Genomic DNA, 215,672 nt, shown 5'->3' with positions numbered 1-215,672 from the left:
GGGTGGGGGTGGGGTTTTGGGGTGGGGGTGGGTGAGGTTAGGCTCTCCTTACTTTTGGTCGGGTTGGGGGATTTCGTGTTTGGGGGGGGTGTGGATGAGCGCGGTCTTGGAGGGGCGGGCCGTGTCTCGTGTTGTGGCAGCTCGGAGGCGGCGGGTTGTGGGGCTTTGTGCGCTTGTGGTTGTGCTGCTGGTGGCGGGGGCGCTGTCGATGGTCGTGGGGGCGCGGGCGTTGAGTCCGCGTGAGGTGTGGCATGGGCTGTTCGCGGGGGCGGACGCTGACCAGCGAGTTACCGAGATCAGGCTTATCGTGCGGACCGTTCGGGCGCCTCGGACGGTGCTCGCGATCGTTGCGGGTGTCGCGCTGGGGGTCGGTGGGGCGCTGGTTCAGGGGTGTACGCGTAATCCGATCGCTGATACTGGGCTGTTGGGGGTTAATTCCGGTGCCTCGTTTGCTGTGGTTTCGGCGGTGTCGCTTTTTGGGCTTGCGAATCCGTTTCAGTATGTATGGTTCGCCTTTTTGGGGGCGGCGGTCGCTGGTGTTGTGGTGTTCGGGCTGGCGAGTATTGGGCGCGGGGCCGGGAATCCGTTGACGCTCGCGTTGGCGGGGCAGGGGATCGCGGTGTTTCTGGCGGCGATGACCACGGCGATCGCCTTGTCGGACAAGGCGTCGCTGAACGCTTTGAGGTTTTGGAACGCGGGTTCGGTCGCTGGTGTGCGGTTCGATGTCATCTGGCCTGTGTCCGCGTTCATTGTGGCTGGGCTGGTGTTGACGGCGATCACGCTGCCTTCTATCAACCTGCTCAATTTGGGTGATGACGTTGCCCGTGGTCTCGGGGTGAACATCGCGTTGAGTCGGACGATTGGGATCATCGCCATTACCTTGCTGGCGGGTGCGGCGACGGCGGCGTGTGGGCCGATCGCGTTTCTTGGGTTGATGGTGGCTCATGTCGCCCGGTATCTGACCGGGCCTGACTATCGGTGGCTTGTTCCGTATGCGGGGCTGCTCGGTGCTGTTGTGCTGTTGGTTTGCGACATCGTGGGACGTGTTGTCGTCCGGCCGGGGGAGTTGGACGCGGGCATCGTCGTCGCCCTGCTCGGTGCCCCGTTCTTCGCGGCTCTGGTTTGGCGCGGGAAGTTCCGGGACGCATGAACGGGACCAGTGTGAAGCGACCCCCAGGGACGCCCGGTGTGCGGCTCGGTGGGGTGTCGTTCGTGTGGCGGCCCTGGCCCGTTCTTGTGTCGGTGGTGCTGGTGGCGGCTACGTTTCTGGTGTTCTGCCTGTCGATCGGTGTCGGCGACTTCCCGATCGGGCTGCCCCGGGTGATCGCCACGATCTTCGGGCGGGGCGAGCGCGTGGACGAGTTCGTGATCATGGATCTGCGGATGCCGCGCGCGCTGGCGGGGCTTGTCGTCGGGGTCGCGCTCGGGGTGTCGGGGGCGATCACGCAGTCCGTGGCGCGCAACCCGCTGGCCAGCCCGGATGTCCTCGGCGTCACCGGCGGTGCCGGGGCGGTCGCGGTGTTCCTGGTGACGGTGTCGGGCGGGACGTCGGCAGCGATCGCCGGCACCGTGGGACTGTCCGCGGCGGCGCTCGTGGGTGGGCTCGGCACCGGGCTGCTCGTGTACTTCCTGGCGTGGCGGCGCGGGGTCGACGGGTTCCGGCTCATCCTGATCGGCATCTCGGTGAGCGCCATGATGGAGGCGATCACGAGCTGGCTGCTGGTCACGGCCGACATCAGGGACGTGGCCCGCGCCCAGGCCTGGCTGATCGGCTCGCTGGACGGACGCTCCGCCGACGAGGTCCGGATGGCGGTCTGGTGCACGGTCGTCCTCCTCGTCGTCGTGGCGGCCGCCGCGTTCCAGTTCAGGCCGCTGCACTTCGGTGACGACGTCGCGGCGGGCCTCGGCGTCCGGTATACGGCGGTGCGGGCGGTCATGCTGCTGTGCGCCGTGCTGCTGGCCGGTGTGGCGGTGAGCGCGGCGGGGCCTGTGCCGTTTGTGGCGCTGGTGGCGCCGCAGGTCGCGATGCGGCTGGTGCGCTGTCCGACGCCGCCGCTGGTGGCGTCCGGCCTGGTGGGGGCACTGTTGCTGATCGGCGCTGATCTGGTGGCGCGCACGGCGCTTCGGGTCACGCTGCCGGTCGGCGTGGTCACCGCGGCGGTCGGCGGCCCGTTCCTCGTCTACCTGCTGGTGCGGGCGAACCTCCGACAGTCGAGGCGGGGATAGGCGATGCCGAGCGAAGGAGATCCTGTGACCGCCGAGCACATCATCGTGTCGCCGCTGGCGGCGCGGGACGTCACGGTCGGATACGGCGGCCGGACGGTCATCGACGGCCTCGACGTCGCGATCCCGGCCGGGGTGATCACCACGATCATCGGCCCCAACGGCTGCGGAAAGACGACCCTGCTGCGGACGCTGGCGCGGCTGCTGAAACCGTCCAACGGCACCGTCGTGCTGGACGGCCAGGACATCGTCAAGCTGAAGACCCGGGACGTCGCGAAGAAGCTGGGCCTGTTGCCGCAGGCGCCGGTCGCGCCGGAGGGGCTGACGGTCGCTGATCTGGTGGCCAAGGGACGCCATCCGCACCAGAGCTGGTTGCGGCAGTGGTCGTCGGACGACGCCGCCGTCGTGGAGCGCGCGTTGGCCATGACCGGGGTGTCCGACCTGGCCGACCGTCCGGTGGACGCGCTGTCCGGCGGGCAGCGCCAACGTGTGTGGATCTCGATGACCCTCGCGCAGGGCACCGACCTGCTGCTGCTGGACGAGCCGACCACCTACCTGGACCTCGCGCACGCGATCGACGTCCTCGACCTGGTGGACGACCTGCACGAGTCGGGCCGCACGGTGGTGATGGTCCTGCACGATCTCAACCTCGCGACGCGCTACAGCGACAACCTGATCGTGATGCGGGCGGGGTCCGTCCTGGCGCAGGGGCATCCGCGGGACGTGATCACCGCCGGGCTGCTGGACGAGGCGTTCGGCCTGCGCGCGGAGGTGATCGACGACCCGGTGGGCGACCGTCCGCTCATCGTGCCGATCGGCCGCACCCACGTCCGGTCCGATCTGCCCGGGGTCGCCGAAAGCGAAGATCCTAGTTAGGTTAGCCTGTCCTTATTTGCACCTGTTAGGGTGCGTCTGACCTGGAACGATCCAGATCACGTTCGGCTTGAGGCAAGGAAACTCGCATGCCCCTCCACAGATCGACACGTCCGACATCCTGGCGGCGGCTCGCCGCGGTCCTGTCCGCCGTGACCCTCGGCGTCGCGCTGCTCGCGGGATGCGGCTCCGACTCGTCGGACGACCCGGGCGGCGACGGCCAGGCCGCCGCGGGCGGCGTCTTCCCGGTCACCGTGGAGCACGCGTTCGGGTCCACGAAGATCACCGAAGCCCCGAAGCGGGTCGTGTCCGTCGGCTACACCGACGACCAGGCCCTTCTCGCGCTCGGCGTCAAGCCGGTCGGCATGGTCGACCAGTACCCGAACCCGCCGGGCACGTCCCCCGACATCAACACCCAGTGGCCCTGGGTGAAGGACAAGTGGGGCGGGACCAAGCCCGAGGTCGTCATGAACAACGGCGACACCGGCCCGAACTTCGAGAAGATCGCCGCGCTGCGGCCCGACCTGATCGTCGCGGTCTACTCCGAGATCGACCAGGCCGCCTACGACAAGCTCTCCAAGATCGCCCCCACGGTGGGCCGCACCAAGGCCGAGAAGGAGCCGTTCAGCGCGCCGTGGCAGGACAACGCCGTGCACATCGCGAAGGCGCTCGGCAAGGAGGCCGAGGGCGTCAAGCTGGTGCAGGGCATCCAGGCGAAGCTGGACGCCGCCCGCAAGGCGCACCCGGAGTTCGCGGGCCAGACCGCCGTCGCCGTGTCCTGGTACAAGGACTCGGTCGCCCCGTTCACCACGACCGACGTGCGCGGACGCCTGCTGTCGGGCATCGGCTTCAAGGGCGCCACCGAGGTCGACAAGATCGCGGGCGGCAAGTTCTTCACCGTGCTGTCGCCCGAGCGCATGGACCTCATCGACGTCGACCGGATCTTCGTCATCAACGACAAGGCCGACCAGGAGGCGCTGAAGAAGTTCCAGCTGTTCACCAACCTCGCGGCGGTCAAGGGCGGGAAGGTGTCGTACCTGCTGGACAGCGAGGGCCCGGCGGTCGGCGCGGCCATGTCCCAGGGCACGCTGCTGTCCCTGCCGTATGCGATCGACGAGCTGGTCAAGGCGGCGACCGCCTCGGCGTGACCGCTCCCGACACGCGCGCTGTGCCGGTGACGTCGCCGACCCTGCGTACGGCGTCCGGACGTGAGGCCGCCCGATGGGTCGCGGCGCACTGCCGGGACGTGCCGTGGCTGGCGTCCGCGACCGTCGTCACCACGGTGGCCGGGGCGGCGCTCCAGGTGGTGCCCGTGCTGTTGCTCGGCCGGGTCACCGACGGCGTGATCGGCGGTGAGCCGCAGTCGATCCTGGTCACGATCGGGGCGCTGCTGGTGGCCGCCGCGCTGCTCGGCGCGGCGGCCACGGCGGCGTCGACCCATCTGATCGGACGGCTCGGTGCGGACCTGCTCGCCCGCCTGCGCGAGGGCGCCGTCCGCGCGGTGCTGGGGATGCCGAGCGCGCGGATCGAGCAGGTCGGACGCGGGGACGTCCTGTCCAGGGTCGGCGACGACGTGGCCGTGGTGTCCAAGGGCATCCGGACGGCGATCCCCACCGTGTTCTCGGCGGGGGTGCTGGTCGTCATCGCCATTGCTGGGATGTTCGGCCTGGACTGGCGGCTCGGCCTGGCGGGCGCGGGCGCGCTGCCCGCGTACGCGCTGGCGCTGCGCTGGTACCTGCCCCGGTCCGCCCCGCTCTACCGGCGGCAGCGGGCGGCGCAGGCCGACCGGGCGCAGGCGCTGATCAGCGGACTGGACGGGATCGACACCGTCCGGGCGTACCGGCTGGAAAGCGCCTTCCGCGCGAAGGTCACAGCCGAGTCGTGGCGCGTGCGCGACCTCGGCATCGAGGTGTTCCGGTTCTTCGGCCGGTTCGTCGGCAGGGAGAACCGCGCGGAGTTCATCGGGCTCGTCCTGATCATCGTGGTCGGATACGCCCTGCTGGAGACCGACGCCGCCACGCTCGGCGAGGTGTCGGCGGCCCCGCTGCTGTTCCACCGGCTGTTCAACCCACTGGGCTCCATCATGTTCACCTTCGACGAGGCCCAGAAATCAGGCGCGAGCCTGACCCGCCTGGTCGGAGTACTGGCCGAGGCTGGAGAGGACAGTCTGGTGGGGGACCCGGGCGTCCCGGCGCCGGGGGCTGGCGCGTATCCGGTGACGGTGGACGGGCTGACGTTCACCTATCCCGGGGCTGAGGACGCCGTGCTTCGGGACGTCGATCTGACGATTCCGTCCGGCGGCTCGCTCGCGCTGGTGGGGGCGACGGGGGCGGGCAAGTCGACCCTGGCCGCGCTGATCGCGGGCATTGGGACTCCGCAGCGGGGGTCGGTTCGTATTGGTTCGACGGATCTCGCCCGGGTCGATGAGGCGCGGGCCCGGTCGTTGGTGAGCATCCTGACGCAGGAGACGCATGTGTTCTCCGGTTCGCTCGCCGACGATCTGCGGCTGTCCGCCCCCCGCGCCACCGACGCCGAGTTGACGGACGCGCTGCGCACCGTCGGCGCCGCCGAATGGGTCGACGCGCTGCCTGCTGGCCTGGACACCAGGGTCGGCGAGGGCGGCGAGCGCCTGGACGTCACCAAGGTCACCCAGATCGCCCTGGCCCGCCTGGTGCTGGGCCGCGCCCCGGTCGTGGTGCTGGACGAGTCGACCGCGGAGGCGGGCAGCCAGGGCGCCGCCCAACTGGAACGGGCGGTGCTGGCCGCGTGCCGGGGCCGCACCACGTTGTTCGTCGCGCACCGGCTGACCCAGGCGATGGCCGCCGACCGCATAGCCGTCCTGGACGTGGGACGTGTCGTGGAACAGGGAACCCACGAGGAGCTTGTAGCCCTAGACGGCCGGTACGCGCGCCTGTGGCGAGCTTGGCGAGAAGGTAGTTAGGCAGCGTCCACGCAAATGAACCCCCGAGACGCGACGCAGCCCCGCACGGGCTCCGCGATTCTCCGTATAGCGTTGCGCCGCAATGCCGGTGCCATGACCTGGGGCGCCGTCCTCATGGGGATGTACCAGGCGGGCGAGACCGCCTTTCCCATCGCGCTCGGACTGATCGTCGAGCACGCGATGCGGAACCGGAGCCTCGGCGCACTCGGCCTGTCGATCGCCGTGCTCGCCGTCATCATCACGACGGTGTCGTTCTCGTGGCGGTTCGGGATGCGCATTTTGCAGAAGGCCAACACGACCGAGGCGCACCGCTGGCGGGTGGAGGTCGCGTCCCGTGGGCTCCAGCCGGTGGCCAGGGACGTCGATCTCAGGTCCGGCGAGGTGCTGACGATCGCGACCGAGGACGCCGACCAGACCGCCGACATCATCGAGGTGGCGCCGCTGCTGCTCAGCTCACTGGTCGCGGTGCTGGTCACGGCGGTCGCGCTGGGCCTGGCGAGCGTCCGGCTCGGCCTGCTGGTGATCGTGGGGACGATCGCGATCCTGACGATCCTGAGCGTGCTGTCCCGGCGGATCGGCTCCGGCACCCGTGAGCAGCAGGCCCGGGTGGCGCGGGCGGGCGCGAAGGTCGCCGACCTGATCAGCGGGCTGCGGCCCCTGCGCGGCTTCGGCGGCAACCACGCGGCGTTCGCGTCCTACCGGACGGTCAGCACGCAGGCGAAACACCAGGCGTTCGTCGTCGCGCGGGCGAACGGTGTGTACGCGGGCGCCGCGCTGGCGCTCAACGCGCTCCTTGCCGCCGCCGTGACGCTCATGGCGGGACGGCTCGCGTTCCAGGGGCAGATCAGCATCGGCCAACTGGTCATGGCGGTCGGGCTGGCGCAGTTCATCATCGAACCGCTGAAGCTGTTCGCGCAGATGCCGACGTATGTGATGGTCGCGCGCGCGTCGGCGGAGCGGATGGCGCTGGTACTGGCCGCGCCACCGGTGACCATCCCAGGTAGCGGACGTCCGACGCCGGGCGGCGGCGATCTGGAGGTCGACGGCGTCCGATACGGGTCGCTGAACGAGCTGCGGTTCACAGTCTCGCCCGGCGAGTTCGTGGCGATCGCCGCCTACCAGCCGCGCTCGGCCGCCGACCTCGCGTCGGTCTTGGCCGCTGGCGTCCCGCCCGACGACTATCAGGGCACGATGCGGGTCGGCGGTGCGGACGCGGCCGACCTGTCGATCGAGGCGCTCCGCGAGCATCTGCTGGTGAACCCGTATGACGGGGAGATCTTCGCGGGCACCCTCCGCACGAACATCGACCCGGCGGGCACCGGACGGCTGGTCGCCGAGGCGGTCGCGGCGTCCATGCTGACCGACGTCGTCGATCTTCACCGCGACGGGCTCGACCATCCCGTCCGCGACCGGGGCGCGAACCTCTCCGGGGGGCAGCGGCAGCGGTTGTCGCTGGCCCGCGCCCTGGCCGCCGACGCCGACGTCCTCGTCCTGCACGACCCGACGACCGCCGTCGACGCGGTCACCGAGCAGCTGATCGCGCGCAACGTCGCCGGGCTGCGTCGCGGCCGGACCACCATCGTGATCACCACCAGCCCGCCCCTGCTGGACGCCGCCGACCGGGTCCTCGTCCTGGACGGCGGCGCCATCACCGCAGAGGACTCCCACCGAAACCTCCTCAGCACCGACGACACCTACCGCCTCACCGTGGCCCGCTGAGCGCCCGCCGGACCCCGGCGGCGATTTCCAGGTCTTCGCGGGCGGCGACCACCAGGGTGCGGACGCGGGTGCCGCTGGAGGTCAGGTCGGTGTCGCCCTGCGCGGTGCCGTTCTGGTCGGGGTCGATGGAGACGCCGAGGTGGGCCAGGTCTTCGGCGAGGCGCATCCGGACGGACGGGTCGTGCTCCCCGACGCCGCCGGTGAACACGAGCGCGTCCAGCCCGCCGAGTGAGGCGGTCATGGCGGCGGCGCAGGCGCGCAGGCGGTGGTGGTAGACGTCCAGGGCGGCGAGGGCGTCGACGTCGCGTTGCTCGGCGAGTTCGCGGATGCGCCGCATGTCGCCGGTGCCGGTGAGGCCGCGCAGGCCCGAGTCCTGTTCCAGGGCGGTGTTGACGTCCTTCGGGGAGAGCCCGTGCTTGATCAGCCAGAGCGGGATGCCCGGGTCGATGCTGCCCGCCCGGGACGCCATGACGAGCCCTTCGAGGGGCGTGAAACCCATCGTGGTGTCGACGGACCGTCCGTCGGCGACGGCGCAGAGGGACGCGCCTGAACCGAGATGGCAGACGACCATCCGAGTCGGGACGGCGCCAAGGAGTTCGGCTGTGCGGCGGACGGCGTACGAGAACGACAGGCCGTGGAAGCCGTAGCGGCGCAGCCCGAACCGTTCGCGCCACTCGGCGGGCAGCGCGTAGGTCGCGGCGGCGTCCGGGAGCGTGGCGTGGAACGCGGTGTCGAAGCACGCGACGGCGGGGACGCCGGGCAGCGCGGCGGTGATCTCCGACAGCGCGTGCAGGGACGCGGGCTGGTGCAGCGGCGCCAGGTCGGCGAGGTCATGGAGGCGCTCGGTGACCTTCGCGTCGATGCGGGTCGGTTCGGTGTAGTCCGTCCCGCCGTGGACGAAGCGGACGCCGATCGCGCCCGGCGGCGGCATCCCGGCGACGATGTCGGCGATCTCGTGGCCGGGGGCCGCGTCCTCGGCGAGTACGGTGTCGCCGTGGTCGAGCAGGCTCACCTTCAGGCTGCTCGAACCCGGGTTGACCGTGAGGACCCTCATCGTCCGACGTCCTGATGCGGCCAGGCCCAGTCGCGGACCTCGGGGGCGTCCTCGCCGTGTTCGCGGGTGTAGGCGCGCAACCGGAGGCGTTCGTCGGCCATCCGCTGCCGGATGTGGGCGACGCGGCCGCCGAGGGACGGGACGCGGTCGATGACGTCCATGACGAGGTGGAAGCGGTCCAGGTCGTTCAGCATGACCATGTCGAACGGCGTGGTTGTCGTCCCCTCCTCCTTGTAGCCGCGCACGTGCAGGTTGGCGTGGCCATTTCTGCGATACGCGAGCCGGTGGATCAGGTACGGATAGCCATGGAACGCGAAGATGACGGGCCTGTCGGTGGTGAACAGCGCGTCGTAGTCGCGGTCGGGCAGCCCGTGCGGATGTTCGCTGGACGGCTGGAGCCGCATCAGGTCCACCACGTTCACGACCCTGACCCGCAGTTCGGGGAACAGTTGCCGGAGCAGGTCGGCGGCGGCGAGGGTCTCCAGCGTCGGGATGTCGCCCGCGCAGGCGAGCACGACGTCAGGATCGGCGCCGCCGTCGGTGGACGCCCATTCCCAGATGCCGATGCCGCGCGTGCAGTGGGCGATGGCCGCGTCCATCGGCAGCCAGTTCAGCGCGGGCTGTTTCCCGGCGACGACCACGTTCACGTAGTCGCGAGACCGTAGACAGTGGTCGGCGACCGACAGAAGTGTGTTCGCGTCCGGCGGCAGGTACACGCGGACGATTTCCGGCTTCTTGTTCATGACGACGTCCAGGAAACCGGGGTCCTGGTGGGTGAAGCCGTTGTGGTCCTGCCGCCACACGTGCGAGGAGAGCAGGTAGTTCAGTGACGCGATCGGACGCCGCCAGGGCAGGTGCCGGGTGACCTTCAACCATTTGGCGTGCTGGTTGAACATCGCGTCCACGATGTGGATGAACGCCTCGTAGCTGTTGAACAGGCCATGCCGTCCGGTGAGGAGGTAGCCCTCCAGCCAGCCCTGGCACAGATGCTCGCTCAGCACCTCCATGACCTGTCCGGACGGGCCCTGGTGCTCGTCGGTCGGGAGCCGTTCGCCCTGGAAGACGCGGTCGGTCACGTCGAACACGGCGGTGAGGCGGTTGGACGCGGTCTCGTCCGCGCCGACGATGCGGAACGTGGACGGGTTGGCGGTCACGATGTCGCGCAGGAACGTCCCGAGCGTCCGGGTCGCCTCGGACGAGGTCGTGCCGGGCCGGTCCACCGGGACGGCGTGGTCGCGGAAGTCGGGCAGGTCCAGTGGTTTCAGCAGCAGCCCGCCGTTCGCGTGAGGGTTGGCGCTCATCCGCCGCTCGCCCTCGGGCGCCTCGGCCCGCACAGCCGGGACGGGATGTCCGTCGTCGTCGAACAGCTCGTCCGGACGGTACGAGCGCAGCCATGCCTCCAACTGGGCGAGGTGCGCGGGGTCGTCGCGCACGCCCGCGAGCGGCACCTGATGGGAACGCCAGGTGCCCTCCACGGGCAGGCCGTCCACCTCCTTCGGGCCCGTCCAGCCCTTCGGCGTCCGCAGGACGATCACGGGCCAGCGCCGCCGCCCGACGTTCTCCCTCTCCCGGGCCTCGCGCTGGATGTCGGCGATCTCGTCGAGGGCCTGGTCGAGCGCGGCGGCCATCTTGCGGTGCATGGACACAGGGTCGTCCCCGCTGACGAGGACCGGCCGGTACCCGTAGCCGTCCAGCAGCTGGACCAGTTCCTCCTCGGGAATCCGCGCCAGCACGGTCGGGTTCGCGATCTTGTAGCCGTTGAGGTGCAGGATCGGGAGGACGGCGCCGTCCGTCACCGGGTCGAGGAACTTGTTGGAATGCCAGCTCGCCGCCAGCGGACCCGTCTCCGCCTCGCCGTCGCCGACGATGCACGCGACGACCAGCCCGGGGTTGTCGAACGCCGCCCCGTAGGCGTGCGCCAGTGAATACCCCAGCTCACCGCCCTCATGAATCGACCCGGGCGTCTCCGGCGCCACATGGCTCGGGATGCCGCCGGGGAACGAGAACTGCCGGAACAGCCGCCGCAGGCCCGTCTCGTCCGCCGACACGTGCGGATACACCTCGCTGTAGGTGCCCTCCAGCCAGGCGTTCGCGACCGCCGCCGGGCCGCCGTGCCCCGGGCCCATCACGTAGATCATGTCCAGGTCGCGCGCTTTGATCACCCGGTTGAGGTGCGAGTAGCAGAAGTTCAACCCGGGCGTCGTGCCCCAGTGGCCGAGCAGCCGCGGCTTGATGTGGCGGCGGTCGAGCGGCTCGCGGAGCAGCGGATTGTCCAGCAGGTAGATCTGCCCGACCGATAGGTAGTTGGCCGCCCTCCAGTAGGCGTCGATCCGCTGGACGCCGTCATCGCTCACGGAGACGGACGGGTCGGACTGGATCCTGCCGAGCTGGGTCATGGCGCGCCCTCTGTCCCCTCGGTGCCGCGTGTCGCGGGGTCCACTACGTCGCGGGGTCACTTCCCCGTGAAGGCGGTGCCTCAACCGTCACACCGACGCCACGCGATCACCGGCACGAGCGCTTTCTCGGCGACCTACGGCGGGATGACCGCGCGGAGGGGATGACCGAGCGGCGGGGATGACAGAGCCACGGCGGCGGAACGCGTGCTCGCGCGGTGCCGCCGTGGCCATGTCCCCCCAAACCTGCGGACATCGCCGGTTACAGAGGCGGTTGCCGCGTCCAGGAAACCCGCGCGGTCACCGCCTCGCCCCCCAGCGAACCGGCGGGGCGTCCCATCAGGTGCGTTGCAGCTTGCCGCGTACTGGCGCGTAGGTTGGCCGGTTCGGGGCCGGGCTCGACGGGCGGTCGCGAGTCTGCGACGAGAGGTTCACGCTCCGCGCCGAATGGACGACGGAGCGCGACGCGCGGCGAACGCCCACAGGTGAACGCCTACAGGTAGAGGCCGAAGAATTCCTCGGGGTGGTCCAGGATCGGGGGAAGGTCGTCGGCGGTGAGGGTGATGAGTTCCTTCTTCGTCGGTTTCCGGGCGGCCTTCTTGGCGGCGCTGCGCTTCTGGGCGGCGAACGCGGCGGACGCGACGCGGTCGGCCTGGTGGGCGACGGCGACGTCCAGCATGTTGCGCATGAGGCGGCCGTTGCCGAAGGACGGGCCGCGCGGCGCGCGGTGCAGCATCGCGAGCAGGGCGTCCTCGGTGCCGGGCTCGAGCCGGAAGCCGTCGGCGGCGGCGAGCTGCCCGAACACGGTGATCAGCTCGTCGTCGGTGTAGTCGGGGAAGTGGATCTGCTTGGGGAAACGGGAGTCGAGGCCCGGGTTGGCGGCGAGGAACTCGGCCATCTCCTGCTGGTATCCGGCGACGATCACGATGAGATCCTCGCGGTGGTCCTCCATCAGCTTGACCAGCTCGGCGATCGCCTCGTGTCCGTAGTCGCCCTTCAGCGGCGACTGGGTCAGCGTGTACGCCTCGTCGATGAACAGGACGCCGCCGAGCGCGCGTTCCACCAGCCTGCGGGTGCGCGGCGCGGTCTGCCCGATGTACTCGCCGACGAGGTGCGCGCGGGACGCCTCGATGAGGTGCCCGGACGACAGCACGCCGAGCCGCTTGTAGATGCGGCCGAGCAGCCGGGCCACCATCGTCTTGCCGGTCCCGGGGTTGCCGGTGAACACCATGTGCCGGGTCGGCGGCGTGATCCGCAGCCCGGAGTCGCCGCGCAGCCGCGCCGCGTGCGTCCCGGCGACGATCAGCGAGATCTCGTGCTTGACGCTCTCCAGGCCGGTGAGGTCGCGGAGTTCGGCGAGCGGGTCCCCGGCGGCCAGCGAGGTGTCCAGCGTCTCCGGGATGTCCTGTTTGCGGACGAGCAGTTCCGTGGCGTCGCGGTCCTGGATCGCGGCGACGACCTGGTCGGCGAGGTGGGGCGCGAGGCGGGCGTTGCGGAGCGTCTGCATCGGGGGAGTGGCGGCCAGCAGCGCGCCCGCCGCGTCCACGGCCTGCCGGGTGCCGCGCGCGCCACGGGCGTCGAGCGCGCGGCGGAACAGCTCCGCGTGGCCCTCCGCCGTGAACGGGACGGTCCGGGCGATCCGGAACCGCTGCGGCAGCACGGGGTTGATCTCCCGGATCCGGTCCTCGCCCCCGGCGTCGCACAGCGCTACCAGGTGCAGGTCGGGGTGGACGGCCAGCAGCCGGTGCAGTTCGGCGGCGATGGCCTCGCCGTTGCCGGGGTCGGTGACGATGCCGTCCAGGCCCTCGATGATGAGCAGCCGGTCGCCCGCGCAGTCGCGGGCGTCGGCGTGCAGCTTGGCGACGGCGTCCGACAGCCGCTGCCCGGTGAACAGGTTGTCGGTGACCCAGTGCGGGTCGCGGCCGAGCGCGAGGGCCTTCGCCAGTTCCTGCGCGGCGTCGCGCTTGCCGGTGGCGTCCGGCCCGGCGAGCAGCAGCCGGACGGGTTCGTCGCCGCGGGTCAGGTCCTCCAGCGCCCGCACCACCTCGTCCTGCCCCACCAGCGACGTGGCGATCTCCGGGCGGCGGCGAGAGCGGGACGCGGCGCTCCCGGGCTCCGCGGTGATGGTCCGCAGCGTCTCGGTCAGCGGGTTGACGACGCGGCGGCGCGGCGCGTAGAGGCGCCGAAGATCCGTCTGGAACTGGCCGACCGGGATCCACTCCGCCTTCGGAAACCACGGGTCGCCCGGCAGTCCCTGGACGATCGCGATGAACCGCATGGCCATGTCGAGCCAGCCGCGACAGGCGTCGGCGGCACCGGCGACCATGGCCCGGACGAGCCACGCCCGCGTCCGCTCCTGCCACGCGCCCGGCTTGAACCCGCGCCGCTCGGTGGGGAACCGCTGCTGGAGTTCGTTGTACCGGTCTTCGCCGAGCGCGACGGCCAGCTCCGCCGGGACACCCTCCAAACTGCCCTGGAGCAGCAGTTGGATCAGGTGGGCCTCGATGCTCTCGTCACGGGGCGCCACGTCCGTCAGATGTTCGTAGGACGCGAGCAAACCCGTGCACGCCCATTCCAGGTAGCCGACGGGGCCGAGCAGTTCCGGTACGGCCGTCACGATGTCGTCGCCCGCGTGCGCGTGCCAGTGCTCGCGCAATTCCATCTTCGGCAGGTTCACGTCGCAGGTCGGCGGGTCGTCGTACAGCCGCAGCAGCGCCTTGCGACGTTCCTCCAGCGGCTCGATGCCCTCCAGGACGGACAGGCAGTCGCGCGCCAGGTCGATCGCCAGTTCCCGGTCGGACGCCTCGATCAGCCAGTCGACCGGTGGCCGCCATCGGCCGCCGGGCGCGTCCCACCGCGTCATGCGGGTGCTGAGCGGACCGGGGTTCACCAGATGCCGGTACAGCAGCCGCTCGGGGAGCTGCGACCACGAGCCCGCCTTGATCGCGCCGCCGCCGGGCAGGAACGCCAGAATGCCGAAGATCTCCGCGGTGACCAGGGACGCGGGCAGCGTGAGCAGCTTGTGCTCGTCGGTGGTCAGCTCCGCGGCCCGCGGGTCGGCCGCGAGCCCGTCGATCCGGGCCGAGATCTCCTCGAACAGGCCGTCCGGGACACGCCACGGACCGTACGAGTAGACGTCGAGCACCGGCTCGTCGGTGAGCAGTAGCTCCAGTTGCTCCGGCAGCCGCAAAGAAGTCTCCCAAAGGACGATCAAAACAGAGGTACAGCCTACGTTTCCAGCGAGAGTGCCGGGTTAGCGGTCGGCCCAATGAGCGGTATTGGGCCTGTCACGTTAAGTCGTCCGGCGGGAGATCGACGGTACGGCGCGATTCAAGGCCGGCGAATGGCCTCCACGGCGAGGCGGGCGGCGGTCCCGATGGCGGCGTCCGCCTCGGGCAGGACGGCGATGGGCAGCCGCGATCTCGTGAACACCGCGACCGCGTAGCGTCCGCCGTCCGGGTACTCGACGACGCCGATCTCGTTGCGGATGGTCGGCAGCGTCCCGGTCTTTCCACTGACGACGATGTCGTCGTAGGGGAACCCGGACGCCGGCCGGTGCGGCCACACCTGGAGCCCGAACAGCCGCCGCATCGCCGCGCAGCCGTCCGGCGGCGCGGCCTCGTCCCGCCAGACCATCGACAGCAGGCGGGTCAGGCCGCGGGGGGTGCCACGGCTCGTCCGGGCGGGGTCGAGGGCGCGCAACCGGTCGCGGACGCCGGGTTCGTCCAGCTTCGCCCACACGTCGGCTACGTTGTCCACCCCGGCGTCGGCGAGCAGCGTCTCGTGCAGGTCGCGTCCGCTGACCTCGACGACCGTCTCGCGCAACCCGAGTGCGGCGCACGTGTCGTTGACCGCGTCCCGGCCGACCCGGTCCAGCACGGCGTCGGCGGCCGCGTTGGGATCGAGGGGCGTCATGCCCGCTTGGGTGCGCAGGACGATGGTCGTGACGGCGGTGAAGTCGGCGATCGCGCGGGCGTGTTCGGGGTCGCGGGCGCGGCGCCAGACGCACGACGTCCGCCATGACAGGGGCTCGCCCACCAGCGGACGCCAGTGAGACGACCCGGCTTCAAACGACACGTCGTGTCCGAAGAGGTCTCAGCAGGCGGCGGCAGGCCGAGCCGCCAGGAGATGACGTGCGATCACGGGCTGAGGCTGTTCGCGGGGGGCCGGACCACCAAGATCCATCGTCACCGTGACGGTGCGGTCGGGGGCCCCTCTCCCGGACGCGGTTGAACGGCCACCGGCACAGGTAGTGTATGCAGGCCCTCTGGCGAGGCAGAGCACGACCGGCATTAGTCGAAGTGAATGATCATAATTGGCCGACTAGCCAGTCTTCCCACCGCGCTTGAACTCAAGACCACCAGGCCGGGCGAGCGTGACACCAGAGCGCAGTCTCGAAGCCCGAAGGATTCAAACCGACCAGCGAACGCTTGGAATAGCATACAGCCGACATCGACCGCAATATTGGTGACCAGTGCCGTCGTCAGAGTCGACCTGGTCGGTACGCCCGAGAGTGGCGACTACCCGCCAGCCATTACGTGCACCTTGCCTACTCGGCCGATGCCGCTCAAGGAAGTGGAGTGCGACCTTCTGTTGCACATCACACCCTCCGAGGTGAACATCTTACTGGACGTGACGACGTTCCTGCAACAGCAAAATGATCAACTCTGACCATCGCGCATTGTGACCATTGGACCTGGTTCGGAATGGGTCTTCAGAGTGGGCAGTTGCCCTACATTCTGAGCTTCCGGAGGCCTTGACACGGTTGATGCTCGTGTATAGCATCCCGATTGTTGTGCGATTCGACGGCCTAGATTTGGCCTCTCAGACTGGGAGGAAAGTAGTATGCCGTGATCCGGGCTTCTGCTCATTAATGACTCCTTCTGAGTCGATGCTCGGTTCTGAACCGAATACGCTGAAGCGACCACAGAGATGTAGCGTGGCCAAAGAATGAGGGCACCCTTTGTTTGGTGCCGCCAAGGGGCGGGCGGCACCTCGTACGTGGTCACAGGCTCCGACGACTCGTCGTCGCGGGTAGCTCACCGGTCCGCTTCAGCGGGGCCAACGATCTGAGAGATGGAGCGCCACCATCCCTCCGGATCCGCAAGGAAGCAGGAGTGTCAACAGTCGCCTCTCGTGCTGGAACCCTCCATCTCTCGGCATTGCGAACGTGGAGCTGACTGAGATTCGGGCGCCGTTGTCACCGTTGCCAACGGAGAAACGAGCGATCGAGGAGAAACCGGCACAGGGACCACGAAATTCCGGTCCCGAAACAGGTCGCGCCGATCAGGCGCGACTCCATCTTAGCGCGTGAACCGTTAAGACCATTGGCGGCCGGCTGGGGAACCAGCGACGGGCACCGCACAACGGCCGCCATGACTGGTCTCTGCGAAAGGATGTGTGGCGCGTACATGAGCTCGAAATCTCCGCTACTGACAGTCGAGAGCCAGAACGGGAACGACCACGGAGAAGGGCCCGTTCCGGTTCCCATAAGTTCCCTGCTGCCAGCCGACTCACCACGCCTGAAGGGCGAAGACGAGAAGCACATCGAACGGCTGGCCCAAATGGACGAAGAAATGCCTCCCATCCTCGTCCATCGACAGACCATGACGGTCGTCGACGGCATGCACCGCTTGCGGCTGGCAGAACTCCGAGGTCAGGAGACGATCGCGACCTACTTCTTCGACGGAACGGTCGAAGAAGCCTTCCTCAAGGCGGTCGAGGCGAACATCAGGCACGGTCTGCCGTTGACGCTCGCCGAGCGTAAGGCTGCCGCGAGCAGAATTATTCTCAGCTTCCCTGACTTCTCCGATCGCCTCATAGCCCGCCAGTCAGGGCTCTCCCCGAAGACTGTCGCGGGCCTCCGGCGGCACCAGGCCGCCAACCTGTCGGACGGAATCCGCAAAGGCGCCGACGGGCGCGTCCGTCCCCTGGACCCGACCGAAGGACGCCGCCGCGCACGCGAGGTCATCTCCGCCCGCCCACAGGCGTCGCTCCGAGAAATAGCGAAGGCAGCCGGAATATCTGTCGGGACCGCCAAGGACGTCCGTGACCAGATACAACGTCGCAACGGTTCAGCGGACGCGTACGAAAAGACCGCCACCGCGATGTATCCCAGCTCGCCGACCGAACGCCGCCGAAGGCCGGGTGAGCGGCGGCGCCCTGAGCAAGAAATCCCCTCGAAGCTCGAATGCCTTCGCCGAGACCCAGCACTCCGCTCCACCGAATCAGGACGCGAGCTGCTGCGCTGGCTCTACACGCATGCTTCGGAGATACACCGTTGGCGGGAGATGGTCGCCTCGGCGCCGACTCACAGCGTCGAACTATTGGCCAGGTTGGCAAAACAGTGTTCCGACGAGTGGCGCACCATGGAGCGGAACCTCAAAACGGATTTCGCGGTCGACCAGTTCCCGAACACAAGCACTCGTTCGCCCGGACGCGGAGTCTAGAGTCTGGCTTGTGCCGGCAGCCGAGGTAGTTTTTCAGAGAACCCTGCGCTGGTACAAACTATCCCGTTTGGCTTCTGCGTTCCGTGCCTCCAAACGGAGACGCCGATCGTCCTCCTAGCGGGAGAAACGTCGCCTCGGCCGCAGTGTTCGCTGTGGACCCCCCAGGTCCACAGCGAACACTGCGGCTCGTGACGTGCGCCTTGATCGGGACATCCGGACCGCGCCGATGAGCAGCCCGATCGCGGCCCCACCCGAAGGTTCCTGACCACGTCGATGTCCGCCAGATCTCGCCGTCCAGACGCCCTCGGGAACCGCGCGTGCGAAGGAAATGAAGGCCCGGCGGATCGTCGTAGCAGCGTCCAGGCGCTCGAAGGTCTGCCAGCGCTTGGCCTCGAGTGGGACGGGTCACGCGAGGGTATCGGGCCGCCCGGGGACGTCGAACCGACCACCCTGTGGAGGGCAGCTGGCTCTCCGGCACAGCCCTCGGTCAAAGTGATCTCGATCCCCAAGATTCTGCACCGCCGGTGGGCATGGACGCCGGTAGGCAAAGAACACTCGACGCCCCACCGAAACCCGCCTGACGCCGAGTTCAAGATCTGCGTAGATCGCAGAAGCGCATCATGTCCTGGCGGTACGCCCACGTCGCCAGCAGCTGAACGCCAAACATCACAGACAGCGTCCGTGAAATGCCGGGCCCAGCTGCATTGTGCGTGCGAAGGGGCTGTCCCGTGCGCGTCACTCGTAGCGGTGACAATTCGCTGCGAAAACGTTTGTTCAAAATCGGGCACGCGACCAGTGGTTGGTGACAGTGTCGGTTCTGGCGGAAACTGCAAGGCAGCTCCGCGGAGTCTGTGCTCATATCCTTTCGATCAACCGAGCCGCACCGGCCATTTGGTCGATGAGCCAGGCAAGCGCCGGACTTATCTCGGAGAAGACGACGTTCCCGATGCGCGATGAGGCCGCTTGCTGGTGCTGCCGATCCCGCGCGCTTCCCTGTCACCCGGGCGACGGCCGGGTGGTGGCGGCGCCGAGTGGGTTGGATCTCGGGGGCCTCGCCTGAGCCGTTCTGGAAAGTGCTGACGCTCGACTGGCACCAAGTGGGGTTGCTCAGCGGTTCAAAGGTGGTCGGCAGCTTCAAAGGCGTGTCGTGGAACTGCGTTTGTCCTGCGAAAGATGCTGCTAGTGGGGGCCGCGCTTCCATCAATTGTCGCCATGTGGTTGCCGTTCAACCGCGGAACTTCGCTGGTTGAACGAGCATTCAGATCCATTGCTTGACACCTGTGGGCGGAATAGTCCACGCTTCCGGTGTTGAAGAAGCGCCAAATGTTGAGTCTGAGTTGGCAGCGGCAGACCCAGGAGCGTGTGTTGAGTAAAGAACTGGCGAATGATGAGACGCTTTTTCCTCTCAACGCATCGCAAAGATGGCTGGGAGACATGCTCCAGGAGTGGCCAGATATTCAAACTGCGATCGGAGCTTCCTACAAGTTGGAAGGGTCGTTGAGGGTTGAAGGGCTGATCCGAGCGATTGAGGCTGTGGTCAAGCGCCATGATGCACTGAGGATTCGCATGCCGAACGATGTGCCATCAGTGCAGCGGGTCCTGGGAACGCCTTCAAGGGCGGAGCTCGTCCGTTGTCGGCAGGTGAAGGCCGAGTCCGAGAAGAAGTTTGACGACTACATCCGCGCAATCTACCTCAAGAGCCTCGCTGAGCCTTTTGATCTAGCCGTTGAGTACCCGTTCAGGTTCCAGCTCTTCCGATATGGTCCGGAGAGTCACGCTCTGCTTTGCGTCTTTTCGCATATGGCAATCGACGGACGAGGACGAGACCTCGCGTTGAAGGATCTATGGGACATGTTCGGAACGGTCGACAGCCTGGGAGAGCGCACTGCCGAAGGGGCCGGTTCCGAGTTCGAGAAGGCAGCACGTGCGCCATCGGTGCAGAATCCCGGAGTCGGTGGCTTAGGTAAGGTTTGGCAAGAACCACCGGTGTGGCGGCCTAGGACCGAGCTCCGAGGCGGCGGAACCGAGACGAAATCCACGGGTTTCAAGGTGCATGGCGAACAGCTGGAACATATGCGGAAGGCCTCCCACCAGCGAGACTTGACGGAGTTTCAATGGATACTCGCCGTATTTGCCTCTCTTGCCTTCGACCTATCGAATGAGACCAGAGTAGCGATCGCAGTTCCGGTTGACATGAGGCAACGTGGCGAGCGTGATGTCGTAGGAATGTTCACCAGCCCGATGCCGATAGAAATATGTAGAAGCGACTCCCTGCTCGACCTCGCAAAGCAGGCGAAGAAGCAGCTGTACAGCGCGGTTCTACTCGGACAAAGAAACCCCGATCACGCGGCACGGCGCTACCGGATCCCCAAGCGTGGCGGCTCGGAGCATCTTGGCAGCCTGAAAACGGGCTACCTCAAACTGCCACCCCGTCCAGGCAAGTCCGAGGTCGACGCGGTCGAGATATTTCGTGGGTACTACGACCGCCCGGTCGACCACGAATGCACGGGGATGGAACTGCACGCGGTGAGTGCTGAGTCATGGCTGGAAATCACTGTTCTACTGGGCCCGGCAATTTCGAATTCCAACGTGGCCGATGAGATCGGGCCGCGCTTTCGTGCCCGTCTCCAGGAAGCAAGCCTGATTGAGAAGCAGAGCCTTTTGCGGCAACGGATCACCACGGCAGAACCACAGACGTCCGCTCAGTTCCATGGAGAACATGGACGGTAGCGGATCAATGAACCGAAACTGAAGTTGAAGGGAGGTGTAGTAATGCAGGAGATGGAGGTGGACTTCGAGTTCGAGGTTCTTGACATCACGGTGCTTCCCGACACTGCGCTGGACGACATTGTCTCCGGTGCTCTTGGAAAGAAGCGGCGTAGCACCACCACCGTGTAGGTACGCCCTACCTGACCCTGTGGGCGCCTAGCAGATACGCCGGCAGCAGTCGGACGGACTCCCAATGTGGGTCCGTCCGACTGGGCCGGTGCCCGCGGGGACAGGAACCCTCCAGTACGAGCAGCGGATAAGTGATCCGGACGGCCAGGAGGCAGACATGGCAGGTATTCGCGACGAGCCCGGCACAGAGTGGGATGAGAAGTTCGGAGAGATCGTTGCGCGGCATTTGCCGTTGAAGTCTGATGAAGACGGCATTGATCCATCGTTGGATATGCGAAGTAGCGGCTTGGATTCCATCGAGGCGATCTATCTTCTGCTGGATCTGGAAGAGGAATATTCACTCTCGTTCCCAGAGGAGCTGCTATCGATGGAGGTGTTCGCGACACCGTCGTCTCTCTGGGAAGCCGTATCGTCGATGCGAGCCGCCGACGGAAACATTCAGGTCAGCGAAGGTTGATCTCGCGGCGATCGGCCTGGCTGGCCAAACCGAGTCCGGTAGTGCTCTCCGACAGCAGAGGTAAGAAGTGACGTGACCAGTTCAATAGGACTTGTGCATGAGTTGCTGGATCGAGCCGCCAACGAACGACCTGACAAATGGGCCCTGCGTGACTCTTCTGGACGCTGGCGCTACCGTGAACTGGCCGGGCAGAGCATAGGCTACAGCCGAGTCCTGGCATGCAGGGGCATTCAGCGGGGCGATCGAGTAGTTTCAATAACACGCGCCAGCCGCGAAGCGGCCGCTCTTTTCTATGCTGCGTCCCGGATCGGTGCGGCCTTCGTTCCTCTGCACCCGAACATGAAGAGCTATCAGCTCCTGCCGGTGCTCAACAGGATAGATCCCAAGCTCATCGTGACCGGTCCGGAGACCTCGGTGGAGGACCTTCACGAGACGGGTTTCGAACTCCTCGGCAAGGATGATCTCGCCTCCCATGCTGCCAAGGTGCTCGACCAGCATGACGGGTGGGAGCCGGGGGAGGTCACGGTCGGCGACACGGCCGCGGTGATCCACACATCGGGAAGCACGTCGATACCCAAGGGCGTCGTATGCCCGCACGCACAGATGACCTTCGCCGCCACCGAGCTGGCGGCGCGCCTGGGGTACCGGGCCGATGACGTCGTCTTCTGCCGATTCCCGATGTCCTGGGACTACGGCCTGTACAAGAACCTCATGTGCACGGCTGCCATGGCGGAGCTGGTGCTGGCCGACGGCTCGGACGACCTGTCGCTGCTGAGACTGATCCAGGAGTGCCAGGCGACCATAGTTCCGATTGTGCCGTCGCTAGCAACGATGCTTACCCGGCTGGCCCGACGTCAGAGCCGCAAGCCACTGCACGTGCGAATGTTCACCAACACGGGGTCCGAGCTCACTCGTGCCACGATCGAAGAACTCGAGCATACGTTTCCAGCATGCACGGTGATTCCCCAGTATGGACAGACGGAAGCAAAGCGAATCACTGTAATGCCCGGGGGCATGGCGTCCGACAAACCTGGTTCTGTGGGCTTGCCCCTGCGAGGTACTCGTCTCCGTATCAGGCGTGGTGACGGGAGTACGGCTGACCCAGGGGAAGTGGGAGAGATTACCGTGGCGGGGCCGAACGTCATGGTCGGCTACTGGCGCGACCCCGAAAGTACGGCCAGGACCTTCCGCAAAGAAGGCGACCCTGAGTGCACATGGCTGTACACGGGGGATTATGGCTGGCTTGACGAGGACGGCTTCCTCTACTTCAGCGGCCGTCGCGACGATCTCTTCAAGAGAAGAGACATAAGAATGAGCGCGGTCGAGATCGAGGCGGCGCTGATGGATGTCCCAGGTGTCCGAGCGGCCGCGGTACTGCCGCCTACTGACGAACGTGACCTGGCAATGGTCGTTGAAGGCGATCTGGAGAAACCGGAGGTGTTGGTCGGGCTTCGCCAGAGGCTGGATCTGGCCAAGATTCCACCGATATGCGTGATCGTTGAAAGGCTTCCGTTGAACGCGCACGGAAAGGTTGACAAGGTCGCTGCGGAGATCTTTTTGAAGGATGGCGGCGAATGAACGCGGGGCCGATACATAATGGAATGCCACGGCGGCTACTTGAAAGGCTTGCGGCGGCGCATGGGACACCAGCATACGTCTACAATCTCGATGAGGCGGTCAGCGCCAAGAGGGAACTGCTGTCGTACCTGCCCGATGCGATCGATGTTTTCTATTCCCTCAAGGCGAATCCTCATCCGCAGTTGATTCGCGCGATCAGAGGGAGCGGTGGCCGAGCTCTGATGGCGGAAGTGAGCTCGACCGGAGAGGTCGCGGCGGCTTTAGCCGCTGGCTGGGATCCTTGCGACATTCTGTACACCGGCCCGGGAAAGACCGAGGCCGAGCTGCACGCCGCTTTCGGCTCGGACGTGCGGCTCTACTCTGGCGAGTCGCCTTCAGATGTCGCTCACATCGGTCGGACGGCGGAAGAACACAACGTTACGGTAGAAGTCATACTGAGAATCAATGCCGCTCACGGCGAGGCAAGTCCGGGTATTCGGATGACGGGCGTACCAAGTCAGTTTGGTATCGACGAAGAAACCCTGGCGTCCGAGATCGCGCAGCTGAAGCGGACGCCAGGAGTCAACATTGTCGGGCTTCACCTGTTTTCCCACAGCAACGCCACCACCGAAGAATCACTAATCGACGAGTTTGGGCACAACATTCAGCTGGCGGCCAGAATTCAGCGTGAGCTGGGTATCGACCTGCGACTTCTGAACGTCGGCGGAGGGTTCGCGGCTCCCTACGGTAAGCGGGGCGGGCGGGCGTCCTACCCGCGACTGCGGGATACGTTGGAAAAGGAACTGGACGCCAACCTGCCAGGCTGGCGGCGAGGCGAGCCCAGAGTGGCCGTTGAGTCAGGCAGGTACCTGGCGGCAACGAGCGGTGTCCTGCTTACCAGAGTGGTGAACACCAAGCTAAGTCGCAAGCGCGCGTTCGCCATCTTGGATGCGGGCATCAACGCGTTCGGCGGGATGTCGGGTCTCGGTCGGATGATGCCCTCGTCAGGCGAAGTGGAAGCCGTCATCACGCAGAAGCCCGACGAAATGGGTCCACACCGTAGCGGAGAATGGCCTTTCACATTGGTGGGACCGCTGTGCACTCCTGCGGATGTGATCTCCAGAACTTCTCGTGCTGAAAGTCTGAGTCCCGACGACGTCCTCGTGATTCCAAACGTCGGAGCGTACGGCCTGACTGCCAGCCTGGTCACGTTTCTGGGGCGTCCCTGCCCGCTGGAGATCGTCGTAAGCGAAGGACGGGTATGTTCCGTGTCTCAGATCGAGTACACGCGTGTCTTCAGGGCCAGTGCGGACCGCCATGCCAGCAAGTATTGAGCAGGCTCTGCGGCCAGACCGTAAGGTTCGCGGTTGTTCAGGTTGCAACCTTAAGGATTTGCGTCCGTGGCAGGTTCGAATGACGGAAATGGTCCAGGACGGGGGAAAGCGTATGATCACGAGCCCTGACTTCGCGGTCCTGCGTGTTGCGGCGTTGAGCGTAGATGAGATCGAAGAGGCGTCCCTGGGTGCTGCTTTTGTCGCGCAGGCCATCACGCTTGCCGCCGGTCCGGAGCTGGTCGCTCTGTCTGCGAAGCATGAAAAGGCGCAGCGTGCCGTGCGTCGTTACATCGCTCGTATGGGTGGCAGAGCGACGCCTTTTGGGCTGCTGGCCGGAACCTGTCTGATCGGCTTGGGGCGGGATCAGTCGATAGAGCTCGCTGGCAGGTCGGAACACCGAGTTCGCGTACGCACTGACACCGGCGTCATCGAACGGATACTTCGCGACAGCCTCGGTGGCATCACGAGCGCATGGGCGCCGGTCAGGGTGAACGCGACGCTGCGTCGCTCTCAGGATGGCTATCGCTATTGCCGTCCTGACCTCACGTCTGTGCACGTGACGGACGACCCCCGGCTGGAGCGGCTGATGAAGAGAAGAGGCGCGAATCTGCTCAAGAGTGAGCTGCTTGATTCTTTCAGCACCGAGGACATACAGCGATACATAGATGCTGGAATCATCGAATATTCGATCAGCTTGCTGGAGGCGGGTGAAGAACCAAGCAGAGTCGCAGCCGGCCTTCTTCGCCGAGCAGGTAAGACCAGGGAGTCTGAGGCGCTGCTCCTGCTTTCGAAAGAGGGCCTCCGAGAGGCGGGCGCGACCCTGGTCAGCGATTTGAGTGCCGAATGGAGCGAGGCGGCCGAGCTTCTGCCGGTTCTCAAGAAGAATCTTTCAGTGAACGAGCGCTATCACCTTGATCTGGAGTTGAGCCTGAAGAGCGGTGAAGTTTCTTCGCGGACCATAACGAGCCTGGAAGGGGTTGCTCGCAGGCTTGAGGGGATGCTCGACCACCGCGGCAATCGCCTTGCGAGCTTTCGTGATGCCTTCCGGTGCCGCTACGAGGACGGCGAGGTCAGTTTTCTCGAAGCCCTGGACTTCACCACGGGGGTGGCGGGGGAGTGGCTGCCCGCCAGGTCTGCGATTGCCAACTACGCGGGGGTTGACGAACGCGAGGAGGCCATTCGGCCCGGTGGCCCCGAGGCGGCACTAGAAGCCATGGGTGCTCTGGTAAATGGATCTCAGAGTTACGATATCGAGAAGCTTCCGCTCGGGAACCTCTGCTTGAGCAGGTCACTTCAAGCCGCGCTTCTCGACAAGGCTGGCTCCGGTTTCGCGGCCATGTTCATCTGCGCGCAGCAGGGGGCACCGTTGTCGCGGCTGGCGCGTTTCGGGCTTGGCGACAACGAACTGGCGTCCAAACTGATCAGTTGGGGGAGGTCTGCCGGCGCGGACGCTGAGGACGTGCTTACGGTCGAGCTCCTGCACAGCCCAGGAGGCCGTGACGGCAACATCCTGATCAGGCCCCGTCTCAACGACGCCCACCTCGCTCTGTCGGGGGCCGGGGGAGGGAACTTTCACCTTGAGCGGCTGCTGATTCGCCTTGAGGACGACAGGTTCCACCTGCGCGACTCGATCTCGGGCAGGCCCGTCGTGCTGGAGGTCAACACCGCTCATCATCCCGACTTCAGCAAGGATCCCCTCTACCGGCTGCTCGCCAGCATCACGAGTACCGCAGACCCACTGATGTGGAGGTGGGGGCCGCTCGCCACCCTCCCTCACCTGCCGCGTATCACCTGTGGAGACATCATCGTGTCACCGGAGCGCTGGCGCTTGCAGGGCAGTGATCTGAAGGGCCGTCGCTTGAACGAGCTCCTGAAGGGGATCGGGGATCGGCGATGGGTCGGCTACGGCCAGTCTCATCAGCAGGTCCCTGTGGACCTGGCACGACCGGCTGCGGTACAGGACGCCATCGAGCATATCGGGACGAGCGGTTTCGTCGATTTCTATGAGATGCCTCAAATGGAAAGCCCGGGGTCGGTCAGTCCACACGGTAAGCATGTCACAGAGCTCTATGTTCCGCTGGCGAGGGCTCGTTCGACACCGTCGGCACCGTCACGCCCGATTTCGTACAGCCCATCGCACGGACGTGCCTGGGTCTACTTCAAGTACTTCTGTAGTGTGCTCGCCGCGGACGGCGTCATCGGGAAGGCGGCTGCCCTGGCACGGCAGTTGGAGGACCGCGGGCTCATTCACCAGTGGTTCTTCGTCCGCTACCCGGAGGATGGCGATCACGTCCGAGTGAGAGTACGGCTGAAGGATCCACAGCGGAAGCACGAAGTCATCGCGGCGATGACCGATCTGGGTGAGCAGGCACCCATCACCCGTGCGGTGACGGATCGTTATGTTCCGGAGATCGCCAGATATGGCGGAGTGGAGAACCTGCCCAAAGCCGAGGCCTTGTTCACTGCCGACAGTGGTCACATTGCCGCATGGCTTTCGCGGCGGCCGGGACATGTGTTGCGACTGTTCCAGTCGATCGCCGACATCATGGCCTGGGTGGGGCTGATGTGGCCTACGCATGACGAGTGTTTGGAGTTCCTGAGGTGGCGGCAGAACGTGAGCCGGTGTGAGGTTCCCCCAGGCCACAACGGTCTGGGCAAGTTCTATCGGCTTCAGCGCAAGAAGTTTGATTCCTTTTTTGAAAGCTATAGCCTCGATGCGGACGTAGCCACCCGACTGCGGGACCTCGCTCCGGACTACGAGATCATGAGGTCGGTGCTACATATGCATCTGAACAGGATCTTCGTCGTGGACTCGGTTCGACTTGAGCATGTCGCGTACGATTGCGCAATTCGAAAGCTTCTCGAGTATCGGTCCAGGCCCGAGATGGGGTCTCTCCCATGGGAAAGATTTTCGACGCATACCGGCGACGTACTCCAAGGAGCGCGGTCGTCGTGACAACGAATTCTTTCAAGTGCTCAGCTACCCGGGTCGGCCCACGGGACTCTCGTGCTGAGCGCCATGTGCTCATCGCCTGCCGGACGGATACTCGGCTGTTGGACAGCAGCGGGTGTGGTCGGAGACTGTGATGGAACTGCATGAAGTGATGCGTCTTATATCTCTCATTCCGGACGGCTACCGAAGTTTTGAAGTCTCCGCCCACAATGTTACGCGGATGTTCGGTATCGGGCCGGAGCTTCAGAAGGAGATGCTCGCCCAGGGGCTACCCGCGAAACGCATCGGCGAGCAGTGGCATTTCGCCTGGTCGGACGCCTACAATATCTCCCGGTACATGATGCTGCCTTCGCCCTTTCGGCGGGGAATGCTCGCCTGGCCCAAGATTCTTGAGCGCGCCAGGGCAGGCGCGACTCTGGACTTCGATATTCAGTTTCGCGTCGACTGCCCAGAACCGTGCCACGATGGCAAGTGTGACTTTCAGATATCAACGCCCATCCTGGACGCGTCGTTCAGAATGGATGAGAACGAGGATCGTCTGATATGTGGAATAGAGGCGACGTCCTCGGCCAACGAGGAGGCCATCCCGGACGATGTCCAGTCGCTGCTCGCGAAGTATGATCACATCTTTCTGATGTCGCTTCCACATCTTCTCACCTGGCCGGTGGAGATGGTTCTGGAGACGTCTATCGGTGACTGCATATCTCTCGCCCAACTGCTGGAGGCCGAAGGTAGGCGTTTGGGATATGAGACCCGGCATGCTAACGGCATCATCATGACTGCCCCGTTTTCGACGCGGCATCACTGGACCGAGTTCAAGATTGGTTCGACATGGGTTCCCTTCGATCCGTTCTTGTTCAAAGCGTTGCATCGCTGGCAAGTCCTCGAGTCTGACGAGTGGTCGGTGGGCTACCCGGCCACGGCGATGCTCCGTCCGATCTGCGGATCGTCCACGCGTCCCCTGGAAGTCACGCATCAGGGGACCGTCGTGCCGATGACGCTCCCCACCCGCATGAAGGTGCTGAACGACCCCCGACGGCTCGGCTCATGCGAGTGAACAGGCCGACCTGGCCCTCGATTCAGCCGAGCTCGCCAGCGGCACTGCGACGTGGTGCGGATGACGGCGTTCCCCGCCGTGACGACCACGACTCGCCATGGCAGGAGTAGCCGCGTGTGGGCAGCTCCCCACCCGCAGGGAGAGCCGGATTCCTCGTGCGACTTGGAAACCTTGAGTTGCGTAAGTGTCGGGCGCTAATCTGATTTGGCGTTTATAAGCTTGGTCGTCTTGGATTCTGGTCATTCTTCGGACGCGGCAAGCTCGTATTGGTCGGTCGGCGAGTGGTCTACTGGCAAGTCAACGAGTACATCGTGAGGCCCAGGTGGAAACGATTCCGAAGTTCCTTGAAGATCTGATTCACGCCCATTGCCGTGTTCCGGACGGTTCGGAGATCCGTCCCGAGGTGTCCCTGATGGAACTCGGCATGGACTCGGTCGCGATGATGGCGCTCGTCGCGGACCTTGAGGACATGCTCGACTTTCCCATGCCCTACGACCTCCTCACCACCGAGGTGTTCGCCACGCCTCGATCTCTCTGGACGGCGCTGGGGTCCGTCATTCCGGACCGGGAGATCGGGGTTGAGAGAGCGTGAGATCCGATCCGTCGGCCGTGGCCGACGACGACCTGTTGTCCATGCTTCTGACCAGACGCTTCGAAGAGGAACTGTTGCGGATGGCCGCGACCGGAGATATCCGTGGAACGACGCACACATGCCTCGGCCAGGAGTACATTCCGGTCGCTCTGGAACGCCTGTTACACCCGGACGATTTCGTGCTCAGCCATCACCGAGGACACGGCCACTATCTTGCCCGATTCGGAGATGTCACCGGGCTGCTCGCCGAGCTCCTGGGGCGCCAGGGCGCCGTGTGCGGCGGCGTCGGCGGAAGCCAGCACATCCATCGTCCTGGCTATCTGTCGACCGGGGTCCAGGGTGAAAGCCTCCCGATCGCTGTGGGTATCGCGCTGCACTTCAAACGAAGGGCCCTCGAGCGCTGCGCGGTCGCGTACATCGGGGACGGTACCTGGGGCGAAGGAGCGGTGTACGAAGCCCTGAACATGGCGGCGCTCTGGTCCGTTCCGCTAGTAGTCGTGGTAGAGAACAACGGCATCGCCCAGACCACGCCGACATCTGCTCATATGGCCGGGTCAATCGCCGCGCGTGCTGCCGCGTTCGGAATCGCCTACCAGCGCATCGAAGGCACAGATATCGACGAAATCAGAGCGGACCTTCGCATGGACTTCAACGAGTCCCGGAAGTCATCGAAACCCTTCATCGTCGAGTTCGTCACGCATCGGGTCGGTCCGCACAGCAAGGGCGATGATGCTCGTACGGCACAGCAGATCCGGGAAGCCGAACTGGCGGACTGGTACCCGGCATACGCTTTCGCCCACCAGGCTCAGACGCGGGAGATCGAGAGCATCGCCAGGAAGCAACTCGACGACGCCATCGAAGAAGTACGACGTCGACCTTTGGTGAGTGCACCGCGACTGGCCGCCGAGCATGCTGGTGACGGAGAATGAAACAGACCGAGCGAGTTGTGCAGAATCTCAATCGCGCGCTTCATGAAGCGTTCACTGCTGACGATGACCTGCTCATCCTCGGAGAGGACATCCTGGATCCGTACGGGGGAGCCTTCAAAGCGACCCGGGGCCTTTCCACCCGCTTCCCCGACAGAGTCATCGGCACTCCCATCAGTGAGAACGGGATCGTGGGAGTGGCCAACGGGCTGTGCCTCAACGGGAACACGGTCATCGTGGAGATCATGTTCGCCGACTTCCTCACGCTGGCCTTCGACCAGATCGTCAATGCCAGCGCGAAGTCGGTCACCATGTTTGGGCATCGGGTCCCCATGCACCTCGTCGTCAGGGCGCCCGTGGGTGGCCACCGCGGGTACGGGGCGACGCACAGCCAGAGCCCCCAGAAGCACTTCATCGGAGTTCCCAACCTGAGGCTCTACGAGCTGTCGCCCTTCCATGAGAGCACGCGTCTCCTCCCGCGCCTGCTCAACATCGGTGAGCCGTGCATCCTGTTCGAGGACAAGACGCTGTACGGGGAGCGGCTGCGGCTAGGGCCGAAAGTCGACGACGTCTTCACGCTCGACTTCCCGCGGGGACGCGAGGGGCCGGCATGGGTGCGGCTTGACGGCGGACAGGACACTCCCGACTGCACCGTGATCGCCACCGGCGGGACCGCACTGCGAGCGCTTGAAGCTGTACGAACGGCCTTTGTAGAGCATGAAATCATCTGCGATGTGATCGTGCCGTTCCAGTTGCATCCCTATGGTCTCGGCTCGATGCACGAAATCCTCTCTCGGTCAGGTCACATCATCGTGGCCGAGGAGAGCGCCGCAGGAGGAACATGGGGCTCTGAGATTGCGCACATCCTGCACACCCAACTTTGGGACGAGCTTTCCCGGCCGGTGCGCGTGGTGAGTTCCAAGGACAGCAGCATTCCCGCTGCACCCCATCTGGAACGAAACGTTCTCATGCAGGCGGACACTATTCTTCAAGCGATCGGAGACCTCGCCAATGCATGACGTGACCGTCCCAAGATTTCACCCCAATGATGAGCGTTACGTGCTCGTCGAATGGCTCGTCCCCAACGGGGCCACCGTGACGGTCGACCAGCCCATCGCCACGGTGGAGACGGCGAAGGTCGCTGAGGAGGTGCTCAGCACCCACGAAGGCGTGGTGGAGTGGCTCCTGCCGGCGGGCGCGGAGTACCTCTTCGGTCAGAGCATCGCCCGTATCCGCGCGCTCGGGGAGGATGCGGCGCCGGACGCAGGCATCGTCGACCCGAAGCCCAACGCGCCGCTCCTTTCCCGTGCGGCCGCCGAGTTGGCCGCTCGTCACAATGTCGACATTGGTCAACTCGGCGGGCTCAACCGGAGTACCGTACGCCGCCGAGACGTCGAGGCGTTCATCTCTGCCCAAGGATCGGCCGAAACCGAGGCCGACGCGGTCACGTCTCAGCCTCGGCCGCAACCTCCGGCGATGTCGATTCCGTGGGATTCCCTGCCACCTGGGCAACGGAGCGTGGCGGACGCCGTCGTCGCCTCCCATCGCGACATCCCGGTCGGCTTCACCGTGGTCAAGGCCGACTGCGAGGACGCCTTACGCTGGCTGACGGCGCGTTCATCGCAACGATTCGGCGGTCTGCCGGAACTGGTTGTGAAAGCGATCGCCGCGCAGGCCGAGGACTTCCCCGCGTTCTTCGCGTCGATGCCCAGCGGGTGCACGATGCGGCTCGGCGCGGCCCCCAACATCGGAGTCACGATCGATGTCGGGCAGGGATTGCAGATACCAGTGATCAACGCGGCCGACCGGACGTCCCTCTCCGAAGTCGGAGACGCCCTGATGCGTTTCCGGCTGAAGTCTCTGCGGGGCGCGTTGACCCGTGACGAACTCTCCGGCGCGACCATCGTTCTCTCGCTCAACATCGACGCGGGCGTCGCCTACGCGATCCCCATGATCCCCCTGGGGCTCACCTGCGCGGTCTCTCTCGGAGCGGTTTTCGACGAAGTGGTGCTCGCCGATGATGGGAAACCAGCTGCCCGGCGCAGGGTGAACCTCGGTGCCGCCTATGACCACCGTGTCATCAACGGTCGTTCCGCGTCCGCTTTTCTGCTGGCCGTTTCCAGGGCGCTGGAATCTCCCGGTCAACCTACGAAAGCCTGAGTTTGACGGCATGTTCCGTGACCCCTGTACGGATTGGAGCGAGCCGCACCCCTCAAGGGGTTGCGGACGGCGCTGAGCCGCGCAGAACAGGGACTTGCAGGCGGCGCCCCGCGTGGGAGTTTCCGCGAAGGCCCGGCTGGTGGAAGGAGGCACGGTGCGGGTGGGGAGCGAGACGTGGTCGCCGCGGCTGCGCCTGGTGGCTGGGCAGAGGGCGTTACGTGACGTCTTCGGGAACTTTCCCAGCGGCGTGGTCGGGCTCTGCGCGCTGGACCGGGACGGGTCCGTCGCGGGCATGGCGGTCAGCTCGTTCACCTCGGTGTCGCTGGACCCGCCGCTCGTGTCGGTCTGCGTGGCCGACTCGTCGCGGACGTGGCAGCGGGTGCGCGACGCCCGCACCGTCGGGATCAGTGTCCTCGGGGAGCGTGACGGGGCGCTGTGCCGCGCGCTGGCCGGGCCGGCGGACAGCCGGTTCGACGGGTTCGACTGGACGGCGGGCGACGGCGACGCGGTGTTCCTGCGCGGCGCGGTCGCGTGGCTGGAATGCTCCGTCACCGCGGAGGTGCCCGCGGGCGACCATGTGATCGTCCTGCTGGGAGTGCGGGCGGCGAGCAGCGTCCCGTGGGAGCGGCCGCTGGTCTTCCAGGGTGGCCGGTTCTGGACGCTCAGTGAGGGCGTCAGGCCCCCCAGTGTCGGTGACGGGCCGGACGCCCGGGTCTCCCGAACCGGTTCCTTCAGCTTTTCGATGCGATGGCGATCGCTCGTCCGATGTCGTGGTAGTCGGCCTCGTGGCAGCCGTTGAGAAGGATGTGGTCGATCCCGGCGCGAACGTAGTCGCCGAGTCGTTCCCCGACTTCCTCGTGGGTGCCGACGAAGAAGGGCGCGCTCGCCTTGCCGCTGCGGAATGCGCCCAGCCAGTAGGGGTCGGATCGGTCTGGTCGTTCCTGCGCGTCCACCGACCGGACGGCGAGGTCACGCGCCCACCTGTTCGAGGAGACGGTCTTGAGCAGCGTCTCCTGCCGACCCTGCCATGTTTCGGGGAATCGCCTTTCGGCCTCCGTCCAGGCGCGTTCTCTCCGGGAGTCGGCGACGACGCCCACTCTGATTCCGAGTCCGCCCGTGTAGCCGCCCGCCACGAGCGGCTTGAGGAAGGACTCTGACCATTCCGCGAAGGGCGTCGGATGGGTTACCACGACATCGGCGATCTCCTGGGCCACGCTGATGCTCGCCGGCGAGGATCCCGCGACGAAAAGCCTGCTGCGGGAGAGGACGTCCGGCCGCGGGACCAGCCGGAAACGGTCGTAGGAGTAGAAGCGCCCCGCCATCGTGACCTCTTCTCCGCGCAGGAGCGCGCGGAGGATCATTCCGTACTCGCGGAGTCTCGCGTACCGCTCGTCGTGGTCGAGGAGATCTCCCGTTTGCCGGCGCTCGTCCTCCCTGGCGCCCGCGACCAGGTTGAAGTCGAGCGGACGGCCGTACAGGACCGCGAAAGCGGCCGCCATCGCGGCGACGGTGTGCGGTGGGGCCGACGCCGGCTGGACGGCCACGAGAGGGACGAGCCGCTCGGCGGCCTGCCCCAGCTGTCCGGTGATCAGCCAGGGGTCGACTTCGTGCAGGTTGTGCGGGACGAGGATGCCCGACCAACCGGCGCGTTCGCAGGCGTCCGCCGTTTCCGCCAACAGCCCGGCATAGCCGGATCCGGATGTGTCGTCCGGGCCGGGTGCCTGCGGGGTGACCGCGTAGACGTGCATCAGCGAACCTCCAGGACGCCGACCGGATCGTTGGCGTTGCCGCGGGGACGCAGATCCTCGGGATCGGCGTAGTCGCGGATCCGCCGGATCAGGGTCGTGCTGTTCTGCGCGAAACGGTGTGGTTCACGCAGATTGGTGATCTCCATGCGGCCTCCTTCCCGGCCCCTCATGGACTCCAGATAGCGTAGGACCGCCCTTCCCTCGGGGTAGGTCATGAGGTAGTGGGCGGCGAAGACGCCCCCGGCCGGGTTGATCAGGTCCCAGTACTCCCGGACGAACGCGAGGGTGTCCCAGGTGTCGATCCAGGCGAAGTCGAGGAGCCCGACGGCGTCCTTGACCCTGTCGCTCGACCCGCGCAGGTCGCCTTCGATGACCTGGCACACGTCGGACAGGCCCAGATCCTCCAGCACCCGCTGCGCCCGGGGTGCGGACGACGACGCGTCGGTCATGCGGTCGATGCACACCAGGACCGGTTCGTGGGGCTCCTCGTAGTAGGCGGCATGCGCGAGGGGAAGGACGCTTTCGCGGTCGCCGGCGGTGAGCAGGTTCCGTTCCTCCTCGAACGCGGCCTTGTTGTCCTTGAGCGCCTGGGCGAGAAATGGCGTCGTGTATCCCATCCCGACTTCCAGGACGGTTCTGGGCCTCAACGTTCGCACCAGCCAGTACAGGAGCGGGGCGGTGGAGTCGGTTCCCATCTCCGGGACCCGCAACGGCTGCACGGCGGAGACGAAATGGTCGTTGATCATCGCTTTGTCCTCATCATGAAACGGGCCGTGTCGGGTGGCGGTCTTCAGGCGGCGAACAGTGGGTGGAGTGCCCGGTCCGCCGACCACGCGGTGTTCAGGTTCTCCGCGACGACGCAGTACATGACGCCGTTCTGGCCGTCGAACGCGTTGGTCAGGATGACGCCGGTGCGCGTCGCCGGATCGTAGGCGAGGCCGGCGTCTCGCAGAGTGGTGAGGGCGTCGGTGAAGGAAGGGGTGCTCCATCCTCCCGGCCAGACTCGTTCGAGGATGATGCGGTCTTTCCCGAAGCCGTCCACGGCGCGGCCGCCGATCCGGCCGTAGATGTGGGTCGAGCCGGTGATCCTGCCGTTGAACTCGGTGAAGAGGACCTCCCGAGTGGGCGTCACTATCGCGTCCGGGCCGAGAATGCCCCGATATCCCAGGGCGTGCAGAGCTTCGGCAAGACGGCGGCCGCCCTCGACGAGCTGGTCGAATACGGCGGGCTCCACCCCCTGGGAGGGCATGATCTGGCCGACCGCGTAAGGCGCCGAGAGCAGTTCCCCATCGCCCGTCAGTTCCACCCCGGAGTCAGAGATGAGGAACTCTACGAAAAAGGCCGAGCTGTCGCGGACGTACCGCTCGGCCACGGGACGTCCGGCACCTCCGGCGGTCAGCCATTCCCAGCGTTCCTCCAGGTAGGAGTGGACGTCGGAGGGGTTGTCGATGGGCACCACCCGGCGGGCGCCGATCGGCCGGAACGGCTCCCCGGTGGTGAGGATCTCGTTTCCGCGTCCGCCGGACAGGAAGTCGTGCTTGACCATGACCGGGCCGCCGTCGAGGAGTTCGACGATCGCTCTTTCCGCGGATTCCGGGCTCGTGCAGACGGTGCCGTCCGGGAGTGGCACCCCCGCGCCTCCGGCGATCATCCGGAACGCGGATTTGCTGTTGACCATGACCCCGCCGGCCTGGCTGACGAAACCGTGACCGGGCATCGAGGAGCTGATGCCCACGGCCCGTGCGAGGGCCGCCACCGCGGGGTCGGGCCACAGCGCCGACAGATGGGTGATTCTCCGTCCGACCATCACCTTTTCCAGTTCCGAAATGAAATCGTGGTTCGCGAGCCGGGCGGGGGAGAGCGTTCCCTCGTCCGTTTCGGAAACGGGCGGGACGACGATCGACAGCGAATCCTTGCGCGTCCCGGTCATGGCCGTCACATAGTCGAGGAAATCGTCGTCCGGACGTACCGGCAGGACCAGGATGTCGCCGTCCTCCGCGAACCATGCGATCCGTTGGACCCACCAGCCGGTCCAGCCGCGGTCGGTCCGGACGTCCTGGCTGAAGTCGTTGCCGACGAGGACTCGGGCCGATCTCCGGCCGTCGGCGGTCGGCGTGGAGCGGCGCGCGAGGGTCTCAGGCGGTATGAGCACGGCGGTTTCCTTCGATGAATGCGGCCATGGCAGCCACGGTGGGTTGGACGAGAAAGTCCAGGAGTGGAATCTCCACCCCGAGACGGTCGTTCACCTCGGTCAGCAGTCGAAGTACCTGGACCGAATCGCCTCCGCTGGCCATGAAGTCGCTGTGCGGTCCGAGCGTGGTGACGCCGAGGATTTCGTTCCAGATGCCGATGACTTCCCGCTGCGTTCCGCTGACCGGCAGGTCGCTCGTGGGGGAGCCGTTCTCCGGGGGCGGCGGCAGCGCCGCTCGGTCGAGCTTTCCCGTGGGTCCGAGCGGCAGCCGCTCCAGGGAGACCAGCCGCCACGGGACCGCGTGCTCCGGAAGCATCCGTTGAAGGAAGCGGCGCAGATCGGCGGTGTCCGGAGCGAACGAGGTCGCCGGTGTGACGTACCCGACCAGCCGGGGAGCGGGCCCCCGGGTGTCGACGGTCAGCACCGCCTCCGCCACGGTCGGGTGGCCGCGCAGAGCCGCCTCCACCTCTCCCGGCTCGACGCGATGTCCGCGAATCTTCAGTTGTCTGTCTTTCCGGCTGTGGAATTCGAGGCTTCCGTCGGCTCTGCGGCGAACCAGGTCCCCCGTCCGGTAGGTGTCCGCTCTCTCGAAGGCGACCGCGGTGGCGGCGTCCTGCTTCCAGTAGCCCTTGGCGACACGACCGCTGAGGATCTCGAGTTCTCCGAAGATGTCGGTCGGGTGCCCGTCCGGGTCGAGCAGGCGGGTGGCGACCCCTTCGACGGGGCCGCCCAACGGGAGGCGAACTCCGTCGAGGTCGGCTCTGGTGGCCAGGTGTTGGAGCGCGACCGTGCACTCGGTGGGGCCGAGTCCGTTGACGAGGGAGCTGTCCGGAGGAAACGCCCGCAGGAACGTGGCGAGATCGTCGCGCGTCGCCTCCTCACCGCCGAGGACGACGACGCGGACGGTCGCGAACGCGGCAGCCCGTCCCGTGTCGCCCGGGAGGTCGCTCACGAGGTGGCGGAACAAGGTGGGGGTGCAGTGCACCACGCTCGCGCCGGACGCGGCCAGTTCCGCGCGTAACCGGGCGGCGGGCACCAGTGGATCGAGAATCCGGACGGTGGCTCCCGTCAGCAACGCCCCGAACAGGTCCATGACCGCGGCATCGAACGTGTAGCGGGCGAGGAGAGGAACGGCGTCCCCGGCGCCTATGCGGACGCGCGCGGAGTAGGCCAGCGCATGCGCGAGGACGTTCCCGTGGTTCTGCATCACGGCTTTCGGACGTCCTGTGGACCCCGACGTATGCAGCAGATAGGCGAGAGACTCCGCGGTGACCGGGGGCTCGGGCATGTCGCCGTGCACACCGTCGCGCGCCGGATCGAGCATGATCACGGGAACGCCCCTGGACAGGGTTTCGGCCCGGTCTCGTAGGTTCCCATCGCACACGATCGCCGCGACGTCCGCGTCGGCGAGCAGGACGGAGAGCCGACCGTCCGGCTGCCTCGGGTCAAGCGGAACGTAGACGGCGCCCGCGAGGAGAACCGACCAGATGCCGACCACCGCCCCGATGTCGTGGTCGCACAGCAGCGCGACCCGTCCGCCGGAGCCCGTGGCACGCCCGAGGAGCCGGGCGGTGCCTGCGGCGCGGGCGCCGAGCTCGGCATAGCTGAGCCGGCCGGACGGCCCGGTGACCGCGGTGCGGGCAGCGCAGCCGACGACGACCTGAGTGAACCGGTCGACCAGGGTTTCGTCCGGTCCCGGAGGCGGAGGGAACCGGTACCCGGGTGGGACAGCCAGTCGCCAGGTGGTGTCGTGGACGGGTTCGTCCTGAACGCGTAGGTCTCGGAGCGCGGCCATGGGTGTGGCGGCGGCCGCCGTGAGGAGCGCGACGCAGTGGCCGAGAATCCAGGCGGCGGTCGTGCGGTCGAACAGGCTCGCGTTGTAGGTCAGGGTGAGCGCGGACGGCTCGTCCCCTTCCACCGCGGCGAGCGCGAGATCCGCCTCCTCGCCGGTTCCGGGCGGGCCGAAGAGCACCGGGAGGCCGACGGGCGGTTCCGAAGGATCGGTGAGCCGTCTGGCCGCCGCGACGGCCGTTCGGACCCGGGAGGCCTCCTCGGTGAAGGACGCCTTCGGCTCCAGTTCCAGGTGCAGGGGGAGAGACGGCTCCCCGCCCCCCGCCGTGTTCAGTCCGAGGAGAAGGCTGCTCTGTCCGGTGTGGCGGTGGAGGACGGCCGCCCAGGTGGTGAGAAGGACGATCTCCACGGGGATGCCGGTGTTCGCGCTGAGGGCGGCCAGCCCGGCCGTCAGGCTCTCGGGGAACGACGCGGTCCCGGTTTCGCCGCGGTAGGGGCGGGCGGTGAATCGGGGCCGGTCCGCGGCGACTTCCGGGGGAAGGCATCCGTCGATGCGCGGTGCCCGTTGACCGGCGGCGATTAGCTCATGGGGTGGCATGTACTTCCTCTTCTCGCGGTGGTTCCTCGGTGTCGCCGTGCCATGAGCGCCAGAGCCGCGCGTAGGGACCGTCCCGTTCGAGCAGTTCATGGTGGCGACCGACCTCGCTGATCCGCCCGTCCTCCATGACCACGACGCGGTCGGCGTCATGGGCGGTGTGCAGGCGATGCGCGATGGCGATGACGGTGCGCCCTTCGAGGGCGGTGGCCAACGTTCGTTCCAGTTCGCGCGCGGCGGCCGGATCGAGCAGCGAGGTCGCCTCGTCGAGGACCACCGCGCCGGGGTCCACCAGTAGGAGCCGGGCGAGAGCCAGCTGTTGGAGCTGCGCGGGGAGCAGCGTGCCGGATCCGACCTCCCCGCCGAGGCCCAGCCCGGCCGCCCATTCCCCGGCGCCGACGGCCGAGAGCACGTGCTCCAGACGGTCGTCGGTGGCGTTCGGCTGGGCGATCAGCAGGTTGTCGCGCAGTGTGCCGCGGAAGGCGTGCTGTTCCTGCGTCACCAGAAGGATTCGCCGACGTAACGCCGCCAGCGAGATTTCCTCCAGGTCGACGCCCCCGATGGTGACGGTCCCCGCGGAAGGCGGGTGGATCCCCGCGATCAGCCGCCCCAGCGTGCTCTTGCCCGCCCCGGACGGGCCGACCAGCGCGAGGCGTTCCCCCGGTTCGACCACGAGGTCGACGCCGTGCAGAACGTCCCGGCCCGTCCGGTAGGCATGGCTCACCCCCGTCAGGACGATCTCGGCCGCGTCCAGTGCCCCGTCCCGGCTCGTCCGGCCGAGGTCGGGCGCCTCCGCCTGGGACACTCCGATGATCCGCGCGAACGACGCGCCGCCGACCTGGAGTTCGTCCATCCAGAAGAGCAGGCGGTCCACCGGGCCGACGATCTGCTGCATGTACAGCGTCACCGTCGCCACTTCCGCCAGCGTCACCGTCCCGCCGAGGTAGAACAGGCCGCCGACGAGGAGTGTCGCGGCGACCGGGAGGATGTAGGCGGTGTCGGCGATCGGGAGATAGACGCTGCGCAGGAAGAGTGTTCTTCGTTCCGCGGTGTAGGACTCGACGATGTCACGGTCGGCCTTGGCGCGGCGCTGATCGGCGAGGCGCAGCGCCTCGACCGTCCTGGCGCCGTCGATCGTCTCGGCGATGCCGCCGGTGAGCCGGGCGTAGGACGCGTTGGCGCGCAGGTACCCGGCTCTGGCCCGCCGCAGGTACCAGCGGGTGGAACACCAGAGCAGCGGCACGCCGATCAGGCACGGCAGGACGAGAATCGGTGCCGTCAGGACGACGGCGCCGATCGTCAGGGCGACGGTCGACAGCGCCACGAGGCTGTCCGGCACGGCGAACTGGACCGTGGCCGCCATGACGTCGACGTCCCGGGTCGTCCTGGTGACCAGATCGCCCGGGCTCGCCCGCTCCACCACGGAGATCGGCAGGGAGACGACCCTGGCGACGAACTCCTCCCGCAGCTGGGCCAGGACCTTCTCGCCCAGGCGCAGGGACGTCAACGTCGCGAACCCGGCGAGGACGGCCTGCGCCATGAGGGCGGCGCAGAGTTCGGCGGTGGTCCGGGCGGCGCCGCCGCCTCCCTGCTCGGAGGTCTGGACCAGCCGCCCGAGGAGATGCGGAGCGACCAGTCCCGCGATCGTGGCCGAGGCGTGCAGGAGAAGGGAGAACGACAGGTCGCGGGAGTGCTCCCCCATGAGTCGCCGGGCCCGTCTCCTGACCTGGCGGCTCGTGGCGATGGGCAGGTCCTCCATCACAGGTTCACCCCTCTGCTCACGACGGGCCGGTAGGACGGCGAACCGAGCAGTTCGCGGTGGGTGCCCTCCGCGGTCACCCTGCCGTTCTCCACGAAGATCACGTGATCGGCCCGGTCCAGCAGGATCGGGCTCGTGGTGAGGACGACCGTGCGGCGGCCGGCGCGGTGAGCGCGCACGCGGTCGGCGATCCGGGCCTCGGTGTGGGCGTCCTGGGCGCTCGTCGGGTCCAGGAGAATGAGGGTCTCGGGGTCGGCGGCGAGGGCGCGTGCCAACGCGAGGCGCTGCCGCTGGCCCCCGGAGAACTCACGGCCGCCGCCGATCTCCTGTTTCAGGCCGTCCGGTAGCGCGTCGATGACGTCCTGGGCGGACGCGGCCCAGAGCGCCCGGCCGACCTCGTCGGGGTCGGCGGCGCAGCCCAACTGGTCGGCGAGCACCCCCGAGAAGAGTTTCGGGTCGCGGTCCACAAGGAGAATCCGCCGCCGTACCTCGTCCACTGGGAACTCGTCGAGGGGGACGCCCGCGTAACCGCCCGGCGGATCCGCGTAATGTCCGAGCCGGTCGGCCAACGCGTCCGCCTCGGACGCCCTCGCGCACACGATCGCGGTGTGGGAGCCGGCGGGGACGGTCAGGCCGCTCACCGGGTCGGCGAGGAAGAACTCATCTCGGTGGTCCGGCATGGTTCGCGTTCCCGAACCCGTCTGCCGCACCGCGGAGAGGACTCCCACGATTCGTTGCGCTCCGGCCAGCGCCCGGGTCAGGCGATCGACGGTCGTGGTGAGGCGGCGCATCTGTTCGGCGAGGAAGACGGCATAACCGTAGAAGGCGACCAGCGCGCCCGGGCTGAGCACACCGGCACGCACCTGGTGGATGCCGAGGCCGACGATGGCGGTCGTCAGGAACCCGGGAAACAGCAGGCGGCATCCGGCGATCCAGGCCTCGACGGTCGCGAGCCTGACGCCTTCGCTCCGCACCCGCTGCGAACGTGCGGCGTAGCGGGCGGCGAAGACCCGCTCACCGCCGACTCCGCGCATGACCTGCAACCCGTCGACGATGTCGACGGCCAGATCGGTGAGGGCGCCCTGCCGCTCCCGCAGGTCGTTCTGTCGTTGGTGAAGCCGCCTCATGAGGCGGGCGACGACCCACGCGACCAGCGGCACCCCGAGGAGGACGACGCCGCCGAGCTGCCAGGAGGCCACGAGCATCAGCACCGCGATCAACACGATGGACACGACCGCGCCGCCGCCGCGGGCCATGCTCTCCAACGCCAGGCCGATCCGTCCCAGATCCGTCGTGCTGATGGTGACCAGCGAACCGGCGGAGATGCTCCTGGGCAGCTCCGCTCCGAGGTCGGCGACCTTCGCGGTGAGCATCCGCACCGTCCGGTAGGTGGCGCCGAGACGGTTGGTCAGTGCGCAGCGATCACGCAGGGTGCCGGTGACCGCCTGGATGAGTCCGAGCAGCAGAACGCAGCCGCTCCAGACCAGGAGCGCCCGCCGGTCCTGACCGATCAGCCCCTGGTCGATGCCTCGGCCCACCGCCGCCGGGATCAGCGCCTGGGCGACGGTGCACGCGGAGCCGAAGAGAACCGCGAAGGTCATGGGCGCCTTGTAGACCGAGACGAACCACAGCAAAAACCGCAGAGGGCTCCCGAGATGCGGTACGCCGGTGTCCGGCTCAGGAAATTCGCGCATTCCTCGGCTATCCCTTCACGCCCATGGTCAGCCCGTGCTCGTAGGGCATGCCGCTCACCGTTCGGACGTCCTCGAAGCCGACCGCGCCCAACCACTCCTCGTAGTCCCGTGCCGGATAGGCCATTCCTTGGCCGCTGGCGAGAACGTTGAAGTAGAGGCCCAGCCGGGCGGAGAAGACACCGGACGTCTCGTTCTCGGAAACATTGAAACCGTAGATGAAGACGCGTCCGCCGCGCGGGAGCGCGGCATGGGCCTTTCTCAGCAGGACGAGAATGCGGTCCGCCGAGAAGATCTCCAGCACGTGGCTGAAGAGAACCGCGTCCGATCCCTCCGGGAAGTCGTCACGGAACAGGTCGCCCGGACGGAACCGCAGCCGTCCGGCATTCGCACTGGACGCGGCGAGCTTCGACACGCTGGGCAGATCGAAGATCGTGAGCGCCATCTCCGGGTGACGGTCGGCCAGCAGCGCCGAGGTCGTGCCGTCACCACCGCCGACGTCCAGGAGCCGACGGACGGGGGAGAACTCCTCGCGCCGCACGAGTGCCCTGGCGCTCCGCAGGGTGAAGGCGCTCATGGCCCGATGGAAAACCGATTCCAGCTCAGGGTCGCGGGACAACCTCTGGTAGAGCGTCGGCTCGTCGCCGGGGAAATCGTCGAGGGCGAGGTTGGTGCCCGTCCGCAGCGAGGCCGTCAGGCGGGGGAAAGCGGGATAGTAGATGTCCCGCCAGCCGAGGATGATGTGGGTCCAACTGTCCGGGGTGTCGGCGGCCAGGAGATCGGTGGCCGCCTCGGAGTTCACATAGGCGCCGTCCCGTTTGCGCACCAGACCCGTGGAGCACACGGCCTGAAGCAGAACCCTGAGCTGGTGAGCGGGGACGCCGGTGAAGGCCCGGAGCTCCTCGAACGTGGCCTGGTCCCGTTCACCGAGAAACCGGAAGATGTCTAACTCAACCGCGCTGGCGACCGCGTGAAACAACGCCGGAGCGTTGACGAGGAAATGGAATCTTTCGTAGACATCGACGCCTTCGAACGAGGCAATGGATGCCATGCGCTCTCCTTCCGTTGAGGGCGGACGCTCGGCCGCCCGCATGGTGTAGCGCCCATTCAAAGCTTCTGTAGCGCTAGGGCGGACCAGGAGTACGGGCCGCCAACAAGCGCCAGAAGACGCTCACCTGCCGCGATGTCGCCGCGTCCCGATCGCTCGGCCAAGGTGATGAGGACATCGGCGGAGAACGAATGCGCCAACTCGGCCACACGGCCGCTCAACAGCTTCTCCGGCGGCATCCCGAGCGCCGTCATCAGGAAGATCTGAGCCGTCCGCCGATAGTTGGGCAGCACGACGTGCGCGAAATCCGCTCCGGTGGACGCGGTCTCCTTCAGCAGCCCTTCGGCGCCCTCCTGGACGAGCTGGACGCTCGACAGCAGGTCGTGGCCCGCTCCGCCCGCATCGAGCGGGATCTCTGTCCTGGTGACGACCGCGTCCACCGCCAGCGACGCGGCGTCCGCCACCGGTTCTCGGGCGAGCAGGCAGGCGGTCGCGTTGTCGCTGAAGACCGACAGGCCGTTGGCCATGGTGCGGTGCCCGTCGCGGGCGCGGTCCGCCAATACCAGCAGCACTCGGTCGTGCCCGGCCTCTAACAGGGCGTCCGAGACCTTGAGGGCGACGGGCAGGTTGCCGCAGTCATGACCGGCGAGCGCGAGATGGTCCGTGAAAGGGAGCGCGAGCCGTGCCAGGAGCCGCGGCAGTGTACCGGCCGCGTCGTCGTCGTTCTCGCTGACGTAGACGACGAGGTCGGGGCGGACTCGCGAGGCGCCGAGCGTCCGTTCCGCCGCGGCCGCCGCAAGCTCCCAGACGGCCAGACTCGTTTCCCGGAAGAAGTGAATATCGTCGGCCAGCGAGGCGGCGCCGGTGGCGTCCGCGCCGGTGAGCGCCGAGATCGGGCGCGGATCGCCGTGCACGGACTCGATCGAGGAGACGACGAGGTTCTTCATGTCACCAGATCACATCTTTCTCTCCACCGCGGGGACGCCGAGGATCTCGCAGATGACCGATGACGGCACCGGCGGTGCGAAGGACTCGACGAGATCGGCCGGGGACCCGACGTCGTCATCGCCCGGAGGTATTCGTCCACCAGCCCACCCGGGGCGCGCCGGTCCTCCGAAGAACGGATCCGCACCGGGTCTGGCGGATCGAACGCGGAATTCCGACGGGTCGGATGGGCAGGAATCACGGGGCCTCACTCGCCGGGAGGGCATTCCCTGTCGCGTCGGGGCAAAGGCGTGCATAGAGATCGGTAGCGTTCAACTGAGGTAGTCCTCCGCGCCGCCCGCCCGGACAGTGTCGAGCGTGAAGCAGTGGAAGCCGCCGCCGAACAGCCGCCGGTGCCGGTGCCGCACGGGAACGACGGTGAATCCGTGGCGCTCCAGTTCGCGGATCAGCTCGGGGCTCGACTCGTTCACCAGAACCGTGTCGGGGTCGACCGAAAGCACGTTCAGGTCGATGAAGGGACTCGTGAGAACGAGGTCATCGTCGTCATAGACCGGGAAGTCGCCGCCCTCGGGCAGCGGGGCCACAATCCGATCCCACTTCCGCAACCGCTCCGGCAGCTTTTCGGCGACCTCCTCCGAGCGGACGAGAAGTGTGCCCGGACGCAACGCGAGCACCATGCTGTCGATATGGCTGTCGCTCAGTTGGTGCACCCGGTGCACCCGGAAACGGCCGTCGAGATGGCGTTCCAGCCAGTCGACCGCCATCGCGTGGTTGGCCGTCGATATGTTGGCCACCAGATCCCGCCCGAGGCGCAGGCACTGCGCGCCGTCGAACATCATCTCGAAGCCGACATCGTAAGGTGAGGGCCGCGGATCGTCGATGGGTTCGACCGGTCCGCCCGCCGTCGCGTTGCGCGCGTAGGCCAGATCGAAGGACGCGTCGGTCATCAGTGGACGGGGCATGATCGTCCAGCGGGCACCCTGGCGGAAGTAGTCGTGGAAGACCGCGGTGAGGAACTGCGTCTCGAAGTAGCGCGACCGGATCATCGGCGGAGTCTCGATGATCTCGTCGCCGAGGATCAACGTGTTGTCGCGAACGTTCAGCGGCGGCACCACTGACGCCTCCCACGCCGGCGTCTGCACGCGAGCGGTCGAGGCGTCGACGTCCATCGGGCGAAGAACGGTCACCCCTAGTGACTCAAGTGCCTTCACGATACCGTCAAGGTCTTCGTTCAGTTCTTCCACATAGCGTTTCTTGATGGATGTACGTCCCGGGGTCCGTGCCCCCGCCGTTCCGACGGACAGCCGCGGGTAGTACCACTCAGAACGATGACCGTTGTCGTTGGCAAGGTTCTCATGGAAGAACAGCTCGAACGAAAGCTCACGTTCGTGTGAGACGTAGTTCGCCGCCGAGCCGACGATCACTTCACTCAGCGCGGACCATTCATCAAAGCTGTTCAGTCTCATCCACTACACCCTTCTTGGAATCCGACCCACGACAAATACTTCGGCAAAGCTGCCAAGGACGTCATGGTCCGCCTTCACATCCGTCAAAGTCAAGTAACTGCACGGAATCGGCGCAGTCGCCGCAGGTTCGGCTCGTTGCCGGGCGCGATCGGGCGATGCTAACTTTCACCGCGTTTGCATGGCATTTCTTCACCGGCCCGGCCGTCGAATCAACTGGGAACCCGTCACAACCGCCGGTATCGAGACAGGAAGTGAAATGGTGGACGTAGAGCAGACGCTAAGCGAGATGTGGTCAGATCTGCTTGAGTGTGGTGCCGTCACCGAGGAGTCCGACTTCTTTGAATGTGGAGGGACTTCTGTGACCGCCGTGCACCTGGCGGCGCTGATACAAGACCAGTTCGGCGTTACCTTCGACGCCGTCGAAGTGGTGGTCGAGAGAAAGTTTGGAAAAATGACCGATCTGCTCACTCTCCGGTGCGCGGCCCTCTCATGAACTAGAGGCCCCTGCATTAGCGGTGACGCACAGACGGCCCAGGGCCGACCCGTCCTGCGACTTCACCCGGGCTCCTCAGACGGGTGCTCGTTCAACTGCGGAACATCTCTGCTTGAACGAAGCCTGGATTGGCGCCACAATGATGCGCGCCATCCCATGCGCACGCTTGTTCGAGTACGCGACATAACTCGTCCCCGGGGCGGAGTGGTCGCCCATGGCGTCGGCGGCGGCAGCGCCCCCGGATTCCCGCCGCACGCCTCGTTTCTCAACCCATTGATCGCCAAGACCGAGTTCTCATTTCCCAGCACCGCTCAGAGGAAGCGCCCTCTAAGGGAATGACGCTGGCCCTCGCGGCCGTCGACAGTTGTACGACCACGGAACTGGTCAAGCGGCCACCGGGGCGAGGGGACCATCGCCTATTACGAGCTTCGGTAGATACGGTGGTCGCTTCTAGCCCAACGCTTTGGTGAGGATGCGGGCGGTTTCGGCGATGGACTGTTCGTCGGGTTCGGCGGCCGCGTCCGGCCTGGTCGTCAGGACCACGATGATCAGCGGGGGGCGGGACGGCGGCCAGGCGATCGCGATGTCGTTGGCGCTGCCGTAGGTGCCGCCGGTGCCGGTCTTGTCGCCGATCGTCCAACTGGCGTGCAGCCCGGCGCGGATGCGCTTGTCGCCGGTCACGGTGGCCTTCATCCAGCCGGTGAGGCGGGCGCGGTCGGCGGGGATGAGGGCGCCGCCCGCCGTGAGCGTCCGCAGGTCACGGGCCCAGGGGCGCGGCGCGGTCGTGTCGCGCTTCTCGCCCGGCCGCCAGTCGTTGAGGGCCGTCTCCCAGCGGTCGGCGCGGGTGACGGGGTCGCCGAGCGAGCGGAGGAATTTCGTGAGCCCGGTGGGTCCGCCGATCTGGCGCAACACGAGGTTGCCTGCGGTGTTGTCGCTTTGGGTGATCGCCGCGTGGCACAGCTCGGCGACGGTCATGCCGGTCTCGACGTGCTTCTCCGTGATGGGGGAGTAGTTGACCAGGTCGTTCTTGGTGTAGTGGATGACGCGGTCCAGCAGCCCGGGGTCGGAGCGGCGCGCCTTCCGCAGGACGGCGCCGCAGGCCATCACCTTGAAGGTGGACGCGAACGGGAACGTCTCGTCCGCCCGGTGCGAGACGGAACGGCCGGTGCGGGTGTCGATGGCGTACGCGCCGATGCGGACTCCGCGGGACTTTTCCAGCTTGGTGAGTTGTCTCGTCACGTCCGATGAACTCGTCACGTCCGGCGATGTGGACGGGGTGTGGCTCGACGACGGGCTCGCGTCGGCGCCGCAGCTGGCGATACCGGCGAGGAGGGAGACGGCGAGGGGGGCGGCGCCGAGCGGCGTCCGGAACCGGGGAGCGTGAGTCGTCATGGGGAAGAGCAGAACAGACCCGGAATTCCCGTGTCCAACTGACGCGCGGCCCCTTCACAGGGCGGGTGGGGGAGCGGTGGAGCCTCGGACGATCAGTTCGCCCGGCAGCACGCGGGGTTCGGGGCGGCGGCCCGCGAGCAGGTCCAGCAGCGCCGTCATGCCCTGCGCGCCCATCTCCTCGGCGGGCAGCCGGACGGTCGTCAGCTCGGGTTCCAGCGCGGTCGCGAGCAGGACGTCGTCGAACCCCGTGACCGACAGGTCGGACGGGACGTCCAGGCCGAGCGCCCGCGCCGCCTTGTAGGCGCCCGCCGCGATCTGGTCGTCGTCGCAGACCAGGGCGGTCGGCCGGTCGGAACGCTCCAGTAGGCGGGTGGCGGCGTCCTTGGCGGACGCCACGTCGATCGCGCAGGAGTCGCGCACCACGCTCACCCCGGGCAGGGCGGCGACGGCGGCGGTCAGCGCGTCGGCGCGGGCGTGGAACGTCCACTGGTCCACAGCGGCGGCGACATGCCCGACGCGGCGGTGGCCGAGGCCGACGAGATGCGCGGTGATCGCCCGCATCCCGTCGGCGACGCCGAAGTCGACGGTGGGCACGAGGTCTCCGGCGGGGCCGCTGTCCAGGGTCACGACCGGTGTCGTTCCGGCGCCGGACATCCCGGGCGTCGCGGACGTGATCATCGAGGACGTGGCCAGCGAGGAGGCGAGGACGCCGTCGATCGCCTCGTGCGGCGCGGCGAACGGGCCGCCCGTGGGGGAGCCGCTCGGGTGTGCCGCCGGGTCGTCCGGCCAGGTGGAGACGACGACGCCGAAGCCGTGCCGCGCGGCGACCCGGGCCGCGCCCGTGTAGACGGGGCCGAAGAACGGCGCGGACAGCGTCGGGACCATCAGCAGGACGGTTCGGGTCGTGCCGAGCCGCAGGTTCCTGGCGGCCGTGTTGGGCCGGTAGCCGAGGCGTTCCGCCGCGCTCCGGACGCTGCGCGCGGTCGCGGGGGAGACCCGGCCAGGCCATTTGTCGCCCAGCACCAGCGAGACCGTGGACTGCGAGACCCCGGCCTCATGGGCCACGTCTCTGCTGGTCGGACGGCTGATCGTCGACACCCTGTGCCTCCTGGATGATCACGGGACGAACTCAGACTAGCGCCGTACCCACCCAAGGTGGTACGTATGACTCTTCAAGGGGTAATACGTATGACTTCGGGGGCGGGGGCTGGTCGATGCACGGGTACGCGCGCGGATACGTCGTCTTCCTGCGCAGGCCGTACGCGGGGCGGCTGCTCGGCGCCACCCTCCTCGGGCGGCTGCCGAACGGCATGGGGATGCTCGCCGTCGTGCTGCACATCCGGGAGGATGACGGCGGCTACCCCCTCGCCGGGACGCTCGCCGCGATCCTCGGGCTGGCGACGGCCGCGGGACAGCCCGTCCTCGGCCGCACCATGGACCGGCTCGGGCAGACCCGCGTCCTGCTCCCCGCCGCCGCGGTGTCCGCGGCGGGATTCGGGCTGCTCGCCGCCGTCGGCGCGGGGCCGCTGCCGCTCGCCGTCACGGCGGTCGTCGTCGCCGGGTTCGCGACACCGCCGCTGGAGGCCGGGCTGCGCGCCCTGTGGCCGGACGTCCTGGACGGTCCCGAACAGGTCGACGCCGCCTACGCGCTGGACGCCGCGTCCCAGGAGTTGCTGTTCACCGTCGGGCCGCTGCTCGTCGTCGCGGCCGCCGTCGTGAGCACCGAGACCGCGCTGCTGCTGACCGGGGCGCTCGGCATCGTCGGGACGCTGATCGTCGCGCTGTCCGGGCCGTCCCGCCGCTGGCGGGGCGAGCCGCGCGCCGCCGACTGGGCCGGGCCGCTGCGCTCCTCGGGCCTGCGGGTGCTGCTGCTGTCGCTGGCCTGCGCCGGGATCGCGCTCGGCGTGTACGCCGTCGCCGTCGTCGCCTACGCCGAACGGGAGGGCAGCGAGGCGGCGTCCGGGCTGCTGCTGGCCTGCATGGCGGGCGGCGCCCTCACCGGCGGGATCGGCTACGGCGCCCGCCGCTGGGGTCCCGCGCCGCATCGCAGGCTGCCGTGGCTGCTGGCCGCGCTCGCCGCCGGGTACGTCCCGCTCGTCCTCGCGCCCGGCCTGCCGGTCATGTCGGTGCTGGCGTTCGTGTCGGGGGTCTTCCTGGCGCCCGTGCTGGCGTGCAGCTTCACCCTCGTCGACCGGCTGGCGCCGAGCGGGACCGTCACCGAGGCGTTCGCGTGGGTCGTCGCGGCGGTCGGCGCGGGCTCGTCGGTCGGCTCGTTCGCCGCCGGGTTCGGCCAGGACCTCGGGGGCGTCCCCGGCGCGTTCGCCGGAGCCGGGACCGGCGGCGTCCTCGCCCTGGTCCTGTGCCTGCTCGGCGCCCGGACGCTCCGCCCCCGCGCCGCGCCCGCCGTCACCGCCGAGACCCCCGCCTAAACGGTCAGACCCAGGAGCCGAACCAGATGCGGGCGTGCCAGTCGTCGTACGGAATCGTCTCGGCCGCCAGGATCGGATAGAAGTACGCGAAGTTCGCCAGCACCACCAGCAGGAACGCCCCGGCGGCGGCCGCGCCGATCAGCCGCCGCACCCCGGCTCCCGGCGGCGGTGAACTCGGACGCACCGGATGCGCGCCGTCGAACCCCTCGACACCGTCGTGGCCGTCCAGGTCGCCGTCGAGTTCACCGGGCCGCGCCGCGTGCGCGCCCCCGAACCAGGCGGGCGCGGGGCCCATGAGATAGCCGAGGACGAGGACGACCGCCAGCACCATGAACGGGATCAGCGGCGTCGCGTAGAACAGGAACATCGTGCGTTCGGAGAACGCCGACGGGAACCAGGTGAGCCACCCGGCGAGGAAGGCCCACAGGACCGACCCGGCCCGCCAGTCGCGCAACAGGACCCAGATGAACACCAGCGCGATCAGCGCGGCCACCGCGCCCCACCAGAGGGCGGGCGTCCCGATCCCCAGGATCTCGCGGGAGCAGCGGGCCGCACCGTCGCAGCCGCTCTTGGGCTCGTTGTAGAAGAACGCGACGGGACGTTTCAGGATCGGCCAGTCCCATGGCCAGGACTGGTACGGGTGCTTGTCGTCCAGGCCGACATGGAAGTCGAACATCTGCTTGTGGTAGCGCCACAGGTCGGGCATGGCCTCGAACGGCCGCAGCAGGACATGGCTGGACGCGTCGCCGCGTCCCCAACCGCCCGGCTTGAAGATCCAGCCCCACCAGGTCGCCAGGTAGGTGACCAGGCCGACGATCACGAGCTGCGCGAACGCCGGAGCGGCCTCCAGCAGCAGCGTCCCGGTGAACGGCGACCGGACCCCGGCCGCGCGGCGGGCGCCGTAGTCCCACAGTAGGACCATCAGCCCGAACGCGGCGACGTAGAACACGCCCGTCCACTTGGTGGCGCAGGCCAGGCCGAGGCAGACGCCCGCGCCCCACCGCCAGCCGTGCGCCAGGAACGGGCCGAGCGAAGCTCGTCCGTTGAATGGTGGTGGGTGGGGGCTGGAGGACGGTCCGTACAGGGACGTGTCGCCCCGCCCGATCTTCTCGGCGAGGACGCGGCGCGAGCGGTCCCTGTCGTTCACGATGCAGGCGAACCCGGCGAGGATCCAGAACATCACGAAGACGTCCAGCAGCGCGGCCCGGCTCGTCACGAACGCCAGGCCGTCCAGCGCCAGCAGCAGCCCGGCGGCGCAACCGAGCAGCGTCGAACCCGTCATCCGGCGCGCGACCCGGCACAGGATCAGCACCGACAGCGTCCCGGCGACGGCGGGCATGAAACGCCAGCCGAACGGCGTCGCGCCGAACATCCACTCGCCGATCGCGATCATCCACTTGCCGAACGGCGGGTGGGCCACGAAGGACGGGCCGTTGCCCCAGATGTCGGCGTGCTGGTCGGCGATCAGCATCTTGTCGGCGTTGTCGACCGTGTTGTGCTCCCAGCCGAACTTCAGCAGGGCCAGCGCGTCCTTGGCGTAGTACGTCTCGTCGAAGACGACCGCGTGCGGGGAGCCGAGCCGGTAGAACCGCAGGAAACCGGCGAACACCGTGACCAGGATGGGGCCGATCCAGGAGGCCGCCGGGCTGCCGGGAATCGCGGGAGCGAGCCACTCCCTGAGCGGGGGCCTGCGCCGGGACCCGAGAGCCTGGGCGGGAGCCAGATCCGTCGTCGCCATCCCGCCATCGTACGGGCGGCGGGGCCCGGCTCGGGTGGGAGAATGGAGGTGTGATGGGGACGCTGCTCCTCGCGGCGGCGCCGATCGGACGGCCCGAGGACGCCTCGGTCCGGCTCCGGGAGGCGCTGGCCGCGACACCGGTGATCGCGGCCGAGGACACCAGGCGGCTGCGGCGGCTGACCGGTGCCCTGGACGTGGCGCCCACCGGGCGGATCGTGTCGTTCTACGACCAGAACGAGAAGACACGGGCCCTGGAGCTGCTGGACGACCTGCTCGCCGGGCGGGACGTCCTGGTGATCACCGACGCGGGCATGCCGGGCGTGTCCGACCCCGGCTACCGGCTCGTCCGCGCGGCGGTCGAGGCGGGGGTGCCGGTCACGGTGCTGCCCGGCCCGTCCGCCGTGACGACCGCGCTGGTCGTGTCGGGGCTGCCCACCGACCGGTTCTGTTTCGAGGGGTTCCCGCCGCGCAAGCAAGGAGAGCGGGCCCGGCGGCTGACGGAGCTGGCGGGCGAGCGGCGCACGCTGGTGTTCTTCGAGTCGCCGCGCCGACTGCCCGACACGCTGACGGCGATGGCGGACGCGTTCGGCGCGGACCGTCCCGCCGCCGTCTGCCGCGAGCTGACCAAGACCTACGAGGAGGTCCGCCGGGGCACGCTCGGCGAGCTGGCAGCGTGGGCGAAGGACGGGGTGCTCGGCGAGATCACGGTGGTGGTCCGCGGCGCCCCCGAACCGCCGGGCCTGACCGACCCGGCCGACCTGGCGGCGGCCGTCGCCGCGCGGGAGGACGCCGGGACGCCGCGCAAGCAGGCGATCATCGAGGTGGCCAAGGAGAACGGGGTCCCGAAACGTGTCGTTTATGACGCGGTCGTCCGGGCCAGAACGTAGATGGTGGCGCCACCACGAAGCGGAGGTGAGAGCCATGCAGGACGCATGGACGAGCCACGAGATCTGGGTCTTCGAGTGCATGAACTGCGCCGCGACCTGGAACGAGGAGTTGGACGCCCGCCACTACGGCGACGGGCACGGAAACCAGGCCGTCGTCTACGAGCGGGGTGGGCAGCCGTGCACCACCCCCTGGGTGGACCGTTCCTGTCCGAACTGCCAGAGCCAGAACGTCAAGGCCCTCTCCGCGACGCGCGGCAAGCACAGCGAGGTGGCGAAGGTCCGTAGCGGCAGCGACGTGGCGATGGTCTACCACCTCCGCCGTATGCACGCCTGGTGAGGGCGGCATGCGGGGGGACGTGGTGAGCGTCAGGTAGCGGCCGGGGCGTCCTCGGGCGTCACCTGCGGCCCGGTGTCCGACGGCGTGTTCGGTGACGCGGTGCTCGTCGGTGTGCTCGCCGTCGTGCTCGGCGCGGGTTCTTGCTGGCTGCGGCCGCGCAGGCGGCGTGTCCAGCCGGACACCGTCGCGCGGCCCTCGGGTCTGAACGCCAGCCCGGCGGCGAGCGCCGCGAGCGGGACGGCGGGCAGCACGTACCGGTAGTCGAACTCGGCGGTCGCGGCCGGGGCGAGCAGCAGCCCGGTCGCGAGCGTCCACGGCAGCAGCGCCTCACCGCCGAACCGCCGCCACATCGGGACGAGCCCCGCCAGCCCGACGAGCAGGATCACGCCGACCATCGTCCCGCGCAGATAGAAGACGTCCTGGTAGCCACGGGCGACACCGGCGAACGGCTCGACGACCTGGGTCTGGGCGTTGCCGCGTTCGTAGGACTGGGCCTCCACGGACGCGATCGAGTTGTGGTCCATCCGCCATTTGGGCAGCGGCTTGCTCGTCTTGCCGAACTCGTACTGGGCGTAGGTCGCCTTGTCGGGGAACACCGTCCGTTCCCAGCGGAAGACCTTGAAGAAGTCGTGCGCGACGACCTTCATGTAGTCGAAGGGCTGCGCCATGATCGCGCGCTTGGCGAAGTCGTTGCTGAGCGCGTTGTTCTCCGGGCTGAACCGTTGCCCGGTGTAGCGGTTGAGCGGGGACTGGGCGTTCCAGATGCCGTCCTGCGAGTTGGGCAGCCGGTTCGCGGGCTCGGTGCACAGCGGGTACTCGCTGACCGGCAGGTTGTTCATCTGGTGGCAGTCGGCGAACTTGTAGACCCGCGCGTACAGGAAGATCCCGTTGCTCTCGGTGATCGCGAACTTGCCGCTGTCGGCGCGGTACCAGCCCATGTAGGCCAGCACGGGCAGCATGCAGGCCACCAGGGTGGCCGCCATCAGCTTCCAGCCGCTGCGCCGGATCAGCATGTACACCAGCACGCCGAGCAGCACCGGCATCCCGACCGAGCGGGTCAGCCAGGCCAGCCCGATGATCAGGCCGACGGCGGCGGCGATCCGCCAGGACGGGCGGTCGTGCCACAGCAGCAGCGTGACCGCGCTCATCACCAGGAACGTGAACATCGTGTCCGACAGGACGAGGTGTTCGAGCTGGAGCTGGTAGGCGTCCAGCAGCACGGGCGCGGCGGCGAGCGCGGCGCCCCAGCCGGGCAGCCGGAACTTGCGCCGCAGCAGCGCGTAGATCATCACGCCGATGCCCAGGCCCATGAGGTGCTGGACGGCGGCGACCAGCGCGAAGCTGTGGAACGGCTTGAGCGCCCACAGCAGGAAGGCGTAGCCGTCGGGCCGCAGCGGATGCGGGTACGGGTCGGTCGCGACGTGCAGGTAGTCGAAGCTGTCGTTGAAGAACATCACCGGCTGGTAGCCGAGCATCGCGATCAGCCGGAGCAACGCCGCTGTGGCAATGATCACACTGAAGGCGGGGTGGCGACGGACCAGCTCCCACGGGCCGCGGCCGCGCCTGCGACGTTCCGCGTCCTCAGACTCCGGGGAGCCGGGCGTTTCGCCGTCCGCGGCGTCTACGGCGTTCGGCGTGTCGCCCGATTTCGGGCTTTCCGTCGTCCCCGATTCCGGACTTTCCGCAATGGACCCGTCCGGCTCGGGAATGGTCGTCGTCCCCGCTGACACCGGCCCTCCCGCTGACGCCGTCTTTCCGTTCGACGCCGTCTTTCCCGCAGACGCGCTCTCTCCCGCTGACAGGGTCTCTCCCGCTGACACGGTCCCTCCTGCTGACACCGATTCCCCCGCTGACACAGTCCCCCCGGGTGCCGATTCCTCCAGCGCGGTGCCGAGGCCCCTACGTTCGACGGCCGCCCTACGTTCGACGCCGGTACCGCGTCCTGCGACGGCACCACGTTCGACGCTGGTACCGCGTTCTACGGCGGCACCGCGTTCTGCGCGAGTGGCGCCGCGTTGTTCACCAGCGGCAATGCGTTGGTCACCGGAGCCCGTCACAGCCGACCCCACCCCTTCCGGGCCGCTGTGCCCGTATGCTTGCTGTCCTAGCCTGCCGCCCGTGACCGTGGCGGTGTCTGTTTTTTTGGTTGCAAGTGGGCAACACGATACGGGTGCTCTTGACGAGAGCGGTCATCTATACCCGTCCCGGCAGGCATCATGAACCACGAGCATGTGAACGATGGGCCGCCGCGCGGAACAACTGAGATTAGTGGATCACATCGCAGACGGTCACCAGGGGTAATGAAGGAGATCGCGTGGAACTCTCCGTAGTGATGCCGTGCCTGAACGAGGCCGAGACGGTCGAGACCTGCGTCCGTAAGACGGTCGGCTTCTTCGAGGAGAAGGGCATCGACGGCGAGGTCGTCATCGCCGACAACGGCAGCACCGACGGCAGCCAGCAGCTCGCCCGCGACGCGGGGGCGCGCGTCGTGCCGGTGATCGACAAGGGGTACGGCAACGCCCTCATGGGCGGGATCCGCGCCTCGCGCGGCCGGTACGTCGCGATGGGCGACGCCGACGACTCCTACGACTTCACGACGCTCGGGCCGTTCCTGGACGAGCTGCGCGACGGCGCCGACCTCGTCATGGGCAACCGGTTCAAGGGCGGCATCGCCGAGGGCGCCATGCCCCCGCTGCACCGCTACCTCGGCAACCCGGTGCTCAGCTTCGTCGGACGGCTGTTCTTCGGCAGCAAGATCGGCGACTTCCACTGCGGGCTGCGCGCCTTCGAGCGGGACGCGATCCTGCGGCTCGGCCTCCAGACCGGCGGGATGGAGTTCGCCAGCGAGATGGTCGTCAAGGCGACCCTCCAGGGCTACGACATCCGCGAGGTGCCGACGACCCTGTCCCCGGACGGCCGGACCCGCGCCCCGCACCTGAACACCTGGCGCGACGGCTGGCGCCACCTGCGCTTCCTCATGCTCTACAGCCCGCGCTGGCTGTTCCTCATCCCCGGCCTGGTCTTCATGACGCTCGGGCTGCTCGCCGGGATCGCGCTGTCCACCGGCCCCGTCACGGTCGGGGAGATCGCGTTCGACGTCGACACGCTGGTCGGCGCCAGCGCCGCGCTCGTGATCGGCTTCCAGGCGGTGCTGTTCGCGCTGCTCACGAAGGTCTATGCGATGCAGGAGGGGTTCCTGCCGCACGACCGGCGCGTCCAGAAGATCATCGACTGGTGGAGCCTGGAACGCGGGCTGCTGCTCGGCGGGGTGCTCGCCGTCGCCGGTCTCGGCGGCCTCGTCGCGTCGCTGCTGCACTGGCGCGTCAACAGCTTCGGCGAGCTTGACCCGCGCGAGTCGCTGCGCATCGTCGTCCCCGCCGCCACCGCGCTCGTGATGAGCTTCCAGGCCATCTTCGCCTCGCTGTTCGTCAGCATCCTCGGCATCCGCCGCCGCCAGCACCCGCCGCTCATCGACCCCGCAGACGAGGCCGCGGGCGTCGTCGACGCCGCCGCGCGCCGGGCCCGCCGACAGAAGGACGAGGACCTGGCTCGGGAGAAGGACGAATCTGACGCCACGTCCGGAAAATAAACGGACAGGTCGCCGCGAAAGCCAAGAACTCCCCGAGGGTTTCCCGGCCCGGAACCGGCGACCGGCCGTGCTGTGCAAGGCTTGACCGGCGATGGACCACCGTTCTCTGACAGCCCGATTCCCTGACGGCACGACGTCGGCGGGCGCCGAGACCGTTCCACCGGACACGGGGACATCGGATGCCTCGGCGGCTCCCGACCGCGGCGCGGATCCGTCCCGGCCGAAGCGCCGCCGCTGGGTCTGGTTGTTCGTGCTCGGCTGGCTCGCGCAGGTCGCCGTGCGCCTCTGGCTCGGCTCCGGGCAGACGGTGCCGGTCGCGACGCCGGACGAGTCGGGGTACCTGTTCGCCGCCCGCGTCCTGACCGGCGGGCCCGACGCGGACATGTCGTCCGGGACCGTCTACCGGGGCGGCTACCCGCTGCTGCTGACGCCCGCGTTCTGGTTCGGCGACGACCCGGTGCGCGTCTATCGCGGCGTTCTGGTCATCAACGCGCTGGTCAGCGCGGCCATGCTGCCGCTGGCCTACCTGCTGCTGCGGCGCCTGCTGGTGCGGCGGCGCTGGTCCTACGTCTTCGCGCACGTCACGGCGGCGCTGCCGTGCGTCCTGTTCTACTCCGAGTTCGCGCTGACCGACGCGGTGCTGCCGGTGATCCTGCTCGGCTGGCTGCTGCTCGTCCACGCCTGGCTGAACGCCCCGCCCCCGGCCGGGCGCCGATCGTCCGCGCGCGTGACGCTCACCGGCGCGGGCGCGTCGTCGCTCGCCGCGTACGCGTACACCTGCCACTCGCGCGGCGCGATCCTGCTGGCCGTGCACGGGGCGCTGCTCGCGGCGGCGCTGGTGTGCCGGTGGCGGTCCTGGCGCGCGACGTCCCTCGCCGCGATCGTCGCCGCCGCCGGGACGGTCGCCGGGACGCTGCTGAACCGCTCGCTGCTGCCGCACATGTACCCACACGGCGACAACGACCTCGGCCGCAACGTCGCCGACCGGCTCACCACCGTGGACGGCTGGGGGTGGATGCTGTCGCTCGGCACCGGCCAGGTCTGGTACCAGTCCGTCGCGACCGGCGGGATGGCGGGGATCGGCCTGCTCGCCGTCGCGTTCGCGGCCGTCCGTCCCGCCGACGCGGTGCGGGGCCTTGGCGGGCGGACGCGGGCGCTCGCACTCGGCGTCATCGCGATCGTGGCGGGCATCGCGTTCGCGACCTCGGCGGCGCTGCCGGTCGAGTACCGCATCGGCAACTACGTCTACGGCCGCTACCTCGCCGGGGTCACGCCGGTGCTGTTCATCGCCGGTGTCGCCGTCCTGCTACGGGCGTCGCGGCGGGCGCTGGTGTGCGCGGCGATCGTGGCCGCCGCGATGACATTGACCGCCGCGACCGTCGTCCAGTGGTACGCGGGCGACCTGCTCACCCAGTACACGTTCACGGCCTACGACTTCCCCGAGACATCATTCCTGACCTGGGACTGGACGCAGTTCCGGCTGTGGCACGGCACCGCCACCGCGCTCGCGCTGCTGTGCGTGTCAGTCGCGGTCGTCCGCTTCCGGCGCGGCGGCCCCGCACTGCTGGCGGGACTGCTGGCCGTCGTCGCGATCGGCATGTGCGTCACCGCCACCAATCGGATCGCCCGCCCGCTGGTGCGGGGCACGACCGCGCACACCGACCTCAGACAGAGCGTCGACCTGCGGAGCCAACGGTCCGTCGCCGTCGACTGGAATGTCCCGTGGACGATCCGGCTGTCCCACTACTACTGGGCCTGGTGGAGCGAGGGCACCGTCTTCGACGCCCGCTGGACCCCGCCGCCCAAGGACGCCGACATGGTCGTCCTCGCCTGGCCCAAGGACAAACCGGCCACCTGGTCCTGGCCAAGGGGCGCCCCGCCCGGCTGGCGAATCATCGACAGCCGCCGCACCCGCGAAGGCGACTGGGTCGCCTGGACCCGCTAGCCCCATCGCCCGCCCGACCCAAAGCCCGGCGCGTCCTGAACGGGCGTGACCAGGGACCTTACAGTCTGTTCGGCATGCATGTTATCGTCCTGCTCGACCCCAAAGGGGGAGGGACGGCGGGGGCGGCCCAGGGTCGTCCGGCGGCGGCCAGGGCGGCAAGCGGAACGTCCCCCACGGATTCAAGGACTTCCAGGAATTCCAGCGGTTCGGCACCGATCTCAACACCGGGCTGCGCGGCAAGTACCCTGACGCGCAGACGGCGTTCCAGGGCAGTTCGGTGACGGGGCGTAGCCATGACAAGGGAACGCCATTCGACGAAGGCCGTACGAGCGACTACGACATCGCGGTCTCCGGTGACTCGGTCGTCGACGCGGCCCGTGCCCGGGGAATCGAGTTCCGGTCGAGCGGCCGCAACACCCCGCCGTTGAGCGATGACCAGGTCGCCGAGCTGGGACTGACGGAGCTGCGTGACAGGCTCAGCGCGCAAGCGGGAGGCAGGAACATCAACTTCATGGTCTACCGGAACATGGACGAGGCGCTCGCGGCGAAACCGAGCATCAGGAACTGGTTCTGATGGCGATCTACGATCTCTACGGGACCAGGGTGGAGTCGCTCGACCAACTGCTCGGCCCTCTGTCCGTTGTCCTGGGCATCACCTGGGAGGAGCGAGAGAGCGACTACAGGGGCGTCTATCATCGTGCTTCGGCGGTCGCCTACGGGGGAAAGGACCTGGTCCTCCAGAGCAATCGCCTCACGGACGAGGACGGGGACTACTTCCAGGTTCCGGAGTACCCCGACTATGGCCTGTTGCTGTTCGTCAACCGGTGCACGGGCGCTGACGAGGTCCGGGACCGGCTGGCGGCAGGGCTGCCCGAGTGGGCGTTTCTGCGCCGCAAGATCATCGACTGATCAGGGTGTGAGGACGGCGATGCGGTCGTCCACGTTCAGGACATGGCCGGTCCCCAGACGGGAGACCGGTCGATCCCAGTGGACGTGACCGCAGACCGTCAGGGGCGGGGCCCGTTGCTCCAGATGCTTGCGGATCAGCGGATTCCCGAGTTGGCCGGGGTGTTCTCCGGACGGGCCCTCATGCAGGGTCAGCAGGGACGGCCTGTTGGCGACCAGGCGATCCAGCCTGTGGAGGAAGGCGGCATCCGCGGTGCGTCCGGGTTGGCGCGGGTCGCCGATGATTCCGCTGATACCGGCGAAGAGGTCACCCGCGCGCTCCGCTTCGGTTCCGTCCAGGAGCACCGCGTCGGGCCGGATCTCCGTCACCGTGGCGTCATCGATCACGTCGTGATTCCCGGCCACGCCGACCAGGAACGGGCCGCCGAGCGCGGCGAAGGCCAGCCAGACGTCGGCGACGTCCCCTGACGCGCCCCTGAGGTCCGCCCTCGGCGCCGAATACAGGTCACCGGCGAGGACGATCCCGATGCGTTCGGGCGGGGGCAGGAGCCCCTGCTCTGACCAGACCGTGATGTAGTCGGTGACGGCGATCCCCAGCAGCACGGGATCGCCTCCCCACGGTGAGTTGGCGATCCCCTGGAGGTCGCCGGTGGCGATGACCGCGTCGCAGCCGTGGGGGACCGAATCCACCCTGATTCGATCGACGGTCAAACCGGTGTGTTCCGTGCCTCCGCCTGCGCGTGCGCGTGTGTACGGCACCGTGGTCATGACTCTGTGGCGCTCGTGCACAACCCGCATGGCGCCATCCTATGAAGCCTGGTTGCCTACCCGGCCGCGTCTGGGGGCGGGTTCCAGATTTGGAGGAGGCCGTCTGATGACCGCCACCTGAGGTGCCAGCCCTGTTGGGCGGTGGGCTGCCAGCCGCCGCCGATCTGGGACTCCATGCCGCGCCAGCGGGTGTAGAGCATCGGGCCCTCGGTCGCGTTGCGCGGGACCTGGCCCAGGTCGTGGGGGAAGTCGCGGATCTCGCCGTGCCAGATCGGGTCGCCCCACATGTCGCGTGTGTAGAACGTGAGGGTCTGGGCCAGGCGTCGGTCGGCGCAGATCAGGGTGATGTCGCGGTGCCCGGCGAGGTAGCCGCGCAGTTCGTTCCATGCCGTGTCGCGCGGCAGGTCGGGGACGGCGCGGACGGCCGACACCGCGTACGTCCCGCCCAACGCCACCGCCAGTACCGGCACGATCAGAGTGCGCAGGCGCAGTCTGTTGGGCAGCATCTTGATCATTAGGGTCAGGGAGCCGAAGCCGCCTGCCAGCAGGGCGGGGAGGACCGCGAACCAGTAACGCTGGAGCCAGGCGCGGAGTGAGATGTCGTTCGGGTCGAGGACGCCGGAGAACAGTGTCAGCGGCACGGCGAGGGTGAAGAACCACACGAGGACGAGCGCCAGCCGACGGTCGCGGGTGACGACCCAGCCGACGATCGTGAGCGCCAGCGCGGCGGTGAACACCAGGCCGAGCGGGTTCCAGTCGTGCATCGCGCGTAGGAACGAGCGGGCGGCGAGTTCGCGGGTCACGTAGTCGCGGGACTGGCCGCCGTGCTCGGCGGCGGAGGCCAGCCCGGCGAGCGGACGGCCCCACACGAGCTGGTTGTGCACGAGGTTGACGGCCAGGATCGCGACCATCGGCGCGCCGACCGTCACGTTGCGGCGCCACGGGATGCGCAGCAGCGCCAGGTACACCGGGATCGCGAGGAACAGGAACGCCAGGAACTCGCGGACGAGGAACGAGGCGCCGAGGAGCGTCCCGGCGGCCAGCAGCATGCGGGTCTGGGCGCGTCCGGTCCGGCGGCTCGCGACGACGAGGCCCGCCATCCCGATCGCGAACAGCCCGGCGCCCGGCATGTCCGGCAGCACCACCCCGGTCGACCAGGTGATCTCGTGGCCGTACGGGTTGGTCATCGTGAAGAACGGGTGGACTATCAGCACGGCCGCCGCCGCGACGCCCGCGACGTCCCCGAACAGGGACCTGACGACCAGGTACGTCCCGACGAAGAACGCGCAGCCGCCGAACGCCGCGACGGTGAAGTACGCGGCCTGCCCGTCGCCGAGGATCTCCTGGACGAGCCGCGCGGGCAGCACCAGCCCGATCCGGGTGACCTGGTGGGGCACCTCGTCGAACGGCCACTGGGCGAGGGGGATGTCGGGCCAGTCGCGGGCGGCGAGCCACACGTAGTACGGGTCGAAGTACAGCGGCGGCGTCATCAGCACCCACTGCGCGCCGACCGCGGACGCCGCGACCAGAAGGGACAGCCACACCACCCGCCGCGTCCTTCTCGCCCGGCGGACCAGCCGCGCGGAGAGCGCGACGAGCCGCGCGGGGAGCGTCCGGACGGGCCCGCCCTCGCGCGTGGCGGTCGGGCGATTCTTCGCGGCGGGCTGGTCGAGCGTGGGCTCGTCGGCCGTGGGCTGGGCCATGTCCGGCTTCCGCCTCCAGGAGTTCGCTCGGCTGGGACGCCGGACCAGGTTACTGGCGTGCCGGGGCCCGCGTGACGCGACTACCCTGGATCCCATGTCCTCGTCAAGCCGTCATATCTTGACCGCGCCCGCATGGCCGTACGCCAACGGGCCCCGTCACATCGGGCACGTCTCCGGTTTCGCGCTGCCCGCCGACATGTTCAGCCGCTACCAGCGGATGGCGGGCAACAAGGTCCTGATGGTCAGCGGCACCGACGAGCACGGCACGCCGATCCAGGTGCAGGCCGACAAGGAGGGCGTCACCGCCCGGGAGCTCGCCGACCGCTACAACGGCGTGATCGCGCAGGACCTGCACGGCCTCGGCATGACCTACGACCTGTTCACCCGGACGACGACGCTGAACCACTACGCGGTCGTCCAGGAGATCTTCAAGGGCCTGTACGACAACGGCTACATCTTCCCGCAGAAGACGATGGGCGCGATCTCGCCGTCCACCGGGCGGACGCTCCCCGACCGCTACATCGAGGGCACCTGCCCGATCTGCGGGTACGACGGGGCGCGCGGCGACCAGTGCGACAACTGCGGCAACCAGCTCGACCCCATCGACCTGATCAACCCGGTGTCGCGGATCAACGGCGAGAAGCCGACGTTCGTCGAGACCGAGCACTTCATGCTCGACCTGCCCGCGTTCACCGACGTCCTCGGCCGCTACCTGCGCGGCAAGCAGGGCGGGGCGCTGGCGTGGCGGCCGAACGTGCTGAAGTTCGCGCTGAACCTGCTGGACGACCTCCAGCCCCGGGCGATCAGCCGCGACCTCGACTGGGGCGTCCCGATCCCGCTGGACGGCTGGCGCGACAACCAGGCGAAGAAGCTGTACGTGTGGTTCGACGCGGTCATCGGCTACTTCTCCGCGTCGGTGGAGTGGGCGCGGCGGTCCGGCGACCCGGAGGCGTGGCGCGCCTGGTGGCAGGATCCGGACGCCCTGTCCTACTACTTCATGGGCAAGGACAACATCGTCTTCCACGCGGAGATCTGGCCCGCGATGCTGCTCGGCTACAGCGGTCAGGGCGACAAGGGCGGCACGGCCGGGTCGCTGGGCGCGCTGAACGTGCCGACGGAGGTCGTGTCGTCGGAGTTCCTGACGATGGAGGGCAAGAAGTTCTCGTCGTCCCGCCAGGTCGTCATCTACGTACAGGACTTCCTCGCCCGCTACGACGTGGACGCGTTGCGGTACTACGTCGCGATCGCCGGTCCCGAGAACCAGGACACCGACTTCACGTGGTCGGAGTTCGTCCGCCGCAACAACGACGAGCTGGTCGCCGCGTGGGGCAACCTCGTGAACCGGTCGGTGACCATGGCGGCGAAGAACTTCGGCGCGATCCCCGAGGCGGGCGACCTCACCGACGCCGACCGGGCGCTGATGGAACGCAGCCGGAACGCGTTCGCGGCCGTGGGCGCAGAGCTCGAACGGTCCCGGTTCAAGAACTCGATCACCGAGGCGCTGGACGTCGTCCGCGACGCCAACCGCTACCTGTCGGACCAGGCGCCGTGGAAGCTGAAGGACGACCCGGCCCGCGTCAAGTCGATCCTGCACACGGCGCTCCAGGTCGTCGACGACGCCAAGACGCTGCTGACGCCGTTCCTGCCGCGCTCGTCCCAGAAGGTGTACGAGATGCTCGGCGGGCAGGGCGTGTGGAGCGGCATGCCGGAGTTGCGGACCGTCTCGGAGGACGGCGGCCCCGACTACCGGATCCTGACCGGCGACTACGCGACGGAGGCGCGCTGGGAGTCCGCGCCGATCAAGCCGGGCGTCCCGCTGGCCAAGCCCGCCCCGCTGTTCACGAAGCTGGACACGTCCGTGGCCGACGAGGAGCTCGCCCGGCTGGAAGAGCGGTGAGCGGGGACGAGGACGGGCAGAGTCCACGCTCGTTCCCGCCGCTGCCGGAACGTCTCCCGGTGGACGTGTTCGACAGCCACTGCCATCTCGACATCGTCGACACGCCGTTGGACGAGCAGCTGCGGTCGGCGAGGGCCGCGGGCATCACCCGGATCGTCACGATCGGCTGCGACCTGCCGTCGTCGCGGTTCGCCGTGGACGCCGCCGCCGAGTTCGACGACGTGTACGCGGCGGTCGCGATCCACCCGAACGAGACCACCGGCATCTCCGACGCCGTCCTGGAGGACGTGGCGCGCCTGGCAGCGCATCCGAAGGTCCGCGCGATCGGCGAGACCGGGCTGGACTACTACCGCGACTGGGCGCCGAAGGACGACCAGCACCGCGCGTTCCGGGCGCACATCGCGATCGCGAAGCGCACCGGCAAGGCGCTCGTCATCCATGACCGTGAGGCGCACGACGACGTCCTGCGCCTGCTGGAGGAGGAGGGCGCGCCCGACACGGTCGTCTTCCACTGCTACTCCGGCGACGCGGCCATGGCGGAGGTGTGCGCCGAGCGCGGTTACCTGATGAGCTTCGCGGGGAACGTGACGTTCAAGAACGCCGAGCCGCTGCGTGAGGCGCTGCGGGCGGCGCCACTCGGCCTGCTGCTCGTGGAGACCGACGCGCCGTTCCTGACGCCGATCCCGCACCGGGGGAAGCCGAACGCCTCGTATCTGATCCCGTACACCGTCCGCGCGATGGCGGAGGTGAAGGGCGTGGACGTGGCGGAGCTGTGCACGGCCATCGCCGCCAACGGCGTACGGGCCTTCGGTCCTTGGTAGGGGAGGCCGTGCGGGAGACACAGGCGGCGCTGCTCGGCCCCGCGGAGGTGCGGGAGCTGGCGGGACGGCTCGGCGTCCGGCCGACCAAGACGCTCGGGCAGAACTTCGTCATCGACGCCAACACCGTCCGGCGGATCGTCCGGACGGCGGCGCTGGACGCGGACGACGTCGTGATCGAGGTCGGCCCGGGCCTCGGGTCGCTGACGCTGGCGCTGCTGCCGGAGGCGCGCCGCGTCGTCGCCGTGGAGCTGGACGCGACGCTGGCCGCCGCGCTGCCCGCCACGGTCGAGGCGCGCGCACCCGACCTCGCCGGGCGGCTGGAGGTCGTGCACGCCGATGCGATGAAGATCACAAACGTGCCGGGGCCCGCGCCGACGGCGCTCGTCGCGAACCTGCCCTACAACGTCGCGGTGCCGGTCGTCCTGCACCTGCTGGCGGCCCTGCCATCGCTGCGGACCGCGCTGGTCATGGTGCAGGCCGAGGTCGCCGACCGGATGGTCGCCGAACCCGGCGGCAAGATCTACGGGATTCCGTCGGTGAAGCTCGCCTGGTTCGGGGAGGCCCGCCGGGCCGGGGCCGTCGGGCGCGCCGTGTTCTGGCCCGCGCCGAACGTCGACTCGGGCCTCGTCGCGTTCACCCGCCGCGACCCGCCGCCGACGACGGCGTCCCGCGCCGAGGTGTTCGCCGTGGTCGACGCCGCGTTCGCGCAGCGCCGCAAGACGCTGCGCGCCGCCCTGGCGGGCTGGGCGGGGTCCGCGGCCGCCGCCGAGGACGCGCTGCGCGCCGCCGACGTTGATCCACGGGCTCGGGGGGAAGCGTTGGACGTGGCCGCCTTCGCCCGTATTGCCGAGTATGGTCCTTCACGCCGGGGGAATCAGCTCCCCATGCTTTGACGTGCCGGGCGGTCGCCGCCGACGGGGGCACGAGACGATACGAGCCGGAGGTCGATGTGAAGGCGCGTGCGCGGACGGCGCGGGCGAGGTTGCCGATCGTGGGGACGGCCCTGTTCGCGGTCGCCGCGGTGGTCGCGACCGTGGCGGCGGGCTGCGGGGGCGGCGCGGGGGCGGCGCCGAAGATCACGACGACCGCGCGGGCGGGCGTGGCACCGGTTCCGCCGAAGGAGGGCGCCTACTTCGGGGCCTGGGTGCCGCCGGACGACCCGGACGCGAAGTCGCCGTCCCCGTCGACGTCCCCTTCGGCTTCGGGCTCGCCGTCGGTAAAGCCGACCGCCAAGGACGCAGACAAGCCCGGCATGGAGCCGGTCGCCGGTTTCGAGCAGGAGCTCGGACGGCGGCTCGACATCGTGCAGAGCTACCGGGACTGGGGCGAGGAGTTCCCCACCGGGCTCGACAAGTCCGTCACCGAAAGTGACCGCTACCTGCTGCTGACCTGGGGCGAGGCCGACACCAAGAAGATCGTCCAGGGCGAGTACGACGACATGATCCAGCAGCGTGCCCGCGCCGTGAAGGCCCTCGGCAAGCCGGTCTTCCTGCGCTGGGCGCGGGACATGGACAAGTCGGCCCAACGCAAGCGCGTCCACTCGCCCGAGGACTTCGTGGCGGCCTGGAAACACCTGCGGGCGGTCTTCACGCGGGAGAAGGTCGACAACGTGGCCTGGGTGTGGTGCCCGAGCGCGCGCGGCTTCGGCGGCGGCAACGCGGGCGCCTACTATCCCGGCGACGACCAGGTCGACTGGATCTGCGCCGACGCGCAGCCGGGCACCGACTACGAATACCGCGACCTGTCCGAGACGCTGAAGATGTTCACGCAGTGGGCGCGGGACCGCGAGAAGCCCATCATGATCGCCGAGTTCGGCGTCCCGAAGTCCTATGGGGAACGCCGCGCCGAATGGCTCAGGGAGGCGTCCAAGACCTTGCAGGACCCGCAGGTCAAGGCCGTTGTCTACTTCGACTCCGACGAGCAGGCCGCCAACGCCCGCGACAAGCGCCGCGCCTACTCCGTGAACGGCGACAAGCATGCCGTCTCGGCCCTCCGCGAACTCGCCACGACCCCCTACTTCAACCCCCGGAACCTGCCGGTGACCAGCGGCGAGTGACGTGCCGCCCGTAACGGGGCGCTGGCGGAGCGGAGCGCCGGCGGACTGGACGGCGGCGCCCCGTTCGTGCTCGGCGGCGCGAGGGCGGCGCCGTTTCGGCATGATCGTCAAGGCCCCGAGTACGCCGACCGAGGCCTTAGGGTTTCGGACGTGACCGCAGTGAGCGTACGTGTGCCGGCGAAGGTCAACCTTCAGCTCGGCGTCGGACCGATCCGCGACGACGGCTACCACGATCTCGTCAACGTGTTCCACGCCGTCTCCCTGTTCGACGAGGTGACCGTCGAGCCCGCCCCGGAGCTGGAGGTGCGGGTCCAGGCCGCGCCGTACTCGCGGGTGCGGGTGGACGGCGTCCCGGTCGACGGCGACAACCTCGCGGCGAAAGCCGCCGGGATCGTCGCCGCGCGCCTCGGCGTCGAACCCCGTGTGGCGATCCGGATCCGCAAGGCCATCCCCGTCGCGGGCGGCATGGCGGGCGGCAGCGCCGACGCGGCCGCCACGCTGATCGCCTGTGCCCGGCTGTGGGACGACCGGTCGCAGGCCGTCGCCGGAGACCAGCCCGCCCTCACCCGCGACGACCTCATGGAACTCGGCGCGGAACTCGGCAGCGACGTGCCGTTCGCCGTCCTCGGCGGCACCGCCGTCGGGGTCGGACGGGGCGAGCGGCTCACCCCCGCGCTCACCCGGGGAACCTTCCACTGGGTGTTCGCGACCGCCGACGGCGGCCTGTCCACGCCCGCCGTCTACGCCGAATGCGACCGGATCAGAGCCGAGATGGGGGAGGCCGCCGCGCCGCCGCGGGTCTCCGAGGGGCTGATGACCGCGCTCGCCACCGGTGACGTGCAGGGGCTCGGAGCGGCGCTGACCAACGACCTTCAGGAGGCCGCGCTGTCGCTGCGGCCGTCGCTCGCCGAGGTCCTGGACACGGGGCTCGGCTTCGGGGCGATTGGGGCCCTGGTGTCCGGTTCCGGCCCGACCTGCGCGTTCCTCGCCGAGACCGAGGCGGAGGCGGTCGAGCTCGCGGAGTCGATGGACGGCGCGGGCGTCGCCGAGCAGGTGCTGCGCGCGCACGGCCCCGTCCCGGGCGCCGCGGCTTTGTGAGAAGTCTCCGGGGATGTGGCGAATCCGCTTCCCAACAAGAAGGTTTCCTAATAGAAAAGGGTAGGTGCGCTCGTCACACAAGCGAACTTCTTGCTCACGGTGGACGTCTTGTACCCGTGACAGCGATTCCTCAGGCGCCGATTCCGCTGGCGAGGTGGAGCGATGACATACCTGTCCGGGCTGCTGGGCCTCGTGGCCATCGCGATGATGACGACACTCGTGCTGCTGGCGATCCGCCGCGACCGGGACATGCGCCGCAACGCGCCCGCCCTGGTCGTCGCGGGCCGCGCGCAAGCCGCCGCCGCCCTGGCCGCCCCCGCCGAGAGCGGCCAGACCACACCACCCGCCGTGCACTGATCTCTCGGGGACGCTGATCGTTCGGGGACGCTGATCGTCCGGGGGCGCTGGTTTTCCTGGGGGCTCGCCGCAGCCAATAGGCTGGGGGCGTCGTGAATCTGATCAACCTTGAGAACGTCAGCAAGGCCTACGGGCCGAAGCCGCTGCTCGACGCCGTGTCGCTCGGGCTCGACGAGGGTGACCGCGTCGGCGTCGTCGGGCGCAACGGCGGCGGCAAGAGCACCCTGGTGTCCGTCCTCGCGCGGGAGACCGAGCCCGACGGCGGGCGCGTCACGCACGCGCGCGGCCTGCGGCTCGGGCATCTGACGCAGCGGGACGAGTTCCCCGACGGGGCCACGGTCCGGTCCGTGGTGCTGGGCGACCGCGCCGAGCACGAGTGGGCGGGCGACGTCCGCGTCCGCGACGTCCTCGGCGGTCTGATCGCCGACCTCGACCTGGACGCGCCGCTCGCGGGCATGTCCGGCGGGGAGCGCCGCCGCGTCGCGCTGGCCCGGCTCCTCGTCCCCGAGTCCGATCTGCTGCTGCTGGACGAGCCGACCAACCACCTCGACATCGAGGCGATCGCGTGGCTGGCGCGGCACCTCACGTCCCGCCGGGCCGCGCTGCTCGTCGTCACCCACGACCGCTGGTTCCTGGACGAGGTCACCGACCGGACGTGGGAGGTCGTCGACGGCGCCGTCGAACGCTACGACGGCGGCTACTCCGCCTACGTCCTCGCGAAGGCCGAACGCTCCAGGATCGCGGCCGCGACCGAGTCCAAGCGGCAGAACCTGCTCCGCAAGGAGCTGGCGTGGCTGCGGCGCGGCCCGCAGGCCCGCACGTCCAAGCCGAAGTTCCGGGTGGACGCCGCGCAGGCGCTCATCGCCGACGAGCCCCCGGCGCGCGACTCGGTGGAGCTGACCAAGTTCGCGACCGCGCGGCTCGGCAAGACCGTCCACGACCTGGAGGACGTCACCGTCCGGGTGGGGGAGCCCGGCCGCACCATCTTCGAACGCATGACCTGGCGCCTCGGCCCCGGCGAGCGCGTCGGGCTCGTCGGCGTCAACGGCAGCGGCAAGAGCACCCTGCTGCGCCTGCTGGACGGCTCCGTCACCCCGGTGGCGGGCAGGGTCGTGCGGGGCCAGACCGTCCAGCTCGCGCATCTGACGCAGAACCTGGAGGACCTGGATCCGTCCCGGCGCGTCCTGGAGTCGGTGGAGGAGATCCGCCGCCGCATCACCGTCGGCAAGCGCGATTGGACCGCGAGCCAGCTCCTGGAACGTCTCGGCTTCCCCGGCGACCGGCAGTGGACGCCCATCGGCGACCTGTCCGGCGGGGAGCGGCGCCGCCTCCAGGTGCTCCGGCTCCTGATGGGCGAGCCCAACGTCCTCCTACTGGACGAGCCAACCAACGACCTCGACATCGAGACCCTCACCGAGGTCGAGGACATCCTGGACGGCTGGCCGGGGACGCTCGTCGTGGTCAGCCACGACCGGTACTTCCTGGAGCGTGTCACCGACCACGTCATGGCGCTGCTCGGCGACGGCCGCGTGTCGATGCTGCCTGGCGGCGTCGACGAGTACCTCGAACGCCGCGCCGCCGGGAACGCCCCCGGGCCCGCGCGGGTGAAGCCCGCGACTCCCGCCCCCGGCAAGGCCGCACCGGCGCCCAAACCGAAGTCCGGGCAGGACTGGAAGGCCCGCAAGGAGCTGGACCGGCTCGAACGCCGCCTGGAGAAGCTCGCCGGACAGCAGGCCGACCTGCACGAACAGCTCGCCGCGCACGCCACCGACTACGCCAAGCTCCAGGAACTCGACGGACGGCTGAAGCAGCTCCAGGCCGAGGCCGCCGACGTCGAGGAGGAATGGCTGATGCTCGCCGAGGACCTCGGCTGACGCGAGCCGATGGCCGTCCTCGGTCAAGCCCGTTTAGGTGGCGAGGACCGAGGCGAAGCCACCTGTGCGCGAGTTCGCGCACTCTCGAAGCTGAGGAGACGACGGTGGCCCTGATCTTCTTCGGCAAGGACGATAATTCGAAGGCAGGCGGCAGCCCGGCCGTGTTCGTAGACGATGAGACCAATGAGCTGGTCTTCCAGGGGATCACCGAGACCGATCCCGAGACGCTCGCCATCATCGACAGACACAGCCGGACCATGCCCAATGAGTCGTCCGTGCGGGTGCCCCCGCATCTCGTGGCGAAGATCATGGAGGCGATCGATGTCATCAGGGCTCGTTCCGCCTGACGGCGCCTTCTTCCCGAACCTGTTCGGGAAGACTCAGAGGTCAGCCGTGCATCTGGAGATGCGCGACGGTTACATGGCCGACGAGCAGTTCGATCAATGGCTGGCCGACGGGCGTCCGCCATACGTGGCTCCCGTCGAGGGCGACGAGGTCTGGATGTCCATGGTCGCCGAGGCCGTCGAGCGCGGGATCGAGGTACGACGCGCGCGAATCGTCTCGACCGATCCGGTCAGCCCTTATATGGCGTGGCTACATGCGGTGACCGGCGGCTTCAACATAGCGGCAGGCGAGCAGGTGCGCTGGCTGCCTCGGCGGAGAGCGTCGATGCTCACCCTGCCGGGGAACGACTTCTGGATGTTCGACGAGACGGTCGTGTGGAACCACTTCACCGGCGACGGCGAGTGGCTCGGGGTCGAGACGACCGATGATCCGGCAGCGGTGAATCTCTGCCGGGCTTCGTTCGAGACCGTCTGGGCACTCGCCACCGATCACGGGGAATTTCACCTTTAAGTGGCCGTCCACCCGTCGTCATCGGTCCAAGCGGCTCGCGAGGACGTCGCCGGACGGCTTCGAGACATGCGACTCGATGTCGTGCCCAAGCTGACCGCCCGCGCGCTCGCCTTGGCCTGCGGCTGGCACGAGTCCAAGGTCTCGAAGGTCGAGGCCGGGAAGCAGGGTGTCTCCGACGACGACATCCGGGCCTGGTGCGGAGCATGCGGCACTGAAGCCGAGGCCGACGGTGTGATCCGGCTGAACCGTCGCGCGGACAAGGCCTACGTCGAATGGCGCCGTGCCATGCGAGGCGGCCTGACCAACGTGCAGCACTCCTTCATGCCGTTGTGGTCACGTACGCGCCACTTCAAGGTCTATGAGCCCGGAGTCATCCCAGGCCTGTGTCAGACCGCCTCTTACGGAGAGGCGGTCCTGGGCATGGTGTCCCGCTTCTACCAGGTCACCTCGGACATCGCGGAGGCCGCTGCGGCCCGCGTGGCGAGAACGCGCCTCCTCCAAGAGCACGGCCGCCGGTTCGCATTCCTCGTCGAGGAGACCGCGCTCCGGTCACGATTGGGCGACTCGGAGATGATGGCCGAGCAGCTTGAGCACCTTTTGCCCATTGTCAACCAGCCCAACGTATCCTTCGGCGTCATCCCGATGAACGCCGACCGTCCCATCTATCCCGTCGAAGGATTCTGGATCTACGACGACGTCGAGGCGCTCGTTGAGACGGTGTCCGCGCAGCTCAACCTCGTGGACTTCCACGAGGTGCGGCTCTATGTACGAACCTTCGAGGAACTCGCCGGCATCGCGGCGTTCGGTGCTGAGGCGCGTTCCCTCATCGCCTCCGCGCGTTCTGCCCTGGATTCGTAAGCAAGTTTGAGCAAGTTCCCTGCCGCGCGCCTGCCCGTCGGTGCGACGCCGGAGAACTGGCCGGATCTCATCGGCGGCTCAGTGGAGTCGTGGCGATCCTGGCTGGATCTGGTATGGAACCGCGCTGAGCTCGCGGAGTCGGTCGCTCTCGCGAGCCCGACGCTCGCCGGTCAGGTCCAGCGGATCCTGCGAGGGGAGACCGCAAAGCCGAAGGCCGTCCGGAAGGCAACGCTCTCGATGGTCCGGTACCTGCTACGAGAGTCGGGACGGCCGACGCCGTTCGGCCTGTTCGCCGGGGTGGCAGAGGTCAGGTTCGGCCAGGGCGCGGCGGTGCGGTGGAGCGATCGGCATCGGCTCATCGTCCGCCCGGACGGTGAGTGGCTGGCGAGCGTGATCACTCGCCTGGAGGGGTGCCCGGAGCTTCTCGTCAGGCTCCCCGTCGTGGCCAACAGCCTCAACCAGGTTCGGTTCGACCGGCTGTGCCTACGGCGCGGGCAGGGCCATGTCGAAGTTCCCTATACGGTCGCCGTTCGATCCGCGTTGGAGGCCGCGCGGTCTCCGATCGTGGCGGGTGCGCTGGCAGACGTTCTCGCCGAACAATTCGTCTCAGTGCCGCGCGCGAGTGTCACTTCGATGATCGGCTGTTTAGTGACCGAGGGATTCCTCGTGACGTGCCTCCGGGCACCGTCCGTCATCGTGAATCCGCTCGGTTACCTTCTCGAACGGCTTGAGGCGGTGGGCGCCGACCAAGTGTCGGCGGTGGCGTCCACGCTCTCGGGACTGCACGCGATTCATTCCCAGGTGGCGATGCACAACGAGTTGGACGGGGCGAGCAGTCGCCTCGTGCGCGCGCCGCTCGCTGTTCGGATGCGTGACCAGGCGAAGACGCTTCGGGGTCCGCTGGCGTCGGACCTTCGCCTCGACGCGGATCTGACGCTTCCCGAGTCGGTCGGGCGGGAGATGGAAAAGGCGGCCTCGGTGCTCCTACGGTTGACCGCGCGGCCTGCCGGACACGAGGTCTGGCGCGATTACCTGGCCGCTTTCCTGGACAGGTACGGCGTCGGCACCCTCGTCCCGTTGACTGAGTTGGTCCACCCTGACCTTGGTCTGGGGCTGCCCGCGGGCTATCCCGGTTCGTCGTTCGAGCCGCCCGAGGCCGCTGGGCCGTCTGAGCGGGACCGGAGGCTCCTCGCGCTCCTCCACGAGAGCACCGCCGAGGGTTCCGGTGAGATCGTCCTGTCCGATGGTGCGGTCCGTGACCTCGCACCGGCCGAGGTCACGGCTGTGCGGACGCCGCCCCACGTAGAACTATGCGCACGGGTCCTCGCCAGTTCCCGGACAGCGTTGGACACGGGCGACTTCACCCTCGTGGTCCGACCGGCACGAGCCGCAGGGACGATGACGGGCCGGTTCATCGACGACGCATCGGAGGGGCTGCGTGGGACGATCGCATCCGTGCCCATGGGGGACGCCGACGCCGTTGCCGCCCAACTCTCGTTCCCGCCCGCCTACCCGCACGCGGAGAACATCGCGCGTGTCCCGCTCTTCCTCGACCACGTCATCCTCCTGGGCGAGCACCAAGACCCGTCCACCAGGGGACTGATCGGCATCGGAGACCTCGCCGTCACAGCGGACTGGGGGCGACTGCGTCTGGTGTGGATCTCGCGGCACTGCCCAGTGGAGCCGCAGGTCTTCCACGCGCTCCGGCTGGAGAAGCAGCCACCGCCGCTCGCACGGTTCCTCGCTCATCTTCCGCGCGCCTTCTCCGCGGGATACACGGCCTTCGACTGGGGTCCTGCCGAGGAGTTCCGCGCTCTGCCACGTGTTCGCTACGGCCGCTGTGTACTGTCGCCTGCGCGTTGGCGCGTTTACGCGACCGACCTCGCTCCGGCAGGTGCGGTGTGGACGGAATGGCGCGCGGTCCTCGCGGACTGGGCACGCCGGTACCGACTGCCGGACACGGTCGAACTCCGGGACGCAGACCGGACGCTGAGGCTCGACCTCACCAGGGACGCTCACGCTGCCATCCTCCGCGAGCACCTCGGCAAGACCGGTGACGCTGTCCTCACCGAGGCCGACGCCATCCGCGACTACGGATGGCTGAACGGACACGCCCACGAGATCGCCGTCCCTCTTACTCGGCGTCGCCCATCTGCGCCGTCTCCGCTCGGCGCGCGCCGTCGACCGCTCCTGGACTTCGCCACTCACGGCTCTCTCCCCGCGACGCCATCCGGCGGATGGCTCTTCGCCAAGCTGTTCATCCACCCAGACCTTCAATCCCAGCTCATCGTCAGATGATCTCCCTCGCCTGATCGAAGGCGTTACGGCGGAACGGGACGGCACGCCCCTTTGGTGGTTCATCCGGTACAGGTCCCGGTCGGAGAGCGATCACATCCGGTTGAGGATTCGCACCTCCGACGCCACCGAGTACGGCAGGTGCGTGGGCGCTCTCGGCCTTATGGCGGCGTGGCTGCGGTCCACGGGCGTCCTGCGACACCTCGAACTGGACACCTACTATCCCGAGGCCGGCAGGTACGGGACCGGGACCGTTTTGGCCGCAGCCGAAAAGGTGTTCGCGGTGGACTCACGCGCTGCGATTCTCCAGCTCCAAGTCCCCAAGACCGCCGCGCGCCCCACGGCTCTCGTCGCCGCGAGCTTCGTGGACATCGTGCGAGGCTTCGCCGGCACCGACGGAATGCGGTGGCTGCTGGACCGCGCCCACACGGACGAGCCGGCGCCGGTATCGCGGGAGGACCGTCATCAGGTGTTGGCCCTGACCGCCCCGGACGCGATCCGTGCTCTGCCGGACGGCGGGAACCTCGCGGCGGCGTGGGCTGAGCGCCGAGAGGCGTTGGGCGCCTACCACGCGGCCCTGACCGTTGATCAGGACTCGGACGCCGTCCTCGCCTCGCTCCTCCACATGCATCACATTCGAGTCGTTGGGCTCGACCACGAGAGCGAACGGCGGTGCCGACGCCTGGCCCGCGCCGTCGCGCTCGCTGCCCGGCATCGGGAGGGCGGGTGTCTTTGACATTTCCCCGACCACTAAGAAGGACGATGTTCCCGCCAGCCCAGGCCACCGAGCCTGGCCAATCGCTGGCACGGGGCGCGGCCGGGATCGCGCTCCTGCATGTTGAACGTGTCCACGACCGCATCGGCCATTGGGACACCGTCCACGCCTGGGTCAAGGCCGCCACCCACGACGAGGTGACCGCAGGTGACACCGCCGGACTGTTCTTTGGTGCCCCGGCGATCGCCTACCTCCTCACCGTGGCCGGACAACCCGCCTACGGACCCGTGCTGCGTGATCTGGACGGCCATATCGAGGCGCTCGTCCGCGAACGGCTGGGCCTCGCGCGTGATCGCATCGACCGCGGGTGTCTTCCCGCGTTGAGCGAGTTCGACCTGATCAGCGGTTTGACCGGCTTCGGGGCTTACCTCTTGCTACGCGGGCAAGGCGGCGACCTGCTCGCCGATGTGCTCGGCTACCTGGTCAGGCTGACCGGGCCGTTGAAGATCGGTGATATTGAGGTTCCCGGCTGGTGGTCGGCGAACGGGCTCAGCGACGAAGAGTCGCCTGACTGGCCGGACGGCCACGGCAACTTCGGAATGGCACACGGGATCGGTGGCCCGCTGGCGTTCCTGTCGGCCGCGATGATGAGCGGCGTTAGCGTCTCCGGACAGCCCGAGGCGGTTGCCCGAATCTGCTCGGCCCTCGATCGAGCACAGGCAGGCGGTGACCATTGGCCCGGCGTCGTGTCCCTTACCGATTGGACGTCGGGGGCTCCCACCGGCCGTACCGCCGAACGCCCTTCCTGGTGCTACGGCACGCCTGGCATCGCTCGCGCGCAACAGCTCGCGGGTATCGCCCTCGATGACCAGGGCCGCAAGCGAACCGCTGAGCAGCTACTGTACGAGTGCGTCACCGACGAGCGTCAGCTGGCTCTTCTATCCGACACCTCGATCTGCCACGGCTGGGCAGGGCTGCTCCAGGTCGTCTGGCGAACCGCGAAGGACGCCGACGACAGCCGTCTCGCCGGACAGCTCCCTCGCCTGATCGATGGGATGGATCGTCGGCTGAACGCCGATCCACCCGGCCATTGCGGTCTGCTCGAAGGGGCCGCCGGTGTCGAGCTCGTCCGGCACACGCTGGCCCGCGGCACTTCTCGGCCCCTGCCCTGGGATGCCTGCCTTCTGCTGGACGGCGGACCCAAAGCCGCGCCCCACGTCGTGATGAACCGCCAAGAGAGGGACCGATGAGCACCACGACCGACCACCTGGCCGAGGAACTCCGTGACCGCATGATCGCCGAGGTCCAGGCGAGCGGCTCCCGGACCACTCGCGTCCTCGACGCGATGGCTGCGGTTCGTCGCGAGCCGTTCCTCCCCGACGCCAACCTGGAAGAGGTCTACGACCCGCACAAAGCCGTCGTCATCAAGCGCGACGACGGCGGGGCGATCGGTAGCTGCTCCTCGGTCCCCACTCTCGTCGCCACGATGCTCGACCAGCTTCGCCCCCAGCTCGGTCACAACGTCCTGGAGATCGCTGCCGGAACCGGAATCAACGCCGCGTACCTCCGCGAACTCGTCGGCCCGACCGGCAGCGTCACCACCATTGACCACGACCCCGGCGTCACGGCTCACGCACGCGCCGCACTCCACGCCGCCGGATACCCCGACGTGGAGGTGATCACCCGAGACGGCGCACTCGGCGACCAAGCCCATGGCCCGTACCACGGCATCATCGTCACCGTCGGTGCGCCCGACGTTTACCCGGCCTGGCGCGAACAGCTTCTCCCCAGAGGCCGCCTTCTCGTGCCCCTCCGCTTCCGCGGCACCACGCGCAGCCTCGGCCTCACCCTCGAAGGCGACACCTTCATCTCCGACACCGCCGAACTCTGCGGGTTCATCCCCATGATCGGCCATGACGGAGAACGCACCGCCGCCATTGACCCCGATGGACTCGTCAGCCTCTACTGGGATCCAGACCAGGACATCGACCCCGGCGGGCTCGCTGATGTCCTCGTCCAGCCCAGGACCGAAGCTTGGTCAGGCGAGTTCGTCGGCAACGAGGAGCCCTTCGACGGAGTCTGGCTCCGCCTCGCCGCCACCGAACCCGGAACATGCCGCATCACCGCCGCCCAAGCAGCCTCTGAACTCGGCCTCTGCACTCCCGGCATACTCAGCCGCAGCCCTGCCATCGCAGAAGGCTCCTCACTGGCGTACTTCGCCTTGCGGCGCATGCCTCACCACCCCGACGGACCCCGGTCTGAACTCGGAGCCATCGGCCACGGCCCCAAAGGAGCCCAACTAGCCCACCGATTCCGTGACCAGATCTGTGCCTGGGGTGCGAACCGAACCATTACGCCGACCATAACGATCTATCTCGCAGGAACCCCGGCCGCGAAGATCCCTTCCCGGCTGATCATTGACAAGCCGAACACTCGGATCTCCATCTCCTATTAAGCGAACCGGCCCGCGCAGCCCTCCTAGCGGAGAGCGGCGCGGGCCTCACGTTGTCCTGGGCCTATCCGCAGTGTGTGATCACTCTGCGAGCGACAGCCAGAGGGGATCGGCCCCCGTGACGTAGGACACGCGGCCGGCGTCGCGGAAGACCGAGAACCCCCTGTAGGAGGTGCCGACCGTGACGATCGGGCCGTCCGGCATGGCGAGCCCGTAGCCGATGACCTGCGGGTCCTCCTCGTCCAACTCGTGCATGCCGAACGTCAGCAGGAACAGGCCGGGCCGCCTCACCTCGGGCACGCGCCGGGCGAGGTCCACCGCGTACCGGGGGTTCATGCCTGGGATGCCGACGTGGTAGTCGTCATGGTAAACAGACAGGGCTTCGGATTTATGGACACTGGTCAACGGTGCTCCCTTCCGAGCGGCTGGGGCCGGGACGGTCTGTTGCTGGAACGCGAGGGCCGCCCCGGCCCCTTTCTGTATCTCTTCTTGGCGACTCGCCGTGACGACGCTCGCACGGTTGGTACGATTCCACTCAACCGATGATCGAACAAGTTGTTCGCGAATTTTGGTTGTGCACATATCGGCCAGATAAGACATTTGAGACAGGAATCTTGGACATGCCCCCTGCGAAACGCCAGCGCGTGACTCTTCGCTCCCACTGGCTGGGCCAGCATCTCCGCGAACTGCGCGAGGAGAACGGCTTGTTGCTGAAGGAGGTCGCGGACTACCTCCAACGCGACGTCGGCACGGTCAGCCGATTCGAGACCGGCTTCTACCCGATCCGCCGTCCGGACTTGCTCGCCATGCTCGACCTGTACGGCGTCTCCAAGCGCGAGCACCGTGAGACGCTGCTGTATTTCAGCGCGGACATCTGGCAGAAGGGCTGGTGGGACGGCTACGCCAAGGATGTCGAGGGCACATTCGTGGACTACGCGTGGTTGGAGACGCGCACGTCCTGGATTCGGGTCTACGAGGCGATCGTTGTCCACGGTCTCTTTCAGACGCCCGAATATGCCGAGCGTGTCATCCGCGCCCATGAACCTGGCGCTGACGACAAGCAGGTGAGGCGGTGGTTGGAACTGAGGCTGACCCGTCAGCGCATCATCGGCGCCGAGGACGGCCCGAACCTGTCGATGGTTCTCGATGAAGCAGTGTTGGGTCGCCGGGTAGGCACCCGGGCGACAATGGCCGCCCAGCTTCGTCATCTTGCGGAAGTCGCCGCCCTCCCATCAATCGACGTGCGGGTCCTGCCGCTCGACGCGGGCACGCCTGCTACGCCGGGCGGGGCGTTCGTGCTCTTCGAGATGCCGGACCCGTTCCCGGACGTGGCCTACACCGAGACGCTGTCAGGCGGTGTCTACGTGGAAACGCCGGACCTCGACGCTTACGTCCATGCGTACGATGTCCGTAAAGACCTGGCCCTCGGGCCGGTCGAATCCTTGAACTTGATCAATGCGAAGGCAGAGGATTGGCGATGAGCAGCCCCAAGCCGCGCGACGCTCTCGGGCCCAGTGATCGGGCGCGCGTTGGCTGGCACATCAGTAGTTTCAGCCCCTCCAACGGTGGGTCGTGTGTGGAGGCGGGGCCGTTGGATGACGGCACCGATCGCGTCGCCGTCCGCCACAGCCGCCGCCCCGACGCCGAACTGATCGTCTACACCCGCGCTGAATGGGACGCTTTTCTCCAGGGTGTTCGCGCTGGAGAGTTCGACTTCTTCGCCTGACGGGTCGCGCTTCCAAGCATGGCTCGGTGACTAATCCACTTGGTCGTTGTCCGGCCGTTACACGTCGAAGGGGATCAGGAGGGTGCGGAGGAGGTCGGCGAGGGTTTCGCGCTGGGCGGGGCTGAGGCCGTCCAGGATGACCTGCTCGCGTTCGAGGAGGTCGGCGAAAGCGGCGTCCACCCGGGTCATCCCGGCCTCGGTGAGGCGCACCTGGACGCCGCGCTTGTCCTGCGGGTCGGGATGCCGCTCCACGAGCCCGGCCGCCGCGAGCCGGTCGATGCGGTTCGTCATCGTCCCGGACGTGACCAGCGTCGCCCGCAGCAACCGCCCCGGACTGAGCTGGTACGGGCTTCCGGCACGGCGCAGCGCGGTGAGCACGTCGAACTCCCACGACTCGATGTCGTGGTCGGCGAACACGGCGCGCCGCGCGCGGTCGAGATGCCGGGCGAGGCGGGAGACCCGGCTGAGGACCTGCAACGGCCGCACGTCCAGGTCCGGACGCTCGGACCGCCATGCCTCGACGAGCCCGTCCACCTCATCCCGCATCCCGCCACCCTACCTTCGCCGATCTCCGGCGAGCGCGTCCTGATCGGGACGAATGTGCCGGGGTCCACCGATCGGTGGACGCGAGGTTCAGCCGATCGAGCCTCATGCGGGCAGGGGGCCCGCGACGAGCATTTCCAGCATGACGAACCCCTCAGTGCGCACGCTGACGACGAGCGCGGCCCGGTGGAGCGCCGGGCACCCCTGGCGGTCGATCGCCGGATGGTTCCTGTTCGTGATGATCTGTCTCGGCGCCGGGATCTCCGTCGGCGGGCGGGCCGCCGCCACCGAGGACTTCTGGATCGGCGAGGCGGGCCGGGCCGAGGCGATGGCCACCGAAGGCGGACTCCAGCAGAAGCCCGACGAGCACATCTTGATCACCGCGCGGCCCGGCACGGGCGCGCTGGACGTGCGCGCCGCCGACGCCGCCGCCCGCGACGCCGCGGCCCGGATGAAGCGGCTCCCCGAGGTCGAGTCGGTGTCCGCGCCGATCCGGTCGAAGGACGGGACCGCGGTCCGCGTCGAGATCGCCCTGCGCGGCCCCGAACGCGACGGTAAGAAGCACGTCGACCCGCTGCTCGCGCAGACGGCCGAGGTGCGGGACGCGCATCCCGGCGTCCGGGTGGAGGAGACCGGCGGGGGGTCCATCAGCAAGGGCATCGACGAGCTGCGCGGCGAGGACCTGTCGCGCACCGAGGTCATCGCGCTGCCCATCACGCTGATCACGCTGCTGGTGGTGTTCGGGTCGGTGTCGCTCGCGGTGGTGCCGATCCTGCTGGCCCTGACGTCGATCGTGGCGTCCATCGGCCTGTCGATGCTCGCCTCGCACGTCTTCCCGGACGTCGGCATCGGCGCGAGCATGATCCTGCTGATCGGCATGGCCGTCGGCGTCGACTACACGCTCTTCTACCTCAAGCGGGAACGGGAGGAGCGGGCCAGGTCGGGTGGGCGGCTCTCCCCGCAGGCCGTCGTGGAGTTGGCCGCGGCGACGTCGGGACGCGCCGTCGTGCTGTCGGGGCTCGCGGTCGCCGTCTCCAGCGCCACGCTCTTCCTCGCCGACGACGTCATCTTCTCCTCCATCGCCACCTGCGCGATCGTCGTCACGCTCGTCGCCGTCGCCAGCTCGCTGACCATCCTGCCCGCGCTGCTCGCCAAGCTGGGCCAGCGCGCGGAGCGCCGCGCCGAACGCCGCGCCCGTCGTGGCAAGGCTCCTCGGCGGATGAGGTCGAAGGGGGAGGGCCGGATCACGACGGCGATGCTGCGTCCCGTCGAGCGTCGTCCCGCCGTGACACTCGCCATCGGTCTCCTGGTGATGCTCGCCCTCGCCGCGCCGCTGCTGAGCCTCGACCTGACCGACATGGGACGCGAGACCCATCCGCGCGCCATCCCGGCCATGCGGACCTACGACCGGCTGAACGCGGCGTTTCCCGAGCTGAAGACGACGCATCGGGTCGTCGTCCGCGCCGACCCCGGTCAGGCGGACGAGGTGACCGCCGCCCTGACCGCCCTCGCCGAGCGCGCCAAGGGCGACGAGCACTTCGCGGGCACGTCCGAGCTGAGCACCTCACCGGACGGCCGGATCAGCCTCCTCAAGCTCGCCGTCCCGCACTACGGCAGCACGGACGAGGCGCTGTCGTCCCTCAGGTCGCTCCGCGACGAGTACGTCCCCGAGACCGTCGGGAGGACCGGGGCCGAGGTCGCCGTCACCGGCGACGTCGCCCGCTACACCGACTATCCCGAGCACCAGGAGAACAAGCTCCCCATGATCATCGGGTCGCTGCTGCTGGTGACGTTCGCGATGACGGTGTGGGCGTTCCGCTCGGTCGTGCTCGGCATGGTCGGCGTGCTGTTGAACCTGCTGTCGGCGGGCGCCTCGCTCGGCCTGCTCACCCTCGTCTTCCAGGGGACGTGGGCGGAGGGCGCGCTCGACTTCACCTCCACCGGGTCGATCGCGTCCCGCGTCCCGCTGCTCCTGTTCGTGATCCTGTTCGGCCTGTCCATGGACTACCAGGTCTTCGTGATCAGCCGGATCAGGGAGGCCGTGGAGGCGGGCGCGTCCACGCGGGACGCGGTGCTCGGCGGGATCCGCAGCTCGGCGGGCGTCGTCACCAGCGCCGCTTTCGTGATGGTCACCGTGTTCGCCAGCTTCGTCGCCCTGCACATCATGGAGATGAAGCAGACGGGCTTCGCTCTGGCGGTGGCGGTCCTGCTGGACGCCGTCGTCATCCGCATCGTGATCCTGCCCTCGCTCATGCTGCTCCTCGGCGAGAGGACCTGGTGGCCGTCCAGGCCATAACCTGACCGCATGGCGCAACGGGCACTCCTCCGCTGGTACGCCGCCCTCTGGATGACCTTCGGACTCGTCCCGCAGGCCATCGCCGTGTGGGACCAGCCGAACACGACGAGGTCGACCACCGTGTCCCTGCTGGCCGTGCTCGCGCTCGCCTACCCGATCACCGGCACGTTTCCGGGGAACGCCGCCGTCCGCCGGTACGCGTTCCTCGGCGTGCTCATCGCCGGGATCGGCGCCGTCTCCTACCTGGTGGACGGCGCCGCGTCCCTGCTGGTCCTGTCGCTCCCGCACTTCTGGATCCTCGCGGGAGGCCCGCGTCGCGCGGTCGTCCTGAGCGGCGCCGCCGCCGTGGCCACGGTCGCCGGAAACGCCGTCAAGCAGGGACCGGACGGGCAGATCCCCACCGGCAACGAGATCGCCGCCCTCATCGGCTTCGCGGCCGCCGCCCTGTTCGGGCTGTGGATGCAGAGGGTCGTCGGGCAGCGCGACGAGCACGCCCGCCGCCTCACCGCCGACCTGGAGACCACCCAGCGGCAACTCGCCGAGGCGCAGCGGCGGCAGGGCGCCGCCGAGGAACGGGAACGCCTCGCCCGCGAGATCCACGACACCCTCGCGCAGGGGTTCGCGTCCATCGTCGTCCTGGCGGAGGCGGCCAGGAACGGGATCGCCGCCGACCCGGACCGCAGCGCCCAGCAGCTCGGCTCGATCGAGCGGACCGCCCGCGAGAACCTCGCCGAGGCCCGTGTCCTGGTCGCCTCGGGCGCCGGGGGTCCCGCCGTTCCGGGCGGGGGCGAGCACGCCTCCGTCGCCGGGGCGCTGCGCCGCACCGTCGACCGGTTCGCCGAGGACACCGGCCTCACCGTCACCGCCGACCTGCCCGACGTCGACTGCGACCAGACGACCCGGATCGCGCTCCTGCGCTGCACACAGGAGTCGCTGGCCAACGTCCGCAAGCACGCCGCCGCGACCACGGTCGGCGTCGTCCTCGAACACCACCCGCACGGCGTCGAACTGGAGATCACCGACGACGGGCGCGGCTTCACGGTCGGCGAGGCCACCGGATTCGGCCTGGACGGCATGCGCCGCCGCCTCGCCGAACTGGGCGGCGAACTCACCGTCACCAGCTCACCCGGCGACGGCACCCGCGTCCTCGCCCTGATCCCCACCGAAGGCGTGACATGACCGACGGCAGACTCCGGATCATCATCGTGGACGACCACACGGTCATGCGCGCGGGCGTCGTCGCGCTGCTCGCCGCCGAACCCACCATCGAGATCGTCGGCGAGGCCGGGAACGGGCGCGAGGCCGTCGAGCTCGTCGACCGCCTGCACCCGGACGTCGCGCTCCTCGACCTGCGCATGCCCGTCCTGGACGGCGTCGCCGCCACCGCCGAGATCACCCGCCGGGGCGGCACCCGCGTGCTCGTCCTCACCACCTACGACACCGACGCCGACATCGAGCACGCCATCGAGGCCGGCGCGATCGGGTACCTGCTCAAGGACACGACCCGCGACCAGCTCGTCGACGCCGTCCACTCCGCCGCACGGGGCGAGACCGTCCTCGCGCCCCGCGTCGCCGAGCGGCTCGTCTCGCGGATGCGGCGGCCCGCCCCGGTGGCGTTGACCGCGCGGGAGATCGACGTCCTCAACGCCGTCGCCGACGGCCTGTCCAACGCCGACATCGGGCGCCGTCTCGTCATCGCCGAGGCGACCGTGAAGACGCACCTTCTGCGGATCTTCGCGAAGCTCGACGTCAGTGACCGCACCCACGCCGTCATGGTCGCCCTCGATCTGGGGCTCATCTCCCGTCCGGCGCCCTGACCGCTCGTTCAGGCGCCGGTGGCGCCGACCTTCGACGCGATCAGCCGCGCCGCGTCCGGTCCCTGGCGAACGCCCTCCCGGTAGGCGGGCGTCCAGCCCGTGACGTCGGTGACGGTGCCGCCGAACACCTCAAGCGTCCGTTCGTCGGGGCCGATGCGGACGTCCGCCCGCGCGCCCGCGTCCCGCATGGCCGTCATGGGCTCGACCAGGACGACCGTGCCCGCGCGCGCCGCGAGGTGCGCGTTGGACCCGCCGCCGAAGGCGCCGTCGATGTAGCGGCGTCCGTCGACGGTGACGGGCTCGGCGAACCCGGGGGCGGCGCTGCTGGCGGCGACCGCCGCCGTCAGGGGGACGCCGCCGTCCCACACGACCGGGGCGCCCGACTCGACGTCCACGGCGGTGACGAGGAGCCGCCGCTCCGGCCAGGCGTCCGTGCCGACGAGGAACTCCATTCCGGCTCGATGGCGTTCCTCGGGGAGTGCCTCGGCCTCCAGGGCGATCTGCCCGATCTGGCGCCTGACCTCGTCCGGTGCCAGGCCCGGAGTGCGGGTCAGCTCCAGGACCCGGGCCATCACCGCCTCGCCGGAGGGCGGACGGTACCCGTCGCGGGGCGGCAGTTCGGCGACGGCGTCGAGGTCGCGTCCCGTCGCGATCATCGCACCGGCGATCGCGCCCGCCGAGGTCCCGACGATCAGGTCGGCGGTGGCCGGATCGACGCCCGCCCGACGCATTCCGGCGGCGAGGCCCGCGAGCCAGGCCGTCCCGACCGGGCCGCCGGGGCCGAGCACCAGCGCCCATCCGTCTAATTTGGTGGCAGATGTCATAGCGGCGAGCCTAGGGACCGGGGGGATCGGGCTCGTTCGCCGGGCGGGCGGGTAGCACTCTTGACATCAAGATATGTGGATGAGCACGCTGTATCTTGATATCGAGACAACTGAGGCGCGAGAGGTGAACATGGGAAGGACAGACACGGTCTGGGATCCCGCCCAGTACGAGGCGTTCGGCGGGGAACGCGCGCGGCCCTTCGGGGAGCTGGTCGGACGCCTCGGTGACGCCCGGCCCGCCAGCGTCGTCGATCTCGGCTGCGGGACGGGGGAGTTGACCGCGACCCTCGCCGCCCGCTGGCCGGACGCCGTCATCGACGGGCTGGACGGCTCGGCCGACATGATCGCCGAGGCGCGGCGGCGGGAGATCCCGGGGCGGCTGACCTTCCGCGTCGGCGACGTCGCCGCCTGGGAGCCGGAGCGGCCCGTCGACCTCATCGTCAGCAACGCCGTCCTGCACTGGCTGCCCGAGCATCCCGCGCTGCTGTCCCGGTGGGTGGACGCGCTCGCCCCCGGCGGCCGGATCGCCTTCCAGGTGCCCGGCAACTTCGGCGCGCCCAGCCATGTGCTGCTCCGCGAACTGGCCCGGTCGGACCGGTGGCGCGACAAGCTCGGCGCGTTCCAGCGGGACGAGCCCGTCCTCGACCCGCCGGGCTACCTCGACCTCCTGACCCGGCGCGGCTGCGCGGTCGACGCCTGGGAGACGACGTACGCGCAGGTCCTGCACGGTGAGGATCCCGTGCTGGAGTGGGTGAAGGGGAGCACGCTGCGTCCCGTCCTGTCCGCGCTGGACCCGGCCGAGACCGCCGAGTTCCTCGCCGCCTACCGGGACCGGCTCAGTCGGGCCTACCCCGCCGCGCCCTACGGCACCGTGTTCCCCTTCCGCCGGATCTTCGTGATCGCCGCCCGCGCCGACTCCTGACCCCAGATTCTTGACACCAAGATAGGGGTCGAGCATCATATGTCTTGATGTCGAGATAAGTCGAGGCATCCGCACGCGAGATGCCGCCCGACCATGCCGAGGACGCGAATCGTTCCCCTGCGGTGTGTCGGCTCGGAAGGGCGGGCGGCGTCCGAGAATCCCGGTTTCGTGACCCGTGACCGGCGACCCCTGGCCGGTGGCCGGGCCCCGACGAACTCCGGGCCGCCACCGGCCGCTCGACGAGGAGCCGCGAATGATCATCGGTGTCCATCACGTCCTGCTCGCCGCCCCGCCCGGCAGCGAGGACGCGCTCCGCGCCTTCTACGGCGGCGTCCTCGGCCTTGAGGAGATCCCCAAGCCGCCCGAACTCGCCAAACGGGGCGGGGCCTGGTTCCGCGGCCGGAGCGGCGGGCGCCGCGGCGGTGAGTTCCATCACGTCGAACTGCATCTGGGCATCGAGGACGACTTCCGTCCCGCGCGCAAAGCCCATCCGGCGCTGATCGTCCACGACATCGACCAGCTCGCCGAACGGCTCCGCGCGGCGGGACACGACGTCACACCGGACGGACTGTTCCCCGGATACCGGCGCGTCTACGCCGACGATCCCGTCGGGAACCGCCTCGAATTCCTCCAGCCGTCACACTGAATTTTCCAGCCTTCACGCTGACGGATCGGTCGTCTCCCCGTCGCGGCGGCCCCTGCGCTGGGCCTTCTCCGCTCTGGCCGCGGCCTTCTCCTCCGCTTTCTCCGCCTTCGCCGCCGCCTTTTCCGCACGCTTCTCCATGCGTTCAAGCTCCTTGCGGCGGCGGCGCGGATCGAGCGACGGCTTGGGCTCCAGGCCCGACAGACCGTTCCACGCGAGGTTCACCACATGCGCGGCCACGTCCTCGCGGCGCGGCTTGCGATCGTCCAGCCACCACTGGCCCGTCAGCGCCACCATTCCGACCAGGCTCTGGGCGTAAAGCGGCGCGAATTTCGCGTCATAACCGTGCCGGTCGAATTCCTGCGCGAGGATGTACTCCACCTCACCGGCGATCTCGCTCAGCAGGCTCGCGTAACTGCCAGTGCCCGTTCCGCCGTGCGAATCCCGGACCAGAATCCGGAAACCGTCCGGGTTCTCCTCGATGTACTCCAGCAGCGCCAGCGCCGCCTTCTCCAGCTTCGTCCGGTAATGGACGGCCGAGTTCAGCGCCTCGGTGACCAGGCCCAGGAGCCGCTCGAACTCCCGGTCGACCACGACGGCGTACAGGCCCTCCTTGCCGCCGAAATGCTCGTACACCACGGGCTTCGAGACGCCCGCCGCGGACGCGATCTCCTCCACCGACGTGCCGTCCAGGCCGCGCGCGGCGAACAGCGTCCGACCGATGTTGAGGAGCTGTTCGCGTCGTTCCTTGCCGGTCATCCGCTTTCTGCGGGTCCTGGGAGCGGGTTCTGTCACGTCACCAATTGTGGCGGTCAAACCGCACGCTTGGTGCGCTTCGCCGCCAGCCGGTCACCGTCGGGCCACCGGACGTCGTACGCCAGACCCGTCTTCTCCAGCAACCAGATGATCCGCGCGCTGATGTCGATCTGCCCCTTCAGGACGCCGTGCCGCGCGCATGTCGGGTCCGAATGGTGCAGGTTGTGCCACGACTCGCCCAGCGACGGGATCGCCAGCCACCACACGTTGCGGGACTTGTCCCGGACCTCGAAGTCCTCCTTGCCGAACGTGTGACAGATCGAGTTGATCGACCACGTGACATGTTGGACGAGCGTGATCCGCACGAACCCCGCCCAGAACAGCGCCGTCAGGAACCCGGCCCACGACATCGACACCATGCCCCCGATGAACGCGGGCAGCAGGAACGACACCGCGACCAGGACCGGGAACGAGAGATGGATGCGCCTGATGTCCGAATCGTTCAGCAGGTCTTTGGCGAACCGCTGCTTGGACGTGCGGGGGCCGTCGAACAGCCACCCGTAGTGCGCCCAGACCAGCCCCTTCGCCAGCGCCTTCCAGTCGTTGCCGAAGCGCCACGGCGAGTGCGGGTCCATCTCCTTGTCCGAGTGCTTGTGATGCCGCCGGTGGTCGGCGACCCACGAGATGACGGGCCCCTCGATGGCGAGGCTCCCCGCCAGCGCCAGGAAGACCTTCAGCGGACGTTTGGCCCGGAACGAGCCGTGGGTGAAGTGCCGGTGGTAGCCGACGGTGACGCCGCCCGCCGTGAGCACGTAGAACACCGCCATGAGCACGATGTCCGTCCAGCCGAGGAACCTGCCCCAGGCCAGCGGGATCGCCGCGAACAGGGCCAGGAACGGCACGACGGTGAACACCGCGACGAGCGCGCGTTCGGCGTTGCCCTGGGGTTCGGGTTCGATCTCCGGGCGCCTCTGGGGCCGAGGCGGGTCCATGGCTGGGGCCGTCATCCGTCACCACTCTCCCTGCGTATGGGCAGCCTTACCTACGCCAACGTAACCTACGGAACCGTAAGTTTGACAGAGGCAATCGGTAAATTCGGCGCGAAACTGCATCATGCGCCACATAACCCTCTTATGACCAGGTGGGCCCCCGGTCCCCGCGGGAGGACGGCGAGATGAGCCTCTCCCTGGACGAACGCGCCGCGCTCGCCAGGGGTTCACTCACCGGCCTCTCCGTCGGCGACCCCTTCCGGGACCAGTTCTTTCTTCTCGACAATAGGCACGTCTCGGCGGAGACCGGCGTCCCACCCGTGCCCTGGGCCTGGTCGAACGACACGGAGATGGCTTGCTCCGTAGCGGACGTCCTAAACCAATCCGGACAAATCAACCAGGATCTGCTGGCGGCGTCGTTCGCGCGCCGCATCGACGTCGCCAACGGGTACGGTGCGGGCGCGTTCGACCTGCTGACCCGTGTCCAGGATGGCGCGCACTGGCTCGCGGCATGCGAGCCCCTTCCCGTATGGCTGGCCCCGTCGGCCGACCCGCCGCCGGGTCTCCGCGCGTAATCGGGTGGGCCGCCCGTCTCGGGACTCGGTATCGTTGGGCTCGGTCGGCCCTCGGCTCTGCCCGATCCGTCCGCTTTGATCCGGCGTGGTGTAATTGGCAGCACCTGGGTTTTTGGTACCCATAGTTCAGGTTCGAGTCCTGGCGCCGGAGCTGCCCGAAATTCTCCCGGGCGGTCGCGTGGGCGGCCACCGGGCGGGTGGCCGGGGTGACAGGTCGGACGTGGGCGGTATCCTGCCCGTGTCGGGTGCGGCCGATCGCGATCGTCGCAGGTGGACGCACTCGTCAACGATCCCGTCCGCGATGCCGAGGAGCCTCTTCGTGAGTGCTGCGAGCCGCCCGGCCGCCGTCATCGTTCTCGCCGCGGGCGAGGGCACCCGGATGAAGTCCCGCACCTCGAAGGTGCTGCACGAGCTGTGCGGGCGAAGCATGCTCGGCCATGTGCTGGCCGCCGCGCGCGAACTGCGACCCGAGCGGCTCGTCGTGGTCGTCGGGCATCGCCGCGAACAGGTCGTCGAGTATCTGGCCCGGGAGGCGCCGGACGCCGAGGCCGTCGTCCAGGAACAGCAGAACGGCACGGGCCACGCCGTCCGGGTGGCGCTGGAGCAGACCGGCGTGCTTGACGGCACCATCGTCGTCACGAACGGCGACCACCCGCTGCTGCGCGGCGAGACGCTCGGGGCGCTCGTCCGGACGCATGAGGACGCGGGGAACGCGGCCACCGTCCTGACGACAGAGATGCCCGACGCGACCGGATACGGACGCATGATCCGCGCGGCGGACGGCGCCGTCGAGGCGATCGTCGAGCACAAGGACGCGACGGCGGAGCAGCGGGCCGTCAACGAGATCAACGTCGGCATGTACGCCTTCGACGGCGCGCTGCTGGCCGACGCGCTCAAGCGCGTGACGACCGACAACGCGGGCTGCGAGGAGTACCTCACCGACGTCGTGGCGATCGTCCGCGGGGACGGCCACCGCGCTGGCGCGCACCTGGTCGCCGACTGGGTCGAGACGCAGGGCGTGAACGACAGGGTCCAGCTCGCGCGGGCGAGCAGGCAGCTCAACGACCGGATCCTGGAGGCCCACATGCGGGCCGGGGTCACGATCGTCGACCCGGCGACGACCTGGATCGACGTGCACGTGACCGCCGACCGCGACGCCGAGATCCGCCCCGGAACCCAGCTGCACGGCCGGACGCACCTGGGTGAGGGCGCCCAGGTCGGCCCGAACTGCACGCTCACCGACACCCGCGTCGGCGCGGGCGCCTCAGTGGCCAACGCCGTGTGCGTCGAGGCCGAGATCGGCCCGGAGGCGTCGGTCGGCCCCTACGCGTACCTGCGGCCGGGCACGCGCCTCGGGCCCAAGGGCAAGGTCGGCACCTACGTCGAGACGAAGAACGCCGACATCGGCGAGGGCACCAAGGTGCCGCATCTGACCTACGTCGGCGACGCGGAGATCGGCGAGTACTCCAACATCGGCGCGAGCTCGGTGTTCGTGAACTACGACGGTGTGCGCAAGCACCGCAGCGTCATCGGGTCGTACGTGAAGACGGGCAGCGACAACATGTTCGTCGCCCCCGTGACGGTGGGCGACGGCGCCTACACGGCGGCGGGCTCGGTGATCGTCCAGGACGTCCCGCCCGGGGCCATGGCGGTCGCGCGGGCGCGGCAGCGCAACGTCGAGGGCTGGGTCGAGCGGCGGCGTCCGGGCACGCCCGCCGCCGACGCCGCCCGCCGGGCCCAGGAGGCGCAGGAGCCACCCGAGACCCGGCAGGAGGACGCCCCGTAGCGGCGCGTCCGGTGAGGACTGCCCCGTCCCATGGCGGGGAGGTGGAGGACAGCGGCGTCCTCCGGGACCAAGGAGGCAACCCGTGTCACGAACACTTGTGGCGTGCGGGAAGTGGGGACAACAACCCACGTGAAGGGAAACAGTTCCATTGAGGGGGAGTTGTCAGAGGTGAGTGGGATTAAGCGGAGCGGCCAGAAGAAGCTGATGCTCTTCACCGGCCGAGCCCACCCTGACCTGGCCAGGGAAGTAGCGGACAACCTTCACGTCGACCTCACGCCGACATCCGCGTACGACTTCGCGAACGGCGAGACGTTCGTGCGGTTCCTGGAGTCGGTGCGCGGCTCGGACGCGTTCGTGATCCAGAGCCACACCGCCCCCATCAACCAGTGGATCATGGAACAGATGATCATGGTGGACGCGCTGAAGCGGGCGTCCGCCAAACGGATCACGGTGGTGGCGCCGTTCTTCGGCTACGCGCGGCAGGACAAGAAGCACCGCGGCCGCGAGCCGATCTCCGCCCGCCTGATGGCCGACCTGTTCAAGACGGCGGGCGCCGACCGGCTGATCACCGTCGACCTGCACACCGCGCAGATCCAGGGCTTCTTCGACGGCCCGGTCGACCACCTGTTCGCGCTGGACCTCCTCGCCCACCACTTCGAGAGCCGCCTGGACACCTCGCAGGTGACCGTGGTGGCACCGGACGCGGGCCGCGTGCGGGTGACCGAGCGCTGGTCGGACCGCCTCGGCGGCGTCCCGATGGCGATCATCCACAAGAAGCGCGACCCGGACGTGGCGAACGAGGTCAAGGTCTTCGACGTCGTCGGCGAGGTCAAGGGCCGCACCTGCGTCGTCGTGGACGACATGATCGACACCGGCGGCACGATCGTGAAGGCCGCCGACGCCCTGTTCGACCACGGCGCCACCCGCGTCGTGGTGGCCGCCACGCACGGCGTCCTGTCCGGCCCGGCCGTCGACCGCCTGAAGAACTCCCGCATCTCCGAGGTCGTGCTGACGAACACCCTCCCCATCCCCGAGGAAAAGCAGTTCGACAAGCTGACGATCCTCCCCATCGCCCCCCTCCTGGCCCGCGCCATCAACGAGGTCTTCTCCGACGGCTCCGTCACCAGCCTCTTCGGAGGCCAGTCGTAGCTGTGTTTATTGCAGTGCACTCCTTCTTCGGGCGTTGAACGCCCTCCATCGTCGTGAACTGCGCGCGATCGCTGCATCGCTCTCGACTCGCCTAGCGGCTCGCTTCGCGATCTGGTTCTCGCAAGCTCGAACCAGCCTTCGGACGCGATCGCAGCGGTCGAGGTCTGTGCGTGGTCGCTGTGGTGGCTGGGGTCTCTGTGCGCGCGATCGCTGCATCGCTCTCGACTCGCCTAGCGGCCTCGCCGACTCTTGGGGACGGGTTGGGGTTGGGCTTGGTCGGCGTTTCGATCGGCTAGACTTGACAAGTCCGCGTCGCTCCAGGTCGTTCAGTGCGTGCCTTCGTGGTTCCGCGCTCCCTGGGGAACGCAAAGAAATCTTCGAGGCGCACGCCCCTGGTCGGCGCGCCAGATCGCTACTGTCCGTAGCGGACGTCCGATGGTGGACGGCCGTGGATCGCAAAATTGAGGAGTTTCCGCCGTGTCCGAGGTACGCATCGCCGCCGAGCCGCGCACCGAGTTCGGTAAGGGTGCCGCGCGGCGCACCCGCCGGGCCGGCAAGGTGCCCGCCGTGCTCTACGGTCACGGCACCGACCCGCAGCACATCTCGCTGCCGGGCCATGACCTGATGCTGGCGCTGAAGACGCCGAACGTGCTGCTGACGATCGAGGGGCTCGGCGGCGGCGCCGAGCTGGCCCTGCCGAAGGACGTGCAGCGCGACCCGATCAAGGGCTTCCTGGAGCACGTCGACCTGCTGCTGGTCAAGCGCGGCGAGAAGGTCGTCGTCGACCTGCCCGTCCACCTGGTCGGCGACGTCGTCGCCGGTGGCCAGATCGCGCAGACCGCCGTGGAGATCTCCGTGGAGGCGGAGGCCACCCAGATCCCCGAGTCCGTCGAGCTCGACATCAGCGGCCTGGAGATCGACAGCCAGGTGCTGGCGAAGGACCTGCGGCTGCCGCCGGGGACGACGCTGGCCGCCGACGAGGACGTCCTGATCGTCCAGATCCGGGACGCGTCGGTGTCGACCGAGCCGGAGCCGGAGGCCGAGGCCGCCGAGGGCGAGGGTGCCGAGGGCGCCGAGGGCGAGGGCGAGTCCGCCGAGTAACCGGTCGAGACTTTTTTCCACGGCCCCCGCGGGTGCGCGCATCCGCGGGGGCCGTGTGCTCGTCGGGGTGTGGAGGGTGAGCGTGGATCTGTGGCTGGTGGCCGGGCTCGGCAATCCGGGGCCGTCGTACGCGAGGAACAGGCACAACGCCGGGTTCATGGTGGTGGACGTCCTGGCGGCGCGGGCGGGTGGACGGTTCAAGGCCCACCGGTCGCGGGCCGAGGTGGTGGAGGGCCGGCTGGCGGGCGCGCGGGTGGTGCTGGCGAAGCCGCGTTCGTTCATGAACGTGTCGGGCGGCCCGGTGAAGGGGCTGTGCGATTTCTACAAGGTGCCGGTGGAGCGGCTCGTCGTCGTCCACGACGAGTTGGACATCCCGTTCGGCGCGGTGCGGTTGAAGCGCGGCGGTGGTGACAACGGTCACAACGGGTTGCGGTCGGTGACGAAGTCGCTGGGATCGAAGGAGTATCTACGTGTGCGGTTCGGGGTCGGTCGCCCGCCGGGGCGGATGGACGCCGCCGCGTTCGTGCTGAAGGACTTCTCCGCGGCGGAGCGCAAGGATCTCGATCTTGAGGTGGACCGGGCGGCGGACGCGGTGGAGGCGCTGGTCGCCGGCGGGTTGGAGGCCGCCCAGAACGTCTTCCACGCGGGCTGATCCGGGAGGCCGGAGGCTGGCCGGTTACGGTCAGCGATCGGGGATGCGGGATTCCGCGATGACCGGATGACGACCGCTGGATGAGGTTTAACCGCACGTCCGATGAGGTTTGCCCCCCATGTCGGGTCGTTGGGCAAGTATCCGGCCCTGACCATGGCAAAGGAGTCGTAAGATGCCCTTCATATGAGGTTCATGGTGCTTGTGAACCTAAGGCAACGTTCAGCCGTCTTCGGTGTGAATCGCGCTGTTGGGGCGCGCGGTACAGGGGATTGGTGAGGGGTTTATGGCCGTCGTTGACAAGGTTGTGGCCGAGTCACCGATCAGCCATGAGCAGAAACGCACGTCGTTCCAGAGTTGGAGCGGTGCGTACCGCCGGATCGCCGGATGTCTCGACTTCCTGAGCATGCTGCTCGCGGGCGGGATCGCGTTCGTCCTCCGGTTCCCGGGGGTGCCGACCGATCTCACGGTGCCGTACGTGGCGTTGACGGTCGCGCTGCCCGTGCTCTGGCTGCCCGTGCTGATGCTGTGTCGGGCGTACCAGCCGCGGTACGTCGGCGTCGGGTACGAGGAGTTCCACCGGGTGCTCCGCGCCGGGTTCATCTTCACGGCCGCGCTGGCGATCGTCGCCTACGCGACCAAGACCGAGGTCGCGCGCGGCTACGTCGTGATGGCGCTGCCCCTCGGAACGTTCCTCAACCTGGTCGCCCGCTACCGGCTGCGCAAGTGGCTGCACCGCAAGCGCTGGAACGGCGAGTGCATGCGCCGCGTGGTCGCCGTCGGGCACCGCACGTCCGTCGCCGACCTCATCAAGGTCCTGCAACGCAAGCGCTACCACGGCATGGACATCGCCGCCGTGTGCCTGCCGCCCGCGCTGGCGGCGGGCGACGACGCGGTGAGCGAGGTCGAGGGCGTCCCGGTGCTGGGCGACTTCAGCCAGGCGGCGGCGGTCGCCGACCGGATCGGCGCCGACTCGGTCGCGGTGCTGGCGTGTCCCGAGATGGACGGCGTCGCGCTGCGGCGGCTGGCCTGGCAGATCGAGCGGGACGACGTCGAGCTGGTCGTGGCCCCCGCGCTGATGGACGTGACCGGCCCCCGCATCTCGATCCGTCCGGTGTCGGGGCTGCCGTTGCTGCACGTGGAGCACCCCGAGCTGGACGGCGGCCGCAAGGTCCTCAAGGGCGCGTTCGACCGGGCGGCGGCGCTGGGCGGGCTGGTGCTGCTGAGCCCGCTGATGCTGGTCGTCGCCATCCTGATCAAAATGACGAGTTCAGGTCCGGTGATGTTCCGGCAGGTCCGGGTCGGGCGCGGTGGCCGCGAGTTCACCGTGTTCAAGTTCCGCACGATGGTGCAGGACGCCGAGGCCCGCAAGATCGAGCTGATGCGGGAGAACGAGAACGACGGCGTGCTCTTCAAGATCCGCGAGGACCCGCGGATCACGCGGGTCGGCCGCTGGCTGCGCCGCTACTCGCTGGACGAGCTGCCCCAGCTGATCAACGTCCTGCGCGGCGACATGTCCCTGGTGGGGCCGCGTCCGCCGCTGCCGGAGGAGGTCGCCCAGTACGGCGGCGACGTGTACCGGCGGCTGGTCGTGAAGCCGGGGCTGACCGGCCTGTGGCAGGTGAGCGGCCGCTCCGACCTGACGTGGGAGGAGTCGGTCCGGCTCGACCTGCGGTACGTCGACAACTGGACGCTGGCCCTCGACTTGCAGATCATGTGGAAGACCTGGTCGGCCGTCTTCCGGGGTTCCGGCGCGTACTGACCGCCGGGACCATCCGGGATGCCGGACGCCGGGCGCCTGCTCGCCGGACGTAGATCGCCGGACGCGCAGGCCATCGAGGGTCCGGGACCCTCGCGCGGAGCGGTTTTTCGCGCGCATGAGAAAGTGGACCGAGCGGACCAGTCGAGTCGGGATTGTGAGCGAAGATGACGGTGGAATCGGCGGCGGACGATCACGCCGTGGCGGCGGAGCTCGCCGCCGAGGCGGGACGGCTGCTGCTGGACGTCCGGGACGAGGTGGGCTTCGCCGACGGGCGGGCCCTGAAGGACACGGGCGACCTGCGGGCCCACGAGTACCTCATGGCCGCGCTGGCGGAGCGCTGTCCCGGCGACGCCGTGCTGTCGGAGGAAGGCCGCGCCGCCGTGGCGGGCAAACGAGCGGTTCCGGGTGGTGCGGGGGGTCACCACCCCACAGGGCAGGAGCGCACCGGGGACGTCGACCGGGCGCCGACGAGGAACACCGCCGACGCCGAGCGGCTCGCCGCCGACCGCGTGTGGATCATCGACCCGCTGGACGGCACCCGCGAGTTCTCCGAGGAGGGCCGCCGCGACTGGGCCGTCCATGTGGCGCTGTGGCGGCGTGACCCGTCCGGCGGCGGACGGCTCGCGGCCGGGGCGGTGGCGCTCCCGGCGCAGGGCCTGACGCTCCGCACCGACGCCACGGGCGGCGCGCTCCTCGTCCGGACCGCCCCGGAGGGCCAGGGCCCGCGTGAGGCTCCGCTGCACGTCCCGGCCCCGGACGCGGGCAGGCTTCGCATCGCCGTCAGCCGCAGCCGTCCGCCCGAGTTCGTCCGGCAGATGGCGGAGAAGATCGACCCGGACGTGGAGCTGGTGCCGATCGGCTCGGCGGGCGCGAAGATCTCCGCGGTGCTGCTCGGCGAGGTGGACGCCTACGTCCACGCGGGCGGCCAGTACGAGTGGGATTCGGCGGCGCCGGCGGCGGTCGCGCTGGCCGCGGGGGCCCACGCGTCCAGGATCGACGGGTCCGCCCTGGAGTACAACCGGAAGGACCCCCGACTCCCGGATATCCTGGTGTGCCACCCTGCGTCGGCGTTGACGCTGTTGACCGGCATCCAGGACGTGCACGGCGCACTGCCCTAGTCCGGTCGCCGCACCGGTCCGTCCCGGGGGGTGTGGGGCGCCGCCACCCCACAAGCGAAGGCTCCGTCCTTGGACGGGACTTTGCGGCGGCGCACCGGTGTTCGTTCCGGTGGGACGGCGTCCGACGCCGGGCGGCCGTCCCGCCGCTCGCACCAGCCAGAAAGCGTGGAAAGAGCCCAGACGATGCCCCAGATCGCGCAACGCAGTGACTACCTGCTGTCCCAGCTCGACGTTCTCGAAGCCGAGTCCATCCAGATCTTCCGGGAGGTGGCCGCCGAGTTCGAACGGCCGGTGCTGCTGTTCTCCGGCGGCAAGGACAGCATCGTGATGCTGCGGCTGGCCCAGAAGGCGTTCTGGCCCGCGCCGATCCCGTTTCCGGTCATGCACGTCGACACCGGGCACAACTTTCCCGAGGTGATCGAGTTCCGGGACCGCCGGGTCGCCGAGACGGGCATCCGCCTGGTCGTCGCGTCCGTGCAGGACTCCATCGACAGCGGCCGGGTCGTCGAGGAGAAGGGGCGCCGCGCGTCCAGGAACCGGTTGCAGACGACGACGCTGCTGGACGCCATCGAGGAGCACCAGTTCGACGCGGCGTTCGGCGGCGCCCGCCGCGACGAGGAGAAGGCCCGCGCGAAGGAGCGGGTGGTCTCGTTCCGGGACGAGTTCGGCCAGTGGGACCCGAAGAACCAGCGTCCCGAGCTGTGGAACCTGTTCAACACCAGGATCGTGCGGGGCGAGCACGTCCGGGTGTTCCCCCTGTCGAACTGGACAGAGCTTGACATCTGGGACTATGTCCGGCGTGAGGAGCTGGAGCTCCCGCTGATCTACTTCGCCCACAACCGCCGCGTGTTCGAGCGGGACGGGCTGCTGCTGGACGCCGAGACCGGCTTCGCGAACCGCGGCGACGACGAGCCCGAGTTCGACGCCACCGTTCGATACCGGACGGTCGGGGACGCGTCCTGCACGGGCGCGGTGAAGTCGACCGCGCTGACGCTGGACGAGGTGATCGAGGAGATCGCGGCCACGCGGATCACCGAGCGCGGGCAGACCCGCGCCGACGACCGCACCAGCGAGGCCGCCATGGAGGACCGCAAGAAGGAAGGCTACTTCTGATGGCCAGCTCGACCGAGCCCCCCGCCAAGACGCCCGCCAAAGCGATGGACCTGCTGCGGTTCGCGACGGCGGGCAGCGTGGACGACGGCAAGTCCACGCTGATCGGGCGGCTGCTGTTCGACTCAAAGTCGATCTTCGAGGACCAGCTGGAGTCGGTGGAGAAGACCAGCGCCGACCGCGGCGAGGAGTACACGAACCTGGCGCTGCTCACCGACGGCCTGCGCGCCGAGCGGGAGCAGGGCATCACGATCGACGTCGCCTACCGCTACTTCGCGACGCCGCGCCGCAAGTTCATCATCGCCGACACCCCCGGGCACATCCAGTACACCCGGAACATGGTGACGGGCGCGTCCACCGCCGACCTGGCGATCATCCTGGTGGACGCCCGCAAGGGCATCCTGGAGCAGTCGCGGCGGCACGCCTTCCTGACGACGCTCCTCCAGGTCCCGCACATCGTCGTCGCGATCAACAAGATGGACCTGGTCGACTACGACCGGGCCGTCTACGAGCGGATCGTCGACGAGTTCACCGCGTTCGCCTCCAAGCTGGAGGTGACCGACATGACGTTCATCCCGATCTCCGCGCTGCACGGCGACAACGTCGTGGAACGCAGCGTCAACATGCGGTGGTACGAGGGGACGTCGCTCCTGCACCACCTGGAGCACGTGCACATCGCGTCCGACCGGAACCTGATCGACGTGCGGTTCCCGGTGCAGTACGTGATCCGTCCGCACGCGTCCACCGACCCCGAGCTGCACGACTACCGGGGATACGCGGGCCAGGTCGCGGGCGGCGTCCTCAAGCCGGGCGACGAGGTGGTGCACCTGCCGTCCGGGCTGACGACGACGATCACGCACATCGACGGTCCCGCCGGGCCGGTCGAGGAGGCGTACGCGCCGATGTCGGTGACGCTGCGCCTCGCCGACGACATCGACATCTCCCGGGGCGACATGATCGCGCGTCCGAACAACCGGCCCGAGGTCGCGCAGGACATCGACGCGATGGTCTGCTGGATGACCCCCGACCGCGCCCTCACCCCGCGGACGAAGCTGATCATCAAGCACACCACCCGCACCGCGCGGGCCGTGGTGAAGGACCTGAACTACCGGCTGGACGTCAACACGCTGCACCGCGACGACCAGGCCGCCTCCCTCGAACTGAACGAGATCGGCCGGGTCTCCCTGCGGGTGACGCAGCCGCTGTTCGTCGACGACTACGGGCGGAACCGTCTCACCGGCGGGTTCATCCTCATCGACGAGGCCACCAACAACACCGTGGGCGCCGGCATGATCACCGGCGCCCGCTGATCGGCCCGGCTCCCTCCCCTCACCCCAAGGCAGGCCCTCGATGAGCCCATCCGTCGGAGTCGTCCTACCGACGCACGACCGGCCGGAGCTGCTGCGTCGCGCGCTGGAGTCGGTGCTGGCGCAGGAGTACGACGGCGACCTGCGCGCCGTCGTCGTGTTCGACCGGGCCGAGCCGGACGTCTCGCTCGCCGGTGACCGGGTCGAGGTGATCGCCAACACCCGGGCGCCTGGCCTCGCCGGGGCGCGCAACTCCGGGATCGAGCACCTGGGCACCGACCTGGTCGCGTTCTGCGACGACGACGACCAGTGGCTTCCCGGCAAGCTCGCCGCCCAGGTGGCGGCGCTGGAGGCCGAGCCGGACGCGGTGCTGTGCAGCGCCGGGATCCTCATCGACTTCGACGGGCGCGAACTGCCCCGGCTCGCCGGGACCGACCGCGTCACCTACGACGCCCTCATCCGCGACCGGATGATGAGCGTGCACTCGTCCACCTACGTGGCGCGGCGCGTGCCGCTCGTCGAGATCGGCATGGTGGACGAGACGATCCCGGGCAGCCAGGGCGAGGACTGGGATCTGGCGTTGCGCGCCGCCCGCCGCCATCCCGTCGTCAACGTCGACCAGCCGCTGGTCCGCGTGCTGTGGGGGCTGACGTCGTACTACGCGCAGGCGTGGGAGACGAAGGTCGCGGCGCTGGAATGGTTCCTTGAGCACTACCCGGAGATCGGCAAGGAGTCGGGTGCGGCGGGCCGGGTCTACGGGCAGCTCGCGTTCGGCTGCGCGACGGTCGGCAGGCGGCGGGACGCGCTGCGCTGGTCGGCGCGCGCGTTGAAGGCGAACCCGACCGAGCGGCGCGTGCCGTTCGCGTTGGCCGTCGCGTCCGGAATGGTGTCCGGTAAACGTGTTCTGCTGGCCCTGCACACGCGGGGTCGCGGAATCTGACCGAAGCCTGCCGTTTCCGGGTCTTCCGCCCCCTTTCCGCTTGTCCAGCCGGTACCGTCGACGTCATCCCAGTGCTCGTCCCAGTGCTCGTCAATGGTGCTGGTCATGGTGTCAGAAGGAGCCCCTGTGAACATTTCCTCCCGCCGCATCGCCGCGTCCGGGGCGCTGGCGCTGGCGCCGGTGCTGGGACTGACCGCCGTGCCCGCGTACGCCCAGGTCGATCTGGACGCGGTCGCCGAGGGCATCACGGAAAGCGGCTACTACGTCGACTCGGGCGCGAAGTACTACCAGTCGGACGGTGCGCAGGAGTTGCTCCGCACGGCGCAGGGACGGTCCGTGGCGGTCTTCATCGCCGTTCTCCCGGCCGGAAACGACGCGGGGCAGATCCTGCAACAGCTGCCGGGGCTGATGAAGCGTAAGGGGACGTACGCGGTTCTGGCCGGTGACCAGTTCAAGGTGTCCTCGAACGCGCTGCCCGCCGCCCAGGTGAAGACCGTCTACACCAAGGCCGTCGGCGGCAGCAGGGGCAAGCCCGACCTGGCCCTGCTCCGGTTCGTCAAGACGTTGCCGGAGTCGAAGTACGCGCCGCCGGAGCCCGGCAAGGCCGGCAACAACGGCAAGCCCGCGCCCGAGACGGAGCTGCGGCAGGAGGAGAAGACCCTCGCCCAGTCGCAGCCGACCGGCCCCGCCACCGGCTCGCAGGCGGCCCGCGAGCAGGCCGACGACGGCGGCTCCCCGCTGCCGTACGCCCTGGGCGGCGCCGCCGCCGTGGCCCTGGCCGCCGCGGCCGCTTTCGTCCTGTGGCGCCGCCGCTCCGCGACCCCCGCCCCCGCGGGCGCCGCGGCGTCCGGCCCCGGCACGGCCCGTCCACCCGCGCCCGGCGCCCCCACGCCCGGCCCCCCCACGCCTGGTGCCGCTCAGCCGCCCGCGCCTGGCGCTGCTACGTCCGGGCCTGGTGCTGGGACTGGGCCTGCGGCTTCGGCGCGCGGCGAGGGCTCTGCACCTGAAGGCGCTGAGAGGCCCGCTCCTCGGAAGCCGGAGGCTCCCAAGGGGGAGTGAGCCTGCGAAGCGTGGTCAGGGGCTGGTGAGGAGGATCAGGTGGCGTTCGCCTACGCCCACTGACAGGGCGTTGGTCGGGGCGCCGCCCTGGGCCTTCTTCAGGTCGCCCGGACGGCTGCGGGCCCTTCGGTGGCCGGAGGCCAGTTGGCCGCTGCCGCCCGCGCCCCAGGTGAGCGCGGTGCCGTCGGTGAGGATCGCCGCGCCGTAGGCTTCGCCCGCGAAGACCTGCGCGACGTTGCGCAGCTTCTTGTGGTCGCCGTCCTCGCGGACGACGGGCACGGGGGTGGTGCGGAGTTCGAGGGTGCCGTCGCCGAGCTGTCCGGCGGTGTTGTTGCCCCAGGCGACGACGGTGCCGTCCTTGCGGAGCGCGAAGCTGTGCTTCTCCGCCGCCGCGATCGCGATGACGCCGCCGAGGGCGTCCTTGCCGCCGACACTCGAGATGAGAGCCGGGGTGGGCCGGTCCTGACGCGTCCCGTCGCCGAGCTGGCCGAGGTCGTTGTGGCCCCAGGAGGCGACCCGTCCGTCGCCGAGCAGCGCCAGGCCGTGCTGGCCGCCGATCGCGATGCGGACGACGCCGTTCAGCCGTCCGGAGCCGTCCAGGCCGCGCACGGGGACGGGCCGGGGCCGGTCCTCGCGGGTGCCGTCGCCGACCATGCCGTAGTCGTTGGCGCCCCAGGCGAGCACCTGCCCGTTGCGGCGCAGCACCAGTTCGGTGTGGCCGTCGGCGGCGATCGCCGTGACGTCGCGGAGCGGGCCGTGGCCGTCCGGCGCCTGGACGGTCGTCGGGGTGGGCGGGCTCGTCCGCTCGCCGGTGCCGCGCTGCCCGGACGACCCGTCGCCCCACGTCACCACGGTGCCGTCGCCGCGCAGCGCCATCGAGAAGTCGTTGTTGGCGCTGATCGCGATCACATTGTTCAGCCGCCCGTTACCGCCGTCCGGCGCGCGCACGGGCACGGGGACGGCGCTGTCGCGGTGCGTGCCGTCGCCGAGTTGGCCGTGGTCGTTGGCGCCCCACGCGAGGACCTTCCCGCTGGCGAGGATCGCGAGCGAGTGGCGGGCGCCGCCCGCGACCGCGCGCACCTTGCCGAGCGTGCCCTGACCGTCGACGCCGGTGACCGGTGCGAGCTTCGGCTCGACGGCGGCGCCGGGACGGCCGAGCTGCCCGTTGGAGTTGAGGCCGCTCGTCCAGACGCTGCCGGTCCGCTCGCTCACCGAACCCGCCGGTGGGGGGACCGGCGGGGTCGTGGCCGGTTCTGGGGATCCGCCGCACCCCGCCGCCAGGAGCACCAGTCCGGCCAGTACCAGTCCGACAAGGGCTCGGGCGAGCGGGAGGCGGACGGTCACGCCGTCCGAACGCAGGCGAACAGGTGCCTGGCGTAGTTGTCCGCGTAGGGCGGGCGGGCGTCCTCGTCGGGGCCGAGGTCGATGATCTCGTCGAACGAGGTGTTCTCGCGCAGGAACCGCTCCACGTGCGCCGGGTCCCAGCCGCGCAGCGACTCGGCGAACCACTTCTCGTTGTCCTGGCCGGTGTCGAAGAACAGCACCCGTCCGGTGGCGCGGTCGAGGAGCCGGATCAGCTCCTCGGCGCTCACCGAGCCGCGGCCGAGGACGAAGTGGTGCAGCAGGCTGAAGCACGACACGACGTCCCAGGCGGCGGCGTCGTGGCCGTTGAGGAACTCGACGCAGTCGCCGGTCGAGATGACGCCGTCCGGAAGCCCGTAGATCGCCTGACCCAGCGGGACGGCCAGCGGGTCGCGTTCGATGCCCTCGGCGGTGAAGCCGCGTTCGGCCATCTGGGCGACGAACCAGCCGTAGCAGCTCGCGACGTCCAGGTAGCGGCCGCCGTCGATGCCGCGCTCGCCGAGGAACGCGTCGATCTTGGCGAGCCGGTCGGCGCACTGCCGGACGGTCGTCCACCCGGCCTCCAGCTCGGGCGCGTCGATCGGCTGGTACAGCTCGTGGGTGCCGTCGAGCCAGCTCATCTTGAGCAGCAGGTCTTGCAGGGGAGTGGTGACGGGCAGCCACTTGGCGACGACGCTGGCGCCGTCCGCACCGCTCATCGCGGCTATCGCCAGCCGGTGGTGACCGTCCAGGATCTGGAACCGGTCGGAGCCGCGGACGGGCGCGACGAGCACCGGGTCGCGGGGGCCGCTCTGCTGCGGACGGGGCGTGCCGCCGTTCTCGGGCGCGGCCTCGCCCCGGTAGCGGGCGATGAACGCGCGGGCGGCGGCGAGCACGCCCGCCTCGTCCCTGCCGCCGAAGTAGTCGCCACCAGCCTCGACGCAGCGCAGCCCGAGCCGCCCGTAGGCGCTGGCGAGGATCTGCTCGTCGGTCAGGTCGGTGTGCTCGTCCGCGAGCCGCAGCAGGGTGACGTGCGGGCCCTCCAGGAACGGCGTGGACGGCCACATCAGGTCGCCGGTGCGCTCGGCGAACTCGCGGGCGGTCCAGCCCCCCTGCGCGCCGACCAGGAGCTTGTCGAGCCGGACCGGAACCTTCCACGGGCGGCGCAGCACGGCGGTGGACACCGCGACCCTGGCGGCGGCCGGGATCGGCAGCGAGCGTCCGGCGTCGACCAGCCGCCCGTACACCGGGCCGCTCGGCGCCAGCCCGCTCTTGCGCAGCACGGCCCGTGACGTGCGGCGGACCCGCTGGATACCGGGGATGTCAATTCCCGTGGGCATGGACGCTCCTGGCAGATGTGATGTCGGTGACCGGCGGGATGGCGCCCGCGGGCCCGGGTGCGCCGCCGCGCCTGCCCGGCAGCAGGGAGGCGAAGGCGGTCAGGGACAGCCGCTCGCGGCCGACCCAGAGAAGGACAAAATACAAGATGGCGCCCGGGACCAGGCCGGACGCGAGCGCGGCGGGGCTCGTCCCGGCGGCGAGCCGGACGGTCAGCGGCACCGCCCCGAAGCTCAGCAGCGCCGCGCCGCCAGCCCAGAACAGCCCGGTGCTCGCCGGGGACATCCCGAGGATCCGGCGGACCTGGACGAGCGCCAGCAGCGTCCGGACGAGCAGCGCGCACGCCCGCGCCATCGCCGCGCCCGCGATCCCGAACGGCGGGATCAGCAGCACGTTCAGCACCAGGTTCACGCCGAGCGCCGTGCTCTGGTTGACCAGGCTCAGGCCGCTGCGTCCCGCCATCAGCAGCATCACGTCGCGGGCGCCGGTCGCGGTCGCCACCAGCATCGCCATCGCGAGGATCACCGTGACGGTCTCGCCCGTGCCACGGTAGGCGTCACCGAACGACGCGACGTACACCGGCGCGCCCACCGCGATCGACAGGTGCACCGGCCACGCGAGCGTCAGGTTCCACGACGCGCACACGGCGAAGACCCGCTGCGCGCCCACCCGGTCGGACAGCGCCATCAACCGGCTCACGGCGGGCTGCATGACGTTCTGCACGGCCTGGGTGACGAGCTGGCTGATCACGATGAACCGGGTGGCGGCGGTGTAGACGGCCGCCTCGCGGGGTGAGCTGAGCGCGGCGACGAGCACGATGTCGGCCCGCTGGAACGCCGTCTGGCAGATCTGCGCGAACGCGCGCGGCGCGGTGAACCGCCAGAACTCGTCCGCCAGCGGACGCCAGCCCCGGTTGGGGGACGGCGCGGCCGTCTGCTCGGCGCCCGGACGACCTCGGCTGATCTTGAGGTACCAGAGCGCGGCGATGAGGAAGCACGGCAGGTAGGGCGCGGCCCAGGCCAGCGCCAGCCAGGTCGCGTCGTCGGTCAGCACCGCCGCGACGATCACCCCGGCGACCTGGAGCGTCTGCCGGAGGATCTTGTCGACGAGGACGGTCGGCCGCATCGAGCCGTAGCCGCGGGTCGCGGCCAGCAGCGCGTCGTGCACCCCGGCGAGCGGCAGGAACAGCGCCAGCGCCCGCACCATCCCGACCGCCTGGTCGGGGTCGTCGGCGCCGATGTGGCCCGTGATCCACGGTGCCGCCAGCGCCAGCACCAGCGCGGCGGTGACGGCGGTCGCCGCGACCGGGAACAACGCGACCGGGACCGTCCGCAGCGCCGCGATCCGGTCGCCGAGCGCGAGATGGCGGGGCACCCAGCGCAGCAGGCCCGCGTCCGTCCCGAGCCCGGAGACCGCCTGGAGGATGATGAAGATCGACGTCGCGGCGAAGAACGTTCCCGCCACGCGCTGCGAGTACAGGTGCGCGATCAGGAACACCAGCGCGAGGCCCTGCACGCCCGCGACGGCGGCGCCCACCAGGTTGAGGGCGCCGCCTCTGGCCAGTCTGTTCAGATTGGGCCCGCCGGACGGCGCCGGGTCAGGACCCGCCATGTCGACCGGCCCTGTGCGGCTTCTTGCCATAGCGGGGCGAGGTGCCGGGGGCGCCGCCGGTGGACGACTCGCCGGACGACCCGTCGGCGCCGTCCTCCGGAAGGTCGGGCGGCAGGTACTGGGAGATGTCCTCCTGCGTCCGCGTGGCGGCCGACTCCAGCGCGGCGGCGGTCTCGGCCTGCTCCTTGGACGCGCGGGCGTCGTCGGAGTCCTTGCCCTGCGCGCCGTCGGAGGGCTTCGGGGTGACGGGCTTGCCCAGCCCCGCGGGCGGCTCCAGCGCGGGCGGGGTGCCGCGCCGGGGGGCGGCGCGCCGCTGACCCGTCCCACGGGACGGCCGGGACGTGCCGGGACGCGCGTCCTCGGGACGCGGACGGGCCGGGCGCGGCGGCTCGGCGTCGATCTGGGGGAGGGCCTGGGTCGTCAGGGACGCGTCGTCGGCGGGGTCGGGGTCGTCGTCGTCGCGCGTGCGGCCCGTCCGGTGGGCGTCCTCCGGCGCGTCGGGACGCCGTCCGCTCTCCCAGCTGAGCTGGTCGTCGCCCCACCCGAGGTCGGCGTCACCGGCGACGCGGTTCTGCCCGCTGCCGCGCGGCGAGGCCGAGCCGCGCGCCTCCAGGGCTCGGGGGCCCCCGGCGCGTGCGGGACGGCCCTGCAACGGCGGCGGCGCGGTGCGCGGCTGACCGCTCCTGTTCTGCTCCGGCGGCTCCAGCAGGGCGCCGAGGACGGTGACCCCGGCGCGTTCGGCCTCGACGTAGGCGTGGCGCAGCTCCTCGCGGGTCGTCACGCCCCGGTTGACGACCAGGACGACCGCGTCCACGAACGTGCACAGCGCCTGTGCGTCGGCGTCGTGCAGGCTCGCCGCGTTCACGACGAGGTACTCGCTGCGGCGGCGCAGCACCTTCACGGTCTCGCGCATGCGCGGGCCGCTGAACCGGTGCGCGGCCTCGCGGGCGCGCGGCCCCCGGGGCAGCAGCCGCAGCTGGGAGTCGGTGTGGATCAGCAGGGTGGCCGGGTCGGTCCCGTTGAGCAGGGTGTCCGAGAGGCCCTTGCCGGGCCGCGCGCCGAACAGCCCGGTCATGTCGGCGTCCTCGGTGGTCGCGTCGATCATGATCGTCTTGGCCCCGGCGAACGCGAGCGAGACCGCGAGGTTCGCGCTGGCCAGCCGGGCGCTGCCGCCCGGCGTGGCGCTGGTGACCAGCAGCGCCACCGGGGTCTGCGGCGCGGTCGCCACGATCGCGGCGCGCAGCCGCCGGTACGCCTCGCCGACCGGGCTCTTCGGCGCGCTGACCAGGGCGAGCGTGTCGCCGGGCGGGCCGCCCGCCGGGATGGTCGCGAGCGTCCGCACGCCGAGGCCCTCGATCGCGTCGGCGTTGCGCAGCCGCTGGTTCAGCCGCTCCCGCAGCAGCATGATCACGAAGCCGAGCACCAGCCCGAGGACCAGGCCGCCAATGCCCCAGACCGCGGGCCGGACGATGCCGGGCCCGCTCGGCGCGTCCGCCGGGGTGATCACCTGGCCGGGGTCGATCGGGGTGCTGGCGATGTCGTTGGACTGCTCGTCGATCACCCCGAGCTGGTTGGTGTAGGCGATGACGCGCTGTCTCAGGGTGGCGCGCCGTGAGCCGGTGGACAGCGCCATCTCCCGGTTGGCCTCCTGGAGCTGCTGCCCGACCTTGGCGGCCTGCGCCTTGAGCTTGGTGAGCTGGTTGTTCACGACGCCCTGCGCCCGCTGCGTCCGGTAGGCCAGGTAGGCGTCGGCGAACGCCTGCGCGCCCGCGCGGGCGTCGGCGGAACTGTCGCTGGTGTAGCTCAGGTTCAGCACCTGGGTGTTCGGCGGGACGGAGACGCCGATCTTGCCCTCGGGTTCGTGGCCGAGCTTCTTCTCGACGAGCCGCTCGACCCCGTCGGTGGCGACGAGCTGCGCCTCCGTCTGGAGGTTCACCAGGTCGTCGCCGCGGCCCTCCGGCGAGTACGGGTTGCCCTCCAGCGGGCTGACCAGCACGGTCGCCGTCGCCTTGTAGGGCGGCGGGACGGCGATCTCCAGGGCGACGCCCGCGCCCGCGCCGAGCACGCCGAGGACGATCAGCACCGTCGCGTAGCGTCGGACGAGGGACAGCAGTTGTCCCGCCTGCGGGTCGGCCGTCTGGTCAGCTCCCACGACGATCCCCCTCGAAGATGCGGTACGTGCTGGGCAAAACGTTCATCTCGACTTTAACCGCGGGTTGCATGGGGTCGGTTCCGTTCATCTCAACCTCGTCCGGGAGCGGTCGCTCGTTGCGGTGTCCGATCGGGGGTGCGTCGCGGGGCCCGGGGCGGCGGACCACTCGGGCCGGGCGACGTCAGCACGATGCCCCACGCGGGGTTGGCGGCCTGGTCGAGGGCCAGTACCCCGCGCGCGACCTCGCGGTCCAGTGCGCGGCCGCGTTCCACCGTGACCAGCACCAGGTCGCTGGCGGCGGCCGCGGCGATCGTGTCGGCGCCGTTGATGTCGGGTGTGGTGATGACCACGATGCGCGATTCGCGGCCCGCCCGGTCGACCGCCCGGGTGAGCTGCCGGTCGTCGTCGCTGCGCACCAGGCGGACGCCGAACGTCCGGTCCTCGGGGGCGGGACGGCGCGGCTCGCTCTCCCCGGCGATGCGCAGCACGGTCGTCGGCGAGCCGCCCTCGGTGCACAGCTCGGCCAGCTCGTAGGCGAGGTCGGTGCCCGCGGTGCCCGGCACCCCGGTGACCAGCACGGTGGTGGCCTCGGTGTCGAAGACCAGGTTCCGCAACCGCCGGCAGACCTCGCGGTGCCCGCCGCCCAGCGTCGCCGCCTCCACCATGATCGGCAGCCGGCTGTGCAGCCGGACGTCGGCGGGCCGCCGGATGCGCCGCGGCCGCGTCTCGCGCAGCAGGACGAACGAGAGCCAGCACAGCAGCCCGACGCCGACGCCGGAGGCGATCGCGACATCGCGTCCCGGATCGTCGCGCCGCTCGGGCAGCAGGGGGGCCCGCAGCACCTCGCCGGGCTGTTCGGCCTTGCTCTTCAGGGCGGAGATCTGCCGCTGCACGTCCTGGATCTGCTTCACGATCTCCTGGCGGCGGGTGCGGGTCTTGAGCCGGAGCAGCTCGGTCGCGTTGCCCGGCAGCGCGGCCAGCTGCGTCCTCAGCAGCACGAGGTTCTGTTCGAGCGCCTCACGGTTGCGGTCCTGGACCTGGCCCAGGATCTGCTGGCGCAGGCCCAGGTAGGCGTCGGCGACGACCTGCGCGCCCTTTTGCGCATTCGCCGGTGTCCTGGCCCGCACGGCGATGGTGAGCACGTGCGTGTTGGCAGGCACCGTCAGGCCGATGCGCTCGCGGAGTTCGCTCGCGGGGGCCTTGAATCCGGGATAGGTCGAGAGCGTGGCCAGGACGTGGTCGGACCAGACGAGCTGCGCCTCGGTGTCCATCGTCGTCTCCCGGGGGTTCCGGGTGACGGTGTCGATCGCCGATCCGGGGTCGATGCCCGGATGCAGCGCGACCGGCGGCGCCAGCACCGCGATCCGCGCCGTGTACGTCGCCGGGGTCAGCACGATCTTCGCACCGCCCAGCCCGCAGCCGAGCAGCACCGCGACCACGAGCGCGGTCAGGTGCCGCCGGACGGCCCCGGCGTACCGGGTGACGGGGATCGAGTCCGGCGCGAGCGGCGGTTCCGCCTGCACGCTGGACGGGCCGAGGGTCCGCTTGCTCATCGCACTGTGGACCGCTCTGGTCGTCGCCACGCGGGCTCGGCGCCGAGCAGCGCGGCGAGCTTGTCGTCCCAGGGGGCGTAGTGCTCCGACAGGCGGCGCAGCAGGTGGTCGGGCAGCGGTGAGCCCGGTCGGGCGTTGTGCCGCTCGAACGAGGGGGGCCGCCACTGCGGCAGGCCGAGGAACTCCAGGATCGAGTCGTAGCAGGGCTCCGGCTCGGAGAAGAAGTCCTCCGCGTACCGGACCAGGACCCGGTCGCGTCCGAACAGCTCGAACAGGTGCTCGATCTGGTCGGCGTACTGGCCGCGGTCCAGGTAGGAGTGGTGGCGGTGGGAGTGGCTCACGTACGCCGGGTCGGCCCTGATCTTCTCGATCTCACCGGCGATCCGCTCGGGCTCCAGGTCCAGCGCCCGCTCGAACTCCTCCGTCTCGAAGCCGCGGGCGAGTTCGTGCTTGTGCGCGGAGTACGCGCGGATCACCGGGTCGCGGAGCAGCACGATCAGCTTCACGCCGGGGAGGTCGCGGGCGATCCGTTCCGGGGCGAGGGGGTGGTGCATGTAGTACCCGGCGGACTCGAACGCCTGTGGCCGGGCGGTGTTTCCGTCCTGGCCCGTCCCGGCGTTGCGTCCGGCGAGCGCACGGACGGGGAAGTGCCCCCGGTACCAGCCGAGGCCGCGCGGGTAGTTGACGTCGAAGTAGTGCACGCCCTTGTGGAAGTTCGGCGGGACGACCGCCGGGTGCGCCGCCAGCGCCCGGAACAGCGACGTCGTGCCGCCGCGCTGCGTCCCGACCATCAGGAAGTCCGGCAGCATCCGGGCGCCCGAGGTCAGCCGTCCACCGGCCCGGGTGGCGGCCCGTCCGGCCTCCTTGACCCACTGGGGGGCGTCGCGGCGTGAGATCACGGGTTCCTCCCAGCGGTCAGGGCGGGATTGGTGTGGACGAGGGTCAGCAGCCGCTCGGTGTCGGCGCGCAGTGGCCCGCCGATGGGCTCCTGGGCTGCCAGCAGGTAGCGGCGGCACAGTTCCATCAGGTAGAGGCGGACGGTCGCGTCCGCGGCGACACCCGTCAGCCCGAGCGGCTCCAGCAGGGTGGACGCGGCGGTGGGCCAGGTCGCGTACGGCTCCGCGTTCCCCGCCGTCCGCTGGGCCTGCTGCAAGCGGTAGTGAAGCAGGTCCAACCCGTTCGGGACGCCGGTGGCGAACCGTTCCCAGTCCCACAGGCGGAGGACTCCCCGGTGCCAGGCCATGTTCCACGGCGTCCAGTCGCCGTGCCAGGCCCCGAAGTCGAAGGTGAGGTCGCCGTGCGCCTTGCCCATGTCCTCGATGACCTCGCCGAAGCGGAGGCGCTGCGACTCGTCCAGGACCTCGGCGACGCTCGCCGTCAGCGCGTTCCAGAAGGAACTGTCGCGCAGCGGGGTCTGCTGGACGCCGCCGACCTCGAACAGCGCCCGCATCTCGGCGACGGGCGCGTCGCCGCGACGGAGGCCGCCACGGGCGCTGGTGGGCAGCGGCTCCAGGACGAGCAGGTCGAGCGGCCCCCACGTCCCGTGGTGCAGGAGCCGTGGGACGTGCAGCCTGGCCGACGGCCCGTCGATCTGGCGTTCGGCCAGGTAGGTGAGCGCCTCCGCCTCCCCGGCGAGCAGGTCGCGGGCGGTGCCGGTGTCGCCGACCTTGACGAACGCGACGGGCTCGCCGCGCGGCGACAGGACGTGCAGGATCGGCTTGCGGTTGGCCCGGGCGCTGCCCAGGCCGACGCTGACCACGACCGGACGGCCCAGCAGTTCGGCCAGCCGGTCCTCGATGGAGGGGCCGCCGCCGGTGACGCGCAGGCGGTCCTTCAGGGCCCGTTCCGGCAGGCCGGTGCGGACGGCCGTCGCGGTGAGGGCCCGCGACACGCGCTGCTTGGCGCCGAGGTCGTCGCTGTAGCGGCGCAGCGCGCTCGCCGCCGCGCCCGGCAGCCCGGCGGGCACCAGCAGGCGCGGCCGGTCGGCGTTCGGCAGGAACGCCAGCTCGCGGCGGGCGCCGTCGGACTGGCCGGGGGCGACGGACTCGACCCGCGCGTCCGGCCACAGCGTCCGGACCGCCTCGATCCAGGCGTCGCGCACCTGTTCCCGCTCCGTCGTCGCCTCGCTCATCGGGACGCCCCGTTCGTGAGGGCCCCGTTGGTGAGCGCCCCGTTGGCGGTGGCCCCGTTACCGGAGGGCGAGGGGGCGGTGAGGGCGCGGGCGAGCGGGCGGAGCGCCGGGCCGCCGCGCGCCTCCCGCACGGACCGCCACATCAGCGCGACCGCGATCATCACCGTGTACAGCGGTACCTCCACCATGTCGTAGGTGATCAGGAAGAGCGTGCAGGCGATCAGCACGGCGCAGCCCGCCAGCGAGTAGTCGCCGCGATCTCGCCAATGTCGGAAGAACCGGACGGCGAAGAACACGCAGAAGGCGATCGTCCCGACCAGGCCGTTGGCGAACAGCAGCAGCCACAGATGGCCCTGCGTGCCGAGCGGCGGGGACCCGCACGCCTTGCAGCCGATCTTGTCGCCGCCCGCGACCGAGCCGAGGTCGCCCTGCACGTTGCGGGTGGAGCCGAACCCGACGATCGGCGACCCGGACAGGGCGCTGCGCGTCGTCTCCTCGGCGAGGAGCGTGCGCCGGTTGTTGCTGTGCGGGTTGTCCAGCCGGTCCTGGACGAGGCCCGGCAGCGGCGACAGCGCCACGACGATCGCCCCGGCCGCCGCGATCCCGGCCGTCCAGGCGAGCACCCGGGGCCCGCCGACCTGGAGCAGCTTGACCACCCCGAACAGCCCGATCGCGCCGAGCGCGCCCCACAGGCCCCGGTTCAGCGAGTACACGACCGGCCACAGCGACGCGGCGAGGACGACGAACCCGAAGATCCGGCGCCGCGTCCGCGCCCGCACCACCCAGGTCAGCAGGAAGTACGGCAGGAAGAAGGCGTAGGCGGCGCCCCAGGTGTTGGCGTAGGCGAACGGCGCCATCGGCCGGGACTGCTCGAACCCGAGGATCGACTCGATGTCGGCGACCTTCGGATGCACGATGTCGCGGACGAAGGAGTTGCCCGCGAGCCCGTGCGGCAACATCATCTCGACCGGCGAGGTGAGCTGGATCGACGGGAAGAACGACCCGATCAGGCCGCCCGCCGTCGTCACGATGAACATGTAGCCGAGCAGCCTGGCGATCCGGCTGGACGGCAGGTCGCGCTCCGACAGGTTGCCGATGTACAGCAGGACGACGGTGAACGAGACGTACCAGGCGAGCCGCCAGCCGTAGACGAGCAGCCTGCTGAACCCGCCGCCGGGCTCGGCGAGAGGGGCGTCCGCCCACAGCGTCAGCAGGCCGAGCACGACCCAGACCAGGAAGAACAGCCAGGCGGCGAACCCGCTGGGCGCGACCAGGGTGCCGCGCCTGCGCCACAGCGTCGCCGCCATCGGCACGGTCATGACCAGCAGGACCACGTTGGCGAGGCCGAGGATCCACCAGATCGGGAAGCCGAGGAACGCGACGCTGAGCGGCCAGCCAGGTCGCGGCCGCCACGGCAGCAACCGCGGCGCCGCGAGGGGCGTGTTCCCCGCGATCCCTCGCATCCCGGCCAATCAAACGCTCCGTTCCCCTGTCCGCACCGTCGGGTGCGCGGACCGCGCGGCCCGAGCCGGGCCCGCCGTCGCCTCGTGGAGGACGTCCGCCTCGCTGCCAGCGGCGACATCGGACGATGGCCGACTCCGGCCAGCTCTTCCGGTCGTCCATGGGCGCTGGGGAGGCGTCCTTCCGAGGTGCGCAGCGTACCTCGCGGCGCACACGGAGCGTGCCCGTTGAGAGCCGGACATGTCCCGAAACGACCGGATCATTATGTCATTCGACGTTTGATACCGAAAAGTTAATGACCTGGTCGTCGGTGCTCGTGGCGCACTGGCTACGCTTACCCGGCGCCGGTCACCCATACGCGCACGTTACGACTGGTTTGTTTCTACATTGCACGGAGGGGTCGATGGGCAGACGCAGGTGGGGGAGCCTCGCTGTCGGGGCTGCGATGGTGCTGGGCACGCTGACGGGGACGACCGTCGCGATCCCGGCGCACGCCGATCAGCGAGGATCCGAGCCCGGCCACGGCCGCGTGGTCGGCGCGGACCCGGCGAACAACACGCCGAACGTCATCGACGGCGAGGTCAAGTCGATCATCAAGATCGGCGGAAAGATCTACGTGGGCGGTTCCTTCACCCAGGTGAAGGAGGCGGGGTCGAACAAGCCCACGCTGACCCGCAACCGGCTGTTCGCCTTCAACGCGAGCACCGGTGCGATCGACACGACGTTCACGCCGAGCCTGAACAAGGGCGAGGCCAGCGTGCTGCTGCCCGCCCCGGACGGCCAGTCGATCTACGTCGGCGGCAACTTCAGCGAGATCAACGGCGTCCGCCACTTCGTGCTCGCCCGCATCAACGCCCAGACCGGCGCGCCGATCACGGCCTTCCAGCCGAACCTCGACGCCCGGGTCCGTGACCTGCGCCTCGCCGGTGGCCGCCTCTACGTCGCCGGGACGTTCGCCACCGCGGGCGGCTCCGCGCGGCCCGCCCTCGCGACCCTGAACCCGCAGACCGGCGCCCGCGACGACTTCGTCAACCTGAGCTTCGCGGGCACGCAGACCGGTGACGGCGTCACCCAGGTCTACAAGATGGACATCAGCCCCGACGGCTCCAAGCTCGTCGGCGTCGGCAACTTCAACTCGGTCTCCGGCAACACCCGCCGCCAGATCGTCATGCTGGACCTCTCCGGCCAGTCCGCGCAGCTCGCGAACTGGGACACCACCCGCTACGGCGACCAGTGCTCCCAGTCGTTCGACACCTACATGCGCGACGTGGAGTTCTCGCCCGACGGCAAGTTCTTCGTCGTGACGACCACCGGCGCCTACGGCGGCTCGGCCAAGCTGTGCGACACCCAGTCCCGCTGGGAGACCGCCGCGACCGGCGGCGGCCAGCAGCCCACCTGGGTCAACTACACCGGCGGCGACACCACCTACGCCGTCGAGATCACCGACACCGCCGTCTACACCGGCGGCCACTTCCGCTGGGCCAACAACCCGTTCGCCGGTGACCGTCCCGGCCAGGGCGCCGTCGCCCGCGAGGGCATCGTCGCGCTCGACCCGATGAGCGGCCTGCCGTTCAGCTGGAACCCCGGCCGCGACAAGGGCGTCGGCGTGTTCGACATGCTCGCCACCGACGAGGGCCTGTGGGTCGGCAGCGACACCGACAACATCGGCGGCGAGACGCACCAGAAGCTCGCGCTCATGCCGCTCACCGGCGGGACGACGATCCCGGCCTACCACACCGGCGAACTGCCCGGAAACGTCTACTACGCGGGCGGCATCGGCGGCGGCGCCACCAACTACCTCAAGCACCGCTCGCTCAACGGCACCACCGCCGGAGCCGTCACGAACGACGACACCGCGGGCGCCGACTGGCGCACCGCCCGGGGCGCGTTCATGATCAACGGTGAGCTGTTCTACGGCGGGTCGGACGGCCAGTTCCGCCGCCGCACGTACAACGGCGGCACGCTCGGCGCGGCCACCGTGATCAACACGGCCGACCAGCTCGTCACCATGTCGACGTGGCACGGCCAGGTCTCCGCGATCACCGGCATGTTCTTCTCCAAGGGCCGGATCTACTACACGCGGGGCACCTCCGCGCTCTACTACCGGACGTTCAACCCCGAGAGCAACGTCGTCGGCGCGCTGGAGCAGACCGCCGTCGGCAACCTCCCCGGGCTGAGCTGGGCCAGCGTCGGCGGGATGTTCGTCGACGACGGGCACCTGTACTTCGTCAACAACAGCAACGGCGGTCTCTACCGGGCCGACTTCTCCGAGGCGGGCGTCCCGTCCGGCAGCCCGACCCAGGTCAACTCCGACGACTGGCGCGGCCGGGCCGTCTTCCTCTACTCCGGCACCCCGAACGAGGCGCCGACCGCCGCGTTCACCAGCAACTGCGACGCCCTCGACTGCACGTTCAACGCGGCCGCCTCGGCCGACGCGGACGGGTCCATCGCGTCCTACGCCTGGGACTTCGGCGACGGCGGCACCGCCACCGGTGTCTCGCCGCAGCACACCTACACCGGCGCCGACACCTACGCCGTCAAGCTGACGGTGACCGACAACCGGGGCGGCACGGCCACCAAGACGCAGAACGTCACGGTGTCGACCAACCAGGCGAACATCGGGTTCCGCGGCGGCGCGGGCGGCAACGCCAACGTCAAGACCGCGTACGCGCAGGTCCCGGCGTCCGTCCAGGTCGGCGACGGCATGATCATGGTGCTGACCTACAACGCCAGCGACGCGACCATGACGACCCCGCCGCCCGGGTGGACGCAGGTCGGCACGCAGACCGCGGGCAGCGCCACCTCCGTCCTCTGGAAGCGGGTCGCGCAGGCCGGTGACGCGGGCACCCAGGTCAACATCGGGCTGAGCGGCTACACCAAGGCCGACATCCGCCTGGTGGCCTACGCGGGCACCAACGCCACCGACCCGATCGCGGCGGTGACCAAGGGCGCCGACCCCGGCTCGGTGACCGACCACACCGCCCCGTCCGCCACCGCGGCGGCCGCCGGTTCGTGGGCGGTGACGTACTGGGCCGACAAGTCGTCCACCACCACCAGCTGGACGGCACCGGCCGGTGTGCAGACCCGCGGGACCGGCATCGGCTCCGGCGGCGGCCGCATCACCGCGCTGATCGGCGACAGCAACGGCGCCATCGCCACCGGCGCCTACGCGGGCAAGACCGCCACCACCAACGCGGCCAGCCGCGCCGCGATGTGGACGATCGTCCTCGCCCGCAAGTAGCACCTGTAACCCTCTGAAAACCGACCCCGGCCGCCCCCAGCGGCCGGGGTCGGTCGTGTTTACCGCAACCCCGGTCAGGGGCACTCGCCTGGCGGCTCGTACCCCTGACCGTGCTTGTGTGAGCGCTGCATCGCTTCGCGATCTGCCCGGGGAGGCTCGCCTTCGGCATCGCCTCCCCGGCCAGGTAACGCGCTCACGTGACGGCTGGGGGCGCTGTCACAGTCAAGGACGTCGCGTCGCACAGGCGCGCTCACGGCGTCCGCGAGACGCCCCGCCAGCCCGCTCCATGGTTTATGTGTGGCCCACGCTGAGACGCGCCCTGAGCAGGGTCGTCGGGCCCGTGTACGTCACCCCGGGTGTCCTGGGGCTGGTGTGCGGCGGTGGTCATTAGGCCGCACAGTGCGTTTCTACAGCCCGGTGTGGTGTACGCACAGCGGCCCGGAGGTCCCTGGGTGGGGGCCACCGGGCCGCTGAGGAGGTCTTAGCAGAAGTCCTGCCAGGCCTTGCGGCTGTGGGAGTCGAGGAGGCGGAAGTCGCCGGTGTGCCAGTCGAGGTCGAAGTAGGAGACCCAGAGGGCCTTGTGGGCGCTCAGGTACGAGTTCGTGGCGCGGAGCCAGGCGGCGCGCTTGGTGCCGTCGTCGTTGCCGACGAGGTAGCTGCCGGTCTCGGCGATGCCGAAGGGCAGGTCCTCGGCCTTGCTGGTGGCGACCACGCGGTCGTACATGAGGGACGGGCTGTCGTAGCGGCCCTTCTTCGATCCGAGGTTGTAGGTGTCCCAGCCGAGCACCTGGATGACGTCGCGGCCGGGGTAGTAGTCGCGCCAGTCGCGCTTGGAGAGCGGGTCGAGGCTCCAGCTCATCAGGACGAGGGTGGCGTGCAGCCGCGCGTTGTCGGCCTTGTCGGCGAGGGAGCGCAGGCGGCGCCAGGCGGCGCGGTAGTCGGCGGCGGTGAACTCACCGGCGGCGATGTTGTCCTCGGGCTCGTGGTAGTAGACCCAGTAGACGTCGCGGTCGCGCGGCGCGGTGGCGAACCAGTTGGTCATCGCCTTGTCGTACTTGCCCGACAGGACGTCCTTGGGCGCGAACTTGAACGAGATGATCGGCGGGCGGCTGCCGGTGTTCGGCTTGCCGGGCCACGCCGGGGGGACGCCCTGGTAGAACAGCCGGACGGTCTCCAGGCCGTCGTACCGGTCGTCCATGCGCGTGAGGGCGTGCTGGAACGTCTCGCCGGACTGGAGGTTCAGGGACACGCCGCACAGCGTCCTGCCGTACGTGCCGGGCAGCGTGGGCGACTCGGGCTTGTCCTTGGTGGGCTTCGGGTCGGGTTCGGGCAGCGTCGTGCTGGACGACTCCGGCGTACGGGTCGGCGACGGGCTCGGCGTCGGCTTCTCGCCGCGGTGGGTCTTCAGCACCAGGCGCGGGCCGTCGCCGGTCTCCCGCGAGTGCAGGGACGCCGCCGACCAGTAGTTCTGGTTGGTGATGGCGAAGGCGTACCGGCCCGGGCCGGTGACGATGGAGCCGACGTCGAAGGAGATCCGGTTCTTGCCGGTGTCGGCGGTCGCGATGACCTGGCCCGTGGCGGGACGGTTGCTCCAGGACGTTCCGCCCTCCGTCCACGAACCGGGCAGGGCGCGCAACTCGACCTGTCGTGGACGGTTCGCGGCACGGTCGAACTTGACCTCGACGCGCGCCCCGGCGACGCGGGGCGTCCCGGCGGGGACGTCGAACGCCATGTACGCCTCGGTGTGCCAGGAGGGCCACACCGACGCCGTGATCTTCTTGGCGTCGCCGAAGTCCTTGTCGGGCATCTCCTTGACCACGTACGTGTCGGCGGCGGCCGTGACGACGGAGCCGTCCCCGGCGGCCGCAGTGCGGGCGTCACGGTCGAGGCCGCCGCTGGTCAGCGCGATCGCGCACGCGGACCCGCCGACCACGAGGACCGTGCCCGCCGCGGTGAAGTAGAAGGAGGGGCGTGGTCCGCGCGGACCACGCCGCCGCGCAGGCCCCTGGCCGCGTCCCTGGACGCGTGCCTGGGCGCGCCGCCGGTCGGGTGGGACCGGCTGTGAGCGTCGTGCGTCGGGCCGGTGCCGGCCACCCCGGAACGGGTCAGCGTCGTTCACGGACCGCCCCTCCCTCTCGAAGGTCTCGGCCCATCGTCGTCCAGGGCCCGATCTCTCGCATGTGAAGCGCGCTCACCGCGCGCGGGGTCGGCGGGGTCAGCTCAGCGGGAACATTCCGACGCGGCCGTGGTACTCGTGGCCGAGCTGGTCGGTGTCGCTACCGACCAGGAGGCCCTTGGGGCTGGCGACCAGCGCTTCGACGCCGTGTCCGAGCGTCCGCGTCGGGTTCCACGACAGGGCCTTGCCGGTCGTGGGGTTGAGCGCGGCGATGCCGGGGCGCGACACCGCGCCGGGCCCGGGACGGTCGCGCCCGTACGGGTTGTCGAGCCAGCGCTGGTGCCCGCCCACGTAGACGGCGGCGCCGGTGACGGCGGTGGACAGCAGCGTGTCGCCGCCCGTCCAGTTGACCCAGGTGGGCTTCTGCCCGGTTCCGGTGCGGGACGACTCCCAGCGGGCGGCGGAGTCGCACAGCGTCGTGGGCCCGTACGGGCCGCCGGTGGTGACGACGGTGAAGTACTTGCCGTCGGGCGAGAAGTCCATGCCGCGCATGTAGGTGTCGAAGGCGTTGAGGTTGCAGGCCGCCGCGTAGCTCTCGGTCGCCCAGGTCGACAGCGCGGGCTTCTTGCCCAGGTTGATCATCGCGATCTGGGGGCGGCGCTTCCCGTTGACCTCGGTGAACGTTCCGTTGATGACCAGGCGGCTGTCGGCCGGGTCGACCGCCAGCTTGTAGACCTTCAGCGTGCCGGAGCGCGGCTTGGTGACGCTGAGGTTGAAGGCGTTGTCGGCGACTCCGGTCAGCGCGTCCACCCGGGCGACGGCGCCGCGGGACTTGCCGCCCGCCTTGGTGAACGAGCCGCCGATGTAGAGGTGGGAGCCGCGCCGGACCATGGTCGTCACCCGGTAGTTCACGTTGGGCTTGAAGCCGGTGTGGACCTGGTTGGTGGTGGTCTTGAGCGCGGCGACGGTGCCGGTCTTGCGGCCGTTGACGGTCTTGAACGTCCCGGCCAGGTAGACCCAGGCGCCCGTGCCGACCTGGAGCGCGTGGACGGTGCCGTCGACCTTCGGGACGAAGGCGGTGCTGATCTTCCCGTTACGGATGTCGTAGGCGAACAGGTTGTGCCGCTTCAGCGTCTTCTTGCCGCTTCCGGCCTCGCGGACCTGTTCGAAGTTGCCGCCGACGACCACCAGGTTTCCGACGACGGCGATGGCGCGGACGGTGCCGTCCAGCACATTCGGGGTGTTGCTCACCGGATTGGCGGAGACGACCTTGGACTGGGCGATGTCGGCGGAGGCCGCACCCGTCGCGGCTGTCACGGCGAACGCCGCTAGAGAGGTGGCCGTGAGGCAGGCGATGAAGGGGCGCATAAAAGTGCTCCGGGATGCGGCCGGGAATGGTGACGGCATCCTTTACTACCACAATGACCTGATATCAGGCAGTAGTTCCGAGAAAGCAGGCCGTCGCCGGAAAAGTGGTCAGGCGGCGGGACTCTTTCCGTGCCGGATCCGGTGCGCGAGCACCCTGACCAGGTAAGAGCCCAGCTCAACGGTGTAGCGGCGCCACAGACGGCGGGGCTCGCGGGCCAGCCGGTACAGGAAGCCTACGCGCAGCTTCAGCACCCACGCCGGGTAGTACTCGCGCCGCTCGGCGAGGTGCTCGAAGTACGCGCCGCACGTGATGACGACGGGCGCGGTCAGCCGGTCGCGGTAGTCGGTGACGAACCGCTGCTGCAAGGGGGTGCCCAGGCCGACGTGCAGGATGTCCGGGGACGCCTCGTTGATCTCGGCCACCAGGCGCTCGGCGGTCTCGGCGGGGAGGCGGCCCTCGTCGTCCGCCCAGTGCCCGTGCAGCGTCCCGGCGATGTTCAGGCCGGGATACCACTTCTGGACATTCTCGGACGCGGCCTCCGCGACGCCCGGGGCGTTGCCGAACAGGAAGACCCGCCAGCCGTGCTCGGCCGGTTGGCCGAACAGGTCGTCGGTGAGGTCGTCGTTCGCCATCCGTCCCGGCACCGGACGGCCGAAGATCCTGGCGGCGAGCACGACGCCCCAGCCGTCGGGCAGGTTGAGGTCGAAGCCGTTCATGAGGTCGCGCAGCTCACGGTCCTTCTGCGCCTTGAGGACGTAGTCCGGGTTGGCGAAGGTGACGGTCAGCTTCGTGCGTCCCTTGACGGCCTTCTCGACGAAGGACCGGAGCTTCGGGACGTCGACGCGGCTGACCCGCACACCCAGAACGTCGACGGTGTCATGCGGCCATTGTCGGTCCACGCTCGCTCTGCTCTCCTGACGCGCCGGACAGCCCGGGGGATACGGCGGAAGAGGGCAGCTTATCCCGGTCGCGAGCGTTCTGACCGCGCAGGTAGAGGGACACGGCCACGGCGGCGGCGGCGAGGACCACCAGCGTCCAGGCCAGCGGGACGGCGCCGAGGCCGAACATCTTCAGCGCGGACGCGACCAGCACCAGCGCCAGCACGCGCCTGATGAGCGCGCTCGGCGCGCGCGAGGAGATCTTCGAGCCGAGGTAGACGCCGGGCACGGACCCGACCAGCAGCGCGGCGGTGACCTCCATCCGGAAGTCGCCGAACAGCAGATGGCCGAGAGCGGCCGCGAACACCAGCGGCACGGCCTGGAGCAGGTCGGTGCCGACGAGCTGGTTGGCCTTCAGCGCCGGGTACAGGGCCAGCAGCGCGACGATGATGAGGGAGCCCGAGCCGACCGAGGTGATCCCGACGACCAGGCCGCCGACCAGCCCGACCAGCACGGTCGGGACGCGCCTGACGGTGATCTCGGGCGCCTGCTCCCCGTCCTCGGGGGTGCCGGATCGTCCTCGATGGGCGAGGTAGCCGCGCAGGACGAGGCCCGCCGCCGCGATCATGAGGGCGACGCCCATCGCCTTGCTGATGATGTTCTCGACCGACTCGCCGTCGCCGAGCGCCTTGGCCAGCAGCACGCCGGAGAAGGCGGCGGGCACCGACCCCACGCACAGCCAGCCGACGAGCCGCGTGTTGATGGTGCCCTGCCGGTAGTGGACGGCGCTGCCGACGGGCTTCATCACGGCCGCGGCCACCAGGTCGCTGGACACGGCGGCGAGCGGGCTGACGCCGAAGAACGTCACGAGCATCGGCGTCATCAGCGCCCCGCCGCCCATACCGGTCAGCCCGACGATGATGGCGACCAGGAACGAGCCCAGCGCCATCGTCCAATCGAAGTCCATCGGCATGACCTACCTGCCATGTAGGAAAACTCGTCTACAAGAGTAAAGGATGTCAATGTAGATCGGGCAAGTAGGGATGGTCTGTTTCTACGTCAGGCGGGACGGGCCCAACCGCCGTCCACCAGCAGGTCGAGGACCTTGCCGACCGCCTGGTCCGGCGACATCCGCGACGTGTCGAGCGTCAGGTCGGCGTCGGTCGGCTCCTCGTAGGGGTCGGAGATACCGGTGAACTCGGGGATCACGCCCGCGCGGGCCTTGGCGTACAGCCCCTTGCGGTCGCGCCGCTCACACTCCTCAAGCGGCGTCGCGACGTGCACGAGGATGAAGTCGCCGACGGCCGACACCATCCGCCGGACCTCCGCGCGGGTCGCCGCGTACGGTGCGATCGGCGCGCAGATCGCGGTGCCGCCGTGCCGGGTGATCTCGGCGGCGACGAACCCGATGCGCCGGATGTTGAGGTCGCGGTCGGCGCGCGAGAACGTCAGGCCGGACGACAGCATCCGCCGCACGACATCGCCGTCCAGCAGCGTGACCGTCCGGCCGCCCCGCTCGACCAGCGCGTCGGCGAGGCCCCGCGCGACCGTGGACTTGCCGGATCCGGACAGGCCGGTGAAGAACACGGTGATGCCGCGCGACAGCTTCGGCGGCCGCGCCAGCGCCAGCTCGGCGGCGACGGCGGGCGGGGTGAACCAGTCGGGGACGGGCTCGCCCGCGTCCAGCAGCTCGTTCAGCCGCTCCTCGGTCAGCTCCGCCTGGACGTGGTCGGGCTCGATGCGTGCCACGGGCCGCCAGACCTCGACGTCGGCGTCGTACGCCCACGGCTCCGGCACGACGGTCGGTATCGCGGCGTTCGGCACCTCCTCCTCGGCGAGCAGGTGCGTGGCGCCGTACGCGGCGGCGACGTGCGCCTGGAGCAGGAGGTCGCGTCCCGGTTCCATCTGCTCGCCCACCCGGGGCGGCAGCGGGACGGGGACGATCTGGGCGCCGTCCGGCCACTCCCTGCGCACCCCCAGCAGGGCCCGGACGAGCGACTCGTCGTGCTCGCCGCCGAGCAGCGGCAGGACCAGCACCCGCGCGCCGAGCCGCTCGGCGACCTGCCTGAGCTGCCCGAGCTGCTTGCGGTGCAGGGGACGGCGCGTCGCCACGGCCAGCACGTTCGCGTCCGGTTCGGCCGCGTCCAGCTCGTCGGGACGGCGGCGCAGGCCGTGGAACGGTCCGTGCGCGGGCGCTCGGAGGGCCTCCAGCGGACCGGCGAGCCGCCAGCCCTGGGTCGTCGGGTCCTGCCACGCCTCGGCGACGGTCAGCACCGCCAGCGGCACGCCCTCCGGATCCTGGAGGACGATCCGCGGGTGCCCCGTCAGCTCCTTCGGGACCGACAACGTGACCGGGACCGGCCACGGGGTGCCGTCCGCCAGCCGTCCGCCCGCGATCACCATGGCGGTGTCGAACGAGGCGAGGAACCCGGTCAGCGGGCGGTACACCCCGGCCAGGATCAGCTCCAGGTCGGCGAGCTCCACCGGGGTCGGAGTCCAGACGGGCAGGTCGCGCAGCGTGTCGGGAAGGCCGGCTTCGGCGGTCACCGCGATCTCCGATCTTGCCCGGCGGGGCGCCGGGCTGAACCGTGTGCATGGAGTTTCCGCAGGAAAAATACTGCGCCGGGCCCGCTCCCCGCACCACCGCCCCGCCGCCCGCGCCCCGGCCCGCGTCACTGCTAGCGCTGTCGCTCGCCCCGCCGCGCCGTCAGATCACGCGGGCGAACCGGTTCTCCGGTTTGCGGATCACGAGGGTGATCTCGCTGTGGTCGGCGGTGAGGCGGCCCCGGCTGAGCGCCGACACCAGCGGGTACAGCAGCGCGGCGAGCCGGGTCCCGGCGCCGCGCGCCTCGACGGCCCACCGGGAGGTGTACTCCTCGCAGATCACGAGCCCGCGCATCGCGCAGTACCAGCGCATGCCCGACCGCGACGCGACCCGGTCGTAGATCGCCGGAGGGGGGCCGGTCCGCGACACCGCGCGCAGGGGCCGCCGCCTGCGGTGACCGCCGGAGCGGTCGCCGGAGCGCTGGCCCGCGTGGCGGCCGGAGGCGTGCAGCCAGCGGGGGAGCGTCCGGTCCAGGTAGCCGAACGCGGTGTTGCGGTCGCGCAGCCGGACCAGCAGCAGCCCGCCGGGCTTCAGCGCGGCGACGAACCGGTCCAGGACGAGCTCGGCGTGCGGCACCCGCTCGATCAGGTAGGAGGCGTGGACGAGGTCGTAGGCGCGCGGCGGGAGCGGGGCGGTGCGCAGGTCGCCCAGGTGCCAGGTGTCGAGATCGGGCCGCTCGCAGGTGTGGGCGCGCAGCTCGGGGGCCTCCATGTCGACGCCCATGACATGGCACCGGCGGTCGCCCAGGTCGAGGCCCGTTCCCCAGCCGCAGCCCGCTTCCAGGATGTGGATCCGCTGCAGGGGCTTCTCTAGGGCGTACTGGCGGGCGCGTTCTGAGAAGAGATCGCCGTCGTTGACCGGCGGGGTATGCAGATCGGTCACGGTATCGCAGCGTAATCGGTCGGCTGCGGTGCGTCCGCTATTTGCTTATTCTTGGTAATCGCCGTGTCGCGGTGCGTCGCCGTCCGGCCGTGGGAACGAGCGTCGGTGGTGGCGCGTACCCTGGTATCCGGCACCGGGACTCCGCTGGGATTTCCGGTCTCCGGGCTGCCCTGCTCCCGGTTTTCGCACGGCTCCCGGCTCGACGAGCGACCAGGCGATGCGGACGAAGATGACCCTTTCAGGACTTGTTGACCTTGCCTCCCCCGGGCTGGAGCGCGCGCTCACGGGGGCGCGGACCGGCCGCCAGCTCGTCGCGCCCGCTTCGATGTGGCCGATTCTCGCCGCGGCGCTGAGCCGCCGTCTCGGCGCGGGCGGGAGCGGCGCGGGCGGGGGCGGGGTCGTGCTCGCGGTGACCGCCACCGGACGCGAGGCCGAAGACCTGACCGCCGCCCTGACGAGCCTGCTCGACCCGGGCCGCGTCGCGCACTTCCCGGCATGGGAGACGCTGCCGCACGAGAAGCTGTCGCCGCGTTCCGACACGGTGGGCCAGCGCATCGCCGTACTGCGACGGCTCGTCCACCCCGACGCCGTCCATCTGGACGGTGCCGGAACAGAGGGGGCGCCCTCCGGCGGCGCCGCGGCCAAGGGCGGTGCGCTGGACGTTGTCGTGACGCCGATCCGCGCCGTGCTCCAGCCGATCGTGTCCGGGCTCGCCGACCTTGAGCCGGTGCGGCTCGTCTCCGGCGAGGACGCCGACATGGACGACGCCGTCCGCAGCCTCGTGGAGGCCGGGTACGACCGCGTCGACCTGGTGGAGAAGCGCGGCGAGATCGCGGTGCGCGGCGGGATCCTGGACGTGTTCCCGCCCACCGAGGAGCACCCGCTCCGGGTCGAGTTCTGGGGCGACACCGTCGAGGAGATCCGCTACTTCAAGGCCGCCGACCAGCGTTCGCTGGAGGTCGCGCAGGGCGGGCTCTGGGCGCCGCCGTGCCGGGAGCTGCCGCTGACCCGGCAGGTCCGCGAGCGGGCGAAGGCGCTGGCCGACGAGCATCCGGCGCTTGAGGAGATCCTCGGCCGGATCGCCGACGGCGACACCGTCGAGGGCATGGAGGCGTTCTCGCCCGTCCTCGCCGACAGCATGGAGTTGCTGACCGACCTGCTGCCGGACGGGTCGGCGCTGCTGGTGTGCGAGCCGGAGCGGATCCGCACCCGGTCGGTGGAGCTGGTCCGCACGAGCCAGGAGTTCCTGGAGGCGAGCTGGGTCAACGCCGCGGCCGGGGGCGAGGCGCCGATCGACCTCGGCGCCGCCGCGTTCCGGTCGCTGGAGGAGGTCCGCGCGCACAGCGGGGAGCTGGGCCTGCCCCGCTGGAGCGTGACAGCCCTCAACCCCCTCGAAGCGGGTGCCGCCGAAGAACCCTCGCTGGAGGACGACGGCGAGGTCGTCAACCTCGGCGTGCAGGCGACGGAGGCCTACCGGGGCGACACCATGCGGGTCGTCGGCGACCTCAAGGGCTGGATCGACGGCGGCTGGCGCGTCGTGCTGGTCACCGCCGGGCACGGGCCCGCCGAACGGCTCGTCCAGCTGGTGGGGGAGGAAGGGATCGGCGCCCGGCTCGCCGACCTCCCCGAGCCGCCCCGTCCCGGCCTCGTCACGGTCGCGACGGGCCTGCTGGAGAAGGGGTTCGTCTGGGAGTCCGTCAAGCTGGCGGTGCTGACCGAGACGGACCTGTCCGGGCAGCGGTCGTCCACCCGGGACGCGCGGCGGATGCCGTCCCGGCGGCGCGGCGGCATCGACCCGTTGCAGCTCAAGCCCGGCGACTACGTGGTGCACGAGCAGCACGGCGTCGGACGGTACGTCGAGATGGTCAGCCGGACGGTGCAGGGCGCCACCCGCGAGTACCTGATCCTGGAGTACGCCAAGGGCGACCGGCTGTTCGTCCCGACCGACCAGCTGGAGGAGCTGACCCGCTACGTCGGCGGCGAGGCGCCCGCCCTGCACCGGCTCGGCGGCGCCGACTGGCAGAAGGCCAAGACGCGCGCCCGCAAGGCCGTCCGGCAGATCGCGGGCGAGCTGATCCGGCTGTACTCGGCGCGGATGGCGAGCCCCGGCCACCCGTTCGGCCAGGACACGCCGTGGCAGCGGGAGCTGGAGGACGCCTTCCCGTACGTGGAGACCCCCGACCAGCTCGCCGCCATCGACGAGGTGAAGGCCGACATGGAACGGCCCGTCCCGATGGACCGGCTGATCTGCGGCGACGTCGGCTACGGCAAGACGGAGATCGCGGTGCGGGCGGCGTTCAAGGCCGTCCAGGACGGCCGCCAGGTCGCGGTGCTCGTCCCGACGACGCTGCTGGTGCAGCAGCACCTGTCGACGTTCAACGAACGGTTCGCGGCGTTCCCGGTGGTGGTGAAGCCGATCAGCCGGTTCCAGTCCGACAGGGAGATCGAGGAGACGCTGCGCGGCATGGCCGACGGCGTCGTCGACGTGGTCGTCGGCACGCACCGGATCCTGTCGTCGCAGACCAGGTTCAAGAACCTCGGGCTGGTCGTCATCGACGAGGAGCAGCGGTTCGGCGTCGAGCACAAGGAGGAGCTGAAGCGCCTCCGGACGCAGGTGGACGTCCTCGCGATGTCCGCGACGCCGATCCCGCGGACGCTGGAGATGGGCCTGACCGGCATCCGCGAGATGTCGACGATCCTGACGCCGCCGGAGGAACGGCACCCCGTCCTGACGTTCGTCGGCCCCTACGAGGAGAAGCAGATCGCGGCGGCGATCCGGCGCGAGCTGCTGCGCGAGGGGCAGGTGTTCTTCGTCCACAACCGGGTCCGGTCGATCAACAAGGTGGCGGCGAACCTGGCCAGGCTCGTCCCGGAGGCGCGGATCGGCATCGCGCACGGGCAGATGAACGAGCACGAGCTCGAAAGGGTCATGGTCGACTTCTGGGAGAAGAACTACGACGTCCTGGTCGCGACCACGATCGTGGAGTCCGGGCTGGACGTCCCGAACGCCAACACCCTGATCGTCGACCGCGCCGACATGTACGGCCTGTCGCAGCTGCACCAGCTCCGCGGCCGAGTCGGGCGCGGCCGGGAACGCGCCTACGCCTACTTCCTGTACCAGCCGGAGCAGCCGCTGACCGAGACCGCGCACGAGCGCCTCGCGACCCTCGCCCAGCACACCGAGGTCGGCGCCGGAATGTACGTCGCGATGAAGGACCTGGAGATCCGCGGCGCGGGCAACATCCTCGGCGCCGAACAGTCCGGGCATGTCGCGGGGGTCGGGTTCGACCTGTACGTCCGGATGGTCGGGGAGGCCGTCCGCGACCTGAAGGAGGGTGGCCGCGAACCGGAGACCGTCGAGACGAAGGTCGAGCTGCCGATCGACGCGCACCTGCCGCACGAGTACGTCCCGGGCGAGCGGCTGCGGCTGGACGCCTACCGCCGGATCGCCGCGATCACGTCCGAGGACGAGATCGGCCCGGTGCACGACGAGCTGAAGGACCGGTTCGGGCCGCTGCCCGTCCCCGTGCTGAACCTCCTCGAAGTGGCGAGGTTCCGGACGAAGGCGCGCCGGGCCGGGCTCAGCGAGATCAGCGTCCAGGGCAACTTCATCAAGTTCACGCCGGTGCGGCTGCCCGACTCCCGGCAGGTCAGGCTGCAACGGCTGTACCCGAAGAGCATCCTGAAGCAGGCCAACGACACGCTGCTCGTCCCGGCGCCGAAGACCGACCCGATCGGCGGCCGTCCGCTGCGCGACCAGGAGCTGCTGCGCTGGGCGAGCGACCTGGTCGAGGCCCTGTTCCTCGATGCCGGGGCCGCCGCGGGCACCCGGTAGTCTGGCGCGACCCCAGCCGATCAAGACGAGACAGCCGATCGCGACGAGACGGCCTTTCGCCACCAGACGGCATTCACGACGAGACGAGGGATCCGTGCGTAGATTCGTGGGAGTGACGGTGGGCGCGGCGGTCGCGGCCACCGCGCTGGCAGGCTGCGGCGGCTCGCCCAAGGTCGGCACCGCCGCGCTCGTCGACGGCGACCGCATCACCGTCACCTCGCTCAGCCAGACCGTCCGCGACTGGCGGGTGCAGTTCCGCAAGGACCCGCGCGCCAACGACCTGCGCGCCAATCCCGGCAACCCGGCGCCGCAGATCGCGGGCGACTCCGACTCCGACCTGCGGGGCGCGCTGACCCTGCTGATCAACTTCGACGTCGCCGACGAGGTGGCCCACCGGGCCGGGGTGACGGTCACCGGGTCCGAGGTCGACACCGCGCTCGGTGTGCTGAACCGGCGCGGCGGCGCCGAGTCGATCACTCTCGCCAGCGGGCTGCCCCGCGACCGCACCCGCGACCTGGCCCGGATGTTCGCCACGCAGATCGCGGTCATGCGGAAGTTCGGCGGCGACCCGGCCGACCCGCTGAACCCGGCGACGCAGCAGGCCGGGCAACGGTGGGAGGAGTTGTTCCGCACCACCGCCGACCGCATGAACATCGAGATCAACCCCCGCTACGGGACCTATGACCCGGACAAGGTCGAGGTCGGGCCGGTCCGGTACCGGCTGTCCAGCCCCGATTCGGGTACGCGGGGCGCATGAGCCTGACACTGCTGGCGACCACGCACCGGGTGGCGCCCGGCCTGCTGACCTGGCGCGCCTGGGACGCGCTCCGCTCGGCGGCCACGGTCCGGATCCGCGCCGAGCACCCGCTCCTGCCCGCCCTGCGCGACGCGGGGATCGTCCCGGAGGTGGTGGACGCGCCGGACGCGGCCCGGCTCGTCGCCGACGCGCGCCGCGAGGACGTCCTGTGGGTCGCCGCTCCGGACGGCGACGAGGCCCTGATGCGCGACATCGGCGGCCTCGTGGTGGAAGACCCTGGCGTTGAGGCTCCGCTGGACGTTGAGGTTCTGCACGGGTCGTACGACCTGCCGGGCGCGCGGCTGCTCGACCTGGTGTCCGTGATGGACACGTTGCGTCGCGAATGCCCGTGGGATCGCAAGCAGACCCACGCCACGCTCGTCCCGTACCTGCTGGAGGAGGCCTACGAGGTCACCGACACGATCGAGTCGGGCGACCACGGCGGGCTGCGCGAGGAACTCGGCGACGTGCTGATGCAGGTCGCGTTCCACTCGGTGGTCGCGTCCGAGCGCGATGACGGCACCGAGTTCACCATCGACGACGTGGCGGGCGCGATCGTCGACAAGCTCGTCCGCCGCCATCCGCACGTGTTCGGCGACGTGACCGTGTCCGGCGCCGACGAGGTCGACGCCAACTGGGAGCAGATCAAGGCGGCCGAGCGGGCGGAGAAGAGCGGCGCTGAGGCGTCCGCGCTGGACGGCGTTCCGATGGGCCAGCCCGCGCTGTCGCTCGCGGCACAGCTTCGTCGCCGCGCGGCGCGCCTGGACGCGCCCGCCGATCTCGCCCACCTGGCCGACCTCGGCGAGGACGTCGATCCGGCCGGGCTGGGCGCGCGGCTGTTCGCGCTGGTCGGCGAGGCGGCCGAGCGGGGCGTGGACGCCGAGGCGGAGTTGCGCGCGGTATCGCGGGTATTCCGCGATCGTGTCCGAGCGTGGGAACGACGAGAACGAAGCGCCGAGCGGTAAACGCGGAACTACCAGGTCTGATTCGCGAGGTATCGACCCGATTATCTCCGATGGGGTGGTACGACCGCGGCCGCGCGTCTACTCTGAGCGCGTGTCGGCTCAGGCTGATCTTGCTCCCAGGGGCCCCGCCGCACGACAGGGTGCCCCAGACCCGCCGCGCCGGTCCCGCCGCTTGTTCACCGCGTCCACGACCCGTCGTGAGAAGGTGCGCGCGCTGCGCGGACTGGGCACGCTCAGCGGGCTGTCCGGCGTGCTCGTCGCGCTCCTGCTGCTGCCCGTCACCGGCGCCGCCGGGATCGGCGCCCGCGACGCGGGCCGCTGGTTCCAGGCCGAACCCGAGGGGCTGACGACCTCCGGCGTCCCGCAGCGCTCCACGATCCTCGACGCGGACGGCCACACCATCGCCACGTTCTTCTACCAGAACCGGGTGGACGTCCCGCTCGACAAGATCGCGCCCGTGCTGCGGATCGCGGTGCTGGCCATCGAGGACAGCCGGTTCTACGACCACGGCGCCATCGACGCGCAGGGCACGCTGCGCGCGCTGGTGAGCAACCTCGGCAACGGCCAGGTGACGCAGGGCGGCTCCGGCATCACCCAGCAGTACGTCAAGAACCTGCTGGTCACGCAGGCCGACACCGAGGCCGAGCGGCGCGAGGCGCAGGCGGTCACCCCGGCCCGCAAGATCCGTGAGCTGCGGTACGCGGTCGCGCTGGAGAAGCGCTTCACCAAGGACGAGATCCTGCGCCGCTACCTCAACATCGCCTACTACGGCGACGGCGCGTACGGCGTCGAGGCGGCGTCCCGGCACTACTTCTCCAAGCACGCCTCGGAGCTGAGCCTCGCCGAGGCGGCGCTGCTCGCGGGCGTCATCCGCTACCCGTACGCCTACGACCCGATCCGGCACGCGGGCAAGGCCCGCGAGCGCCGCAACATCGTCCTGCACCGGATGGCCGAACTCGGCTGGATTGACCGGGACGCCGCCGACCGCGCCGCGCGGCTGCCGATCAAGCTGGACGTGGACGACGTCAAGAGCGGCTGCGTGACCAGCTCGGCGCCGTTCTTCTGCGACTACGTCCAGCGGGAGATCCTGACCAACCGGGTGTTCGGCGACACCCCGGGCGAGCGGGAGAAGCTGCTCAAACGGGGTGGCCTCACGATCCGCACCACCATGGACCGGCGCGCCCAGAAGGCCGCCCAGCGCGCGGTGGACGAATACGTCCCGCCGAAGAACTCCGCGCACAAGGCCGCCGCCGAGGCGATGGTCGAACCGGGCACCGGTGAGGTCAAGGCGATGGTCGTCGACCGCGCGCTCGGCCCGGACAAGGTACGCGGCAAGACCTGGATCAACTTCGCCGCCGACGCCAGCCACGGCTCCAGCATCGGCATGCAGGCCGGATCGACGTTCAAGGCGTTCACGCTGGCCGCCGCGCTGGACCAGGGCATGCCGTTCGGCACCCGGCTGATGGCGCCGCGCAAGTACACGCCGGTCGGCTACCGCAACTGCGACGGCGAGCGCGTCGGGGACCCGTCCGCGTCGCTCGGCAACGCCGCCGACGGTGAGGGCGGCAAGAAGTTCAGCCTGGTCACCGGCACCCAGCACTCCGTCAACACCTTCTTCCTCGCGCTGGAGAAGGAGGTGGGCCTGTGCGACACCGTGCGGATGGCCGAGAAGCTCGGGATGAAGCAGGCCAGCGGGAAGAAGCTGGAACAGGTCCCCTCGTTCACGCTCGGGTCCAACCCGGTGTCGCCGCTGCGGCTCGCGGCCGCGTACGCGGCGTTCGGCGCGCGCGGCAAGTACTGCGAGCCGATCGCCATCAAGAAGATCACCGACTCGTCCGGGCACGAGCTGGAGGTCCCGGGCCGCGACTGCGACCAGGCGATGGACAGGGGCGTCGCGGACGCCGTCAACCACGTGCTGACCGGCGTCCTCACCAAGGGCACCGCGCGCGGCATGGGCCTCGGCCGCGACGCCGCCGGGAAGACCGGGACCGTCGACGACTTCTCCGCCGCCTGGTTCGCCGGATACACCCCCGACCTGGCCTCCGCCGTCTGGGTCGGCGACCCGCGCGGCGGCTACAAGTACCCGATGGACGGCCTGTGCATGGACGGCCGCTGCTACGGCGCCGTGTTCGGCGCGACGATCCCCGCCCCGATCTGGCGGCAGAGCATGCTCGGCGCGCTGTCGGACACGGCGCCGACCTCGTTCCGGCGTCCGCCGTCCCACTTCTTCAGCAAGGGGTCGGGCGAGGACAAGGTCAAGCTGCCCGACGTGCGCGGCATGAAGCCGGACGAGGCCGTCAAGAAACTCCGTGAGGCCGGGTTCGAGGTCAAGATCGACAAGCCCGTCGAGTCCCGCGAGTACAAGAAGGGCACCGTCGCCGAGATGGATCCGAAGCCGGGCGAGGCCGAACCCGAGGAGAAGGTCACGCTGCGGGTCAGCAAGGGCCCGGGACCCGACGACGGCGGCGGCGGCCAGTCACCGATCCCGCCGTTCCCGCCGCCGTCCTACCCGCCGCTGCCAGGCTTCCGCCAGCAATAGCCGCTCGCCGACAGTAAGCAGGGGTCTGACCTGCGGATTTGTGTGACGGCCCGGTCTCCGGGTAGATCACTACCGGGTGTTCACCCGCGTTGATCCTTGCAGTGCACTCGTTCGGGGGGACGATCGTCATGCGAGCCATCGCCGTGTCGGAGTACGGCGCGGAACCTGCGCCGATGAATCTGCCGCGTCCGGAGCCGGGACCGGGGGAGGTCCTGGTCAAGGTGATCGCGGCCGGGCTCAACCCCGTCGACTGGAAGGTCGCCGACGGGATGCTGAAGGACTCCGTCGACGCGGAGTTCCCGCTGATCCTCGGCCAGGACGGCGCGGGCGTCGTGGAGGAGGTCGGCGCCGACGCGACCCGGCTGCGGCCCGGCGAACCGGTCTATGGAACGTTCTCCGCCGTGGAACGCGGCCTCGGCGCCTTCGCCGAGTACGCCATCGCCCGCGCCGACGGGCCGATCGCCGGGATGCCCGAGGGCATGATCTACACGCAGGCCGCGGCGGTGCCGACCGCGGGCGCCGCCGCCCTCGCGATGGTGGACGAGGCGCGGATCGACACCGGGCAGACCGTCCTCGTCGTCGGGGCGACCGGCGGCGTCGGGCAGGGCGTGGTGCAGCTCGCCGCCCTCGCCGGGGCCAAGGTCATCGCCACCGCGCACGACGACATGGCCGGGACGATGCGGCGCCTCGGCGCGGCCGAGACCGTCGACTACGCCCACGACGACCAGTCCCACGGCGAGCTGAACAACGAGGTGCTCGCCGTCCACAGCGACGGGATCGACGCCGTCCTGGACATGGTCGGCGACACCTCCGCCACCGAGAGCGTCGCGCAGCTGCTGCGGCCCGGCGGGACGTACGTGAGCGCGATCTGGTCGGTGAACCCCGACTCGATGGAGGCCAAGGGGCTGCGCGGCGTCAACCTGGAGCGGCGCGCCTCGGCCGACGTGCTGGACCGGCTCTCCGACCTCATCGACGCCGGTGACCTGCGCGTCCAGATCGAACGCGAGGTGCCCTTGGTGGACGCGCCGCGGGCGCTGGCCGAGAACCGGACGGGCGGCGCCCGCGGCAAGACCGTGATCCGCGTCTGATCCTGGGCACTCTGATTCTGGACATGGCCCCGAGGCACTCATCCACGGGAGGAACAGATGAACGAGCCCGACGACCGGCGTAGCCGGTTGCGCGAGATCGACGAGTCCCTGGACCGGCTGCGCGCCGACCTCACCCCGCCGTCCGGCGACGCCGGGGACAACGTCGACTCCGGCCAGTACCTCGCCGCCCGGGAGGAGCTGGAGGGCCAGATCGAGCTGCTGGAGTACGAACGCGAGAGGCTGCGCGGCGAGATCGACGATTCCTGACCCCTTTCCGCGTTCCCGCCAGGGTCAGCGCAGGGTCAGCGCGGCAGGCGCACGACGAAGCGGGCGCCGGGGGCGCCGTCGAGTCGGTCGGTGAGGAAGAGCGTGCCGCGGTGCGCCACCGCGATGTCGCGGGAGATCGCCAGGCCGAGCCCGGTGCCGCCCGCGTCGCGGTGCCGTCCCTCCGCGAGCCGCGCGAACCGCTCGAACACCCGCTCCCGGTCCTCGGGCGCGATGCCGGTACCGTCGTCGATGATCTCGATCACGGCGGCGGACGGCCCCTCGGTGCGCAGGATCACCGTCACCTCCGAGGCCGCGTGCCGGTCGGCGTTGTCGATCAGGTTCGTCAGCAGCCGGGCCAGCTCCCCGCGGCCGCCGTGCACCGTCACCGCCCCCTCGGCGAGGACCGTCACCTGCGTGCGGAGCGGGCGGCGCAGCACCTCCTGGTCCGTCAGCTCGGTCAGGTCCACGAGTTCGCGGGGGAAGTTCCGGTCGGCCTCCAGGCGGGCCAGCGCCAGCAGGTCGTCCACCACCGCCGTGAGCCGGTCGGTGTTGGACAGGATGGCCCGCAGCGTCTCCGGCAGGTCGGTGTCGTCGGGGGCCGACAGCGCCAGTTCCAGCTCCATCCGCAGCGCGGCGAGCGGGCTGCGCAGCTCGTGGGACACGTCGACGACGAAGGCGCGCTGCCGCGCCACGGCCTGCTCCAGCCGGTCGAGCGTCGCGTTGATGCTCGTGGCGAGCAGCCCCACCTCGTCGCGGCGGGACGGCTCGGGCACGCGGCGCTGTAGGTCCGTCGCGGTGATCTCGTCCAGCTCGCGGCGGATCTCGTCCACCGGGCGCAGGGTGCGGCCCACCGACCGCCACGTGCCGTAGCCGACGATGCCGGTTCCGGCCAGGGCTCCCAACAACAGCAGCAGGGCGAGCTTGGGCTGGGGTACCAGCCCCGGCTCGTTCGTCAGCGCGAAGACGAACTTGGTGGACGCCCCCATCCCGACGCGGTACTCGACGACGAGGTGGCAGCGTCCGCCGGGCGCGTCGATGTCGCAGCTCCGACCCTGGCGGCGGTCGTCCAGCGGTCCGGGCGGCGGGAACTCGACCGGCGGGCGGCCGCGCATTCGCGGGGACGCCGCGATCACCCGGCCCCGCCGGTCCACGACCTGGAGCAGCTCGCCGGAGCCGCCGATCTCGCGCGACAGGGTCCCGGCGTTGATCGCGACCGTCACCCGGCGGCCGTCCATCGAGATGTTCCGGAGCCTGTCGCTGGTCGTCTGCTCCCGGGCGCCCGCCAGCACCAGCCCCGACATCGTCAGGAACAGGACGAGGGCGACCAGCACGGCCGTCAGCGTCACCCGCATCCGCAGTTCCGGGTGGCGCAGCGCGGTCCGCCGGAGCCAGCGGATCAGACCACCGCGCCCACGGGGCCCGATATCGCGGCCACTGGGCGTGGTGCGCCGAACACGTATGGCGACCTCCCCGGGACGCTTCTGTCAGTACCCGGTCTTTCTTGCCTGAACAGGGCAAACACGACCGTCGCGGACGGTTAAAAGATCGTTCATCGGAGTGTCGTCCGCCGACAGCGGCGAGCCAGTTGGGCGGGGCCCGGGGCGCCTGGATAGGCTCGGGGCCGCGCCAGCCGCGCACGCACGTCATGATCAGTTTTGGACATTCGCATCTCAGGGGGTTCCCCGTGTCGTCGATCGAGGCCGTACTAGCCCGGGAGATCCTGGACTCGCGGGGCAATCCGACCGTCGAGGTCGAGGTTCTGCTCGCCGACGGGACCGAGGCGCGCGCCGCCGTGCCGAGCGGGGCCTCCACCGGCCAGTTCGAGGCCGTCGAGCTGCGCGACGGCGGTGAGCGCTACGGCGGCAAGGGCGTCCGGAACGCCGTCAAGGCCGTCAACGACACCATCGACGAGAAGATCGTCGGCTACCCGGCGTCCGACCAGCGACTGATCGACCAGCTGCTGATCGACCTGGACGGCACCCCGGCCAAGTCGGCGCTCGGCGCCAACGCGCTCCTCGGCGTCAGCCTCGCCGTCGCCAAGGCCGCCGCCGACTCCGCGGGCCTGCCGCTTTTCCGCTATGTCGGCGGCTCGAACGCGTACCTGCTGCCCGTCCCGATGATGAACATCCTGAACGGCGGCGCGCACGCCGACAACGACGTCGACGTCCAGGAGTTCATGATCGCGCCGATCGGCGCGGCCACGTTCACCGAGGCGGTGCGCTGGGGCGCCGAGACCTACCACGCGCTGAAGTCGGTGCTGCGGTCCAAGGGGCTGAACACCGGTCTCGGCGACGAGGGCGGCTTCGCGCCCGACCTGCCGAGCAACCGCGCGGCGCTCGACCTGATCATGGAGGCGATCGGCAGGGCGGGCTTCACGCCCGGCCGTGACGTCGCGCTCGCGCTGGACGTCGCCGCCACCGAGTTCCACGCCGACGGGCAGTACACGTTCGAGGGCGCCAAGCGGTCCAGCGACGACATGGCCGCCTACTACGGCGAGCTGCTCGGCGAGTACCCGCTGGTCTCCATCGAGGACCCGCTCGACGAGGAGGACTGGACCGGCTGGGAGGGGCTCACCGCCGCAGTCGGCGACCGCGTCCAGCTCCTCGGCGACGACCTGTTCGTCACCAACCCCGAGCGGCTGGCCCGCGGGATCAAGGCCCGCGCCGCCAACGCGCTGCTGGTCAAGGTCAACCAGATCGGCACGCTCACCGAGACCCTCGACGCCGTGTCGCTCGCGCAGACCAGCGGCTACCGCTGCATGATGAGCCACCGGTCCGGCGAGACCGAGGACACCACGATCGCCGACCTGGCCGTCGCGACGAACTGCGGCCAGATCAAGACCGGCGCGCCCGCCCGCAGCGAGCGCGTCGCCAAGTACAACCAGCTGATGCGCATCGAGGAGCTGCTCGACGACGCCGCCCGCTACGCGGGCGCCGCCGCGTTCCCGCGCTTCGACGCCACGGGCTGACCCGACCATAACCTTGTTCCGGTCTGTGCGCCCTCGGGTTTCGGACGCATGACACCGTCCGAAACCCGGCGGGCCGCGACCCCGGTTCGACCAGGCAGGGGACACGATGGCTGATGACGGATCCGGCCCCACCGGCGGGCGGGGCGGCGACGACGCGACCGGCCGGTCGGACGGCGCGCGCCGGGGGAACCCGGCGCTGACCAGCCGCGCCGCCATCCTCGCGGTGGTGATGTGCGCCATCGCGCTGAGCCTCGCCTACCCCGTCCGCGAGTACATCGCGCAGCGCAGGGAGATCTCCGATCTTCGCAGCCAGGAGGCCGCGGCCCGGCGGCAGGTCGAGATCCTCTCCCAACGCAAGCAACAACTCGGTGAAAAGTCGTACATTGAGCGTGAGGCGACGCGAAGGCTCCATTACTGCCGTCCTGACGTCAAGTGCTACATCGTGCTCGACGGCGACGGCGGTACCGGGCGGCAGGCCGGCACCGGCGGTGCGACCAGCAGACCGCCCTGGTACGAGGCGCTGTGGCGGTCGGTGGAGGAGGCCGACAGACCGCGCTGACGCGCGTCCGCCGGAGGGACGGCTGTCGGAGGGGCGTCGTTGGAACGCGCTGTGAAGGCGGATCGGAGGATCCGCGGGTGGGGACATGATGATCGGAGCACATGACACGGCCGCCGTCGCGGCCCAGCTCGGACGGCGCCCGCGCGGCGTCCGCCGGGTGGCGAGCCGCTGCCCCTGCGGGCTGCCCGACGTGATCGAGACGTCGCCGCGGCTGCCGGACGGCACGCCGTTCCCCACGCTCTTCTACCTGACGTGCCCGAAGGCCGCGTCCGCCATCGGCACGCTGGAGGGCGGCGGGCTGATGCGCGAGATGCAGGCCAGGCTCGCGGCCGACCCCGCGCTGCGCGCCGAGTACACCGCCGCCCACGACGACTACCTGCGGCGACGCGGCGACGCCGCCCGCGACGAGGGCGTCGAGCCGCTGCCCGAGGGCACCCAGAGCGCGGGCGGCATGCCCGAACGCGTCAAGTGCCTGCACGCCCTCATCGCCCACGAGCTGGCCGTCCCCGGCGTCAGCCCGCTCGGCCGCGAGGGGCTGGACGCGCTGCCCGAATGGTGGCGTTCCGGGCCCTGCGTCGAGGTCGCCGACCATGGTCAGGTCGACGGCGATGGTCGGGCCGACGACGATCACAACGGCGCGGCGGGGGAGCAGCGGTGACGCGGGTCGCGGCCGTCGACTGTGGGACGAACTCCGTCCGCCTCCTGGTCGCCGACATCGCGCCCGGTGCGGGCGGCGTCGTCACGACGGGCGGGACGCTGACCGACGTCGAACGCCGGATGGAGATCGTCCGGCTGGGCGAGGGCGTCGACGAGACCGGACACCTGTCGCCCGCCGCGCTGGAACGGACGTTCACCGCCATGCGCGGCTATGCCGAGCTGATCGAGCGGCACGGCGCCCGCGCCGGGCACGGGCCGATCAAGACTCGCGTGGTGGCGACCAGCGCCACCCGCGACGCCGAGAACCGGGCCGACTTCGTCAGCGGCGTCGTCGACATCTTCGGCGTCGTGCCCGAGGTGATCAGCGGGGACGAGGAGGCCGAGCTGTCGTTCCTCGGCGCCACCCGCGAGCTGGCCGCGCTGCGTCCCGCCCGTCCCTACCTGGTCGTCGACATCGGCGGCGGCTCCACCGAGTTCGTCGTCGGGACGTCGTCCGCCGACGCGGCCATCTCCATCGACATCGGCTGCGTGCGGATGACCGAGCGGCACCTGCGGGACGGCGACCCGCCCACCCCGCAGCAGATCTCCAGCGCCGCCGCCGACATCGACTACGCGCTCGCGACCGTCCGCCGGGCCGTCCCGGTGCACGAGGCGCGCACGCTCGTCGGCCTCGCCGGGTCCGTCACCACGGTCGCCGGGATCGCGCTCGACCTGCCGGAATACGACTCCGACCGGATCCACCTGTCCCGGATCACGGCCGCGCAGGTCCACGAGGTGACGCGGCGGCTGCTGCACGCCACCCGGGCCGAACGCGCCGAGCTGGGCGTCATGCATCCGGGCAGGGTCGACGTGATCGGCGCGGGCGCCCTGATCCTGGACCGGATCATGCGGGAGTACGGGTTCGGCGCCGTCGTCGTCAGCGAGCACGACATCCTGGACGGCCTCGCCTGGTCCCTGGTCTGACGGGACGACTGACGAAACGCCGGATGGAACGTGCCCGCCAGGACATTCTCCTGTGGGGGGCCGACCTCCCACACCCCCGGAATCGGCCGGTCAGTGCCTGAGCTGGAACACCAGGCTCGGGATCAGCACCGCGTTCGGGTTCTGCTGCGGGACGTAGAGGACGGGCGCGCCGCTGCCCGCCTGCTGGATCCACACCTTCCCGCCGTCCACGGTCGCGCCGGAGATGGACGACCAGCTCAGCGAGACGCGGTTGCCGCGGACACCGCCGGGATGCACGGTCAGGCCCTGCGCCACGTCCACGGACTCGCCGCCGCGGACCCGTCCCGCCAGCTCGGCGACCAGCCTGCGTTCCGCGTGCTCCTGGCACAGCTGGATCAGCCGCCCCCACACGTGCTCGGGTTCGCCGTCCGGGCCCGGGTTCGCGGACACGGCGTCCCGTTCGATGACGACCTCGACGCGCGGCCCGCCCCGGAAGGGGAACCGTCCCGCCTGGAAGATCCACTGGGTGCGGGCGCCTTGGCCGTAGCCCGCGGGTCGCTCGGCGGCCCAGTACGCCACCCACTCCACGTGCGGCCAGGCAAGCGACGCGCTCCCGTACGCGACGAACCGGTCGTCGGCGTAGAGGTGCAGGCGGCGGACGGTCACGTCCAGCGGCTGGGCGACCGGGCCCGCGTCCCAGGTCGGCTGCTGGAGGTGGGGCGCCGCGTAGTGCGTGTCCTCGATCTCGTCCCTCGGACGCTGCTCCTGCGCGGGCAGCCGCAGCCGCGGCGGACGGGACGGCTCCGGATTGAGGCGCTCGGTCCAGTTCTCGCCGTCCCACCAGCGCAGGCTTCCAGTGCCATAGGGGTCTGGATACCAGCCCGGTTGCGACACTGCCCTGCCTCCCGCTTTCGCCCATGGCGCGCCAGCGCCCCGCCGCCCCGACCGGCGAACGCATCGTATCGACACAGGGGCCTGTTCAGGAGGGATGGGCGGAACCCGGCCACCGCCCGCGGCGTGCGACGATCGGTGATATGACGACCGGCAACGCCCCGTTCGTGCCGCCCGGCTCCGGATGGCCCGAGGACCCCGCGACCCCCGAGACGCCCGCCGCGCACGACGCCGGAGAGGTGCTGAGGCTCGCTGCCGAGGCGTCCGATCTCGACGATCTGTGCGCCCGGCAGTCGGTGTGCCGGGCCTGCGACCGGCTCGTCGCGTGGCGGGAGAAGGTCGCCGTCGAGCGGCGGCGGGCGTTCGCGGACGAGGAGTACTGGGGGCGTCCCATCGCCGGATGGGGCGACCCGGAGCCGCGGATCCTGATCGTCGGCCTCGCCCCCGCCGCGCACGGCGGCAACCGCACCGGGCGGATCTTCACCGGCGACCGCTCCGGCGACTGGCTGTTCGCGTCCCTGCACCGGGTCGGGCTCGCCGCGCGGCCGACCAGCGTGCGCGCGGGCGACGGGCAGCGGCTGATCGGCGCGCGGATGGCGGCGACCGTCCGGTGCGCGCCGCCCGACAACAAGCCGACGCCGCTGGAGCGCACGACGTGCCTGCCGTGGCTGGCCCGCGAGGTCGAGATGGTCGCGGAGAGCGTCCGCTGCGTCCTGTGCCTGGGCGGGTTCGCCTGGCAGGGCGTGTGGCCCGCGCTCCGGCAGGCCGGGTACGGGCTGCCGCGGCCCCGGCCGAAGTTCGGCCACGGCGCCGAGATCGAGCTGGCGCCGCCGCCCATGGCCGCCGGGCGCGGGCCTGTGCTGATGCTCGGCTGCTACCACCCGAGCCAGCAGAACACCTTCACCGGACGGGTCACCGAGGAGATGCTGGACGCCGTCCTCACCCGCGCCCGCGACTACCGGTAGGGGCCTGATCACGAGGGGGAGCACCAGGGTGAATGATCCGTATATCCGGGTATCGCTCCCGACATGCCTTCCAACCAGGGGCCCGCGAAACGGATCGTGATCGTCGGCGGCGGGTACGTCGGCATGTACACGGCGCTGCGGCTCCAGAAGAAACTGCGCGGTGAGCTGCGCCGGGGCGAGGTCGTCGTCACCGTCATCGACCCCCAGTCGTACATGACCTACCAGCCGTTCCTCCCCGAGGCCGCGGCGGGCAACCTCGAACCCCGCCATGTCGTGGCGCCGCTGCGCCGGGTGCTCCGCCGCTGCCGGATCATGAACGGGTTCGTCACGAACATCGACCACGCGTCCAGGACGCTCCGGCTCCGCCCCGCGGGCTCGCAGACGGCGGGCGTGCCCGACCGGGAGGTCGGCTACGACCTGCTCGTCGTCGCTCTCGGATCCGTGTCGCGGACGCTGCCGATCCCCGGCCTCGCCGACTGCGGGATCGGCTTCAAGACCATCGAGGAGGCGATCTTCCTGCGCAACCACGTCCTGCACCAGCTCGACATCGCCGCGTCCAACGCGGACGACGAGCGGATCAGGAGGCGGGCGCTGACGTTCGTGTTCGTCGGCGCCGGGTTCGCGGGCGTCGAGGCCATGGCGGAGCTGGAGGACATGGCGCGGGACGCCTGCCGCTGGTACCCGACCATCGACCAGCGGGAGATGCGCTGGCTGATGGTGGAGGCGACCGACCGGATCCTGCCCGAGGTGGGCCCGGAGATGGGCCGCTGGGCGACCGAGGCGCTGCGCAGGCGCGGCATCGAGGTCAAGATGGAGACGCTGCTGAAGTCCGCGGAGGGCCGGCACATCGTGCTGAGCGACGGCGAGGAGTTCGACGCCGGGACGCTCGTGTGGACCGCCGGGGTGAAACCGCATCCCGTCGTCCGGGACAGCGACCTCCCCCTGGACGACAAGGGACGTCTCAAGGCGACCGCGGAACTGACCGTCCAGGGCGCGGACGGCGTCTACGCGGCGGGCGACAACGCGGCCGTCCCCGACCTCACCGACTCCGGCGAGTTCACCGCCCCCAACGCGCAGCACGCGGTCAGGCAGGCCAAACGGCTGGGTGACAACATCGTGGCGGATCTGCACGGGAAGCCCAGAAAGCCGTATAAGCACGCCTATGTCGGGTCGGTGGCAAGCCTTGGCCTGCACAAAGGCGTCGCGAACGTCTACGGGGTGAAGCTTCGCGGGCTTCCGGCCTGGTTCATGCACCGGACGTACCATTTGTCGAGGATGCCGACGATAAATCGCAAGTTCCGGATCACCATGGACTGGACGCTCGCGATGTTCTTCCGCCGGGAGATCGTCTCCCTTGGCGAGCTGGAATGGCCGCGCCAGGAGTTCGAACTCGCCGCCGGACGACAGCACGACCTCTGACCCCAGCACAACACCTGACCGGGGACCTGCCCTGCCATGCACGACGGAGACGCCACCTGGGGCGACGCCGCCCCGGAACTGACAACCCCACCTCTCCTGGAAGATCACTCCACGGCGAGGACGGCGGGCATCGCTTCCCGGCTGGCGCCGCTGCTCACGAAGATCCTCCTCGGCAAGGGCCAGGACGCCGTGGACGAGCTGCCCATCCGCGTCCTCGCCTGGGACGGCAGCTCCGTCGGCCCGCCCGGCGCCCCCGCGTTCGTGCTCCGGCACCGGCGGGCACTGCGGCGGCTCCTGTGGAAGCCGGGCGAGACGGGCCTAGCCCGCGCCTACGTGGCCGGTGAACTCGACATTGAGGGCGACGTCCTCGCCGCGCTGGACGCCGTCCAGCGGGTGCTGCGCCGCGGCGACGAACCGATCCGGCTGAGCGGCGACGACAAGCGCGACATCGTCCGCGCCGCCGTCGTCCTCGGCGCCGTCGGCCCCGAACCAAAACCACCACCCGAGGAATCCACACGACACCGCCGCACACCGCTGGCGGAGCCCACCGCATTCTTCACCCACCTCCTCGGCCCCGGACTGGCCCACGGCACCGCCGCCTGGGAAAGGGCAGACGACCTGAACGCCGCCCAATCCGCCGCCCACAGCACCGTCGCCGAGCGCCTCGGCCTGTTCCCCGGCGCCCGTCTGCTGGACCTCGACTACGGCTGGGGCGCGTTCGCCCGATACGCGACCACCCACCACGACGCCCGCGTCGTCGCCCTCACCCGCACCCCCGACCAAGCCCTCCCCGGTGTGGAGATCCGCGGCTTCGACCTGTCCGAAGCGGGCGACGAACCCTACGACGCGATCGTCGCACTGGCGGGCACAACATCCGAAGCGAGCCCCACCGCCCGCCTACGCGAACTGTTGGCGCCCGGCGGACGCCTCCTCCTGCGGCAACCGACCAGACGCCCCGGCCCACCCCGGACTCGGCGTGCCTTCACCACCGGCCGCCTCCTCCCGGACGGAGGCGACCCGCGCCCCCTCGGCGTCCTCGTAGACGAACTGGCGGAAGCGGGTCTCGAAGTGCGCGGCGTGGAGGCGCTCCGCGAGCAGCACGCGCGCACCCTGCGGGCCTGGGCCGCGAACCTGCAACGCGGCTGGGACGAGTGCGCGGAGCTGGTCGGCCCCGGACGGGCCCGCGTCTGGCTCCTCGATCTCGCCGCGTCCGCCCTGGCCTGCGAGAACGGGCGGATGGGCGTCCACGAGATCCTCGCCATTCGCTAGAACCACCACGAGTCCGACACAAGGATCAGGTCAGAAGGACCAGGACAGAAGGACAGGTCAAAACGGCCGGTTGGCTCGATATGATTGCGCCGCCCCTGTAGCCCAATGGCAGAGGCAGGCTCCCTAAAAGAGCCAACGTGTCGGTTCGAGTCCGACCAGGGGCACGCCAAGACGGACCGGCGCTTCTGCCGTGGGGCGCCGGTTCGCCGTTTTCCCCGCATACACTGGACGCCACCCTGGCCCAAGTGGAGGCTTTGATGGAGAGCAGAAATCCGGCATTCAGGGGAAATGCCTTTGAGTTCGGGGGCCCGCGTTACGGCGCGCAGAATTACGGCGCGCCCGGCTACCAGGCGCAACCCTACGGAGCACCCGGCCAGGCACCGCCTGTCACCAGGCCCATGACCATGGACGACGTCGTCGTCCGCGGCTTCCTGACCCTGGCCGCCCTCGTCGTCGCCGCGGCGCTGGCGTGGGCGATCGTCCCGACCCGGCTCGCCGTCCCCGTGCTGGTCGTCGCGCTCATCGCCGAAATCGGCATCTGGGCGTTCATCACGTTCGGCCGCAAGGCCAACGCCCCGCTGGTCCTGACGTTCGCGGCCGTGTACGGGGTGGCCGTCGGGATCATCAGCCACACGTACAACGACATCTACCACGGCGTGGTCTTCCAGGCGGTGATCGGCACGGCGCTCGCCTTCGGTGCCACCCTCGCCGTCTACACCCTGCGCATCGTCCGCGTGACGCCCAGGTTCGCGAAGTTCACGATCGCGGCCGCCGCGGCGCTGATCGGATTGATGATCGTCAACCTGCTGGTGCAGGCGTTCGGCGGCGCGGACGGCATCGGCATCCGCGACGCGAGCAACCCGCTCGCCTACGTGTTCAGCGTCGTCGCCATCCTCGTCGGCTGCTTCTTCCTCCTGCTCGACTTCGACTCCGTCGAGCAGGGCGTCCGGTCCGGGGCGCCGGAGAAGTTCGCCTGGTACTGCGCGTTCGGCCTGGTGCTGAGCCTCGTCTGGATCTACCTGGAGATCCTCCGCCTCCTCAGCTACTTCTACGGCCGCGACTGACGACCGCGACAAACGATCAGCCCCGCGCCGACGGCGTGGGGCTGATCTACGTGGGATCTCTGCGCCAGAGTCGTGGCGCGCCATGGCGGCACGACGGCGGGGTCATCCGTTGGCGGGATCCCACCAGGTCCGTTTGAAGTCCTTCAGATAACAGGTGCTCCGCCCGCCACTCGGCGGGTGCTCAGGAGAGAGGCGTTTCAGTAGTGTCGGGCACGACGGGCACGCTCGTGCTCGCGCACCAGCGCCGCGGCGTAGCCGTGGGACAGGTTGTGCTCTTCGGCGAGCCAGGAGCTGCGCTCCTCGCAACGGGTGAACGACGGGCCGTTCTCGATCGTGGAGAACCACTCGGGGATGTCACGTCCTGTGACTTGCGGGATGCGGGCGATCAGCTTGCTGTGCGTCTCCGGCGAGTGGTTCAGTGACAATTGGCACCTCCAGGTCGCGGGGCTCTTCCTGCTGACTCTGCAACAGGAGCCCGGATGTGACAACCCCCTAACGGGGACCTATCTTTTACGTTACGTAGATCATTAATAACGGGGATGTCCTCCGGAAATGCGCAGGTGACACCCCCCAACACCAGAAGGCCCGCCCCGAAGGCGCTCACGGCGTCTCCGGGCGGGCCGACGAAGGTCGGACGGCTTTACGAAAGGCGTTCGACGACCATGGCCATGCCTTGGCCGCCGCCGACGCACATGGTCTCCAGGCCGAACTGCTTGTCGTGGAAGCGCAGGCTGTTGAGCAGCGTGGAGGTGATGCGGGCGCCGGTCATGCCGAAGGGGTGGCCGACCGCGATCGCGCCGCCGTTGACGTTCAGCTTGTCGAGGTCGATGCCGAGGTCGGCGGCGGACGGCAGCACCTGCGCGGCGAACGCCTCGTTGATCTCGACGAGGTCGATGTCGTCGATCGTCATGCCCGCCTTCGCGAGGGCCTTGCGGGAAGCGTCGACGGGGCCGAGGCCCATGATCTCGGGGGACAGGCCGGTGACGCCGGTCGACACGATCCGGGCCAGTGGGGTGATGCCGAGTTCGGCGGCCTTGGTGTCGCTCATGACGATGACCGCGGCGGCGCCGTCGTTCAGCGGACAGCAGTTGCCCGCGGTGACCGTGCCGTCGGGGCGGAACACGGGCTTGAGCCGCGAGACCTTCTCGTAGGTCGTGCCGGGCCTGGGGCCGTCGTCCTTGGCGAGGACGCTGCCGTCCGGCAGCGTCACGGGGGTGATGTCCGTCTCCCAGAATCCGTTGGCGAGTGCCTTTTCGGCGAGGTTCTGTGAGCGGACGCCGAACTCGTCCTGAGCCTGACGGGAGACGCCCCTGGCGCTCGCGACGTTCTCGGCGGTCTGGCCCATCGCGATGTAGATGTCGGGGAGGGCGCCGTCCTCGCGTGGATCGTGCCACCCGGCCGCGCCGCCCTCGCTCGTCGTCACGGTGCGGGCCTGCGCGTCGGCGAACAGCGGGTTCTGGGTGTCGGGCAGGCCGTCGCTGCTGCCCTTGGAGAACCGGCTGACGGTCTCGACTCCCGCGGAGACGATGACGTCCGCCTCCCCGGCCTTGATCGCGTGCAGCGCCATCCGGGTCGTCTGGAGCGAGGACGAGCAGTAGCGGGTGATGGTCGCGCCGGGCACCCCGTCCCATCCGAGCAGCACCGACACGACGCGGGCCATGTTGTAGCCCTGCTCGCCGCCGGGCAGGCCGCAGCCGAGGAGCAGGTCGTCGATCTGGCTCGGGTCCAGTTGCGGGACCTTGGCCATCGCGGCGGTGACCATCTGGACGGTGAGGTCGTCGGGCCGCGTTTCCTTGAGCGACCCCTTGAAGGCGCGGCCGATCGGCGAGCGCGCGGTGGCGACGATGACTGCCTCGGGCATGTGCGGGTCTCCTGGTACTCGACCGGATGTTACTCGACCGTCACCAGCAATCTAACTCGTCACCAATTCGCGGTTGGACGGCGGGTCCGGCGAGTTCCCGGTGCGGTGATGACGTAGGCCCCATGTGGGCGGGACGGCGGGCGCCGGAGGCTGATCCGCGACGCAACCGGGTGGCCGCCGCAAGCGCGGGCGGCGGACGACCGGGGGAGTCGGACGACCGGGACCGGGGGCCGTCGAAGGTGACCGGACGGGCCCCGGTCCAGGTCGGTCACGCGCCTTCGGGCTCGGTGACGGGGGCGGTGTGCGGGCGGCGGCGCAGCAGGGTCGCCCAGCGGGTCCGGTCGCGGCCCGCGACGGACGCGCCCCGGACCTCGGTGCCGGAGACCTCGGCGGCCTCCGCGGCCGCGAGGTAGACCGGCAGGACGCCGTCGCCGGGAGAACCGGCGCTCTCGGGCTCCAGGCCCAGCGCGGCGGCGAGCGACGGCAGCACGGCGGCGGCCGCGGCGGCGTATCCGCGGGCGGACGGGTGGTAGCGGTCCTCGCTGAACATCGACAGCGGGTCGGCGGCGAACTCGCGGCCGAGCAGGTCGCCCAGCGAGATGGACCGGGCGCCGCGCTCGACGACCGCGATGGTCTGCGCGGCGGCGAGCTGGCGGCTGGCCCGGCGCGCGATCCACTTCAGCGGTTGCATCAGCGGCTTCACGGACCCGAGGTCGGGGCAGGTTCCGACGACGACATGGCTGCCCGCGGCGCGCAGCCGTTCGACCGCGTCCGCGAGGTGGCGGACGGACTCGCCGGGCGGCACCCGTCCGGTCACGTCGTTGGCACCGATCATGATCACCGCGAGGTCGGGACGGACCTCAAGCGCCCGGTCGACCTGGCCGGGCAGCGCGGGCGAGCGGGCCCCCGATCGGGCCACGTTCGTCAGCCGGACGGGACGGTCGGCGATCGCCGACAGCCCGGTCGCCAGCAGCGCGGCCGGGGTCTCCTCCGGCGTGTGCACGCCGAGGCCCGCCGCGGTGGAGTCGCCGATCATGACCAGGGACAGCGGCTCGCCGCCGTGCGCGCCGCCGTAGAGGCCGTCGGCGACGGGCGCGTCGCCGTTCGGCGTGGCCTCGATCGTCCGCCGCGCGAGCTTGGCCTCGACCATCACCAGGCCGACCGTGATGCCGCCGAGGGCCGTGATGCCCCCGCCCCCGTAGGCCGCGGCCGCCGCGATGCGGCGCGCGGTGAATGCCCTCATCATGCGATGCCCCTCCGTGATCAAGTTCTACCCCGGGCCCGCCCCGTTGATGCCCGTCCGCGCCGCTCTCGGCTACCGTCAAAAGGGGGACACGACCTTCACTGGAACGACAAGGATGTCGCGGTGCACGTACACGATTCGCTCGTCGAACTCATGGGTAACACCCCGCTGGTCCGGCTGCGCAAGGTCACCGGCGGCCGCCACGGGGCGCAGGTGCTGGCCAAGGTGGAGTACTTCAACCCGGGCGGCTCGGTGAAGGACCGCATCGCGGTCCGCATGATCGACGCGGCCGAGGAGTCCGGCGCGCTGCGGCCCGGCGGGACGATCGTCGAGCCCACGTCCGGCAACACCGGCGTCGGGCTTGCGATGGTGGCGCAGGAGCGCGGCTACCGATGCGTCTTCATCTGCCCCGACAAGGTCGCCAAGGACAAGATCGACGTTCTGCGCGCATACGGCGCGGAGGTCGTGGTGTGCCCGACCGCGGTATCGCCCGAGCATCCCGATTCCTACTACTCGGTGTCGGACCGGCTGGCCGCCGAGATCCCCGGCGCGTGGAAGCCGAACCAGTACACGAACCCGCAGAACCCCGTCTCGCACTACGAGACGACGGGTCCGGAGATCTGGGAGCAGACCGAGGGCCGCGTCACCCATTTCGTGGCGGGCATCGGCACCGGCGGGACGATCAGTGGCACCGGCAAGTACCTCAAGGAGGTCTCCGGCGGCCGAGTGAAGATCATCGGCGCGGATCCCGAGGGCTCCGTCTACTCCGGCGGCAGCGGCCGTCCCTATCTCACCGAGGGCGTGGGCGAGGACATCTGGCCGGAGACCTACGACCGCACCATCTGCGACGACGTCATCGCGGTCTCCGACAAGGACTCGTTCACCATGACCCGCCGCCTGGCCCGCGAGGAGGCCCTCCTGGTCGGCGGCTCCTGTGGCATGGCCGTCGTCGCCGCCCTCCGCGTCGCCGCCGAGGCCGCCCCGGACGACGTCATCGTGGTCCTCCTCCCCGACGGGGGTCGCGGCTACCTTTCAAAGATCTTCAACGACGAATGGATGGACCAACACGGGTTCAGCGAGCGACCAACGACGCAGGCGGCGGTGCGGGACGTGCTGGCCCAGAAGGCGACCACCGACCCCGACGGCATTCCGAACTTCGTCCACATGCACCCGACCGAGACGGTGAGCGAAGCGGTGCGGGTGCTGAGGGAGTTCGGCGTGTCCCAGATGCCGGTGGTGGCCCCCGGAGCGGGACATCCCGACGTGATGGCGGGCGAAGTGATCGGCGCGGTAGAGGAACGAGTCCTGCTGCACGCCCTTTACGACGATCATGCCGGTCCGGACGAGCCGCTGGACAAGCACATGAGCCCCGCCCTGCCCGTCGTCGGATCGGGCGAATCGGTGGCGCACCTGATGACGGTCCTGGAGGGGAGGGACGCGGCGGTGGTCCTGGTGGACGGTAAGCCCGCCGGAATAGTCACCCGCCAGGACCTCCTGGCCTTCCTGGCGGGCGGCTGACTCCAGCATTCCTCCCGGCCAGGAGGTAGACGGCATCGGCAAGGCTCAGCCGATGATGTGCGACGGCTCGTCCAGCCACACGGCCTGTCCTTCCGGCGACACCGTGACACCGAAGCGATCGCGCGCGGGTTGACCCAGGTCGTTCCAGTACACCCAGGCGCGGGACACCTCGTTCCACAGATCTCGATCCCCATGGGAGGTGACCTCATACTCGCTGGCGCCGGGAACGTACTCGACGGTCGCCCACGACCCGGTCTCACGAGCGCCGGGGTAGGTCTCACGAAGCCACAAAGTGGCCTCGCCAGTACCGTCGTCGGCCTCGCACAGGTCAAAGCGGACACCTGGCGCCAAGGCCGTGATGACGACACCGCCCCCGTAGGTCTGCCAACCGGGCGCGTCATCGGCCCTGCCAATGGCTCGCGGACTGATGGAGGTGGAGTACTGCTTGGCGTGGCTCTCATGGTGAAGAAACGAACTCAACGAGCCCGATTCGGGCCGCTGGCCGCGCAGCATCATGTACCCGGCCGACGAGCCGATCCGACCGATGGCCTCGTCACCCCTCTGAGTGAGGGCGAGTTTGTGGCCATGCCCCCAAGGCGGACACCACGGCAGGACGGCGGATCCCCCGTAGTGAAGCGCAGCCAGCCACGACCACGGGATCCGCGCGACGCCAGCGGTCACGTGAAGCTTGTCGAACTTCTCGGCGGGGCTGAACTCCAGCGCGTCCAGGTTGAGCACGTGGACATTGCCGAAACCGAGACCGGCGACCCTTTCCGCCGCAGATTGGGCCAGGCCGGAGTCCACTTCGATCGAAACAACGCATGCACGTTCACCAACGATCTGGGACAGAAGACAGGCCGTCCAGCCCGATCCGGTCCCGACCTCCAGAACCAGATCTCCCGGCTCGGGCGCCAGCAGTTCCCCGAACCGCGCGACGACACCCGGAGCCGACACCGACGAGGTGAACCACCCGTTCCCGCTGGCAGGGTCTCCCTTGCCGTCATCGACCTGCGTGACGATCGAGGCGTCCGAATAGACGGCCCCCATCCACTCGTCGGGGCGGGCCTGCTGGTCGATGGCATAAGACGGCGCGTCGTGGTCGGGGTTGACCCATGCGCGCTCAGGAACGAACCACTCACGCCGTACAGCCACGAACGCCTGCTCCCACTCGGAGCGGGTGAGGTCACCCTGACCCGCCAGGATGCGGTTCAGGTCGTGCGCGTCCTTACCCTTGACCAGGCCAGGGCCCTCATTCACCGCACTCGCTCCCTATCGCTTGCCGTCGCTGGGGTTGCCTTTGGTGCCATCACCCTTACCGCCGTGACCGCCACCCTGTGGGGTATTGCTGTCGCTGCTCTTCCCGTCCTTGTTTCCCTTGCCGCCATGCTGTCCCATCTCACCCTCCTCTGGTGATATCCACTCGTGAAGCGATCAGGTTCCGGCGGAGAAGGGTCCCGGTGGGAGGTTCGTCCACCCACCGGGACCCCATCCCATTCGCCGTTAACGTGCAATGCGGCCGATAGACCACCTACTTTCTTCTTGACGGGGGAAGGAGTCACCATCTACCGCGTCCATCACGTGGTCGCCGCCGCTGCTCCGCGCCTTGCGGAGGCGACCGTGCGCGACTGGAGCCGCAGGAGGACGGCGCTGTGCCGATGGGGAACCACGGGAGGTGATGACGTGCCGCCCACGGTGGTGGAACAGCCGTGGGTGCAGTAGAAGTCCGACGATGATCCCAGCGAACAGACAACTGCCAGCCAGGACCGTCAACTGGACGAACGTCTGCTGAATCACCTCGCCCACCGGAATCACCGCGTGTTCCCGTTGGACCGGCCCTCAGCCTCGTACTTCTCCCACGTTTTGTCCTGATCCGCCATGCGCTCGCGGAGACGTGGAAGTGTCTCGGCGGTGACGATGGACGCCAGACCGGCGTGGACCTGCTCCGCCGTCAAGGGGCGACGGGTACACACGGCCCACATGCCCCATTTCGACAGGTACGGCTCATCCCATCGCCCCTCGGACTCGGGCTTGCTGTGAAGCGGGTCCTCGTGGCTGATGTCCGGAACGTCGGCATTGCCAGATGTGCCCATCCGGGTGACCCTCTCCGTCGAAGTGTGATGTACTGGTTAAACGTTCGATGACCATCTTGACCAGGTGGGACGTCAGGGTCACCCATGAAGTCAAAACCGGTATGACGACGAACCAATGGGCAGGCCATCCGGATGTTTGGCCAAAACATCCGAGGAATAGCGAGGGGGAGGGCAGGGTGGGCCTGAGTGCCAGGGACGTAGCGGCCGTGTTAAGGCAGAAGATCAACGATCAAGACTTCAAGTTCGGGGAGGTTATCCCCTCTCAGACCATACTTTCCAAGACATACCAGGTCAGCATCACGACCGTGAACAGGGCCCTCGGCGAGCTGCGCCGTGAGGGGTTGGTCCGTACCGAGCAGGGAAGAGGCACCGTTGTGACGTCTTTGCCGCACATCGTCCGAGATGCTAGAGACAGGTACACACCGGACAAGCGGAACCAGGATCGGGGAGCCTTCGCGGCTGAGGCGCGACGCCTCGGCATGTCACCGAGGTCCGACCTGACCATCTCCAGAGAGGTCCCGCCTCCGAAGGTAGCTGAGTACCTCGGCACTCCGGCCGGGGAAGAGGTCGTAGTCCGTCGCCGGTCGATGTTCGCCGACGACACCCTCGTCCAGATGGCGCCCTCGTACATCCCACTCGACATCGCTGGCGGGACCATGCTGGAGGACCACGTCCAGGCTCCCGGGGGCATGGTCTCCACCATGGCGCAGCTCGGCCACGAGCAGCAGTACGCCGACGAGTACCTCACTCCCTCAAGGCCCCCGACTGAGGACGAGGCGACGAAGTTCGGCATCGGAACCGATCAGACCGTGTTCGAGCTGTTCCACGTCGCCTACGACGCTGAGGGTCGGGCCGTGGAGGTCTGCCACTGCGTCGGACCTACCCATCTATGGCAGTTCGTTCATCGGGTTCCGATGAAGTGACCCCTCCAGTACCAGCCGCGATTCAGTTCAGGGCCGAGTTAGTCTCCGATGATGACGAGGACTTCGTGACCCGGTTCGACCGGATCGGCATGTTGGCCCTTCCCATCGGAGCTTCCCGCGAACTGATCAAGAAGACCATGGAGCAGCTAGCATGAAGTCATCCCCCGAATGGCGGAAATCCACCCGTTCCACCGGAGGTACGAGCGGCGAGTGCGTCGAGTTGGCCTCGCTGGAGGGTTCTGTCGGCATCCGTGACAGCAAGAACCCCCAGAATCCCCACCTCACGGTCGGCATGGAAGCCATGAGTAATCTTTTCATCCGTGTTAAGACTGGCGAGCTGGACCTCTAACCAGTTGCGGCAGAAGCCCCTCGGCGCGGCCGGGGGGCTTCTTGTCTCTGATCGGGTGAGGTGTCGTCGCCTTGGACCTCTCCGATCTGCACCATGATTGATCGATTTTGGATCGAGGCTGATCTGTTGGCCATTTCGGTGGGGTGGCGGAATCGGCACGCCCGGAACCCTCTTTCGAGGGCGCCTTGACCGTGGCCGCCGTCGGGGCGAGGGTCGTTGTTGGTTCGGCTGTAACTCTCGTGTTCAGTGTGGAGGCGCTGTTGTGGATGGTTTGCACTTCGTCGGCGGTGCTGGATCGAGTGCTGCTACAACCCATTCAGAAGGCATTCCGGCATCGGAATGCTGAGCCCGGTCGCCTTCGAGGAACAACACCGCGGCGCCTCACCGCCGACCGGCTGATCCATCTCACCCCCAGGTGGCCGTGCTACGGGGGAACCTCAGCCCCCGGCTTCGTCCGGGTGCTTCTCTCGTTTTTGGCTACTTTCTTTCGTCACGCGGGGGCGTGGTCGTCCAGCACTCCGATCAGCTCAGGGATCTGGCTAGCTGGGAAGTAGACGTTGCTGTAATCAGCCATGCCTTCCGGGCCAAGCCAGACATGCGAGGACCAGCCGTCTTCGGCTTTAGCTGTGAGTCGAGGGTTGAACTCTTGGGTCCCGTCGAGGGCCTTCATCAGGTTGTGTGCATCGGTCAGAGGGAGCTTCAGCCAGGCGTAGCTATCGAGGAAGGCGTGCCATCGTTCCGCCACTGGCCACATACCGCCGTTGGCCATCGCGTCACCAACGTCTTGGCAGCACATGAGCGTCGTATATCCCGCCGCCCAGAGGCGGCGGACGACCGGAACCATCAGTTCGTCGATCCGTGCGGTCAGACCGCTCGGGGTACGGGTCTCTTCAGCGGGGTGCACCTCGGTGAGTGCTGCCATGAGTGTCCCTTCGATAAGCCGCCCACCGCCGTGCAGCGGCCACCGTCGCGTTGATCCAAGGGTCGGGATTCGACTCGGGATACAGACCTGTCCAAGTCGCCTCAGTGGAGGCGACGCTGATCTCTACCGAAGTGGTGTCTGCGGTACGCCAGACCGGAAGGTCGGCGATGATGCGTTCGGCGTCCGCCGGGGTGTGACCACAGGTGATGAGACAAAGCGCGACCTCGGCCGCGTCCGACCACGCAATCCCGCGCGTGGGGCAGGCCCAGTCCACCAGGTACGCCTTACCGTTGGCGATGCGCACGTTGCCTGGATTGGGGTCGGTGTGAAGGAGCCCGCTTCCAGCGAAGCGCCACAGGTCGTCCTCCGGCGTGAAGTTCTTCATCCGTGCGGGCAGTTCCGGGAAGCCAAGGTCCGGACATTCGATCTCGGCCAGCCACGCCAGTGTCTCCACGATCTTCGGAATGTCGGGGGAGCCTGGTGAGTAGTCGATGCGTCGACCGTCGATGTACTCCCAACCGAGCAGTTTCCACCCCGCAGTCTCGATCTCGAACGCGAGCGCTGGGGAGATGGGAACCACGTAGGGGTTGATCACAGCCTCACGGCCCAGCGACCTCATCCGGCGAGGATTGTCAGTCCGGCTGCCCTTGACGAACAGCCGGTCAGATCGGAGGTGAAGGACGAGGGTGACATCGGAGTTGATGCCCTCGCTTATGGGTTCTGCCTTCACCACCGTCCCAGCCTTCTCTTCGATCGCCTCACGTACCTGAGCTGGCAAGTCTTCCCACTGGTCTCGTTCGGGCATGAGGGGAAGCCTGCCATGGGGCGGGCGCCGCCCGCTGGGGAACGGCGCCCGTTTGTATCGGCCTGGTCAGAGTTGGAGCTGACCGGCCTTGATCCGGTTGACGAGGTTGGCCATGTCGGTGCGGGACACCGTCAGATGTCCGGCATCGGGGGCCTGGCTGTCGCGCAGGCCGATGGAGCCGCCCAGGTCGGCGGCCTCGACGCACTGTGCCTTGTTGGTCTCGTCGCCGCTGTAGGACGACTTGCGCCACATCTGAGTTTGCGGTCCGAGCTGCATCTTTCTCAACCTCTCTGGTGGGTGCGAGGGGCCCAGGAAATCACTCGAAGCCAGGCCCCTTTATCCTTGACGGTGAAGGGATGCGGTCTATAGGCCACCCTCTTTCTTCATCTTGACCACGCCAGGTCTGAGATGGCCGCGTCGTTATTCGCACCCGCAATCGCAAGACCCTACGCGATTGGAGTGGTCCCCGTCCGAGTAAGGAGTGCATATACCGATGTTGGGAATTCCTTCCGCTCGCGGCGAGATATCCAGAAAGAGACGTCGAAGCACTATTTCGTCCTTTCGGTGCGGTGCGGTGCGGTGCGGTGCGGTGCGGGTTGTTGGTTCATCTCGTAGCGCCGGGGTCCACCGAACGCATCCGGTTTCGGTCCGTCACTGTAAGAAACCACTGCCCACGACATACTCACCAGGGGACACTGGTGGACGCGGGCGGACGTCAGCGGAAGCCGCCCAGGTGAAGCGTCTAGGCAGGATTGATCCGATGCGCGATGATGAGGATCTGATGGAACTGCCCGAGCGGATCCGGCTGCTCCTTGAGCGGAAGATCTGGTCACAACGTGCCCTCGTGAGGGAAATGCGGGATGTTGCTGCTCCCGGGGAGCGAGCCCAACTCCCCTCCCTTGACTCCATGGCACGTCGGATACGTGCCCATCAGAAGGGGGAGCCGGTTGGCCCGGTTTATGCCGAGCTGTACCGGCGCCTGTTCGCCAAGTACGGGGAAGTGTTCAGCCCGGCAACGCTGGCAGGCCCCGAGGACATTGCCGATCCGCTCGTACTCGCCTGGACAGTAGGAAGGCTCAACCAGCGCGTGGACCGTAGAACACTGCTCCAACTCGCCGCCGTGACCGTGACGGGCCCCTCTGCACTCGAACCTGCTGAGCGACTTATGAAGGCTCTTACAGGCACGAACAGGCCGGACATTGAGACCGTCCGACACCTGGAAGACCGAACCAAGGGCTTCCACCGGCTGGAGGAACATTGGCCAGCTCGGAAGCTCTACCCCGCCCTGCTGACTCACATCGGTGAGATCAGCACCCTCCTGGAAGTAAATCGCGATGAGTCGTTACGTCGGAGACTTGCTGTTTCCGCAGGGGAATCGGCGGTCCTAGCTGCCTGGTTCGCGTGGGAGCTAGGAGACCGAGGGAGGGCCGAGGAACAAGCTCGACTCGTTGGGATAGCCGCCAAATACGCAGACGATGTGGCCTCTGCCGCCTGTATGGGCGGATACCAGACGTACATGACGGGAGGAAATCATGTCGTGGGGGTGTCTCTGGCCACAGGTGCACTGAACCGCCTCGGAAATGGCGATAAAGCGACAAGGGCGTGGCTTCTCGCCCGTAAAGGCGAGGAAGCCGCCCTCACTGGGGACCGTCAGACCGCTCTGGAGTCCATCAGAGAGGCAGAAGACGTGTACGCCGGGGCGAACAACGCTGCACGACCTTGGACCTTCTTCCTTGATCCCGCGAGGTTCGCTTCCATGACCTTGTCCGTGTACTCCCGCATCGCCGAGGAGGACCGGGCGATGCGGGCGAGCCAGCGAGTCTCGGCTTTCATGGGGCCCGCGACGGAGACGAAGAAGCTCTGTGTGGTCCAAGCGGACATGGCCTTGGCCTACTTCAGGCTTGGAGACGTCACCGAGGCCGTTCGGTACGCAAAGTCGTCGCTCGAAGCGACCACAACCATGGCGGCCCCACTCGGGTGGGACCGCCTAGACCAGGTCGTAGACGAGTTCTCCAGCTCCAGAGCGCCGGCCGCGAGTCAGTTCCGTGCTGAGTACGCGGCTACCCGTCCGAAGACGGAGCTGCCGTCTCTTCTCTGATCCACGTCAGGTAGTCACCCAGGCCCCCGACGATCGGTACGGCAACGATCTCGGGGGTGTCGTAGCTGTGGTTGGCCTTGACGCTGGTCACCAGGTCGTCCAGACGCTCATCAGTCGTCTTCATGACGATCAGAAACTCTTCGTCGTTCTCCAGCTTGCCCTGCCACCAGTAGGTGGACGTGATCGGCCCACTGATCTGGGCACAAGCCGCTAGATGACCCTCGACCGCGGCCCGTACCACCTTTTCTGCCTCCTCACGGCTTCCTGCCGTGACGTGCACTTCGAGGTTCTGGCTCATGGGACGACCCTAACTGTGGACGGCAAGCCCAAGGGCCTGGTCACCCGCCAGGACCTCATCGCCTTCCTGGCGTCCACCACCCCCTGACATACAGAGCACTTCCGACAACGCAGAAGCGCCGGAGCCCGTTTGGGCTCCGGCGCTTGTGTTATAGAAGGTGTCGGGTTGCGCGTGTTGGCCGGTGGGCGGCGTTTCGGGCCTTCGCGCGCAACCCGACGTTCGTGGCGGCTACCGGTAGCCGGAGGGGATGTAGTCCTCTCGGGTGTCGGCGGGCCTGACCTGCTTCTTCGGTGCGTCGCCATGTCCCGGCCACCAGGCCTTGTGGCCCAGCAGCGCGGTGACGCTCGGCACCAGGAACATCGCCATCACGAAGGCCGACAGCGCGATGCCGAGCGCGATGGAGAAGCCCATCTGCTGGAGCATCGACACCTTGGCCAGCAGCATCACCGAGAACGTCCCGGCGAGGATCAGCCCGGCCGCGGCGACCGTCGGGCCGCCGTGCTGGACCGCCAGGGCGGCGGCCTTGCGCGGCTCGTGGCCCTCCTTGGCCTCCTCGCGCAGACGCGCGGTCATCAGGATGTTGTAGTCGGTCCCGATGGCGAGGACGAACAGATACAACATGATCGGTAGGTGGAAGATCTCCCCGGGTTCGCCCTTCAGTCCCTGGAAGACGTACACCGCTGATCCGAGCGTCGCGGCGAAGCCCAGCAGGACCGCCGGGACCAGGTAGAGCGGTGCGACCACCGACCTCAGCAGCACCAGCAGGATCAACGCGATGAGCGCGCCGGCGATCGGCAGGATCACCGACAGGTCGCGGCTGACCACCTTGTTGATGTCGCTGTAGATCGCGGTCTCCCCGCCGACGAACACCTCGGTGCCCTTGGGCGCGATGTCGTGCACCGCCGGTCCGAGATCGTTCTTGACCAGGCTGATCGCCTTGTTGTCGACCGGGTTGCCGTTGAGGACCAGGTCGACCTGGCCGACCTTGCCGTCCTTGGCGAGCACGGCGGGCTGGACGCCCCCGACGCCGGGCAGGGACTTGGCCTTCTGGCCGAACTGGTTCAGCTCGGCCTTCGTCAGCGGCTGGCCGTCGGTGGAGCGGACCATGACCTCGACCGGCGTGTTCTGCCCGGCCGGGAAGCCCCGTTGCAGGTCCTTGGTGGCCTGCGCCGACTCTGTGTCCTGCGGGAAGCTGGACTGGAAGTCGTAGTCGGACTTGAACGCGACCGCACCGGACGCGAGCGCGGCCAGCAGGGCGCCCGAGACGAGGGCGACCACGACCGGGCGCTTGCCGACCATCCGGCCGAGCCGGACGGAGAGCTTGGCGCTCGGCTGCTTCTTCCACGACTTGGACGGCCAGAACACCGCCGTGCCGACCAGCGACAGGATCGCGGGGATCAGCGTCAGCGCCGTGATCCCCATCACCAGGACGCCGATGGCGAGCGACGGGCCCCAGGCGGCGAAGATCCCGAAGGACGCCAGCATCAGCACCAGGAACGTCGCCGCGATCGCGAGCGCCGCGGAGGTGATGACCTCGCCGACCCGCGACACCGCCGAGACCAGCGCGGTCTTCTTGTCCTCACCGGCCCGCAGCCGTTCCCGGTAGCGGAACAGCAGGAACAGGTAGTAGTCGGCACCGACGCCGAACAACACGATGGTCAGGATGATCTGGAGGCTGTCGTCACCGTTGAAGTCCAGCACCTTGGACGCCGCGCCGATCAACCCCATCGACACCTGTTCGGTGGCGATGACCACGATGATCGGCAGGATCGCCGCCAGCGGCGCACGGAAGATCACCAGGATCAGGCCGATGATCAGTGCGAAGGTGGCGATGGTGATCAGCTGGAAGGACTGGGTGAAGGAGTCCTCGTTGTCGACCCAGGCCGCGGGCTCACCGCCCACCTTGGCCTTCAGGGTCGTCCCCAGGTCCTTGGACAGCTGGGTACGGATGTCCTTGACCGACTGACTCTGGTCCTTGGAGGCGTCCCCGCTGACCGTCTCCATCGGGACGCTGATCAGCTGGATGGTCTTGTTGGGGGCGACCGCGTCCGGGCCCGTCTGGAAGCCCTGCACCGTCGGGTACTTCCTGGCGGTCAGGCTCTGGGCCGTCTCGGCGATCTTGGCGCTGTCCGCGGGGGTGATCTTGCCGCCGTCGGCGCGCTGCACCACGATCAGCGCGGACAGGTCCGTCTGGTCGGGGAAGGCCTTCTCGGCCACCTTGGCGGCCTGGACGGACTCGTACTTGGACGGCAGGAACTCGCCCTGGTCGGACTCGGTGGCCAGCTTGGGTGACAAGGCGATGATGAGGACCGCGGCCACAAGCCAGGCCCCGATCGTCCACCATGGATGTCGCACGACGAAGCGCGCGAGTCCTGCGAACATGCGTTTTCCTTAGTTCGGTGCGGGACAGGTTCAGATTCGATCAGCGATACCTGTAAAACGGTAGAGAACGGTCGGGGGTGCTGTGGTCAACCCCCGTGCCGAAATATGTGCTGATACCTGCGGGGGAGCCCCTCATCCTCTGGGAGGGGAGCGGGCTGGATAGCCTCGTACTCATGGACAACGACGTTCACCTGGGCTTCGATTCCCTCGCCCTGCACGCGGGGCAGGAACCGGACCCCACCACCGGCGCGGTCGTCCCGCCGATCTATCAGGTCTCCACGTACAAGCAGGACGGCATCGGCGGCCTGCGCGGCGGCTACGAGTACTCCCGGTCGGCGAACCCCACCCGGACGGCCCTGGAGACCTGTCTCGCGGCCGTGGAGAGCGGCACGCGCGGGCTGGCGTTCGCGTCCGGCCTCGCCGCCGAGGACGCGCTGCTCCGCACGGTGTGCCGCCCCGGTGACCACGTCGTCATCCCGAACGACGCCTATGGCGGCACCTACCGTTTGTTCGCGAAGGTCGCCGAGCCGTGGGGGCTCGCATTCGATGCCATACCCCTGGCGGACCTCGATGCCGTCCGGGCGGCGATCCGGCCCGAGACGAAGATCGTGTGGGTGGAGACGCCGACCAACCCGCTGCTCGGCATCGCCGACATCGCGGCGCTCGCGGACGCCGCCCACGACGCGGGCGCGCTGCTGGTCGTCGACAACACCTTCGCCTCGCCGTACCTGCAACGGCCCCTGGAACTCGGCGCGGACGTCGTCGTCCACTCGACCACCAAGTACATCGGCGGGCACTCCGACGTCGTCGGCGGCGCGCTGGTCGCGGCGGACGCGGACCTCGGGGAGCGGCTCGCGTTCCACCAGAACGCGATGGGCGCCGTCGCGGGCCCGTTCGACGCCTGGCTCACCCTGCGCGGGATCAAGACACTCGGCGTGCGGATGGACCGGCACTGCGCGAACGCCGAGAAGATCGCGGAGACGCTCGGGCGGCACCCGTCCGTCCGGCAGGTGCTGTATCCGGGGCTGCCGAGCCATCCCGGCCACGACGTCGCGGCCAAGCAGATGCGGGCGTTCGGGGGGATGGTGTCGGTCCGGATGGAGTCCGAGGAGGCCGCCGTCCGGCTGTGCGAGCGGACGAAGCTGTTCACACTCGGCGAGTCGCTCGGCGGCGTCGAGTCGCTGATCGAACATCCGGGCCGGATGACGCACGCCTCGGCGGCCGGCTCGCCGCTGGAAGTGCCCGCTGACCTGGTGCGACTGTCGGTCGGCATCGAGGACGCCGACGACCTGCGCCGCGATCTGGAACGTGCCCTCGGCTGAGCCGTCCGCGGCCGAACGAGTTGGTCTCCCGCCACCGGGATGATCAAACCTCTATAATCAGCGCGCCAGGTTCGTGGAGAAAGGGCCCCGGAGTGCGGAAAACACTGGTCTGTGGGGCGGCGTTCGCCGCAGTGTGCGTCTCGGCCGTCGCCGTGCCCGCGGGCGCGCACGCGAACGCGCCGGGGCCGACGCCGTCCGGCCCGGCCGTGACGGAGCCCGGTCCGCCGGGACCCACCGAGACCGGCTCGCCGTCGACGTCGTCCACGTCGCAGCCGGAGGGCCCACAGGACGGCGGGACGCCGGGCGGCGGCCAGACCGCGGGGCCGGACGGCGAGCCCGACGGCACCGTCACCGCGCACGCGGTCATGGTGACGCCCGAGCTGCCGAAGGTCCGCGGCTACGCCTACGGCAAGGCGTCCGCCCAGCGCATCGACGCCTACTGGCGCGACCAGGGCCCGCGGGCCAGGCCCCGGCCGGTGGTGCTGATCCTGCACGGGGGCTACTGGCTCGGCGGCGACAAGGGCGGCGGCTGGAAGTACTTCGCGCGGCGGCTCACCGAGGAGGGCTACGTCGTCCTGTCGGCGAACTACCGGCTCGCGCCGAAGGCGCAGTGGCCCGCGCAACGCGACGACTCGCTCGCCGCGCTCGACTTCATCAAGCGGCACGCGCGGCTGTGGAACGCCGACCCGTCGCGTGTCGCGGTGCTCGGCTCGTCGGCGGGCGGGCACCTAGCGACGCAACTCGGCACGTTCGGGACGGGCACCCGGCAGGTGCGCGGCGTGGTCGCGCTGTCGCCGCCGAACAACCCGCTGATGGCCTTCCAGGACGGCCTGAAGCCCGGCGCCTCACCCCGGCAGGTCAAGCTGCGGCGGGCCGTGACCGACCTCGTCGGCTGCACCCCCGACACCGCCTCCGACGACGCCGTCGGCCTGGCGGAGTGCGCGGGGCGGCTGGAGGACGCCAGCAGCGTCACGCACGTCTCGCCCGGCGACGCGCCGATGCTGCTGATGCACGGGTCGGGCGACTTCGTCCCGGTCGCGCAGAGCACCGAGCTGGCGACCGCGCTGCGGGCCGCGGGCGTCCCGGTGACGGTGAAGACCGTCGAGGGCGACATGCACGCGGCGGAGATGCTGGACGACGAGCACACCTACCCGACGATCGTGAGCTTCCTCAAGAAGCACCTGAAGCCGCGCGCCCAGTAGGCCCGAGCGAGTGGGCCCGAGCGAGTGGGCCCGAGCGAGTGGGCCCGAGCGGGGTCAGTGGCGGGCGCGGCGTACCCGCAGGTAGTCGCTGACGACGTACTCGCCGAGCCGGTCGGCGTCGGGGGCGAAGACGCGGCCGCCGTTGCGGCGCGCGACCTCCTCCACGAACGACACGAGGCGGCGGTCCTCGGCGAGCATGAAGAAGTTCATGCAGGCGCCGCGCCGGGTCATCTTGTCGACCTCGGCGAGCGTGAGGACGAGCGTGTCGGTGGACGGCGGGTAGTCGAACAGCGAGCGTCCGTCGGGCCGCAGATGCGCGGTCGGCTCGCCGTCGGTGACGACCAGGACGATCGGCTCGAAGTCGGGATGCCGGTCCAGATGCCGTCCCGCGATCATCAGCGCGTGGTGCAGGTTTGTGCCCTGCACCATGTCCCAGTCGAGGCCCGCCATCTCCGTCGGATGCAGCACCCGCGCGTAGTTCGAGAACCCGATGATCTGGATGGCGTCCTGCGGGAACTTGCTGGTCACCAGCGTATGGAGCGCGAGGGTCGTCTGTTTGGCGACGGCCCACGTCCCGCGCAGCACCATCGAGTACGACAGGTCGACCAGCAGGCAGACGGCCGCGCCGGTGCGCCGCTCGGTCTCCTGCACCTCGAAGTCGTCGACGCTCAGCCGCACCCCGTTCGGCCGCCCCGAACCGTTGCCCCCGGCGGTCGTGGACGTCGGGGACGTCGCGGCGCCGGGTTCCAGTGCGTCGGAGGCGGTCGGACGGGTCGCGAGGCCCGCTCCGGCGTCCATGGCGCTGCGGCGGATGGCGTTGCCGACCGTCCGGACGACGTCGAGGGGCTGCTCGTCCCCGAACCGCCACTCGCGGCTGGAGCCGGTCAGCTCGCCCGCCTGGCCCGCGTCCCGCTGCTCGTGGTCGCCCTGCCGCCCGGCCGCCAGCTGGGAGAACACGCGGCGCAGCGCGGTCTCGCCGAGGCGACGCACCGCCTTCGGCGTCAGCTCCAGCTTGCCGCTCTTGCGCCGCAGGTAGCCCTGGCGTTCCAGCTCGGCCTCGATGCGGCGCAGTTCGGCGAGATCGTCGACGGCCTGGCGGCCGAGGGCGCGGCGGACGGCGTCCTCGTCGATGTCGTCAAGCCGGGCGCCCGGGTAGTCCTGCCCGAGCGCCGCCTCCAGCTCGCTGAGGTCGGCCAGTTCGGCGAGCGCGGTCGTGGCGTCGCCCATGCCGAGCGGGTCGTCGCCGGTCATCTCCTCGGGACGCCCCCAGCCGAGGTCGGGACGGCGGACCCGCAGCGCGTCGCCGAGGCGGGTCATCTCCATGGCGAGCCCGGCGTCCTGCATGGCCTGCTCCATCAGCCCGGCCAGCTCGGCGCGCTGCTCGGGACTGAGGGACGCCAGCAGCCGGTCCATGGCGGCGGCGCGGCGGGCGAGGGAGTCGACCAGCTCTTCGAGGTTCTGCGGGTCGTCGGGGAACATGTCGCCGTACTGGCCCATGAACCGGTCGAAGTCGTCCTGGGTGTGTTCGCCGCGCGCGTCGCGTTCGAGCATCTCGTTCAGCGCGGCCATCATGTCCTTGACGCGTTCCATGGAGGCCGGGTCCTGGTTGGCCAGGGCCTGTTTCATGCCCTGGAACTGGGCGTCCAGTACCTCGCGGCGCAGCAGGTCCTTCAGCTGCTCGAACGTGTGCCGGGCGGCGCCCGAGCGCCAGTCGTAGCCGGACAGCCGCCGGATCGCCTGGGCCGTGTCGGACGGCAGCGCGTCCAGCTCGGCCTCGCGCAGCCGGGCGTCGTCGCTCGGGTCGGGGAACAGCTCGGCGCGCTCCTGCCCGATCGCGGTGTCGAGCAGCGCGCGGGCCTGCTCCAGCGTCCCGTCGAGACGGCCCCGGTCGCGCAGGGCGCGGCGCCGCTCCCGCACCTGGCGGAGCATGTCGTCGAGGCCGCGCATGTCAGGCCGCCCGGGCAGGCCGCGTCGCAGCAGGTCGCGCAGCGCGTCGTCGGGGCGCGTGCCGTCCAGCACCGAGTCGCCCATCGCGTCGAGGGCGTCGCGGACGTCGTAGGGCGGGGCGAGCGGATCGGGTCCGTCCTCGTACGCTCCGTAGCGGTAGCGGCTCATCGAAGCTCCTTGCGTTGGAGATCTCTGGCCCTGGTCGGGCGTCGGGTACGGCGTGGGTTCGACGTCGTGATCGGCGTCGGGTTCGGCGTCAGGTTCGGTAGGTGGCGGTGCCCTCGCCCCGTCCGGCGGAGACGTCCTTGGACAGCCGCCGGGTGAGGAACAGGCCCTCCAGGGCGAACTCCAGCGCGGCCGCGGCCTGCCCGGGGGACTCCCCGCTCAGGTCGAGCCGTTCCATGAGCTTGGCGAGGCCGGGGACGTGGCCGACGCGGCGCAGCAGCTCCGTCGCGGGGACCAGCTCGCCCGACTCGACGGACTCGCCGGAGTCGAACTTGTCGAGCAGGCCGTTCAGGTCGGCGGCGCCGAGCGTCCGCCGGTAGGTCTCGGCGACGGCCCGGCGCAGCAGATGCTCCAGCACCTCCTGCTCGCGGCCCTCCTCGCTGACCTCGAACTCGACCTTGCCCATCAGCGACGGGACGACGGCGGGCAGGTCGCAGACGCGGGCGACGGCGTGGTCCTCGCCGGTGAGCGCGGCGCGCCGCACCGCGCCCGCCGCGACGGTCTCGGCGCCCGCGAGCGCGAACCGGGCCGACACGCCGGACCGGGCGTCCACCGCCGTCGACTCGCGGACGAGCCGGGTGAACCGCCCGATGATCTCGATGAGATGGCCCGGCACCTCGGCGGGCAGCCCGGCGAGGTCGGCGAAGTCGGTCTCCTGCCGGATCAGCGCCAGCTCGGCGTCGAGGTCGAGCGGGTAGTGGGTGCGGATCTCGGCGCCGAAGCGGTCCTTCAGCGGGGTGATGATCCGGCCGCGGTTGGTGTAGTCCTCGGGGTTGGCGGACGCGACGAGCAGCACGTCCAGCGGCAGCCGCAGCGCGTAGCCGCGGACCTGGACGTCGCGCTCCTCCAGCACGTTCAGCAGCGCGACCTGGATCCGTTCGGCGAGGTCGGGCAGCTCGTTGATGGAGAAGACGCCCCGGTTGGTGCGCGGCACGAGCCCGAAGTGGACGGTCTCCGGGTCGCCGAGCGTCCGGCCCTCCGCGACCTTGATCGGGTCGACGTCGCCGATGAGGTCGCCGACGCTGGTGTCGGGAGTGGCGAGCTTCTCGCCGTAGCGGTCGTCGCGGTGCCGCCACTCGACCGGCAGGTCGTCGCCCAGCTCGGCGGCGAGGCGGCGGCAGCGGACGCACACCGGCGCGTACGGATGGTCGTTGATCTCGCACCCGGCGACGACCGGGGTCCACTCGTCCAGCAGCCCGACCAGGGTGCGGATCAGCCGCGTCTTGCCCTGCCCGCGCTCGCCGAGCAGCACCAGGTCGTGCCCGGCGAGCAGGGCGCGTTCGAGGTGGGGGAGCACGGTGTCGTCGAACCCGAGGATCCCGGGGAAGCGCGGCTCGCCGGATCTCAGCCGGGTGAGCAGGTTACGGCGGATCTCGGCCTTCACCGAGAGCTGGACGTGGCCGCTGGTGCGCAGCTCGCCCAGAGTGGCCGTGCTGGGCAGGGATTCTCGGGGTGTGGAAGAACGCACGCGACCGACACTACGTCGCGGGTAAGAGGAATCGCACCCTCCGACCATGGATTCGTCCGCTATGCCCTGTCTTGTCCGTGCCTTGCGTCAAGAGGCCTCGGGCGGGTCCCGGCGTTTGGGTGGACGGCCCGTGGCGGGGGAGACTGAAAGTGTGACCGATGCACGGTGAGGGCGATCCTCAATGAGGGAGGGGCGCCGATGGCGCGATTCGGTGATGGCCTGGCCGTCGGGCGCGATCTGTCCGAGGCCGCCGCGGCCGCGGTGGAACAGGCGCTGGCGCCGCTCAGCGCGGCGCCCGACCTGGTATGCGTCTTCATGACGGGCGACGACCCGGTGGAGTTCGAGAAGGCGGCCGCCGCGGCGACGCGGGCGGCCGGGCCCGCGGTCCTGCTCGGGTGCAGCGGGGCCGGGGTGATCGGCGCCGGACGCGGCGTGGAGGACTCCGCCGCCGTCAGCGCGTGGGCGGCGGTGCTGCCCGGCGCGCGGCTCGACCCGTTCCGGCTGGAGACTCTCAAGGCCGACGACCGGCTCGTCGTCGTCGGCATGCCCGAGGGACAGGACGACGACGTGGTCGGCGTGCTGCTGACCGACCCGTACAGCTTCCCCGTGGACGCCTTCGTGGAGCGCTCGGACGACGCCCTGCCCGGCCTGCCCCTCGTCGGCGGGTTCGCCGAGGGCAGCGAGCGGGGCGACGCGCGGCTGTTCGTCGGCGGGGAGGTGTACACCGACGGCGCGGTCGGCGTCGTGATCGGCGGGCCCGTCGCCGCCGCGACCGTGGTCAGCCAGGGCGCCCGCCCGATCGGCCCCGACATGGTGGTGACGCGGGCGGAGGACAACGTCCTCTACGAACTGGCAGGGACGCCCGCGCTGGCGAAGCTGGAGGAGATTGTCCTCGAACTGCCGGAGGCCGAGCAGGAACTCGCCGGGCAGGGCCTGCTGATCGGCGTCGCCATGGACGAGTACGCCGACGAGCACGAACATGGCGACTTCCTGGTGCGCGGCGTCGTCGGCGCCGACACCGACAGCGGCGCCATCGCGATCGGTGACGTGGTCGACGTGGGACGGACCGTCAGGTTCCAGGTCCGCGACGCCGGGGCCGCCGAGAAAGACCTGTCCGCGTTGCTCGAACGGTTCGACATGGCGCCGGTGGAGGGCGCGTTGCTGTTCGCCTGCAACGGGCGCGGCCAGGCGATGTTCCCCGACTCCGACCATGACGTCCGCGTCCTGGACCGGGCGTTCGGGCCCGCCGGGGTGGGCGGCTTCTTCGCCGCCGGTGAGATCGGCCCCGTCGCGGGACGCAACCACGTGCACGGGTTCACGGCGTCCATCCTGGCCTTCGGCAGGGCGGGGGAGCCTGCGTGAGCGATGCCCGCCTCCCGGACCGGCCGGTGCTGGCGGTGGACATCGGCGGGACGAAGCTGGCCGCCGCGCTCGTCGACCCGGACGGACGCGTCCTGGCCGACGCCCGCGTCGCGACGCCGAACCCGGCCGTCCCGGACGCCGGTGGCCTGGCCGCCGAGCGGCTGTGGCGGACGCTGGAGTCGCTGCTCGGCAAGCTCACCGCCGACGCGGGCGGTCCGCCGCTCGCGGGCGTCGGCGTCGGCTGCGGCGGTCCGATGGCGTGGCCCGCCGCCCGCGTGTCGCCGCTCAACATCCCGGCCTGGCGGGGCTTCCCGCTGCGGGCGCGGCTCCGCGCGCTGTATCCGGGGCTGCCCGTCCGGATCCACAACGACGCCATCTGCGTCGCGGGCGGCGAGCACTGGCGCGGCGCCGGACGCGGATACGGCAACGTCCTCGGCGTGGTCGTGTCCACGGGCGTCGGCGGCGGGCTCATCCTGGGCGGACGGCTCGTCAACGGCGCCAGCGGCAACGCCGGACATGTCGGGCACGTCGTCGTCGATCCCGGCGGGCCGCCCTGCGCGTGCGGCGGACGCGGCTGCCTGGAGGCCGTCGCGCGCGGCCCCGCGCTCGTCGCCTGGGCGCGCGAGCAGGGCTGGCGTCCCGACGACCCGGCGGCGACCGGGGTCGAGCTGGCCGCCGACGCGCGGCGGGGCGACCCGGTGGCGGTCGCGGCGATGCGCCGGGCGGGCCGGGCCGTCGGCATCGCGCTCGCGTCCACGACGCACCTGTGCGACCTGGAGGTCGCGGCCCTCGGCGGCGGCCTGTCGCAGACCGGACGGCTCCTGTTCGACCCGCTGGAGGAGGCGTTCCGGACGCATGCGCGGCTGGAGTTCGCGCGCCGGGTCGAGATCGTCCCGGCGGCGCTCGGCCAGACCGCCGGGCTCGTCGGCGCCGCCGCCCTCGTCCTCGCCCAAGATCGTTACTGGAGTGCGGGCTGAGCGGGCGAGGTGCGAGGATCCTCCCATGAGCACGGTCACCGTGGACGATGTGCGCGCCGCCAGGGAACTCCTCCGGGCGGTGGCCGTCCCCACCCCCATGATCCCGTCGCGGGTGCTGTCGGAGCAGCTCGGCGGGCCCGTCCTGCTGAAGTGCGAGAACCTGCAACGCACCGGCTCGTTCAAGATCCGCGGCGCGTACGCGCGGATCGCGGGTCTGGACGAGCGCGAGCGCGCCCGCGGCGTCGTCGCGGCCAGCGCGGGCAACCACGCGCAGGGCGTCGCGCTCGCCGCGTCGATGCTCGGCTGCAAGGCCACCGTCTTCATGCCGATCGGCGCCCCGCTCCCCAAGATCGCCGCGACCCGCGGCTACGGCGCCGAGATCGTGTTCCCCGGGCCGTCCGTGGACGACTGTCTCGTCGCCGCGCGCCGGTACGCCGACGAATGCGGCGCGGTGTTCATCCACCCGTTCGACCACCCGGACGTCGTCGCCGGGCAGGCCACCATCGGCCTGGAGATGCTGGAGCAGTGCCCCGAAGTGCGGACGATCGTCGCCCCGGTCGGCGGCGGCGGCCTGCTGTCGGGCATCGCGGCCGCCGCCAAGGGCGTGGTGAAGGAGACCCGCGACCGCGGGGTCAAGATCGTCGGCGCGCAGGCCAAACGGGCGGCGGCGTTCCCGCCCTCCCTCGCCGCCGGGGAGCCGACGCAGATCGACATCGAGCCGACGATGGCGGACGGGATCGCGGTCGGACGCCCCGGCGACCTCACCTTCGCCATGGTCACCGAGCTGGTCGACGCGGTCGTCACCGTCTCCGAGGAGTCCATCTCGCAGGCACTGCTGTTGTGCCTCGAACGTGCCAAACAGGTCGTCGAGCCCGCGGGCGCCGCCGGTGTGGCGGCGCTGCTTGAGCACGCCTACGCGGTGGAGCCGCCCGTGGTGGTGCTGCTGTCGGGCGGCAACATCGACCCGCTTCTGCTGTCGAAGGTGCTGCGGCACGGGCTCGCCGGGGCGGGCCGGTACCTCGTCGTCCGCTGCCGGTTGAAGGACCGTCCCGGCGCGCTCGTGACACTGCTCAGCGAACTCGCGGAGCTGGGCGTGAACGTCCTGGACGTCATGCACGAACGGGTCGCCGCCCGGCTGCACGTCGAGGAGGCAGAAGTCCTCATGCACCTGGAGACCCGTGGCGCGGACCATTCCGAGGACGTCATCGCCCGGCTCCGCGAGAAGGGCTACACCCTCACGCTGAGCTGACCCGCCCTACACGGTGGGCTTGCCCTCGGAGTAGAGCCACGCCGTCGCCCAGGCGTCCAGGTTCTTGTGCGACACCCGTTCGGCGAAGCGGACGAAGTCCTTCGTGGACGCGTTGCCGAACCGGTACGCGGACGGCCACGTCTTGAGCAGCCGGTAGAACGACTTGTCGCCGATCGTCTTGCGCAGTGCGTGGATCGCCATCGCGCCACGGTCGTAGACGAGGCCGTCGAAGATGTGGTCGCGGCCCGGGTCGGACACCTTGCCCTTCCACAGGCTGTCGTCCGCCGGGGCCGAGTAGGTGGCGTCGAAGCTCTCCTGGACGGGCTTGCCCTCGAACTTCTCCGAGTACAGCCACTCGGAGTACGTCGCGAACCCCTCGTTGAGCCAGATGTCGGCCCACCGGAACGGCGACACCGCGTCCCCGAACCACTGGTGGCCCAGCTCGTGCGCGAGCAGCGTGCCGCGCGGGACGGTGCCCGGCCTGCGGCCCAGGTCGTACACCGGACGGCCCTGCGTCTCCAGCGCGTACCCGACGTTCGCCTTCACCACGATCCCGCCCGTCGACGTGAACGGGAAGCGCCCGTAGATGGACGACTCGAAGTCGGTGACCTCGCCCGTCTGGTCGTGGAACTTCTGCGCGTCGTCACCGGACACGGCCATGCCGCGGTCGGTGGCGGTCAGGTTCGGCACGCCCGCCTTCGTGCGCCCGCTGACGATGTCGTACTTGCCGATCGCGAGCATCGACAGCTCGCTGGCCATGGGACGCGGCATCTCCCAGCGGGAGGTCGTCCAGCCGTTCCGCGTGGACGTGCCGCGCAGGTCGCCGTTGGCGAGCGTGGTGAGGCTCTCCGGCGCGGACAGCACGAACGTGTACGTCGCCTTGTCGGTCGGGTGGTCGTTCACCGGGAAGACCGTCGCGGCGCCGAACGGCTGGTTCAGCATCACCGCGCCGTCGTCGGTCGGGACCCAGCCGGACGTGCCGAGCGTCGCGTCCTGGACCGTCTGCGGCATGCCCGAGTAGGCGACGGTCACCGTGAAGTTCCGGCCCTTCCGCAGCCCCTTGCGCGGGGTGACCACGAGTTCCTGCGCGCCCGTCCGCTGGTAGGACGCCGCGTGCCCGTCCACCCGCAGCGACGAGATCGTGAGCGGGCCGAGGAAGTCCAGGTCGAAGCGGGACAGGTTCTGCGTCGCCCGCGCCTTGACCCGCGTGACGGCCTGGATCCCCTTCGTCGCCGGGTCGTACTTCAGGCCGATGTCGTAGTGGGCGACGTCGTAGCCCCCGTTGCCCATGTCGGGGAAGTAGGGGTCGCCCGCGCCCGGCGCCCCTGGGGTGAACCGGGCGCTCGCCGGGCCCGCGGCCGCACCGGCGGGGGCCGCCGACACGGCGAGCGTCGCGGCGGTGCCCAGCGTCACGGCCGCCAGGGCCCTGGAGGTTCTGATCATCGGCCACATCCTTGTGTCATGGCTGTCGGTGATATGGCTGGCAGCCCCCTGTCAGGCGCCCTCACCGTGATCAACAATTTCCCCTGCGGCGGGCCGATTCAAGTGCGAATGGGTCTCGAATCCGTGGGGACGGCGTGGATTCGTGGCCGGAACCGGCATCGGGTCACCGGTGTGTCGCGTTCGGACCGTGCCGGGCGGTCACGCCGTCACTTGGACGGGCGCCCCTCCTGGTACAGCCAGTCGTCGAAGAACGAGTCGAGACTCTTGCCCGAGACGCGGTTCGCCGTCGCGATGAACTGGGCGGTCGTCCCGCCGAGGTGCCTGCGCTCCTTCGTCCACGTCTGGAGGATCTTGTAGAAGGTGGGCTCGCCGACCTTGTCGCGCAGCGCCACCAGCGTCATCCCGCCCCGGTCGTACACCGAGCGGCCGAACATCTGCTTACGGCCCGGGTCGCCGGGCGGCACGTCCCACAGCTCCCGCGCGCGCGGGCTGTCGTACCGCAGGTCGAACTGCTGCTTGACGGTCTTGCCGCCGGTCCGCTCCTCCCACAGCCACTCGGCGTAGGTCGCGAACCCCTCGTTCATCCAGATGTCCTGCCACCGGGTGACGCTGACGCTGTCGCCGAACCACTGGTGGGCCAGCTCGTGCGCCACGATCGTCGGTTGCAGGTCGAACGACCCGTACACCGGACGGGTCTGCGCCTCCAACGCGAAACCGACGTCCGCGTTGTCGATCAGCCCGCCCGTGGACGAGAACGGGTAGGGGCCGAACAGCTTCGACCACTCCTCGGTGATCTGGGTGTTCAGCCGGTGGAAGGCGTCCACGCCCGCGCCCGAGACGCTCGGGTCGACCGCGGTGATGACGGGGACGCCACCGCTCGTCTTGCCCGTCCGGACGTCGAACCGTCCGACGTCGACGGTCGCGAGATACGTCGCCATCGGCGCCTTGACGTGCCACTTGGACGTGGTGCCGGTCGCCGTCCGGCGCAGCGCGATGGGGCTGACCTCCGGATCGGTGGTCGGGGCCCCGGTGGGCGTCCCGCCGGGCGGCGGGCTCGGCGGCATGTTCGGGGGAAGGCTCGGCATGCCGGTCGGCATGTCCGGCGGCAGGCCGGGGCCGGTGGGCGCGCCGCCGGTGCTGGCGGGCGGCGTCTCCGGCTCGCCGTTGGCGATCGCCGTCAGGCCGGGCGGCACCGTGATCTCGAAGTCGAACGTCGCCTTGTCGCTCGGATGGTCGTTGCTCGGGAACCAGGTGTGGGCGCCGCTCGGCTGGCACGCCACGAACACGCCGTCGGAGGTGCGGATCCACCCGTAGCGGCCGAGCACCGGGTCCGACACCGGCTCCGGCGTCCCCGAGTACGCGACGACGGCCGTGAACTTCGCGCCCTTCTCCAACGGCTTGGCGGGCGTGACCTCCAGCTCGCTGCCGCCGCGCTGCTGCCGCGCCGGGGCGCCGTTCACCGTGATGGACGACACGTCCAGGCCGGTCAGGTCGAGGTTGAACCGAGCGAGTCGCTCGGTGGCGACCGCCGTGATCGTCGCGGTGCCGTCCAACTGCTTGGCGCTGTTCGGAGTGATGTTCAGCTTCAGCGCGTAGTTCTGGATGTCGTAGCCGCCATTGCCGTCGCCCGGCACGTAGTTGTCGCCCGCCGTCGTCGGGCCCGCCGGACCGGCCGCGACCGGCCCGGAGGATGGACCGGACTTCCCCCCTTCGTCGCCGTCGCCGAACGGGCTGACCTGGCAGGCCGCGGCGAGGGAGCCCGCGACGGCGAGCGCCGCCACGCCCGCGACACCGCGGCCGCGGGACAGGGCTCGCCGGTCGGGACGGCGGGTGCTGGGGGAGTTTCCGGCCTTATGCACGCTGCCAGCCTGCCCGTGCCGGGCCCCGCCCGGCAACTCGACCCCGTCCAGGCAGGTGCGGGCCGTGGGCTAGCGGTAGGTGCCGTGGGCTAACGGTAGGTGCCGCGGGCGTACGGGTTGGGCACGTGCGGCCCAGCCTTGGCGACGACGGTGTGCGCCACCTTGCAGTGCAGGGCCTGCTTGCGCGGATCCCAGAGGATCCACAGCACGTCGATCAGGCCGACGCAGCCGCAGATGCCGCCGAGCACGCTGTAGAACGCCGACCGCCCGGCGGCCTGGCCCGACGAGATCGCCTGCCGGTCGTCCGCGTTGACGACGCGGATCCGCAGCAGCATCTTGCCGAGCGTCTGGCCGAACTTGACGTGCATCAGCCAGAAGTAGAGGAACGCGAGGATGACGCTGACCGCGTTCGTCCCCACCTGGGCGCCGTTGTAGAACGAGTCGCCGGGCTCGGGGTCGAAGACGCGGTCCCAGTCGATGAACGGGATCGAGATCAGCCCGGACACGATGCCGATCAGGATGAGGTCGATGATGGCGGCGCCCAGCCGGGCCCAGCGGCTCGCCAGCCCCTCGGCCGGGTCGGTGTAGTCGCCCATGCCGCCGCCGTAGGAGGGCAGGGGCCCGTAACCCGGCTGCTGCCCGTACCCCGGTTGCCCGTACCCGGGCTGCCCATAGCCGGGTTGCCCGTATCCCGGCTGTCCGGATCCTGGTTGGCCGTAGCCCGGTTGACCCGATCCGGGCTGGCCGTGACCGGGTTGGCCCTGGCCTGGTTGGCCCTGGCCGGGCTGGCCGTAGCCCGGCTGCTCGCCGTAGGGCTGGCGTCCTCCGTACGGTCGCTGCTCCCCGTAGGGCGGCCCGCCATACGGACCCGGCTGCTCAGGGCCCCGCTGCCCGTACGGCCGGTCCTCCGGCCCCTCCCCGGACGCGGGGTCGTTCGGCGGTTGCGTCATGCCGTCAGGGTGGCCGAGCCGCCGCACTCCAAACCTCGCCGCGTCCGGGACCCGCGGAATGTTGCCGGAGGGATGATCAACTGATGGGCGGGCTGTTGCCAGGGTCCGTGGCGCGGGCGTACGGGTTCGGTGTCCACGGGGTGGCCTTCACCACCACCGTCCCGGCCACCTTGTCGTGGACGGCCTGCCGCTTCTTGTCCCACAGGATCCACGCGACGTCGAGCAGGCCGATGAGCCCGAGGACGCCGAGCGCGGGCGCGAGCAGGTTGGCCACCGACGTCACCAGCGTGACCGCGTACACGAACGCCTGCCTGCCGATCACCTGCCGCCAGGTCACCGCCGTGTGGCCGTCCGCCGACACCAGCCGGATCCCGGCGGCCTTCTTGCCGAGCGTCTGCCCCCACTTGGCCTGGAGGACGGTGTAGTACACGAAGCCCAGCAGGAACGCGATCACGTAGCCGACCATGAGCCGCGGGATGTTGTACATGTCCATCGGGTCGCTGATCGGCTCGCCGGAGTCGATGGAGTCCTTCAGCTTGTCCCAGCGGACGGCGAACAGGACCGAGGGCGCCGTCACGATGGCGAGGAGCAGGCCGTCCAGCAGCCCGGCGCCGAGCCGCGCCCAGCGCCCGGCCAGCGTCACCCGCTGGTCGCCGAGCCCGGGATACGGCTGGACGGGAGGAACGTACGCGGGCAGCGGCTGACCGGCCTGCGCCGGACCGGGAGGCGCGAAACCGGGTTGGGGCTGCTCGGTCTGCCCGCCGTACGTGCCCTGGTAGGGCGGCGGGCGGTCCGGCCCCCCGTCCGCGGCGGACGTCTCGGCCGTGGTGGGGGTGCCCGAGGCCTGCGGGTCCGGGGACTCCGGATCGCCGCCCTCGGGCCGGGGGTTCTCAGGCGGTTGGCTCATGGACCAACAGTGTGCCGGTAAACGAGGTGTGCTGGTGAACACGGTAAGGGCACAGTCCGATGGACACCGGCCCCGGGCTGGGACGGCCCGGGGCCGGTGTTCCCCCGATACGGGAAGGCGCGTGGCGGGGGAGGCGCGGCCTCAGAGGTTGCCGCGCAGCTCCTGCTCCCGTTCGATGGCCTCGAACAGCGCCTTGAAGTTGCCCTTGCCGAAGCCCAGCGAGCCGTGCCGCTCGATGAGCTCGAAGAACACCGTCGGCCGGTCCTGGACGGGCTTGGTGAAGATCTGCAGCAGGTAGCCGTCCTCGTCCCGGTCGACCAGGACCCGGCGCTTCTGGAGCTCCTCGATCGGGACCCGCACCTCGCCGATGCGCTCGCGTAGCGCCGGGTCCTCGTAGTAGGAGTCGGGGCTCTCCAGGAACTCCACGCCCGCGGCCCGCATCTGGTCGAGCGTCGCGAGGATGTCGTTCGTCGCGAGCGCGATGTGCTGGACGCCGGGCCCGCCGTAGAACTCCAGGTACTCGTCGATCTGCGACTTGCGCTTGCTCTCGGCGGGCTCGTTCAGCGGGAACTTCACCTTGCGGGTGCCGTCCGCGACGACCTTGGACATCAGCGCGGAGTACTCCGTCGCGATGTCGTCGCCGACGAACTCGGCCATGTCGGTGAAGCCCATGACCCGGTGGTAGTAGTCGGCCCACTCGTCCATGCGCTCGACGTTGCCGACGCAGTGGTCGATCGCCTGGAAGAACCGCTTCTCCGGCGGCTCCACCATCGGTTCGGCGGCCACGTACCCCGGCAGGTAGGGGCCGGTGTAGTTGGACCGGTCGACCAGCGAGTGCCGCGTCTCGCCGTAGGTGGCGATCGCGGCGATCGTCACCTTCCCGTAGTCGTCCTCCAGGACGTGCGGCTCCGCCAGGCCCGTGGCGCCCTTCGCCAGCGCGTGCCGGTAGGCGGCCTCGACGTCGGGGACCTCGATCGAGAGGTCGACCACACCGTCGCCGTGCGCGGCGATGTGCCGACCGATCTCGGTTCCCGCCTTCACGGGGCCGCGGAACACGAACCGGGCGCTCCCGGACTCCAGTACGTGCACCGCTTCGTCCGGACTGCCGTTCTCCGGGCCGCGGTAGGCGACCCGGCGCATTCCGAACGCGGTCGAGTAGTAGTGCGCCGCCTGCTTGGCGTTGCCGACGGCGAAGACGACGGCGTCCATGCCCTTGACCGGAAACTCATCCATGCCATCCAATCTGGACATGCGCCTACAACCTGCGCAAGAGTGCTCTGAAACACTGGGCAATCTGTACAGTGCGCACCCGTTCCGACCGGGCGCTCTGTACATCGTGACCATGAACGCAGGGGGGTGCCGTGGCGATCGACGAACTGGACGGACGGCTGATCGAACTGTTCACCGTCGAGCCGCGCATCGGGGTGCTGGAGGCGTCCAGACGGCTCCGGGTGGCGCGCGGAACGGTGCAGGCGCGGCTCGACCGCCTCGTCCGGGACGGCGTCATCGCCGGTTTCGGCCCGGAGATCGACACGGCCGCGCTCGGCTACTCCGTCGCGGCGTTCGTGACGTTGCAGCTACGGCAGGCGGGCGGGCACGACCCGGTCGCGGACCGACTGGCGCAGGTGCCCGAGGTGATCGAGGCGCACACCATCACGGGCCCCGGCGACATGCTGTGCCGCATCGTGGCACGCGACAACACCGACCTCCAGCGCGTCCTCGACGAGATCGTGGACGTGGCGGGCGTGGAGCGCGCGTCCTCGGTGATCTCCCTTGCCACCCAGATCCCCTACCGGACCCTGCCACTCGTCCGCGCCGCGTCCACCCGCCCCTGACCGGCGGCCGGGCCTGTCGAGGGGCTCGGCCGCCGGGTCGGGCAGGACGAAACGGAGCGATCCAAGTGATCGCTCCGGGTCGGATGGGGCCTAGGCGGCGCCGTAGGGGGTCGCGTCGATGATCTCGACGGTCATGCCGCGGCCGTTGGGCAGCGAGTAGGTGGCCTTGTCGCCGACCTTCTTGCCGTTGATGGCCGCGCCGAGCGGCGACTTGGGCGAGTACACGTCGATGGGGGCGCCGACCTCCTCGCGGGAGGCGAGCAGGAAGGTGACCTCCTCGTCGTCGCCCTCGAAGGCGACCGTGACCGTCATGCCGGGGCCGACGACGCCCTCGGTGCGGGGGGCCTCGCCGACGCGGGCGTTCTCCAGGATGCCCTGGAGCTGGAGGATACGGCCCTCGATCTTGCCCTGTTCCTCCTTGGCCGCGTGGTAGCCGCCGTTCTCGCGCAGGTCGCCTTCCTCCCGCGCCGCCTCGATCTTCTGAGCGATCTCGATGCGGCCCGGGCCCGACAGGTGCTCAAGTTCCGACTTGAGCCGGTCGTACGCCTCCTGGGTGAGCCAGGTGACGTTGTCAGCGCGGGTCTCGGTCACGGGTACTCCTCATCCACATGTTGCGATCTCGCCCGCCCGCGGTGGAGCGGGTGTCACATTGACATGAAGTGCGGCCAGGTGAAACCTCTAGCTTATCCGCTGTGTGCGGGTAAAGGTTCCCTGAACTCGTCGTCTGCAATCCGCCAATCGTGCGCCGGGCGTGTCACCGCCCCAGGCCCGGCTCGTGCCTGTCAAAGGTGCTTCTCGGACGGTGGCTCTCAAAGGCGTCGGCAGTCGTGGATCCTGGCGCCGTTGGCGCGCTCCGACGTCCGCAGGGTCGCCGTACCCTCCACACTCGACTTACCCGCGGGCACGGAAACCTCCTGCTCGCTGAGCACCGTGAAGTTCTTGTCGTAGGCGTCGATGGTGCACCGCACCTCGTCGCCCTTCCCCTTGGCCACCGTGTAGTTGATCGTCACCGAGGTGTCGGCGACGCGGTAGGCGACCGTCTGCGCCACGATGCCCGGAGTCTGCCCCGCGTACACCGTGATGATCCCGAAGCCGCCCGCCGCGACCGCCGCCACGATGCCGATGACGACCAGCCCGAGACGGCTCCGCCGGGACTCGGCGGGCGCCGCTGCTTTCGACACGCTCGTCGTCATGGCGGGGAATCTCCGTGCGGTGGGCGGACGTTGTCAGGGACAATTCTCGTCTGTCATGGCGCGTGCCTCGACCCGGGGTCCCGCCTGTCACGGTCCGAACAGGAGATCCCTTCAGTGTCCGAGGTCATCGACGACGACAGCACGACCGTGGACGGTTCCGATCAGGGCGGGGCGGATCGGACGCTGCGCCTGATGGCGGTGCACGCGCACCCCGACGACGAGTCCAGCAAGGGCGCGGCCACGATGGCGAAGTACGTGGCCGACGGCGTGGAGGTCCTCGTCGTCACCTGCACGGGCGGCGAGCGCGGCGACATCCTGAACCCGGCGATGGACCGTCCCGAGATCAAGGCCGACATCGGCAAGGTCCGCGAGGCGGAGATGGCGCGGGCCCGCGAGATCCTCGGCGTCGACCAGCGCTGGCTCGGCTTCGTCGACTCCGGCTTCCCGGAGGGCGACCCGCTCCCGCCGCTGCCGGACGGCTGTTTCGCGCTGGAGCCGCTGGAGGCCGCGACCGAGCCGCTGGTGCGCGCCGTCCGCGAGTTCCGCCCGCATGTGATGCTCACCTACGACGAGAAGGGCGGCTACCCGCACCCCGACCACGTGAAGTGCCACGAGGTGTCGGTGGAGGCGTTCGATGCGGCGGGCGACCCGGACCGCTACCCCGGCACGGGCGACCCGTGGCAGCCGCTGAAGCTCTACTACCACATGACCTTCAACAAGGAGCGGATCCTCGCGCTGCACACCGCCATGGAGAGCGCGGGCCTGGAGTCGCCCTACAAGGACTGGCTGGCCGGGTTCGAGGAGAAGAAGGAGAACCGCGCCAACTGGGACGTGACGACCCGCGTGCCCTGCGCCGACCACTTCGAGACCAGGGACCGCGCCCTGCTCTCCCACGCCACCCAGATCGACCCCAACGGGTTCTGGTTCACCGTCCCGATGGACGTCCAGCGCGAGGCATGGCCGACCGAGGACTACCATTTGGCCAGGTCCCTGGTCGACACGGAACTTCCGGAGAACGACCTGTTCGCCGGCGTCCGGGAGAAGGTGTGTATGTAGTGTCCGTCCTTACGGCCATGCCGCTGAACGACGACACGGTGAGCCCCGGCCTCCTCGGCTTCGCCGTCTTCCTCGCCCTCGCGGCGGCGACGGTCCTGCTCGTCCGCTCGATGAACAGGCAGATGAAGAAGATCCAGGCGCCCCGCGAGGCCGACCTGAAGCAGCAGGAGTGGGAGCGGGCCCAGGCCAGGAAGGCGGGCGCCGAAAAGGCGGCGAACGCCGACAATGCCGCTAATATCGACGGGAGCGGCACGGCCTCGGCGAACGGGGACGACGCCTGAGCGAGGGCGACGCCCGACGGGGAAACGGGGTGCACCCATGGCCGATGCGGCGCACCGACCGGAGGCGTTCCTGGACCCCGGAGCGGCCCGTCCGCACAGGGTGATGGCCCTGCTCCGCGAGCGAGGCGGCCAGAACGCCCGGGTCACGTTCTTCGAGCTGTTCTTCGACCTCGTCTTCGTCTTCGCGATCACCCAGCTCTCCCACCGGCTGCTGGAGCACCTCACGGTGCGCGGCGCCGCCGAGACGCTGCTGCTCCTGCTGGCCGTCTGGTGGGCGTGGATGTACACCTGCTGGACGACGAACTGGTTCAGCCCCGACCATCCGGCCATCCGGCTGATGCTGGTGGCGGTGATGATCGCCGGGCTGTTCATGGCGGCGATGCTCGCGCCCTGGCACGGCTTCGCGACGCCGCTGCTCGGCCGGTCCAGCACCACCGAGTGGACGATCGACGGCTCCCACATGGCCGAGCGCTGCCAGCTGTTCCTGATCATCGCGCTCGGGGAGACCGTGCTGGTCACGGGTAGCACGCTCGGCGGGCACACACCGTCCGCCGCGGTCGCGGCCGGGTTCGTGTCGGCGTTCGTCGGCACCGTCGCGCTCTGGTGGATCTACTTCGACCACACCGCGGAGGCCGCCGCCGGGCGGATCGCGGCGTCCGCCGACCCGGGTCGGCTCGGACGGTCCGCCTACACCTTCATCCACATCGTCATGATCGCGGGCATCGTCGTCGGGGCGGTCGCGGACGAGAAGGTGATGGCGCACCCCGGCGGCCACGTCGACACCGCGTTCGCCGTGGTCGCGCTCGGCGGTCCGGCCCTGTTCGTCGCCGGGCACTCGCTCTTCAAACAGGTGGTGTTCGGCGGGTTCACCGCGGCCAGGGTCACGGCGCTCCTCGCCCTAGCGGTGCTCGCCGTGCCGGCCCTGGCCACCGACGTCCTCACCCCGCTCGCTCTGCACATCTGCTCGTCGGTCGTGGTGGTGGCGCTGGCGCTGTGGGACGTCCGCGCCCACCGGCTGCGACGTCGGGAGTCCGCGCATCTGCTGGGGCCCGCGCACGCGGCGGGCGAGGAGGCCACGGCGGGCCGGTGACCGGCCGGTTCGACCCGGCCGTGCCAGGGCAGGACCACCGACGTGCGCGCGAACTTCGAGGACTCCTACGCGGGGCTCCCCGCGGCGGCGGCCCGCATGTTCCGGCTGCTGTCCGTCCCGCCCGGCGACGACATCGACCCCGCGACGGCCGCCGCCCTGGCCGACGTGCCCGAGCCGGAGGCCCGCGACCTGCTGGAGACGCTCGCCGCCCGGGGCCTGGCCGCCGGGTCCGGACAGGGCCGGTTCGGGCTGCCGGGCCGGGTGCGGGCGTTCGCCCGCGAGCGGGCCGACCGCGAGGAGTCCGAGACCGATCGCGACGACGCGCTCCGCCGCGTCCTCGATCATCATCTCGCCGGTGCGGGCGCGCCTGGAACCGAGGGCGTCGTGCTGCTGGAGCGGGAGCGCTGGGCGGAGGCGGCGGACGCCCTGGAGGAGTCCCTCCACCGCGCCGAACACGACGATGATCCGCACGCGGTCCTGGCGGCCCGCCACGACCTCGCCCGCGCGCTGACCAGGACGGGCGACCTCGACCGCGCCATCGACCTGCTCGGGGCGCTCCCGGACGAGTTCGCCGCGCTCCCCGACCCTGACGACGACGGCCGCGTCCGCGCGTTGGAAGGGCTCGGTGAGGCGTATCTGCGCGCCGACCGTCCGGTCGCGGCGATCAACTTCTTCGGCCAGGCGCTGGAGCTCGTGCGCAAGCGGGGCGCCGCCGACGAGCAGGCCCGGATGTTCGTCCATATCGCCGACGCCGCCCGCGTGCGCGGCGACCGGGCGGCCGAGGGCGCCGCGCTGCGCCGGGCCGCCGAAATCCACGAGCGATGAGCGTCCGTTTCCCGGCACGATGAGGGGATGTCGGTACGCGATCTACTCGTCCTCGGCTCCGCGAGCGCGGTGCCGACCAAGGCCCGCAACCACAACGGCTACCTGCTGCGCTGGGACGGCCACGGACTCCTCTTCGACCCGGGCGAGGGCACGCAGCGGCAGATGACCTACGCGGGCGTCTCCGCGACCGATGTGACGTGGATCTGCGTGACCCATTTCCATGGCGACCACTGCCTGGGCGTGCCGGGGATCGTCCAGCGCATCGCCCGTGACGGCGTCGAGCACCCGGTGGACGCGGTGTTCCCGGCGAGCGGCGCCGCCTACTGGGCGCGGCTGCGGCACGCGTCCGCGTTCCGCGACACCGGTGTGATCCGCGAGCGGCCCGTGTCGGGGGAGCGGATGCCGCTCGACACCGGCGACGCCCCGTTCCGCCTGGTCGCGCGGCGGCTGTCGCACCCCGTCGAGGCGTACGGGTACCGGCTGGAAGAGCCGGACGGCGTGACGATGCTGTCCGGCGAACTGGCCGCGCGGGGCGTGCGGGGCCCGCTGGTGCGGCGCCTCCAGCAGGACGGCCGCGTCACCGCCCCCGACGGCCGGACGGTCACGCTGGAGGAGTGCGGCGTGACCCGTCCCGGACAGAAGGTCGCGTTCGTCATGGACACCCGCCTCTGCGACGGCGTCCGCGAACTGGCCGACGGGGTGGACATGCTGGTCATCGAGTCCACCTATCTGGACGAGGACGCCGCCCTCGCCGCCGAGTACGGCCATCTCACCGCGGCGCAGGCGGCGCGGGTCGCGGCGGACGCGGGCGTCCGGCATCTCGTGCTGACGCACTTCTCGGAGCGGTACCGCGCCGAGGACGAGCCGCGCTTCGCGGCCGAGGCCGCCAAGGCGTTCGACGGCGAGATCACGCTCGTCCACGATCTCGACCGGATCGCGATGCCGCGCCGTCGCACGTCCGGCGGAGGCGCCTAACCGGACGGGAAACGGGGAAGAGTCGTGATCATGGCTGACGAAGTCGATGTCGTGGTGATCGGTCTCGGACCCGGTGGGGAGGACGCGGCGGGACGGCTGGCCGAGGCGGGCCTGTCCGTCGTCGCGGTGGAGTCCCGGCTGGTCGGCGGTGAATGCCCCTACTACGCGTGCGTGCCGACCAAGATGATGGTGCGCGCCGCCGGGCTGCTGGCGGAGGGCGGCCGCGTCCCGGGGATGGCGGGGGACGCGACGATCCGGCCCTCCTGGGCGCCGGTCGCGGCGCGGATCAGGGACGAGGCGACCGACTCGTGGGACGACAAGGTCGCCGCCGACCGCCTCACCGGCAAGGGCGCCAGGCTGGTCCGCGGCCAGGGTCGCATCACGGCCCCGTACGAGGTCACCGTGGGCGACCAGGTGTTCAGAACACGGCGTGGCATCGTCCTGAACACCGGCACCGCGCCGACCGCCCCGCCCATCGACGGCCTTGCCGGGACGCCGTTCTGGACGAACCGCGAGGCCGTTCAGATCACCGAGGTGCCCGAGTCGTTGCTCGTGCTCGGCGGCGGCGTCGTGGGCGTCGAGCTGGCGCAGGTCTTCTCCCGTTTCGACAGCCGCGTCACGATCGTCGAGGCGGGCGACCGGCTCCTCGCCAACGAGGAGCCGGAGTCCAGCGCCCTCCTGCGCGAGGTGTTCGAACGGGAGGGCATCGGCGTCCGCACCGGCGTGAACGTCACCGGCGTGACCCACGAGGACGGCATGTTCACCATGCGTCTGGGCGACGAGACCCTCGTCGCCGACCGTCTCCTGGTCGCGACGGGCCGCCGTCCCAACCTGAAGGGTCTCGGCCTGGAGCACGTCGGCTTGGACGAGAACGCGCGCCGCGTCCCCGTGGACGGTCACCTGCGCGCCGCCGACGGCGTCTGGGCGATCGGCGACATCACTGGCCTGGGCGCGTTCACGCATGTGTCGATGTACCAGGCGGGCATCGCCGTCCGCGACATCCTCGGCGAGGCGGGCTCGCCCTCCGCCTACCGCGCCGTGCCCCGCGTGACCTTCACCGACCCCGAGATCGGCAGCGTCGGCCTCACCGAGGCGCAGGCCCGCGACCAGAACCTGCCCGTCCGCACCGGCATGGCGCCGATCCCCGAATCGGCCCGGGGCTGGATCCACAAGGCGGGCAACGACGGGTTCATCAAGCTCGTCGAGAGCACCGAGTGGGGCACCCTGGTCGGCGCCACCTCCGTGGGCCCGACCGGCGGCGAGGTCCTCGGCCTGCTGTCGGTGGCCGTCCACGCCGAGATCCCCACCGCCTCCCTCCGCGAGATGATCTTCGCCTATCCCACCTTCCACCGCGCCATCGAGGCGGCCCTCGCCGACCTCGCCGACTGAGCCCGGCCGAGCGCGACCCGGCCCGGGTGAGGGCGTGAGGCCGCGCCCCGATCGGGCAGGATCGGTGGCATGAACCGGCTCAAGGACGCGACCAGCCCGTACCTGCTTCAGCACGCGGGCAACCCCGTCGACTGGTGGGAGTGGAGCGACGCGGCGTTCGCCGAAGCGCGAGAACGCGACGTCCCGGTCCTGCTGTCCGTCGGTTATGCGGCCTGCCATTGGTGTCACGTGATGGCGCACGAGTCGTTCGAGGACGGCGAGACCGCGCGGGTCATGAACGAGCTGTTCGTGAACATCAAGGTCGATCGGGAGGAACGGCCCGACATCGACGCGGTCTACATGGAGGCGACCCAGGCCATGACGGGCCAGGGCGGGTGGCCGATGACGGTGTTCATGACCCCGGACGGGCATCCGTTCTACTGCGGCACGTACTTCCCGCGTGCGCAGTTCCGGGCGTTGTCGCAGGCCGTCCACAAGGCGTGGACGGAGCAGCGCGACGCCGTGGCCGGGCAGGGGAGGCAGATCGTCGAGGCGCTCACCGCGCGCGGGACGGGACTCGCGGGCACGACCGCGCCCGGCGAGGAGATGCTCGCGCACGCGGTGAAGGCATTGGCCGCGTCGTACGACGCGGCGCGCGGCGGGTTCGGGGGAGCGCCGAAGTTCCCGCCGTCGATGGTGCTGGAGTTCCTGCTGCGGCACCACGCGCGAACCGGGGACGACGAGGCCCTCACCATGGCCGGGCACACACTGGAGGCGATGGCCAGGGGCGGGATGTACGACCAGCTCGGCGGCGGGTTCGCCCGGTACTCGGTGGACGCGGGATGGGTCGTCCCGCACTTCGAGAAGATGCTGTACGACAACGCGCTTCTGGCGCGGGTGTACGCGCACTGGTGGCGGCTGACCGGGACGCCGTTCGCGCGACGGGTCGCCTTGGAGACGTGCGACTGGATGCTGCGCGACCTGCGCACGGACGAGGGCGGCCTCGCCTCCGCGCTGGACGCCGACAGCGAGGGCGTCGAAGGCAAGTACTACGTCTGGTCGCCCGCGCAGTTGCGCGAGGTGCTCGGCGACGATGACGGCGCGTTCGCGGAGAGCCTGTTCGAGGTGACGGGGACATTCGAGCACGGCACCTCAGTTCTGCAACTGCTGCGTGACCCGGAAGACGTCGAACGCTACGAGCGCGTCCGGACGGCCTTGCTGGCGGCGCGCACCCAAAGAATTCCACCCGCGCGGGACGACAAGGTCGTGGCGGCGTGGAATGGCCTGGCGGTCGCGGCCCTCGCCGAGTGCGGCGCGCTGTTCGACCGGCCCGACCTCGTCCGGGAGGCCGAGGAGGTCGCGCGGCTGCTGGTGGACGTGCACCTGCGTGAGGGCCGTCTTGTGCGGACCTCGCGGGGCGGGTCGCCGGGCTCGAACGCCGGTGTCCTGGAGGACTACGCGGACGTGGCGGAGGGCCTGCTCGCCCTGCACGGCGTCACGGGAGACCCGGCCCATGTGCGGCTGGCGGGCGAACTGCTGAACACCGTCCTGGAACGGTTCGGCGACGGGTCCGGTGGGTTCTACGACACCGCCGACGACTCCGAACGGCTGTTCCGCCGTCCGCAGGACCCGACGGACAACGCGGTTCCGTCCGGGCAGTTCGCCGCCGCCGGTGCGCTGCTGTCGTTCGCCGCGTTGACCGCGTCGGACTGGCACCGGCAGTCGGCGGAGGCGGCGCTCACCCCGGCCGGGACGCTCGCCGAGAAGCACGCGCGGTTCGCGGGCTGGGGGCTCGCCGTGGCGGAGGCGCGGGCGTCCGGACCGGTGGAGATCGCGGTGGTCGGCGACCCGGGCGACGAGCGCACCCGGACGCTGCACAAGACGGCGCTGATGGCCGTCTCACCGGGCGCGGTGGTGAGCGTGGGACCGCCGGACGCGGAGGGCGTCCCGCTGCTGGAGGGCCGTGGCCTGGTGGACGACGTCCCCGCCGCGTACGTGTGCCGGGGGTTCGTGTGCAGGCTGCCGGTGACGTCCGCGGGCGACCTGAACCGCGAGCTACGTCGTCAGTTGGAATGATCGTCGCTTTTGTGGCAGCGTGAACTTGATCTCGCTCCCGACTACCGTTACCGCCGAGTAGCTGGGGCGGTCCTGACCCGACACGGGCGTGCGCACGAGGGTGTCGGGAGGGTCGCCGGGTATCTGGACGGTGACCCGACATCTGAGTCATAGTCGGTGTCCGGAACCGGACAGTGGGCGCGAGTCGTTGAACACGACGCGAAGAGCGCAAGACCAACAGTACGAGCCACAAGTCAACGAGCACAGGTCAACCAAGCACAGGTCAACGAGCACAGGTCGAAACCAGCACAGCCAGGGAGTGTGACCCGTGGGAAAGCCGAACCGCCGGATCCTACCGACGCTCATCGGCGTTTCCGTACTGTCGACCCTCGCCGTGGACGCGGCCTTCCTGGTGGCGCGCGGTGGTGACACTCCCGTCGCGTCTCCGGTCGGCCCGGCGCGCGCCCGGTTCGTGGCCGCGTCCGACGGGCTCGCGGCCGCCGCGGTCGCGCCGCAGAGCAGGCGGCTCACCCCGCACGTCCTGGTGGCGGCGCCGTCCACCCTGCCCGCCGACGTCGTCGCGAAGGTCCGCTCCGCCAAGGGCGTGCAGGGCGTCGAGGTCGTGGACGCGGTGCAGGGCATGGTCGCGGGCAAGCGGGTCGGGCTGATGGGCGTCAACCCGTCCACGTTCCGCAACTACACGCCGAAGCCGACCGCCAAGTCGGACGCGCTGTGGCGCAACGTGGCGTCCGGCGACGTCGCGATCTCCTTCACGATGGGCAGCGACGGCGGCGTCCAGCTCGGCAGCCAGGTGCCCGTCGGCGGCAGCCGCAGCCAGTGGCCGCTACGGGTCGGCGCCTACGCGACGATGGGCGTCGGCGACATCGACGCGGTCGTGTCGCACACCACCGCGCAGTCCCTCGGCATGCCGACCGGCAACGCGATGCTGATCAGCGTGCCGAAGACCGAGCCGAAGGCGTTCATCAAGAAGCTCGACCGGGTGCTGCCGAAGGGCGCCAAGGCCGTCGCGGTCAACCCGCAGATCGACCGCCCGGAGACCGGCGAGGTGCCGAACGGGCCCGTGCTGACCGCCAAGCAGGTGCGGACGGTCATCAAGGCCGCCGAGACGCGGCTCGGCTGGCCGTACGTGTGGGGCGGCGAGTCCGAGGCGGAGGGCGGCTACGACTGCTCGGGCCTGATGCAGTACGCCTTCGCCAAGGCCGGGATCAGGCTCCCGCGCGTCGCCGCCGACCAGGCGCGCGTCGGCTGGGTCGTGCCCTACAGCAAGGCCCGTCCCGGAGACATGCTGATCTGGGCCAACGATCCGACCGCCCCTGGCTACATCTCCCACATCGCCCTGTACCTGGGCGACGGGAAGATGCTCGCGGCGCCGCGCAGGGGCACCGTGGTGCAGGTCCAGAACGTCTACACCCGCAACATGCGCGGCGCCGTCCGCGTCAGCCCGCAGCGGGCCAACGCCCTCGCGGGCTGACTCCCACAGCCGGACGGGTCACAGCGGGCAGCCCCGGCTCAGGAACTCCAGCGCGTCGTCCAGAAGGACCGCGAGGCTCTCGGTCCGAGGGCCGTCAAGCCAGCGGTAGAGGGCCGCCTGCATCGCGCCGAGGACCGCCCAGTTGAACACCTGGACCGCCGGGTCGTCGCCGCGCCGCCCGGTCCGCTCGGCGACCAGTTCGGTGAGGACGGCGAACGTGCCCTCGCGCATCGCCTCGAACGTGCGGGCGCGCAGGGCGGGGACCTCGGCGGTGAGCCGCAGCCGCGTCTCGATGGTCTCCAGGTCTTTCTCCATCACCTGCGGGAGGATCTCGCGCAGCGTGGCGCGGAGCGTGTCCAGCGGGGACAGGTCGGGGGGTTGGCTCCGGAACGCCTCCGCCATGATCGGGTCGTACTCGTCGGTGACGACCACGTCCTCTTTGGTGGGGAAGTAGCGGAAGAACGTGCTGGGGGAGATCTCCGCCACGGCGGCGATCTGCTCGACGGTCGTCTCGTCGTACCCCTGCTCGGTGAAGAGGCGCAGGGCGTGGTCCTGGATCGCCCTGCGCGTCCTCAACTTCTTGCGCTCACGGAGCGGGAGCCGGTCGAGCCGGTCCCGCGGCCGGTCGATCGCGTTCTCAGGGTGCGACGTGCTCATGGGTCGATTGTGTGTCATCGGCGGTGGGCGCCGCATCCCGCGCGGCGCGTCCGGGTTGGAAGAGCACCAGCAGGACGGCCACGGCGAGCGCGGCGGCACCGCAGGCGCCGAGGGTCACGTCCATGCCGTGGACGTAGGCGTCCCGCGCGGAGTCCAGCAGCCCGCCGTCCCCGAGCCGGTCCGCGACGGTGACCGTGGCGGCGAAGCCGTCGCCGGTCCCGGTGAACGCGCCCCAGCCGAAGCCCGTGGCCAGCACCAGCAGCCCGGCCACGATGACGGGTTTGTGGCCGACGCGGGGCGCCACCCGGTCGGTGACGAGGGCGCCCCCCATGAGGCCGAGGAGCATCGGGGTGAGCTTCAGTCCCACGTCGAAGACGTCGCTGCCCTGGACGGCCTCCAGGTACTGCGGCAGGACGAACAGCGCGCCCGCGATCATCATGTTGGCGGTGACGGCGGCGACCATCGCCCACACGAACCGGGGGTCGCGGAAGAGCCGCATGTTCAGCAACGGCTCGGTGGCGCGTCGCTCCCAGAGCACGAACCCGACCAGCAGGACGACCGCCAGCGCGAACGAGCCGAGGACGACCGCGTCGCCCCAGCCGCGCGCCGGGGCCTCGATGACCCCGTACACGAGGGCCACGATGCCGCCCGCCGACAGCAGCGCGCCGAACCCGTCGATGCGGGGCGCGGACGGGTCCTTCGTCTCGGGGAGCAGCAGCGCGACCGCGATCCCGCCGACGACCACCAGCGGCACGTTGATCAGGAAGATCGACTCCCACGAGAAGCTCTCCAGCAGCCAGCCCCCGAGCAGCGGGCCGAGCGGGAGCCCGAGCGCGGTGGACGCCGACCAGATGGCGACGGCCCTGGTCCGCTCCTCCGGCGGGAAGATCGCGGGCAGCATCGACATGGACAGCGGCATCACGATCGCCGCGCCGAGTCCCATGAACGCGCGGGCGGCGATGACGCCGCCGATGCCGCCCGCGAACGCCCCGGCGAGCGAGGCCGCGCCGAAGATCCCGAGACCGGCCAGCAGCAGCCACTTGCGGCCGAACCGGTCGCCGAGCAGGCCGGCGGGGAGCAGCAGCGCCCCGAAGACCAACAGGTAGGAGTCCACGATCCACTGGAGCTCGCTGGTGCTCGCGTGCAGCTCCTCCGACAGCGTGGTCAGCGCCACGTTGAGGATCGTCAGGTCGAATCCGAGCGCCAGCATGCTGAGCGCCAGGGCCGCCAGCCCGAACCAGCGGCGGTTGCGTCCCACTGCCATGATGGTCCCTTCCATTCGAGACTAGCTCCGAGATGAGAGTAACTCTCAAAAGATGGTTCGTGCCAAACGGGGCGTGATCGGGATGGGCTGGCGCGGGGCGGTCCGGCGTTGTAATTTTGATTACATGAATACGAGTGAAGCGGCGGAGGAGCTGCGCGGCTGGTTCTCCGGGCGGCTCCCCGAGGACTGGTTCGAGGGCCCGCCGGAGGTCGTCCTCGACCGCGAGGAGGTCAGCGTCGTCGGCCGCCTCGCCGAACCGGCCGCCGCGGCCGAGACGTCCGGGCCCGAGCGGGCCGGGGTGATCTCCGGGCATGTGCAGCGGTTCCGCGAGGAGACCCGAGACCGGCGCATCGGCATCGCCCGCGAGGCGGAACGGCGCTTCGGCCACAAGGTCTCCTGGGGCGTCGAGTGCGGCGAGGAGCGGGAGATGTTCACGACGCTGTCGGTGCCCGTCATGACGCGGCTCCGCCAGCCGGAGCGCCGCGTGCTGGACACCCTGGTCGAGGCCGGTGTCGCCCGCAGCCGCAGCGACGCGCTCGCCTGGTGCGTGCGGCTCGTCGGCAAGAACACCGACGAGTGGCTGTCGGAGTTGCGCAGCGCGCTCCAGCACGTCGAGCGCGCCCGCGCCGCCGGCCCCCACGCCTGACCCGCCGAGCCGGGGCCACCGCCGGGCCCCACGGGGGTGGGTCCGGCCCGTCCCACCGGCCTGACATGACGGAAATGGTGGGAGAACCCACTGAGTCATGTAGCCGCCGGGCCATAATTGAGCGTCCTCATCCCGGTAGGGACGGTCGCTCGAAGGGAAGCCCACATGGCGGTTCGGCGTACGGGAAAGCCGCGCACCGGCGTGCCGCGCGGCATGCGCAAGGCGCGGGGGCGGCTCGGTTCCGCCGTCCGCCACAGCGGTCCGTACGCGGCCGTCCGCGACGCCGTCTACCGCATGTACGAGCACCGCGTCGAGGCGTCGTTGCCGAAGGACGTCACTCCCCGGCACATCGGCGTCATCCTGGACGGCAACCGGCGCTGGGCCCGCGCGATGGGCCTCGCCGACGTCAACAGCGGCCACCAGCGCGGCGCCCAGAAGATCTCCGAGCTGCTCCAGTGGAGCACAGAGGCCGGGGTGGAGCATGTCACACTGTGGCTGCTGTCCACCGACAACCTGAACCGTCCGGCCGTCGAGCTCGACCCGCTGCTGGAGATCATCGAGAACACCGTCGGCCAGCTCGCCGCCGACGGCTGGCACGTCAAGCCCGTCGGCGCCCTCGACCTGCTGCCCGATAAGACCGCTCGTGTCCTGAAAGATGCGGGTGAGGCCACATCCGACGCACCCGGCCTGATTGTGAACGTCGCGGTTGGGTATGGAGGTAGGCGTGAGATCGCTGATGCGGTGCGCTCACTGCTCATCGAGCAGGCGAGCCGGGGCACCAGCATCGAGGAACTCGCCGAGATCCTCGAGGTGGAGCACATCGCGGAGCATCTCTACACGCGCGGCCAGCCGGATCCGGACCTGGTCATCCGCACGTCGGGGGAACAGCGTCTCTCCGGCTTCATGCTCTGGCAGAGCGCCCACTCGGAGTTCCACTTCTGCGAGGTCCACTGGCCGGACTTCCGCAAGGTCGACTTCCTCCGGGCCATGCGCTCGTACGCCGCGCGGCACCGGCGCTACGGTTCCTGACGGCCGTCCACCGGCCCCACCGCCCGCGCGGCGGACCCGACGCGCCACCGGTACGTCCCCCATGATCAGGGAGATCGAGTGGCCACAACCTCCGCGCGCCGTCCCGGCATGTCCGGGAACACTCCTGGGACGGTGGTCCAGGATCGGCGCACGTACGTCCTCGACACCAGCGTCCTGCTCGCCGACCCGGGGGCGCTGACCCGGTTCGCCGAGCACGAGGTCGTACTCCCCATCGTCGTCATCTCCGAGCTGGAGGCCAAGCGGCATCACCCAGAGCTCGGATACTTCGCCCGGCAGGCCCTGCGCCTGCTGGACGACCTGCGTCTGCGGCACGGACGGCTCGACGAGCCCGTCTCGGTCGCGTCCGTCTCGACCGGAGGGCCCCTCGGTGAACAGGCCGGTGAACAAGCCGGTGCGCAAGTCGGTGATCAGGCAGGTGACCAGGCCGGTGAACAGGGCGGTGACCTGGCCGGGGGCCAGGTCGGTGATCAGGGCGGGACGCTCCGGGTCGAGCTGAACCACTCGGATCCGAGCGTCCTGCCGGACGGGTTCCGGCTCGGCGACAACGACACCCGCATCCTGTCGGTCGCGGCGTGGCTGGCCAAGGAGGGCCGCGACGTCGTCCTGGTCTCCAAGGACCTGCCGATGCGGGTCAAGGCGGCCGCGGTCGGCCTCACCGCCGAGGAGTACCGCGCCGAACTCGCCGTCGTCGAGTCCGGCTGGACGGGGATGCGCGAGCTGGAGGTGACCGGCGGGGACATCGAGGACCTCTACGAGTCGGGGACCGCCGAGATCGAGGAGGCCCGCGACCTGCCGTGCCACACCGGGCTGCGGCTGCTGTCCGAGCGCGGCTCGGCCCTCGGCCGGACGCAGCCCGACAAGTCCGTGCGGCTGGTGCGCGGCGACCGGGAGGTGTTCGGGCTGCGCGGCCGGTCGGCGGAGCAGCGGATCGCCCTCGACCTGCTGATGGACGAGGACGTCGGCATCGTCTCGCTCGGCGGCCGGGCGGGCACCGGCAAGTCGGCGCTCGCCCTGTGCGCGGGCCTTGAGCAGGTGATGGAGCGCGGACGGCACCGCAAGGTCGTCGTGTTCCGTCCCCTGTACGCGGTCGGCGGCCAGGAACTCGGCTACCTGCCCGGCTCGGAGAACGAGAAGATGTCGCCGTGGGCGCAGGCCGTCTACGACACTCTCTCGGCGTTGACGACGCCCGACGTCATCGAGGAGGTCGTGGACCGTGACATGTTGGAGGTCCTGCCCCTCACCCACATCCGGGGCCGGTCGCTGCACGACGCCTTCGTGATCGTGGACGAGGCGCAGTCGCTGGAGCGCGGCGTCCTGCTGACCGTGCTGTCGCGGATCGGCGCCGGGTCGCGGGTCGTCCTCACCCACGACGTGGCGCAGCGCGACAACCTGCGCGTCGGACGGCACGACGGCGTCGCGGCGGTGGTGGAGAAGCTCAAGGGCCATCCGTTGTTCGCGCACGTGACGCTGACGCGGTCGGAACGGTCGCCGATCGCCGCCCTGGTCACCGACCTGCTCGGCGACGTCGTCGGCTGACGGGCCGGACGTCCCCGGCGGCCCGTCCGGGCGGGCCGCCGGGGTCAGCGCCTGATTCAACGATCACCAGGCGTGCCCAAAACCTCCACGGAACGTGATCAAAAAGCCCCGTACGGTGGAGTTGTGATGAAGGTCACATGAGGGGCCCCAGGGGTCGAGATCCCCTGGTCCCCTTGCGGTTTCGGCGGTTCGCCCGGGGAGTTGACAACCGTCCCGGCCGCAGCTTTCGTCTCGTTTCGGTTGCGGAGCATCCCTCGGCCTCGGGCATTGTGTCTCCCCGTAAGCACCCCCGAGCGGTGCCGGAGCGGAGCGCGTCCCCCATCGCGCGACGGGCACGGCGCCGACCCGGGTCCGGGGCCGCCGACCTTGAGGGCGGCCGGACGGGCCAGGGGTGGAAACAGTTCGTGCGCGCGTCCATGCGCGTGCGACCGTCGGAAGGACCGCCTTGTACGGAGACCGTCCCGGGTCCCCTAGGCGAGACGATCGACAGAACTTCGACCCCCGGACGCCCCCCACGTCCCCGTCCCCCTGGCCGCCCGCCCCTGCCGAGCAGGTGCGGGCGCCGGAGGAACCCCCGTCCCCCGAGATCCCGCTCCAGGCCACCGGCGCGTTCGCCGTGCCGCCGTCCGCGCCGCACGAGGACGACGTGAAGGTCGCGGGCACCGCCCGTCCCCAGGGCGGAGCCCCCGCCGGTGACACTCTCGGCTTCCAGGCGGCCGGTTTCGAGACCACGCCGCCTGAGCCGCTGCGCACCGGCGTGCCCGGCACGGAGCCGTCCGACGAGATCGACTCCCGGCCTCACCGGCGCGGTTCCGGTAACGGCGCGGGCAAGCGCACCGGCATGCGCATCGCGGCCGTGGCCGCGGGCGCCGTCGTGGCGATCGGCGGCGGCGCCGTCGCCGCGTTCGCGCTGACCGGCGACTCCGGCTCCGGTTCCGACGAGGCGACCGTCAAGCCCACCCGGCAGCTCGCCGACGCGGCGCCGAAGGTCGACCCGAAGGTCCTGGAGCAGCAGCGCCGCCAGCTCGCGCTGGACCGCGCCTCCCGCGCGACCCGCGCGGACGACGGCGAGGGCCCGTCCCTGCTGCCGAAGGGCAAGCCGCTCCCCACCAAGAAGCCCGACGAGGACGGCGGCGGTGGCGGCGGCGGCCCGATGGGCGACCCCGTGCCGAAGGGCGAGGCGCAGGAGATCGCCAAGAAGCTGCTGCCGAGCTTCGGGTTCAGCGGCGACGGTCAGTTCGGCTGCCTGGTGAAGCTGTGGGACAGGGAGAGCGGCTGGAACACCCACGCCGCCAACCCGTCCGGCGCGTACGGCATCCCGCAGGCCAAGCCGGGCTCCAAGATGTCGACCGCCGGTCCTGACTGGCAGAACAACGCCACCACGCAGATCAAGTGGGGCCTCGGCTACATCAAGAACCGCTACAAGACGCCGTGCGGCGGCTGGTCGCACTTCCAGTCGGCGGGCTGGTACTGATCCGTCCCGTCGCGTCCCAGGCGCTCAGCGTGGCTCCTGGGACGTGCCCGTCATGCCCAGCACGTCCAGCGCCGCGTCGAGCTGTTCGACGGTGAGCTTCCCGTCCTCGACGTAGCCGCGTTCCAGGACGACCTCGCGGATCGTCCGGCGCTCGCGCAGCGCCTGCTTGGCGACCTTCGCGGCCTCCTCGTACCCGATGTAGCGGTTGAGCGGCGTCACGATCGACGGTGACGACTCGGCGTACTCGCGGAGCCGGTTCACGTCGGCCTCGATGCCGTCGACGCAGCGGTCGGCGAGCAGCCGCGACACGTTCGCCAGCAGCTTTGTCGACTCCAGGACGTTGCGGGCCAGCATCGGCAGCATCACGTTCAGCTCGAAGCTGCCGGACGCGCCGCCGAACGCGACCGCCGCGTCGTTCCCGATGACCTGCGCGGCGACCTGCGTCACCGCCTCCGGGATCACCGGGTTCACCTTTCCCGGCATGATCGACGAGCCGGGCTGGAGGTCGGGCAGCCGGATCTCGGCGAGCCCGGCGCGCGGGCCCGACCCCATCCAGCGCAGATCGTTGGCGATCTTGGTGAGGCTGACCGCGACGGTGCGCAGCGCGCCGCTCGCCTCCACCAGGCCGTCCCGGGCGCCCTGCGCCTCGAAGTGGTCGCGGGCCTCCGTCAGCGGCAGCCCGGTGACCCGCGCGATCTCCGCGATGACGCGGCCGCCGAAGCCGTCCGGGGTGTTGATGCCGGTGCCGACCGCGGTGCCGCCGAGCGGCAGCTCCGCCAGCCGGGGGAGGACGGCCTCCAGCCGCTCCACGCCGTGTGCGACCTGCGCCGCGTAGCCGCCGAACTCCTGGCCGAGCGTCACGGGCGTCGCGTCCATCAGGTGGGTGCGGCCCGACTTCACGACCGTCCGGAACTCGCTGGCCTTGCGGTCGAGCGCGTCCCGCAGATGGCGCAGGGCGGGGATCAGGTCGGTCAGGACGGCGCCGGTGGCCGCGATGTGGATGGACGACGGGAACACGTCGTTCGACGACTGAGAGGCGTTCACATGGTCGTTCGGATGGACGGGACGTCCGAGCCGCTCCTCCGCCAGCGTCGCCACGACCTCGTTGGCGTTCATGTTGGACGACGTTCCGGACCCGGTCTGGAAGACGTCGATGGGGAACTGGTCGTCCCATTTCCCGTCCGCGACCTCGCGGGCGGCGTCGGCGATGGCGCGGGCCACGTCCTCGTCGAGCACCCCGAGTTCGGCGTTCACCGTCGCCGCGGCGGCCTTGATCTGGCCGAGGGCGGCGATGTGCGCGGGCTCCAGCGGCCGCCCGGAGATGGGGAAGTTCTCCACGGCGCGCTGCGTCTGCGCCCGCCACTTCGCGGACGCGGGTACGCGGACCTCGCCCATCGAGTCGTGCTCCACCCGGAACTCCTGGTCGCTCATGCCAGCCTCCCGTTCGAATACCCGGCCTTCATGGCAGCCGGACGGGTGGCGTCCAAATTCCCGGAGTGGGGCGACTCACTCTTTCGTCAGCGTGTAGCTCTTGCGTTCGCCGGGGACGCCGGTGGCCTCCTGGACGCCGTTCACCCAGACGTCGCACGCGGACGTGTCGTACACGACCGCGTTGAGCCGGGGCCAGTCGTAGCGGCGCTGCTCGCCCTTGTGCAGGGTCTCGTTGGTGAGCACCGACCCGCCGGGGCCGGGCACCGACACGAACAGCCGGCAGGCGTCGTTGCGGGCCCGGACGATCAGGATGCTGGACCCGGCGTCGTCCGGCACCGCGCCGTCCGCCGTGCCGCCGGTCGGCTGGGTCGCCGACGCGCCCGCGGACCCGGGGGTCTCCCGCGTCATGCCGACGATGAGCGCGGTCGCGCCGATCCCGCAGGCCGCCACGGTCGCGCAGATCAGCCCGATCACGACCGTCACCCGGTGGCGGTGCGTCTGCCCGCGGCGCCCGGACCGGGGCCCGGCGACGGCGCGCTCCAACCGGTCGACCGCGCGGGCGTGGGTGAGGCGCCGGGTCGGGTTCTTCTCCAGCAGCCCGGTGATCACGGAGGTGAGCGGGCCCGCGTGCTGCGGCGCCGGGGTCGACTCGTTCGCCAGCGCGCTCAGCGTGGCCATGACGTTGTCGCGTTCGAACGGCGGATGGCCCTCCACGGCGGCGAACAGCGTCGCGCCCAGCGACCACAGGTCGGAGCGCGGTGTGGCGCGTTCCCCCGCGGCCACCTCGGGCGCCACGTACGCGGGCGAACCCATGAAGTGGCCCGTCTTGGTCAGGCTGGCCGAGCCGGTGGAGTACGCCAGGCCGAAGTCGGTGAGGACGACGCGGTCGCCGTCCAGGATCACGTTGCTCGGCTTGAGGTCGCGGTGCACGATCCCGGCCTTGTGGGCGGTGTTGAGCGCGTCCAGCAGGGCGCGGCCGATGTGCGCGACGCGTTCGGGCGGCAGCGGACCCGAGCGTTCGATGAGCTGTTCGAGGCTGGGCGCCTCGATCATCTCCATCACGATCCAGGGCCGACCCTGTTCGATGACCACGTCGTACACCTCGACGATGGAGTGCGTGCGCAGCTGTGCGGGCGCGCGCGCCTCCCTGAGGGTGCGGCGGTAGAAGACCACCCGGTCGTCTTCGGAGATGTTGACGGGGAGCCGGAGTTCCTTGATCGCGACGGAGCGATCCAGGAGCTCGTCGTGGCCCCGCCACACGGTGCCGTTGGCACCCTGACCTATCTCCGAGATCAGCCGGTAGCGCGTCGCTAGAACGAAGCGCTCGGACTGTGACATGGCGCAAAAGATACCGGAGTGGCCGGGCGGCCATCCGGGAGACGGCAGCACCAATGTGGATTCCGGGTCGGCAATGTGACCTACTGGGAAGAAACCCCCAGAATGGGGCGAGCCGGAAAGGGGATCAGCGCCTTCCGATGGTCAGGACGGGCCCGGTCGTGTCGGCGAAGAAGTCCTCGCCCTTGTCGTCCACCACGATGAACGCGGGGAAGTCCTCGACCTCGATCTTCCAGACGGCCTCCATCCCGAGCTCGGCGTATTCCAGCACCTCCACCTTCTTGATGCAGTCCTGGGCGAGGCGCGCGGCGGGGCCGCCGATCGAGCCGAGATAGAACCCGCCGTGCTCCTCGCAGGCGTCCGTGACCTGCTTGGACCTGTTCCCCTTGGCCAGCATGACGAGCGAGCCGCCCGCCGCCTGGAACTGCTCGACGTAGGAGTCCATCCGTCCGGCCGTGGTCGGGCCGAACGAGCCGGAGGCGTAGCCCTCGGGCGTCTTGGCCGGGCCCGCGTAGTAGACGGCGTGGTCACGCAGGTACTGCGGCATGGGCTCGCCCGCGTCCAGCCGCTCCTTGATCTTGGCGTGCGCGATGTCGCGGGCCACGACCAGCGGCCCGGTCAGGGACAGCCGCGTCTTCACGGGGTATCGGGTCAGCTCGGCGCGGATCTCGTCCATTGGCCGGTTCAGGTCGATGTTGATCGCACTCCCGCCGCCCGCCCCGGCCTGGACCACGGCGTCGTCAAGGTGCTCGTCGGTCGTCTCGGGCAGGTACTGGGCGGGGTCGGTCTCCAGGCGCTCCAGGAACACGCCCTCGGCGGTGATCTTGGCGAGGGCCTGCCGGTCGGCGCTGCACGACACCGCGATCGCCACCGGGCAGGACGCGCCGTGCCGGGGCAGCCGGATCACCCGCACGTCGTGGCAGAAGTACTTGCCGCCGAACTGCGCGCCGATTCCGAGCTTCTGCGTCAGCTCGAACACCTGGAGCTCCAGTTCCAGGTCGCGGAAGCCGCGCCCGACCGGTGAGCCGTCGGTCGGCAGGGTGTCCAGGTAGTGGGCGGACGCGTACTTGGCCGTCTTCAGCGCGTACTCGGCCGACGTCCCGCCCACCACGATCGCCAGGTGGTACGGCGGGCACGCCGCCGTGCCGAGCGAGCGGATCTTCTCCTCCAGGAAGGTCATCATCCGCTTCGGGTTCAGGACGGCCTTGGTCTCCTGGTACAGGAACGACTTGTTCGCGCTGCCGCCGCCCTTGGCCATGAACAGGAACTTGTACGCATCGCCGGGCGCCGCGTACAACTCGATCTGCGCGGGGAGGTTGCTGCCGGTGTTCTTCTCGTCCCACATCGTCACCGGAGCCATCTGCGAGTAGCGCAGGTTCAGCTTCGTGTAGGCGTCGTACACGCCGCGCGAGATGTGCTCCTCGTCGTTCCCGTCGGTCAGGACGTGCTGGCCGCGCTTGCCCATCACGATCGCGGTGCCGGTGTCCTGGCACATGGGCAGGACGCCGCCGGACGAGATCCCGGCGTTCTTCAGCAGGTCCAGCGCGACGAACCGGTCGTTGGGGGACGCCTCGGGGTCGTCCAGGATCCGGCGGAGCTGCGCCAGGTGCGCCGGACGCAGCAGGTGCGAGATGTCGCGCATCGCCGTCTCGGTGAGCAGCCGCAGGGCCTCCGGCTCGACCTGGAGGAACGTCCGCCCGTTCGCCTCGAAGGTGGAGACGCCGTCCGCGGTGAGGAGCCGGTAGTCGGTGTCGTCCGGGCCGAGCGGCAGCAGATCGGAGTAGGAGAACTCAGACATCTCAGCAAGATCCTCGCGCGTGTTCGAAGGGGACGGATTCACAGGTTACGACCTCGTGGACGACGGACTCGCGGGGGGCGGGCTCGATGGCGACGGGTTCGATGGCGGCGGGTTCGCGTGGGGCGGTCCGGGCGCGCAGCCCGACGGCCACGCCCGCGGCGACCAGGGCGGCGCCGGTCAGGTCGGCGGCGCCGGGACGGTCCACGCCGAGCGCCACCGTCGTGATCACCGCGCTGATCGGGATCAGCCCCGCGAACAGCCCGGCGCGGTCGGCTCCGAGGCGTCCGATCGCGCCGTACCAGAGCAGGAACGCGACCGTGGTCACGATCACCGACAGGTACGCGAAGCCCGCCAGTTCGGCGGACGTGGGGGTGCGCAGGACCGCCGTCCCGTCCCGGACGACGCCGACGGCCAGCAGCATCGGCACGGCGAGGGTGGCGGAGTGGGCCGAGACCCGCAGCGCGCCGAGCCGGGGCAGCAGCGGGACGGCCAGCAGCGAGAAGCACACCTCGCCCCCCAGCGCGCCCAGCGAGAACAGCAGCCCGCGCGCGCTGCCGCCGCCGAGCCCGTTGGCGAGGGCCGCCCCGGCCGCGACCACGCACGCCGACACGACGAGCGCGGGCGCCGGACGCCGTCCCTCCAGCAGCGGGCCGACCAGCGCCAGGATGATCGGGACCGTCGCGATCACCGTGCCGATCGTGGCGGGGCTCGTGTCCCGGGTGGCCTCGACGACGCAGACGTTGAACGCGACCAGGCCCGTCGACGCCAGCGCCGCGAGCAGCAGCCAGTCCCGCAGTGCCGGACGGCGCACCGAACCCTGGCGGCGGGCGCCGGTGAGGCGCACCACGGCCTGAAGGATCACGGCCGCGACCGCGTACCGCACCGCCTGGCCGCCGAGGACGGGGTAGTCGGCGATGGTCGCGGACACGGCGGTCAGCGTCCCGACCAGGAACATCGCGGACCCGGCGCCCACCATGCCGCGCCTGTGGAAGGAGTTCATGCCTGGAACGGTAGAAGCCCGCTTGGCCCTCTCAACAGAGCCAATGACCAGCAGGGAGAATGGTCCAATGTCACCCGCGTGACGTTCCTACTTCCTCTTGACGCTGAGAGTCATGTGACCGACCTTCATCTTCCGCTCGACCGGGGCGCCGGACGGCTCGCGGCGCAGATCGCGGCCGGGTTCCGCGCGGCCGTGCGCGCAGGACGGCTGACCGCCGGGACCCGCCTGCCGTCCAGCCGTGACCTGGCCCGCGACCTGGACGTCTCCCGGGGCGTCGTCGTGGCCGCCTATGAGCAGCTGACCGCCGAGGGGTTCCTGGTCGCGCGGCGCGGCGACGGTACCCGCATCGCCCCGCTGGCCCGTCCCGACGGACGGGCGACCGGTGCGCCGAAGCAGGCGCCGCGCGAGGTCTCGCCGCCGTCCCGCGAGACCCCTGCGGAACCCGCGCTCCCGTACGACCTGTGGCCCGGCAGACCCGATCTGTCGGCCTTCCCGCGCGAACGGTGGATCGGCGCCGCCCGCGCCGCGCTGCGCACGCTGCCGCACGACGCGCTCGCCTACCCCGACCCCGGCGGCGTCCCGGAACTGCGCGCCGAACTGGCCGGATACCTCGGCCGGGTCCGCGCCGCCCACGCCGACGCCGACCGCGTCGTGATCATGAACGGGGTGGCGCACGGGCTGTCCGCGCTGCTCCAACTGCTGCGCGCGGACGGGCATCCGGCCCTCGCCGTCGAGGACCCGACCAGCGTCCGGCAGATCCCGATGATGGACGCCTCGGGCCTGCGCATCGCCCGCGTCCCCGTGGACCGTGACGGCCTGGACGTCGCCGCCCTCGCCCGCACCGGGGCGCGGGCCGTCCTGGTCACGCCCGCGCACCAGTATCCGACCGGCGTCGTGCTGTCCCCGGCCCGGCGCGGCCAGCTGATCGCGTGGGCGCGGGACGTCGACGGGCTGATCCTGGAGGACGACTACGACGCCGAGTTCCGCTATGACCGCGAGCCCGTCGGCTGCCTCCAGGGCGTCGATCCCGACCGCGTCGTCCTGTTCGGCTCGGTCAGCAAGTCCCTGGCTCCCGCGCTGCGGCTCGGCTGGGCGGTGGCGCCGCCGTCCCTGGCCGGGCGGCTGCGCGAGCACCGCGGCGCCACCGACCTCGGCGCGCCCGTCCTGGAGCAGTACGCCCTCGCCGAGTACCTGCGCAGCGGCGGGTACGACCGGCATCTGCGCACCATGCGGCGGCGCTACCGGGCCCGGCGGGACGCGCTGGCCGAGGCGCTGGACGTCCACCTGCCCGGCGCCACGGTTCGCGGCGTCTCAGCGGGAATCCATCTCTACGTGGAGCTTCCACCCGGATGCGACGAGGACGAGGTCGTGACACGCGCCGCCCGCCAGGGCGTGTCCGTGGCGGGCGCCCGCCCCATGTGGTCGCTCGGACGCGCACGTCACGCCACGCCCGCGCTCGTCCTCGGCTACGCGAAACTTCCCGAGGCGCGCCTGGTCAAGGCGGCCCGACTGTTGGGTCAAGCGGTTACCAATGGGTCCGAGGGGTAGGACGACTATCCCCGATGAAGGAGTGACTCATGAGTCTGGAAGAGGCCGCGCGGCAGCTCAAGATGGCGGGCCACGACGCACAGGTCGCCTTCGACTGCGTCGGCCTGGGCGACCTCGACCGGGCGCAGGAGCACGCCGTGACCCTGCGGGCCGCGGCCGACGCCGCCGAGGTGGCGCTGAGCCGCGCCCTGCGCGACCTGACCCCGGAAGAGGCCCTGGCCGAGGGCGACCGCGCCGTCCGCGCCCTGGAGAACACCTGACGCCCCGTACCCCCGCCTTCAGGCTCAGGCGGTGCGTTCTCAGGCGGCGTGTTCTCAGGCGATGAGGCGCTTGCGCATGCCCCGGACGGCGATGAGCCACATCAGCGCCGCGAACACGATGAGCCCGGCGAGGTGTCCGAGGTCGGCCAGCGGGTCCAGGCCGAAGACCGCGTCCCTGACCAGCTCGACGCAGTGGTAGAGCGGGTTCAGGTACGACACCTTCTGCGCCCATCCGGGCAGTGACTCGATGGGGAAGAACGTCCCGGCGATCAGGAACAGCGGCGTGATCACCCCGGTGATCACGTAGTCGAACGAGTTGATCGACGGGACGACCGAGGACGTCCACATCCCGAACAGACCGAAGCCGAGCGCGGTGAAGAACGTCACGAACGGCACCAGCAGCATCCCGAACGCCGGGTCGAGGCCGAAGAACATGCCCACCACGATCGGGGTGCACGAGTACACCGCCGACTTGGCCGCGATCCACAGCGCCTCGCCCGTCACCAGTTCGTGGACGTCCACCGGCGCCGCGAGCATCCCGTCGTAACTGTGCTGGAAGACGCGCCTGATGTAGGCGTTGAACATGCCCGGGAACGCCGACGTGAACAGCGCCGCCGTGCCGACGACGCCCGTCGCGACGAAGTCCAGGTACCGGTAGTCGCCGATCACCGCGACCATCGAGCCGAACCCGTAGCCGAACGCGAGCAGGAAGAACGTCGGCTCCACCATCGAGGCGAACGACTGCGACTTCCAGTACCGCTTGTACAGGGCCACCTCGTGCCGCCAGATGCCCCGCACCGGCGCCCACTCGAACCGCCGCAATCGAGGCGCCCGCTCCACCACACTCATTCCTGCTTCCTGCGGGAGGACGGCCCCCCGCGCCCCCCGGTTCGCTCCGCTCATTCCACGCGCTCCCCGGTCAAGATCACGAACACGTCTTCAAGGTTGGCGGCGCGGCGGACGCCGTCCGGCCCCAGCTCCTCCTCCAGGGAGGGCGGGATGGTCTCGGCCTTCAGCACCGACACGGACGGGCCGGTGCGGCGGGTCGGCAGCCCGGCGGCCCTGGCGATCCGCTCCACGTCCGCCAGCCGGTCGGGCGGCCCGTAGTGCTCGACGACCCGTTCGCCCGCGTACTCGGCCACCAGCTCCGAGGGCGAGCCCCGGGCGATGACGCGGCCGTGCGACATCAGCGCGCACTCGTCGGCCAGCCGCTCGGCCTCCTCGATGTAGTGCGTGGACATCAGCACGGTCGTGCCCTCGGCGCGCAGCCCGTCGATCAGGCCCCACAGCTCCGCGCGGACCTGCGGGTCGAGGCCCACGGTCGGCTCGTCCAGCAGGACGAGGGCGGGACGGTGCACCAGCCCCCGGGCGATCAGCAGCCGCCGCCGCATGCCGCCGGACAGGTCGTCCACCTTGGTGAACTGCCGCTCGGTCAGGTGCGCGATGGCGAGCGCGTCGTCGACCGCCTTGCGCCGCTCCTCGCGCGGCACCCGGTACAGGTGCGCGAACACCTCCAGGTTCTCGCGGGCGGTCAGCTCCTCGTCGAGGTTGTCCTGCTGCGGGACGACGCCCATCGCGGCCCGCGCGCGCTTGGACTCGCGCGGGACGCTGAACCCCAGCACCTCGATGCTGCCCTCGGTGGCGATGGCCTGCGCGGTGAGCATCTTCATGGTGGTCGACTTGCCCGCGCCGTTCGGGCCGAGCAGCCCCAGGCAGATGCCCGTGGGGACCTCCAGGTCGAGCCCGTTCACGGCGGTGAAGTCGCCGAAGCGCTTCACGACGCCGCGAAGGCTGATCGCCGCCGTGGTGGAACGGTCCTGGGCAGCCGCGATCTGCGCTCGTTGCACGGTCATCCCCCTACATTAAGGAAATTCCTGGACAAAACCCCAGTTGTTTTCCTCCGACGTGCCCCACCACCTGCGGTTAACCTCATGGTGTGGACGTCCCCCTTCGCGACCTGCGCGCGTCCGACGCCGACCGGGAGCGCGTCGCCGCCGTCCTCGGCGAGGCGTACGCCGACGGCCGCCTCACCGCCGACGAGCACGCCGACCGCACCGCCCGCGTCTACGCCGCCCGCACGCTGGGCGAACTGACCGGGCTCACCGGCGACCTCGGCCCCGAGGAGGCGCAGCCGATCCTGGTGGACGACCGGCCGGTGTCGGTCTTCTTCGGCCGCGCCCGCCGCGACGGCCGCTGGGTCGTGCCGGTGAAGCTGCCCCTCCTCGCCCTGTTCGGCACGGTCGAGCTGGACCTGCGCGAGGCCGTCCTGCAACGCCGCCACATCGTGGTCGAGTCCCTGGTGTTCGGCGGCCGGATCCGGCTGCTCGTCCCCGACGGCGTCCGCGTGGACGTCACCGGGCGCACCATCCTCAGCACCCGCGACCTGCGGGCCCGTCCCGACCCCGGCGGCCCCACGATCGAGGTCGGCGGCACCCTGATCTTCGGCTCCGTCCGCGTCCGGGCACCGAAGCGCACGCTGCGCGCCCGCCTGCGCGGCCGCCTGGGCCGGTGAGCGCTACCCCGGCGTGTCGAAGTTGATCGAGCTGTAGGCGCGCAGCTTGCCGAGCTGATGCTCGCTGGAGATCGTCCGGATCGTGCCGCTGCGGGACCGCATGACCAGCGAGTGCGTGACGGCCGTGCCCTTGCCGTACCGGACGCCGTCGACCAGTTCGCCGTCGGTGATGCCGGTCGCGGCGAAGAACACGTCGTCGGAGGTCACCAGGTCGTCCGTCGTCAGCACCTTGCCCGGCTCGTGACCGGCGTCGGCCGCCCTGCGCCGCTCCGCGTCGTCCTGCGGCCACAACCGGCCCTGGATCACCCCGCCCAGCGCCTTGATCGCGCACGCCGCGATGATCCCCTCCGGGGTGCCGCCGATGCCGAGCAGCAGGTCGACGCCCGTGTTGGGACGCGACGCCATGATCGCCCCGGCCACGTCGCCGTCCAGGATGAACTTGATCCGCGCACCCGCCTCCCGGACCTCCTTCACGATGCCCTCGTGCCGGGGCCGGTCCAGGATGCAGACGGTCACGTCGTTCGTCGACGACCCCTTCGCACGGGCGATCGCGCGGATGTTGTCGGCGATCGGACGCTCGATGTCGACGACGTCCGCGGCCTCCGGACCCGTCACGAGCTTCTCCATGTAGAACACCGCCGACGGGTCGAACATCGACCCGCGCGGCGCGACCGACAGCACCGCGATCGCGTTGTTCATGCCGAGCGCGGTCAGCCGCGTTCCGTCCACGGGGTCGACGGCCACGTCGCATTCGGCGCCGGAGCCGTCCCCGACCTCCTCGCCGTTGAACAGCATGGGCGCGTTGTCCTTCTCGCCCTCGCCGATCACGACGACGCCCCGCATGGACACGGTGTTGATCAGCTGGCGCATGGCGTTCACGGCGGCGCCGTCGGCGCCGTTCTTGTCTCCGCGCCCGACCCAGCGCGCCGCCGCCATGGCGGCCGCCTCGGTCACGCGGACCAGCTCCATCGCCAGGTTGCGGTCCGGCGCCGCGGGCTCGGTCGTGAGCGGGGAAGAAACGGTGTTCTCGTCGGTCATGACGGCGCGGGTCCCCTCGCTGTGGGTGATGTCAGGTAGTGGTCGGATTCTCCGTGGACGGGACGCATAGCAACAAATTGGACCAGACCAACCGCGACACCCCGTCCCGGCTCGTCCAGCACGGCCCGGCCCGTTCCCGTGTCCCGCGGTCGCTCAGGCAGGGATGTTTCCCCATGAAACGGGTTCCAACTCTCAGGCCGTGAGTGGGCTGGCGAGCGGTCCGGCTCTGTCAGCGCCAGACGCTACGGTGGGTGATGTGTGGGTCACTCAGGCGTATCGGTTCGCGTTGAATCCGACGCCCGCGCAGCGGCGGGCGTTGGCGTCGCACGCGGGTGCGGCGCGGTTCGCGTGGAACTGGGCCCTGGCCGCCTGCATCACTCGTCACCAGACTGAGGGCAAATGGTGGTCGGGCACCGAACTGCACCGGTTGTGGAACCAGGCCAAGAAGACCGATCCGGCGCTGGGTTGGTGGGCTGAGAACTCCAAGTGCGTGTATCAGGAGGCGTTCCGGGATCTGGATCGGGCGTTGCGGGAGTTCGTCCGGTCCCGTAATGGGCGGCGTAAGGGGCGCCGCCTGGGGTTTCCTCGGTTCAAGAGGCGGGGCCGGTGTCGGGACTCGTTCCGGTTCTCCACCGGTGCCATGCGCTGTGCGGGCCGGACTGTCACGCTGCCCCGCCTGGGCACCATCGGCACGCATGAGTCGACGCGCAAACTCGCTCGGCGGTTGGAGGGCGGCACCGCGCGCGTGTTGTCGGCGACGGTGTCGCGGACGGCGCACCGTTGGCATGTCTCCTTCACCGTGCAGGTTGACCGTGCTGTTCCCACACGGCACGCCCGGCCCGGCAGTGCCGTGGGCGTCGACCTGGGTGTCAGGACGCTGCTGACCGGCGTCGATGACCGAGGCGCGGTGATCGAGGTCGCCGGGCCGAAAGCGTTGCGGGCGGGTCTGCGGAAACTGGCGCGGCGGATGTTGGACTACAAGACCGGCTGGAACGCCGGGAAACTGGTGGTCGCCGACCGGTGGTTCCCCTCGTCCAAGACGTGCTCGGGTTGTGGGCGGCGAAAGCCAAGCCTATCGCTGTCCGAGCGTCTCTACCGGTGTGAGGGTTGTGGTTTGGTCGTGGGCCGGGATGTGAACGCGGCCCGTAATCTGCTCGTCCTCGCCGCCAGTGGGGCGGAGAGCCGAAACGCCTGTGGAGGTGGCGTGAGTCCCGGTCTGGCCGGGCGGCCGCCGGTGAAGCAGGAACCCGGCGCCACACCTGGTGTGGGTGACCGGGACTGTCGCCGCGTAAGCGGCGGCTGCCCCAGCAGCGAATGCCCACATTCGCTCACACAGCGGGTAACGGCGTAATCTCAGGCGTCATGAGCAGCCACATTGACGTTCCGCCCGGCGGGGTGGCCCGTAACGGGGACGCGGGGGCCACCGGCACGCCGGCCCGCACCTCCGACCGTGGGGCGGCCACGCGCGGCGCGCTGCTGGCCGCGGCGCGGGACGTCTTCTGCGAGTCGGGCTTCGCCCAGGCGGCGGTGACCGACATCGTCGCCAAGGCGGGCGCGAGCGTCGGCAGCCTGTACCACCACTTCAGCGGTAAGGCCGACCTGTACCTCACCCTGTACGAGGACTTCCAGACCGGGCAGCAGGTGCGCACCCGCAAGGCGATCAACGCGGTGCGGGAGGCGGGCGAGACCGACCCGATGCGGCAGTTCATCGCCGGGGCGGGCGCCTACCTGGACGGCTGCCTCGCCGAACGCGACGTCGCCCGGCTGTTCATCTCCGGCGACGGTCCGCCCGGCTTCGACCGCGTCATGCGCGAGCGGCTCGGCCGGTGGGCGCGCCGCAACGCCGCGCTGTTCCACACCGCCGACGGCGGGGTGGACGAGGCCCTGGTCATGGTGCTGACCGGCGCGATGGCGGGCGCCGTGTCGGAGATCTCGCTGATGGACGACGAGGACGCCGCCCGCGGCCTCGCCGACGAGATCATGGCCATCGTCGGCACGATCAGGAACCCCCGTACGGGGCAGCGCTGACCGTGCGGGATCCTGGAGGGGTGACCGACAAGACCTCGTCCTCCGCCACGGACACCCCGGACACCTCCGACGAAACGGCCCCGAGCGGGGACGCTCCCGTCGGGCGGCCCGTCGTTGAGGTGAGCCCGGGCGCGTACAAGCGGCTCACGACCGGGCTCGGCGGCTTCGCCCTGGCGATGGGCGCCTGCCTGCTGATCGTGCTGGCGATCTACGCCGTCACGCCGCGCGGCGGCAAGGAGGTGCTGCCGAAGGTCGACTACGGCTCGCAGCTGTGGGCGATGCGCAACGGCGCGCCCTTCACCGTCTACGCGCCTGAGGGGCTTTCGGCGAAGTGGCGTCCGACCAATTCCCGTGTCACCGGCCTCGGGTCCGAAGGCGAGAAGCCCGTCGCGTGGCATCTGGGGTTCGTGACCCCCAGCGACGAGTACGGGGCGCTGGAGCAGAGCAACGAGAAGGCGTCCGACTACATCCCGCGCATGGCCAACAGCAGCAAGCCGATCGGGACGCAGCAGGTCGGCGGCGCCGTCTGGACGAAGTACCACCGCAAGGACAAGAAGGCCAACTCGCTCGCCCGGACCCTGCCGGACGGGACGAGCCTCGTCGTGACCGGCACCGCGTCCTACGCCGAGCTGGCGATCCTCGCCGGGGCGCTCAAGCCGCAGGCCAAGGACGCGGCGCTGTCCCCGTCGGCGACGCCCGGCCCCTGAGCCCCGGCTGGAACGGTGGTCAGAACGGGGCGGCGGCGTCGCCGTTCTCCGGGCGGTCGAGGGCCGCGGCCAGCCGGGCGCGGGCGCCTTCGAGCCACTCCTCGCAGATCGCGGCCAGCTTCTCGCCGCGCTCCCACAGGGCGAGCGACTCCTCCAGCGTGAGCCCGCCCGCCTCCAGCCGCTTGACGACCTCGGCCAGCTCGTCCCGCGCCTGCTCGTACGACGGCTTCTCCGCCGTCTCCTTGTCCTGCGCCATCTGCCCCACCCTAGGACTCCTCTGATTCGCGGCGTTCGGTGACGGTCACGCCGAGGCGGCCCGCGGCCAGCCGGACCTGGAGGTCCTCGCCGTCCTTGATCGTCGATGACTCCCGCACGACCGTCCCGTCCTCCCGCTGGACGATCGCGTACCCGCGGTCCAGCGTCGCGGCGGGGGACAGGGCCAGCAGCCGGGCCCGGGTGTGCGAGAGCGCGTCACCGGCCCGGTCCAGCGCGCCGGACAGGCAGCGCCGCGCCCGGTCGCGCATCACGGTGACCCGCTCGGACTGCCGCTCGACCTCCCGCACCGGGTCGGCCAGCGCGGGCCTGGACCGGACGGACCGCAGCCACGCCTGCTCCCGGTCCAGCCCGCCCGCGAGGCAGCGCCGCCCCCGGTCGCGCAGCTGCCGGACGAGCTGGAGCTGCTCCCGCACGTCCGGGACGACCTTCTTCGCCGCGTCCGTCGGGGTGGAGGCGCGCACGTCCGCGACCAGGTCGAGGATCGGGGCGTCCTGCTCGTGGCCGATCGCGCTGACCACGGGCGTGCGGGCGGCGGACACCGCGCGCACGAGCGCCTCGTCCGAGAACGGCAACAGGTCTTCCATCGCGCCGCCGCCGCGCGCGATGATGATCACATCGATCCCGGGATCGGCGTCGAGCGCGCGCAGCGCCTCCATCACCTCGCCGACCGCGTACGAGCCCTGCACCGCGGTGTTCTCCACCCGGAACGCCACCGCCGGCCACCGGCGCCGCGCGTTCTGCAGGACGTCGTGCTCGGCGTCGGAGTCGCGCCCGCAGATCAGCCCGATCCCGGCGGGCAGGAACGGGAGCGGCCGCTTGCGCTCGGGCCGGAACAGCCCCTCGGAGGCGAGGACCTGCTTGAGCCGCTCCAGCCGGGCCAGCAGCTCGCCGACCCCGACCGGCCGGATCTCCAGGACGGAGAGCGAGAACGTCCCGCGGTTGATCCAGAAGTCGGGTTTGGCGTGCACGACGACGCGGGCCCCGTCCGTCACCGCCGGGCCCGCCGCCTCGACCACGGCGCGCGGCCCGACGACCCGGACCGACATGTTCGCCACGGGGTCGCGGAGCGTCATGTACACCGTCCCGCCGCGGGCGTTGAGGTCGGTGATCTGGCCCTCGACCCAGATCCGTCCGAGCTTGCCGATCCAGCCGCTCACCGCTTGCAGGACCGTCCGCACCGGCACGGGAGATTCGGCCGTGGTCTCCATCGCCATGCGGGAAGCCTACGGTGCCCGCCATGCTCCGAGGGTGGAACGGGGTTTCGGGGTGTGACGGAGTAGACACCGCCCGGCCTTCGCATCATTAGCCCAGCTAACTTAGTCTAGCTAAGTATTCGAGGAGAGTCATCGTGACCGCGACCGAACGCCATCTCGCCGAACAGCTCAACCTGCGCCTGCGGCATGTCGTGCTGATGCTCCGGCGGGCCGGGGCCGACCAGCCGATCACCAGCCAGCAGCTGTCCGTCCTCGGCTCCCTGGAGCACGGACCGCGCAGGATGACCGGGCTGGCCGACGAGCACGGCGTCCGGATGCCGACCATGACCGCGCAGATCAACCGGCTCGAACGGGACGGTCTCGTCGCGCGCGGCCGGGACGGCGCCGACGCCCGCGTCGTGACCGTCCGGCTCACCGCGACGGGACGCGACCGGCTCGCCGCCGGACGGGAACGCCGGATCGGCTTCCTCGCGGAGCGGTTCGCGAACCTCACGGACGAGGAGCGCACGGCCGTCGCCGCGGCGCTTCCCGCCCTGGACAAGCTCCTCGGCACCTCGGAGACACGCGCACCCTGAACCCGCACACGGAGGTAATCCATGGACGCGAGGCCCTCGGCGGCTCCCAAGGGCGGCGGCATCCTCAGGCAGCCGCTCTCGGTCTGGGCGACCGCCTTCGCCGCCGTCGTCGCCTTCATGGGCATCGGGCTGGTCGACCCCATCCTGCCCGCCATCGCCAAGAACCTGGACGCCTCGCCCAGCCAGGTGTCCCTGTTGTTCACCAGCTACTTCCTGATCACGGCCGTGGCCATGCTGATCACCGGCTGGGTGTCCAGCCGGATCGGCGGCAAGCGGACGCTGCTGATCGGACTCGCGCTCGTCGTGGTCTTCGCGGGGCTGTCCGGGACGTCCGACACCGTCGGGCAGCTCGTCGGCTTCCGCGCGGGCTGGGGGCTCGGCAACGCCCTCTTCGTCGCCACTGCGCTCGCCGTGATCGTCGGGGCGGCCTCCACCAGTGCCGGAGGCGCTTCGGGGGGTGTGGGGGGTCGTCCCCCCTCGGAGGGCGGGGGCGGGGCCGAGTCGGCGATCATTCTGTACGAGGCGGCGCTCGGGCTCGGCATCTCGCTCGGGCCGCTCGCCGGGGCGCTGCTCGGCGACATGAACTGGCGGTTCCCGTTCTTCGGGACCGCGATCCTGATGGCGATCGGCTTCCTGCTCATCAGCACGATGCTCAAGCCGCCGCCCAGGCCCGCGCAGAAGACCCGGCTGAGCGCTCCGATCAGGGCGCTCGCGCACGGCGGGCTGTCCACGACGGCGTTCACCGCGCTGTTCTACAACTACGCCTTCTTCACCATTCTGGCGTTCACGCCGTTCGTCCTCGGCATGAGCGCGCACGGAATCGGGCTGGTGTTCTTCGGCTGGGGCGTGATGGTGGCGCTGGCGTCGGTGTTCGGCGCGCCCGCGCTGCAACGACGCTTTGGAACGGTCCGAGTGATGTATCTGGCGCTCGGGCTGCTGATCGTCTGCCAGCTCGGCCTCGCCGTCCTCGGACGTGACGGGATAGTCGTCTGCACGATCCTGTCCGGCATCCCGATCGGGCTGAACAACACCGCGTTCACCGAGGCCGCCATGGAGGTCTCCGACAGCCCGCGGCCCGTCGCGTCCGCCGGGTACAACTTCGTCCGCTGGATGGGCGGCGCCCTCGCCCCCTACATCGCGACCAAGCTGGCCGAGGAGCTGAACGCGAACGTGCCCTACTTCGTCGGGGCGGCCTGCTGCGCCGTCGCGATCGGCGTCCTCGCGGTGCGCCGCCGCCACCTCGGGGCGCTGGAGCGGGTCGACGCCGACCACGCCCTCCAGGACGCTCCCGCCACGGCCTGACGTCCCCGCTCATGAGAAAGGCCCCCGGTTCGCCGGGGGCCTTTCCGCGTGGGTCAGTTCGAGCCGTTGAGCTTGGCTATGCGGCGCTCGTACATGCCGATGACGTCCTCACGGGCGGCGTGCTCGCGCTCGTACTCGCGCAGCAGCCTGACCTGGTCGACGGACAGTCCGCGCAGGCGCGCGCGCAACTGCGGCAGCGTGGCGTGGTCGTAGTCGGGCACCGGCAGGTCTTTCGCGACGCGCTCGGGCTCGGCGGGCTTGCCCTTCGCCCCGGTCTCCGGCCTGGTCTTCGGCTTCGGCTCCGGCTTGCTCTCCGGCTCGGCCGCTGCCTTCGGCTCAGGCTTGGTCTCCGGCTGCGGCCCGGCCTCAGCCTTCGGCTCGGGTTTGGTCTCTGGCTGCGGCTCGGGCTTGTCCGCCGCCGTGTCGGCCGACTTGCCCTCGGACTGGGCGTGGTGCCTGCCCAGGGCGCCGGGGCGCGCGGGCTTCGGCGGGGCGCCGGGACGGGCGTGCTTCGGCGTGTGCTGCGTCTCGTCGTCCGGCTTGCCGATCGAGATCTCCTCGCCCTCGGCGTGCCGGGACGTCGTGGGCTCGGACTCGGACTCGGGCTGGTCGCCGCGGACCCGCTCCACCACACGTTCGACGACCTTCTCCGCGGTCTCCTGGACGTCGTCGCGCAGCCGTCCGAGCACCGGCCGGACGCCGCCGCCCTCGGTGATCTCCTTGTAGTCCCGGCTCACCCGGTCGCCGAGCAGCAGCGCGCGGCCGACGCCGAACATGGCCAGCCGGACGGCGTGCAGCGGAAGGTCGCGGACCTGTTCGCCCACCGAGTCCTGGACCTGCTGTTTGAGGCGGCGCGGCGATCTCGTCATCGTCTTTCCTCTTCCTTGCCGTCCCGAACACGGGATCTGTTCACGCGGCCGGTCGAACGGCGTCGTCTCGTTGGTGTCACTCTGCCCCATGGATGCGATCGTGGTCACCCTGGGGATCACACGGCGAGCCTCACCAGGGAGTCGTCCCCACTGGCGGCGCGCTCTCACCCCGTCCGGCGGGCCGTCACCGCCGCCGCACGGGCCCCGCCCCGTCCCTCGTACGATAGACGCATGACCGGCAACACGGAGCGACGTGTCCTGCTCGCCAAGCCGCGCGGTTACTGCGCGGGCGTCGACCGCGCGGTGCAGGCGGTCGAGATCGCCCTGGAGAAGTACGGGGCCCCGATCTACGTCCGCAAGCAGATCGTGCACAACGTCCACGTCGTCAGGACGCTGGAGGAACGCGGCGCGATCTTCGTGGACGAGACCGAGGAGGTCCCCGAGGGCGCCATCGTGGTGTTCTCCGCGCACGGCGTCGCGCCCGTCGTGCACGAGGAGGCCGAGGGGCGGTCGCTGCGCACCATCGACGCGACCTGCCCGCTGGTCACCAAGGTCCACAAGGAGGCCGTGCGGTTCGCCGCGCAGGGCTACGACATCCTGCTGATCGGGCACGAGGGCCACGAGGAGGTCATCGGCACCACCGGCGAGGCGCCCGACCACATCCACCTGGTGGACGGCCCGGACGACGTCGCCAACATCACCGTCCGCGACCCGGAGAAGGTCGCGTGGCTGTCGCAGACCACGCTGTCGGTGGACGAGACCGTCGCCACCGTCGAGAAGCTGCGCGAGCGCTTCCCGAATCTGACCGACCCGCCGTCCGACGACATCTGCTACGCCACCCAGAACCGGCAGGTCGCGGTGAAGGAGATGGCGGCGCAGGCTCAGTTCGTCATCGTGGTGGGCTCGGTGAACTCGTCCAACTCCGTGCGGCTCGTCGAGGTCGCCAAGGAGCACGGCGCGGACGACGCCCGGCTCGTCGACTACGCCGAGCACATCGACCCGGCCTGGCTGGAGGGCGTCACCACGGTCGGTGTCACCAGCGGCGCGTCCGTCCCGGACGAGCTGGTCCAGGACGTGCTGGCCTGGTTGTACGAGCGCGGCTTCGGTGCGGCCGAGGAGATCGAGTCCGTCCCGGAGCACATGCGGTTCTCGCTCCCGAAGGAACTCCGCCGCGACCTGCGCATCACGCCCGTCTGACCGTCGGATCAGCCCAGCCCGGATCTGTCGGGCGGGTCAGTCGACGTCGCCGTGGTGGAGGCGGCGCGGTTCGTGGGAGGCGGGCGACTCGTCCCAGCGGACGGGGTTCTCGTTCTCCTCCTTCTCGAAGAGGCGGAACCCGGCGAGCTTCTCCCGCAGGTCCCGGACGTTCGTCCTGAGCCCGCGGGCCAGGCAGACGACCACGACCAGCGCCGTGCCGAAGAACAGCCACGGCGCGGTGGACGCGAGCGCCGTCAGCACGCCGACGGTGACGCCGCGCAGCAGCGACCCGTCGCCGATCGTGGTGACGACGACCACCGTGAACGTGGCGCCGAAGAACACCAGCGGCGGGCTGACGACGAGCGTCAGAAGATCCGCCGGACGGGTGGCGAACGCGGCGAGCGCGCAGCCGATCGCGAAGCCCGCGCCCGCGAGCAGCGACACGCCGAACCAGTGCGACAGCAGCCCGCACACCACGCCGACGCCGAACATGACGACGATGCCGCCGCGCCCGGTGAGGCTGATCGGGCCGCCGGAGGAGGTCGCCGCGTGCGTCCGCGGGGACCCGCCGCGCTCACGTGCCACTGGACCCCCTGGGGCCGGCGAGGCGCCGCCCGGCGCGTCGCGTACCGTCGATGAACTCATCGCCACCCCTTCCCGGTGGAGGGACGACCCTCGGTGGAGGGACGGCTCCCCGCGCTCTCCGGCGCGCCCTCGTGGAGGTCGCGCCGGTCACTCTGCTCAGGGATGGCTCGCTCACCGAAACCTATCGGTTCCACGGTGGGGCCAGCCTGAGACGGCTCGTCGTCGGACACGCGCCCGTCCTCCCGGCCCGCCGAAGGCGGGGGGAACGGTTCCTCGTGCGCGGTCAGTTCGGCGGCGGAGAGCGCGCGGGGGCTCTCCTCCACGGGGCCCGGCCCGTCCAGGCCGTCGTCGATCACGCCCAGTTCGTTCAGCTTGCGCGCGCTGACGAGCACGCGCGTCTCCAGGGTCCCGATCGTCCGGTTGTAGGCCTTGATGGAACCGGTCAGCGCGCGGCCCAGGTCGTCGACGTGCCGTCCCATCGTGCCAAGGCGTTCGTACAGCTCCTTGCCCAGGTCGAAGACCGCGCGCGCGTTGCGCGACAGGGCGGCCTGCTGCCAGGTGTAGGACGCCGTCCGCAGCATCGAGATCAGCGTCGTCGGCGTGGCGATGTGCACCCGTCTGCGCATCGCGTACTCCAGCAGACCCGGGTCGCGGTCGAGCGCGGGCGCCAGGAACGCCTCGCCCGGAATGAACAGCACGACGAACTCCGGCGACGGGCTGAACGCCTGCCAGTACGACTTCGCCGCCAGCCGGTCGACATGGTCGCGCAGGTGGCGGGCGTGCGCGTCCAGCCGCACCGGATCGCCTGTTTCGGCGGCCTGGAGATACGCGGCCAGCGACACCTTCGAGTCGACCACGATGCTCTTGCCGCCCACCAGCCGCACCACCAGGTCGGGACGCACCCGCCCGTCGACGGTCACGGAGCTGGCCTGCTCGTCGAAGTCGCAGTGGTGCGTCATCCCGGCCAGCTCCACGACGCGGCGCAGTTGCAGCTCGCCCCACCGTCCGCGCGCCTCGGGCCGTTGCAGCGCCCGGACGAGTGACTGCGTCTCGCGGCGCAGCTGGTCGGAGCTCTGCCGGACGAAGTCGACCTGCTTGGCCAGCATCGCGTGCGACTCGCGGCGTCCCGTCTCGACCTCGCGGAGCTGCTCCTCCACCTTGGCGAGCGTCTCCTTCAGCGGTGCCACCAGATGCTCGACGGCCTGTTGCCGCCGCTCCAACTCACCGGCCGCCTCGACGCCCGCCGCCTTCAACCTCGCGTCCGCCAGCTCCAGGAACCGCTGGTTGCTGGCGTCCAGGGCCTTCGCCGACAGGCTCTCGAAGTGCTCGGCCATCCGGTCCTCGGCGTAGGCGAGCTTCTCCTCCGCCGCCCGCGCCCGCGCGATCAGCGCGCCCTGCCGCCCCTGGGCCAGCGCGTATCCGGCGACGACGCCGAACACGGCGCCGACGACGAGGCCGACGAACAGCGCGAGGTCCATCCGTTCATCGTGACAGCGCGGCCGCGAACGGCGACCGCGACGCGCCGTGGCCACCCGCCTCTCCGGACATCAAGCGGTCCAACGGATGTTCCGGGCAGCCCAACGGGTGCGTCCGCGCCCATAAACTTGACCGCCGTGAGCCTCTCCATCGGAATCGTCGGGCTGCCCAACGTCGGCAAGTCCACCCTGTTCAACGCGCTGACCAAGAACGACGCGCTCGCCGCCAACTACCCGTTCGCGACCATCGAGCCCAATGTCGGCGTGGTCGGCGTCCCCGACCAGCGCCTCACCGTGCTGGCGGAGTTGTTCGACTCGCAGAAGATCATTCCTGCGACGATGGAGTTCCTGGACATCGCGGGCATCGTCAAGGGCGCGTCCGAGGGGCAGGGCCTCGGCAACAAGTTCCTCGCCAACATCCGCGAGACCAACGCGATCTGCCAGGTCATCCGCGCCTTCGAGGACCCGGACGTCACCCATGTGGACGGCGACGTCGCCCCGTCCCGCGACATCGAGACGATCAACACCGAGCTGATCCTGGCCGACCTCCAGACGATCGAGAAGGCGCTGCCGCGGCTCGACAAGGAGGCCCGCACCAAGAAGGACAAGGAGAAGCTCGCGGTCGTCGACGCCGTCAACGCCGCGCAGAAACTCCTCGACGGCGGCGTCACCCTCTTCGCGGGCGCCGAAGCCGCCGGAATCGACCTGACCCTCCTGCGCGAACTGCACCTGCTCACCGCGAAGCCCTTCCTCTACGTCTTCAACCTGGACGAGTCCGAGCTGACCGACGAGGCCCTGCGGGCACGCCTGCGCGACCTCGTCGCCCCCGCCGAGGCGATCTTCCTGGACGCCAAGATCGAGGCCGAGCTGATCGAGCTGCCCGACGACGAGGCCCTCGAACTCCTCCAGGGCATGGGCCAGGACGAGTCGGGCCTGTCGCAGCTCGTCCGCGTCGGCTTCGACACCCTCGGCCTACAGACGTACCTGACGGCGGGCCCCAAGGAGTCGCGCGCCTGGACGATCCGCAAGGGCGCCACCGCCCCCGAGGCCGCGGGCGTCATCCACACCGACTTCCAGCGCGGCTTCATCAAGGCCGAGATCGTCTCCTTCGACGACCTCACCACCGCCGGTTCGATGGCCGCCGCCCGCACCGCGGGCAAGGTCCGCATGGAAGGCAAGGACTACGTCATGCAGGACGGCGACGTCGTCGAATTCCGCTTCAACGTCTAACGCCCCGAAGGATTGCCGTCGGCAAGGGCCCTTCGCGCACGTCAGGCCGAGGGTACCGATTCATTGCTATCATCGTTGATAGCACTTTGGGAGGTGGTCTCGATGGCATCCGTTGTCGTTCGCGGGCTCGACGAGTCCGTGAAGTCGCGGCTCGCGGCCCAGGCGAAGGAGCACGGGCGCTCCATGGAGGCCGAGATCCGCGACATCCTCACCAACGCGGTGCGCAGGCCGCACATCGGCCTGGCGCTCATGCGGGCGGCGCGGGAGGTCGGCGGGATCGACGATCTCCCCGTGCCCGAGCGCGACGACGTCGCGCGCGCGGTGGACTTCGAGTGATCGTTCTCGACACGAACGTCATCTCGGAGGTCTTCAGGCCGCACCCGGACGCCCGCGTCGTCGCGTGGCTGGAATCCCTCACCGGCGACGTCGCCATCACGGCGGTCACGCTCGCCGAACTCCTGGCCGGTATGCGCAGGCTCCCCGCGGGCCGCCGTAAGGCCGCGCTGGTCACGAGCATCGACGCCGCGTTGCGGCCCTACCGGGAGACCCGGGCGGTGCTCGCGTTCGACGACGACGCCGCCGACCACTACGCGGACGTCCTCGCCGCGCGCGAGCGGGCCGGACTGCCGATCAGCACGGCCGACGCCCAGATCGCCGCGATCTGCCGGGCCCGGGGCGCCGCGTGCGCGACCCGGAACACCAAGGACTTCGCGTGGACCGGAGTCGAGCTCGTCGACCCCTGGGCCGACTGACCCCGAAGTCTCCGCAGCCGTCCGAGGCGGGGGTGGGGGGTGTGATGTTGGCTACAGGTGGGCGGGTGGTGGGGTCGCTGGGGTGGGTGGGGCGTGCGGGGGGTGGGTGGTCGCTGAGCTGCGGATTTTCGCGATGAATGTCCCGAATCGGACACTGTGCCGGATTCTTCGGGAAGAGATTGCGGTCGGGGAGGTCAGCTGGCAACCAAGCAACTGCCGAGTCGCGACACTTGTCCGGATCCTGGGGTGGCGCGCCGTTCGGAGCCTCGGATAGGGGATCGTCACCGTTTGGCAATCCTCCCTGTTCCTGCTGAGGTGGATTGCATTATCCACACCCGCGCGCCGGGGCTGTGCTTCGCTGGGATGCGCTGGAACAATTGACGCTCGTGGTTACCCTGGGCCCGAGGTGGGTTCAGAAAGGCCACCGGGCGACACGACCAGGCGACACGAGCACGCGCACGGCACCAGGCACCACAAGACCAGACACACAGCGACCAGTACGCACAGCACCAGTACGCACAGGGACCAGGCACAAGGACCGCGCCGACCGGGGGCGAGGCGCGAGCGGAGGCAGGATGGCTCGCAGGTCGGCCGTGGCACGCGGCCGTGACACCGCCGCAGTCGAGGAGACGGCGGCGCCCGGCCGGGCGCTCGCCTCGTCCGCCGACCCGTGGGACCGGCCCGCCGGTGCGGCGGACGGCCAACGTCGCGGCGGCCGCTGGGGCGGATCCGGCGGACGCTGGTGGGTCTGGGTCGGGCGCGCCGTCCTCTGGGCCGTCATCCTGGTCATCCTTGTCAACGGCGTTCGGGCCCCGTTCGAACGGTTCACCTCCGACGACGACCAGACCGATCCCGTCACCGGGCCGAGGCCCGCGCGGGGCGCGAGCTTCCCGAGTAGCGCGGCGGGCGCGTTCGCCCTCCAGTTCGCCAACGTCTACCTCAACTACGACCAGAAGACCGCCCCCGCCCGCGAGGCGCAGTTGCAGACCTTCCTGCCCGACGGCGCCGACCCCCAGTTCGGTTGGAACGGTGCCGGGCAGATGCGGTTGCAGTCCGTTCAGGTGGCGGGAGTCGAAGCGCGCGACGCGAGCAACGCGACCGTGATGCTGCTCGCCCGGACCGCCGACCGGTGGCTGCGGCTCGCCGTTCCCGTCTACGCCGACCAGAACGGTTCCCTCGTCGTGTCAGCGCGGCCCGCGCTGCTTCCCCCGCCGACGAAGGCGAAGCTTCCGCAGGGCGGCGTCCAGGAACGCGACACCGCGCTCGAGAACGAGTTGAAGCCGTTCCTCGGCACCTTCTTCCCGCAGTACGCGACCGGCAACCAGGCGGCGCTGTCGCGCTTCTCCAGCGGCCCCGCCATCGCGGGCCTCGCCAACACCGTGACCTTCGTGCAGGTCAAGGAGGTCGTCGCGCCGAAGGGATCCCCGGGCGAGCGCAGCGTCACCGCCACCGTCGTCTGGCAGCTGCCCCAGGGCGGCGGCGGCGAGCTGGAGCAGACCTACCAGATCGCGATGGTCAAGAAGGGGACGACCTGGCTGGTACGCGACATTCGCGGCACCACCGAACCGAGCACATCATGAGAGGCCGCGACGTGACGACACCAGCCCCCAGCGACTCCGCCGATCGAGGAAGGTAGCCAGTCGATGCTGCACCACATCATGGCGTCGATTCCGCACGAGATCCTGGCGGCGCCCGCCGACAACGACGAACTCAAGACCGATCAGCTCGCCGACTGGCTGCGGCAGATATTCGGTCCGCTGTTCCTGGTGATCGTCTCCATTGTGGCGATCTTCTTCCTGTTCACCCGCGAGATCACGCGATTCGTCCAATTCATCGTGCTGGCGATCGGGATCGGCGTGGTCTTCTACGTGCCCAACATCATCGAGACCACGGCCAAGGCCATTGCCAAGGCCCTCGGCGTGGACGTCTCCTGACCCGGATGGAGGATCGGCAGTCGGACCCGTGCTCGCGCAGTTAGGGGAGTAGGGGCGTGGACCTACCCACGTACACGAACATCTGGCGCATCGAGAAGCGGCTGTACAAGCTGTACGATCTGCGGTTGCCCATGCCGCTGCCGCTGGTCC

The 215,672-nt window shown here is 70.0% G+C and carries 184 protein-coding genes and 2 tRNA genes; 113 read left to right on the top strand and 73 right to left on the bottom strand.

What is annotated here, in order from left to right:
• Positions 1–181: 181 nt before the first annotated feature.
• From ABD808_RS03190 to ABD808_RS03165, 6 genes are all read left to right on the top strand, one after another.
• A complete protein-coding gene (locus ABD808_RS03190) occupies positions 182–1,150 on the top strand; it encodes a FecCD family ABC transporter permease (RefSeq protein ID WP_344889313.1) in 969 nt (322 codons plus the stop codon).
• On the top strand, positions 1,147–2,226 hold the full coding sequence (locus tag ABD808_RS03185; RefSeq protein WP_344889310.1) for a FecCD family ABC transporter permease: 1,080 nt from the start codon (positions 1,147–1,149) through the stop codon (positions 2,224–2,226). Before ABD808_RS03190 ends, ABD808_RS03185 begins: the two co-directional genes overlap by 4 nt.
• A gap of 3 nt (positions 2,227–2,229) precedes the next feature.
• The gene (locus tag ABD808_RS03180; RefSeq protein WP_425548877.1) at positions 2,230–3,099 is read left to right on the top strand and encodes an ABC transporter ATP-binding protein; all 870 of its coding nucleotides are present in this window, start codon (positions 2,230–2,232) and stop codon (positions 3,097–3,099) included.
• A gap of 86 nt (positions 3,100–3,185) precedes the next feature.
• Positions 3,186–4,244, top strand: coding sequence for an iron-siderophore ABC transporter substrate-binding protein (locus ABD808_RS03175; protein WP_344889304.1), 1,059 nt, complete (start codon positions 3,186–3,188; stop codon positions 4,242–4,244).
• Entirely contained in the window at positions 4,241–6,037 is a 1,797-nt protein-coding gene (locus tag ABD808_RS03170) for an ABC transporter ATP-binding protein (RefSeq protein ID WP_344889302.1), read from the top strand. Before ABD808_RS03175 ends, ABD808_RS03170 begins: the two co-directional genes overlap by 4 nt.
• A gap of 15 nt (positions 6,038–6,052) precedes the next feature.
• Positions 6,053–7,756 carry an ABC transporter transmembrane domain-containing protein gene (locus ABD808_RS03165; RefSeq protein WP_344889299.1) on the top strand — a complete coding sequence of 568 codons (1,704 nt, stop codon included), beginning with the start codon at positions 6,053–6,055 and terminating at the stop codon, positions 7,754–7,756.
• Here the strand turns inward: ABD808_RS03165 and ABD808_RS03160 are convergent.
• From ABD808_RS03160 to ABD808_RS03145, 4 genes are all read right to left on the bottom strand, one after another.
• On the bottom strand, positions 7,740–8,810 hold the full coding sequence (locus ABD808_RS03160) for an acetate/propionate family kinase (protein ID WP_344889297.1): 1,071 nt from the start codon (positions 8,808–8,810) through the stop codon (positions 7,740–7,742). The genes ABD808_RS03165 and ABD808_RS03160 overlap by 17 nt on opposite strands.
• On the bottom strand, positions 8,807–11,206 hold the full coding sequence (locus ABD808_RS03155) for a phosphoketolase family protein (protein WP_344889294.1): 2,400 nt from the start codon (positions 11,204–11,206) through the stop codon (positions 8,807–8,809). The genes ABD808_RS03160 and ABD808_RS03155 overlap by 4 nt, the downstream gene beginning before the upstream one ends.
• A gap of 490 nt (positions 11,207–11,696) precedes the next feature.
• A complete protein-coding gene (locus tag ABD808_RS03150) occupies positions 11,697–14,393 on the bottom strand; it encodes an AAA family ATPase (RefSeq protein WP_344889291.1) in 2,697 nt (898 codons plus the stop codon).
• Between the two features lie 140 nt (positions 14,394–14,533).
• Positions 14,534–15,241, bottom strand: coding sequence for a serine hydrolase (locus tag ABD808_RS03145; protein WP_344889289.1), 708 nt, complete (start codon positions 15,239–15,241; stop codon positions 14,534–14,536).
• A 1,289-nt stretch (positions 15,242–16,530) separates the two neighbouring features.
• Here ABD808_RS03145 and ABD808_RS03140 point away from each other — a divergent pair.
• The 13 genes from ABD808_RS03140 to ABD808_RS03080 all read left to right on the top strand — a co-directional run bounded on the left by ABD808_RS03140 (position 16,531) and on the right by ABD808_RS03080 (position 32,385).
• Positions 16,531–17,652 carry a ParB/RepB/Spo0J family partition protein gene (locus tag ABD808_RS03140; protein ID WP_344889286.1) on the top strand — a complete coding sequence of 374 codons (1,122 nt, stop codon included), beginning with the start codon at positions 16,531–16,533 and terminating at the stop codon, positions 17,650–17,652.
• A 1,365-nt stretch (positions 17,653–19,017) separates the two neighbouring features.
• Positions 19,018–20,382: a condensation domain-containing protein gene (locus ABD808_RS03135; RefSeq protein ID WP_344889283.1), complete on the top strand. Its 1,365-nt coding sequence runs from the start codon at positions 19,018–19,020 to the stop codon at positions 20,380–20,382.
• 42 nt (positions 20,383–20,424) lie between these two features.
• Positions 20,425–20,550, top strand: a complete 126-nt coding sequence (locus ABD808_RS03130; protein ID WP_344889280.1) for a hypothetical protein — start codon at positions 20,425–20,427, stop codon at positions 20,548–20,550.
• A 157-nt stretch (positions 20,551–20,707) separates the two neighbouring features.
• The gene (locus ABD808_RS03125) at positions 20,708–21,007 is read left to right on the top strand and encodes a phosphopantetheine-binding protein (RefSeq protein ID WP_344889277.1); all 300 of its coding nucleotides are present in this window, start codon (positions 20,708–20,710) and stop codon (positions 21,005–21,007) included.
• Between the two features lie 93 nt (positions 21,008–21,100).
• Positions 21,101–22,585, top strand: a complete 1,485-nt coding sequence (locus tag ABD808_RS03120; RefSeq protein WP_344889275.1) for a class I adenylate-forming enzyme family protein — start codon at positions 21,101–21,103, stop codon at positions 22,583–22,585.
• The gene (locus ABD808_RS03115; protein WP_344889272.1) at positions 22,582–23,898 is read left to right on the top strand and encodes a type III PLP-dependent enzyme domain-containing protein; all 1,317 of its coding nucleotides are present in this window, start codon (positions 22,582–22,584) and stop codon (positions 23,896–23,898) included. The genes ABD808_RS03120 and ABD808_RS03115 overlap by 4 nt, the downstream gene beginning before the upstream one ends.
• Before the next feature lie 112 nt (positions 23,899–24,010).
• Positions 24,011–26,854: a lantibiotic dehydratase gene (locus ABD808_RS03110; protein ID WP_344889269.1), complete on the top strand. Its 2,844-nt coding sequence runs from the start codon at positions 24,011–24,013 to the stop codon at positions 26,852–26,854.
• Between the two features lie 130 nt (positions 26,855–26,984).
• Positions 26,985–27,908, top strand: a complete 924-nt coding sequence (locus ABD808_RS03105; protein WP_344889266.1) for a transglutaminase-like domain-containing protein — start codon at positions 26,985–26,987, stop codon at positions 27,906–27,908.
• Positions 27,909–28,230: 322 nt separating this feature from the next.
• The gene (locus ABD808_RS03100) at positions 28,231–28,500 is read left to right on the top strand and encodes an acyl carrier protein (RefSeq protein ID WP_344889263.1); all 270 of its coding nucleotides are present in this window, start codon (positions 28,231–28,233) and stop codon (positions 28,498–28,500) included.
• Positions 28,501–28,517: 17 nt separating this feature from the next.
• A complete protein-coding gene (locus ABD808_RS03095) occupies positions 28,518–29,429 on the top strand; it encodes a thiamine pyrophosphate-dependent dehydrogenase E1 component subunit alpha (RefSeq protein WP_344889260.1) in 912 nt (303 codons plus the stop codon).
• Complete coding sequence (locus tag ABD808_RS03090; protein WP_344889257.1) at positions 29,426–30,445, top strand: alpha-ketoacid dehydrogenase subunit beta; 1,020 nt, start codon at positions 29,426–29,428, stop codon at positions 30,443–30,445. The genes ABD808_RS03095 and ABD808_RS03090 overlap by 4 nt, the downstream gene beginning before the upstream one ends.
• Positions 30,438–31,586, top strand: coding sequence for a 2-oxo acid dehydrogenase subunit E2 (locus ABD808_RS03085; RefSeq protein ID WP_344889254.1), 1,149 nt, complete (start codon positions 30,438–30,440; stop codon positions 31,584–31,586). Before ABD808_RS03090 ends, ABD808_RS03085 begins: the two co-directional genes overlap by 8 nt.
• A 154-nt stretch (positions 31,587–31,740) precedes the next feature.
• On the top strand, positions 31,741–32,385 hold the full coding sequence (locus ABD808_RS03080; protein ID WP_344889251.1) for a flavin reductase family protein: 645 nt from the start codon (positions 31,741–31,743) through the stop codon (positions 32,383–32,385).
• On the opposite strand, the gene ABD808_RS03075 is transcribed toward ABD808_RS03080, so the two are convergent.
• The 9 genes from ABD808_RS03075 to ABD808_RS03035 all read right to left on the bottom strand — a co-directional run bounded on the left by ABD808_RS03075 (position 32,318) and on the right by ABD808_RS03035 (position 44,820).
• Positions 32,318–33,334: an LLM class flavin-dependent oxidoreductase gene (locus ABD808_RS03075; protein WP_344889248.1), complete on the bottom strand. Its 1,017-nt coding sequence runs from the start codon at positions 33,332–33,334 to the stop codon at positions 32,318–32,320. The two genes, ABD808_RS03080 and ABD808_RS03075, sit on opposite strands and share 68 nt — an antisense overlap.
• The gene (locus ABD808_RS03070) at positions 33,334–34,080 is read right to left on the bottom strand and encodes an O-methyltransferase (protein WP_344889245.1); all 747 of its coding nucleotides are present in this window, start codon (positions 34,078–34,080) and stop codon (positions 33,334–33,336) included. The genes ABD808_RS03075 and ABD808_RS03070 overlap by 1 nt, the downstream gene beginning before the upstream one ends.
• Positions 34,081–34,124: 44 nt before the next feature.
• Positions 34,125–35,486, bottom strand: coding sequence for a preATP grasp domain-containing protein (locus tag ABD808_RS03065; protein WP_344889242.1), 1,362 nt, complete (start codon positions 35,484–35,486; stop codon positions 34,125–34,127).
• The gene (locus ABD808_RS03060; RefSeq protein WP_344889239.1) at positions 35,470–37,914 is read right to left on the bottom strand and encodes an AMP-binding protein; all 2,445 of its coding nucleotides are present in this window, start codon (positions 37,912–37,914) and stop codon (positions 35,470–35,472) included. Before ABD808_RS03060 ends, ABD808_RS03065 begins: the two co-directional genes overlap by 17 nt.
• Positions 37,901–39,670 carry an ABC transporter ATP-binding protein gene (locus ABD808_RS03055; RefSeq protein WP_344889236.1) on the bottom strand — a complete coding sequence of 590 codons (1,770 nt, stop codon included), beginning with the start codon at positions 39,668–39,670 and terminating at the stop codon, positions 37,901–37,903. The genes ABD808_RS03060 and ABD808_RS03055 overlap by 14 nt, the downstream gene beginning before the upstream one ends.
• Positions 39,670–41,271, bottom strand: coding sequence for an ABC transporter transmembrane domain-containing protein (locus ABD808_RS03050; protein WP_344889233.1), 1,602 nt, complete (start codon positions 41,269–41,271; stop codon positions 39,670–39,672). The genes ABD808_RS03055 and ABD808_RS03050 overlap by 1 nt, the downstream gene beginning before the upstream one ends.
• Before the next feature lie 100 nt (positions 41,272–41,371).
• Positions 41,372–42,412: a methyltransferase gene (locus ABD808_RS03045; protein ID WP_344889230.1), complete on the bottom strand. Its 1,041-nt coding sequence runs from the start codon at positions 42,410–42,412 to the stop codon at positions 41,372–41,374.
• A 56-nt stretch (positions 42,413–42,468) separates the two neighbouring features.
• Complete coding sequence (locus tag ABD808_RS03040; protein ID WP_344889227.1) at positions 42,469–43,356, bottom strand: beta-ketoacyl-[acyl-carrier-protein] synthase family protein; 888 nt, start codon at positions 43,354–43,356, stop codon at positions 42,469–42,471.
• A gap of 309 nt (positions 43,357–43,665) precedes the next feature.
• Positions 43,666–44,820, bottom strand: coding sequence for a glycine amidinotransferase (locus ABD808_RS03035; protein ID WP_344889224.1), 1,155 nt, complete (start codon positions 44,818–44,820; stop codon positions 43,666–43,668).
• A 178-nt stretch (positions 44,821–44,998) separates the two neighbouring features.
• Here ABD808_RS03035 and ABD808_RS03030 point away from each other — a divergent pair, with 178 nt between their 5' ends.
• Entirely contained in the window at positions 44,999–45,313 is a 315-nt protein-coding gene (locus ABD808_RS03030) for an acyl carrier protein (protein ID WP_344889221.1), read from the top strand.
• 450 nt (positions 45,314–45,763) lie between these two features.
• Here the strand turns inward: ABD808_RS03030 and bla are convergent, their stop codons facing one another.
• Together bla and ABD808_RS03020 are read right to left on the bottom strand one after the other, a co-directional pair.
• Positions 45,764–46,705, bottom strand: a complete 942-nt coding sequence (gene bla, locus ABD808_RS03025) for a class A beta-lactamase (protein ID WP_344889219.1) — start codon at positions 46,703–46,705, stop codon at positions 45,764–45,766.
• A 54-nt stretch (positions 46,706–46,759) separates the two neighbouring features.
• Positions 46,760–47,803 carry a LacI family DNA-binding transcriptional regulator gene (locus tag ABD808_RS03020; RefSeq protein WP_344889216.1) on the bottom strand — a complete coding sequence of 348 codons (1,044 nt, stop codon included), beginning with the start codon at positions 47,801–47,803 and terminating at the stop codon, positions 46,760–46,762.
• 116 nt (positions 47,804–47,919) lie between these two features.
• Between ABD808_RS03020 and ABD808_RS03015 the strand changes: the two genes are divergently transcribed.
• Positions 47,920–49,134, top strand: coding sequence for an MFS transporter (locus ABD808_RS03015; RefSeq protein WP_344889213.1), 1,215 nt, complete (start codon positions 47,920–47,922; stop codon positions 49,132–49,134).
• 4 nt (positions 49,135–49,138) lie between these two features.
• Here ABD808_RS03015 and ABD808_RS03010 read toward each other — a convergent pair whose 3' ends face one another.
• On the bottom strand, positions 49,139–50,872 hold the full coding sequence (locus tag ABD808_RS03010; RefSeq protein ID WP_344889211.1) for a dolichyl-phosphate-mannose--protein mannosyltransferase: 1,734 nt from the start codon (positions 50,870–50,872) through the stop codon (positions 49,139–49,141).
• 53 nt (positions 50,873–50,925) lie between these two features.
• Here ABD808_RS03010 and rsmI point away from each other — a divergent pair, with 53 nt between their 5' ends.
• Both rsmI and ABD808_RS03000 read left to right on the top strand, forming a co-directional pair.
• Positions 50,926–51,759 carry a 16S rRNA (cytidine(1402)-2'-O)-methyltransferase gene (gene rsmI / locus ABD808_RS03005; protein ID WP_344889208.1) on the top strand — a complete coding sequence of 278 codons (834 nt, stop codon included), beginning with the start codon at positions 50,926–50,928 and terminating at the stop codon, positions 51,757–51,759.
• Between the two features lie 34 nt (positions 51,760–51,793).
• On the top strand, positions 51,794–52,096 hold the full coding sequence (locus ABD808_RS03000; protein ID WP_344889205.1) for a hypothetical protein: 303 nt from the start codon (positions 51,794–51,796) through the stop codon (positions 52,094–52,096).
• Between the two features lie 29 nt (positions 52,097–52,125).
• Here the strand turns inward: ABD808_RS03000 and ABD808_RS02995 are convergent, their stop codons facing one another.
• Entirely contained in the window at positions 52,126–53,610 is a 1,485-nt protein-coding gene (locus ABD808_RS02995; protein WP_344889202.1) for a glycosyltransferase family 39 protein, read from the bottom strand.
• Positions 53,611–54,410: 800 nt separating this feature from the next.
• Between ABD808_RS02995 and ABD808_RS02990 the strand changes: the two genes are divergently transcribed.
• The 4 genes from ABD808_RS02990 to ABD808_RS02975 all read left to right on the top strand — a co-directional run bounded on the left by ABD808_RS02990 (position 54,411) and on the right by ABD808_RS02975 (position 58,539).
• Positions 54,411–55,685, top strand: a complete 1,275-nt coding sequence (locus ABD808_RS02990; RefSeq protein ID WP_344889199.1) for a glycosyltransferase family 2 protein — start codon at positions 54,411–54,413, stop codon at positions 55,683–55,685.
• 91 nt (positions 55,686–55,776) lie between these two features.
• Positions 55,777–57,630: a hypothetical protein gene (locus ABD808_RS02985; protein ID WP_344889196.1), complete on the top strand. Its 1,854-nt coding sequence runs from the start codon at positions 55,777–55,779 to the stop codon at positions 57,628–57,630.
• Positions 57,631–57,907: 277 nt separating this feature from the next.
• Complete coding sequence (locus tag ABD808_RS02980; RefSeq protein WP_344889193.1) at positions 57,908–58,204, top strand: hypothetical protein; 297 nt, start codon at positions 57,908–57,910, stop codon at positions 58,202–58,204.
• Positions 58,204–58,539: a hypothetical protein gene (locus ABD808_RS02975; RefSeq protein WP_344889190.1), complete on the top strand. Its 336-nt coding sequence runs from the start codon at positions 58,204–58,206 to the stop codon at positions 58,537–58,539. The genes ABD808_RS02980 and ABD808_RS02975 overlap by 1 nt, the downstream gene beginning before the upstream one ends.
• On the opposite strand, the gene ABD808_RS02970 is transcribed toward ABD808_RS02975, so the two are convergent.
• Both ABD808_RS02970 and ABD808_RS02965 read right to left on the bottom strand, forming a co-directional pair.
• Positions 58,540–59,226, bottom strand: coding sequence for a metallophosphoesterase family protein (locus tag ABD808_RS02970; protein WP_344889187.1), 687 nt, complete (start codon positions 59,224–59,226; stop codon positions 58,540–58,542).
• A gap of 134 nt (positions 59,227–59,360) precedes the next feature.
• Positions 59,361–61,007: a glycosyltransferase family 39 protein gene (locus ABD808_RS02965; RefSeq protein ID WP_344889184.1), complete on the bottom strand. Its 1,647-nt coding sequence runs from the start codon at positions 61,005–61,007 to the stop codon at positions 59,361–59,363.
• Positions 61,008–61,101: 94 nt separating this feature from the next.
• Here ABD808_RS02965 and metG point away from each other — a divergent pair, with 94 nt between their 5' ends.
• From metG to fxlM, 14 genes are all read left to right on the top strand, one after another.
• Positions 61,102–62,904: a methionine--tRNA ligase gene (gene metG / locus ABD808_RS02960; protein WP_344889181.1), complete on the top strand. Its 1,803-nt coding sequence runs from the start codon at positions 61,102–61,104 to the stop codon at positions 62,902–62,904.
• Positions 62,901–63,725 (top strand): TatD family hydrolase, encoded by an 825-nt coding sequence (locus ABD808_RS02955; protein WP_344889178.1) that lies wholly within the window; start codon positions 62,901–62,903, stop codon positions 63,723–63,725. Before metG ends, ABD808_RS02955 begins: the two co-directional genes overlap by 4 nt.
• 8 nt (positions 63,726–63,733) lie before the next feature.
• Positions 63,734–64,618, top strand: a complete 885-nt coding sequence (gene rsmA, locus ABD808_RS02950; RefSeq protein ID WP_344889175.1) for a 16S rRNA (adenine(1518)-N(6)/adenine(1519)-N(6))-dimethyltransferase RsmA — start codon at positions 63,734–63,736, stop codon at positions 64,616–64,618.
• 56 nt (positions 64,619–64,674) lie between these two features.
• Positions 64,675–65,781: a glycoside hydrolase family 26 protein gene (locus tag ABD808_RS02945; RefSeq protein WP_344889172.1), complete on the top strand. Its 1,107-nt coding sequence runs from the start codon at positions 64,675–64,677 to the stop codon at positions 65,779–65,781.
• Between the two features lie 159 nt (positions 65,782–65,940).
• Positions 65,941–66,879 carry a 4-(cytidine 5'-diphospho)-2-C-methyl-D-erythritol kinase gene (locus ABD808_RS02940; protein WP_344889169.1) on the top strand — a complete coding sequence of 313 codons (939 nt, stop codon included), beginning with the start codon at positions 65,941–65,943 and terminating at the stop codon, positions 66,877–66,879.
• Positions 66,880–67,041: 162 nt separating this feature from the next.
• A complete protein-coding gene (locus ABD808_RS02935) occupies positions 67,042–67,236 on the top strand; it encodes a hypothetical protein (protein ID WP_344889166.1) in 195 nt (64 codons plus the stop codon).
• 92 nt (positions 67,237–67,328) lie between these two features.
• Positions 67,329–69,110: an ABC-F family ATP-binding cassette domain-containing protein gene (locus ABD808_RS02930; RefSeq protein WP_344889163.1), complete on the top strand. Its 1,782-nt coding sequence runs from the start codon at positions 67,329–67,331 to the stop codon at positions 69,108–69,110.
• A 104-nt stretch (positions 69,111–69,214) separates the two neighbouring features.
• On the top strand, positions 69,215–69,457 hold the full coding sequence (locus ABD808_RS02925; protein ID WP_344889160.1) for a hypothetical protein: 243 nt from the start codon (positions 69,215–69,217) through the stop codon (positions 69,455–69,457).
• The gene (locus ABD808_RS02920; RefSeq protein WP_425548876.1) at positions 69,432–69,965 is read left to right on the top strand and encodes a DUF6879 family protein; all 534 of its coding nucleotides are present in this window, start codon (positions 69,432–69,434) and stop codon (positions 69,963–69,965) included. The genes ABD808_RS02925 and ABD808_RS02920 overlap by 26 nt, the downstream gene beginning before the upstream one ends.
• Entirely contained in the window at positions 69,966–70,823 is an 858-nt protein-coding gene (locus ABD808_RS02915; RefSeq protein WP_344889154.1) for a helix-turn-helix domain-containing protein, read from the top strand. It begins immediately after the preceding gene.
• Between the two features lie 6 nt (positions 70,824–70,829).
• Positions 70,830–73,121, top strand: coding sequence for a lantibiotic dehydratase family protein (locus ABD808_RS02910; RefSeq protein WP_344889151.1), 2,292 nt, complete (start codon positions 70,830–70,832; stop codon positions 73,119–73,121).
• A 10-nt stretch (positions 73,122–73,131) separates the two neighbouring features.
• Complete coding sequence (locus tag ABD808_RS02905) at positions 73,132–73,854, top strand: thiopeptide-type bacteriocin biosynthesis protein (protein ID WP_344889575.1); 723 nt, start codon at positions 73,132–73,134, stop codon at positions 73,852–73,854.
• Between the two features lie 26 nt (positions 73,855–73,880).
• Positions 73,881–75,083 (top strand): lanthionine synthetase C family protein, encoded by a 1,203-nt coding sequence (locus tag ABD808_RS02900; RefSeq protein ID WP_344889148.1) that lies wholly within the window; start codon positions 73,881–73,883, stop codon positions 75,081–75,083.
• Positions 75,080–76,288: a methyltransferase, FxLD system gene (fxlM, locus tag ABD808_RS02895; RefSeq protein ID WP_344889145.1), complete on the top strand. Its 1,209-nt coding sequence runs from the start codon at positions 75,080–75,082 to the stop codon at positions 76,286–76,288. Before ABD808_RS02900 ends, fxlM begins: the two co-directional genes overlap by 4 nt.
• 78 nt (positions 76,289–76,366) lie before the next feature.
• Here fxlM and ABD808_RS02890 read toward each other — a convergent pair whose 3' ends face one another.
• Complete coding sequence (locus tag ABD808_RS02890; protein ID WP_344889142.1) at positions 76,367–76,690, bottom strand: hypothetical protein; 324 nt, start codon at positions 76,688–76,690, stop codon at positions 76,367–76,369.
• 215 nt (positions 76,691–76,905) lie between these two features.
• On the opposite strand from ABD808_RS02890, the gene ABD808_RS02885 reads away from it, so the two are divergent.
• Both ABD808_RS02885 and ABD808_RS02880 read left to right on the top strand, forming a co-directional pair.
• Complete coding sequence (locus ABD808_RS02885) at positions 76,906–77,766, top strand: helix-turn-helix domain-containing protein (protein ID WP_344889139.1); 861 nt, start codon at positions 76,906–76,908, stop codon at positions 77,764–77,766.
• Positions 77,763–78,011 carry a DUF397 domain-containing protein gene (locus tag ABD808_RS02880; RefSeq protein ID WP_344889136.1) on the top strand — a complete coding sequence of 83 codons (249 nt, stop codon included), beginning with the start codon at positions 77,763–77,765 and terminating at the stop codon, positions 78,009–78,011. Before ABD808_RS02885 ends, ABD808_RS02880 begins: the two co-directional genes overlap by 4 nt.
• Before the next feature lie 57 nt (positions 78,012–78,068).
• On the opposite strand, the gene ABD808_RS02875 is transcribed toward ABD808_RS02880, so the two are convergent.
• Positions 78,069–78,557 (bottom strand): MarR family winged helix-turn-helix transcriptional regulator, encoded by a 489-nt coding sequence (locus ABD808_RS02875; RefSeq protein WP_344889133.1) that lies wholly within the window; start codon positions 78,555–78,557, stop codon positions 78,069–78,071.
• A 139-nt stretch (positions 78,558–78,696) separates the two neighbouring features.
• Between ABD808_RS02875 and ABD808_RS02870 the strand changes: the two genes are divergently transcribed.
• From ABD808_RS02870 to ABD808_RS02860, 3 genes are read left to right on the top strand one after another with little or no spacing between them, the layout of a single operon-like run.
• Positions 78,697–80,850 (top strand): MMPL family transporter, encoded by a 2,154-nt coding sequence (locus ABD808_RS02870; RefSeq protein WP_344889130.1) that lies wholly within the window; start codon positions 78,697–78,699, stop codon positions 80,848–80,850.
• Between the two features lie 9 nt (positions 80,851–80,859).
• Positions 80,860–82,029: a sensor histidine kinase gene (locus ABD808_RS02865; protein WP_344889127.1), complete on the top strand. Its 1,170-nt coding sequence runs from the start codon at positions 80,860–80,862 to the stop codon at positions 82,027–82,029.
• Positions 82,026–82,667: a response regulator gene (locus ABD808_RS02860; protein WP_344889124.1), complete on the top strand. Its 642-nt coding sequence runs from the start codon at positions 82,026–82,028 to the stop codon at positions 82,665–82,667. The genes ABD808_RS02865 and ABD808_RS02860 overlap by 4 nt, the downstream gene beginning before the upstream one ends.
• 8 nt (positions 82,668–82,675) lie before the next feature.
• Here the strand turns inward: ABD808_RS02860 and ABD808_RS02855 are convergent, their stop codons facing one another.
• Positions 82,676–83,491, bottom strand: a complete 816-nt coding sequence (locus ABD808_RS02855) for a patatin-like phospholipase family protein (protein ID WP_344889120.1) — start codon at positions 83,489–83,491, stop codon at positions 82,676–82,678.
• 130 nt (positions 83,492–83,621) lie between these two features.
• Here ABD808_RS02855 and ABD808_RS02850 point away from each other — a divergent pair, with 130 nt between their 5' ends.
• Together ABD808_RS02850 and ABD808_RS02845 are read left to right on the top strand one after the other, a co-directional pair.
• Positions 83,622–84,413, top strand: coding sequence for a trans-aconitate 2-methyltransferase (locus ABD808_RS02850; protein WP_344889117.1), 792 nt, complete (start codon positions 83,622–83,624; stop codon positions 84,411–84,413).
• 253 nt (positions 84,414–84,666) lie between these two features.
• Positions 84,667–85,059: a VOC family protein gene (locus ABD808_RS02845; RefSeq protein ID WP_344889114.1), complete on the top strand. Its 393-nt coding sequence runs from the start codon at positions 84,667–84,669 to the stop codon at positions 85,057–85,059.
• A gap of 12 nt (positions 85,060–85,071) precedes the next feature.
• On the opposite strand, the gene ABD808_RS02840 is transcribed toward ABD808_RS02845, so the two are convergent.
• Entirely contained in the window at positions 85,072–85,851 is a 780-nt protein-coding gene (locus ABD808_RS02840; protein WP_344889111.1) for a TetR/AcrR family transcriptional regulator, read from the bottom strand.
• 17 nt (positions 85,852–85,868) lie between these two features.
• Complete coding sequence (locus ABD808_RS02835) at positions 85,869–86,819, bottom strand: acyl-CoA desaturase (protein WP_344889108.1); 951 nt, start codon at positions 86,817–86,819, stop codon at positions 85,869–85,871.
• A gap of 167 nt (positions 86,820–86,986) precedes the next feature.
• Between ABD808_RS02835 and ABD808_RS02830 the strand changes: the two genes are divergently transcribed.
• The 12 genes from ABD808_RS02830 (at position 86,987) to ABD808_RS02775 (ending at position 99,357) form a co-directional block, all read left to right on the top strand.
• The gene (locus ABD808_RS02830; protein WP_344889105.1) at positions 86,987–87,376 is read left to right on the top strand and encodes an ADP-ribosylglycohydrolase family protein; all 390 of its coding nucleotides are present in this window, start codon (positions 86,987–86,989) and stop codon (positions 87,374–87,376) included.
• Between the two features lie 79 nt (positions 87,377–87,455).
• Positions 87,456–87,527: transfer RNA gene (locus tag ABD808_RS02825), tRNA-Gln, on the top strand.
• A gap of 168 nt (positions 87,528–87,695) precedes the next feature.
• Entirely contained in the window at positions 87,696–89,162 is a 1,467-nt protein-coding gene (gene glmU, locus ABD808_RS02820) for a bifunctional UDP-N-acetylglucosamine diphosphorylase/glucosamine-1-phosphate N-acetyltransferase GlmU (protein WP_344889102.1), read from the top strand.
• A gap of 168 nt (positions 89,163–89,330) precedes the next feature.
• A complete protein-coding gene (locus ABD808_RS02815; protein ID WP_344889099.1) occupies positions 89,331–90,311 on the top strand; it encodes a ribose-phosphate diphosphokinase in 981 nt (326 codons plus the stop codon).
• Positions 90,312–90,788: 477 nt separating this feature from the next.
• Positions 90,789–91,412, top strand: a complete 624-nt coding sequence (locus ABD808_RS02810) for a 50S ribosomal protein L25/general stress protein Ctc (RefSeq protein WP_344889096.1) — start codon at positions 90,789–90,791, stop codon at positions 91,410–91,412.
• Positions 91,413–91,479: 67 nt separating this feature from the next.
• Complete coding sequence (gene pth / locus ABD808_RS02805; RefSeq protein WP_425548875.1) at positions 91,480–92,064, top strand: aminoacyl-tRNA hydrolase; 585 nt, start codon at positions 91,480–91,482, stop codon at positions 92,062–92,064.
• Positions 92,065–92,347: 283 nt separating this feature from the next.
• The gene (locus ABD808_RS02800) at positions 92,348–93,823 is read left to right on the top strand and encodes a sugar transferase (protein ID WP_344889090.1); all 1,476 of its coding nucleotides are present in this window, start codon (positions 92,348–92,350) and stop codon (positions 93,821–93,823) included.
• Positions 93,824–93,987: 164 nt separating this feature from the next.
• A complete protein-coding gene (locus ABD808_RS02795) occupies positions 93,988–94,941 on the top strand; it encodes an inositol monophosphatase family protein (RefSeq protein WP_344889087.1) in 954 nt (317 codons plus the stop codon).
• A gap of 183 nt (positions 94,942–95,124) precedes the next feature.
• Positions 95,125–96,054: a sulfate adenylyltransferase subunit CysD gene (cysD, locus tag ABD808_RS02790; protein ID WP_344889572.1), complete on the top strand. Its 930-nt coding sequence runs from the start codon at positions 95,125–95,127 to the stop codon at positions 96,052–96,054.
• A gap of 44 nt (positions 96,055–96,098) precedes the next feature.
• Complete coding sequence (locus ABD808_RS02785) at positions 96,099–97,361, top strand: sulfate adenylyltransferase subunit 1 (protein WP_344889569.1); 1,263 nt, start codon at positions 96,099–96,101, stop codon at positions 97,359–97,361.
• 40 nt (positions 97,362–97,401) lie between these two features.
• Positions 97,402–98,298 (top strand): glycosyltransferase family 2 protein, encoded by an 897-nt coding sequence (locus tag ABD808_RS02780; protein WP_344889084.1) that lies wholly within the window; start codon positions 97,402–97,404, stop codon positions 98,296–98,298.
• 126 nt (positions 98,299–98,424) lie between these two features.
• Positions 98,425–99,357 (top strand): hypothetical protein, encoded by a 933-nt coding sequence (locus tag ABD808_RS02775; protein WP_344889081.1) that lies wholly within the window; start codon positions 98,425–98,427, stop codon positions 99,355–99,357.
• A 15-nt stretch (positions 99,358–99,372) separates the two neighbouring features.
• Here ABD808_RS02775 and ABD808_RS02770 read toward each other — a convergent pair whose 3' ends face one another.
• The 8 genes from ABD808_RS02770 to ABD808_RS02735 form a co-directional block, all read right to left on the bottom strand.
• On the bottom strand, positions 99,373–100,701 hold the full coding sequence (locus tag ABD808_RS02770; protein WP_344889078.1) for an RCC1 domain-containing protein: 1,329 nt from the start codon (positions 100,699–100,701) through the stop codon (positions 99,373–99,375).
• Positions 100,698–102,038 (bottom strand): hypothetical protein, encoded by a 1,341-nt coding sequence (locus ABD808_RS02765; RefSeq protein ID WP_344889075.1) that lies wholly within the window; start codon positions 102,036–102,038, stop codon positions 100,698–100,700. The genes ABD808_RS02770 and ABD808_RS02765 overlap by 4 nt, the downstream gene beginning before the upstream one ends.
• Positions 102,022–103,647 carry an oligosaccharide flippase family protein gene (locus ABD808_RS02760; protein ID WP_344889072.1) on the bottom strand — a complete coding sequence of 542 codons (1,626 nt, stop codon included), beginning with the start codon at positions 103,645–103,647 and terminating at the stop codon, positions 102,022–102,024. Before ABD808_RS02760 ends, ABD808_RS02765 begins: the two co-directional genes overlap by 17 nt.
• A complete protein-coding gene (locus tag ABD808_RS02755; RefSeq protein WP_344889069.1) occupies positions 103,634–105,799 on the bottom strand; it encodes a tyrosine-protein kinase domain-containing protein in 2,166 nt (721 codons plus the stop codon). Before ABD808_RS02755 ends, ABD808_RS02760 begins: the two co-directional genes overlap by 14 nt.
• Before the next feature lie 89 nt (positions 105,800–105,888).
• Positions 105,889–107,352: a GumC domain-containing protein gene (locus ABD808_RS02750; RefSeq protein ID WP_344889066.1), complete on the bottom strand. Its 1,464-nt coding sequence runs from the start codon at positions 107,350–107,352 to the stop codon at positions 105,889–105,891.
• Entirely contained in the window at positions 107,349–108,251 is a 903-nt protein-coding gene (locus tag ABD808_RS02745) for a sulfotransferase domain-containing protein (RefSeq protein WP_344889063.1), read from the bottom strand. The genes ABD808_RS02750 and ABD808_RS02745 overlap by 4 nt, the downstream gene beginning before the upstream one ends.
• Positions 108,248–109,483, bottom strand: coding sequence for a hypothetical protein (locus ABD808_RS02740; RefSeq protein ID WP_344889060.1), 1,236 nt, complete (start codon positions 109,481–109,483; stop codon positions 108,248–108,250). Before ABD808_RS02740 ends, ABD808_RS02745 begins: the two co-directional genes overlap by 4 nt.
• The gene (locus ABD808_RS02735; RefSeq protein ID WP_344889058.1) at positions 109,480–110,946 is read right to left on the bottom strand and encodes a hypothetical protein; all 1,467 of its coding nucleotides are present in this window, start codon (positions 110,944–110,946) and stop codon (positions 109,480–109,482) included. The genes ABD808_RS02740 and ABD808_RS02735 overlap by 4 nt, the downstream gene beginning before the upstream one ends.
• A 401-nt stretch (positions 110,947–111,347) precedes the next feature.
• On the opposite strand from ABD808_RS02735, the gene ABD808_RS02730 reads away from it, so the two are divergent.
• Positions 111,348–114,185 carry a PKD domain-containing protein gene (locus ABD808_RS02730; protein ID WP_344889055.1) on the top strand — a complete coding sequence of 946 codons (2,838 nt, stop codon included), beginning with the start codon at positions 111,348–111,350 and terminating at the stop codon, positions 114,183–114,185.
• A gap of 481 nt (positions 114,186–114,666) precedes the next feature.
• Here ABD808_RS02730 and ABD808_RS02725 read toward each other — a convergent pair whose 3' ends face one another.
• The 6 genes from ABD808_RS02725 to ABD808_RS02700 form a co-directional block, all read right to left on the bottom strand.
• Positions 114,667–116,304: a CBM96 family carbohydrate-binding protein gene (locus ABD808_RS02725; protein WP_344889052.1), complete on the bottom strand. Its 1,638-nt coding sequence runs from the start codon at positions 116,302–116,304 to the stop codon at positions 114,667–114,669.
• Positions 116,305–116,400: 96 nt separating this feature from the next.
• Positions 116,401–117,669 (bottom strand): hypothetical protein, encoded by a 1,269-nt coding sequence (locus ABD808_RS02720; protein WP_344889049.1) that lies wholly within the window; start codon positions 117,667–117,669, stop codon positions 116,401–116,403.
• Between the two features lie 108 nt (positions 117,670–117,777).
• Complete coding sequence (locus ABD808_RS02715) at positions 117,778–118,569, bottom strand: WecB/TagA/CpsF family glycosyltransferase (RefSeq protein ID WP_344889046.1); 792 nt, start codon at positions 118,567–118,569, stop codon at positions 117,778–117,780.
• Positions 118,547–119,515, bottom strand: a complete 969-nt coding sequence (locus ABD808_RS02710; RefSeq protein WP_344889043.1) for a sulfite exporter TauE/SafE family protein — start codon at positions 119,513–119,515, stop codon at positions 118,547–118,549. Before ABD808_RS02710 ends, ABD808_RS02715 begins: the two co-directional genes overlap by 23 nt.
• 92 nt (positions 119,516–119,607) lie before the next feature.
• Complete coding sequence (cysC, locus tag ABD808_RS02705; protein WP_344889040.1) at positions 119,608–121,095, bottom strand: adenylyl-sulfate kinase; 1,488 nt, start codon at positions 121,093–121,095, stop codon at positions 119,608–119,610.
• A gap of 160 nt (positions 121,096–121,255) precedes the next feature.
• Entirely contained in the window at positions 121,256–122,035 is a 780-nt protein-coding gene (locus ABD808_RS02700) for a class I SAM-dependent methyltransferase (protein ID WP_344889037.1), read from the bottom strand.
• A gap of 229 nt (positions 122,036–122,264) precedes the next feature.
• On the opposite strand from ABD808_RS02700, the gene mfd reads away from it, so the two are divergent.
• The 6 genes from mfd (at position 122,265) to ABD808_RS02670 (ending at position 131,525) form a co-directional block, all read left to right on the top strand.
• On the top strand, positions 122,265–125,870 hold the full coding sequence (mfd, locus tag ABD808_RS02695; protein WP_344889565.1) for a transcription-repair coupling factor: 3,606 nt from the start codon (positions 122,265–122,267) through the stop codon (positions 125,868–125,870).
• Positions 125,871–125,982: 112 nt separating this feature from the next.
• Complete coding sequence (locus ABD808_RS02690; protein WP_344889033.1) at positions 125,983–126,627, top strand: hypothetical protein; 645 nt, start codon at positions 125,983–125,985, stop codon at positions 126,625–126,627.
• Positions 126,624–127,631 (top strand): nucleoside triphosphate pyrophosphohydrolase, encoded by a 1,008-nt coding sequence (locus tag ABD808_RS02685; RefSeq protein ID WP_344889030.1) that lies wholly within the window; start codon positions 126,624–126,626, stop codon positions 127,629–127,631. Before ABD808_RS02690 ends, ABD808_RS02685 begins: the two co-directional genes overlap by 4 nt.
• A 91-nt stretch (positions 127,632–127,722) precedes the next feature.
• Complete coding sequence (locus tag ABD808_RS02680; protein WP_344889027.1) at positions 127,723–130,170, top strand: penicillin-binding protein; 2,448 nt, start codon at positions 127,723–127,725, stop codon at positions 130,168–130,170.
• A gap of 128 nt (positions 130,171–130,298) precedes the next feature.
• On the top strand, positions 130,299–131,258 hold the full coding sequence (locus ABD808_RS02675) for an NADP-dependent oxidoreductase (protein WP_344889024.1): 960 nt from the start codon (positions 130,299–130,301) through the stop codon (positions 131,256–131,258).
• A gap of 57 nt (positions 131,259–131,315) precedes the next feature.
• Positions 131,316–131,525 (top strand): hypothetical protein, encoded by a 210-nt coding sequence (locus ABD808_RS02670; protein WP_344889021.1) that lies wholly within the window; start codon positions 131,316–131,318, stop codon positions 131,523–131,525.
• A gap of 35 nt (positions 131,526–131,560) precedes the next feature.
• Here ABD808_RS02670 and ABD808_RS02665 read toward each other — a convergent pair whose 3' ends face one another.
• Positions 131,561–132,877: a sensor histidine kinase gene (locus ABD808_RS02665; RefSeq protein ID WP_344889018.1), complete on the bottom strand. Its 1,317-nt coding sequence runs from the start codon at positions 132,875–132,877 to the stop codon at positions 131,561–131,563.
• Positions 132,878–133,209: 332 nt separating this feature from the next.
• On the opposite strand from ABD808_RS02665, the gene eno reads away from it, so the two are divergent.
• From eno to ABD808_RS02645, 4 genes are all read left to right on the top strand, one after another.
• Positions 133,210–134,493, top strand: a complete 1,284-nt coding sequence (gene eno / locus ABD808_RS02660; protein WP_344889015.1) for a phosphopyruvate hydratase — start codon at positions 133,210–133,212, stop codon at positions 134,491–134,493.
• A 106-nt stretch (positions 134,494–134,599) separates the two neighbouring features.
• Positions 134,600–135,052: an FtsB family cell division protein gene (locus ABD808_RS02655; protein ID WP_344889012.1), complete on the top strand. Its 453-nt coding sequence runs from the start codon at positions 134,600–134,602 to the stop codon at positions 135,050–135,052.
• 88 nt (positions 135,053–135,140) lie between these two features.
• Positions 135,141–135,710, top strand: a complete 570-nt coding sequence (locus ABD808_RS02650; RefSeq protein WP_344889562.1) for a DUF501 domain-containing protein — start codon at positions 135,141–135,143, stop codon at positions 135,708–135,710.
• The gene (locus ABD808_RS02645) at positions 135,707–136,672 is read left to right on the top strand and encodes a Ppx/GppA phosphatase family protein (RefSeq protein ID WP_344889009.1); all 966 of its coding nucleotides are present in this window, start codon (positions 135,707–135,709) and stop codon (positions 136,670–136,672) included. The genes ABD808_RS02650 and ABD808_RS02645 overlap by 4 nt, the downstream gene beginning before the upstream one ends.
• Before the next feature lie 90 nt (positions 136,673–136,762).
• On the opposite strand, the gene ABD808_RS02640 is transcribed toward ABD808_RS02645, so the two are convergent.
• The gene (locus ABD808_RS02640; protein ID WP_344889006.1) at positions 136,763–137,545 is read right to left on the bottom strand and encodes a DUF2510 domain-containing protein; all 783 of its coding nucleotides are present in this window, start codon (positions 137,543–137,545) and stop codon (positions 136,763–136,765) included.
• A gap of 140 nt (positions 137,546–137,685) precedes the next feature.
• Here ABD808_RS02640 and ABD808_RS02635 point away from each other — a divergent pair, with 140 nt between their 5' ends.
• The 5 genes from ABD808_RS02635 (at position 137,686) to ABD808_RS02615 (ending at position 142,259) form a co-directional block, all read left to right on the top strand.
• On the top strand, positions 137,686–138,507 hold the full coding sequence (locus ABD808_RS02635) for a uracil-DNA glycosylase (RefSeq protein ID WP_344889003.1): 822 nt from the start codon (positions 137,686–137,688) through the stop codon (positions 138,505–138,507).
• 63 nt (positions 138,508–138,570) lie between these two features.
• Positions 138,571–139,926 (top strand): NAD(P)/FAD-dependent oxidoreductase, encoded by a 1,356-nt coding sequence (locus tag ABD808_RS02630; RefSeq protein WP_344889000.1) that lies wholly within the window; start codon positions 138,571–138,573, stop codon positions 139,924–139,926.
• Between the two features lie 36 nt (positions 139,927–139,962).
• Positions 139,963–141,195 (top strand): class I SAM-dependent methyltransferase, encoded by a 1,233-nt coding sequence (locus tag ABD808_RS02625; protein WP_344888997.1) that lies wholly within the window; start codon positions 139,963–139,965, stop codon positions 141,193–141,195.
• Between the two features lie 91 nt (positions 141,196–141,286).
• Positions 141,287–141,359 (top strand) — tRNA-Leu (locus ABD808_RS02620).
• Positions 141,360–141,452: 93 nt separating this feature from the next.
• Positions 141,453–142,259, top strand: a complete 807-nt coding sequence (locus tag ABD808_RS02615; protein WP_344888995.1) for a Bax inhibitor-1/YccA family protein — start codon at positions 141,453–141,455, stop codon at positions 142,257–142,259.
• 197 nt (positions 142,260–142,456) lie between these two features.
• Here the strand turns inward: ABD808_RS02615 and ABD808_RS02610 are convergent, their stop codons facing one another.
• From ABD808_RS02610 to ABD808_RS02600, 3 genes are all read right to left on the bottom strand, one after another.
• Complete coding sequence (locus tag ABD808_RS02610) at positions 142,457–142,684, bottom strand: DUF4287 domain-containing protein (protein ID WP_344888992.1); 228 nt, start codon at positions 142,682–142,684, stop codon at positions 142,457–142,459.
• Positions 142,685–142,899: 215 nt separating this feature from the next.
• Positions 142,900–144,120, bottom strand: coding sequence for an acetyl-CoA C-acetyltransferase (locus tag ABD808_RS02605; protein ID WP_344888989.1), 1,221 nt, complete (start codon positions 144,118–144,120; stop codon positions 142,900–142,902).
• 268 nt (positions 144,121–144,388) lie between these two features.
• On the bottom strand, positions 144,389–145,366 hold the full coding sequence (locus ABD808_RS02600) for an SGNH/GDSL hydrolase family protein (RefSeq protein ID WP_344888986.1): 978 nt from the start codon (positions 145,364–145,366) through the stop codon (positions 144,389–144,391).
• Positions 145,367–145,486: 120 nt separating this feature from the next.
• Here ABD808_RS02600 and ABD808_RS02595 point away from each other — a divergent pair, with 120 nt between their 5' ends.
• Positions 145,487–146,881, top strand: a complete 1,395-nt coding sequence (locus ABD808_RS02595) for a cystathionine beta-synthase (protein ID WP_344888983.1) — start codon at positions 145,487–145,489, stop codon at positions 146,879–146,881.
• Positions 146,882–146,926: 45 nt separating this feature from the next.
• On the opposite strand, the gene ABD808_RS02590 is transcribed toward ABD808_RS02595, so the two are convergent.
• On the bottom strand, positions 146,927–148,138 hold the full coding sequence (locus ABD808_RS02590; protein WP_344888980.1) for a protein-L-isoaspartate O-methyltransferase family protein: 1,212 nt from the start codon (positions 148,136–148,138) through the stop codon (positions 146,927–146,929).
• A 551-nt stretch (positions 148,139–148,689) separates the two neighbouring features.
• Positions 148,690–148,971: a hypothetical protein gene (locus ABD808_RS02585; RefSeq protein ID WP_344888977.1), complete on the bottom strand. Its 282-nt coding sequence runs from the start codon at positions 148,969–148,971 to the stop codon at positions 148,690–148,692.
• A 176-nt stretch (positions 148,972–149,147) separates the two neighbouring features.
• Between ABD808_RS02585 and ABD808_RS02580 the strand changes: the two genes are divergently transcribed.
• Together ABD808_RS02580 and ABD808_RS02575 are read left to right on the top strand one after the other, a co-directional pair.
• Entirely contained in the window at positions 149,148–149,894 is a 747-nt protein-coding gene (locus ABD808_RS02580) for a GntR family transcriptional regulator (protein WP_344888974.1), read from the top strand.
• 151 nt (positions 149,895–150,045) lie between these two features.
• Positions 150,046–150,243, top strand: coding sequence for a DUF397 domain-containing protein (locus ABD808_RS02575; RefSeq protein WP_344888971.1), 198 nt, complete (start codon positions 150,046–150,048; stop codon positions 150,241–150,243).
• Between the two features lie 490 nt (positions 150,244–150,733).
• Here ABD808_RS02575 and ABD808_RS02570 read toward each other — a convergent pair whose 3' ends face one another.
• The 3 genes from ABD808_RS02570 to ABD808_RS02560 form a co-directional block, all read right to left on the bottom strand.
• The gene (locus tag ABD808_RS02570; RefSeq protein ID WP_344888968.1) at positions 150,734–151,165 is read right to left on the bottom strand and encodes a hypothetical protein; all 432 of its coding nucleotides are present in this window, start codon (positions 151,163–151,165) and stop codon (positions 150,734–150,736) included.
• Positions 151,134–151,970 (bottom strand): hypothetical protein, encoded by an 837-nt coding sequence (locus ABD808_RS02565; RefSeq protein ID WP_344888965.1) that lies wholly within the window; start codon positions 151,968–151,970, stop codon positions 151,134–151,136. The genes ABD808_RS02570 and ABD808_RS02565 overlap by 32 nt, the downstream gene beginning before the upstream one ends.
• Before the next feature lie 66 nt (positions 151,971–152,036).
• Entirely contained in the window at positions 152,037–152,246 is a 210-nt protein-coding gene (locus ABD808_RS02560) for a DUF397 domain-containing protein (RefSeq protein ID WP_344888962.1), read from the bottom strand.
• Positions 152,247–152,730: 484 nt separating this feature from the next.
• On the opposite strand from ABD808_RS02560, the gene ABD808_RS02555 reads away from it, so the two are divergent.
• Positions 152,731–154,068, top strand: a complete 1,338-nt coding sequence (locus tag ABD808_RS02555; protein WP_344888959.1) for an NsdA family TPR-like regulatory protein — start codon at positions 152,731–152,733, stop codon at positions 154,066–154,068.
• Here the strand turns inward: ABD808_RS02555 and cutA are convergent.
• Both cutA and ABD808_RS02545 read right to left on the bottom strand, forming a co-directional pair.
• Positions 154,031–154,366: a divalent-cation tolerance protein CutA gene (cutA, locus tag ABD808_RS02550; protein WP_344888956.1), complete on the bottom strand. Its 336-nt coding sequence runs from the start codon at positions 154,364–154,366 to the stop codon at positions 154,031–154,033. The genes ABD808_RS02555 and cutA overlap by 38 nt on opposite strands.
• Positions 154,367–154,594: 228 nt before the next feature.
• A complete protein-coding gene (locus tag ABD808_RS02545) occupies positions 154,595–156,748 on the bottom strand; it encodes an MMPL family transporter (RefSeq protein WP_344888953.1) in 2,154 nt (717 codons plus the stop codon).
• Positions 156,749–156,921: 173 nt separating this feature from the next.
• Here ABD808_RS02545 and ABD808_RS02540 point away from each other — a divergent pair, with 173 nt between their 5' ends.
• Both ABD808_RS02540 and ABD808_RS02535 read left to right on the top strand, forming a co-directional pair.
• Positions 156,922–158,070: a cystathionine gamma-synthase gene (locus ABD808_RS02540; RefSeq protein WP_344888950.1), complete on the top strand. Its 1,149-nt coding sequence runs from the start codon at positions 156,922–156,924 to the stop codon at positions 158,068–158,070.
• Positions 158,071–158,162: 92 nt separating this feature from the next.
• The gene (locus ABD808_RS02535) at positions 158,163–159,272 is read left to right on the top strand and encodes an alpha/beta hydrolase (RefSeq protein WP_344888947.1); all 1,110 of its coding nucleotides are present in this window, start codon (positions 158,163–158,165) and stop codon (positions 159,270–159,272) included.
• A 54-nt stretch (positions 159,273–159,326) separates the two neighbouring features.
• Here the strand turns inward: ABD808_RS02535 and ABD808_RS02530 are convergent, their stop codons facing one another.
• Positions 159,327–161,387 carry a vWA domain-containing protein gene (locus ABD808_RS02530; protein WP_344888944.1) on the bottom strand — a complete coding sequence of 687 codons (2,061 nt, stop codon included), beginning with the start codon at positions 161,385–161,387 and terminating at the stop codon, positions 159,327–159,329.
• 88 nt (positions 161,388–161,475) lie between these two features.
• Positions 161,476–162,912, bottom strand: a complete 1,437-nt coding sequence (locus ABD808_RS02525) for a sigma 54-interacting transcriptional regulator (RefSeq protein ID WP_344888940.1) — start codon at positions 162,910–162,912, stop codon at positions 161,476–161,478.
• A 198-nt stretch (positions 162,913–163,110) separates the two neighbouring features.
• Here ABD808_RS02525 and ABD808_RS02520 point away from each other — a divergent pair, with 198 nt between their 5' ends.
• From ABD808_RS02520 to ilvA, 3 genes are read left to right on the top strand one after another with little or no spacing between them, the layout of a single operon-like run.
• Positions 163,111–164,274 (top strand): FIST signal transduction protein, encoded by a 1,164-nt coding sequence (locus tag ABD808_RS02520; RefSeq protein ID WP_344888937.1) that lies wholly within the window; start codon positions 163,111–163,113, stop codon positions 164,272–164,274.
• Positions 164,271–165,251, top strand: coding sequence for an ROK family protein (locus ABD808_RS02515; RefSeq protein ID WP_344888934.1), 981 nt, complete (start codon positions 164,271–164,273; stop codon positions 165,249–165,251). Before ABD808_RS02520 ends, ABD808_RS02515 begins: the two co-directional genes overlap by 4 nt.
• 25 nt (positions 165,252–165,276) lie before the next feature.
• Complete coding sequence (ilvA, locus tag ABD808_RS02510; protein WP_344888931.1) at positions 165,277–166,500, top strand: threonine ammonia-lyase; 1,224 nt, start codon at positions 165,277–165,279, stop codon at positions 166,498–166,500.
• Positions 166,501–166,506: 6 nt separating this feature from the next.
• On the opposite strand, the gene ABD808_RS02505 is transcribed toward ilvA, so the two are convergent.
• From ABD808_RS02505 to hppD, 5 genes are all read right to left on the bottom strand, one after another.
• The gene (locus ABD808_RS02505) at positions 166,507–167,943 is read right to left on the bottom strand and encodes a M1 family metallopeptidase (protein ID WP_344888928.1); all 1,437 of its coding nucleotides are present in this window, start codon (positions 167,941–167,943) and stop codon (positions 166,507–166,509) included.
• Positions 167,944–168,149: 206 nt separating this feature from the next.
• Positions 168,150–169,802, bottom strand: coding sequence for a M1 family metallopeptidase (locus ABD808_RS02500; RefSeq protein ID WP_344888925.1), 1,653 nt, complete (start codon positions 169,800–169,802; stop codon positions 168,150–168,152).
• Positions 169,803–169,891: 89 nt separating this feature from the next.
• Complete coding sequence (locus ABD808_RS02495; protein WP_344888922.1) at positions 169,892–170,752, bottom strand: RDD family protein; 861 nt, start codon at positions 170,750–170,752, stop codon at positions 169,892–169,894.
• A 76-nt stretch (positions 170,753–170,828) separates the two neighbouring features.
• Positions 170,829–171,659, bottom strand: a complete 831-nt coding sequence (locus tag ABD808_RS02490) for an RDD family protein (RefSeq protein WP_344888919.1) — start codon at positions 171,657–171,659, stop codon at positions 170,829–170,831.
• Between the two features lie 141 nt (positions 171,660–171,800).
• Positions 171,801–172,892 (bottom strand): 4-hydroxyphenylpyruvate dioxygenase, encoded by a 1,092-nt coding sequence (gene hppD, locus ABD808_RS02485; protein ID WP_344888916.1) that lies wholly within the window; start codon positions 172,890–172,892, stop codon positions 171,801–171,803.
• Between the two features lie 128 nt (positions 172,893–173,020).
• On the opposite strand from hppD, the gene ABD808_RS02480 reads away from it, so the two are divergent.
• Positions 173,021–173,494, top strand: a complete 474-nt coding sequence (locus ABD808_RS02480) for an Lrp/AsnC family transcriptional regulator (RefSeq protein ID WP_344888913.1) — start codon at positions 173,021–173,023, stop codon at positions 173,492–173,494.
• A gap of 90 nt (positions 173,495–173,584) precedes the next feature.
• On the opposite strand, the gene greA is transcribed toward ABD808_RS02480, so the two are convergent.
• Entirely contained in the window at positions 173,585–174,085 is a 501-nt protein-coding gene (greA, locus tag ABD808_RS02475; protein WP_344888910.1) for a transcription elongation factor GreA, read from the bottom strand.
• A 218-nt stretch (positions 174,086–174,303) separates the two neighbouring features.
• A complete protein-coding gene (locus tag ABD808_RS02470) occupies positions 174,304–174,687 on the bottom strand; it encodes a DUF4307 domain-containing protein (protein ID WP_344888908.1) in 384 nt (127 codons plus the stop codon).
• 192 nt (positions 174,688–174,879) lie between these two features.
• Between ABD808_RS02470 and mca the strand changes: the two genes are divergently transcribed.
• From mca to ABD808_RS02430, 8 genes are all read left to right on the top strand, one after another.
• A complete protein-coding gene (gene mca, locus ABD808_RS02465; RefSeq protein WP_344889559.1) occupies positions 174,880–175,743 on the top strand; it encodes a mycothiol conjugate amidase Mca in 864 nt (287 codons plus the stop codon).
• Positions 175,743–176,024, top strand: coding sequence for a hypothetical protein (locus tag ABD808_RS02460; RefSeq protein WP_344888906.1), 282 nt, complete (start codon positions 175,743–175,745; stop codon positions 176,022–176,024). Before mca ends, ABD808_RS02460 begins: the two co-directional genes overlap by 1 nt.
• 37 nt (positions 176,025–176,061) lie before the next feature.
• Entirely contained in the window at positions 176,062–177,114 is a 1,053-nt protein-coding gene (locus ABD808_RS02455) for a low temperature requirement protein A (protein WP_344888904.1), read from the top strand.
• Positions 177,115–177,156: 42 nt separating this feature from the next.
• The gene (locus ABD808_RS02450; protein WP_344888901.1) at positions 177,157–177,939 is read left to right on the top strand and encodes a tetratricopeptide repeat protein; all 783 of its coding nucleotides are present in this window, start codon (positions 177,157–177,159) and stop codon (positions 177,937–177,939) included.
• A 27-nt stretch (positions 177,940–177,966) separates the two neighbouring features.
• The gene (locus ABD808_RS02445) at positions 177,967–178,914 is read left to right on the top strand and encodes a ribonuclease Z (protein WP_344888898.1); all 948 of its coding nucleotides are present in this window, start codon (positions 177,967–177,969) and stop codon (positions 178,912–178,914) included.
• Between the two features lie 30 nt (positions 178,915–178,944).
• Positions 178,945–180,303 (top strand): dihydrolipoyl dehydrogenase family protein, encoded by a 1,359-nt coding sequence (locus ABD808_RS02440; RefSeq protein ID WP_344888895.1) that lies wholly within the window; start codon positions 178,945–178,947, stop codon positions 180,301–180,303.
• A gap of 69 nt (positions 180,304–180,372) precedes the next feature.
• On the top strand, positions 180,373–182,358 hold the full coding sequence (locus ABD808_RS02435) for a thioredoxin domain-containing protein (RefSeq protein ID WP_344888892.1): 1,986 nt from the start codon (positions 180,373–180,375) through the stop codon (positions 182,356–182,358).
• Positions 182,359–182,665: 307 nt separating this feature from the next.
• Positions 182,666–183,829, top strand: a complete 1,164-nt coding sequence (locus tag ABD808_RS02430) for a C40 family peptidase (protein ID WP_344888889.1) — start codon at positions 182,666–182,668, stop codon at positions 183,827–183,829.
• 18 nt (positions 183,830–183,847) lie between these two features.
• Here ABD808_RS02430 and ABD808_RS02425 read toward each other — a convergent pair whose 3' ends face one another.
• The gene (locus tag ABD808_RS02425; RefSeq protein ID WP_344888886.1) at positions 183,848–184,486 is read right to left on the bottom strand and encodes an acyl-CoA-like ligand-binding transcription factor; all 639 of its coding nucleotides are present in this window, start codon (positions 184,484–184,486) and stop codon (positions 183,848–183,850) included.
• Positions 184,467–185,750, bottom strand: coding sequence for an MFS transporter (locus ABD808_RS02420; protein WP_344888883.1), 1,284 nt, complete (start codon positions 185,748–185,750; stop codon positions 184,467–184,469). The genes ABD808_RS02425 and ABD808_RS02420 overlap by 20 nt, the downstream gene beginning before the upstream one ends.
• A 124-nt stretch (positions 185,751–185,874) precedes the next feature.
• On the opposite strand from ABD808_RS02420, the gene ABD808_RS02415 reads away from it, so the two are divergent.
• The 4 genes from ABD808_RS02415 to ABD808_RS02400 all read left to right on the top strand — a co-directional run bounded on the left by ABD808_RS02415 (position 185,875) and on the right by ABD808_RS02400 (position 190,456).
• Entirely contained in the window at positions 185,875–186,396 is a 522-nt protein-coding gene (locus tag ABD808_RS02415; protein WP_344888880.1) for a hypothetical protein, read from the top strand.
• 213 nt (positions 186,397–186,609) lie between these two features.
• The gene (locus ABD808_RS02410; protein WP_344889556.1) at positions 186,610–187,425 is read left to right on the top strand and encodes an isoprenyl transferase; all 816 of its coding nucleotides are present in this window, start codon (positions 186,610–186,612) and stop codon (positions 187,423–187,425) included.
• 78 nt (positions 187,426–187,503) lie between these two features.
• On the top strand, positions 187,504–188,982 hold the full coding sequence (locus ABD808_RS02405) for a PhoH family protein (protein WP_425548874.1): 1,479 nt from the start codon (positions 187,504–187,506) through the stop codon (positions 188,980–188,982).
• 553 nt (positions 188,983–189,535) lie between these two features.
• Positions 189,536–190,456 (top strand): aggregation-promoting factor C-terminal-like domain-containing protein, encoded by a 921-nt coding sequence (locus ABD808_RS02400; protein ID WP_344888877.1) that lies wholly within the window; start codon positions 189,536–189,538, stop codon positions 190,454–190,456.
• 24 nt (positions 190,457–190,480) lie between these two features.
• Here ABD808_RS02400 and ABD808_RS02395 read toward each other — a convergent pair whose 3' ends face one another.
• From ABD808_RS02395 to ABD808_RS02380, 4 genes are all read right to left on the bottom strand, one after another.
• On the bottom strand, positions 190,481–191,887 hold the full coding sequence (locus ABD808_RS02395; protein ID WP_344888874.1) for a class II fumarate hydratase: 1,407 nt from the start codon (positions 191,885–191,887) through the stop codon (positions 190,481–190,483).
• Between the two features lie 75 nt (positions 191,888–191,962).
• On the bottom strand, positions 191,963–193,225 hold the full coding sequence (locus tag ABD808_RS02390; RefSeq protein WP_344888871.1) for a serine/threonine-protein kinase: 1,263 nt from the start codon (positions 193,223–193,225) through the stop codon (positions 191,963–191,965).
• 124 nt (positions 193,226–193,349) lie between these two features.
• A complete protein-coding gene (locus ABD808_RS02385; RefSeq protein ID WP_344888868.1) occupies positions 193,350–195,020 on the bottom strand; it encodes a fumarate hydratase in 1,671 nt (556 codons plus the stop codon).
• A 1-nt stretch (position 195,021) separates the two neighbouring features.
• Positions 195,022–196,020: a DMT family transporter gene (locus ABD808_RS02380; protein ID WP_344888865.1), complete on the bottom strand. Its 999-nt coding sequence runs from the start codon at positions 196,018–196,020 to the stop codon at positions 195,022–195,024.
• Positions 196,021–196,134: 114 nt separating this feature from the next.
• Here ABD808_RS02380 and pdxR point away from each other — a divergent pair, with 114 nt between their 5' ends.
• Together pdxR and ABD808_RS02370 are read left to right on the top strand one after the other, a co-directional pair.
• Positions 196,135–197,568, top strand: coding sequence for a MocR-like pyridoxine biosynthesis transcription factor PdxR (pdxR, locus tag ABD808_RS02375; protein ID WP_344888862.1), 1,434 nt, complete (start codon positions 196,135–196,137; stop codon positions 197,566–197,568).
• A gap of 29 nt (positions 197,569–197,597) precedes the next feature.
• Entirely contained in the window at positions 197,598–197,828 is a 231-nt protein-coding gene (locus ABD808_RS02370; RefSeq protein ID WP_344888859.1) for a hypothetical protein, read from the top strand.
• Between the two features lie 54 nt (positions 197,829–197,882).
• Here ABD808_RS02370 and ABD808_RS02365 read toward each other — a convergent pair whose 3' ends face one another.
• Positions 197,883–198,677 carry an ABC transporter permease gene (locus tag ABD808_RS02365; RefSeq protein WP_344888856.1) on the bottom strand — a complete coding sequence of 265 codons (795 nt, stop codon included), beginning with the start codon at positions 198,675–198,677 and terminating at the stop codon, positions 197,883–197,885.
• Positions 198,678–198,727: 50 nt separating this feature from the next.
• Positions 198,728–199,681: an ABC transporter ATP-binding protein gene (locus tag ABD808_RS02360; RefSeq protein WP_344888853.1), complete on the bottom strand. Its 954-nt coding sequence runs from the start codon at positions 199,679–199,681 to the stop codon at positions 198,728–198,730.
• An 83-nt stretch (positions 199,682–199,764) separates the two neighbouring features.
• Here ABD808_RS02360 and ABD808_RS02355 point away from each other — a divergent pair, with 83 nt between their 5' ends.
• Complete coding sequence (locus ABD808_RS02355) at positions 199,765–200,340, top strand: DUF1707 SHOCT-like domain-containing protein (protein ID WP_344888850.1); 576 nt, start codon at positions 199,765–199,767, stop codon at positions 200,338–200,340.
• A 3-nt stretch (positions 200,341–200,343) separates the two neighbouring features.
• On the opposite strand, the gene glpX is transcribed toward ABD808_RS02355, so the two are convergent.
• Positions 200,344–201,378, bottom strand: coding sequence for a class II fructose-bisphosphatase (gene glpX / locus ABD808_RS02350; protein ID WP_344888847.1), 1,035 nt, complete (start codon positions 201,376–201,378; stop codon positions 200,344–200,346).
• A gap of 256 nt (positions 201,379–201,634) precedes the next feature.
• On the opposite strand from glpX, the gene ABD808_RS02345 reads away from it, so the two are divergent.
• From ABD808_RS02345 to ABD808_RS02335, 3 genes are read left to right on the top strand one after another with little or no spacing between them, the layout of a single operon-like run.
• Positions 201,635–202,729: an RNA-guided endonuclease TnpB family protein gene (locus ABD808_RS02345; RefSeq protein ID WP_344888844.1), complete on the top strand. Its 1,095-nt coding sequence runs from the start codon at positions 201,635–201,637 to the stop codon at positions 202,727–202,729.
• Positions 202,730–202,740: 11 nt separating this feature from the next.
• Complete coding sequence (locus ABD808_RS02340) at positions 202,741–203,406, top strand: TetR/AcrR family transcriptional regulator (protein ID WP_344888841.1); 666 nt, start codon at positions 202,741–202,743, stop codon at positions 203,404–203,406.
• A 20-nt stretch (positions 203,407–203,426) separates the two neighbouring features.
• Complete coding sequence (locus ABD808_RS02335) at positions 203,427–204,113, top strand: DUF4245 domain-containing protein (protein ID WP_344888838.1); 687 nt, start codon at positions 203,427–203,429, stop codon at positions 204,111–204,113.
• Between the two features lie 19 nt (positions 204,114–204,132).
• Here ABD808_RS02335 and ABD808_RS02330 read toward each other — a convergent pair whose 3' ends face one another.
• A complete protein-coding gene (locus ABD808_RS02330; RefSeq protein ID WP_344888835.1) occupies positions 204,133–204,369 on the bottom strand; it encodes an exodeoxyribonuclease VII small subunit in 237 nt (78 codons plus the stop codon).
• Between the two features lie 10 nt (positions 204,370–204,379).
• Positions 204,380–205,603, bottom strand: coding sequence for an exodeoxyribonuclease VII large subunit (gene xseA / locus ABD808_RS02325; protein WP_344888832.1), 1,224 nt, complete (start codon positions 205,601–205,603; stop codon positions 204,380–204,382).
• A gap of 134 nt (positions 205,604–205,737) precedes the next feature.
• On the opposite strand from xseA, the gene ABD808_RS02320 reads away from it, so the two are divergent.
• Positions 205,738–206,178 carry a MarR family winged helix-turn-helix transcriptional regulator gene (locus ABD808_RS02320; protein ID WP_344888829.1) on the top strand — a complete coding sequence of 147 codons (441 nt, stop codon included), beginning with the start codon at positions 205,738–205,740 and terminating at the stop codon, positions 206,176–206,178.
• Positions 206,179–206,199: 21 nt separating this feature from the next.
• Complete coding sequence (locus tag ABD808_RS02315; protein WP_344888826.1) at positions 206,200–207,480, top strand: MFS transporter; 1,281 nt, start codon at positions 206,200–206,202, stop codon at positions 207,478–207,480.
• Positions 207,481–207,533: 53 nt separating this feature from the next.
• Here ABD808_RS02315 and ABD808_RS02310 read toward each other — a convergent pair whose 3' ends face one another.
• Complete coding sequence (locus tag ABD808_RS02310; RefSeq protein ID WP_344888823.1) at positions 207,534–208,349, bottom strand: DUF8129 domain-containing protein; 816 nt, start codon at positions 208,347–208,349, stop codon at positions 207,534–207,536.
• 231 nt (positions 208,350–208,580) lie between these two features.
• On the opposite strand from ABD808_RS02310, the gene ABD808_RS02305 reads away from it, so the two are divergent.
• Positions 208,581–209,546, top strand: a complete 966-nt coding sequence (locus ABD808_RS02305) for a 4-hydroxy-3-methylbut-2-enyl diphosphate reductase (protein ID WP_344888820.1) — start codon at positions 208,581–208,583, stop codon at positions 209,544–209,546.
• Between the two features lie 36 nt (positions 209,547–209,582).
• Here ABD808_RS02305 and ABD808_RS02300 read toward each other — a convergent pair whose 3' ends face one another.
• A complete protein-coding gene (locus ABD808_RS02300) occupies positions 209,583–210,131 on the bottom strand; it encodes a DUF6542 domain-containing protein (protein ID WP_344888817.1) in 549 nt (182 codons plus the stop codon).
• A gap of 56 nt (positions 210,132–210,187) precedes the next feature.
• A complete protein-coding gene (locus ABD808_RS02295; protein WP_344888814.1) occupies positions 210,188–211,609 on the bottom strand; it encodes a DNA recombination protein RmuC in 1,422 nt (473 codons plus the stop codon).
• 135 nt (positions 211,610–211,744) lie between these two features.
• Between ABD808_RS02295 and ychF the strand changes: the two genes are divergently transcribed.
• From ychF to ABD808_RS38425, 6 genes are all read left to right on the top strand, one after another.
• The gene (ychF, locus tag ABD808_RS02290) at positions 211,745–212,836 is read left to right on the top strand and encodes a redox-regulated ATPase YchF (protein ID WP_344888811.1); all 1,092 of its coding nucleotides are present in this window, start codon (positions 211,745–211,747) and stop codon (positions 212,834–212,836) included.
• Between the two features lie 102 nt (positions 212,837–212,938).
• Complete coding sequence (locus ABD808_RS02285) at positions 212,939–213,172, top strand: FitA-like ribbon-helix-helix domain-containing protein (RefSeq protein WP_344888808.1); 234 nt, start codon at positions 212,939–212,941, stop codon at positions 213,170–213,172.
• The gene (locus ABD808_RS02280; RefSeq protein WP_344888805.1) at positions 213,169–213,588 is read left to right on the top strand and encodes a type II toxin-antitoxin system VapC family toxin; all 420 of its coding nucleotides are present in this window, start codon (positions 213,169–213,171) and stop codon (positions 213,586–213,588) included. The genes ABD808_RS02285 and ABD808_RS02280 overlap by 4 nt, the downstream gene beginning before the upstream one ends.
• A 575-nt stretch (positions 213,589–214,163) precedes the next feature.
• Positions 214,164–215,168 (top strand): conjugal transfer protein, encoded by a 1,005-nt coding sequence (locus tag ABD808_RS02275; protein WP_344888802.1) that lies wholly within the window; start codon positions 214,164–214,166, stop codon positions 215,166–215,168.
• 63 nt (positions 215,169–215,231) lie between these two features.
• Positions 215,232–215,522: a hypothetical protein gene (locus tag ABD808_RS02270; RefSeq protein ID WP_344888799.1), complete on the top strand. Its 291-nt coding sequence runs from the start codon at positions 215,232–215,234 to the stop codon at positions 215,520–215,522.
• Between the two features lie 56 nt (positions 215,523–215,578).
• A partial coding sequence (locus ABD808_RS38425) for a hypothetical protein (protein ID WP_425548882.1) occupies positions 215,579–215,672 on the top strand: 94 nt, incomplete at its 3' end.

The organism is Actinomadura meridiana, assembly GCF_039537545.1.
Lineage (GTDB): Bacteria > Actinomycetota > Actinomycetes > Streptosporangiales > Streptosporangiaceae > Spirillospora > Spirillospora meridiana.
Note: the sequence above shows the minus strand (reverse complement) of the source record. Positions and strands in the feature narration are given on the sequence as shown.

What these genes read in the sequence shown, in the direction of transcription:
- ABD808_RS03185 (WP_344889310.1), top strand. Translation starts at nt 1,147, where the DNA reads ATGAACGGGACCAGTGTGAAGCGACCCCCAGGGACGCCCGGTGTGCGG.
- ABD808_RS03180 (WP_425548877.1), top strand. Translation starts at nt 2,230, where the DNA reads ATGCCGAGCGAAGGAGATCCTGTGACCGCCGAGCACATCATCGTGTCG.
- ABD808_RS03175 (WP_344889304.1), top strand. Translation starts at nt 3,186, where the DNA reads ATGCCCCTCCACAGATCGACACGTCCGACATCCTGGCGGCGGCTCGCC.
- ABD808_RS03165 (WP_344889299.1), top strand. Translation starts at nt 6,053, where the DNA reads ATGAACCCCCGAGACGCGACGCAGCCCCGCACGGGCTCCGCGATTCTC.
- ABD808_RS03160 (WP_344889297.1), bottom strand. Translation starts at nt 8,810, where the DNA reads ATGAGGGTCCTCACGGTCAACCCGGGTTCGAGCAGCCTGAAGGTGAGC.
- ABD808_RS03155 (WP_344889294.1), bottom strand. Translation starts at nt 11,206, where the DNA reads ATGACCCAGCTCGGCAGGATCCAGTCCGACCCGTCCGTCTCCGTGAGC.
- ABD808_RS03130 (WP_344889280.1), top strand. Translation starts at nt 20,425, where the DNA reads ATGCAGGAGATGGAGGTGGACTTCGAGTTCGAGGTTCTTGACATCACG.
- ABD808_RS03125 (WP_344889277.1), top strand. Translation starts at nt 20,708, where the DNA reads ATGGCAGGTATTCGCGACGAGCCCGGCACAGAGTGGGATGAGAAGTTC.
- ABD808_RS03115 (WP_344889272.1), top strand. Translation starts at nt 22,582, where the DNA reads ATGAACGCGGGGCCGATACATAATGGAATGCCACGGCGGCTACTTGAA.
- ABD808_RS03110 (WP_344889269.1), top strand. Translation starts at nt 24,011, where the DNA reads ATGATCACGAGCCCTGACTTCGCGGTCCTGCGTGTTGCGGCGTTGAGC.
- ABD808_RS03105 (WP_344889266.1), top strand. Translation starts at nt 26,985, where the DNA reads ATGGAACTGCATGAAGTGATGCGTCTTATATCTCTCATTCCGGACGGC.
- ABD808_RS03090 (WP_344889257.1), top strand. Translation starts at nt 29,426, where the DNA reads ATGAAACAGACCGAGCGAGTTGTGCAGAATCTCAATCGCGCGCTTCAT.
- ABD808_RS03085 (WP_344889254.1), top strand. Translation starts at nt 30,438, where the DNA reads ATGCATGACGTGACCGTCCCAAGATTTCACCCCAATGATGAGCGTTAC.
- ABD808_RS03075 (WP_344889248.1), bottom strand. Translation starts at nt 33,334, where the DNA reads ATGCACGTCTACGCGGTCACCCCGCAGGCACCCGGCCCGGACGACACA.
- ABD808_RS03070 (WP_344889245.1), bottom strand. Translation starts at nt 34,080, where the DNA reads ATGATCAACGACCATTTCGTCTCCGCCGTGCAGCCGTTGCGGGTCCCG.
- ABD808_RS03060 (WP_344889239.1), bottom strand. Translation starts at nt 37,914, where the DNA reads ATGCCACCCCATGAGCTAATCGCCGCCGGTCAACGGGCACCGCGCATC.
- ABD808_RS03055 (WP_344889236.1), bottom strand. Translation starts at nt 39,670, where the DNA reads ATGGAGGACCTGCCCATCGCCACGAGCCGCCAGGTCAGGAGACGGGCC.
- ABD808_RS03050 (WP_344889233.1), bottom strand. Translation starts at nt 41,271, where the DNA reads ATGACCTTCGCGGTTCTCTTCGGCTCCGCGTGCACCGTCGCCCAGGCG.
- ABD808_RS03045 (WP_344889230.1), bottom strand. Translation starts at nt 42,412, where the DNA reads ATGGCATCCATTGCCTCGTTCGAAGGCGTCGATGTCTACGAAAGATTC.
- ABD808_RS03040 (WP_344889227.1), bottom strand. Translation starts at nt 43,356, where the DNA reads ATGAAGAACCTCGTCGTCTCCTCGATCGAGTCCGTGCACGGCGATCCG.
- ABD808_RS03035 (WP_344889224.1), bottom strand. Translation starts at nt 44,820, where the DNA reads ATGAGACTGAACAGCTTTGATGAATGGTCCGCGCTGAGTGAAGTGATC.
- ABD808_RS03030 (WP_344889221.1), top strand. Translation starts at nt 44,999, where the DNA reads ATGGCATTTCTTCACCGGCCCGGCCGTCGAATCAACTGGGAACCCGTC.
- bla (WP_344889219.1), bottom strand. Translation starts at nt 46,705, where the DNA reads ATGACGACTCACGCTCCCCGGTTCCGGACGCCGCTCGGCGCCGCCCCC.
- ABD808_RS03015 (WP_344889213.1), top strand. Translation starts at nt 47,920, where the DNA reads ATGCACGGGTACGCGCGCGGATACGTCGTCTTCCTGCGCAGGCCGTAC.
- ABD808_RS03010 (WP_344889211.1), bottom strand. Translation starts at nt 50,872, where the DNA reads ATGGCGACGACGGATCTGGCTCCCGCCCAGGCTCTCGGGTCCCGGCGC.
- rsmI (WP_344889208.1), top strand. Translation starts at nt 50,926, where the DNA reads ATGGGGACGCTGCTCCTCGCGGCGGCGCCGATCGGACGGCCCGAGGAC.
- ABD808_RS03000 (WP_344889205.1), top strand. Translation starts at nt 51,794, where the DNA reads ATGCAGGACGCATGGACGAGCCACGAGATCTGGGTCTTCGAGTGCATG.
- ABD808_RS02985 (WP_344889196.1), top strand. Translation starts at nt 55,777, where the DNA reads ATGGACCACCGTTCTCTGACAGCCCGATTCCCTGACGGCACGACGTCG.
- ABD808_RS02975 (WP_344889190.1), top strand. Translation starts at nt 58,204, where the DNA reads ATGGCGATCTACGATCTCTACGGGACCAGGGTGGAGTCGCTCGACCAA.
- ABD808_RS02965 (WP_344889184.1), bottom strand. Translation starts at nt 61,007, where the DNA reads ATGGCCCAGCCCACGGCCGACGAGCCCACGCTCGACCAGCCCGCCGCG.
- metG (WP_344889181.1), top strand. Translation starts at nt 61,102, where the DNA reads ATGTCCTCGTCAAGCCGTCATATCTTGACCGCGCCCGCATGGCCGTAC.
- ABD808_RS02935 (WP_344889166.1), top strand. Translation starts at nt 67,042, where the DNA reads ATGACATACCTGTCCGGGCTGCTGGGCCTCGTGGCCATCGCGATGATG.
- ABD808_RS02920 (WP_425548876.1), top strand. Translation starts at nt 69,432, where the DNA reads ATGTCATCAGGGCTCGTTCCGCCTGACGGCGCCTTCTTCCCGAACCTG.
- ABD808_RS02900 (WP_344889148.1), top strand. Translation starts at nt 73,881, where the DNA reads ATGTTCCCGCCAGCCCAGGCCACCGAGCCTGGCCAATCGCTGGCACGG.
- fxlM (WP_344889145.1), top strand. Translation starts at nt 75,080, where the DNA reads ATGAGCACCACGACCGACCACCTGGCCGAGGAACTCCGTGACCGCATG.
- ABD808_RS02885 (WP_344889139.1), top strand. Translation starts at nt 76,906, where the DNA reads ATGCCCCCTGCGAAACGCCAGCGCGTGACTCTTCGCTCCCACTGGCTG.
- ABD808_RS02880 (WP_344889136.1), top strand. Translation starts at nt 77,763, where the DNA reads ATGAGCAGCCCCAAGCCGCGCGACGCTCTCGGGCCCAGTGATCGGGCG.
- ABD808_RS02875 (WP_344889133.1), bottom strand. Translation starts at nt 78,557, where the DNA reads ATGCGGGATGAGGTGGACGGGCTCGTCGAGGCATGGCGGTCCGAGCGT.
- ABD808_RS02870 (WP_344889130.1), top strand. Translation starts at nt 78,697, where the DNA reads ATGACGAACCCCTCAGTGCGCACGCTGACGACGAGCGCGGCCCGGTGG.
- ABD808_RS02865 (WP_344889127.1), top strand. Translation starts at nt 80,860, where the DNA reads ATGGCGCAACGGGCACTCCTCCGCTGGTACGCCGCCCTCTGGATGACC.
- ABD808_RS02860 (WP_344889124.1), top strand. Translation starts at nt 82,026, where the DNA reads ATGACCGACGGCAGACTCCGGATCATCATCGTGGACGACCACACGGTC.
- ABD808_RS02855 (WP_344889120.1), bottom strand. Translation starts at nt 83,491, where the DNA reads ATGACATCTGCCACCAAATTAGACGGATGGGCGCTGGTGCTCGGCCCC.
- ABD808_RS02850 (WP_344889117.1), top strand. Translation starts at nt 83,622, where the DNA reads ATGGGAAGGACAGACACGGTCTGGGATCCCGCCCAGTACGAGGCGTTC.
- ABD808_RS02845 (WP_344889114.1), top strand. Translation starts at nt 84,667, where the DNA reads ATGATCATCGGTGTCCATCACGTCCTGCTCGCCGCCCCGCCCGGCAGC.
- ABD808_RS02835 (WP_344889108.1), bottom strand. Translation starts at nt 86,819, where the DNA reads ATGACGGCCCCAGCCATGGACCCGCCTCGGCCCCAGAGGCGCCCGGAG.
- ABD808_RS02830 (WP_344889105.1), top strand. Translation starts at nt 86,987, where the DNA reads ATGAGCCTCTCCCTGGACGAACGCGCCGCGCTCGCCAGGGGTTCACTC.
- ABD808_RS02800 (WP_344889090.1), top strand. Translation starts at nt 92,348, where the DNA reads ATGGCCGTCGTTGACAAGGTTGTGGCCGAGTCACCGATCAGCCATGAG.
- ABD808_RS02795 (WP_344889087.1), top strand. Translation starts at nt 93,988, where the DNA reads ATGACGGTGGAATCGGCGGCGGACGATCACGCCGTGGCGGCGGAGCTC.
- cysD (WP_344889572.1), top strand. Translation starts at nt 95,125, where the DNA reads ATGCCCCAGATCGCGCAACGCAGTGACTACCTGCTGTCCCAGCTCGAC.
- ABD808_RS02785 (WP_344889569.1), top strand. Translation starts at nt 96,099, where the DNA reads ATGGACCTGCTGCGGTTCGCGACGGCGGGCAGCGTGGACGACGGCAAG.
- ABD808_RS02780 (WP_344889084.1), top strand. Translation starts at nt 97,402, where the DNA reads ATGAGCCCATCCGTCGGAGTCGTCCTACCGACGCACGACCGGCCGGAG.
- ABD808_RS02765 (WP_344889075.1), bottom strand. Translation starts at nt 102,038, where the DNA reads ATGCCCACGGGAATTGACATCCCCGGTATCCAGCGGGTCCGCCGCACG.
- ABD808_RS02760 (WP_344889072.1), bottom strand. Translation starts at nt 103,647, where the DNA reads ATGGCGGGTCCTGACCCGGCGCCGTCCGGCGGGCCCAATCTGAACAGA.
- ABD808_RS02750 (WP_344889066.1), bottom strand. Translation starts at nt 107,352, where the DNA reads ATGAGCAAGCGGACCCTCGGCCCGTCCAGCGTGCAGGCGGAACCGCCG.
- ABD808_RS02740 (WP_344889060.1), bottom strand. Translation starts at nt 109,483, where the DNA reads ATGAGCGAGGCGACGACGGAGCGGGAACAGGTGCGCGACGCCTGGATC.
- ABD808_RS02735 (WP_344889058.1), bottom strand. Translation starts at nt 110,946, where the DNA reads ATGCGAGGGATCGCGGGGAACACGCCCCTCGCGGCGCCGCGGTTGCTG.
- ABD808_RS02730 (WP_344889055.1), top strand. Translation starts at nt 111,348, where the DNA reads ATGGGCAGACGCAGGTGGGGGAGCCTCGCTGTCGGGGCTGCGATGGTG.
- ABD808_RS02720 (WP_344889049.1), bottom strand. Translation starts at nt 117,669, where the DNA reads ATGCGCCCCTTCATCGCCTGCCTCACGGCCACCTCTCTAGCGGCGTTC.
- ABD808_RS02710 (WP_344889043.1), bottom strand. Translation starts at nt 119,515, where the DNA reads ATGGACTTCGATTGGACGATGGCGCTGGGCTCGTTCCTGGTCGCCATC.
- mfd (WP_344889565.1), top strand. Translation starts at nt 122,265, where the DNA reads ATGACCCTTTCAGGACTTGTTGACCTTGCCTCCCCCGGGCTGGAGCGC.
- ABD808_RS02685 (WP_344889030.1), top strand. Translation starts at nt 126,624, where the DNA reads ATGAGCCTGACACTGCTGGCGACCACGCACCGGGTGGCGCCCGGCCTG.
- ABD808_RS02675 (WP_344889024.1), top strand. Translation starts at nt 130,299, where the DNA reads ATGCGAGCCATCGCCGTGTCGGAGTACGGCGCGGAACCTGCGCCGATG.
- ABD808_RS02670 (WP_344889021.1), top strand. Translation starts at nt 131,316, where the DNA reads ATGAACGAGCCCGACGACCGGCGTAGCCGGTTGCGCGAGATCGACGAG.
- ABD808_RS02665 (WP_344889018.1), bottom strand. Translation starts at nt 132,877, where the DNA reads ATGCGGGTGACGCTGACGGCCGTGCTGGTCGCCCTCGTCCTGTTCCTG.
- ABD808_RS02655 (WP_344889012.1), top strand. Translation starts at nt 134,600, where the DNA reads ATGGCTGATGACGGATCCGGCCCCACCGGCGGGCGGGGCGGCGACGAC.
- ABD808_RS02650 (WP_344889562.1), top strand. Translation starts at nt 135,141, where the DNA reads ATGATCGGAGCACATGACACGGCCGCCGTCGCGGCCCAGCTCGGACGG.
- ABD808_RS02635 (WP_344889003.1), top strand. Translation starts at nt 137,686, where the DNA reads ATGACGACCGGCAACGCCCCGTTCGTGCCGCCCGGCTCCGGATGGCCC.
- ABD808_RS02630 (WP_344889000.1), top strand. Translation starts at nt 138,571, where the DNA reads ATGCCTTCCAACCAGGGGCCCGCGAAACGGATCGTGATCGTCGGCGGC.
- ABD808_RS02625 (WP_344888997.1), top strand. Translation starts at nt 139,963, where the DNA reads ATGCACGACGGAGACGCCACCTGGGGCGACGCCGCCCCGGAACTGACA.
- ABD808_RS02615 (WP_344888995.1), top strand. Translation starts at nt 141,453, where the DNA reads ATGGAGAGCAGAAATCCGGCATTCAGGGGAAATGCCTTTGAGTTCGGG.
- ABD808_RS02605 (WP_344888989.1), bottom strand. Translation starts at nt 144,120, where the DNA reads ATGCCCGAGGCAGTCATCGTCGCCACCGCGCGCTCGCCGATCGGCCGC.
- ABD808_RS02600 (WP_344888986.1), bottom strand. Translation starts at nt 145,366, where the DNA reads ATGATGAGGGCATTCACCGCGCGCCGCATCGCGGCGGCCGCGGCCTAC.
- ABD808_RS02585 (WP_344888977.1), bottom strand. Translation starts at nt 148,971, where the DNA reads ATGGGCACATCTGGCAATGCCGACGTTCCGGACATCAGCCACGAGGAC.
- ABD808_RS02575 (WP_344888971.1), top strand. Translation starts at nt 150,046, where the DNA reads ATGAAGTCATCCCCCGAATGGCGGAAATCCACCCGTTCCACCGGAGGT.
- ABD808_RS02570 (WP_344888968.1), bottom strand. Translation starts at nt 151,165, where the DNA reads ATGGCAGCACTCACCGAGGTGCACCCCGCTGAAGAGACCCGTACCCCG.
- ABD808_RS02565 (WP_344888965.1), bottom strand. Translation starts at nt 151,970, where the DNA reads ATGCCCGAACGAGACCAGTGGGAAGACTTGCCAGCTCAGGTACGTGAG.
- ABD808_RS02560 (WP_344888962.1), bottom strand. Translation starts at nt 152,246, where the DNA reads ATGCAGCTCGGACCGCAAACTCAGATGTGGCGCAAGTCGTCCTACAGC.
- ABD808_RS02555 (WP_344888959.1), top strand. Translation starts at nt 152,731, where the DNA reads ATGCGCGATGATGAGGATCTGATGGAACTGCCCGAGCGGATCCGGCTG.
- cutA (WP_344888956.1), bottom strand. Translation starts at nt 154,366, where the DNA reads ATGAGCCAGAACCTCGAAGTGCACGTCACGGCAGGAAGCCGTGAGGAG.
- ABD808_RS02545 (WP_344888953.1), bottom strand. Translation starts at nt 156,748, where the DNA reads ATGTTCGCAGGACTCGCGCGCTTCGTCGTGCGACATCCATGGTGGACG.
- ABD808_RS02540 (WP_344888950.1), top strand. Translation starts at nt 156,922, where the DNA reads ATGGACAACGACGTTCACCTGGGCTTCGATTCCCTCGCCCTGCACGCG.
- ABD808_RS02530 (WP_344888944.1), bottom strand. Translation starts at nt 161,387, where the DNA reads ATGAGCCGCTACCGCTACGGAGCGTACGAGGACGGACCCGATCCGCTC.
- ABD808_RS02520 (WP_344888937.1), top strand. Translation starts at nt 163,111, where the DNA reads ATGGCGCGATTCGGTGATGGCCTGGCCGTCGGGCGCGATCTGTCCGAG.
- ilvA (WP_344888931.1), top strand. Translation starts at nt 165,277, where the DNA reads ATGAGCACGGTCACCGTGGACGATGTGCGCGCCGCCAGGGAACTCCTC.
- ABD808_RS02505 (WP_344888928.1), bottom strand. Translation starts at nt 167,943, where the DNA reads ATGATCAGAACCTCCAGGGCCCTGGCGGCCGTGACGCTGGGCACCGCC.
- ABD808_RS02495 (WP_344888922.1), bottom strand. Translation starts at nt 170,752, where the DNA reads ATGACGCAACCGCCGAACGACCCCGCGTCCGGGGAGGGGCCGGAGGAC.
- ABD808_RS02490 (WP_344888919.1), bottom strand. Translation starts at nt 171,659, where the DNA reads ATGAGCCAACCGCCTGAGAACCCCCGGCCCGAGGGCGGCGATCCGGAG.
- hppD (WP_344888916.1), bottom strand. Translation starts at nt 172,892, where the DNA reads ATGGATGAGTTTCCGGTCAAGGGCATGGACGCCGTCGTCTTCGCCGTC.
- ABD808_RS02470 (WP_344888908.1), bottom strand. Translation starts at nt 174,687, where the DNA reads ATGACGACGAGCGTGTCGAAAGCAGCGGCGCCCGCCGAGTCCCGGCGG.
- mca (WP_344889559.1), top strand. Translation starts at nt 174,880, where the DNA reads ATGGCGGTGCACGCGCACCCCGACGACGAGTCCAGCAAGGGCGCGGCC.
- ABD808_RS02455 (WP_344888904.1), top strand. Translation starts at nt 176,062, where the DNA reads ATGGCCGATGCGGCGCACCGACCGGAGGCGTTCCTGGACCCCGGAGCG.
- ABD808_RS02445 (WP_344888898.1), top strand. Translation starts at nt 177,967, where the DNA reads ATGTCGGTACGCGATCTACTCGTCCTCGGCTCCGCGAGCGCGGTGCCG.
- ABD808_RS02440 (WP_344888895.1), top strand. Translation starts at nt 178,945, where the DNA reads ATGGCTGACGAAGTCGATGTCGTGGTGATCGGTCTCGGACCCGGTGGG.
- ABD808_RS02435 (WP_344888892.1), top strand. Translation starts at nt 180,373, where the DNA reads ATGAACCGGCTCAAGGACGCGACCAGCCCGTACCTGCTTCAGCACGCG.
- ABD808_RS02425 (WP_344888886.1), bottom strand. Translation starts at nt 184,486, where the DNA reads ATGAGCACGTCGCACCCTGAGAACGCGATCGACCGGCCGCGGGACCGG.
- ABD808_RS02420 (WP_344888883.1), bottom strand. Translation starts at nt 185,750, where the DNA reads ATGGCAGTGGGACGCAACCGCCGCTGGTTCGGGCTGGCGGCCCTGGCG.
- ABD808_RS02415 (WP_344888880.1), top strand. Translation starts at nt 185,875, where the DNA reads ATGAATACGAGTGAAGCGGCGGAGGAGCTGCGCGGCTGGTTCTCCGGG.
- ABD808_RS02410 (WP_344889556.1), top strand. Translation starts at nt 186,610, where the DNA reads ATGCGCAAGGCGCGGGGGCGGCTCGGTTCCGCCGTCCGCCACAGCGGT.
- ABD808_RS02395 (WP_344888874.1), bottom strand. Translation starts at nt 191,887, where the DNA reads ATGAGCGACCAGGAGTTCCGGGTGGAGCACGACTCGATGGGCGAGGTC.
- ABD808_RS02390 (WP_344888871.1), bottom strand. Translation starts at nt 193,225, where the DNA reads ATGTCACAGTCCGAGCGCTTCGTTCTAGCGACGCGCTACCGGCTGATC.
- ABD808_RS02385 (WP_344888868.1), bottom strand. Translation starts at nt 195,020, where the DNA reads ATGTCTGAGTTCTCCTACTCCGATCTGCTGCCGCTCGGCCCGGACGAC.
- ABD808_RS02380 (WP_344888865.1), bottom strand. Translation starts at nt 196,020, where the DNA reads ATGAACTCCTTCCACAGGCGCGGCATGGTGGGCGCCGGGTCCGCGATG.
- ABD808_RS02370 (WP_344888859.1), top strand. Translation starts at nt 197,598, where the DNA reads ATGAGTCTGGAAGAGGCCGCGCGGCAGCTCAAGATGGCGGGCCACGAC.
- ABD808_RS02365 (WP_344888856.1), bottom strand. Translation starts at nt 198,677, where the DNA reads ATGAGTGTGGTGGAGCGGGCGCCTCGATTGCGGCGGTTCGAGTGGGCG.
- ABD808_RS02360 (WP_344888853.1), bottom strand. Translation starts at nt 199,681, where the DNA reads ATGACCGTGCAACGAGCGCAGATCGCGGCTGCCCAGGACCGTTCCACC.
- glpX (WP_344888847.1), bottom strand. Translation starts at nt 201,378, where the DNA reads ATGACCGACGAGAACACCGTTTCTTCCCCGCTCACGACCGAGCCCGCG.
- ABD808_RS02340 (WP_344888841.1), top strand. Translation starts at nt 202,741, where the DNA reads ATGAGCAGCCACATTGACGTTCCGCCCGGCGGGGTGGCCCGTAACGGG.
- ABD808_RS02330 (WP_344888835.1), bottom strand. Translation starts at nt 204,369, where the DNA reads ATGGCGCAGGACAAGGAGACGGCGGAGAAGCCGTCGTACGAGCAGGCG.
- xseA (WP_344888832.1), bottom strand. Translation starts at nt 205,603, where the DNA reads ATGGCGATGGAGACCACGGCCGAATCTCCCGTGCCGGTGCGGACGGTC.
- ABD808_RS02315 (WP_344888826.1), top strand. Translation starts at nt 206,200, where the DNA reads ATGGACGCGAGGCCCTCGGCGGCTCCCAAGGGCGGCGGCATCCTCAGG.
- ABD808_RS02310 (WP_344888823.1), bottom strand. Translation starts at nt 208,349, where the DNA reads ATGACGAGATCGCCGCGCCGCCTCAAACAGCAGGTCCAGGACTCGGTG.
- ABD808_RS02305 (WP_344888820.1), top strand. Translation starts at nt 208,581, where the DNA reads ATGACCGGCAACACGGAGCGACGTGTCCTGCTCGCCAAGCCGCGCGGT.
- ABD808_RS02295 (WP_344888814.1), bottom strand. Translation starts at nt 211,609, where the DNA reads ATGGACCTCGCGCTGTTCGTCGGCCTCGTCGTCGGCGCCGTGTTCGGC.
- ABD808_RS02285 (WP_344888808.1), top strand. Translation starts at nt 212,939, where the DNA reads ATGGCATCCGTTGTCGTTCGCGGGCTCGACGAGTCCGTGAAGTCGCGG.
- ABD808_RS02275 (WP_344888802.1), top strand. Translation starts at nt 214,164, where the DNA reads ATGGCTCGCAGGTCGGCCGTGGCACGCGGCCGTGACACCGCCGCAGTC.
- ABD808_RS02270 (WP_344888799.1), top strand. Translation starts at nt 215,232, where the DNA reads ATGCTGCACCACATCATGGCGTCGATTCCGCACGAGATCCTGGCGGCG.